General features: G+C 27.4%; 217 protein-coding genes, 7 tRNA genes, 3 rRNA genes and 1 other RNA gene (2 of these 228 running past the window's edge). 101 read left to right on the top strand and 127 right to left on the bottom strand.

Annotation, left to right across the window (positions count from 1 at the left end; genetic code table 11):
* The 3 genes in view from ATR_RS03295 to ATR_RS03285 are tightly spaced (at most 41 nt apart) and all read left to right on the top strand, a layout consistent with a single transcriptional unit that may run on beyond the window.
* A protein-coding gene (locus tag ATR_RS03295) for an MFS transporter (RefSeq protein WP_115428063.1) crosses the window boundary here: on the top strand, positions 1 to 541 show its end. 782 nt of this gene lie to the left of the window's left edge; the window shows 541 of its 1,323 coding nt (coding positions 783-1,323); the start codon falls outside the window, past its left edge; the stop codon is at positions 539 to 541.
* A gap of 7 nt (positions 542 to 548) precedes the next feature.
* On the top strand, positions 549 to 1,409 hold the full coding sequence (locus tag ATR_RS03290) for a hypothetical protein (protein ID WP_115428062.1): 861 nt from the start codon (positions 549 to 551) through the stop codon (positions 1,407 to 1,409).
* A 41-nt stretch (positions 1,410 to 1,450) separates the two neighbouring features.
* Positions 1,451 to 2,986 carry a methyl-accepting chemotaxis protein gene (locus tag ATR_RS03285; protein ID WP_115428061.1) on the top strand — a complete coding sequence of 512 codons (1,536 nt, stop codon included), beginning with the start codon at positions 1,451 to 1,453 and terminating at the stop codon, positions 2,984 to 2,986.
* 16 nt (positions 2,987 to 3,002) lie between these two features.
* Here the strand turns inward: ATR_RS03285 and ATR_RS03280 are convergent, their stop codons facing one another.
* A complete protein-coding gene (locus ATR_RS03280) occupies positions 3,003 to 4,088 on the bottom strand; it encodes a hypothetical protein (RefSeq protein ID WP_115428060.1) in 1,086 nt (361 codons plus the stop codon).
* A 268-nt stretch (positions 4,089 to 4,356) separates the two neighbouring features.
* Positions 4,357 to 6,972 (bottom strand): valine--tRNA ligase, encoded by a 2,616-nt coding sequence (locus tag ATR_RS03275; protein WP_115428059.1) that lies wholly within the window; start codon positions 6,970 to 6,972, stop codon positions 4,357 to 4,359.
* A gap of 133 nt (positions 6,973 to 7,105) precedes the next feature.
* Between ATR_RS03275 and ATR_RS03270 the strand changes: the two genes are divergently transcribed.
* Positions 7,106 to 7,771, top strand: coding sequence for a rhodanese-like domain-containing protein (locus tag ATR_RS03270; protein WP_115428058.1), 666 nt, complete (start codon positions 7,106 to 7,108; stop codon positions 7,769 to 7,771).
* 58 nt (positions 7,772 to 7,829) lie between these two features.
* Here ATR_RS03270 and ATR_RS03265 read toward each other — a convergent pair whose 3' ends face one another.
* From ATR_RS03265 to ATR_RS03240, 6 genes are all read right to left on the bottom strand, one after another.
* Positions 7,830 to 9,092 carry an NnrS family protein gene (locus tag ATR_RS03265; protein ID WP_115428057.1) on the bottom strand — a complete coding sequence of 421 codons (1,263 nt, stop codon included), beginning with the start codon at positions 9,090 to 9,092 and terminating at the stop codon, positions 7,830 to 7,832.
* A gap of 72 nt (positions 9,093 to 9,164) precedes the next feature.
* Positions 9,165 to 9,782 (bottom strand): tetratricopeptide repeat protein, encoded by a 618-nt coding sequence (locus ATR_RS03260; RefSeq protein ID WP_115428056.1) that lies wholly within the window; start codon positions 9,780 to 9,782, stop codon positions 9,165 to 9,167.
* Between the two features lie 108 nt (positions 9,783 to 9,890).
* Positions 9,891 to 10,430 (bottom strand): thiol peroxidase Prx-SUH, encoded by a 540-nt coding sequence (prx-suh, locus tag ATR_RS03255; RefSeq protein WP_115428055.1) that lies wholly within the window; start codon positions 10,428 to 10,430, stop codon positions 9,891 to 9,893.
* A gap of 65 nt (positions 10,431 to 10,495) precedes the next feature.
* Entirely contained in the window at positions 10,496 to 11,329 is an 834-nt protein-coding gene (locus ATR_RS03250) for a CvfB family protein (RefSeq protein ID WP_306457765.1), read from the bottom strand.
* Between the two features lie 27 nt (positions 11,330 to 11,356).
* On the bottom strand, positions 11,357 to 12,145 hold the full coding sequence (locus tag ATR_RS03245) for a metal ABC transporter permease (protein ID WP_115428054.1): 789 nt from the start codon (positions 12,143 to 12,145) through the stop codon (positions 11,357 to 11,359).
* Between the two features lie 17 nt (positions 12,146 to 12,162).
* The gene (locus ATR_RS03240; RefSeq protein WP_115428053.1) at positions 12,163 to 12,903 is read right to left on the bottom strand and encodes a metal ABC transporter ATP-binding protein; all 741 of its coding nucleotides are present in this window, start codon (positions 12,901 to 12,903) and stop codon (positions 12,163 to 12,165) included.
* A gap of 149 nt (positions 12,904 to 13,052) precedes the next feature.
* Between ATR_RS03240 and ATR_RS03235 the strand changes: the two genes are divergently transcribed.
* The gene (locus ATR_RS03235) at positions 13,053 to 14,345 is read left to right on the top strand and encodes a saccharopine dehydrogenase C-terminal domain-containing protein (RefSeq protein ID WP_115428052.1); all 1,293 of its coding nucleotides are present in this window, start codon (positions 13,053 to 13,055) and stop codon (positions 14,343 to 14,345) included.
* Positions 14,346 to 14,394: 49 nt separating this feature from the next.
* On the opposite strand, the gene ATR_RS03230 is transcribed toward ATR_RS03235, so the two are convergent.
* The 4 genes from ATR_RS03230 to amrA form a co-directional block, all read right to left on the bottom strand.
* Positions 14,395 to 15,563 (bottom strand): IS3 family transposase gene (locus ATR_RS03230; protein WP_115428051.1). Its coding sequence is split into 2 segments (ribosomal slippage): positions 14,395 to 15,311 and positions 15,311 to 15,563, totalling 1,170 coding nucleotides; the frame shifts between segments, so codons are not numbered across the junction.
* Between the two features lie 68 nt (positions 15,564 to 15,631).
* Positions 15,632 to 16,402 carry an ElyC/SanA/YdcF family protein gene (locus ATR_RS03225; RefSeq protein ID WP_115428050.1) on the bottom strand — a complete coding sequence of 257 codons (771 nt, stop codon included), beginning with the start codon at positions 16,400 to 16,402 and terminating at the stop codon, positions 15,632 to 15,634.
* Between the two features lies 1 nt (position 16,403).
* Positions 16,404 to 17,189, bottom strand: a complete 786-nt coding sequence (gene amrB / locus ATR_RS03220) for an AmmeMemoRadiSam system protein B (RefSeq protein WP_115428049.1) — start codon at positions 17,187 to 17,189, stop codon at positions 16,404 to 16,406.
* Positions 17,186 to 17,728 carry an AmmeMemoRadiSam system protein A gene (gene amrA / locus ATR_RS03215; RefSeq protein WP_115429403.1) on the bottom strand — a complete coding sequence of 181 codons (543 nt, stop codon included), beginning with the start codon at positions 17,726 to 17,728 and terminating at the stop codon, positions 17,186 to 17,188. The genes amrB and amrA overlap by 4 nt, the downstream gene beginning before the upstream one ends.
* A gap of 130 nt (positions 17,729 to 17,858) precedes the next feature.
* Here amrA and ATR_RS03210 point away from each other — a divergent pair, with 130 nt between their 5' ends.
* The 11 genes from ATR_RS03210 to cobA all read left to right on the top strand — a co-directional run bounded on the left by ATR_RS03210 (position 17,859) and on the right by cobA (position 27,901).
* Complete coding sequence (locus tag ATR_RS03210; protein WP_115428048.1) at positions 17,859 to 18,188, top strand: hypothetical protein; 330 nt, start codon at positions 17,859 to 17,861, stop codon at positions 18,186 to 18,188.
* A 23-nt stretch (positions 18,189 to 18,211) separates the two neighbouring features.
* On the top strand, positions 18,212 to 18,859 hold the full coding sequence (locus ATR_RS03205; RefSeq protein WP_115428047.1) for a c-type cytochrome: 648 nt from the start codon (positions 18,212 to 18,214) through the stop codon (positions 18,857 to 18,859).
* Positions 18,849 to 20,264 carry a cbb3-type cytochrome c oxidase subunit I gene (locus ATR_RS03200; protein ID WP_115428046.1) on the top strand — a complete coding sequence of 472 codons (1,416 nt, stop codon included), beginning with the start codon at positions 18,849 to 18,851 and terminating at the stop codon, positions 20,262 to 20,264. Before ATR_RS03205 ends, ATR_RS03200 begins: the two co-directional genes overlap by 11 nt.
* A 14-nt stretch (positions 20,265 to 20,278) precedes the next feature.
* A complete protein-coding gene (locus tag ATR_RS09835) occupies positions 20,279 to 20,431 on the top strand; it encodes a hypothetical protein (protein ID WP_164966713.1) in 153 nt (50 codons plus the stop codon).
* Positions 20,432 to 20,520: 89 nt separating this feature from the next.
* The gene (locus tag ATR_RS03195) at positions 20,521 to 22,173 is read left to right on the top strand and encodes a nitrite reductase (protein ID WP_115428045.1); all 1,653 of its coding nucleotides are present in this window, start codon (positions 20,521 to 20,523) and stop codon (positions 22,171 to 22,173) included.
* 67 nt (positions 22,174 to 22,240) lie between these two features.
* A complete protein-coding gene (locus ATR_RS03190; RefSeq protein ID WP_115428044.1) occupies positions 22,241 to 23,815 on the top strand; it encodes a cytochrome D1 domain-containing protein in 1,575 nt (524 codons plus the stop codon).
* 8 nt (positions 23,816 to 23,823) lie between these two features.
* Positions 23,824 to 24,621, top strand: coding sequence for a peptidylprolyl isomerase (locus ATR_RS03185; protein WP_115428043.1), 798 nt, complete (start codon positions 23,824 to 23,826; stop codon positions 24,619 to 24,621).
* A gap of 24 nt (positions 24,622 to 24,645) precedes the next feature.
* Positions 24,646 to 24,954, top strand: coding sequence for a c-type cytochrome (locus ATR_RS03180; RefSeq protein WP_115428042.1), 309 nt, complete (start codon positions 24,646 to 24,648; stop codon positions 24,952 to 24,954).
* Complete coding sequence (locus ATR_RS03175; protein WP_115428041.1) at positions 24,954 to 26,075, top strand: radical SAM/SPASM domain-containing protein; 1,122 nt, start codon at positions 24,954 to 24,956, stop codon at positions 26,073 to 26,075. Before ATR_RS03180 ends, ATR_RS03175 begins: the two co-directional genes overlap by 1 nt.
* Before the next feature lie 2 nt (positions 26,076 to 26,077).
* A complete protein-coding gene (locus tag ATR_RS03170) occupies positions 26,078 to 27,163 on the top strand; it encodes a cytochrome D1 domain-containing protein (protein ID WP_115429401.1) in 1,086 nt (361 codons plus the stop codon).
* A 3-nt stretch (positions 27,164 to 27,166) separates the two neighbouring features.
* Positions 27,167 to 27,901 (top strand): uroporphyrinogen-III C-methyltransferase, encoded by a 735-nt coding sequence (cobA, locus tag ATR_RS03165; RefSeq protein WP_115428040.1) that lies wholly within the window; start codon positions 27,167 to 27,169, stop codon positions 27,899 to 27,901.
* A 27-nt stretch (positions 27,902 to 27,928) separates the two neighbouring features.
* Here the strand turns inward: cobA and ATR_RS03160 are convergent, their stop codons facing one another.
* Together ATR_RS03160 and ATR_RS03155 are read right to left on the bottom strand one after the other, a co-directional pair.
* Positions 27,929 to 28,300 (bottom strand): hypothetical protein, encoded by a 372-nt coding sequence (locus ATR_RS03160; protein ID WP_115428039.1) that lies wholly within the window; start codon positions 28,298 to 28,300, stop codon positions 27,929 to 27,931.
* Positions 28,293 to 28,868, bottom strand: a complete 576-nt coding sequence (locus ATR_RS03155; RefSeq protein ID WP_115428038.1) for a precorrin-2 dehydrogenase/sirohydrochlorin ferrochelatase family protein — start codon at positions 28,866 to 28,868, stop codon at positions 28,293 to 28,295. Before ATR_RS03155 ends, ATR_RS03160 begins: the two co-directional genes overlap by 8 nt.
* Positions 28,869 to 28,992: 124 nt before the next feature.
* Between ATR_RS03155 and ahbA the strand changes: the two genes are divergently transcribed.
* Together ahbA and ATR_RS03145 are read left to right on the top strand one after the other, a co-directional pair.
* Entirely contained in the window at positions 28,993 to 30,015 is a 1,023-nt protein-coding gene (gene ahbA / locus ATR_RS03150) for a siroheme decarboxylase subunit alpha (protein WP_115428037.1), read from the top strand.
* A 10-nt stretch (positions 30,016 to 30,025) separates the two neighbouring features.
* Positions 30,026 to 30,412 (top strand): hypothetical protein, encoded by a 387-nt coding sequence (locus ATR_RS03145; RefSeq protein WP_115428036.1) that lies wholly within the window; start codon positions 30,026 to 30,028, stop codon positions 30,410 to 30,412.
* Between the two features lie 42 nt (positions 30,413 to 30,454).
* On the opposite strand, the gene ATR_RS03140 is transcribed toward ATR_RS03145, so the two are convergent.
* Entirely contained in the window at positions 30,455 to 30,946 is a 492-nt protein-coding gene (locus tag ATR_RS03140; protein ID WP_115428035.1) for a hypothetical protein, read from the bottom strand.
* Between the two features lie 243 nt (positions 30,947 to 31,189).
* Positions 31,190 to 31,516, bottom strand: coding sequence for a GNVR domain-containing protein (locus ATR_RS03135; protein WP_164966916.1), 327 nt, complete (start codon positions 31,514 to 31,516; stop codon positions 31,190 to 31,192).
* Between the two features lie 114 nt (positions 31,517 to 31,630).
* Here ATR_RS03135 and ATR_RS03130 point away from each other — a divergent pair, with 114 nt between their 5' ends.
* On the top strand, positions 31,631 to 32,989 hold the full coding sequence (locus tag ATR_RS03130; protein WP_115428033.1) for an IS4 family transposase: 1,359 nt from the start codon (positions 31,631 to 31,633) through the stop codon (positions 32,987 to 32,989).
* Here the strand turns inward: ATR_RS03130 and ATR_RS03125 are convergent.
* Positions 32,950 to 33,777 (bottom strand): Wzz/FepE/Etk N-terminal domain-containing protein, encoded by an 828-nt coding sequence (locus ATR_RS03125; protein WP_115428032.1) that lies wholly within the window; start codon positions 33,775 to 33,777, stop codon positions 32,950 to 32,952. The genes ATR_RS03130 and ATR_RS03125 overlap by 40 nt on opposite strands.
* A 250-nt stretch (positions 33,778 to 34,027) precedes the next feature.
* Between ATR_RS03125 and ATR_RS03120 the strand changes: the two genes are divergently transcribed.
* Positions 34,028 to 34,489: a hypothetical protein gene (locus ATR_RS03120; protein ID WP_115428031.1), complete on the top strand. Its 462-nt coding sequence runs from the start codon at positions 34,028 to 34,030 to the stop codon at positions 34,487 to 34,489.
* Positions 34,490 to 34,535: 46 nt separating this feature from the next.
* On the opposite strand, the gene hemH is transcribed toward ATR_RS03120, so the two are convergent.
* Together hemH and ATR_RS03110 are read right to left on the bottom strand one after the other, a co-directional pair.
* Positions 34,536 to 35,480, bottom strand: a complete 945-nt coding sequence (hemH, locus tag ATR_RS03115) for a ferrochelatase (RefSeq protein WP_115428030.1) — start codon at positions 35,478 to 35,480, stop codon at positions 34,536 to 34,538.
* A complete protein-coding gene (locus ATR_RS03110) occupies positions 35,470 to 36,054 on the bottom strand; it encodes an ATP-binding cassette domain-containing protein (protein WP_371273120.1) in 585 nt (194 codons plus the stop codon). Before ATR_RS03110 ends, hemH begins: the two co-directional genes overlap by 11 nt.
* Before the next feature lie 160 nt (positions 36,055 to 36,214).
* Between ATR_RS03110 and ATR_RS03105 the strand changes: the two genes are divergently transcribed.
* The 4 genes from ATR_RS03105 to ATR_RS03090 are packed head-to-tail and all read left to right on the top strand — an operon-like array spanning position 36,215 to position 39,945.
* A complete protein-coding gene (locus ATR_RS03105) occupies positions 36,215 to 36,997 on the top strand; it encodes an ABC transporter permease (RefSeq protein WP_115428028.1) in 783 nt (260 codons plus the stop codon).
* Entirely contained in the window at positions 36,985 to 37,725 is a 741-nt protein-coding gene (locus ATR_RS03100; RefSeq protein ID WP_115428027.1) for an ABC transporter ATP-binding protein, read from the top strand. The genes ATR_RS03105 and ATR_RS03100 overlap by 13 nt, the downstream gene beginning before the upstream one ends.
* Positions 37,722 to 38,954 carry an NnrS family protein gene (locus ATR_RS03095; RefSeq protein WP_115428026.1) on the top strand — a complete coding sequence of 411 codons (1,233 nt, stop codon included), beginning with the start codon at positions 37,722 to 37,724 and terminating at the stop codon, positions 38,952 to 38,954. Before ATR_RS03100 ends, ATR_RS03095 begins: the two co-directional genes overlap by 4 nt.
* Positions 38,955 to 38,973: 19 nt before the next feature.
* Positions 38,974 to 39,945, top strand: coding sequence for an ABC transporter substrate-binding protein (locus ATR_RS03090; protein ID WP_115428025.1), 972 nt, complete (start codon positions 38,974 to 38,976; stop codon positions 39,943 to 39,945).
* Between the two features lie 62 nt (positions 39,946 to 40,007).
* Here ATR_RS03090 and ATR_RS03085 read toward each other — a convergent pair whose 3' ends face one another.
* Positions 40,008 to 40,322 (bottom strand): F0F1 ATP synthase subunit C, encoded by a 315-nt coding sequence (locus ATR_RS03085; RefSeq protein ID WP_066156262.1) that lies wholly within the window; start codon positions 40,320 to 40,322, stop codon positions 40,008 to 40,010.
* A gap of 130 nt (positions 40,323 to 40,452) precedes the next feature.
* Here ATR_RS03085 and ATR_RS03080 point away from each other — a divergent pair, with 130 nt between their 5' ends.
* From ATR_RS03080 to ATR_RS03055, 6 genes are all read left to right on the top strand, one after another.
* On the top strand, positions 40,453 to 41,967 hold the full coding sequence (locus tag ATR_RS03080; protein ID WP_115428024.1) for a hypothetical protein: 1,515 nt from the start codon (positions 40,453 to 40,455) through the stop codon (positions 41,965 to 41,967).
* Between the two features lie 86 nt (positions 41,968 to 42,053).
* A complete protein-coding gene (locus ATR_RS03075; protein ID WP_115428023.1) occupies positions 42,054 to 43,403 on the top strand; it encodes an imelysin family protein in 1,350 nt (449 codons plus the stop codon).
* Positions 43,404 to 44,774 carry a di-heme oxidoredictase family protein gene (locus tag ATR_RS03070; RefSeq protein WP_228254247.1) on the top strand — a complete coding sequence of 457 codons (1,371 nt, stop codon included), beginning with the start codon at positions 43,404 to 43,406 and terminating at the stop codon, positions 44,772 to 44,774.
* Entirely contained in the window at positions 44,774 to 45,715 is a 942-nt protein-coding gene (locus ATR_RS03065; RefSeq protein ID WP_115428022.1) for an imelysin family protein, read from the top strand. The genes ATR_RS03070 and ATR_RS03065 overlap by 1 nt, the downstream gene beginning before the upstream one ends.
* 3 nt (positions 45,716 to 45,718) lie before the next feature.
* Positions 45,719 to 46,675, top strand: a complete 957-nt coding sequence (locus ATR_RS03060) for a sterol desaturase family protein (protein ID WP_115428021.1) — start codon at positions 45,719 to 45,721, stop codon at positions 46,673 to 46,675.
* On the top strand, positions 46,620 to 47,735 hold the full coding sequence (locus ATR_RS03055) for a cytochrome-c peroxidase (RefSeq protein WP_115428020.1): 1,116 nt from the start codon (positions 46,620 to 46,622) through the stop codon (positions 47,733 to 47,735). The genes ATR_RS03060 and ATR_RS03055 overlap by 56 nt, the downstream gene beginning before the upstream one ends.
* A 32-nt stretch (positions 47,736 to 47,767) precedes the next feature.
* Here the strand turns inward: ATR_RS03055 and ATR_RS03050 are convergent, their stop codons facing one another.
* Together ATR_RS03050 and ATR_RS03045 are read right to left on the bottom strand one after the other, a co-directional pair.
* On the bottom strand, positions 47,768 to 48,280 hold the full coding sequence (locus ATR_RS03050; RefSeq protein WP_115428019.1) for a peptidylprolyl isomerase: 513 nt from the start codon (positions 48,278 to 48,280) through the stop codon (positions 47,768 to 47,770).
* 14 nt (positions 48,281 to 48,294) lie between these two features.
* Entirely contained in the window at positions 48,295 to 50,148 is a 1,854-nt protein-coding gene (locus tag ATR_RS03045) for a peptidoglycan D,D-transpeptidase FtsI family protein (protein WP_115428018.1), read from the bottom strand.
* Between the two features lie 42 nt (positions 50,149 to 50,190).
* Between ATR_RS03045 and ATR_RS03040 the strand changes: the two genes are divergently transcribed.
* Positions 50,191 to 51,459, top strand: coding sequence for an FtsW/RodA/SpoVE family cell cycle protein (locus tag ATR_RS03040; RefSeq protein WP_115428017.1), 1,269 nt, complete (start codon positions 50,191 to 50,193; stop codon positions 51,457 to 51,459).
* Positions 51,456 to 52,481 carry a UDP-N-acetylglucosamine--N-acetylmuramyl-(pentapeptide) pyrophosphoryl-undecaprenol N-acetylglucosamine transferase gene (locus ATR_RS03035; RefSeq protein WP_115428016.1) on the top strand — a complete coding sequence of 342 codons (1,026 nt, stop codon included), beginning with the start codon at positions 51,456 to 51,458 and terminating at the stop codon, positions 52,479 to 52,481. The genes ATR_RS03040 and ATR_RS03035 overlap by 4 nt, the downstream gene beginning before the upstream one ends.
* 78 nt (positions 52,482 to 52,559) lie before the next feature.
* Here ATR_RS03035 and ATR_RS03030 read toward each other — a convergent pair whose 3' ends face one another.
* Positions 52,560 to 57,434, bottom strand: a complete 4,875-nt coding sequence (locus tag ATR_RS03030) for a vWA domain-containing protein (RefSeq protein WP_115428015.1) — start codon at positions 57,432 to 57,434, stop codon at positions 52,560 to 52,562.
* A 129-nt stretch (positions 57,435 to 57,563) separates the two neighbouring features.
* Complete coding sequence (locus ATR_RS03025) at positions 57,564 to 58,325, bottom strand: sulfite exporter TauE/SafE family protein (RefSeq protein WP_115428014.1); 762 nt, start codon at positions 58,323 to 58,325, stop codon at positions 57,564 to 57,566.
* A gap of 94 nt (positions 58,326 to 58,419) precedes the next feature.
* Between ATR_RS03025 and ATR_RS03020 the strand changes: the two genes are divergently transcribed.
* Together ATR_RS03020 and ATR_RS03015 are read left to right on the top strand one after the other, a co-directional pair.
* On the top strand, positions 58,420 to 58,665 hold the full coding sequence (locus tag ATR_RS03020) for a hypothetical protein (RefSeq protein WP_115428013.1): 246 nt from the start codon (positions 58,420 to 58,422) through the stop codon (positions 58,663 to 58,665).
* Complete coding sequence (locus tag ATR_RS03015) at positions 58,665 to 59,453, top strand: exodeoxyribonuclease III (protein WP_115428012.1); 789 nt, start codon at positions 58,665 to 58,667, stop codon at positions 59,451 to 59,453. The genes ATR_RS03020 and ATR_RS03015 overlap by 1 nt, the downstream gene beginning before the upstream one ends.
* Positions 59,454 to 59,466: 13 nt before the next feature.
* On the opposite strand, the gene thiI is transcribed toward ATR_RS03015, so the two are convergent.
* A complete protein-coding gene (gene thiI / locus ATR_RS03010; protein WP_115428011.1) occupies positions 59,467 to 60,924 on the bottom strand; it encodes a tRNA uracil 4-sulfurtransferase ThiI in 1,458 nt (485 codons plus the stop codon).
* Between the two features lie 86 nt (positions 60,925 to 61,010).
* Between thiI and ATR_RS03005 the strand changes: the two genes are divergently transcribed.
* Positions 61,011 to 61,268, top strand: a complete 258-nt coding sequence (locus ATR_RS03005) for a hypothetical protein (protein WP_115428010.1) — start codon at positions 61,011 to 61,013, stop codon at positions 61,266 to 61,268.
* Here ATR_RS03005 and ATR_RS03000 read toward each other — a convergent pair.
* The 3 genes from ATR_RS03000 to ATR_RS02990 all read right to left on the bottom strand — a co-directional run bounded on the left by ATR_RS03000 (position 61,265) and on the right by ATR_RS02990 (position 63,777).
* Positions 61,265 to 61,753, bottom strand: coding sequence for a hypothetical protein (locus tag ATR_RS03000; RefSeq protein ID WP_115428009.1), 489 nt, complete (start codon positions 61,751 to 61,753; stop codon positions 61,265 to 61,267). The two genes, ATR_RS03005 and ATR_RS03000, sit on opposite strands and share 4 nt — an antisense overlap.
* Positions 61,754 to 61,765: 12 nt before the next feature.
* Entirely contained in the window at positions 61,766 to 63,025 is a 1,260-nt protein-coding gene (locus ATR_RS02995) for a putative Na+/H+ antiporter (protein WP_115428008.1), read from the bottom strand.
* A 77-nt stretch (positions 63,026 to 63,102) separates the two neighbouring features.
* Complete coding sequence (locus tag ATR_RS02990; RefSeq protein ID WP_115428007.1) at positions 63,103 to 63,777, bottom strand: ATP-binding protein; 675 nt, start codon at positions 63,775 to 63,777, stop codon at positions 63,103 to 63,105.
* Between the two features lie 120 nt (positions 63,778 to 63,897).
* Between ATR_RS02990 and ATR_RS02985 the strand changes: the two genes are divergently transcribed.
* From ATR_RS02985 to ATR_RS02960, 6 genes are read left to right on the top strand one after another with little or no spacing between them, the layout of a single operon-like run.
* A complete protein-coding gene (locus ATR_RS02985; RefSeq protein WP_115428006.1) occupies positions 63,898 to 64,620 on the top strand; it encodes a TnsA endonuclease N-terminal domain-containing protein in 723 nt (240 codons plus the stop codon).
* A 1-nt stretch (position 64,621) separates the two neighbouring features.
* Positions 64,622 to 66,517: a Mu transposase C-terminal domain-containing protein gene (locus ATR_RS02980; protein WP_115428005.1), complete on the top strand. Its 1,896-nt coding sequence runs from the start codon at positions 64,622 to 64,624 to the stop codon at positions 66,515 to 66,517.
* Positions 66,518 to 66,526: 9 nt separating this feature from the next.
* Entirely contained in the window at positions 66,527 to 67,438 is a 912-nt protein-coding gene (locus tag ATR_RS02975) for a TniB family NTP-binding protein (protein ID WP_115428004.1), read from the top strand.
* Positions 67,435 to 68,511 (top strand): TniQ family protein, encoded by a 1,077-nt coding sequence (locus tag ATR_RS02970; RefSeq protein ID WP_115428003.1) that lies wholly within the window; start codon positions 67,435 to 67,437, stop codon positions 68,509 to 68,511. The genes ATR_RS02975 and ATR_RS02970 overlap by 4 nt, the downstream gene beginning before the upstream one ends.
* A complete protein-coding gene (locus tag ATR_RS02965) occupies positions 68,502 to 69,947 on the top strand; it encodes a hypothetical protein (protein WP_115428002.1) in 1,446 nt (481 codons plus the stop codon). Before ATR_RS02970 ends, ATR_RS02965 begins: the two co-directional genes overlap by 10 nt.
* Positions 69,948 to 69,958: 11 nt before the next feature.
* Positions 69,959 to 70,678: a sce7726 family protein gene (locus tag ATR_RS02960; RefSeq protein WP_115428001.1), complete on the top strand. Its 720-nt coding sequence runs from the start codon at positions 69,959 to 69,961 to the stop codon at positions 70,676 to 70,678.
* Here the strand turns inward: ATR_RS02960 and ATR_RS02955 are convergent.
* The 7 genes from ATR_RS02955 to ATR_RS02925 all read right to left on the bottom strand — a co-directional run bounded on the left by ATR_RS02955 (position 70,675) and on the right by ATR_RS02925 (position 82,163).
* Positions 70,675 to 72,108 (bottom strand): hypothetical protein, encoded by a 1,434-nt coding sequence (locus ATR_RS02955; RefSeq protein ID WP_115428000.1) that lies wholly within the window; start codon positions 72,106 to 72,108, stop codon positions 70,675 to 70,677. The two genes, ATR_RS02960 and ATR_RS02955, sit on opposite strands and share 4 nt — an antisense overlap.
* Positions 72,105 to 72,677, bottom strand: coding sequence for an ImmA/IrrE family metallo-endopeptidase (locus ATR_RS02950; protein WP_115427999.1), 573 nt, complete (start codon positions 72,675 to 72,677; stop codon positions 72,105 to 72,107). Before ATR_RS02950 ends, ATR_RS02955 begins: the two co-directional genes overlap by 4 nt.
* Complete coding sequence (locus ATR_RS02945) at positions 72,677 to 73,222, bottom strand: hypothetical protein (protein ID WP_115427998.1); 546 nt, start codon at positions 73,220 to 73,222, stop codon at positions 72,677 to 72,679. The genes ATR_RS02950 and ATR_RS02945 overlap by 1 nt, the downstream gene beginning before the upstream one ends.
* 730 nt (positions 73,223 to 73,952) lie before the next feature.
* Positions 73,953 to 75,794, bottom strand: a complete 1,842-nt coding sequence (locus ATR_RS02940) for an Eco57I restriction-modification methylase domain-containing protein (protein WP_115427997.1) — start codon at positions 75,792 to 75,794, stop codon at positions 73,953 to 73,955.
* The gene (locus ATR_RS02935; protein ID WP_115427996.1) at positions 75,791 to 78,901 is read right to left on the bottom strand and encodes an Eco57I restriction-modification methylase domain-containing protein; all 3,111 of its coding nucleotides are present in this window, start codon (positions 78,899 to 78,901) and stop codon (positions 75,791 to 75,793) included. The genes ATR_RS02940 and ATR_RS02935 overlap by 4 nt, the downstream gene beginning before the upstream one ends.
* Positions 78,902 to 79,054: 153 nt before the next feature.
* Entirely contained in the window at positions 79,055 to 80,851 is a 1,797-nt protein-coding gene (locus ATR_RS02930; protein ID WP_115427995.1) for a hypothetical protein, read from the bottom strand.
* A 118-nt stretch (positions 80,852 to 80,969) separates the two neighbouring features.
* Positions 80,970 to 82,163, bottom strand: coding sequence for a hypothetical protein (locus ATR_RS02925; protein WP_115427994.1), 1,194 nt, complete (start codon positions 82,161 to 82,163; stop codon positions 80,970 to 80,972).
* Positions 82,164 to 82,375: 212 nt separating this feature from the next.
* Here ATR_RS02925 and ATR_RS09830 point away from each other — a divergent pair, with 212 nt between their 5' ends.
* Entirely contained in the window at positions 82,376 to 82,540 is a 165-nt protein-coding gene (locus ATR_RS09830) for a hypothetical protein (protein ID WP_164966908.1), read from the top strand.
* Between the two features lie 22 nt (positions 82,541 to 82,562).
* Here ATR_RS09830 and ATR_RS02920 read toward each other — a convergent pair.
* Positions 82,563 to 83,731 (bottom strand): IS3 family transposase gene (locus tag ATR_RS02920; protein ID WP_115427962.1). Its coding sequence is split into 2 segments (ribosomal slippage): positions 82,563 to 83,479 and positions 83,479 to 83,731, totalling 1,170 coding nucleotides; the frame shifts between segments, so codons are not numbered across the junction.
* Positions 83,732 to 84,051: 320 nt separating this feature from the next.
* Here ATR_RS02920 and ATR_RS02915 point away from each other — a divergent pair.
* Together ATR_RS02915 and ATR_RS02910 are read left to right on the top strand one after the other, a co-directional pair.
* On the top strand, positions 84,052 to 84,798 hold the full coding sequence (locus ATR_RS02915) for a hypothetical protein (protein ID WP_115427993.1): 747 nt from the start codon (positions 84,052 to 84,054) through the stop codon (positions 84,796 to 84,798).
* Positions 84,799 to 84,914: 116 nt separating this feature from the next.
* Positions 84,915 to 85,688, top strand: coding sequence for a hypothetical protein (locus tag ATR_RS02910; protein WP_115427992.1), 774 nt, complete (start codon positions 84,915 to 84,917; stop codon positions 85,686 to 85,688).
* A 162-nt stretch (positions 85,689 to 85,850) separates the two neighbouring features.
* Here ATR_RS02910 and ATR_RS02905 read toward each other — a convergent pair whose 3' ends face one another.
* Positions 85,851 to 86,738: a magnesium chelatase domain-containing protein gene (locus ATR_RS02905; protein WP_115427991.1), complete on the bottom strand. Its 888-nt coding sequence runs from the start codon at positions 86,736 to 86,738 to the stop codon at positions 85,851 to 85,853.
* A 131-nt stretch (positions 86,739 to 86,869) separates the two neighbouring features.
* Here ATR_RS02905 and ATR_RS02900 point away from each other — a divergent pair, with 131 nt between their 5' ends.
* The 7 genes from ATR_RS02900 (at position 86,870) to def (ending at position 93,834) form a co-directional block, all read left to right on the top strand.
* Positions 86,870 to 88,072 carry a saccharopine dehydrogenase family protein gene (locus tag ATR_RS02900; protein ID WP_115427990.1) on the top strand — a complete coding sequence of 401 codons (1,203 nt, stop codon included), beginning with the start codon at positions 86,870 to 86,872 and terminating at the stop codon, positions 88,070 to 88,072.
* The gene (nspC, locus tag ATR_RS02895) at positions 88,072 to 89,220 is read left to right on the top strand and encodes a carboxynorspermidine decarboxylase (RefSeq protein WP_115427989.1); all 1,149 of its coding nucleotides are present in this window, start codon (positions 88,072 to 88,074) and stop codon (positions 89,218 to 89,220) included. The genes ATR_RS02900 and nspC overlap by 1 nt, the downstream gene beginning before the upstream one ends.
* Positions 89,221 to 89,243: 23 nt before the next feature.
* Positions 89,244 to 90,188, top strand: a complete 945-nt coding sequence (gene ppk2, locus ATR_RS02890) for a polyphosphate kinase 2 (protein WP_115427988.1) — start codon at positions 89,244 to 89,246, stop codon at positions 90,186 to 90,188.
* Positions 90,185 to 91,315 (top strand): polyphosphate kinase 2, encoded by a 1,131-nt coding sequence (ppk2, locus tag ATR_RS02885; RefSeq protein WP_115427987.1) that lies wholly within the window; start codon positions 90,185 to 90,187, stop codon positions 91,313 to 91,315. Before ppk2 (ATR_RS02890) ends, ppk2 (ATR_RS02885) begins: the two co-directional genes overlap by 4 nt.
* Positions 91,316 to 91,409: 94 nt before the next feature.
* A complete protein-coding gene (gene tig / locus ATR_RS02880; protein WP_115427986.1) occupies positions 91,410 to 92,711 on the top strand; it encodes a trigger factor in 1,302 nt (433 codons plus the stop codon).
* 14 nt (positions 92,712 to 92,725) lie between these two features.
* Positions 92,726 to 93,310, top strand: coding sequence for an ATP-dependent Clp endopeptidase proteolytic subunit ClpP (gene clpP / locus ATR_RS02875; RefSeq protein WP_115427985.1), 585 nt, complete (start codon positions 92,726 to 92,728; stop codon positions 93,308 to 93,310).
* Between the two features lie 8 nt (positions 93,311 to 93,318).
* A complete protein-coding gene (gene def, locus ATR_RS02870) occupies positions 93,319 to 93,834 on the top strand; it encodes a peptide deformylase (protein WP_115427984.1) in 516 nt (171 codons plus the stop codon).
* A gap of 8 nt (positions 93,835 to 93,842) precedes the next feature.
* Here def and ATR_RS02865 read toward each other — a convergent pair whose 3' ends face one another.
* Positions 93,843 to 94,217, bottom strand: coding sequence for a hypothetical protein (locus tag ATR_RS02865; protein ID WP_115427983.1), 375 nt, complete (start codon positions 94,215 to 94,217; stop codon positions 93,843 to 93,845).
* Between the two features lie 127 nt (positions 94,218 to 94,344).
* Here ATR_RS02865 and ssrA point away from each other — a divergent pair.
* Positions 94,345 to 94,743: a transfer-messenger RNA gene (gene ssrA / locus ATR_RS02860) on the top strand.
* Positions 94,744 to 95,066: 323 nt separating this feature from the next.
* Here the strand turns inward: ssrA and ATR_RS02855 are convergent.
* From ATR_RS02855 to ATR_RS02825, 7 genes are all read right to left on the bottom strand, one after another.
* The gene (locus ATR_RS02855) at positions 95,067 to 96,173 is read right to left on the bottom strand and encodes a DUF262 domain-containing protein (protein ID WP_115427982.1); all 1,107 of its coding nucleotides are present in this window, start codon (positions 96,171 to 96,173) and stop codon (positions 95,067 to 95,069) included.
* Positions 96,164 to 96,838 carry a hypothetical protein gene (locus ATR_RS02850; RefSeq protein WP_115427981.1) on the bottom strand — a complete coding sequence of 225 codons (675 nt, stop codon included), beginning with the start codon at positions 96,836 to 96,838 and terminating at the stop codon, positions 96,164 to 96,166. The genes ATR_RS02855 and ATR_RS02850 overlap by 10 nt, the downstream gene beginning before the upstream one ends.
* A gap of 129 nt (positions 96,839 to 96,967) precedes the next feature.
* Positions 96,968 to 98,209: an FtsK/SpoIIIE domain-containing protein gene (locus ATR_RS02845; protein ID WP_170126878.1), complete on the bottom strand. Its 1,242-nt coding sequence runs from the start codon at positions 98,207 to 98,209 to the stop codon at positions 96,968 to 96,970.
* Between the two features lie 10 nt (positions 98,210 to 98,219).
* Positions 98,220 to 98,483: a hypothetical protein gene (locus ATR_RS02840; protein ID WP_115427979.1), complete on the bottom strand. Its 264-nt coding sequence runs from the start codon at positions 98,481 to 98,483 to the stop codon at positions 98,220 to 98,222.
* 12 nt (positions 98,484 to 98,495) lie between these two features.
* On the bottom strand, positions 98,496 to 99,626 hold the full coding sequence (locus ATR_RS02835; RefSeq protein ID WP_115427978.1) for a replication endonuclease: 1,131 nt from the start codon (positions 99,624 to 99,626) through the stop codon (positions 98,496 to 98,498).
* A gap of 65 nt (positions 99,627 to 99,691) precedes the next feature.
* Complete coding sequence (locus tag ATR_RS02830) at positions 99,692 to 100,786, bottom strand: hypothetical protein (protein WP_115427977.1); 1,095 nt, start codon at positions 100,784 to 100,786, stop codon at positions 99,692 to 99,694.
* Positions 100,787 to 100,799: 13 nt separating this feature from the next.
* The gene (locus ATR_RS02825) at positions 100,800 to 101,318 is read right to left on the bottom strand and encodes a porin family protein (RefSeq protein WP_115427976.1); all 519 of its coding nucleotides are present in this window, start codon (positions 101,316 to 101,318) and stop codon (positions 100,800 to 100,802) included.
* A 160-nt stretch (positions 101,319 to 101,478) separates the two neighbouring features.
* Here ATR_RS02825 and ATR_RS02820 point away from each other — a divergent pair, with 160 nt between their 5' ends.
* Together ATR_RS02820 and ATR_RS02815 are read left to right on the top strand one after the other, a co-directional pair.
* Positions 101,479 to 101,739, top strand: a complete 261-nt coding sequence (locus tag ATR_RS02820; protein WP_115427975.1) for a helix-turn-helix domain-containing protein — start codon at positions 101,479 to 101,481, stop codon at positions 101,737 to 101,739.
* A gap of 3 nt (positions 101,740 to 101,742) precedes the next feature.
* Entirely contained in the window at positions 101,743 to 103,002 is a 1,260-nt protein-coding gene (locus ATR_RS02815) for a hypothetical protein (RefSeq protein ID WP_115427974.1), read from the top strand.
* On the opposite strand, the gene ATR_RS02810 is transcribed toward ATR_RS02815, so the two are convergent.
* The 7 genes from ATR_RS02810 to ATR_RS02780 form a co-directional block, all read right to left on the bottom strand.
* Entirely contained in the window at positions 103,003 to 104,823 is a 1,821-nt protein-coding gene (locus ATR_RS02810) for a DUF6538 domain-containing protein (protein ID WP_128997263.1), read from the bottom strand. It lies immediately after the preceding gene.
* Positions 104,824 to 104,960: 137 nt separating this feature from the next.
* Positions 104,961 to 105,638 carry a hypothetical protein gene (locus tag ATR_RS02805; protein ID WP_115427972.1) on the bottom strand — a complete coding sequence of 226 codons (678 nt, stop codon included), beginning with the start codon at positions 105,636 to 105,638 and terminating at the stop codon, positions 104,961 to 104,963.
* Between the two features lie 52 nt (positions 105,639 to 105,690).
* Positions 105,691 to 107,499, bottom strand: coding sequence for a tetratricopeptide repeat protein (locus ATR_RS02800; protein WP_115427971.1), 1,809 nt, complete (start codon positions 107,497 to 107,499; stop codon positions 105,691 to 105,693).
* 14 nt (positions 107,500 to 107,513) lie between these two features.
* Positions 107,514 to 108,335: a M48 family metallopeptidase gene (locus tag ATR_RS02795; protein WP_115427970.1), complete on the bottom strand. Its 822-nt coding sequence runs from the start codon at positions 108,333 to 108,335 to the stop codon at positions 107,514 to 107,516.
* Positions 108,332 to 108,892: an SH3 domain-containing protein gene (locus tag ATR_RS02790; RefSeq protein WP_115427969.1), complete on the bottom strand. Its 561-nt coding sequence runs from the start codon at positions 108,890 to 108,892 to the stop codon at positions 108,332 to 108,334. The genes ATR_RS02795 and ATR_RS02790 overlap by 4 nt, the downstream gene beginning before the upstream one ends.
* A gap of 366 nt (positions 108,893 to 109,258) precedes the next feature.
* Positions 109,259 to 110,617, bottom strand: coding sequence for an IS4 family transposase (locus ATR_RS02785; RefSeq protein WP_115427525.1), 1,359 nt, complete (start codon positions 110,615 to 110,617; stop codon positions 109,259 to 109,261).
* A gap of 146 nt (positions 110,618 to 110,763) precedes the next feature.
* Positions 110,764 to 111,387: a DJ-1/PfpI family protein gene (locus ATR_RS02780; RefSeq protein ID WP_115427968.1), complete on the bottom strand. Its 624-nt coding sequence runs from the start codon at positions 111,385 to 111,387 to the stop codon at positions 110,764 to 110,766.
* Between the two features lie 157 nt (positions 111,388 to 111,544).
* Between ATR_RS02780 and ATR_RS02775 the strand changes: the two genes are divergently transcribed.
* The 8 genes from ATR_RS02775 to ATR_RS02740 all read left to right on the top strand — a co-directional run bounded on the left by ATR_RS02775 (position 111,545) and on the right by ATR_RS02740 (position 117,769).
* Positions 111,545 to 112,363: a phosphate ABC transporter substrate-binding protein gene (locus ATR_RS02775; RefSeq protein ID WP_115427967.1), complete on the top strand. Its 819-nt coding sequence runs from the start codon at positions 111,545 to 111,547 to the stop codon at positions 112,361 to 112,363.
* Positions 112,364 to 112,366: 3 nt separating this feature from the next.
* Positions 112,367 to 113,203, top strand: coding sequence for a PstC family ABC transporter permease (locus tag ATR_RS02770; RefSeq protein ID WP_115427966.1), 837 nt, complete (start codon positions 112,367 to 112,369; stop codon positions 113,201 to 113,203).
* A complete protein-coding gene (locus ATR_RS02765; protein ID WP_115427965.1) occupies positions 113,200 to 114,072 on the top strand; it encodes a PstA family ABC transporter permease in 873 nt (290 codons plus the stop codon). Before ATR_RS02770 ends, ATR_RS02765 begins: the two co-directional genes overlap by 4 nt.
* Positions 114,065 to 114,745, top strand: a complete 681-nt coding sequence (locus ATR_RS02760; protein WP_164966917.1) for a phosphate ABC transporter ATP-binding protein — start codon at positions 114,065 to 114,067, stop codon at positions 114,743 to 114,745. The genes ATR_RS02765 and ATR_RS02760 overlap by 8 nt, the downstream gene beginning before the upstream one ends.
* A 138-nt stretch (positions 114,746 to 114,883) precedes the next feature.
* Positions 114,884 to 115,120, top strand: coding sequence for a hypothetical protein (locus ATR_RS02755; protein WP_115427963.1), 237 nt, complete (start codon positions 114,884 to 114,886; stop codon positions 115,118 to 115,120).
* 48 nt (positions 115,121 to 115,168) lie between these two features.
* A protein-coding gene (locus ATR_RS02750; protein WP_115427962.1) for an IS3 family transposase occupies positions 115,169 to 116,337 on the top strand; the annotation gives its coding sequence in 2 pieces (ribosomal slippage) (positions 115,169 to 115,421 and positions 115,421 to 116,337; 1,170 coding nt in all).
* Between the two features lie 16 nt (positions 116,338 to 116,353).
* Positions 116,354 to 117,142 (top strand): transposase, encoded by a 789-nt coding sequence (locus tag ATR_RS02745; RefSeq protein WP_115427961.1) that lies wholly within the window; start codon positions 116,354 to 116,356, stop codon positions 117,140 to 117,142.
* A gap of 336 nt (positions 117,143 to 117,478) precedes the next feature.
* Positions 117,479 to 117,769 carry a c-type cytochrome gene (locus ATR_RS02740; RefSeq protein ID WP_115427960.1) on the top strand — a complete coding sequence of 97 codons (291 nt, stop codon included), beginning with the start codon at positions 117,479 to 117,481 and terminating at the stop codon, positions 117,767 to 117,769.
* 41 nt (positions 117,770 to 117,810) lie between these two features.
* Here ATR_RS02740 and ccoS read toward each other — a convergent pair whose 3' ends face one another.
* Complete coding sequence (gene ccoS / locus ATR_RS02735; RefSeq protein WP_115427959.1) at positions 117,811 to 118,044, bottom strand: cbb3-type cytochrome oxidase assembly protein CcoS; 234 nt, start codon at positions 118,042 to 118,044, stop codon at positions 117,811 to 117,813.
* Between the two features lie 13 nt (positions 118,045 to 118,057).
* Positions 118,058 to 120,481, bottom strand: a complete 2,424-nt coding sequence (locus ATR_RS02730) for a heavy metal translocating P-type ATPase (protein ID WP_115427958.1) — start codon at positions 120,479 to 120,481, stop codon at positions 118,058 to 118,060.
* Positions 120,482 to 120,565: 84 nt separating this feature from the next.
* Between ATR_RS02730 and ATR_RS02725 the strand changes: the two genes are divergently transcribed.
* A complete protein-coding gene (locus tag ATR_RS02725) occupies positions 120,566 to 122,185 on the top strand; it encodes an EAL domain-containing response regulator (RefSeq protein ID WP_115427957.1) in 1,620 nt (539 codons plus the stop codon).
* Between the two features lie 54 nt (positions 122,186 to 122,239).
* Here the strand turns inward: ATR_RS02725 and ATR_RS02720 are convergent, their stop codons facing one another.
* From ATR_RS02720 to ATR_RS02640, 17 genes are all read right to left on the bottom strand, one after another.
* The gene (locus ATR_RS02720) at positions 122,240 to 122,563 is read right to left on the bottom strand and encodes a ComEA family DNA-binding protein (RefSeq protein ID WP_115427956.1); all 324 of its coding nucleotides are present in this window, start codon (positions 122,561 to 122,563) and stop codon (positions 122,240 to 122,242) included.
* A gap of 210 nt (positions 122,564 to 122,773) precedes the next feature.
* Positions 122,774 to 122,889, bottom strand: a 5S ribosomal RNA gene (gene rrf, locus ATR_RS02715).
* 158 nt (positions 122,890 to 123,047) lie between these two features.
* A 23S ribosomal RNA gene (locus tag ATR_RS02710) occupies positions 123,048 to 125,961 on the bottom strand.
* Between the two features lie 373 nt (positions 125,962 to 126,334).
* Positions 126,335 to 126,410, bottom strand: a tRNA-Ala gene (locus ATR_RS02705).
* A gap of 9 nt (positions 126,411 to 126,419) precedes the next feature.
* Positions 126,420 to 126,496 (bottom strand) — tRNA-Ile (locus ATR_RS02700).
* A gap of 125 nt (positions 126,497 to 126,621) precedes the next feature.
* Positions 126,622 to 128,139: ribosomal RNA gene (locus tag ATR_RS02695) — 16S ribosomal RNA — on the bottom strand.
* The 16S, 23S and 5S rRNA genes sit together here with 4 tRNA genes alongside, the layout of an rRNA operon.
* Before the next feature lie 244 nt (positions 128,140 to 128,383).
* Positions 128,384 to 128,458 (bottom strand) — tRNA-Asn (locus ATR_RS02690).
* A 24-nt stretch (positions 128,459 to 128,482) separates the two neighbouring features.
* A tRNA-Asn gene (locus ATR_RS02685) sits at positions 128,483 to 128,557 on the bottom strand.
* A gap of 111 nt (positions 128,558 to 128,668) precedes the next feature.
* Positions 128,669 to 129,706, bottom strand: coding sequence for a uroporphyrinogen decarboxylase (hemE, locus tag ATR_RS02680; protein WP_115427955.1), 1,038 nt, complete (start codon positions 129,704 to 129,706; stop codon positions 128,669 to 128,671).
* 15 nt (positions 129,707 to 129,721) lie between these two features.
* A complete protein-coding gene (locus ATR_RS02675) occupies positions 129,722 to 130,234 on the bottom strand; it encodes a YqhA family protein (protein WP_115427954.1) in 513 nt (170 codons plus the stop codon).
* Complete coding sequence (locus ATR_RS02670) at positions 130,235 to 131,272, bottom strand: aspartate-semialdehyde dehydrogenase (protein ID WP_115429397.1); 1,038 nt, start codon at positions 131,270 to 131,272, stop codon at positions 130,235 to 130,237.
* A 4-nt stretch (positions 131,273 to 131,276) separates the two neighbouring features.
* Positions 131,277 to 133,853, bottom strand: coding sequence for a DNA gyrase subunit A (gene gyrA / locus ATR_RS02665; protein ID WP_115427953.1), 2,577 nt, complete (start codon positions 133,851 to 133,853; stop codon positions 131,277 to 131,279).
* Between the two features lie 146 nt (positions 133,854 to 133,999).
* A complete protein-coding gene (locus tag ATR_RS02660) occupies positions 134,000 to 134,215 on the bottom strand; it encodes a YdcH family protein (RefSeq protein ID WP_115427952.1) in 216 nt (71 codons plus the stop codon).
* Positions 134,216 to 134,269: 54 nt separating this feature from the next.
* A complete protein-coding gene (gene argJ / locus ATR_RS02655) occupies positions 134,270 to 135,457 on the bottom strand; it encodes a bifunctional glutamate N-acetyltransferase/amino-acid acetyltransferase ArgJ (protein ID WP_115427951.1) in 1,188 nt (395 codons plus the stop codon).
* A gap of 1 nt (position 135,458) precedes the next feature.
* On the bottom strand, positions 135,459 to 136,586 hold the full coding sequence (locus tag ATR_RS02650; RefSeq protein WP_115427950.1) for a potassium channel family protein: 1,128 nt from the start codon (positions 136,584 to 136,586) through the stop codon (positions 135,459 to 135,461).
* A gap of 24 nt (positions 136,587 to 136,610) precedes the next feature.
* Entirely contained in the window at positions 136,611 to 136,799 is a 189-nt protein-coding gene (rpmB, locus tag ATR_RS02645; protein ID WP_066345955.1) for a 50S ribosomal protein L28, read from the bottom strand.
* A gap of 64 nt (positions 136,800 to 136,863) precedes the next feature.
* Entirely contained in the window at positions 136,864 to 137,736 is an 873-nt protein-coding gene (locus ATR_RS02640; RefSeq protein ID WP_115427949.1) for a glycosyltransferase, read from the bottom strand.
* Between the two features lie 84 nt (positions 137,737 to 137,820).
* Here ATR_RS02640 and gmhB point away from each other — a divergent pair, with 84 nt between their 5' ends.
* The 5 genes from gmhB to ATR_RS02615 all read left to right on the top strand — a co-directional run bounded on the left by gmhB (position 137,821) and on the right by ATR_RS02615 (position 143,337).
* Positions 137,821 to 138,336, top strand: coding sequence for a D-glycero-beta-D-manno-heptose 1,7-bisphosphate 7-phosphatase (gmhB, locus tag ATR_RS02635; RefSeq protein WP_115427948.1), 516 nt, complete (start codon positions 137,821 to 137,823; stop codon positions 138,334 to 138,336).
* Positions 138,337 to 138,339: 3 nt separating this feature from the next.
* A complete protein-coding gene (rfaD, locus tag ATR_RS02630; RefSeq protein ID WP_115427947.1) occupies positions 138,340 to 139,347 on the top strand; it encodes an ADP-glyceromanno-heptose 6-epimerase in 1,008 nt (335 codons plus the stop codon).
* Positions 139,344 to 140,777 (top strand): D-glycero-beta-D-manno-heptose-7-phosphate kinase, encoded by a 1,434-nt coding sequence (gene rfaE1, locus ATR_RS02625; RefSeq protein WP_115427946.1) that lies wholly within the window; start codon positions 139,344 to 139,346, stop codon positions 140,775 to 140,777. Before rfaD ends, rfaE1 begins: the two co-directional genes overlap by 4 nt.
* The gene (gene gmhA / locus ATR_RS02620) at positions 140,758 to 141,324 is read left to right on the top strand and encodes a D-sedoheptulose 7-phosphate isomerase (protein WP_115427945.1); all 567 of its coding nucleotides are present in this window, start codon (positions 140,758 to 140,760) and stop codon (positions 141,322 to 141,324) included. Before rfaE1 ends, gmhA begins: the two co-directional genes overlap by 20 nt.
* 114 nt (positions 141,325 to 141,438) lie before the next feature.
* Positions 141,439 to 143,337: an LTA synthase family protein gene (locus tag ATR_RS02615; protein ID WP_115427944.1), complete on the top strand. Its 1,899-nt coding sequence runs from the start codon at positions 141,439 to 141,441 to the stop codon at positions 143,335 to 143,337.
* A 15-nt stretch (positions 143,338 to 143,352) separates the two neighbouring features.
* Here the strand turns inward: ATR_RS02615 and ATR_RS02610 are convergent, their stop codons facing one another.
* The 9 genes from ATR_RS02610 to ATR_RS02570 all read right to left on the bottom strand — a co-directional run bounded on the left by ATR_RS02610 (position 143,353) and on the right by ATR_RS02570 (position 152,081).
* On the bottom strand, positions 143,353 to 144,045 hold the full coding sequence (locus ATR_RS02610; RefSeq protein ID WP_115427943.1) for a phosphatase PAP2 family protein: 693 nt from the start codon (positions 144,043 to 144,045) through the stop codon (positions 143,353 to 143,355).
* Positions 144,026 to 145,630, bottom strand: a complete 1,605-nt coding sequence (locus ATR_RS02605) for a phosphoethanolamine transferase (protein ID WP_115427942.1) — start codon at positions 145,628 to 145,630, stop codon at positions 144,026 to 144,028. Before ATR_RS02605 ends, ATR_RS02610 begins: the two co-directional genes overlap by 20 nt.
* 100 nt (positions 145,631 to 145,730) lie before the next feature.
* Positions 145,731 to 146,666 carry a glycosyltransferase family 9 protein gene (locus ATR_RS02600; RefSeq protein WP_115427941.1) on the bottom strand — a complete coding sequence of 312 codons (936 nt, stop codon included), beginning with the start codon at positions 146,664 to 146,666 and terminating at the stop codon, positions 145,731 to 145,733.
* Between the two features lie 40 nt (positions 146,667 to 146,706).
* On the bottom strand, positions 146,707 to 148,359 hold the full coding sequence (locus ATR_RS02595; RefSeq protein WP_164966893.1) for a YrbL family protein: 1,653 nt from the start codon (positions 148,357 to 148,359) through the stop codon (positions 146,707 to 146,709).
* 26 nt (positions 148,360 to 148,385) lie between these two features.
* Positions 148,386 to 148,967: a YrbL family protein gene (locus ATR_RS02590; protein WP_115427939.1), complete on the bottom strand. Its 582-nt coding sequence runs from the start codon at positions 148,965 to 148,967 to the stop codon at positions 148,386 to 148,388.
* Positions 148,960 to 149,883, bottom strand: coding sequence for a glycosyltransferase family 9 protein (locus ATR_RS02585; protein ID WP_115427938.1), 924 nt, complete (start codon positions 149,881 to 149,883; stop codon positions 148,960 to 148,962). Before ATR_RS02585 ends, ATR_RS02590 begins: the two co-directional genes overlap by 8 nt.
* Positions 149,880 to 150,629 carry a glycosyltransferase family 2 protein gene (locus ATR_RS02580; RefSeq protein ID WP_115427937.1) on the bottom strand — a complete coding sequence of 250 codons (750 nt, stop codon included), beginning with the start codon at positions 150,627 to 150,629 and terminating at the stop codon, positions 149,880 to 149,882. Before ATR_RS02580 ends, ATR_RS02585 begins: the two co-directional genes overlap by 4 nt.
* On the bottom strand, positions 150,626 to 151,351 hold the full coding sequence (locus tag ATR_RS02575; protein ID WP_228254246.1) for a polysaccharide deacetylase family protein: 726 nt from the start codon (positions 151,349 to 151,351) through the stop codon (positions 150,626 to 150,628). Before ATR_RS02575 ends, ATR_RS02580 begins: the two co-directional genes overlap by 4 nt.
* Complete coding sequence (locus tag ATR_RS02570) at positions 151,341 to 152,081, bottom strand: hypothetical protein (protein ID WP_228254245.1); 741 nt, start codon at positions 152,079 to 152,081, stop codon at positions 151,341 to 151,343. Before ATR_RS02570 ends, ATR_RS02575 begins: the two co-directional genes overlap by 11 nt.
* A 103-nt stretch (positions 152,082 to 152,184) precedes the next feature.
* Between ATR_RS02570 and ATR_RS02565 the strand changes: the two genes are divergently transcribed.
* From ATR_RS02565 to ATR_RS02555, 3 genes are read left to right on the top strand one after another with little or no spacing between them, the layout of a single operon-like run.
* A complete protein-coding gene (locus ATR_RS02565) occupies positions 152,185 to 153,825 on the top strand; it encodes a phosphoethanolamine transferase (RefSeq protein WP_115427936.1) in 1,641 nt (546 codons plus the stop codon).
* Positions 153,825 to 154,829 carry a glycosyltransferase family 2 protein gene (locus ATR_RS02560; RefSeq protein WP_115427935.1) on the top strand — a complete coding sequence of 335 codons (1,005 nt, stop codon included), beginning with the start codon at positions 153,825 to 153,827 and terminating at the stop codon, positions 154,827 to 154,829. The genes ATR_RS02565 and ATR_RS02560 overlap by 1 nt, the downstream gene beginning before the upstream one ends.
* A 1-nt stretch (position 154,830) precedes the next feature.
* Positions 154,831 to 155,883, top strand: a complete 1,053-nt coding sequence (locus ATR_RS02555) for a glycosyltransferase family 4 protein (protein ID WP_115427934.1) — start codon at positions 154,831 to 154,833, stop codon at positions 155,881 to 155,883.
* Positions 155,884 to 155,896: 13 nt separating this feature from the next.
* Here the strand turns inward: ATR_RS02555 and ATR_RS02550 are convergent, their stop codons facing one another.
* From ATR_RS02550 to rfbA, 6 genes are read right to left on the bottom strand one after another with little or no spacing between them, the layout of a single operon-like run.
* On the bottom strand, positions 155,897 to 157,240 hold the full coding sequence (locus tag ATR_RS02550; protein WP_115427933.1) for an O-antigen ligase family protein: 1,344 nt from the start codon (positions 157,238 to 157,240) through the stop codon (positions 155,897 to 155,899).
* Positions 157,227 to 157,625, bottom strand: coding sequence for a glycerol-3-phosphate cytidylyltransferase (gene tagD / locus ATR_RS02545; protein ID WP_115427932.1), 399 nt, complete (start codon positions 157,623 to 157,625; stop codon positions 157,227 to 157,229). The genes ATR_RS02550 and tagD overlap by 14 nt, the downstream gene beginning before the upstream one ends.
* The gene (locus ATR_RS02540; RefSeq protein ID WP_128997246.1) at positions 157,622 to 158,938 is read right to left on the bottom strand and encodes a CDP-glycerol glycerophosphotransferase family protein; all 1,317 of its coding nucleotides are present in this window, start codon (positions 158,936 to 158,938) and stop codon (positions 157,622 to 157,624) included. Before ATR_RS02540 ends, tagD begins: the two co-directional genes overlap by 4 nt.
* A gap of 15 nt (positions 158,939 to 158,953) precedes the next feature.
* Entirely contained in the window at positions 158,954 to 160,018 is a 1,065-nt protein-coding gene (locus ATR_RS02535) for a DegT/DnrJ/EryC1/StrS family aminotransferase (protein WP_115427930.1), read from the bottom strand.
* Complete coding sequence (gene rfbB, locus ATR_RS02530; RefSeq protein WP_115427929.1) at positions 160,019 to 161,056, bottom strand: dTDP-glucose 4,6-dehydratase; 1,038 nt, start codon at positions 161,054 to 161,056, stop codon at positions 160,019 to 160,021. It lies immediately after the preceding gene.
* Complete coding sequence (rfbA, locus tag ATR_RS02525; protein WP_115427928.1) at positions 161,049 to 161,924, bottom strand: glucose-1-phosphate thymidylyltransferase RfbA; 876 nt, start codon at positions 161,922 to 161,924, stop codon at positions 161,049 to 161,051. The genes rfbB and rfbA overlap by 8 nt, the downstream gene beginning before the upstream one ends.
* 616 nt (positions 161,925 to 162,540) lie before the next feature.
* Between rfbA and ATR_RS02520 the strand changes: the two genes are divergently transcribed.
* Complete coding sequence (locus ATR_RS02520; RefSeq protein WP_115427927.1) at positions 162,541 to 164,175, top strand: phosphoethanolamine transferase; 1,635 nt, start codon at positions 162,541 to 162,543, stop codon at positions 164,173 to 164,175.
* Positions 164,176 to 164,190: 15 nt separating this feature from the next.
* Here ATR_RS02520 and ATR_RS02515 read toward each other — a convergent pair whose 3' ends face one another.
* The 11 genes from ATR_RS02515 to ATR_RS02465 form a co-directional block, all read right to left on the bottom strand.
* The gene (locus ATR_RS02515) at positions 164,191 to 164,541 is read right to left on the bottom strand and encodes a diacylglycerol kinase (RefSeq protein WP_115427926.1); all 351 of its coding nucleotides are present in this window, start codon (positions 164,539 to 164,541) and stop codon (positions 164,191 to 164,193) included.
* Positions 164,531 to 165,316: a BUD32 family EKC/KEOPS complex subunit gene (locus ATR_RS02510; protein WP_115427925.1), complete on the bottom strand. Its 786-nt coding sequence runs from the start codon at positions 165,314 to 165,316 to the stop codon at positions 164,531 to 164,533. The genes ATR_RS02515 and ATR_RS02510 overlap by 11 nt, the downstream gene beginning before the upstream one ends.
* A complete protein-coding gene (locus ATR_RS02505) occupies positions 165,313 to 166,227 on the bottom strand; it encodes an LpxL/LpxP family acyltransferase (RefSeq protein WP_115427924.1) in 915 nt (304 codons plus the stop codon). The genes ATR_RS02510 and ATR_RS02505 overlap by 4 nt, the downstream gene beginning before the upstream one ends.
* On the bottom strand, positions 166,215 to 167,219 hold the full coding sequence (waaC, locus tag ATR_RS02500) for a lipopolysaccharide heptosyltransferase I (protein WP_371273082.1): 1,005 nt from the start codon (positions 167,217 to 167,219) through the stop codon (positions 166,215 to 166,217). Before waaC ends, ATR_RS02505 begins: the two co-directional genes overlap by 13 nt.
* Positions 167,219 to 168,688 (bottom strand): Ppx/GppA phosphatase family protein, encoded by a 1,470-nt coding sequence (locus ATR_RS02495; protein ID WP_115427922.1) that lies wholly within the window; start codon positions 168,686 to 168,688, stop codon positions 167,219 to 167,221. Before ATR_RS02495 ends, waaC begins: the two co-directional genes overlap by 1 nt.
* Before the next feature lies 1 nt (position 168,689).
* Positions 168,690 to 168,944, bottom strand: a complete 255-nt coding sequence (locus tag ATR_RS02490; RefSeq protein ID WP_115427921.1) for a YfhL family 4Fe-4S dicluster ferredoxin — start codon at positions 168,942 to 168,944, stop codon at positions 168,690 to 168,692.
* A 37-nt stretch (positions 168,945 to 168,981) separates the two neighbouring features.
* Positions 168,982 to 169,710 carry an inositol monophosphatase family protein gene (locus ATR_RS02485; RefSeq protein WP_170126877.1) on the bottom strand — a complete coding sequence of 243 codons (729 nt, stop codon included), beginning with the start codon at positions 169,708 to 169,710 and terminating at the stop codon, positions 168,982 to 168,984.
* A gap of 2 nt (positions 169,711 to 169,712) precedes the next feature.
* Positions 169,713 to 170,498 carry an EI24 domain-containing protein gene (locus ATR_RS02480; RefSeq protein ID WP_115427919.1) on the bottom strand — a complete coding sequence of 262 codons (786 nt, stop codon included), beginning with the start codon at positions 170,496 to 170,498 and terminating at the stop codon, positions 169,713 to 169,715.
* A 64-nt stretch (positions 170,499 to 170,562) separates the two neighbouring features.
* On the bottom strand, positions 170,563 to 171,402 hold the full coding sequence (locus ATR_RS02475) for a radical SAM/SPASM domain-containing protein (RefSeq protein ID WP_228254257.1): 840 nt from the start codon (positions 171,400 to 171,402) through the stop codon (positions 170,563 to 170,565).
* An 85-nt stretch (positions 171,403 to 171,487) separates the two neighbouring features.
* On the bottom strand, positions 171,488 to 172,909 hold the full coding sequence (locus tag ATR_RS02470) for a type II secretion system protein GspD (RefSeq protein WP_115427917.1): 1,422 nt from the start codon (positions 172,907 to 172,909) through the stop codon (positions 171,488 to 171,490).
* A gap of 33 nt (positions 172,910 to 172,942) precedes the next feature.
* Complete coding sequence (locus ATR_RS02465) at positions 172,943 to 173,515, bottom strand: YigZ family protein (protein WP_115427916.1); 573 nt, start codon at positions 173,513 to 173,515, stop codon at positions 172,943 to 172,945.
* Between the two features lie 115 nt (positions 173,516 to 173,630).
* Here ATR_RS02465 and ATR_RS02460 point away from each other — a divergent pair, with 115 nt between their 5' ends.
* The 8 genes from ATR_RS02460 to ATR_RS02425 are packed head-to-tail and all read left to right on the top strand — an operon-like array spanning position 173,631 to position 180,085.
* Positions 173,631 to 174,095 (top strand): hypothetical protein, encoded by a 465-nt coding sequence (locus ATR_RS02460; protein ID WP_115427915.1) that lies wholly within the window; start codon positions 173,631 to 173,633, stop codon positions 174,093 to 174,095.
* An 11-nt stretch (positions 174,096 to 174,106) separates the two neighbouring features.
* A complete protein-coding gene (gene tlyA, locus ATR_RS02455; protein ID WP_115427914.1) occupies positions 174,107 to 174,814 on the top strand; it encodes a 23S rRNA (cytidine-2'-O)-methyltransferase TlyA in 708 nt (235 codons plus the stop codon).
* Positions 174,783 to 175,622 carry a bifunctional riboflavin kinase/FAD synthetase gene (locus ATR_RS02450; protein ID WP_115427913.1) on the top strand — a complete coding sequence of 280 codons (840 nt, stop codon included), beginning with the start codon at positions 174,783 to 174,785 and terminating at the stop codon, positions 175,620 to 175,622. Before tlyA ends, ATR_RS02450 begins: the two co-directional genes overlap by 32 nt.
* A gap of 20 nt (positions 175,623 to 175,642) precedes the next feature.
* The gene (gene cmoA, locus ATR_RS02445) at positions 175,643 to 176,350 is read left to right on the top strand and encodes a carboxy-S-adenosyl-L-methionine synthase CmoA (protein WP_115427912.1); all 708 of its coding nucleotides are present in this window, start codon (positions 175,643 to 175,645) and stop codon (positions 176,348 to 176,350) included.
* A 21-nt stretch (positions 176,351 to 176,371) separates the two neighbouring features.
* A complete protein-coding gene (gene bcp, locus ATR_RS02440) occupies positions 176,372 to 176,881 on the top strand; it encodes a thioredoxin-dependent thiol peroxidase (RefSeq protein ID WP_115427911.1) in 510 nt (169 codons plus the stop codon).
* Positions 176,882 to 176,889: 8 nt separating this feature from the next.
* Positions 176,890 to 177,909 carry a plasminogen-binding N-terminal domain-containing protein gene (locus tag ATR_RS02435; protein ID WP_115427910.1) on the top strand — a complete coding sequence of 340 codons (1,020 nt, stop codon included), beginning with the start codon at positions 176,890 to 176,892 and terminating at the stop codon, positions 177,907 to 177,909.
* On the top strand, positions 177,909 to 179,297 hold the full coding sequence (locus ATR_RS02430; RefSeq protein ID WP_115427909.1) for an FAD-binding oxidoreductase: 1,389 nt from the start codon (positions 177,909 to 177,911) through the stop codon (positions 179,295 to 179,297). Before ATR_RS02435 ends, ATR_RS02430 begins: the two co-directional genes overlap by 1 nt.
* A gap of 2 nt (positions 179,298 to 179,299) precedes the next feature.
* The gene (locus tag ATR_RS02425; RefSeq protein ID WP_179948460.1) at positions 179,300 to 180,085 is read left to right on the top strand and encodes a YihY/virulence factor BrkB family protein; all 786 of its coding nucleotides are present in this window, start codon (positions 179,300 to 179,302) and stop codon (positions 180,083 to 180,085) included.
* On the opposite strand, the gene ATR_RS02420 is transcribed toward ATR_RS02425, so the two are convergent.
* Together ATR_RS02420 and murA are read right to left on the bottom strand one after the other, a co-directional pair.
* Entirely contained in the window at positions 180,068 to 180,634 is a 567-nt protein-coding gene (locus tag ATR_RS02420; protein WP_115427907.1) for an HNH endonuclease signature motif containing protein, read from the bottom strand. The genes ATR_RS02425 and ATR_RS02420 overlap by 18 nt on opposite strands.
* Before the next feature lie 9 nt (positions 180,635 to 180,643).
* Positions 180,644 to 181,909, bottom strand: a complete 1,266-nt coding sequence (murA, locus tag ATR_RS02415; RefSeq protein WP_115427906.1) for a UDP-N-acetylglucosamine 1-carboxyvinyltransferase — start codon at positions 181,907 to 181,909, stop codon at positions 180,644 to 180,646.
* A 100-nt stretch (positions 181,910 to 182,009) separates the two neighbouring features.
* Here murA and ATR_RS02410 point away from each other — a divergent pair, with 100 nt between their 5' ends.
* On the top strand, positions 182,010 to 182,888 hold the full coding sequence (locus ATR_RS02410; RefSeq protein WP_115427905.1) for a DMT family transporter: 879 nt from the start codon (positions 182,010 to 182,012) through the stop codon (positions 182,886 to 182,888).
* Between the two features lie 19 nt (positions 182,889 to 182,907).
* The gene (gene kdsA / locus ATR_RS02405) at positions 182,908 to 183,708 is read left to right on the top strand and encodes a 3-deoxy-8-phosphooctulonate synthase (RefSeq protein ID WP_115427904.1); all 801 of its coding nucleotides are present in this window, start codon (positions 182,908 to 182,910) and stop codon (positions 183,706 to 183,708) included.
* A gap of 39 nt (positions 183,709 to 183,747) precedes the next feature.
* Here the strand turns inward: kdsA and ATR_RS02400 are convergent, their stop codons facing one another.
* Both ATR_RS02400 and ATR_RS02395 read right to left on the bottom strand, forming a co-directional pair.
* Complete coding sequence (locus ATR_RS02400) at positions 183,748 to 184,053, bottom strand: monooxygenase (RefSeq protein ID WP_115427903.1); 306 nt, start codon at positions 184,051 to 184,053, stop codon at positions 183,748 to 183,750.
* 51 nt (positions 184,054 to 184,104) lie between these two features.
* A complete protein-coding gene (locus ATR_RS02395; protein WP_115427902.1) occupies positions 184,105 to 185,589 on the bottom strand; it encodes an inorganic phosphate transporter in 1,485 nt (494 codons plus the stop codon).
* Positions 185,590 to 185,784: 195 nt separating this feature from the next.
* On the opposite strand from ATR_RS02395, the gene ATR_RS02390 reads away from it, so the two are divergent.
* The 4 genes from ATR_RS02390 to ATR_RS02375 are packed head-to-tail and all read left to right on the top strand — an operon-like array spanning position 185,785 to position 188,415.
* Positions 185,785 to 186,321, top strand: coding sequence for a 50S ribosomal protein L25/general stress protein Ctc (locus ATR_RS02390; protein ID WP_115427901.1), 537 nt, complete (start codon positions 185,785 to 185,787; stop codon positions 186,319 to 186,321).
* Between the two features lie 9 nt (positions 186,322 to 186,330).
* Positions 186,331 to 186,891: an aminoacyl-tRNA hydrolase gene (gene pth, locus ATR_RS02385; RefSeq protein ID WP_115427900.1), complete on the top strand. Its 561-nt coding sequence runs from the start codon at positions 186,331 to 186,333 to the stop codon at positions 186,889 to 186,891.
* Position 186,892: 1 nt separating this feature from the next.
* The gene (locus tag ATR_RS02380; RefSeq protein ID WP_115427899.1) at positions 186,893 to 187,960 is read left to right on the top strand and encodes an LptF/LptG family permease; all 1,068 of its coding nucleotides are present in this window, start codon (positions 186,893 to 186,895) and stop codon (positions 187,958 to 187,960) included.
* A gap of 11 nt (positions 187,961 to 187,971) precedes the next feature.
* Positions 187,972 to 188,415 carry an NUDIX hydrolase gene (locus tag ATR_RS02375; RefSeq protein WP_115427898.1) on the top strand — a complete coding sequence of 148 codons (444 nt, stop codon included), beginning with the start codon at positions 187,972 to 187,974 and terminating at the stop codon, positions 188,413 to 188,415.
* Here ATR_RS02375 and ATR_RS02370 read toward each other — a convergent pair.
* From ATR_RS02370 to ATR_RS02300, 15 genes are all read right to left on the bottom strand, one after another.
* Positions 188,378 to 190,012 (bottom strand): N-acetylmuramoyl-L-alanine amidase family protein, encoded by a 1,635-nt coding sequence (locus ATR_RS02370; RefSeq protein WP_170126876.1) that lies wholly within the window; start codon positions 190,010 to 190,012, stop codon positions 188,378 to 188,380. The two genes, ATR_RS02375 and ATR_RS02370, sit on opposite strands and share 38 nt — an antisense overlap.
* 110 nt (positions 190,013 to 190,122) lie before the next feature.
* Positions 190,123 to 191,202 (bottom strand): nitronate monooxygenase, encoded by a 1,080-nt coding sequence (locus ATR_RS02365; protein WP_115427897.1) that lies wholly within the window; start codon positions 191,200 to 191,202, stop codon positions 190,123 to 190,125.
* A 10-nt stretch (positions 191,203 to 191,212) separates the two neighbouring features.
* Positions 191,213 to 192,421: a tyrosine--tRNA ligase gene (gene tyrS / locus ATR_RS02360; protein ID WP_115427896.1), complete on the bottom strand. Its 1,209-nt coding sequence runs from the start codon at positions 192,419 to 192,421 to the stop codon at positions 191,213 to 191,215.
* Positions 192,422 to 192,435: 14 nt separating this feature from the next.
* Positions 192,436 to 194,595, bottom strand: a complete 2,160-nt coding sequence (locus tag ATR_RS02355; protein ID WP_115427895.1) for a RelA/SpoT family protein — start codon at positions 194,593 to 194,595, stop codon at positions 192,436 to 192,438.
* Between the two features lie 24 nt (positions 194,596 to 194,619).
* Positions 194,620 to 194,838: a DNA-directed RNA polymerase subunit omega gene (locus ATR_RS02350; protein ID WP_115427894.1), complete on the bottom strand. Its 219-nt coding sequence runs from the start codon at positions 194,836 to 194,838 to the stop codon at positions 194,620 to 194,622.
* Between the two features lie 28 nt (positions 194,839 to 194,866).
* Positions 194,867 to 195,574 carry a UMP kinase gene (gene pyrH, locus ATR_RS02345; RefSeq protein ID WP_115427893.1) on the bottom strand — a complete coding sequence of 236 codons (708 nt, stop codon included), beginning with the start codon at positions 195,572 to 195,574 and terminating at the stop codon, positions 194,867 to 194,869.
* Between the two features lie 64 nt (positions 195,575 to 195,638).
* The gene (locus ATR_RS02340) at positions 195,639 to 195,890 is read right to left on the bottom strand and encodes a hypothetical protein (protein WP_228254244.1); all 252 of its coding nucleotides are present in this window, start codon (positions 195,888 to 195,890) and stop codon (positions 195,639 to 195,641) included.
* A 155-nt stretch (positions 195,891 to 196,045) separates the two neighbouring features.
* Positions 196,046 to 198,160 (bottom strand): heavy metal translocating P-type ATPase, encoded by a 2,115-nt coding sequence (locus tag ATR_RS02335; protein ID WP_115427892.1) that lies wholly within the window; start codon positions 198,158 to 198,160, stop codon positions 196,046 to 196,048.
* Positions 198,161 to 198,163: 3 nt separating this feature from the next.
* Positions 198,164 to 198,532, bottom strand: coding sequence for a YtxH domain-containing protein (locus ATR_RS02330; protein WP_115427891.1), 369 nt, complete (start codon positions 198,530 to 198,532; stop codon positions 198,164 to 198,166).
* A gap of 1 nt (position 198,533) precedes the next feature.
* The gene (locus ATR_RS02325) at positions 198,534 to 198,878 is read right to left on the bottom strand and encodes a hypothetical protein (RefSeq protein WP_115427890.1); all 345 of its coding nucleotides are present in this window, start codon (positions 198,876 to 198,878) and stop codon (positions 198,534 to 198,536) included.
* Entirely contained in the window at positions 198,875 to 199,135 is a 261-nt protein-coding gene (locus ATR_RS02320) for a hypothetical protein (protein WP_115427889.1), read from the bottom strand. Before ATR_RS02320 ends, ATR_RS02325 begins: the two co-directional genes overlap by 4 nt.
* A gap of 3 nt (positions 199,136 to 199,138) precedes the next feature.
* On the bottom strand, positions 199,139 to 199,822 hold the full coding sequence (locus ATR_RS02315; RefSeq protein ID WP_115427888.1) for a ferritin-like domain-containing protein: 684 nt from the start codon (positions 199,820 to 199,822) through the stop codon (positions 199,139 to 199,141).
* Positions 199,823 to 199,824: 2 nt separating this feature from the next.
* The gene (locus tag ATR_RS02310; RefSeq protein WP_115427887.1) at positions 199,825 to 200,136 is read right to left on the bottom strand and encodes a hypothetical protein; all 312 of its coding nucleotides are present in this window, start codon (positions 200,134 to 200,136) and stop codon (positions 199,825 to 199,827) included.
* A complete protein-coding gene (gene nhaA, locus ATR_RS02305) occupies positions 200,126 to 201,349 on the bottom strand; it encodes a Na+/H+ antiporter NhaA (protein ID WP_371273088.1) in 1,224 nt (407 codons plus the stop codon). The genes ATR_RS02310 and nhaA overlap by 11 nt, the downstream gene beginning before the upstream one ends.
* 37 nt (positions 201,350 to 201,386) lie before the next feature.
* Positions 201,387 to 201,761, bottom strand: coding sequence for a Fur family transcriptional regulator (locus ATR_RS02300; RefSeq protein WP_115427885.1), 375 nt, complete (start codon positions 201,759 to 201,761; stop codon positions 201,387 to 201,389).
* A gap of 119 nt (positions 201,762 to 201,880) precedes the next feature.
* On the opposite strand from ATR_RS02300, the gene ATR_RS02295 reads away from it, so the two are divergent.
* Entirely contained in the window at positions 201,881 to 202,753 is an 873-nt protein-coding gene (locus ATR_RS02295) for a metal ABC transporter solute-binding protein, Zn/Mn family (RefSeq protein ID WP_115427884.1), read from the top strand.
* 57 nt (positions 202,754 to 202,810) lie between these two features.
* On the opposite strand, the gene ATR_RS02290 is transcribed toward ATR_RS02295, so the two are convergent.
* Positions 202,811 to 203,368 (bottom strand): GNAT family N-acetyltransferase, encoded by a 558-nt coding sequence (locus ATR_RS02290; RefSeq protein WP_115427883.1) that lies wholly within the window; start codon positions 203,366 to 203,368, stop codon positions 202,811 to 202,813.
* Positions 203,369 to 203,599: 231 nt separating this feature from the next.
* Here ATR_RS02290 and ATR_RS02285 point away from each other — a divergent pair, with 231 nt between their 5' ends.
* The 8 genes from ATR_RS02285 to ATR_RS02250 all read left to right on the top strand — a co-directional run bounded on the left by ATR_RS02285 (position 203,600) and on the right by ATR_RS02250 (position 210,508).
* Entirely contained in the window at positions 203,600 to 204,829 is a 1,230-nt protein-coding gene (locus ATR_RS02285) for an HD domain-containing protein (protein ID WP_115427882.1), read from the top strand.
* Between the two features lie 29 nt (positions 204,830 to 204,858).
* On the top strand, positions 204,859 to 206,346 hold the full coding sequence (locus ATR_RS02280) for a UvrD-helicase domain-containing protein (RefSeq protein ID WP_115427881.1): 1,488 nt from the start codon (positions 204,859 to 204,861) through the stop codon (positions 206,344 to 206,346).
* A 2-nt stretch (positions 206,347 to 206,348) separates the two neighbouring features.
* Positions 206,349 to 207,293: a hypothetical protein gene (locus tag ATR_RS02275; RefSeq protein ID WP_115427880.1), complete on the top strand. Its 945-nt coding sequence runs from the start codon at positions 206,349 to 206,351 to the stop codon at positions 207,291 to 207,293.
* Positions 207,294 to 209,405 (top strand): hypothetical protein, encoded by a 2,112-nt coding sequence (locus tag ATR_RS02270; protein WP_115427879.1) that lies wholly within the window; start codon positions 207,294 to 207,296, stop codon positions 209,403 to 209,405. It begins immediately after the preceding gene.
* An 8-nt stretch (positions 209,406 to 209,413) separates the two neighbouring features.
* Positions 209,414 to 210,163, top strand: a complete 750-nt coding sequence (locus tag ATR_RS02265) for a hypothetical protein (protein WP_115427878.1) — start codon at positions 209,414 to 209,416, stop codon at positions 210,161 to 210,163.
* A 71-nt stretch (positions 210,164 to 210,234) separates the two neighbouring features.
* Positions 210,235 to 210,309: transfer RNA gene (locus ATR_RS02260), tRNA-Gln, on the top strand.
* Between the two features lie 21 nt (positions 210,310 to 210,330).
* A tRNA-Tyr gene (locus ATR_RS02255) sits at positions 210,331 to 210,415 on the top strand.
* A 17-nt stretch (positions 210,416 to 210,432) separates the two neighbouring features.
* A tRNA-Phe gene (locus tag ATR_RS02250) sits at positions 210,433 to 210,508 on the top strand.
* Between the two features lie 11 nt (positions 210,509 to 210,519).
* Here the strand turns inward: ATR_RS02250 and ATR_RS02245 are convergent.
* On the bottom strand, positions 210,520 to 212,394 hold the full coding sequence (locus ATR_RS02245; RefSeq protein ID WP_115427877.1) for a sensor histidine kinase: 1,875 nt from the start codon (positions 212,392 to 212,394) through the stop codon (positions 210,520 to 210,522).
* Positions 212,395 to 212,522: 128 nt separating this feature from the next.
* Here ATR_RS02245 and ATR_RS02240 point away from each other — a divergent pair, with 128 nt between their 5' ends.
* Positions 212,523 to 213,032, top strand: coding sequence for an NADPH-dependent FMN reductase (locus tag ATR_RS02240; RefSeq protein ID WP_115427876.1), 510 nt, complete (start codon positions 212,523 to 212,525; stop codon positions 213,030 to 213,032).
* Positions 213,033 to 213,065: 33 nt separating this feature from the next.
* On the opposite strand, the gene ATR_RS02235 is transcribed toward ATR_RS02240, so the two are convergent.
* On the bottom strand, positions 213,066 to 214,766 hold the full coding sequence (locus tag ATR_RS02235; RefSeq protein WP_115427875.1) for a bifunctional diguanylate cyclase/phosphodiesterase: 1,701 nt from the start codon (positions 214,764 to 214,766) through the stop codon (positions 213,066 to 213,068).
* A gap of 167 nt (positions 214,767 to 214,933) precedes the next feature.
* Between ATR_RS02235 and pdxH the strand changes: the two genes are divergently transcribed.
* From pdxH to ATR_RS02220, 3 genes are all read left to right on the top strand, one after another.
* A complete protein-coding gene (gene pdxH, locus ATR_RS02230) occupies positions 214,934 to 215,578 on the top strand; it encodes a pyridoxamine 5'-phosphate oxidase (protein WP_228254243.1) in 645 nt (214 codons plus the stop codon).
* A gap of 20 nt (positions 215,579 to 215,598) precedes the next feature.
* Complete coding sequence (locus ATR_RS02225) at positions 215,599 to 216,486, top strand: cation diffusion facilitator family transporter (protein ID WP_115427873.1); 888 nt, start codon at positions 215,599 to 215,601, stop codon at positions 216,484 to 216,486.
* An 87-nt stretch (positions 216,487 to 216,573) separates the two neighbouring features.
* Positions 216,574 to 216,918 (top strand): hypothetical protein, encoded by a 345-nt coding sequence (locus ATR_RS02220; RefSeq protein ID WP_115427872.1) that lies wholly within the window; start codon positions 216,574 to 216,576, stop codon positions 216,916 to 216,918.
* A gap of 2 nt (positions 216,919 to 216,920) precedes the next feature.
* Here the strand turns inward: ATR_RS02220 and ATR_RS02215 are convergent, their stop codons facing one another.
* Genes ATR_RS02215 through ATR_RS02205 form a run of 3 tightly spaced genes read right to left on the bottom strand, consistent with a single transcriptional unit; the run spans position 216,921 to position 221,024 of the window.
* Complete coding sequence (locus tag ATR_RS02215) at positions 216,921 to 219,056, bottom strand: diguanylate cyclase domain-containing protein (protein ID WP_115427871.1); 2,136 nt, start codon at positions 219,054 to 219,056, stop codon at positions 216,921 to 216,923.
* Between the two features lie 53 nt (positions 219,057 to 219,109).
* A complete protein-coding gene (gene dbpA / locus ATR_RS02210) occupies positions 219,110 to 220,477 on the bottom strand; it encodes an ATP-dependent RNA helicase DbpA (protein ID WP_115427870.1) in 1,368 nt (455 codons plus the stop codon).
* Positions 220,467 to 221,024, bottom strand: coding sequence for a DedA family protein (locus ATR_RS02205; protein ID WP_115427869.1), 558 nt, complete (start codon positions 221,022 to 221,024; stop codon positions 220,467 to 220,469). The genes dbpA and ATR_RS02205 overlap by 11 nt, the downstream gene beginning before the upstream one ends.
* A 139-nt stretch (positions 221,025 to 221,163) precedes the next feature.
* On the opposite strand from ATR_RS02205, the gene ATR_RS02200 reads away from it, so the two are divergent.
* A complete protein-coding gene (locus tag ATR_RS02200; RefSeq protein ID WP_115427868.1) occupies positions 221,164 to 221,949 on the top strand; it encodes a DUF4197 domain-containing protein in 786 nt (261 codons plus the stop codon).
* Between the two features lie 35 nt (positions 221,950 to 221,984).
* Here ATR_RS02200 and htpG read toward each other — a convergent pair whose 3' ends face one another.
* Positions 221,985 to 223,892: a molecular chaperone HtpG gene (htpG, locus tag ATR_RS02195; RefSeq protein WP_115427867.1), complete on the bottom strand. Its 1,908-nt coding sequence runs from the start codon at positions 223,890 to 223,892 to the stop codon at positions 221,985 to 221,987.
* A 237-nt stretch (positions 223,893 to 224,129) separates the two neighbouring features.
* Here htpG and ciaB point away from each other — a divergent pair, with 237 nt between their 5' ends.
* Positions 224,130 to 226,016 (top strand): invasion protein CiaB, encoded by a 1,887-nt coding sequence (gene ciaB / locus ATR_RS02190; protein WP_115427866.1) that lies wholly within the window; start codon positions 224,130 to 224,132, stop codon positions 226,014 to 226,016.
* Positions 226,017 to 226,028: 12 nt separating this feature from the next.
* Here the strand turns inward: ciaB and ATR_RS02185 are convergent, their stop codons facing one another.
* The 4 genes from ATR_RS02185 to ATR_RS02170 form a co-directional block, all read right to left on the bottom strand.
* Positions 226,029 to 226,508, bottom strand: a complete 480-nt coding sequence (locus tag ATR_RS02185) for an ankyrin repeat domain-containing protein (protein ID WP_115427865.1) — start codon at positions 226,506 to 226,508, stop codon at positions 226,029 to 226,031.
* Positions 226,509 to 226,510: 2 nt separating this feature from the next.
* Positions 226,511 to 227,944, bottom strand: coding sequence for a catalase (locus ATR_RS02180; protein WP_115427864.1), 1,434 nt, complete (start codon positions 227,942 to 227,944; stop codon positions 226,511 to 226,513).
* An 88-nt stretch (positions 227,945 to 228,032) separates the two neighbouring features.
* Positions 228,033 to 230,684 (bottom strand): PqiB family protein, encoded by a 2,652-nt coding sequence (locus tag ATR_RS02175; RefSeq protein WP_115427863.1) that lies wholly within the window; start codon positions 230,682 to 230,684, stop codon positions 228,033 to 228,035.
* Positions 230,668 to 230,686: the 3' portion of a paraquat-inducible protein A gene (locus tag ATR_RS02170; RefSeq protein ID WP_115427862.1), read on the bottom strand. The gene runs 572 nt beyond the window's last position; the window shows 19 of its 591 coding nt (coding positions 573-591); its start codon lies off the right edge, out of view; its stop codon occupies positions 230,668 to 230,670. Before ATR_RS02170 ends, ATR_RS02175 begins: the two co-directional genes overlap by 17 nt.

The following is a 230,686-nucleotide window of genomic DNA, read 5'->3' as shown; positions in this document are numbered from 1 at the left end:
AAAAAAAGGTAAATATAGAGAGGTTTTAGTTATAGGTATTTTATTCTTTATAATCTCATATTTACTTATGGGATTTAGCAGTAGCTCTACTTTGTTTTGTGTTGGTGTTGTAGTATTTTTTGTAGGTTTCAATATGCACGAACCAATTATGCAATCTCTTACATCTAAGTTTGCAAAAGTTCACCAAAGAGGGAGTGTTTTAGGAGTATTTAACTCTTTTGGATATTTAGGAACATTTGTAGGTGGAGTTTTTGGTGGAATTTTATTGGATAAGCTAAACTCATATGAGCTAGAGAGCTTTACAATGGTAGTTGCTATTATTTGTATATTATGGGCAATTTTAATAATTTTAATGAAAAATCCTGCAAAAACAAAAAATTTATATCTAAGCTTAGATGAGTATAAACTTGAAAATAGTGGAAAGTTAAATGATAACTCAAATATTGATGAGTGGTATATAAATAATACAGAAAATATTTTGGTAGTAAAATATAGCCAAGATAAGATAAATGAAGATGATATTAAATCTATTTTAAAGTGACTTTAAAGTGCTAAGAGTTGTAGTTTATATTTTTTTAATAGTTATTCTATCTGTTGGATTTGGATTTTCATATCTAATAAAATTTGAAGAACAAAAAGAGCAAATTCTAACAAAATATCAACTAGAGACAAAGAGCACATCTCTTTTTATACAAGAGAATTTAAGAAAATATTTACAAAATGGAGATATTGAACTATTAAAAAGAATAAACTCTATTTTTAATAACAACTTCTCCTCAATATTTATTCAAGAAGCTCTTTTTACTATAAAAGAAAAAGAGTTAATAGAGCTCACAAATAACCTTGATAAAAAACTATCATGGGAGCTATCAAACTTAAAAATTGATGATACTTTAGGAGAGATTATCCTATCTACTCAAAGTGATGATTTGCAAAAAGAGCTTTTAACTATTGAAGGCTCTATTCCAAATGAGATAAATAAAAACATTACTCCTAGCATTGATATTTATACATTTATTCCTAGCAAGAACTTTAAAAACTTATCTTCTTTAGTAATAAATTTCGATGCAACAAACCAATTTGATGAGACAAAAAATTCAACTGCAATTGTAAATTTTGAAAAAGATATTAGCTCATTTACAAATAATAAAAATGAAGATTTTGCTCCAAAATGGTTTAAAGAGTTAGTTCCTATCTCTTTTAGTGAAGAGGTAAATAAAGTAAACAATAGTTTACAAAATGATGCAATATATTATATAAATATAAATATAGAAAAAATCTATTTTGAACTATATAAAGAGATAAAAAGTGAGTTTTTCAACCACCTTTTTTGGTTTTTTATAACTTTTATTGCTATCATATTTATTGATGTTTTATATAGAGGTATAAAATCAAAATATAGACTCTAAGGTTTAAATTATAGGTAATCTTATTTTAAGGGGGATATCAAATGTTTTTTAGCAACAAAAATGATAAGCTTTTACAAGAAGCAATAGATAGAAACTATGCAGTTATCTACTTCAAGCCAGATGGTACAATAATTAAGGCAAACCAAAATTTCCTAAATGTTATGGGTTATACTTTGGAAGAGGTAATTGGAAAACATCACTCAATATTTTGTGAAACAGAATTTGTTATAACACAAGAGTATAAAGATAGTTGGGATAACTTAAGAGCTGGAGAAACTGTAACAGCAGAATTTAAAAGAGTAAAAAAAGATGGAAATCTAATATTTTTAAGAGCCTCTTATATGCCAGTTATTGAAAATGGTAAAGTTGTAGAAGTTGTAAAACTAGCACAAGATATTACAAAAAATAGATTAAGAAATCTATTTTATATAGGTCAAGTAAAGGCTATTAATAAATCAAATGCAGTTATTGAATTTGATATGAATGGAAATATTTTAAATGCAAATGATAATTTTCTAAATACATTAGGTTATACAAAAGATGAGATTTTAGGAAAACATCACTCCATTTTTTGTGAAGATAACTATAAAAACTCAAATGAATATAAAGAGTTTTGGAAAAAACTAAATCATGGTGAGTTCGATAGTGGTGTATATTTAAGATTGGGTAAAAATGGTAAGAAGGTTTGGATTCAAGCCACATATAATCCAATACTTGATATGAATGGTAAAGCATTTAAAGTTGTAAAATATGCTACAGATATTACAACTAAAACAAATACTATGATGGATATAGAAAAAGAGATAAAAGAGTTTTCTAACTCTTTAAATACACTTTTATCTACATCAAATAATATGTTAAAAGATGCAAAGTTTTCAAATGAAAACTCTCAGAATGCAACAAATGCTTCACAAAATATAAACTCTTTAATAGAAGATTTATCAAAAAAAATAGATGAAATGCAACATGCAACTATAAATATAGCATCAAAAACTTCAACAAATGAGAAAATAGCAGAAGATGCAAATGAGCAATCAAGAAAAACAGCAGCTGCAATGATAAAATTAAATGAAGAGAGTCAAAAAATAGGTGATACTGTAAATATAATCTCTCAAATAGCTTTTCAAACAAATATTTTAAGCTTAAATGCAGCAGTTGAAGCAGCAACAGCAGGAGAAGCAGGAAAAGGTTTTGCAGTTGTTGCACAAGAGGTACGGAATTTGGCAACTAGGTCAAACGATGCAGCAAAAAACATAACAGAAAGAATTGCACTTATTCAAAATTTAGTTAAGAATTCTCTTGATTCTATTCATGAAATTGATGATACTATCTCAAATATTAGCTCTATTTCAAAAGAGATTTCACTCTCTATGAGTGATCAAAAACAGAACTCTTCTATAATTTCACAAAGTGCAAAAGATGGCTCAGAAAGTTTAAATGAAGTTACAAAAAATATGAGAGATGTTGTTTTAAGTACACAAAATACTCTAATTGAAGCACAAAAAACACAAGATAGCTCAAACTCTTTAGTTGAGATTTCAAATAAACTTATAAAAACTCTGCAAGAGCTAAAGTAGTATAATCTTCAAAAGATTATACTACTATATTTATAGAGTTTACAACTCCTAAACCGCTTCCATCCTCTTTTATAAATACTCCGTTACCTTGTTGTTGAGCTAGAGTGCTATTAATTCCATCTTTGTAATTAAACCCACTTTGTACATCACTTAGATATATTGCTCCCACATTTGCATCAAGAAGTGAGATTAAAGAACTATTTCCAGCTTCATCAAAACTCCAAATTTTAAGTTTACTAAAAATCTCATCTGCTTCATCTATAAAACCATTTTTATCACTATCATATTTTGCCAACTCTTTGAAACCATCTCCAGTTTGCGGTCCAAAAAGTTCTTTTCCACTATCTATCTTTCCATTTTGGTTTTTATCAAGAGCTAAGTATCCAGCACCTGCTTTTAGATATGGTATTAGCTCCTCTTTTCCATCACTATCCAAATCAAATGCAAATTTTAGACTACTAATATTTTCAAATGGATTTATATCTTCACTAAAGTTTATAACTAATGGATCAATAAAACTCTGATCACCAATAACAAATCTAGTTGATGTTTTCTCATAAAACTCTTTTGAAAACGACAAATCTAAACTCATCTCATAACTTTTATTCGGAGTATTAAATTTAACTTTTGCAGCAAATTCAATACTCTCTTTTTGATAATACTCTTGTGTATTTGTAAAAACCATAGCCTTTAACTCTTGATTTTGGTTTTCCTCATTTTGATATGGATTTTTAAAAATTGCACTTAAAAATGAAGATGTTGAACTTTGAGTTTTATTTTGAGAAAATTCCATATTTAAACTTTTTTGTTGTGGATATAAATAGAGATTATCTTTTTTTGAAAATCTTTCTAAAAGCCTTTCAATAATTAACTTTTTTATCCTATCTTCAGGGCTTAGCATATCTTCACTACTAAATGCTAGCTTACTTGAACTTGTAATATTTCTAAACTGATGACTAATATCTAACTTAAAAGCTTGATCTTCATTTTGATTATTTTCATCTTTCGCTCCATAATGTAGCTGTAAACTAGTATATGATGAGTGTTTGTTTATACTTTGTGAACTTGAATATAGCTCAATTTTAGAATCTTTTATAATCATATTCAATCCTTTAACTAATTTTAAGAATTGTATAATATTAGTATCTAATTGTCAAGATTATTTTTCTAACTAAAAATGGAGATAATGAAAACAATTTTATATCTATTTAAATAGTCAAAGAAAGTTTTTAGTTTGGAACTTAGGCTAAAGCCTAAGTATTAAAAGTAGTGATTTTTTCTAATAATCATTATTTAAGATTTTAAAATCATCTTAATATCTACACTGAAAGATTTTCCAAATACTTTTTTGCTTTTTTTACTTATAAATTTTAACTCAAACTTTTAAGTTCAGCCTCTATCTTTTCTAACCTTGTTTTTACTTCTTCTAAAGACTTTTTATTCTCTTCAATTACATTTGCAGGTGCATTTGCAACAAATCTTTCATTTGAAAGCATTCCATTTAATTTATCAAACTCTTTTTGTGCTTTCTCTTTTTGTTTCTCTAACTTATCAATAATTGGTTTCATATCAATCTCTTGTGTTGGAAGATATACTTCAAGACTGTTTGAAACATCTGTAATAGAGTTCTCAACTTTAGAAGATACAAACTCTATCTCATCAACCTTTGCTAATTTCTCAATAAATGGTTTAGCAACAGCTGTATCTATTAATTTATCAAGTTTAATATATGCTTTTGAAATTTTTGAGTTACCCATATCAATAACAACTTTTGCTCTTCTTATAGATACTATTGCCTCTTCAATAATTGCAAACATATTTTCTATGTTTTCATCTTTTTTAATATTTTTTGGAAAGTTCATTATCATTAAAGAGTCACTATTTTCAAGTGTAGTTCCACTTAATTTATGATATAAATAATCACTAATAAATGGCATAAAAGGACTTACCATTTTTAATGTCTCTTTAAATAAGCTACCTAGTTCTAAAATACTATCTTTAGATGCTTTACTATACTCAATTCCCCAGTCACAAAACTCCATCCAAACAAATCTATATAAAGTGCTAGCAGCTTCATTGAATTTATAACTTTCCAAACTATCTCTTACTTCATCAACTGCACTAGAAAGACGACTTTGCATATAAAGTCCTAGTGGTGTCTTTATAGTTATATCTTTTAAATCAGGAAATGTATCTACATTTAGTGTTAAAAAGTTTGAAGCATTATAAAGTTTATTTGTAAAGTTTCTAAACTGCTCTAAGTTTTTCTCTCCAAGTTTTATATCTCTTCCTTGAACTGCTAAATAAGCTAAAGTAAATCTAATAATATCAGCACTATGAGTCTCAACCATATCTAATGGGTCTATTACATTTCCTTTACTTTTTGACATCTTTGCACCATGTTCATCTCTTACAAGAGCATGCATATAAATATCTTTAAATGGAAGTTGCCCCATAAAATGCTCACCCATCATCATCATTCTAGCAACCCAGAAAAACATAATATCAAACCCAGTTATTAGTAAAGAGTTTGGATAAAAATCTTTTAAATCACTCTTTGTAAAAGTATCTTTCATTTGTCCATCATTTCCCCAACCAAGTGGTGAAAATGCCCATAAAGCACTACTAAACCAAGTATCTAAAACATCTGGATCTTGATGAAGTTTTTCACTTTTACATTTTGGACACTCTTTTGGATTGTCATTTTTATCTGCCCATTGGTGATTACACTCATCACAATAAAACACTGGAATTCTATGTCCCCACCAAAGTTGTCTTGAGATGCACCAATCTCTTAACTCATCCATCCAAGCTCTATATGAGTTTAACCAGTGTGGTGGATGAAATTTAGCTTCACCTGCATAAGTTTTTTCTATAGATTTTTTTGCAACTTCTTTACTTACAAACCACTGTTTTGAGATATATGGTTCAACTATATTTTTACATCTATAACAGTGCCCTACTTGATGAATATGCTCTTCTATTTTAATTAAATGCCCAGTTTCTTGAAGTTTTTTTACTATTAAATCTCTTGCTTTTAATCTCTCAATTCCTTCAAACTCTCCACACTCTTGGTTTAAAATCCCTTTTTCATCAAAACATTTTATAAACTCTAAATTGTGTCTAAGCCCTACTTCATAGTCATTTGTATCATGAGCTGGAGTCACTTTTACAACTCCCGTTCCGAACTCCATATCTACATGAGAATCTGCAATAATTTTTATTTTTCTCTCTATTAGTGGTAAAAGAACTTCTTTTCCAATTAAATTTTTGTATCTCTCGTCATCTGGATGTACCATAATAGCACTATCTCCAAAATATGTTTCAGGTCTTGTTGTTGCAACTGTTACAAATCCACTATCATCTGCAAAGTAATAGTTCATATGATAAAACTTTCCATTTACCTCTTCATGTTCAACTTCAATATCACTCAAAGCTCCATCATGTGTACACCAATTTACCATATAGTTATTTTGAGTAATCATTCCCTCATCATAAAGTTTTATAAATGCCTCTTTTACAGCCTCTTTTAAACCCTCATCCATAGTAAATCGCTCTCTACTCCAAGCTGGACTTACTCCTAATTTTCTCATTTGATGAACTATTGTTCCACCACTAAACTCTTTCCACTTCCAAACTCGCTCTAAAAAAGCTTCTCTTCCTAGTTTCTCTTTTGTAGTACCTTCTGCGATTAGTTGTTTTTCTACAACATTTTGAGTTGCTATTCCAGCATGATCGGTACCTGGTTGCCAAAGAGTTTTAAAACCATCCATTCTTTTATATCTTGTAATAATATCTTGCAAAGTAAATGTAAGTGCATGACCAATATGTAAACTCCCTGTTACATTTGGAGGTGGCATCATAATTGCAAAATTTTTGTTTGGCTCTTGAATTGATTTGTTTCCATCAATTTCAAAATATCCTCTATTTTCCCAAATCTTATAAAAACTATCTTCCACCTTTGATGGTTCATATTTATCGCTCATTAAAAATCCTAATTGTGTTACTAAAATAGCTTAGATTTTATCTAAATTTCACTTAAGTCCCCGATATTTTTGCCATTTATAAAAGTTTGTGATAGAATCCAAATCTATATAATTTTAAATTAAGGAGAGTTAAATGTTTAAATTATTTTTAGGAAGTGTTATTGTTGCAAGTAGTATATTTGCAGCAGATTTACAAACAACTGGGGTTGAAGTTACTTTAGAAAATGGTAAAAAAGCTACTATAAAAAGAGTGCCTAAACCAAAAGAGTGTGAAACTGTTGCATTTGATCCAAAAGATGTTTTTGGTGGAGTTCACGAAGCAGCTCCTAGTGTAAATGAGAATTGTAAAAGAAACTTTGTAACATATTTTGGAAAAATTGCACCAATAAAAGCTAGTGACAAAATAGAAACTTATGGAGAGGTAGAGGTTTTGGAGTTTATTGAAAAATCAAAAACAGACAAAAACCTACTTTTAATTGATAGTAGAACTGAAAACTGGTATAACCATGAAACTATTGCAGGTGCTATTAATGTGCCTTATGTATATACAAAGAAATCTCAATATCCAGATGAGTTTCAAGAGGCTTTAGAAACTTTTGGGGTAGTTGAAAAAGATGGAAAATATGACTTTACAAATGCAAAAACACTTTTGATGTTTTGTAATGCCATTTGGTGTGGACAATCTCCTGAAGCTATGAGGGAGCTTATGGCTATTGGTTATCCTCAAGAGAAAATGAAGTGGTATAGAGGTGGAATGCAGTCTTGGCTTAGTGTTGGATTATCAACAATTAAACCTTAGATTATAAACTCTAAAAAGACCTAGTAAATTTTATTACTAGGTCTTTAATTTTTCTAAATTAAGCCTTCCATTTTGATTGAATCTCTTGTTTTTTATTTGTATCTGTATTTGAAGACACTACTTCTGGTTTTTTATCATTTTCCAATAAAATAGCAACATATTTACAAGACCAAATAATCAAAGCTACTATCAATAAAATAGCACTCAACTCTATAAAAAAGATATAACTTAAACCAAAATTTACACTAATTGATGCAAAGATTCTAACAAAAACTAAAATCTGAACAGCTATAAATATTGAAATAGCAAATACCCCTGTTGTTATTTTTCTTCCAGAGTGTCCTAACACAACTCTTGTACCAAATCCAATCAAAACTGTAACAAAATATCCAATAGCTAAAGTATGAACTACAATCTTTTCAAAATAAAAATTTGGATTTATAAAGGCAAAAACTCCCTCAACAATAGAGATAAAAAATGCAACAACAATCCAATAAAGAGCCAAATGAAGTATCCAAACTATAGGTGGAGTAGAAAGTGTAGGCATTTTCCAACGAAACAACTCTTTTGTAATAAATATAAAAAGTGGAATATCTGCTAATAAGTTTAACTTACTATTTTCAAAACTAAATAAAATAACTTTTAGAAGTAAAAGTACAAAAATAGTATCCAATAGTTTTGGACTTTTATTTATAATATATTCAGGAACCATAACTCTTGTAAAGAAAGGTATCATTCTTTGAGAAATAACAAATATAATCATAAATAAGAATAGATAAAATCCACTATTTATAGCAATTTTAGAGACTAAATATGAATAACTAAAATTAAATTCTGAAACTATATAGATAAGATGAGAGACAATTCCTGTACTAAATGCCATTAAAATCCATTTTGTATCATTTTTATCTTTCATTATACTTTTTCTATGTATAGTATAAAGTAATCTAAAACTCAAAATTTGTGCAAAAAGCATCATAATCTGAAATAAAATAGTAATCTTTGAATAGAAAATAAGAGATAAGAATATACCTAAGCTAGATATAAAATAGAGAAAGAATTGATTCATATAATCTTTTGGTTCAACTTCACTCTGCATTAAAAATTTTGGGAAAACAACAAATAAAAAACCTAAAAAGAATTGAATAAATACCACAAAAACAAGAGCATAAGCATGATATGTTAGAAGTGCAGTATCTAATTTTATACTATTTGAATAAGCAAAAGCAAATAGAGTTATAAAAAGTATAAAAAACAATATTCCATTTGTGAAAAATGGTTGATGTGGTTGTGAGGCAAACTTTTTGTACCACGAAGTCATAAGAATCTCCTAAATCATTTTAGGAGATTCTATCAATTTATTCTATAACATGGCTTGATTTTAAACAATATTTTAAAGTTTTCCCAACTCTTCACAAGCTATGTTATATCCTAACTCACAAGATTTTTCAAAATACTCTTTTGCTTTTATCTTATTTATAGCTAAAAATTCTCCATCAAGATAGATAACTCCCAAATTATAACAGGCTTTCTGATGATTCATATCACAGGCTTTTGTATAAAAATCAATAGCTCTAAACCCATCTTTTTCAACTGCTTCACCTTTTTTATACATAATTCCTAAATTATAACAAGAAGAGCTCAATCCATTTTTACAAGTTTTTATATATAAATCAACAGCTTTAAAGTTATCTTTTTGAACTCCTAAACCTTTTTCATACATAAATGCAAGATTATAACAAGAGTTTTGATGTCCTTCTGTACAAGCTTTTTCAAAGTTTTCAAATGCCTTTTCATAGCTCTTTTCTATATATTTTCCATCAAAATAGATTAATCCTAAATTATAACAACCAGAGTATCCACCAGCTTCACAAGCATTTTTAAATAAGGTCAAAGCCTCTAAAACATTTCCTTTTTTAAGCTCTTCATACCCTTGATTTACAATATTATTAGCAAACAATGATATAGTCAATAAGAAGAAAAAAATAACACTTTTGATTGTAGTTTTCAAATTTAATCCTTTCTGTTTATTTAAAAGATTTTACAATAATTTGATTAATAGTAGTTAGATTTGAGCAAGAGGTATCTTGCTCAAAATAATATTGGTCTAACCTAGACCCTAGTGACAACTTCCACAACAAGCAGTTGATGATGCTTCTGCAACTGCTGCTAAAACTGCATCATAGTTTGGTTCATCTGTAATTTCAGGAACAATCTCTTTATAAGTAATTTTTCCAGAAGGATTTACTATAAATACAGCTCTTGCTGATAACCCTGCTAATGGTCCATTTGCTTGTAATACACCATAAGATTTTGCAAAAGCTTTTGCTCTAAAATCTGAAGCTACTAAGATATTATCTGCACCTTCTGTTGTACAAAATCTTTTCATTGCAAATGGTAAATCCATAGATACCACAATTACTTCAACATGTTCTAACTTACTTGCCTCATCATTAAATCTTTTTGCCTCTTTTGCACAAACACCAGTATCAAGCGATGGAACTGCTAAAATAATTTGAGCTTTTCCTTTTTGTCCACCAATTTGGATATCACTTAAATCTTGTGCTACACCTGTTACAACTGGCGCTAAATCACCAACATTAACCTCTGCTCCACTTAAATTTACATCTATATTTCCATGAAATTTTACTGTTGCCATTTTATATCCTTTATTTAAAATAAATATCTGAAATTATATTCAATTAGGATAAAATTTGTCTTAATTTAAATTAAGCAAATTTTATCATTCTCCAATCTTATCTTTTTTTCTTCTATTAGTTTTGTCAAAGTTGCTTTAAAAGCTTTTTTACTCATAGCAAAAACATCTTTTATATCATTTGCATCGCTTTTATATGTAAAATTTATAACTCCACCATTTGCTTTTAATATCTCTAAAACCTTATTATCGTCTACTTTTTGTCCAATTCTCTGCAAACTAATATCTAGCTTTTTATCTTCTCTTAAATTTTTTATATAGGCTCTTTTTTTGTCCCCTATTCTTAAATTTTCAAAAATTTCAGAGTGAAAAATCATCCCTTCAAAAGAGTTGTTTACAATAACTTTAAATCCAAGTGGAGTTTTTGAGTATAAAATTATTTCAACCTCATCTCCTTGCTTTAAACCATTTGGCTCGTTTTCTAAAATATATTTTTCACTTGCAATTAATCTACTTGTTCTTTCATCAAACTGCATTTGTAAAACTTTATATGAACCAACTATAAAGCTTCCTTTTTGCCTATTTTTTGGAACTAACAAATCTTTTGGCAAACCAATATCTACAAAATATCCAAACTTTGCACTATCAACTATCTTTAAATTTGCAAACTCATTTAGGTATAAATATGGTTTTAAAGTTGTTGCTACAAGTCTATCTTCACTATCAGTATAGATAAAAACATCAAGTAAACTATCTATTGCCATCTCTTTTTTTACATAAGCATTTGGAAGTAAAACTTCTGTTTCATCTCCACTTATTAAGTAAATTCCTGGCTCACTAACTCTATTTATTCTAAGAGTATTTACAAGCCCTTGTTTTATTTTTACATCTATTTTTTTCATTGGTCTTTCCGTTTCATTTTCTATTTTTTATTTTATTAGCTTTACAACTCCCAAAGCAACAACTGCGACTATTATTATACTAGCTCCTGAGCTTATATCATATAAATATGAAACTACAAGACCTGATATTGTGAATATTGTAGCTAAAATTGAGCTAATTATCATCATACTAGATAGTTTTGTTGCAAAGGTTTCAGCTATATATGTAGGAATTGTAAGAAGTGCAATCACTAAAATAAGCCCAACGGCTTTTATAGCAGCGACCACACACAAAGCTGATAAAACTAAAATTAAGGTATAAAAGAACTTAACATTTATTCCTCTAAGACCTGCAAATTCACTATCATATGAAACTGCCAGAATCTCTTTATAAAAAAAGATTACAACTCCTATAATAAAAATATCTAAAAGTACCATATAGAATAAATCTTCACTTGAAATAGCAATAATACTCCCAAATAAGTAGCTCATTAAATCTACATTATAACCAGGAGTTAAATCTACAAAAATAATTCCAATAGCCATTCCACTAGCCCACATCATACCTATTATTGCATCTATTCTGCTTCTATTTTTCAAAGTTATAATTGCTATTATAATTGCAGTAATACAAGCAAAAACAGTTGCACCAAATAGAACTGGAATTCCTAAGAATATTGCTATTCCAATCCCTCCATAAGCACTATGAGCTATTCCACCTGTAAGAAAAGTAACTTTATTTACTACAACTAAAGTTCCTATAATTCCAGATGCTATAGAGATTAATACTCCAGCTATTAGGGCATTTTGTATGAAATCATATTGTAAAATTTCCATTTTTTATCCCTCTTTTCTTAATGCTCATGATTACAACAAATTTGTGTCTTTCCAAGAGCAGTTAAAAGCTCTACTTCACACAAATGGTCATCACTTAAAGTTACACTTCTTTGAACCTCTTTTAAACTATGATAAACTAAAGTTCTATTTACATGAGCTACATCTTTTGCATAGTTTAAAAGTATTGTTAAATCGTGGCTTACAACTACTATTGCAATAGATTTATTAAGCTCTTTTAATAGCTCATAAATCTCTTGTTGCCCTTTTACATCAATACTAGCAGTTGGTTCATCTAACATTAAAATTTTTGGGTTTGAGCATAAAGCACGAGCGATAAAGACTCTTTGTCTTTGTCCACCACTTAAATCACCTATTTTTTTATCTGCAAATTTTTCCATACCAACTTGTTTTAAAGAGTTCATTGCACAAAAAATATCCTCTTTTGCATATCCAAAAATTTTTCTTTTCCTTTTTATATGTCCCATTAAAACAACTTCCAAAGCAGTAATTGGGAAATCAATATTTAAATTTGTATTTTGTGGAACATAACCAACTTCACTATTTTTGATATTTTTTAATATTTTCCCATTTTGAATAGGAAGTAAACCTAAAATCAGTTTTAGAAGTGTAGATTTTCCACCACCATTTGGACCAATGATTGCTAAAAAATCATCTTCCTTTATATTTATACTTACCTCTTCCAAAGCTTTTGTATTTGAATAAGAGTGTGATAGGTTCTCTATTTGTATTAAATTCATACTACCCTTTTATTTGCAACTAGGTTGCAATAATAGCTAAATAAATATTAATTTTTATTTATTTATATCTATTTAAATAATAGTTCAAGTCTCAATAGACTAAAATATTAAGATATCATTATTGTAAAAATAAAAAATTAGGGATTTTTATGAGAGTAGTATTTTTTGGTGTTGGTGCAGTTTGTAGCGTTATTTCCACACTTTTATGTGAACAATCTAATAAGAATTTAAAAGATTGTATTGAATTTTTATTTGTAGTTAGAGATATAAAAAAGGCTAAAATGCATTTTTATAAAAATAGCGAACTTCTTGAATCTTCAAACTTCTTGGAAGTAGATAATTTTGAGAATATTTTTAAAAACCCAAAAAAATATACAAAAGAGCTACAAGATTTTGATATTTTTATAAACTCTTCAACTCCTAGTTATAACTTAGATATTATGAAATTAGCTTTAGAGTTTAATTCAAACTATGCTGATTTGGCAAGTGATATCTATAAAAATGATATTCTAACTAGTTTAAAATTTGAACAACAAAGCTTAGAAAATGAGTTCAAAAAAAGAGACCTTTTTGCTTTGATAAATCTAGGAGTCTCACCTGGAATTACAAATTTTTTAATAGGTGAAAGAATAAACTCTTTAAAAAACCTTCCATATGAAGTTAAAATTACAAAGATTGAGTTAAATTTATTAGAAGAGATACAATCAAAAAAATTAATATTCTCTTGGTCCCCAAAAGTAGCTATTGATGAACTAGCATTTTCTCCAATATTTTTCAAAAACAATCAACTAAAGACTATAGAACCTTTTTCAAAATCAAAGCTATATAAATTTCCATATTTTAGAAACATTATAGATGTTTATCCAGTTTTTCAAGAGGAGCTAATCTCACTAAAACAGAGCTTTCCAAATGTTGAAAACATTAGACTAAATATTGGAGGAAATGAGCTTGAACTTATGAAAAACCTATATCAGTTAAATCTTTTCTCAAATAGATATTGCATAGAAAATGAGAGTGAAAAAATATCTATAAATAGTATTATAAAAAATATAATTCCAAAAATGAAAAGCCCAGAAATAATAGAGGATTATATAAAAAAGAAGACTATAAAATATGCAGAATTTAGTGCCATTGCAGATATTTATATAGAGATTTCTTATCCAAAAAACAAAAAAAAGATAAAAAGTATTGAGTCTATTGGTTTATCATTTAGTAAATATACAGACCTTATAAAAACACCATATAGTGGAAGCACTTATGTATCTTATCCAACAGGAATTGGAGCTGGTATCTTAATATTTTATTCCCTTCTAAAAAAAGAGCTTTTAAGTGGAGTTATTTTAAGTGAAAATCTCCCAGCTATCTTTAGCAACTCTTTAAATGATACTATAAAAAGAGAACTAGGAAGCTATAAAATAAATATTTATAGTCAAATAAAATAAATATATCTAAATCTCATCTTGGAATGACCCCAAGTTAGTAGACACTTTTTTAATCAGTTAACACCTTGGGTTGAGTAACACTATCATTGTATCTTTTCTCAAATTCATTTGGACTTATAAAATCTAAAAAACTATGTCGTCTTTTTGCGTTATAAAACATTTCTATATATTCAAATATTTTATCTCTAGCTTCTGCTCTTGTATGAAATATAGTTTTTCTAACTAATTCTTTTTTTAATGTCTTAAAAAAACTCTCTGCTACTGCATTATCATAACAATTACCTCTACGGCTCATACTTGGGATAATATTATGATGCTTTAAAAATGTTTGGTATTCATAAGAACTATATTGGCTACCTTGACCTGAATGAAGAATTACTTTATGATTTTTAATTCTGTGAGTTGTTTTTTTCAAAGCTTTAATAATTAAAGATGTTGATTGTCTATGTCCTGTTGCCCAACCAATTATTTTTCTTGAATAAAGATCTATAACTGTAGCTAAATATAACCATCCTTCATAAGTTCTGATATATGTGATATCACTAACCCAAGATTCATTTGGTTTATATGTTAAAAAACATTGTTTTAAATGATTTGGATGTGCTTTATGAATTGAACCAGCCTTATGCTTTGGTTTTCTTTTATAATTTCCTATTCCACAAAGTTTTGCTTCTTTCATTAATCTTGCAACTCTTTTCTTATTTACATGTATATTTGAAGCCTTTAAATCTTTATGAATATTTCTATATCCATATATCCCATTTGACTCTCTATATGCTTTTTTTATCTCTTGTAAAATTTGTTGATTTTCAATCTCTAAATTTGAAATAGGTTGTTTTAACCATTTATAATACCCACTAGGATGAACTTTCAATACAGTACACATTCTTCTGATTGTGTACTGTATTTGATACTCCTTTATAAATGCGTACTTTAATTTGGGTTGTTTGCAAAGTACGCTGCGGCCTTTTTTAAAATATCCCTCTCTTCTGTAACTCTCTTTAATTCTTTTTGCAATCTTTTTATTTCAGCTGTTGTATCTTGAGTTTTTTTTATTTCTACTTCAGCTTCTGGTGATTTGTATTTTTTTATCCAGTTTCTCAAAGAATCATAATGGACACCTAACCTCTCAGCTGTTTCAACAACCCCATATCCATTTTCTATAACTTGTTTTACAGCATCTCTTCTAAACTCTTCACTATATTCTCTTCTTGCCATTTTTAATTCCTTCAATTGTTTACAATTTTCTCTAAATTGTTATTTTAATTAACTGAATAAATTTCTGTCTACTTTTTTGGGGTCATTCCATCTCTTAGATATGAATATAATATTCCTAAATACTCATGCCAAGCTAGTTCCACTTTTTGTATATTTGTAGCACTAAAGTATGAAGCTGGATAGGAGCTTGTAAAATATTTATGATTTGTAGGGCTTGCAACAATATTTAGACCCTCTTTTTCAAATATCATAGCAGCTCTTTTCATATGTGAAGCACTTGTTACTAAAATTAACTTTTGATTTTCTACTATTTTCTTTGCCTCAAATGCTTCCTCTTTTGTATCCTTTGGAGTATCAAGAGTTATAATATCTTCCTCTAAAACTCCCAAAATTATCGCCATTTTTTTTTGCATTTTGGCATGAGTATTTGGATCATCAAAGGCATAACCACTTACTATTAGTTTTGAATTGTTTCCAGAATTTTTTATATTTTTATAGTGTCTTATTCCCTCAACTAATCTATTTATAGCTGTTGTGTTAAGCATAGAAGTAATTGCAAAATCTTCATTTGTCTTATGTCCATTTCCTAAAACCAAAATATACTCTATCTCTTTTGGAGTTTCTATTAAAGCTTTATGTGAATTTTCCAAAGGAGATATAATCATATTTGAGATAGTTTGATTTGATAAAAGAGCAAACCATAAAAAGCCTAAAATCAGAAAAAGCTTTGCTTTTTTATATGAGCTCTTTAATAAAAATATTAAGGCAAAAAGAAGTAAAAAAAGACCCAAAGGAACTGGCATTAAAAAAGCAGCAATTAATTTTTTTATAAAGAACATCTTATTCTCCAATTAAAGCACTTGTATATCCAACAACTCTTGAAAAATCATTTGAAATATCAGCACTTGTACAGTAGTGTAGAAGCTTTGTTTTAAGACTATTTTTTATTGAGTAATCAATTATACTTTTTATACCAGTTTTACCACAAGCTTCACAAGCCTCAAGTGAAGCTAAATCTTTATTTGAAATAGCAGTTAAACAGTTTAAATCTAGTTTCATAGCATCTTTTTGTGAATAAAAATGGCTTAAATCAGAACTAATTATTAAAAGGTTTTCACTATTTTTTAAAATATATTCAAAAACTTTCTCTAAATTTAAATAATCTATATCACCATAAACAATCTCTACGAAGTCAATATTTCCAAAATAATATTTCACAAAAGGGGCTTGAACTTCTGTTGAGTGTTCAAAACTACACTCATCTTCAAAACCTAAGAAATCAAACTCTTTTATCAACTTATTTGAATACTCTAAATCAATTTTTAGATTTCCAAAAGGAGTTTCATACTCACTATATAAACAAACACTAGCTCCACTAAACCAAAGTTTATGTGAAGGTCCTACAACTATAACCCTTTTATATTTGTTTAAACTAGCCATTTTATAAGCTTTATTTGCTGTAAATCCACTATAAATATATCCAGCATGTGGAACAATAATTGAATATATTTTTTTAAAGCTATTTCTATCATCTTCTATTTTATTAAACTTTTCAAAATACTCCAATAACTCTTTTTTATTATCTGGATAAAAACTACCACTTACAACTGTTTTTCTTATACTCATTTTATCTTTTCTACCTCATATTTATATACTTTTGGATTAAAACTATCATCAACTTCAAATCCTCCTTTATAGCATAAATGTGCAAAAAACTCATCGAAGGTTGGAAGCATCTTCCAAACTTGAGGTAAGAAAGTACTTCTTTTACCCTCTTGTTCAATAATAACTCCATCTATGTTTGGTTTTATTTTTGACCTTAAATCTTCAAAATCTTTGTACTCTACTATTGTAGGTGGTGTTAAAATAGATATCTCAATCTCTACTTTCTTAAACTCCTCTAAACTCAACTCTAAAAATCTAGGATCTTGAAAGGCTGCCATATATGAGTTATTTACCAAATCATCAAATAGAGTTTTATCTGCTTCTAAACTTCCTATACAACCTCTTAGCTCATTATTTAATGTAAGAGTTATAAAAGTTGCTCTCTTCTCATTTAAAAAGTTATTATTTTTTATAAGCTCCGATTTATCAATATTTATATCACTATTAAACTCTTTTTCAATAGATTTTTTAACTATATCCATTAATATATCTCTTTTCATTTTATCTCCATTTTTTAATAGTACTATTATAATTTTAGTATAAATATTATTGATTATAATCAACATTGCAATATTTTTTCTCATATATAATGCTTTCAGATAAAAATATTTTAAGAAATAGGAGTCAGAAATGTTGGGCGAAGTTATAAGGAATAGACCTGAAATTGCCTTGGATGATTTTTTACCTATATTTTTATCATCGTCTTTAATACTTGTCTTTGGTGCTTTATTTGTAGGTATTTATACTTTGGTAAAAATGGGTTATTTAAAAAAGATTTATATGCCGTTGGCTTATCTTTTTTGGGGATTTCAAGCTTACTGCATGTATTTTATGGCTACAAGGCTTCATGTAGGAGATTTTGTTGGTAAGATTTTGTTTATCACTATGATAGCTTATCTTACTTTACCTCATCTTTATTACTACTTGAATAACAAAGCCGAAGAAGAGTATGAAAATTAAATAAATAAAGGGGGAAAGTAGCAATGTCTAAAAAAGTCTCTGTATGGGCAGATGGTCGTTTTTGGCAAAGATCAGCTGCTTGGGTAACAGGTGTAGCTGCTATGCTTCTTATTTGGCTTACTTTTGACACTATGGGTCAAATCCAAATGGGAACAAAAGCGGAGCTAGATCAAGGTATAACAAAAAGAGTTCCATCTCCAACTGTTATAAACCATAAAATTACTTATGAAATGAATGACAAAAGAGGTCATGAAACACCTGTAATTGGTGAAAAAGAGAAATTTTTTGGACGAGATGATTACAGTGAAGAAGAAGCAATGGCTTTATTAAACTTAGGTAAATTAGCTTCTCAAACTAAAAACTGTATGAATTGCCATACTTTACTTGGAAATGGTGCATACTATGCTCCTGATTTAACAAAAGCTTGGTTAGATCCTAATTGGGAATCATATATGCTTAGAATGGGTAAAGAGACAAAAGAGGAAGCTATTGCTGAATTTTTACAACACCCATCTGATAATCCATCAAACGAAAGAATGATGCCTAATCTTGGTGTTACAGCTGAAGAAGCTAAAGGTTTAGTAGCATTTTTAAAACATATGTCATCAATTGATACAAACGGTTTCCCTAGAAACTTTGGGAAAATAGAAGGAGGAATCCATGGTAGATAATATGCAATCTCAATCTAAGCAATTAGGAAAAATGTATTTTACAGTTGCAGCAATTTTATTTGGTGCTCAAATACTATTTGGACTTATAGCTGGTACTCAGTTTGTATTTAGTGGTTTCTTATTTGAAATTTTAGATTTTAATGTTGCTAGAATGGTACATATTAATGCACTTGTTGTTTGGCTTTTATATGCAATGATTGGTTCAGTTTACTACTTACTTCCTGATGAAACAAAAGTTGAAACAGTTGGTATTGGTTTAGGAAAACTAGGATTTTATGTATTAACTTTAGCAGTTACTATTGTTGTTTTAGTATATATATTAGTTCAAGTTGGACCTGCAAATGAGATGTCTATTTGGCTAATTCATGAAGGTAGAGAGTATATTGAAGCTCCTAGATGGGCTGATATTGGAATTGTTGTTGTTGTTTTAATCTTCTTAGCTAATGTTTATTTAACAGCTATGAAAGGTGAAAGAACAGGAATTATTACAGTTTTAATGGCAGATTTACTTGCTCTTGCTGGATTATACCTAGCTGGAATGTTCTACACAAATAATATCTCTATAGATCAATACTGGTGGTGGTGGGTAATTCACCTATGGGTTGAAGCTACTTGGGAAGTTTTTGTTGCAGCTGTAATTGGTTGGGCATTAATTAAAGTAATTGGTGCAAATAGACAAATTGTTGAAATGTGGCTATGGATTGAAGTAGCAATGCTATTTGGTTCAGGTATATTAGGTATTGGACACCACTATTTCTGGATTGGAACACCTGAATACTGGTGGGAAATTGGAGCACTATTCTCAGCTTTAGAACCAGTTCCATTAGTTGCAATGTTTGTACATGTTATGTATGACTGGGGAAAAGAGCAAGGATTACAAAAAGGTGCTGGTGGAAAAGCTCAAATGAACAATACTCCAGCGTTTTTATGGTTTGTTGCTAGTGCATTTGGTAACTTCATTGGTGCAGGTATTTGGGGATTCTTCCACACTCTACCACAAATGAATATCTATACACATGGTACACAATTTACATCAGCTCACGGTCACCTAGCATTCTTTGGTGCATTTGCAATGGCAATGATTGCAATGTTCTATATGGGAGTTCAAGGTAATAAAAAAGAGTTAAAAATGACAAAACTTACAAAATACGGTTTTACATTTATTACAGTTGGTGTTGTAGGAATGACTGTAGCTCTAACTATTGCTGGGTATGGTCAAGTTATGATTGAAAGAGCACAATTTGGTGCTACTTGGGAAGCATACTTTATCGGTCAAAGCAGTATTTGGTTTAAACAAGCTATGGGTTGGAGATTAGCTATGGGTCTTGTTACTTTTGTTGGTTTCTTATGTTTAGTAATAGATTTACTAACAATAAAAAATGCAAAAATTAATCAAGAATCATAAAAAGGAGGTTGATTATGTTTTCAGAATTTACGGACATTGTGCCTAGTTTCTTTGGATGGTTAAATCAAGGTCCTATGACTTTGACACTATTTTTACACGGTGCTATAGTTCTTCCAATGTTTTTTATATATAAACAAGAGAAGAAAAGGTTAGAGAGTGAGAAATAAGTAAGCAAAGTTTTATAGTGGTAAAGCACTATAAAACTTGCTAAACATTTGTTTGGTTGTATATCTATTTTATTAAAAGGGAGAAAAAGATGAAATTAACAAAAGTTTTAAGTATGGTAGCAATTGCTAGCTTAGGTATGTCAAGTGTTTCTATGGCTGAAGAGATTACTCTTTCTGAAGCTCAAATGAAAGATGCAAACCAAGTATATTTTGATAGATGTGCTGGTTGTCATGGAATGCTTAGAAAAGGTGCACTAGGACCAACTCTTGAAGCAAAAGAGATGAAAACTAGAGGTACAGAGTTTCTAAAAACAATAATTCATGAAGGAACTCCAGGTGGAATGCCTGACTGGGGAAAATCTGGTGAATTAACAGAGGCTCAAACAGAACTTATGGCAAAATATATTCAAGTAGAGGCTCAAACTCCACCTGAAAAATCTATTGCTGATATGAAAAAATCTCATAAAGTTTTAATTCCTGTAAAGGATAGACCAAAAAAACCAGAAGCTGGTGCTGAAAACTGGAAAGATTATTTCTCAGTAATCTTGAGAGATGTTGGACAAATTGCTATTATTGATGGTAAAACAAAAGAGATTAAATCTGTTGTTCCATCTGGATTTGCTACACATATCACAAGAACAGGTGCTAGTGGAAGATATATGTATGTTATTGGTAGAGATGGAAAAGCATCTATGATTGATATGTGGATGAAAGAGCCTAAAAACGTTGCTGAAATTCAAGTTTGTAACGATGCTAGAGCAATTGATACATCAAAACATAAAGATTATCTTGATAAATATGCGGTTGTTGGTTGTTACTGGCCACCTTCAATTGTAACACTAGAAGCTGATACTCTTGATCCATTAAAAATAGTTTCAACAGGAAGCTATACTTATGATACAAATGAGTATACAAGAGAAGCTAGAGTTGCTGCTATTATTGCATCACACGATAAACCTGAGTGGATTATTAATATTAAAGAGACTGGTCAAGTTTGGTTATATGACTACTCAAATGTTAAAAATCCAAAAGTTACAATGGTTGAAGCTGAAAGATTCTTACACGATGGTGGTTGGGATTTATCAAAAAGATATTTTATGACTGCTGCAAATGCTAGAGATATGATTTCTGTTATTGATACAAAAGAAGGAAAATTAGTTGCTAATATTCCATCTCAAGGTAACAAACCACATCCAGGAAGAGGAGCAAATGTTGATCACCCAACATATGGACCACTTTGGGCATCTGGACACATTGGTTCAAATGATATAATCTTCATTGGAACGGATCCTAAAAAACATCCAAAAAATGCTTGGAAAGTTGTTAAAAAAATTCAACTACCTGGAGAGGGTGGAGGAAATCTTTTTGTAAAAGGACATCCAAATTCACCATATATCTTAGCTGATAGACCAGTTAATCCAGATAGAAAATTACAAACATCATTCTATGCAATTGATAAAAACAAACTAGAAGTTGTAAAAACTATCGAGATACCTGAAAAATATCTACCAACTGTAAAAGTAGGAGATAAAACAATTGAATCAAGAGGACCTGTTCATTTTGAATTTAATGCTGATGGTACAGAAGTTTGGACAAGTATTTGGGGAAATAAAGAGGTTGCTACTGCAATTTTAGTTTATGATGCAAAAACATTAGAACTTAAATCTGTAATAGAAGATCCTAGACTTAAAACTCCAACTGGTAAATTTAACGTTACAAATACAATGAAAGACGTTTATTAAAAAACTATATCAAGCCTTAGGGCTTGATATTTCTATTTTCTTTATTCAATAATTCAGGGGCTTTTTTATGAAACTAATAAACAAAATATCAATAATCTGTGCAATCTTTTTTTTAAGTAATGCTAATGCTGCGATAGATGGAGCCGCAGGGCATATGGTTGAGGCATTGCCTAAAAAAGAGATAGGGAAAGAGCTGTATAATAAATATTGTGCATCTTGTCACCACGAAAAAAGAGTTGGAATAGATGGACCTCCACTACTTCCAGCTAATACTAAAAAATATATAGAAAAAGATTTGGCACAAAAGATAAAAGATGGATTTCCTCAAACTCTTATGCCAAAATATGATTTTTTATCTCTTTATGAACTGCATCAAATAGCAAGATATATACAATCTCCTGTGGAAGATAATTTTTCTTGGGATTTAAATGATATAAACAAATCAATAACATCTTTTAAGGATCCAGTAAATCCTCTTAAAATAAAAGATAAAGAGCAGATTTTACCTGTTGTAGAAAGAGAAGGTAATCAAACTTGGATTATGGAAGATACAAGAATATTAAGTAAATTTCCACTAAATAATATCCACGGTGGAATAAAATTTACAATGGATGCAAAAAATATTTATGTTCCAACAAGAGATGGTTGGGTTCAAAACTACTCACTTGAATCTGGGCAAAGAATGAACAAAACAAGAGCCTGTATAAATTTACGAAATATCTCTTTGAGTCGTGATGAGCAAAATCTCTTTGCAACTTGTCTTTTACCTGAACAAATGGTGGTTATGAATCCAAAAACAATGGAGGCAAAAGAGATAATAAATTTAGATGGGAAAGTTTCAGCTTTATATGAGTTTTATACAAAAGACGAGGCAATATTTACTTTTAGAGATAAAGCAAAAATAGGAAAAGTTGATACAAAAACATTTAAAATAACATATACAGATATAAAAGAGCCTATAGAAGATTTTTTTATAGACCCTTTTGATAAGTTTATAATTGCAACAGCAAGAGGTGGAGATGTTTTAAGAGTCTATGAAATTGATACTTTAAATGTTGTTTTTGAACATGAGATGAAAGGGATGCCACACCTTTTCTCTGCAACATATTGGTATAAAGATGGAAATTTCTACTTTGCAACTCCACATATTAAAAAACCATATATTACAGTTTGGAAGATGTATGATTGGGAATTTGTAAAAAAAGTTGAAATTGGAGGAGATGGTTTTTTTGTAAAAACCCATCCTTATACACCATATTTATGGGCTGATAATGGAACTGACAAACTCTTTTTAGTAGATAAAAAAGATTATAGTCAAAAGATAATAACTCCAAGAGTTGGTAAAAAATATATTCATACAGAGTATAGTGGTGATGGAAAATATGCATATTTAAGTATCTATGAAAATGATGGTGAGATTATTGTTATTGACACAGATAGCTTTAAAGAATTAGCATCTTATCCTGCAAATGTACCTGTTGGAAAATATAATTTTATAAACAAAAATAGAGAGTTTTATCCAAGACTTTTTGGTATGGATATTTTTAAAGAAAAGTGCAATAGCAAACTTCCTTGTGATACATCAAAATTTAACTCTTATGAGAAGAAAAGTTTTGAAGATTTTGAAAAAACTATAAAATAAGGAAAAATATGAAATTTTTAATAACGATATTTGTTTTAGCTCTTAGCTTAAATGCTCAAATTTTAGCAACAGTAAACAAACAAGAGATTAGTATGGAAGATGTTAACAACTTTTTAAAAGCAACAAATCAAGATAAAGACTATATGCAATTAGATAGTAAAGCGCAAAATTTAGCTCTTCATCAAACAGTAGAAAAGACTCTTCTAATTCAAGAGGCACAAAAAGAGAAGATTGATAGTTCAAAAGAGTTTAAAAATACTTTAGAAGAGCTAAAAAATTCACTAATGGTAGAATTTCTTATGAAAAGTGAGTTTTCTAAAATAAAAGTTCCAAAAAATGAAGTTGAAAACTACTATAATTCACATCTATATGAGTTTAAACAAGATAAAAAATTAAAAGCTAGACATATTTTGGTAGAAGATATAAAAACAGCTTCAAACATTATAAAAGAGCTTGAAAAATCTAAAAATAAAGAGCTTACATTTGTAGAACTTGCTAGTAAAAACTCTATTGATGGTTCAAGAGATAGTGGTGGAGATATTGGTTGGTTTAAAGAAGGCGATATGATAAATGAATTTTGGGAGGCATCAAATAATTTAAGCCCTCAAGAATTTACAAAAGAACCAGTAAAATCAATGTTTGGTTACCATATCATTTTTTTAGATGAAATTCAAGAGCCTTTAACAATTAAATTGGAACAAGTTTATAGTAATATTGAAAATCAAATTAGAATGGATAAGTTCCAAACTATAATTGATGAAAGAATAAAAAGTATAAAACAACAAGCAAATATTATTATTAAATAGTTTTGCTTTAAAAGGGGGTTTATTGTGAGATATCTATTTGTATTAATTATATTAATTGGTATAAATCTACAAGCTTCACAAAAAGATGGAGAGAAGCTTTTTAAGAAATATTGTTGGGGTTGTCATCATGAAACTTCATTAGCATTTGGTCCATCATTTAGTGAAATTGCTAACAAAAGAGATAGTGGGCAAATAATTGCTCACATAGTAAATCCAAAAAGTAATTATGAAGCTTTGGGTTACAAAAGAAGTATAATGCCTCCGTTTCCTCAACTAAATGCAAAAGAACTTCAAGAGTTAACAGATTTTATTTTAAGTTTTAAGGATAAATAGTGTTTAGATTATCAAACTTAATAAAATCAACTTTAGAGAATCAAAAAAGTAGAAGTTTAGATGGAAGTATTATTATTTGGAATATGACAAATAGATGTAATCTTCTTTGTCATCACTGCTATAGTAAAGCTAGTGCAAATGAAAAAGAGACTTTAGCATTGAAAGATATCTTAGATACTATTCCAAAACTTAAAACTGCAGGTGTGAATTTTGTAATATTTAGTGGAGGTGAGCCTCTTTTAAGAAAAGATATATTTGAAATAGCACAAGCTATGAAAGATAACAAAATCATGACTTATCTATCTACAAATGGTACATATATTACAGAAAAGAATGCACAAAAAATTATTGATACATTTAATTATATTGGAATTTCAATAGATGGAATAGGAGAAGTTCACGACTATTTTAGAGGACAAAAAGGCTCTTATGATAGAAGTATAAATGCAATAAAAATCATTCAGAATATGGGTGGAAATGCTGGTATTAGATTTACAATTACAAAAGAGACTGAAAGTAGTTTTTATGATATTTTCAAACTATCAGAAGAGTTAAATGTAAATAAAATTTATATTTCTCATCTTGTATATTCAGGACGAGGAGAAGAGAACCTTAAGATTGATATTAGCAAAGAAAAAAGAAAAGAGTATGTAGATTTTATGATAAAAAAAGCATTTTACTACTACGAAAACAAAAAAGATATAGATATAGTAACTGGAAATATGGAGATGGATGCAATAATGCTTCTAAAAGAGTTTGAAGAAAAATATCCAGATTTTGTAGAACCACTTAAACAAAGACTTAAATCATGGGGTGGGAATAGTGCTGGAAAAAGATTAGGAAATATGGATTGGAATGGTTTTGTAAAACCTGATCCATTCTTTCCTAAAATTATTGGAAACTATTTAGAAAAAGATTTTGATAAAGTTTGGTTAGATAAGAGTAATGAACTTCTAGTAAAACTTAGAGAGTTTCCAAGAAAGTTAAAAGGAAAGTGCGAAGATTGCAAATATCTTGATATTTGTAATGGTGGCTCAAGAAGTAGAGCTTATGCAATAAGTGGTGATTTATGGGAAGAGGATCCCTCTTGTTATTTGACTTTAGAAGAGATAAAGGGGTAAAAATGTTTAAAAAAATAGTTTTAAGTATTACACTTGCAAGTAGTCTATTTGCTAGTGAAAAGCTTTTTGTAGTTGAGAGAGAAAGTTCTAGTTTAGCTGTGATTGAAAATGATAAGTTTAAAAGTAGAATTCTTAACTTTAGAAATATGAACCATGGCGTTGTAAAATTTTATAAAGATGAAGGCTATGCAATTTCAAGAGATGGATATGTAATTAAATTCGATCCAAGAAGTGAAAAAATCTTGGCTGAATATAAAACAAGTAAAAGTGCAATAGGATTTGAGATAGCTGAACATTTTGTAGCTGTTGCAAACTATGATGATAAAAGTGTTGATGTTTTAACAAAAGATTTAAAACCTATTAAAAAGATTATTACAAACTCAAGAAATGTAGGAATTAAACTATACAAAAACCAGATGATTTTTTCTCAAATGGATAGTGATATAATTAGTGTTTATAAAGATTTAAATAGTGGCTTAAAAGAGCCTAACTTTGTATTAGAAAAAGAGTTTAAAGATGTAGGAGAAGTTCCTTTTGATGCAATGATTCAAGATGAAACTTATATTATGGGCTTTTTCAACTCTCCACACTTTGGAGTTGTTGATTTAAATAAAATGGAGTACAAAAAAATTGATGTTTTTTTGGGGGATAATAAAAAACAGGTTTTAAAAGTTCCTCACTTTGGTTTTTGGAGCTTAAGTAAAAATGAGACTTTTATTCCAGCTGTTGGAGATAATAAAGTTTTTGTATATGATAAAAGTTTTAAATTCTTAAAGACTATTGAGACAAAAGGAATGCCTGTTTTTACAAGCCTTAGTCCAAATAAAGATTTTATAGCAGTTACTTTTTCTGGAGAAGATTTTCCATATTTACAAATATTTGATACTAAAACTTACAAAAAACTAAAAGAGTATAAATTTGATGGAAAAGTTTTACATGTAAGATGGTCAAATGAAAAAGATGAGCTATATGTAAGTGTAAATGATTCAAATAAAGTTGAAGTCTTAGATACAAAATCGTGGGAAAATATTAAAACTATAAATGATATAAAAAAACCATCTGGCTTATTTATTTTTGAGGAGAGATAAATTATGAGTAAAGTATATTTAACAGGAGCAGGACCTGGTGATTTAGAGCTTATGACTTTAAAATCAGTAAGAGTTATAAAAGAGGCTGATATTATAATTTATGATAAATTAGCAAACCCAGAAATTCTTAAAATGGCAAAAGAGAGTTGTGTCTTTAAATTTGTAGGTAAAGAGTTTGGAAAACATTTAATTCCTCAAGATGAGATAAATGAGATTATCTATCAAGCTGCTTTAAAACATGAAAATGTTGTACGATTAAAAGGTGGTGATCCTTTTGTATTTGGAAGAGGAGGAGAAGAGGCTCTTTACTTAAAAGATAGAGGTATAAAATTTGAGATAATCCCAGGAATTACTTCAAGTATTAGTGTTCCAGCATATGCTGGAATTCCTGTAACAAATAGAGGATATACTTGCTCTTTTAGAGTAGTAACTGGTCATGAAGCTCCAAATAAAAAAGATAGCCAAATAAATTGGGAGAGCTTTATAGCAGATGAAACTATTGTTTTTTTAATGGGAATTCATAATATTAAATTAATCTCAAAAAAATTAATAAAAATTGGTAAACCTAGCTCTACACCATGTGCTGTTATATCAAGAGGAACTACAAAAGAGCAAAAAGTTGTTGTTGGGACTTTAGAAGATATAGTTGAAAAAGCAAAAGATATTCCAACTCCCGCAATAATTGTTGTTGGTGAAGTTGTAAAATTAAGAGAAGATTTAAAATGGTTTGAAGAGTAGGAACCCTACTCTTTAAGACTTTTAATTTTAAATCCCGAAAAACTCTTTAACCCAAGAGAGTTCTTTAGTATCTAACTCTACTCTTTTTAGCTCTTGTTTATCTTTATCTAAAATTATTAAAGTATTTCCATCTACTCTTAAACTCTCTTTCCCCCACTCTTTATCAAGCCTATCAGTTATATGAAAAATCTCAGAGTTTTTTGGCTTCTCTTTCTCTCTTCCATCTTTATAAACTATTGCTAAACCACCTGTTCTTTTCTCTATAGTATAAGGGAGAAACTCTTCTAAAATAGAATAAACTCTTTTATTTTTATCTTCTGGTAAGGAACTTTTAAATCCAAAAAAACCAACTACAAAAAAGATGGCAACCAATACCAACATTAATATATTTTTATTCACCTTTTTTCTCCCATAAATTTATATAATCTTTCACTTTCTTATCAAAAAATTGCATTCTTTGTTTTCCTTTTGGCATCGTATCTCTAAGCTCTCTTAACTCTTTTAAGAAATCTTCAACTCCTACTGGAATTAAATTTGATAAAAAGATTTTAAAGTTCTTTGCAAATGCAGGGGAGCTACCACTTGTAGAAATTGCAATAGTTAAATCCCCTCTTTTTATATATGAAGGGAAAATAAAATCACAATATTGTTGTAAATCGACACAGTTACAAAGAGTTTTATACTCTCTTGTTTCAAAATATATCTCCTCTTGCAAAGAGAAATCATCAACTGCTGCAATAACTACATCGTAACCTTTTGCATCACCTTTTTCATACTCTTTTTGAAAAACTTTAAGGTTTTTTTCATCTATTAGTAGTTTAATTTTATCATTAAAACTTTTTGCAATTAAAGTAATATTTGAAGAAAAATTCAAAAGATGTTCCAGTTTTTCTAAAGCGATATTTCCACCACCAACAATCAAAATAGTTTTATCATCAAATTTCAAAAAAGCTGGAAAGTAAGTCACAAAGAATCCTTTATTTATATAGTTTATTTTAGCAAATTTTAAACCATTCTATCTTAATTTAAGTCAATTTATAAAAAATATTATTAAGTTAAAATTTTTCCAATTTCAAACAGGAGAGAAATAGATGACACAAACTGTACAATTAGAGCTTAAGAATGAGGTTTTACTAAGAATTCAAAAAAACTTCCCTCTTACAAAAAAGCCTTTTTTGGATATTGCAAATGAGCTTCATACAACTGAAGAGAGAGTTTTAGATATTTTAAATGAAGCAAAAAGAGAGGGAGTTATAAGACAAACATCTGCTATTTTTGATACAAAAAAATTAGGATATAAATCCTCTTTAGTTGCTTTTGAAATAGCAAATGAAAATATAGAAGAAGCAGTTAAAATATTAAATGCTCATCCTGGTATCTCACACAACTATGAGAGAAACCACTCTTTTAATATTTGGTTTACAATTGCTGTTGCTCCAAACTCAATTTTAGGTTTAGAAAAAAGCATTGAGATTTTAGCAAAAAAGACAAAAGCAAAAGATTTTATAGTTCTTCCTACTTTAAAACTATTTAAAATTGCTGTAAAACTTGATACTACGTCTAAAGAGGAAAAACAAGAAGAGCTTGTGAAAAAAAGCTTTACATCTCTTGAGTTACAAGAGTATCACTATAGATTTATTAAGCTTTTACAGAAAGATATAGAGTTTACAAGTGAGCCATTTAAATTTATTATTGATGAGTTAAATATTAGCTATGAAGAGCTTTTTGGTGTAGTTCAAGAGTTTTTAAACTCAGGAGTTATGAGAAGATTTGCTTCAATACTAAACCATAGAAAAGCAGGTTTTAGTGCAAATGCTATGGTTGTTTGGGAGATAGAAGAAAAAGATGCTCAAAGTATAGGAGAAAAAGCGGCCTCTTTTAGTGCTGTTAGTCACTGTTATTTACGACCTCAATATCCAAACTGGAAATATAATCTATTTACAATGATTCACGGTAAAACAACAGAAGAGACAAATAGAACAATAGATGATATCTCAAAGGTTATAGAGTACAAAAATAAAATGGCTCTATACTCAAGTAGAGAGTTTAAAAAAGTAAGAATAGTATACTTTAGTGATGAATTTATTAAGTGGGAAGAAACAAATAAAAATTAAAGGATTTTAGATGAAGCTATTTTTTGAGTTAGAGATTGCATATATTTTAATTGGAGTGTTTTTTTTGATTGTTACAACTATTGCAACAACTAGAAAGTTCTCTCCACCAAATAGTTTTAAAAGGATTTTTCCTCTAGTTTTTATATTTTTAACTATTGCAATTTTTGCCCATTTTAAGGTTACAACTTCAAGAATGTTTGAGGTTGAAAAAGCTTTTTTAAATGGAGAGACTGTACTTTGTGAAAATAGAACAAAAAAAGAGTTCTCAAAATCAATTATGATAAATGATAATTTAGGATGGGATTTAAAAGATAATGTCTTTTCTAATCCAGAATATTTCAAAGGTTTTCATAGTGCTAGATGTGTAAAGATGCTTGAAAATATGAAAAAACAATAGCTACAATAAGCAATTAAATTGCTTTTGTAGCTAAACCAAATCTCAATTAAGCTCTTTTTGCCATTTTCTTTTTAGATTATGAATATATATTATTAGAATAAAAAATATAGATGATGTTATTCCCAAAGCTATAAGTAAACTAGTCTCACTAGGTATTGTATCAAGTAAAATAAGCTTTCTAATAATTACAACAAAAGCTATTTCCAAAAATGTCAAAGAGTAATCAAATCCACTTTTAATAAAAAGTGTTTTTACAATTGCAATTACAATCAATGTAAAAAGCCCATCAGTTAATATAGTTTTAATAGATGCAAAATCCAATGCTCCTTGCTCTATAGTAAAAGATATAAGTTTATATCCCAAACTCAATAAACAAACTGCTAAATATGTAATCATTATTACAATAAATATATATTTAAGCATATTTATAACTCTTAAAAGTATCGTATCTACTCTACTTTCTAAAACTTTATCTATACTATTTACTTTTAAAAAAACTTTCTCAATAAAACTCTTCTTCTCTTTTTCTTCCATCTTTGACCTTTTAAGTAGTTGCAAATTTTTTGCGAATAGTATCAAAAATAAACATAAAGAATTAAAATTTTAGAAGCATCTTAAAATATATTTTTAAATAATTTATTTGGAGTTTGATACTTTGTTATTTTAAAGAATTAACCCTAAAATTTAAATGTTTATTCATAGGGCTAATTATTATAGGAATATTAGGTATTAAATATTTTTGAACTTTAAGAAATAGTATTTATAAACAAAAATATACTAATTTATTTTACTTCTACTTTGTTTTATAAAATTAAATAAAAAAACTAAAAATATTGAGATAATAAATCCTGTCAAAAATGCAACTACAACTATAAGAGATTTTTTTGGTTTTACTGGAAAAATATTTGTCATAATTTCTCCTACAATATCACTATTTTTTATTCTATCCTCTGTAAGTTTTAATTTTTCAAGAACTAAACTATTTTCTAATTCTTCTAATCTTTTTTCAAAATTAATATTTAACTCAACTTCAGCATTTTTTAGCTTATCATTAGTTATGTTTTCTTTCTCTTTTTCCAAATCTTTTAGTTTTAAGTTACTCAACTTTCGCACATAAAAAATCATCAATTTCTCATGTATAAAAGCTTTCTAAAGCCCATAAATAGACACTTTTTGATATAATTTCATCACCACAAATCAATTATAAAAGGTATTTTTATGGGTATTGACAATTTTATCCAAACTGCTATGAACAATGTATTAAAAAATCCTATTCTTTCTATTTTAAGAGATATAAATTTTAGTTCTATTCTAAAACAAAGCAATTTCATAAAAAAAGATATTGGCAAATCTCCATATATGATAATTTTACATTTTTTATATATGTTTATTATCAATAAAAAAATATCTACATTTATGAAATATAGCAATGATAGTTATAAAAAAGATGTTTACTACAGATTACTAAAAAGTAGTAAGTACAATTGGAGAAAATTACTATTACTGACATCTATAAAACTTATTAGCAAATTGCATAAACTTCAAAAAACTACTGATACAAAAGTATTGATTATAGATGATACTGTTGAAATTAAAAGAGGTAAATTTATAGAAGGTAGTTGTAAAAACCTTTGGAGCAATAAAGAACATAGAACTGTAAAAGGTTTGAATATTGTATCACTTAATTATAGCGATTGTTATACGGATATGATGTTGGATTTTTCTATAAATTATAATAAAAATCAAATTGTAAATGTTGATGAAAATAGTTTTCATCATAAAAGCAATGCTTATAAAAGAAGAGTTGAAGGTAATGATGGTAAAAATATTTTAGCTCTTGATATGTTGAAACGTGTTTTAAAATCTGGAATATATTCAGATTATCTTCTTGTTGATAGCTGGTATGCTAAACCAAATTTTATAAATGAAGTAAAAGAAAATGGTCTTGATGTAATTACAAGAATTGCAAACAATCCTAAAATCTGGCAATTTACAGGTAAATTTAAAACACTTGAAACACTTTACAATTATGCAAAACAAAATAAAGCTTCAAGACTTGGAAACTATAACTCTATAAAATACAATTATGTTTCAACTACAACTACACATAAAACACTTGGTAGATTAAAAATTGTATTTATTAAAACCAAAGATAATCTAATTCCAATAATATCAACAAATACAAATTTATCTGATATTGAAATAATCAATACATATAAAAAACGATGGAATATTGAACAAGGATATAAAGATTTAAGAGAATACTTTCAATTTGGTAAAGAAGAAAATCGTATCTTTGAAGCTTTAATAGCTCGTATTACACTTTCATTTTTAGCTTATAATCTCACAAGTTATATAAATCGCATAAATAATGAACCCAAAACCTTAGGTAATCTTTTTAGAGATTTAGAATGTCAACTTGAAACTCTAGCAATTTCAATGGAACTATTTCTAAAAATCTTAGAACAAATAATAGAATCCCAAGAAATTGTCAAGAGAAATAAAGATTTAGAGCAAATCATCCATATGCTCAGAGTTTACACTAAAAAACAGTTAGGTTTTATGTGCGAAAGTTGAGTTAAGTTAATTAAATTCTCTTTTTCTTTTATTAAATTTTCAACAGTATTTTGAATATTTAATATTAAATTCTGAGTATTTAAAAGCTGAATAGCCATAAGCATATTTTGACTGTTATCACTTGATGTTTGATTTGAAATTTTATTTGCATCATTTTGATACTCTTTTAATTTTTGTTGATTAAACTCTATTTTTTTGTTAATTGATTTTAACTCAACATTTTTTAGCAAATCTATTTCTTTATCTATTCTTGGTATTTGCTGGTTTTTTATTTTTGATATATCTTTTTCTAAATTACTTTTTTCAACTTCTAAAGCATATTTAATTTTATCTTCAATATTTTTTATATTAATATTAGTTTTTAAAATAAATTCATCAATTTTGTATTTATATTCATTTTGTAAAAATTCAAGAACTTCTTTATTTTTTTTAAGTGCTTCTTCATTTGATATTGCTTCTGTTGTAAGTTCTAAAAAATTCTGAACATTTTTAATAGCTGAAATTTTAGTAACCAAGCCCTCATCAAAATCTTGAGGATTATCAACATTGAATATTACTTTTAACTTTCGCTCAATAATATTGCTATTCTCAAGAAGTTGTTCTCCAATATAACCAATTCTAACAATAGATTTTACTTCATAAATTGGTGTTTTGCTATATGCATAAATCGCTGCTATAACTGTAATAATAAAAGTAAATACAATAATAAAAACTTTTTTTTCCCAAATAATTTTAAATAACTCTCTTAAATCTATCTCATCTTCTTCTAAATATCTATTTCCTTGCATCTATTTAACAACCGTAAATAAGATATAAAAAGATGATATAAATATTATAAAAGTTACAAATGAAGCATAAAAATAAAGTTTCTGTTTTTTGTACATATAATTCCCTATTTTTTTGTTATCTAGAATTTCTTTATGTTTTCTAGTTTAAATTTCCAATAGTATAGAATATTCTATCTTATAAAGAACTAAATATAAAAAATTTCCTATTTTATGAATTATTAATCTATAAAATTTCCAAAAAGGTAGAAAAATGGAAATATATGAAAAAATAAATATACTATTAAAAGAAAAAAATCTAAATAAAAAAAATTTTGCTTTAAAACTAATAGAACTAGAACCAAAATTAAAAAGTACTGGAGAAATTCCAACAGTTAAAGCGATTTATGGCTATTTGAGTGGAGATATTGCATTGAAAATAGAACTAATCCCGTATATAGCAGAAGTTTTAGAGATACCTGAACAGTTCTTATTTGATGATAGCCAAAGAGCTAGAAAAATATTTTTAAAGCACCTATTAAAAGATATTTCAAATGAAGAGAAAGAGTTAATAAAATCAAAAATATGTCCAGAAGAAAATCAAAAAATAACTATTGAAAAAGATAGATTTAACAATATAAATGATTTATTAGTATATGCCCCCGAGATATTTTTGGAAAATTTGGAAAATACTTTAAAAAACTACAAAGATTTTACCTTAAAGTTTATAAAATAGTCTAGTTTTTACCACTAACCATTCCTATCCTATATAAATATTAAGATCAGTCTCTTTGTTCGATTATATTAGTAATTGCTTCAACAAACTCATCACTATCATTTACACAAGGACAAACTTTGTACTCTTTTATTCCCAAATTAAGAGCAATATGTCTATACTCAATATCAAGTTCAAAGACTGTTTCAGAGTTATCAACAATAAAAGAAAGTGGATAGATAATAACTTTTTGCTCTTTAAAATTTTTCAACATCTCTTCAAGTGATGGTTCAAGCCACTTCATCGGACCTACTTTTGATTGATATGCTAGATTTATTGATTTAAAATTTATATTTTTTTCTTCTAATTTTTTAGTTAAAATCTCAATATGTTCTTTCATCTGTTTTTCATACGGGTCACCATTTGTTACTATCTTTTGGGGTAATCCGTGAGCTGAAAATATTAGATTAAAATCATCTTCATTCATTATATTCTTCTCTATTTCACTTACAATACACTCATTAAACTTGTCATTTTTATAAAAGTTTTCAATATATCTAATATTACTTCCAAAACTATATGGTAAAAAATCTATAAAATCTTCCACAGAAGATTTTGTGGTAGTTGTAGAGTATTGTGGATACAAAGGAAGAAGTACAATCTCCTCTATTTTATCTTTTAAAATCAAATCTATAACATCTTTTGCAAAAGGTGGAGTGTATCTCATAACTTGATAGGTTTTATACTCATCTATTTTTTGGTTACACTTTTCTACTAATTTTTCACTCAAAGGGTTTATAGGAGAGCAGTTACCTATTAGTTCATAGTTTTTCCAAGCATCATCTAATCTTTTTTTTGTAATCATAAAAGCTATAATTTTTCTTAAAAATGAGCTTTTTATAGTCAAAATATTTTCATCATTAAACATATTAGTTAAAAACATTTTTAACTCGTTTTTGTCTCTAGCTCCACCCATATTTAGAAGTATCAAAGCTTTTTTCTTATTTTCCATTTTCCAACCTTATTATCTCATTACTACACCAAGAAGCCATATCTATATCGTGAGTTACTAGCAAAATTGCACAATTTTCAAGCAAACTAACTATCAGTTTCATAGTCTCATAAGCAATTATATTATCTAGTGCAGATGTTGGTTCATCAATTAGAAGTAAATCTGGTTTTAGTAAAATAGCCCTTAAAATAGAACATCTTTGAAGTTGTCCACCACTTAATTCATACGGTTTTTTATAAAGAAGTTCTATATCGAGGCTTAATTTTGGCAAAATAGTATCTAGTTTGGCTTTAAAATCTTGTTTTAATACATCTTTTATCTGTTCATATATAGTATATGTTGGGTGAAATGAAGAGAATGGATCTTGAAAAATCATGGCTGTTTTACTTTTTTTAATCTCTCCTTTTAGTGGTTTTAAGTTTCCCAAAATAAGCTCAAAAAGTGTAGTTTTTCCGCTTCCACTTTTTCCAAAAATTGTTTTTAATTCACCTTTTTTAAGCTCTAAATCAAAGTTTTCAAATATCAAACTATTTTTTCTATATCCAAATGTCAAACTTTTTATCTCTAATACCAAATTAAACCTCAAATTTTTAATATTTAGAAATTATTATACTAGTTGTAAGCTTTTTTTATGTAAAAAATATATTTAACAAGATAAATAATTTCTTGACTTACCTCAATGATAATTAGTATCAAATTTAATAAAATGAAAAATCTAAACAGTGGATATTTAAATGAACTTTTTTATAAAAATTTTAAAAGATTTTCCTAGCTATCTTTGGAGTGGTTGGGGATCTATTGCTTCAATATTTCTTTTCCTTGCTTTATGGGATTTTGGAAATCAAATATATGGAAACCTAATCTTACCTAGTCCAAATGAGACTTTTGTGGCACTATTTGAATTATTAAAAGATGAAACTATGCAAAGTGAGATTATGATAACACTAAATAGAGCTATGATTGGTTTTGGTTTAGCTATATTAGTTGGTTCAATTTTGGGACTATTTGCTGGACTATTTATAACAGCTTCAATTATGAGTCGTCCAATAGTTACAATTTTATTTGGAATGCCTCCAATTGCTTGGATAGTATTAGCTATGATTTGGTTTGGTATGGGAGATACTACTGTAATTTTTACAGTATTTATAGCCTCTTTCCCTATAGTTTTTGTGGGAGCTTTACAAGGAACTAGAACCTTAGAAGGAGATTTAAAAGAGATGGCAGATAGTTTTCATCTTCCATTTTCAATGAAACTTTTTGATTTATATCTTCCTCATATTTTTTCATATATTTTTCCTGCTTATATTTCAGCTCTTGGAATGTCATGGAAAATAGTTATTATGGCTGAACTCTTGGCAACTAGTGATGGTTTAGGAGCTGCTCTTGCGGTTGCTAGAAGTCAGCTTGAAACATCAACAGCTTTAGCAATAGTTACAATTATGATTGCTAGTTTACTAATAATTGAATATGTAGTTTTAGAACCAATTAAAAAGGAGCTTGAAGCATGGAGAGATTAGTAGTAAAAAATCTTAGTTTCTCTTTTGGTTTTAAAGAGATTTTAAAAGATATTAGCTTTACACTTGAAAAGGGAAAAGTAATATCTATAGTTGGACCTAGTGGTGGAGGGAAAACTACACTTCTTCATCTTTGCTCAAAACTTTTAAAATATGATGAGGGAGAGATAAAAAATAGTTTTAACTCTAGCTCTTTTGCTTTTCAAGAGCCAAGGCTTCTTCCATGGAAAAATGTTATAGATAATATTGCTTTAGGATTAAGAGCAAAAAAAGAGAAAAATGATATTGCTATAAAAAAAGCAAAAGAGATTGCACTTCTATTTGGTTTAGAAGAGTATGATTTAGAAAAGTTTCCCAAAGATTTAAGTGGAGGAATGAAGCAAAGAGTCTCTTTTGCTAGAGCTTTAGTTGTAAATCCTAGTTTACTATTTTTGGATGAGCCATTTTCTGCTTTAGATATTGGTCTTAAAAAAGAGTTACAAAAACACCTAATAGATGAGATTGAAGATAAAAACTTAAGTGTACTTTTTATAACTCACGATTTGATGGAAGCTATAAAACTAAGTGATGAGATAATAGTTTTAAAAGCTGAACCAGTAGGGCATATTAAAAAAATATTCAGTATAGATTTACCAAAAAAACAAAGAGATGATGAGTTTGTATATAGTAAAACAGCTGAAATATTACAAGATAGAGATATTATAGAGAGTTTTGAATTGGAGTTAAAATGATAGAGTTTGAGAAACAGTATGCAACAAATCACTATGCTTATTATCCAAAAGGTGATTTCCCAATATATTTAGCCTATGGTTTTAGACCAATATTTTTACTTTTAGCTCCATATATTGTTTTAAGTATTATTTTATGGGCTTTTGTATTTGCTGGATATATTAATCTTCCTATAGAAAACACTCTAAACTGGCATATTTATGAGATGGTTTTTGGAGTTGGAACTGCCATGATTGTGGCTTTTTTTCTTACAGGTTTGCCTGAGCTTTTTCCAGGAGTTGTTCCAATAATTGGAAGACATCTTGCAGTTATTGTTATTTGGTGGGTTTTAGGAAGAGTTAGTTTTTGGTTTATGGATTATTTAACTATCTATTTTACTGCTATTATCAACATTAGCCTTACAGCTTATATTGGATATTTAGCAGCCATTCCATCTTTTAAAGATAGAAATAAAAAACATGTATCTTTGGCATACTCTATGGTCTCTATTGTAATTATTCAAATACTATTTTTTCTTAGTGTTGCTAATATTATAGAAATAGACTCATTTAAAATCCTACTTCTTTCAATATCTTTAATCTTAGTTTTAATATTACTTGCTTTAAGAAGAGTTAGTATGGAGTCTATAAATGAACTTTTAGAGCAAGAAAAAATAGATGAAACTTTTTTAGCAAAATCATTTAGATACAATCTTGTAATATTTTGTCTGCTTTTATATGGTTTTGTAGAGTTCTTTTTCCCAGAAAATTCTACTTTAGCATATATCTGTTTTGCAGTAGGTTCTGCTATTTTAGGAGTTCTAAATGATTTTAAACTAAAAGATAATTTTATTTTAAATAGACCTTTTGTGTTATATATTGTAAGCATTATTGTGCTTACTTCTATTGGATTTTTCTTTTTAGGATTTAACTATTTACTTGAGTTACATCTTACAAATCACTTTAGACATTTTATTACAACTGGAAGTTTTGGACTTGTTTTTTATGTAATTCTTATAATTGTTTCAACAATTCATACAGGAAGAGAGATTTTTACAAATTTGGCTTTGACTTTGGGATTAATATTAATAATTCTTGCAACATTTATGAGAGCTTTTATTCCCTATTTCTTAGAGTATAGCATGGAATTATATATCTTATCTTCAATTATTTGGGCTATTCCATTTATTATATATATGAAGATATTTTTCCCATTTTTATTAGATAAAAGAGAAGATGGAATAAAGGGATAAATTTAAATAAGGATAAAAAATGAAAAATACAATACTACTTTTAGTGCTACTCTCTAGCTTTTTATTTGCAAAAGATGAAAAAATGATTGTAGTTGCTGGTCCAATAGCAACTATTTCTCACCCACTAATTTATATGCAACATAATGATGCTTTAAAAGATTTAGGCTTAAAAATAGAGTTTAAACTATGGAATAATCCAGATGAGCTAAGGGCATTAATTTTAAAAAAAAAGGTTGATTTTATAGCACTTCCTACAAATGTAGCTGCAAATTTATATAATAAAGATGTAGATTTACAACTAATAAATGTAGCGACATGGGGAATTTTAGGTCTTCTTAGCCGTGATAAAGATTTAAAAACTATAGAAGATTTTAAAAACAAAGAGATAATTGTACCATTTCGTGCAGATATGCCAGATATTGTACTTCAAGCTTTAATAAAAAAGGCAAATCTTGATATAAAAAAAGATTTTAAAATAAAATATGTAGCAACTCCAATAGATGCTATGCAGATGTTAATCTTAAGAAGAGCAGACAATGTACTTTTAGCTGAACCAGCTACATCTATAGCATTAAGAAAAACAGGCTCTTTCCCTGTAAAATTAATCGCTCCTGATATTTATAGAAGTGTAAATTTACAAGATGAGTGGGGAAGATTATTTAAAGTAAAAAGTGAAATACCTCAAGCTGGAATTGCAGTTGTAGGAAAAACTAAAGCAAATAAAGAGCTTATTGAGAAGTTTTTAACTGAATATGAAAAAGCTATAACTTGGTACAAAAACAATAAAGAAGAGGCTACTAAAATGGTAATAAAAACTATTCCTATGCTAGAAGAGAGTGGTTTAGTTGATTCTATAGAACATGTAATTTTAAAAAATATAACTGCACAAAATAGTAAAAATGATTTAGAGTTTTTCTTTGAAGTTCTTCTTGAAAATGATAAAAAAATAATTGGTGGGAAACTGCCAAATAGCGGTTTTTACTACAAATAAAAAAGGCTCAAGATAAACTTGAGCCTTTTTTTGTTTTATTAAATCTGGTTAGATTTAAAAGCTTACCCTAAAAATGGATTTGCATATAATGCAATCATAGCAATTACAAGTGCATAAATAACTTGAGCCTCAATCATAGCTAGAGCAATAAACATTGTAGTCATAAGTTTTCCACCTAGACCTGGGTTTCTTGCAGTTCCAGCAATTGTAGCAGCAGCAGTATTACCCATACCAATAGCTCCACCAAGAGCAGCAAGTCCAAGACCAATTCCAGCAGCAACTACAGAGTATGCTTTTAAAGTCTCATTTGCAACTGCAGCATCTGCAGCAAATGCAAAACCAGCGAAAGCTAGTACTAAAAGAACGATTTTTTTCATTTTAAAATCCTTAAAAATATTTCAAAGTCTGTTCGGCTTGCGTATCCCTACAAAGAACTTTGATGGCTGTGATTATATTTTAAGTAAACTAAAAGTAAGATAAAGGAATTTAATATTTTGGAAGTGATTTATGAAAAAATTTCTCTTTTTTCTACTCTTTTTAGTTCTATTTATTTTGGGACTATTTTATATGCTTTTATTTACAAATATTGGGAATAAAGCTATTGCAAACTATATTGAAAATAGTTTTAACAACAAACAAAATGATTTCAAACTAAAATTTGATACTTTTCTTATAAGTCCAAATGATGTAAATCTAGTTGCAAATATAAATGAGAGTTCTAAAATAAAGATTATTGGTAAGATAAACTCTATACTTGACTTAAAAGGAGAGTTTACTTATAAAATAGATATAAATGATTTATCAATTTTTAATAATCTTGCACAAAGAGAGTTAAAAGGTTCTTTAATTGCAAATGGTGATTTTCTTACAAAAGATGGGATAAGTACAATAATAGGAATAACAAACCTAGCAAATAGCTCTTCAAGATATGAGATAAATTTAAATAAGTCCAATTTAAATAGTTTAAATCTTGATGTAAAAGATGCAAACATAGATGAGATTTTTGCTCTTATAAATGAGCCTATATATAGTTCTGGAAAGCTAAATTTAAAGGCACAAATCTTAAAAAATAGTGATAACTCTTTTAATGGTGACATTTTGGCTAATATTAATAGTGGAAAAATAAACAATAAAGTAGTTGAAAAAGAGTTTAACTTTCCTATAAAACAGACTATATCATACAATATAAATAGCTCAAATAAACTAGAAGATACAAAGATTTCAAGTGATATAAAAGTAGCTTCTAGTTTAGCAAACTTGGAGATGAATAATTTAATTATTAATTTAACAACAAAAGAGATAAACTCAAACTATATTTTGGATATTTTAAATTTAAGACAGATTGAAGAGTTTATAAATATCGCACTAAATGGAAATCTAAAAGTAGTAGGAAATATAGATAAAAATCAAAAAACTCTAAAAGTGGATGGGAATTCAAATATTGCTGGTGGTACTGCAAACTTTGCACTTTTGGATAATAATTTGGATTTAAAGGTAAACAATGCAAACTCTTTGAAACTTTTACATCTTTTAAACAAAGATGAATTTTTCAACTCAAACTTATCTTTAGATTTAAATTATAATCTTATTTCAAAAATCGGTAAGCTAAATCTTGATATTAAAAATGGGAACTTTGTAAAAAATAGTTTTATACAAAAAGTTGAGGAGCTTACAAAAATAGATTTAAGCAAGGAGATATTTGAAACAGGAAATGTAGCAAGTAACATTGATAATAAAAAAATATACTCTAATTTAAATTTAAACTCTAAAAAAAGTGATATTAAATCAAAAGAGGCTTTCATAGATTTAGAAAAAAATATTATTGATACAAAGCTCGATATAAATCTAAATAAAAATAGGTTTTCTGTAAAACTTGAAGATGATTTAAATAAACCTATTATAGTAGTAAATGTGGAAGAATTATTAAAAAATATTTTAGAAAAAAAATTGGATAAATACCTAAATAAAGAAGAAAATAGTGATAAAAAGGAGCTTTTAAAAGGAATAAAATCTCTTTTTTAATATCTTGATAATTATTATCATTTTAAGTAAACTTGAAGTTTTTTTTTGATTTAATTTTAAAAATTTTATATAACAAGGATTTTAAAATGAGATTTACAAATAAACTTTTAGTTTCTTTATCATTTGCCGCTACCTTAGCTATTAGTTCAGGTGCAGTTACACAAAAAAATGAAACAAGCTCTACTATTTCAAAAAACTTACCCTTTCTTGAAAGCTATGCAAATATAGCACTTGATAACTATACAGATACATTAAATGATGCAAAAAAGTTAAAAATTGCTATTGATAAATTTGTTCTAAATCCAACAGAAGAAAATCTTACTAATGCAAAAAATGCTTGGTTACAATCAAGAGAGTCTTATGGAAGCACAGAGATTTTTAGACTTGCAAGTGGTCCAATTGATGCTGGTGATGGTTGGGTATTAGAAACTTATGGTGCTTTAGAGGGGCAAATTAATGCTTGGCCACTTGATGAAAATATGATAGATTATACTATTGATGCAGATGGGAAAAGAACATCTGGAAATATTATTGACACTATTGGAAAGTTTAATCCAGGTGGAGAAGAAGGGAAAGAAGTTGATGTTACAAAAATTACAGTTCAAGCATTAACTGATTTAAATGAAAATGGTGGAGAAGCAAATGTTTCAACTGGTTATCATGCTATTGAATTTTTACTTTGGGGACAAGATCAAGATTATAATAACTTCTTAGAAGATAAAATTACAAATGGTGCAATGGTTGCTGGTTTAAGACCACTTTCAGACTTCACTACAGATAAAGATGCAAAAAGAAGATTAGAGTATTTAAGTATTGTAACACAAAAATTAGTTGAAGATTTAGCTATTGTAACAAGTGCTTGGCAAAAAGAGATTAAAGGTGATACTGGACTTTATAGAGCTGCTCTTTTAGGAAAAATAAAAGGTAAAAATAAAAATAGAAATATTACAAAAAAAGAGGCTATGCAACAAATTATTGCTGGAATGGGAGTATTTATAAAATCTGAATTAGCAAATGAAAGAGTTGCTGTTGCTGTTTTAACTCCTAGTGAAGAGGACGAACACTCTTGCTTCTCGGATAATACTCATAGAGATTTAGTAAAAAACTATGAAGGTTTTAAAAATATTTTAACTTCTACATACAATGGTAAAAAATATGGAGAATCTTTACTTGATAGCTTAAAAAAAGAGGATAAAGATAGAATTTTAAAACTTATGATTGATATTGAAGAAAAAATAGAGAGTGTAGATAAAATTGCAAAAACTGAAGCTCACTTTGATTATCAAATAAGACCAGAACATCCTCAATCAAAAGTTTTAGTAAAACTAAAAAATGAACTGAGAAAATTAGGTGATGAGATGATAACTGTTGCAAAATCAAATAATATTAAACTAACAACTGATGATGTTACAGACCCAGAAGAGACAAAGCTATAAATGAAATTTATTAAAAAGATTATACTTTTTAAAAGCCTTGCTGCAATATTTTGCACAGGGCTTTTTGCATCTAATCTTGAAAGTACCTATATATCAAATGAGAAAAATAGCAAACTTCTTTTAAAACCTATTGATGGCTTAAGCAATAATCAAACTGATATTTTTATATTAGGAAGAAGTTTTTTCAATATTCCATGGGTAAAAGCTCCTAGTGTTACAACAGCACGAGATGGTTTAGGACCACTTTTTAATGCAAATAGTTGTATTTCATGTCATCCAAACAATGGGCGTGGAGAGCTTTTTACTAAAGAAAATTTAACTTCAAGAGCTTTAATTGCAAGATTATCTATAAACTCAGATAATAGCTTTGAAAACAAAGAGATTTTAAAGAAAAAGGGATTTATTCCAGAACCAGTTTATGGGGAACAGTTGGCTATAAATGGAAATTTTGGAGTTCCTTTTGAAGGAAATATTAAAATAGATTTTGAAGATATTGAAGTTAAATTCCCAGATGGTGAAACTATAATTTTACAAAAACCAAAATATAGTTTAGAAAATCTAAATTATGGAAAACTTCATAAAAATAGTGTAGTTTCATATAGAATAGCTCAATCTTTAAATGGTATGGCTTTGATAGATTTAATAGAGAATGAAGAGATTTTAAAAAATCAAGATATTAATGATACAAATAATGATGGCATAAAAGGGAAAGCAAACTTTGTATATTCCCCTATTTCAGAAAAATATGAGCTTGGAAAATATACTTGGAAAGCTAGTGTTGCAAAACTAAAAGAGCAAGTTGCTTTTGCTGCATCAAATGATATAGGACTTACAACAGCAATTGAACCAAACAAAAAATGCACAAGTTTCCAAAAAGAGTGTTTAGAAGCTCCAAAAGCAAAAGATAAAATAGATCTTCCAGATGATAGACTAGAAGCAATAACTTACTATTTAAAAAATTTAAAAACATATAGTGCAAATAAAAATACAAAAGAGTATAAAGATGGGTTTTCTATTTTTGAAGAACTTAGCTGTTCAAAGTGCCATATAAGTAGTTTTAAGACAAAATTAGGTTTTGAAATTTCTCCATTTTCTGATTTTTTACTTCATGATATGGGTGAAGATTTATCAGATGGAAGAGTTGAGTTTAGTGCAAATGAGAAAGAGTGGCGAACTGCTCCTCTTTGGGGTTTAACTCTACATGAAAAAATAACTAAGAACAGAGCTAGGCTTCTTCACGATGGAAGAGCTAAAAATTTTGAAGAGGCTATTTTATGGCATGGAGGAGAAGCTACACAAAGTCGTGAAGCTTATATGAGCTTGGAAAAAGCCAAAAGAGAAAAACTAATTAAATTTTTAGAGGAGTTATAATGAAAAAAATATTTTTAATGTTTTTATTTTTGTTTTCATCTGTTTTTGCAAATGAGACAATTTTTCAAAGTGTTATAAAGAATATAGCACTAAAAGATACAAAAAGTGCTATAGAGAGTGCAAAAAATCTTCAAAAAGAGATTAATAGTGAAAACTTTACAAAGTTTTTAAAAGATTGGAAAAGAGTTGAGACAAACTATCTTGCTGGTGAAATAAATAGTGATTATTTAGATACACCTCGATATATTGATGTTTTTAACAATCTAAAAGAGGATTTAAACTCTCAAATGAAAAGAGTTGTAGATGGAGATTCAGATATTAAAAAGGCTCTATTTAAAAACTCATTTAAAACTATAAATGCTTTAGAATATGTGATTTTCTCTAGTAATGATTTAAATGATAGAAAAAAGGAGATCTCAAAAGAGATTTTAAGTTCAATTATAAAAAATCTTGAAGAGGTTAAAGCTGTTTATGAAAACTATTTAAAAAACCCAGTAGTAAAAGAAGATGACAATGCAAAGCTATTAAATGCATTGGTTGCATCTTCATATAGATTAAAAGAGTGGAGAGTTGGAAACCCTTCTGGATTATCTGCAAAATATAAAAATGATTTTAAAAATAGTAGAGCAGAATACTTTTTAAGCCAAAACTCTTTTGCTTCAATAAATGCAATTTTAGATGCTCAAAAAGAGATGATTTCAAATGAGAACTATATAAACCTTCTTAATTTAGCAAAAGAGAAAAAGGCTACAAACGACTTAGAAGCAGTAGTTTCTAAAATAGATGAAGCAAAAAAAGAGTTAAACTCTCTTCCTAAAGATGATTTTACAAATGCAAAAAAACTTTTTGATTTAGTTTCAGAAATTCATGATTTATACTATATTACAATCATTGAAAAATTAGGCCTTAAACCTGAAATCTTAGATGCAGATGGAGATTAAAATTTGGACTATTTTGCACTAGATTTTCTAAGTAACCCTTCTAAAAGAGTATATTGGTTATATTTAATATCAAGTTTTATTTTAGCTATACTCTTTTTTTATTTTACAAAAAAAAGCCCAAAAGTAATTCTTTCTAGTAAACTTTGGCTTCATCCTAGTGCAAAATTAGATTATATCTACTTTTTTTTAGCAAATTTAGTAAATATATTTTTACTTATTCCTTTGGTATTAAGTGCAAAGAGTGTAGCACTTTTTACAAATAAGTTTTTATATGAGAATTTTGGTTTTTTTGAGAATTTATCTTTCTCTTATCTTCAAATTACTATTTTTTATACCTTAGCTATTTTTATTTTTAGTGATTTCACAAGATATTGGCTTCATAGATTTCTACACACTATTCCTATTTTATGGGAATTTCACAAAGTTCATCATAGTGCAAAAGTATTAACTCCTATTACCTTTTATAGAGTTCATTTTGTAGAAAACTTTTTATTTGCCTTAAGATACGCCTTAAGTGTTGGTTTTATAACAGGAGTTTTTATCTATTTGTTTGGAGCAAAAATAAATATCTATATGATTTTTGGAGTAAATGCTTTAGTATTTATCTCTTCAATTTTTGGCTCAAATTTAAGACACTCTCATGTTCCATTCTCATATTTCTCAGTTATAGAAAAATGGCTCTTATCTCCAAAACAGCATCAAATCCATCATGATAAAAAACATTTTAATAAAAACTATGGTGGATATATAGCTATTTGGGATAGAGTTTTTGGGACTTTAGCTTTATCAAAAGATGTAAAAATACTTAAATTTGGACTAAGAAAAAACCAAATGAGTGAGTATAAAAGTATAAAAGATTTATATCTAAGACCATTTATTAATTTATTAAAGAAAGGAAGAGTTTATGAAAAAATTAGTTTTAATAACAATATTTTTAGGAACAAACTTACTAGCAAATAGTATTTCAAAAGAAGATTTGGGGAAAATACTATTTTTTGATATCAATTTATCACAAAATAGAACTCAAAGCTGTGCAACTTGTCATAATCCACAAGTTGGTTTTATTGATGATAGAGATAATGGTATCTCAAAAATGGCGTCTTTAGGAGATGATTTAAAATCTTTAGGTGATAGACAAGCTCCAACTGCTTCTTATGCAAAATTTTCTCCAAAATTTCATTATGATGAGAAGAAAAAATTATATAAAGGTGGTCAGTTTTGGGATGGAAGAGCTAACACTTTAGAAGAACAAGCTGGTGGTCCACCATTAAATCCAATTGAGATGGGATTAAAAGATGAAAGCCAAGTTGTAGCAAGATTAAAAGAGAATAGTTTTTATATAGAGAGCTTTAAAGCTTTGTTTGGAAAAGATATTTTTGATAATGACAAAAAAGCATTTGAGGCTTTAAGTCAAGTAATTGCTAGTTTTGAGAAAACAGATGAATTTTCAACATTTGATTCAAAATATGATAGATATTTAAAAGGTGAGTATGATTTAACTCCACTTGAAGATTTAGGAATGTCAATATTCTTCTCAAACAATAATAACTCTTGTGCTACTTGTCATGTTTTAAAAGGTGAAGATAAAGAGGGTGAAACTTTTACAAACTATGAGTTTCATAATATTGGAGTTCCTATAAATAATCAATTAAGAGCAAAAAATGGTATAAAAGAGAAAGATTTAGGATTAGCAGCAAACCCAAATATTAAAAATAAAGATGAAAATTTAGGAAAATATAAAACCCCTACTCTAAGAAATGTCGCAGTTACATCTCCATATATGCACAATGGTGTATTTAAAGATTTAAAAACGGTAGTTTTATTTTATGATAAATATAACAATAAAGAAAATAATATTAATCCAGAGACAAACGAACCTTGGGATGAACCTGAGTTTAAAGATACTATTTCTCTAAAAGAGTTAAAAGCAAATGCTCAAAGTGATAGAAAAATTGACGCTTTAGTAGCTTTTATGAAACTTTTAACAGATAAAAGATATGAACATCTAATCAAAGATTAAAAAAAGTGAGTTTAAAAACTCACCTTTTTATATTATATAGTTTCTAAAATCTCAATTTTGATTATCTCATCACCTTGTTTTATAGCATCTAAAGCTTTAAAACTATCTTCTTGTGTTTCTTCAATCTCTCCAAAAACAGTATGGTTACCATCTAAATGAGGGCATGGAACAAAACAGATAAAAAATTGGCTTCCACCTGTATCTCGTCCTGCATGTGCCATTGATAAGCTTCCTCTTTTATGCTTTTGTTTAGAAGCATCTACTTCACACTTTATAGCCCAATCTGGACCACCCATACCTGATCTCTCTGGACATCCACCTTGAGCCATAAATCCAGCAATTACTCTATGAAAGTTTAATCCATCATAAAATCCATCATTTGCCAAAGTTACAAAGTTTGCAACTGTATTTGGTGTCTCTTGGTTGAAAAGTTTTATTAAAACCTCTCCATTTTTTGTGCTGATTTTTGCATAATTAAATTTTGCAAGTTCCTCTTTTGTATAGTTATACTCTTTTAACTCTTGTCCAAATCTATTTGTACTCATAAATATCCTTTTTTTTAATTTTCTAAAGTTATATCCTCTTTTGGGGATAAGTAGTTCAGTTTTATAAGATTTTGAATAATCTCTTTAAAAACTGGAACTGCTGATTGTGCAGCGTAATAGTGCGGTCTTATTGGATTTGGGTTTATTACTGTAACTCCAATAGTATATGAATTCCCTTTCTCATCATTTACAAAACCAACAAAAGATGAGATATATTTCTTTAAATATCCACTTCCACCTGCAATTTGTGCTGTTCCTGTTTTTCCACCAATTTCAAGTCCTTCTATTTTAGCACTTCTTCCTGTTCCTTCTTGAACAGTTTTTATAAGCATCCTTTTCATCTCAGCTGCTGTCTCTTTTGAAATAACCTGCTCTGGTTCGTGGAAAAATGGAGATTGATATTTTGTACTATTTCTACTTAAATAAGAGACTATTTGAGGAGTAACCATAGCTCCATCATTATTAAATACACTATATGCTTTTATTAGTTGAATAAAAGTTGAAGTCATACCTTGACCAAAAGATACTGTTGCTTTATAAATATTTGGTCTTTTTTGTTTATCTCCAACAGAAAACTGCCAAAGTTTTGGCATAACACCCCTTTTTTCATAAGGTAAATCTATTCCTGTTTTTCTTGTAAAACCAAACTTTTTCATACCCTCATAAAACTCAGGACCTGTCAATCTTTGAGCAATTTGAAGAGTTCCTATATTTGATGAAAATATTACAATATCATCTATAGAGAGGTTTCCTTTTGGAAAAGCGTGGTCATCTTTTATTGTAAATTTTCCAAAAGGATAAGCACCTTTTACATTTGATTGGTTATATGCTGAAAAATACTCATTTTTTCTTACAACACCTTTATCTAATGCTAAAGAGATAGATAAAGGTTTTACAACTGAACCTGGTTCAAACTGGTACTCTATAGCATTTACATTTAAATATGGAATATCACTTTGTTTTATATTTTCAGGATTAAATCTATTTGAACTAGCCATAGAGATTATTTTTCCAGTTCTACTCTCCATAATTGTAAGTAAGATCTCATCAGCTTTTGTTCTAATTTTATGATTATCTAGTGTCGTTTCATTGTTTTTTTGAAGCTTTAAAGGGATATTTAGATTTAAACTATATCCATCTATTCTATGCTCCATTATAGAATTCTTATCAAAATATATATAAGATATTACATCTCTATACCCTTTTAATATTCCATCTTTTACATCATTTAGTTTTTGATTATATGACCTCTCAAGACCTTTTACCCCTTCAACTCTTGTTTTTCCACTATCTGATTCTATCTTTTTTATATAACCTAAAACAGGAGTTAAAGTATCATCATAGGAAAATGTTCTTTTTTCACCACTTTCACTAACTTCTAATCTTCTAATTAAACTTAAACTCCCACCTTTTCGTGGAATAAAAACATTTAGTTGATTTAGTTTTATATCTAGCTCTCTTAAATTCTTTGCAGCCCTTGAATCTATATTATATGAAAGTACCAAAAGTCCAGGATTTTTATCTACTTCTTTAAATTTTTCACTCAAAGTTTTATAATCTATTCCACTATAAATAGAGAAAAGTATCATAAAAAGCTCTTTTTTATCAGGATTTAAATATCTTGTATCAATCGAAGCTTTATATATTTTTTTAGAACTAACTAAATTAAAGCCATCTTCACTAATTATATTTCCTCTAACTGCTAATTCACTCTTTTCACCTGTTAAAGTAGGAAGTGTTCTCTTCTCTTGAACAGTTCTATATATAGAAAAAAGTACAATAAAAATTCCAAAAAAAAGTAACAAAAGTAGAACTAGAATTTTTTTTGTTTTTTGTCTAATTTCTAAAAGTTTATAATCTATTTGCATTTTTTTGAAGACATCTTTATCCATAATATTATATAATAAGGCATGGATTATATCAAAAATAAGATTAAATTATTAACTACAGGTGAAAACCTAAGAGAACCAGACTATTTTTTATTTATATTAGTCTCTATGCTAATTATCATTAGTATCGTTTTTTCATATTCACTTACTATTTACACTGTTGAGTTTTTAGGATATGGACAATTTCACTATATTTTAAGACAAGGATTAGTTGGAATATTTTGCATATTCTTAATGTGGTGGATGGCAAGGTTAAACCCAAATAAAATAATGCACAAAACAGGTATGTTTCTATTTGGAGTTGGACTTTTTTTAATGATTATTATGCCTTTTTTACCAGCTTCTTTAGTTACTGCTTCTGGTGGTGCGAATAGATGGATTAGACTTCCTGGTATCTCTTTGTCTCCTGTTGAAATATTTAAAATAGGTTTTATCTATTTTCTATCTTGGTCTTTTTTCAGAAAGGTTATTCATCAACCTAAAAAAGGACTTTTTGGAGATCTATTACTACTTTCTCCATACTTTTTGGTCTTTATTTTTATTGTTTTTTTAATTGCTGTTTTACAAAAAGATTTAGGACAAGTTGCACTACTTACTTTGATTATGCTTACTTTGATTATCTTTGCAAATAGATCATTAAAAATAATCTTTGCTCTAATTTTTATGGCAATTCTTGGTATGATAATTTTAATAGCAGCAGCTCCACATAGAATAAATAGAATTCACTCTTGGTGGTCTATGGTTCAAGATGGTATTTTGTCAGTTCTTCCTGGAACTTTTGAACAATATTTAAGAATAAAAAACTTACCCGAACCATATCAAGTATCTCACTCTTTAAATGCTATACATAATGGTGGCTTTTTTGGGCAAGGTATCTCTTTTGGCGATTTAAAGGTTGGCTTTTTAAGTGAAGTTCATACCGACTTTGTTTTGGCTGGTATAACAGAAGAGATTGGTTGGTTTGGAACATTTCTTATAACTACAATTTTAATGCTAATTATTTTAAGAATATTTGCAATTAGTAGAAAAGTTGATAGTAAAATTTTTCACCTTTTTACAACTGGTATTGCTCTTATGATTATTGTTGCCTTTTTAATAAATGGTGCTGGAATTTCAGGAATTATCCCTATAAAGGGTATTGCTGTACCATTTTTATCTTATGGAGGTTCATCTTTGATTACAAGCTCCTTTGCCATAGGTTTAGTTCTTTCTATTAGTAGAACTATTAAAAAGTATGAGCCACAAAAAAGTGTTGTAAAACCAAACCCAAAAAGAATAGTTATTAGATGAGTAAAATAGTTGTAATAACTGGTGGTGGCACTGGTGGGCATTTAAAAATTGCTGATGTTTTTATAGATGAGTTAAAAAATAGAGGGTTTGAAGTAATATATATTGGCTCAACATATGGTCAAGATAGATTTTGGTTTGAAAATGATGATAGATTAAAAGAGAAGTATTTTTTAAATACAAGCGGTGTTGTAAATAAAAAAGGTTTTGCAAAGATTTTTTCTCTTTTAAATATCTTTTATAAAGCCCTTTTTTGTTTAAAAATTTTAAAAAAATATAATATAAAAAAAGTAATAAGTGTGGGTGGTTTTAGTGCTGCTAGTGCTTCTTTTGCCTCAATATTTAAAAAAGATTGTGAGCTATTTCTACATGAACAAAACTCCAAAATTGGTGCTTTAAATGCTAAAACTCTAAAATATACAAAAAAAGCATACTCATCTTTTCATGACTTTTCACCAATAAAAGATTATCCAGTTGATGTTAAGTTCTTTAATAAGCAAAGAGTAAGAAGTGAGTTAAAAACTATAGCATTTTTTGGTGGTTCTCAAGGAGCTTTAGCTATAAATAATTTTGCTTTAAAAGTTGCTCCAAAACTAAATGAAATGGGGATAAAAATAGTTCATCAAACTGGTAAAAATGACTTTTTAAGAGTTAAAAATGAGTATCTTAAACTAGGCATAAATGCAGATGTTTTTGATTTTTCAAAAGATATTTTGGAAAAAATGAAAGAGGCAGATTTTTGTGTAAGCCGTTCTGGTGCTTCAACACTTTTTGAACTTTGTGCAAATTGTTTGCCTACATTTTTTATACCTTTTAAATATGCAGCACAAAATCACCAATACTATAATGCAAAAGCCCTTTTTGATAAAGATTTATGTTATTTACAAAATGAAGATGATTTAGATATTGAACTATTTTTTGATATTTTAAAAGAGCCAAATTTGGAAGCTATTAGTATTGGACTTAAAGAGTTTATTAAACCAAATGGGGCTAAACAAATAGTAGATGATATTTTGAAAGATTAATCTAATTAAAAATTTAAAAGTATATTCTTGTTGTTTTATATAAGAACTGAGGCTTAAGCCTCAGTTTATCAGAATGGATTAGTTTGTAATCCCATCTGAAATTGGTTGTTCAACCTTAACTTGAACTGTTGGATCTCCACTATTTACATAAATATCAAACCCTTTATCTTCACCTTCTCCAGCTGTTTTAGACCAAGTTTGTTTTTCTCCATTTTCTCCAATAGTATCTTTAAATAATATACTATCTTTATCATCTCCTAAAATAATAAGTTCATTATTATTGTCAGTCATTTTTAGTACATCTTCTAATCTAATATTTGTAAGACTATGATCTCCATCTCTAAGATCTATAGCTTCTATATTTGTGATACTTAAATCTTCTAATTTTGAGAAATCTATATTGCTATTTCCTTCTAGTTTAACCGTATCAAAACCAGCTCCACCATCAATTAAAATATCACCATCTGCTTTGCCATTATTAGTATTAATATCTGTAATAATAGTGTCATCTCCACCTTGACCATATATGATGTCTCTTCCTTCACCACCACTTAAAATATCATCTCCACCTCTTGTATCACCATCAACATTTAACTCTTTATGATGTTCTTTAATATAGTCATATTTTGCCATATTTTTATCAGCTTCACTCATAGATGAATAACCATCTTTTGTAAGGCTTAGGAATTTATCAAGTGCATTTATTCCTTGTCCTTTTATCATATAATCTTTGTGACCTTCTGTAAATCTTCCATTCCATAAAAGATTATCTGTATTTATACTGTCACCAAAGATTATATCATCACCAGCACCACCATTTGTAATATCTGAACCAACATCTAATATATCTTCAGATACAGAACCACCTTGTAAAGCTGCTTTTAAATCCTCTGCAGTATTTACAATATCAGGTTTTCCAATATTACCAGACACTGTTTGTTGCCAGAACCAAGAACCAAAACTCACATCTCCTTTTCCTATAATATCTGTATTATCAAAAAATCTTAAATAATTCTCATTTATACCATTACCTATACCTATTGCATGAACAGTACTTTGACCACTTAATGTTTTAAATGCATCAACAGCATTTTTCATATCACCATATTCTGTTGTTGCTCCTTTTGAATTATCACTATTACTAACAGTTGGATCTCCATCTGTTAGGAAATATGTTAAATTCTCATAACCTTGTGCTTTTCCATAAGTTACATTTTGAGTATTAAACCAACTTGTAGTTTTTAAGAATGCATCTTCATAGTTTGTACCACCTTCTGCTTTTAGTGCATCTATTTTTGCTATTAAATCACTAATATTTTCTGACGTTAAATCATTAAATGTGATAGGTTCATCAGCCTTTGCACTAAAGCCTATAATCGAAACATTTACTTTTCCATCATGTCCTTTTAAACTATTAGCTAGATTTTTAAGAGAATCTTTTAGTAAATCTAATCTACTAATTGTTGTTCCCCAAGCTGTTTTAGAACCAGAAGATTCTACCATACTTCCTGAAGTATCTACAACTAAAGCAATATTATAATTTTTACCTGCAATTATATTTTTAGAAGCCCCTCCTGTATCACCTATTAAAATGTCATCTCCACTTCCACCATTTATACTGTTTGGAGTATTTGGATCTACTTTTATTGTTGGAGTATCAATATGAGACGTATCTTCTGCAGTTGCAAAATTCTTACCATCAGTATTATCATTTTTCTCTGTTGCAGTTGCTTCTATTTGAAGATTTATCTCACCTTTATAACTTTCTGGAACTTTCATAGTAAGAGAGCCTAAAATATCTTTTGCTCCATTTGGAACTGTTACATTATATTCTCCATTAATAGTGAAAACCTGTTCCCCATTTAAATCATATAGTTTAGCTCCATCTGGTACTCCTTTAATAACTACAGTTAATGTTTCACTTCCATCTTTATCATTTAAAGATGCACTAATATCTACATTGTAAACATCAAAAGATTTTCCACTATCTGCAAAATTTATTTTCTCAATATTTGCAACAGTAAAATCTTCCCCTGTTTTAGAATTTTTAAATTCATATGATATTCCATTATCTGGATTTTTATCATTGTACTCTTTCCATTGATCATATGATATAACTTCTTTACTACTTTGAATAGTAATAAGATAATCTGCTTTATTTCCACCCAAGATTAAAGTATCTTGCCCTAAACCACCATTTATAGAACCTGTCATATGACCAACTTTTATAGTATCACTACTATTACTTGTTGTCAAAGAACCACCAAACTTACCTGAACTTACATCAACACTTGTGTCAATACCATGCGTAATTGTAGTATTTTTCGAATCCAAAGTAACATCACCATAGTCTACTTTTATTCCATTTGATGAAGGCTCATTTTCTCCTTCAGTAACTATCCCAACTTTTGTTATATTAATACTTACTTCTGGTGCATCAGCAACAGCTGTAACATTTACTTTTGTTTCATAACTTTCACTAAAATTTCCATTTCCATTACTTACACTAAAATTAAAGCTTCCATCTTCATCTGTATCTTTATTTGGTACAAAAACTACATTACCATTTTCTATTTTTGAAATATCTACAATATCTCCTGCTTTTACTTCAATATACACTTTATTTTCACTACTTGTATATTCTGCTCTATCATTCATAGAACCTGTATATTCAGATTTTAGTACATAAACTTTTCCATTTTCTGGAACACTATCAAACTTGATTTTTGCAACATTTTTACTATTATCTCCAAAGTCTGTAGTTTTTAAAATATAGTTAGTATCTTCTAAAGTAGTAAAACTATCATTTGAAGCTGTTGCTTTTATTGAAGATTCTACTTCTATTTTAGCATTTTCATAATCTACTGCTTCAAAGTTACCTTGTACATTTGAAACTTCCGCTTTTAAATCTTTTGTTCCATCTGTTCTTACCGTTACTATTGCATTACCATTTTTATCTAAATTTACAGTACCTTCAAATACTACTTTTCCACTATCATCTACAATTTTTACATCTGCTGTTGGGAAAGTTGTTTTAAAATCATATTTAGAAGGATCTGGTATATTTGATGTAGATATTTTAAATGCTACTTCATCACTTCCTACAATAGTTGTATTATCTCCATCGCTTACCTCTTTATAGCTTATAGAGTGGATTAAATAATCGCTTCCTGCCCCTTCTGCACTAAATACTGCTTTTGTAAATGTTTTATCTCCTGCTGGCTTAAATGTATAAACTAAATCTACATTATCCGTACCACCTTGTGCTTTTACTGTTTCTTTAAGTTTTCCATTTTTATCGTAGTATTTAATTATTGCATCTACATCATTTCCTCCACCACTAACTATTGCATATCCCACTTTCTCATTTCCATTATAGAAATCTACTCTAGCAGTCTCTCCATTATGTCTCCAAGCAAATGCAACATCTAAAGTTTGAATAGGATTTTTAAACTCAACCTCTATACTTTCACTTTTATATGTGCTTCCATCTTTTACTACTCCAATTTCACTTGTATGTCCACTATATACCTTATCAGTTTGACCTAATTTACCTGAAGTTGTCTCAGCAAGACTTTCAACTCCAAATCCTGAAGGTCCAGTATGTGTAGAAATTTTTGCATCATTTCCATATGGATCTTTTGCTTTTACAGTAAATCCTTGATTATTTTCAAGATTATCTTTTGTAATTACTTTATCTGTTACTTTTACAGCCTCTATTGTTACTGTTGTTGTATCTTTATGATCTTCAAACAATTTTTCTTCCGCATTATTTACTGGATTTAAATCTTCAAATTTTGAATTATTTGTTGAACTTAAATCTGTTGGTGCTGGAACATTTGTTACATCTTGATAATAATCTTTTGCTGCATCTGCATAAGAAACTGTTTTTGAAGCTCCTGTACTATTTGCTGGTACATCAATTGTTATTGTCTCATTTCCAACTTTGAATGTTACTGTTTCTGCTTGTGTTGTTGGATTTGTAAATGTTACTGTATACGTAATAGATGCATTTTCTTCATCTCCACTTGCTGTCGATGTTAATGTATAGTCTGTTGTTGTATCTAATACTGCACTATCTTTACCTTCTGCTGAAGTATTTCCTGCTTTATCTGTAATTGTTGCACTTACAGTGATTGTTCCACCTTCTGCTGGTGCATCATATGATGTTTTATATCCATTTGTTTTTATATCAGCTGTAATTTCTACAGTTGTAATTGTTCCATCTGGGTTTGTAACATTTAATGTATCACCTACATTTGCTTCTGTTGGAACTGTAATTGTTACATCTACTTTTCCATCTAATTCAGCTTTTGAGATTAGTCCATCATTATTTACATCTTCAGTTATTACTACTGTTGGTGCTGGTGTTGCTGTTGTATCTACTGGTATAATTGGAGTTGTAGGAGCTACTGGTGTAGTGGCAGTTGGATTTAAAAGCTCAGTTGGAATTTGCTCTTGTGGTTCTTGTGTAGTAGTACCACCAAAAGAAGTATCTCTTAAATCACTCACAATATCAGCAGAGTCACCATCTCTTGAGTTAAACTTACTTCTTAAAGCTCCACCATCTGCAGCTTCTTCATTTCCAGCATTTGTTGCTTGTTCTGTTACATCACCTGCTGCTGTTTCCATATCATCTATATTACCATCTGTATTATTCCAAGCGTTTAGAGTTTCATCTAATCCATTTTTCTCAAATGCCAACTCTTCATTTCCAAAAGTACTTGCAAGTAATGTTTCATCTAGTAGAGTTTCACCTTGATTTAATACTACAAGTTCGTTTGTATCAAAAAGTATTTCAATTTTTGATAAATCTGTATTTGAATTTGCAGCTACTACTATATCATTTAATGATATAGTATCACCAATCTTTAACTCAACAAAATTTCCTAGAGAATCTTTTACAAAAAATTGCCCCTGTGCAATTGATTGTATTTTTGCCAAATTTGCCATAATTATCTCCATTAAATGTTATTTTTTTACATTCTAACAGAATAAAAAAAATAACACATCACCTATTGGGGTGATTTTATTACTTTATTTTAATAATTTTGAGAAATTTTTTAATTATTTATGATTTATTTAAAATAAGAGGTAAATATTTTTTAATAAAATATCTATAATCAACTTTATAGCTAGTATTGACAATAAAACTTTAAGTATTAGTGTAAACTTTTTCCCATCTATTAGATTTCTAGATTTTGTTCCTACAAAACTTCCAAAAACTGCTCCAAAAATCATAGCTACTATTATCAAAATATAATCAAAAAAAACAAATCCAAAATAGATAAATACAACAACTTTTAAAAAGTGAGTTAAACTCATTAAAATAGCTCCTGTTGCCACAACTTTATCTTTGTCCTGATAATCTTTAAGTAATAGTGTCATAGTAAGTGGTCCTGTTGCTCCTACAACCATAGATAATCCTGTTTGGAAAAATCCAGCTAAATAGTAATTTTCATATCTTTTAATCTTTTCATTAAACTTCTCACTCCAAAGAGAAAGTAAAATATACACACCAATAAAAAGTGGCACATATGATAGAGAGATAAAACTCAAAACTCCTGCAAAAAGAGCTATTCCTAAAATTGAACCTATTAGGAATTTTGGTATTACTTTATATTGTATATCTTTATAGCCAAAAAAAGCACGACTTAAATTGCTACTTACTTGAGTGAGACCATGCACTGGAATAAGTGCATTTAAAGGTAAAAATGATGGCAAAATAGTAATTAAAATCATTCCTCCACCAACTCCTACAATAGCTGCAACAACTGAAGTTAAAAAAGTAATAATCCCCAAAACAAGCTCTGTTGAAGTGAAAATAGCAATTAATTCTGACATATATTTCCTCAAATAAAAAGATTGTGTAAAATATCAAATTATCGCTTTATTATTGAAATATAGTTATACTTTAGCTTTAAATAAAGGAAAGAATATGAAATTTTTACTTATTACTACAATTTTTTTATCAAATTTTTTGTTTGCAAACTCTATATATAATCAAAACAATAGTGGCAAAATAGATATGCATGGTGGAAAAGAGCAAAAACTTTTAGATGAGAAAAATAGCCTATCAAATAAAGACTTAAACAAAATAGGAGTTATAAAACCTGCTTTACCAAATAAACCTAAAGAGCCAGACAATTTAATAAAAAAAGAGAGAAAGGAAGATAATAGATAATGACAAAAAGATATAAATTTATCTCATGGAATGTAAATGGAATAAGAGCAGTTGATAAAAAAGAGGCTCTAAAATGGATAGATAACATAGATATTGATTTACTAGGAATTCAAGAAACAAAATCACAAAAAGACCAAATACCTAAATCTATATTTGAAAAAGAGTTTAGCTTTAAAATGGCTAGTCAATCAGCTATAAAAGGGAGAAGTGGAACAGCACTATTTTCTGATATTGTAGTCGATTTTGAGTGCAACTGTCCTAGTGTAGATATTTTAGATGAAGGTCGAATAAATGAAATTCATTTTAGCTTAAAAGATAAAAATATAGCTTTTTTTAATGTCTATTTTCCAAATGGCCAAAGTAGCCAAGAGCGACTTGATTATAAAATGGAGTTTTACGATAGATTTTTAGAGCATTGTGAAAAGTTAAAAAAAGATGGAAAATCAATAATTGTTTGTGGCGATGTAAACACAGCTCACGAAGAAATTGATATAGCAAGACCAAAAGCAAATGAAAATACAAGTGGTTTTTTAAAAATAGAGAGAGATTGGATAACAAAATTTTTAAACCATGGATATATTGATACTTTTAGATTAGTAAATGGTGACTTAAAAGATAAATACTCTTGGTGGAGTTATAGGGCAAATGCTAGGCAAAATAATGTTGGCTGGAGAATTGACTACTTTTATGTGAGTTCTGATTTAAAAGATTTTGTAAAAGATGCCTATATTTTAGATGATATTATGGGAAGTGACCACTGCCCTATTGCTCTTGAGATTGAGATTTAAAATTTTATAAATATTAAGGTCTAAAAACCTTAATATTTGTATATTTCTCTTCATCTTTTAAATATTGTCCATGAAGTTGGCTTAAAACTCCTTTATCACAATATAAAAGATATGTTTTTGAATTATCAAGTTTTTTAAACTCTTTTTTTAGATTATAAAATGGTATTTTAAGTACATTTGTTTGATGATTAAAACTATCTTCACTCTGTCTTATATCAATTATTATCTCATTTTCACCAACACTAGATACAACTTCCAAACTTCCAACTTCACAAACATCATCTAAGACCTCATCGATATTTTTGATTTTTGCATTTTTTATAGCAATATCCAAAACCGTATAATCAAACTTCTTTGCCTCTTTTTCTACCCTATCAAAACTACCATGAGTTACTGGATTTTGAGATATTACTCCACAATACTCAGGCATTGCTTCTGCAAATTTCTTTGTACCAATTTTTGTTGCAATATCTATAATCTCTGGTTTACTCATAAATGCTAAAGGTCTTAAAATCAACATATCACTAGCACTATCTATTAAACTTAGGTTTCTTAAGGTTTGGCTTGAAACTTGAGCTACACTCTCACCTGTTATTATTGCATCTATACTCATATTTTTTGCTACTTCTTGTGCAGCTTTTATCATAAGTCTTTTTAGCATAACTCCCATATATGAAGGACTTATATCTTTAAAAATTTGCCCTACAACATCTTCAAAAGGAATAGTAATAAATGAGACTCTGTGAGAAGAAGCAAATTTATTCCAAAGATACCATGATACTTGCTTAACTCCTATTTCATGAGCAATTCCACCTAGATTAAAAAATACAAAGTGTGTTTTCAATCCTCTTTTAATAGATAAATATGAAGCAACAGTTGAGTCAAATCCACCTGACATCAAAGATAAAATTTCACCTTGAGCTCCTAAAGGAAACCCACCTAATCCTTTATATTTTTCCGTAATAATATTTAATTTATTGTGTTCTAATTCAAGTTTTATAGTAACTTCAGCATTCCTTAAATCAACACCTCTTGTATTGTTGTGTGCTAACATATAGCCACCAACAGTTTGCTCAATATCAATAGATTTAAAATCTTGAGTTCCCACTCTTTTTGCCCGTACAACAAATGTTTTGTCTATTATTGTATTAGCCATATATCTGTTTACTTCAACTTTTATCTTATCTAAACTATCCATTTCATTTATCTGTATAGCTTCTAAAACTTGATCTATTCCAGAAGTTTGTAAAAGCTTCTCTTTTAAACTTGCTGCATACTTTAAAGGTGTAACTAGCTCAATTTTATCAAAAAACTTTTTTAAAACTATCTCATCTGAAATCTCTTTTGAAATTTTTTGTAAATTCATTAGAAGTTGATTAAGCATCTGTTTTTTTGCTCTATCCCCTTTAATCATAATTTCTGTAAAATATTTAACTATAAATTTTTGTGTTTCTATCTCTTTTTCTATCATTAACTGCTTGCCTATGTTTTTTTAAGTTGGGATTATACCATTTTTTGAGATAATATAGCTTTTACTTTATTTAAAAAGGCGAATTTATGTCTATAGACACTTTGGAAGATCTAGCAAAAGAGCTAAAAAATGATGAGAATAAAAATGTATATAAAATCTTTGATGATTTTGTAGGAAATTCAAATTTTAGTGCTGAAGAGCTAGAACAAAAATTAGCAAAAGAGTATGACTGTTTTAAATGTGACAGTTGTGAAAAGTTTTATTGTTATGATGAATACTCATTTTTTGATGAAGAGTGTATCTACTGTTTTGATAGCGAAAGCGATGATGAAGATGAGTTTTAAGAGTTAAACTCAGCTTCAAGCTCATCTTTTATAATCAAAGCATCTATCTGCCTCGATTTTATTTTTAGTTTCTTTGACTCTCCAAAACATTTAACAAAAATCTCATTATCCCTTTTTTCTAGTGTAATCTCACCAGCTCCTTGAATAATATAATCTGTAAAAATTCTATTTGCAACTCTTCTAAAACTAAATTTTTTTGGAAAAATAATAAACTTGGAAGAGGTAATAATATACCTAGACTCTGTAACAAAAGAGTCCAAAAGTTTTTCTCTTAGTTCTTCTGTAGTTTTACCTTGTATTAAATCGCATTTCAAATCTTCATGCAAAAGACAAATTCTATCACCATTTATTTTTATAAAACCAAACTCATTTGGTTTTACCTGCTCTTTATAAAATTTTTTAAAAACCTCAATATGATCAAAAGAGTTTGAAAAAACTATCAAACTCTTATTTGTCCTTGCAAATTTTGCAAAATTACAAACCATCTCTCTTTATCCTTATAAATATATAAAACATAAACTAGCAATAAGTGTAGGAACTATTGCTCCTAATGCTAAAAACCTAGGGTCTATTGAATTATCTGGAAAATGACTTTTAAGAATAGCAGCACCAGCTGGATTTGGTGCATTTGCAATAATAGTCAATCCCCCGCCAGTAACTGCTCCGGCAACCAAATAATACTTAAACTCTTCACTCAAACCTAAAACCAAAGAACCTAAATATGTAATAGCAGCATTATCTGTAAATGCTCCTAATGTTACAGCTCCTAAAAATGCTTCTGTGTTACTCATATTTGAGATAATATCTTTTAGCCACCACTCTTGCTGACCACCTAATATTACCAAACCACCTAAGAAAAATGCAACTAAAAGACCCTCTCGAAGCATCAATCTATCTTGATATTGTTGATAAGCGTAAGTAACTCCTAAAAACAACAAAAATATACTCATAAAAAATGCTGGATAGTGCCCAAAATATACTACTAAGAAAAGGAATACAAAGTGAACCAATACTATAATATATGGTATTCTCTCTCTATCACTAACTGTTGTTCTTATATTTATACTTGAAAGCTCTTTATAAAATAGAACTATAATCAATATTGTATTAATAAATGTAATAATCATAGCCTTCCAACCAAAAGTTGTAAACATAAAAAGAGTATCCCACTCCCAAGTTTTTGCAACCATAAGTATAGGAGGTGCTGCAAAATTTGTCAAGGTTCCACCTACAGAGATATTTATAAATAAAGTTCCTAATGTTACATATTTTAACTTATTTGAAATACCTTGAGAAAAAAGTTTATCACTTAAAATAAGAGCTGCAAGTGTCATAGCAGCTGGTTCTGTGATTAAAGAACCCAAAAGAGGAACTAAAAACATTACAACAAAATAAAAGGCAGTAGCTCCTTTGAGTGGTAAAATATTTGATACTTTCTTTACCAAGGATAATACTGTATTTAAAATAGGTCTTGTTGCTGCAATAACCATAATTACAAATACAAACATTGTCTCTACATAATTTCTATTATTTACATACTCCATGGTCTCATCTTTTCCCAAAAATATAAACATAAATATAACTAAAACCATAGCCCAAATACCAAATACAACCTCAATCTCTCCTAGAAGATGTAAAAGCCCAGAGTGCTTCTCACTTCTATGTGCTAAATGTTCAAAATATTTAACTGAAAAAATGTGAATAATTGCTATTACAAAAATAGTAACTGCGATAATTTGCAGTGTTGATGCTGACATATTTTTATCCTTAAAAGCAAATTTCTCCGATTTTATATAAAGTTAATTAATAATTATTAAACAAACTTATAAAATTTCTATCTTTTTCTAAAATTTAAACTTTTTAGTAAATCACCTTTTTGAATAATTTCATGTTCATTTATATCTGCTATTGTTCTTGCTACTTTTAAAACTTTATTTATACTTCTAAATGATAATGCATAGTTTACTCTAGCTTTTTCAAGTATTTCATGGCTCTCATCATCTAAAATACAATATTTTTTTATATCCTTATCACTTAATTTCCCATTTAACTCCTTTTGACCTCTATTTTTTTGTCTTTGAAATGCTTTTATTACACTTTCATGAAGTTCTTGTGAGCCTACAACATTTTTATTATCACTAAAACTATCATTCATAACAACATATAAGTCAATCCTGTCTAAAAATGGCTCACTAAGTCGATTTTTATATCTTTGGATTTCAAAATCGCTACATCTACACTCTTTCATACTTGACAGTTTATTTCCACAAGGGCATGGATTCATAGCACTTACAAAAATAAATTTTGTCTCATACAAAATCTTACTATTTACTCTTGAAATTAATATTTTATTATCTTCAAGTGGCTCTCTTAAAGCTTCTAAAATATTGCTAGGAAAGTGTGGCAACTCATCAAAGAATAGAACTCCATGATTACTTAAAGCCACTTCACCCATTTTTGCATTTGAGCTTCCACTGACATTACTAGTAAATAATGCTACTATTCGCATGATATAATCGATATTTTGAGCAATATTTTATAATATTTAATAGTACTATTTACATTAATTTATGCTACAATACTACTAATTTATATTAAATGATAGTACAAACTTATTAAGGAGATAGAATTGAGAATTTCTATGAAAAATAGAAAAATTGGATACACATACAGTAGTGTATCTGGTCATTATGCTTTTAGAAAAGAAAAAAGCATTGCTTTTGAATCTACACTAGAGAGAGATTTATTAACTATTTTAGAATTCAACTCTAGTGTTTTTGATGTAACAGAACAACCTATCACTATAGAATATATAAATAAAAATTCAAGAGAAGTAACATATACACCTGATTTTTTAGTTCTATTTAATGACCCAAATGAACTTACAAATATAACAAGCGTTAGCAGAAAGCCTTTGCTGATTGAAGTAAAACCTAGAGATATATTAATAAAGAAATGGAATATTTTAAAACCTAAATTCCAAATTGCTACAAAATATGCAAAATCAAATGATATGAAATTCAAAATATTTGATGAAACTAGAATTAGAACTCCTTATTTAAAAAGAATTCAGCTATTAAATAGATATAAAAATATGGAAACTGAATGGTGGTGGAAAGAATGGGTTTTTATTGGTTTAGAAGCACTAGGAGGTCATTCAACAATAGATGAATTGGTAGTATTTAAATTTAGAGGTGGAGTTCTAGATAGAAAACTGGCAACAGGAGTAATCTACCATTTGATTGCAAATAAAATTTTAAATGCTGATATAAGTCAAAGATTAGATTTTCAGACAAAAATATGGATTAATTATGAGCATCCTAGCTATATTAATTTTTTAGAGGAGAAATAATATGTTAAATAAAGAAACTAGTATAAAACTAGACAGAAGCAGAATCGATATAAAACCAAATTCTTATGTTCAATATAAAAAGTCTGTTTATAAAATTACTCAAATTCTAAATTTTGACGAAGTTGTTGGTACAAATACAAAGACTAAAAAAGCTGAACTTTTACCAATTAAAGATTTATCCTCAATTGAATCAGATAAAAATATAAATGCTGAATCAATATCAAAAGACATAAATAATATTGAAGATGAAGAATATTTAGAAGCTCAAAGAAGATATAAAGCAATCTTACCTCTTTTGGAAAAAAAACTATCAAGGCAAGAAGCTGTTCAATACTCAAAAAACTTAGGCATACATTTTACAACATTATATAGGTGGCAAGAGAAATACAAATCAACAGGAACAATTCTAGGTCTTATTTCAAACAAAGTTGGAGTAAGAAAAGGTTCTAAAAGATTAGATTCTGAAATTGAAATAATAATAAGAAAAATCATAGAAAACTACTATCTTACAATCCAAAAACCATCAATTCAATCAGTTGTAAATAAAGTTTTATCAGAATGTAAAAGATTAAATATTGTAGCTCCTCATTCAAATACTATTAGAAATAGAATAAATGAAGTATCAGAATATGAAAAATTATTAAAACATGGAAGTAGAGGTTTAGCTAAAACTAAATATGAACCTGCTCCAAATAAATTTGAAGCAGATTACCCTTTACAACTTATTGAAATAGACCACACTCCTTGTGATATTATTTTAGTTGATGATGAACATAGACTACCTATAGGAAGACCTTGGATTACTCTTGCAATTGACATTTATAGTAGAATGATAGTTGGTTATTATTTATCAATGAATGCACCTAGTGTGACATCTGTTGGAATGTGTGTATCAAATGCTATTTTACCTAAAGATTTATTATTAAGTAAATTTGATATTAACTCAAATTGGAATGTTTGGGGTTATCCAGAGACAATTCATGTTGATAATGGTGCAGATTTTAGGGCAGATGCAGTCAAAAGAGCTGGTTTAGCACATGGAATTAATATAGAATTTAGACCTGTAGGAAGAGCAAATTTTGGTGGACACATTGAAAGAGTAATAGGAACTTTAATGCATGAAATTCATAATTTACCAGGTACTACTTTCTCAAATATAAAACAAAGAGGAGAATACAATTCTGATGCAAATGCTAGTATGACATTTTCTGAATTTGAGAAATGGATACTTACATTTATAACTAAAATATATCACAAAAGAATTCACAGTAGCCTTTCTCTATCACCAGAACAACAATGGGAAGAAGGTCTATTTGCAGATGAGTCTGGAATAGGATTTATTCAAAAACCAAGCAATAATAGTAGTATTATTTTAGATTTTTTACCAATTTATGAAAGAACTATACAAAAAAATGGTGTTAATATTGAAGGTTTAAATTATTATGACCATGTATTAAGAACAAAGATAAATCAAATGGAAAATGGTAAGAAAAAACAATTTATATTTAAAAGAGACCCTAGGGATATTAGTTATATTTGGTTTTACGAAGAAACTACACAAGAGTATTTTAAAATAAATGTTGCAAATCAGAATATGCCATCTATGACTGCTTGGGAATTTGATTTAATAAAAACAGAATTAAAGAATAAAGGGTTAAAAAGAGTAAATCAAGATGCAATTTTAGAAGCAAGAGAAGAGCTACATAAACAAATAGAACAATCTGTAAAAAGTAGCAAAAAGGCAAGAAGAGATAGTCAAAGATTAAAAAATAAAAATATTGAATTAAAAGAACAAGAGCAAAGAATAAATCAGAATACTAGTATTAATATCAAACAGACAGAGAATAATTTTTCTAAAAATGAAAGTTTTTGGGAAGATGATATTCCAGATTTCTAAGGAGAAGCAATGAAAGAATATAAACATCTAAATCAAGAGACTATTGATATATTATTTTCAAGCAAAGATGATAAATTATTTTATTTGGAAAGCCCAATTTTTATAGATTATCCTAGAACAAAAGAACTTATGCAAATTTTTGAACAAATGATGAAAACTCCAAAAAGACCTAGAATGCCAAATTTATTATTAATTGGAGAACCAAATATAGGTAAAACATCTATTTTAAATAAGTTTTATAATAAATATAGTTCTGAAGAACTTGAAGATGAAAATGGTTATAGTATTCCTTATAGACCAGTTATTTTAGCAACAGCTCATACAAAAGCTAGTGAAAAAGATTTATATATTGCTATATTAGAAGCATTCTATACCTACCATAATCCTAATAATACATTGGCACAATTAAGACACCAGATGTTTTCACTAATGAATGAGTGTAAAGTTAATTTACTTATAATTGATGAAATTCATCATTTCTTAAATGGTACTCCAGCTCAACAAAGAGATGTTATTCAAGCTCTAAAGAATATTGGAACAAAACTTCAAATACCAATTATAGGTGTAGGAATTAAAGATGCAGCTTTAATTTTAGGAACAGACCCTCAATTAAGTAGTAGATTTGATATTATAAGGCTAGACTCATGGGAGTTAGACACTTCTTTTAGGGGACTTGTAAAAGCTTTTGAAAAATATTTACCATTGGAAAAACCATCTAATTTGGCAGAACAAGATAAATGTACACTACTTTATAATATTTCACAAGGTAATTTAGGAGATTTACATAAATTAATTGTAGCTTGTTCAAAATATGCAATAGAACATAATTTTGAAGAAATTACTATTGATATAATAAAAAAATTCAAAGATTTTAAACCAACAAGTAGATTAGTTCCTAGAGAGATTAAATTAAAATCATGAAAATACTAATTGAACCTCAAATCTACAATAATGAAATTTTAAGCTCTTGGCTTATTAGAAGCTCTATTATAAATGGTAGTGAACCTAGCAGTTGGGCTACTATGATTTTTAATGATAATAAATTTTGGAGTAAAGACCCTGATAGATTTATTGAAGATGAAGAGGTTCATAAACTTGTAAAAGGTTGTAATAAATCTTTTCAAGAATTAAAAAATATGACACTAGAACCTCTTTATAAAAAAATAATTGGTAATGATAAGCTAAATTATAAAAAGGCTTGGACTTTTATAATTAGTACGGGGCAACGAGGTACTTATAGAAGAAATGGAACATATTTTTGCCCATTATGCTTAAAAAATGAAAAAGAATTCAGCTTAAGAAGAGAATTTAGATTAGCATGGAACACTTCTTGTTCAATTCATAAAATAAATCTACTTCAAAAATGCCAAAAATGTGAGACAAACTTTACTCCATATAAAATTACATTCGATGAAGCTAAACCATTTTTATGTACTAATTGTGAATATGACTTGCGAGAATCTAATATGAAAAGAGCAAATGAAGAGGTCTATATTTTCCAAGAAAAATTAAACAATGCCATTTTTAACGAAAATATAGATAAAAAATTTCCCTTGATTGAGTTAAACCTAGAAGAACTATTTAAAACTTTAAGAATTTTACTATCTTTTTTAAGAGCTTTGATGAAAACAAACAAAAGCACAACTTTTCTAAAAAAACTAAATTTAGAACATCTTAAAAAACAACTAGAAGAGATTAAAACCTCAGATAATTTTGAAGATATGGAATTAAAAGCTAGAGAATTTTACTTACTTTTAGTTTCAAGACTATTCAGCCTAAAAATAGAAGATATAAAAAAGATTTTTGAAGAATTAGATTTTACATATAAATTAGTAGCTAAACAAAGTACTCTATCTTCAAAAACAATAGACTATATTACTAAAAATCTTAAAGTAAATTCAAAAAATAAAGATGTAGTTAGTACCAAAGAAATTACTCCAAAAAGTAAAGAAGAGGTGAAAATTTTATTAGAGGAACTAAAATCTTGTCTGTAAAATTTAGAATTTTTGCAAGAACTTGTGACTTTTGTAACAAAAATTTAACAAATTGGGATTATAGATATAAAGAAAAACATTATTGCCGAAGCTGTTATGAAAAATATTTTATTAGTAAAAAATGTATAAAGTGTAATAAAACTAAAAAAATTCATAAATACTCAGAAAACCATATATGCAAGTTTTGTGAAGTAGCTAATCTTCCCTGTAGTAGATGTGACAAAAAAGATTTTTCTATTGGAAAAATACTTAAAAATGGCGTTGTTTGTAAATCATGTGCGAAATATTATAGTAAATTAAAATGTTGCAGTAATTGTAATAAAGAAAAAATCAATGTTTCAAATCGTAAATTAAAAGATGGACATATAAAAATGTTATGTACTTCTTGTTACAATAAAACTCTTCCTATTTGTAGTTCTTGTAGCTATAGAAGAGAAGCACATAGTTATGATGACAACAAAAATGCTATATGTAAAATTTGCTATGAACAAGGCTTTAAAGAATGCAAAACATGTAATAGTTTAATACCTGCAGGTTATGGGAATATTTGTCGTAATTGCAATAATTTAAAAACTTTAAACAATAAAGTTAATAAATTATCTAAAGCATTATCTAATTATTTCAAAGATAGTTTTATAAGTTTTAGTAAGTGGCTTCTTCAAAAAAGAGATAGTAATTTCGCATCTCTTAAAATACAGCATTATTTTAAATACTTTTTTATGTTAGATGAATTAGCATTAAACCTAAAAAGAGTTCCAACTTATGATGAAATTGTATCAAATTTTACTGTTGCAACTACTAGAGAATATCTATTAGTAACTTCTTTCTTAGATGAGCAAAATATTATAAATATAAATTTAGAAGTGAAAGAAAAACAGGCAAATCTTGATATGATTAATAAATATTTAGATAATTTCCCAAAGGGTAGCAAAAATAGAATTTTAATAGAAGACTATTATAAATATTTATTAGAGAAATTAGAGCAAAATAAAACTACAATACGAAGTATAAGGTTATCTCTTACTCCTGCTATTAAATTTTTAGAATATTGTGAAAATTTTAAAAACAATAGACCATCAACTTTTTTACTCGAAGGTTATTTATGGCTTTATTCTGGTCAAAAAGCTGCAATAACTGGATTTATAAATTTTTTAAGAAATGAAAAAAAGATAGATGTTTCACTTATAAATATCAAGCCATTCAAATTCAAAAAAACATCAACTTCAAAAACAATACTAAAACAGAGATTGCTAGATTTAATGAGGCTACCAAAAATTCCACAAAACAAAGAACAATTATATTATAGAACACTTATTGGCTATCTTCATGATATTAAAGTTCCAACAAATTTATTTATAAGTATTAATAATATTAAAAGTAATGAACATAATAATAAATATATTTTAATTAATAAATATAAAATTTATATTGAATAGGAGTGATTATAATGAATATAAACAAGAATGAATTTGATACAATGCCAACCATGAAATTAAATGAGTTAAAAGAAGCAGAAAGAATTAAAATATCTTTATTGAAATATATTTATAAATCTACAAAAGGTAGATATATAGCTGTACCTGAGGTATCACTACCAAATAGTATTATAGATATATTAGTAACAAATGGAGATATTCACATATATGAGATAAAATCAAAAGCTGATTCTTTAGTTAGGCTAGAAAAACAGATAAGCGATTATAAAAAATTTGCACATAAAGTTACAGTAGTTGCAGATGAAAAGTTTATTAGCAAACTTGATACTTTAGATTTTATGGATGGAGTTGGAGTCATATCTGTTAGCAGTAGATATGGACTTACTCATATTAGAGATAGTAGAAAATTTGAAGTGGGTAAAAATTTTTATTTAGCCTATTGGAGTCCTATTGAATTAAGAGAAAGTTTAAGAGATTTTGAGCAATGGTATAAATACTCAAGTCATGAAGCATATAACAAAATTTTAGAAGTTCTAACAGAAGATGAACTTAGAAAAGTAACTTTATTTAGATTAAAAGAAAAGTATATAAGAGAACATTTAAAAAGACAAGATTATATCGAAAAAAAAGATTATGAAAGAGCTTTACTCTCAAGATTTAAAGATTTGGAAGATATGGGAATTACCCCTCTAAAATATCTTCCAGCCTATATCTTTAAAGATTTTAATTAATTTTTCATAAAATTATGAATAATAGAAAAAATATTATGTCTAAAACATAAAGTTTTTATCATCCCTGGAGTTGTAATATCTGGATAATAACTTTTTAATGAAAAATCAGCATCACATAGATTTTCATCCATAAATTTTTGACCATAATGGTCATCCAATTCACCCTCAGCTATATCTTTTAATAATTTTCTCATAGAATGCCCATATCCAACTTTTGTTTTACCAGTTTTTGTATCTTGTGAAATATCATTTTCATCCCAACCTCTTCTTACCAAGAACTTCATAGAATTATCAATACTACTCAATACCACACGAGCTGTTCCTCTTCCTCCTGAGGGCAACTCAGTTATAGTTTTCTTGTCAAATCCACAATAATCACCAAATCCTATATCTATTTTTATTCCATCATCTTGTTTTATAGAATTAAAAACTAATAATGGTTGGTTTGTACTTATTAAGTTTTTATTAGTGTCATTTTTTGATATAGAAATATCATCTGCACTAAATTGAGCACCTAAGTATATTATGTTAATAAAAGAATATTTAATTGATTCTTTAACATAATTTATTATTTCTGTTCTATTAAAATTTGTATTTAAATCTAAAATTAAATTAATATCATGAATTTTTGAAATTTCTTCAATATTTTCAAAAAAACTAGTTACTTCAGAGACCCTAATCCCAATTTCACCATATTCATTCATTAAAACTCTAACAAATGATTTCAACTTATCTATATTAGCGTTATTTTCATCCCATTTAAATACTGGAATTACATTTTCTTTGTGTATTATTTCTTTTAAGTAATTAGTCTTATGTTCAGGTTGCATAAATTTTTCAATAGGACTAGGAATAAGTGTATTCATTTTACCAAATTCTTTTTTTTCTTGTTTTCTAATTAATTTTGCTTTATCTCTCTCTTCTTTATTAGTTATTTCTTTCATAGATGAAATATCTAATAAATGTTTATATCCTACAATAAGCTCGTCATTTAAATAAGATAAAAATTTATCCTCAGTTTCTATATCTATTAAGGGTATGACATTTTTATTAATTTGCCCATAAAGAACAGCAGATGTGGTATTAGTATATGAAAGTGCTGGAACATACAATGATATTTCTAATTCTTGCTTCATATTGATAAATTCTTGTTTAGTATCAATAAATATCTCAAAATTGTATATATCATCAGTATCATACTCTGTTTCTATAACAACATATGTTCCAAGATTTGATGAGTTTATTTCTATAGTATAAATAATATCATTATATTCAAAACTATTAGTTTCCCTCACTAAGCTTTCTTTAGCTTTTTCTGCAACATTTGGTGCAGGTATATCAAAAGAATCAATTCCCACACCATTTAACATAATAATTACTTTAGATTCCCCAAAAGCTATAGTAGGTGAATTAAACTCGATATAACTCATATATTAACTCCCATTTTTTTTAATCTATATTTCATAGCTAAATTAGACACAGCAAAGATTGATGCCAATTTTTCAACAATTTCATCTTTACTCAAATTAGGGTTTTCTTGTAATGTTTTTTTTGTTTCTTCTATAATCATAGATGACGGCATAAGTAATTGTGATGCAAAGTTATTTGCCTCCATTTCTATATGATTCCAGTTATCATCTCTATTGTAACTTACTTCATTATCTTCTATGCTTATATCTTTCCCTAAATTATTATCGGGGGCTATATGCAACATAAAATGTCCTAACTCATGAGCCAAAGTAAATCTTATTCTTTCTTCAAATTGTGTTTTCATTGGATTTATCCAAATTTCTGGTTCTTGATTTTTTACAGTTATCATTCCATCTAATTTTATTTTTTTAAAATTAGGATTTTTACTTAATTTAATATTAAGATATTTTATAATTCCTTCAATATCTATTGGAAGTTTTAAACTAAAATCTGATTGACTTCCTAAATATTTTAATAAATCATAGGCTGAAGTTGTTTTATTTAAAAAAGTAGTATATTTCTTTTCCATTATTTTTTACCTCCAATTAATTCATTTAACTCATTTGCTTTTGGTAAATCTTGTATCTTTTTATCAATAATTGATATAACACTTTTTTGAATATTTTCAATTTCATCATTCAATTTCTTAGTTGTATTTTCAATTTCATTAGTAAAATCATCTCTTTGTGCTTTTGTCAGCTCTTCTATATGCTTTCCTAGTGTCTTTTTTACGTTTGCTTGTTCTATTATTTCTTTAAATACTCCATCTTGCAAATTCTTATTAGTTAATAATGATTCAACAATTTCCTTAATGTTATCCCTTATTATATCTATCTTTTTTTCAGATACAGTTTTTGCAAACCAAATACTGGCAAGTGTTATTACAAGAGTAACACCAACTAGGATAAAAGTAACAAATACCATAAATGTATTTGCTAAAGAAACACTATCCATAGGATTAATAGTTGTTGCTATCCCAACATAATTTTCAATAAATATTATAGAAAAAAATACACATATGAATGTTATTACAAGTTGTACAAAGAACAGTAATAAATATTTTAAAACTCTCATATCTTAATTAACCTTTTAAATCTACATATTCTAAAAATAATTTTAAAATCAATAAATACCTTCTTGCACTACAATTATTAAATCACAAAGTATTGAAAGTGAACAATAGAATATATTATACCTAATTAAATAGCTCATATTCATAAACTGTAATCTATATCATTAATTGCTTTCAAAGTATCTTCTATACTCATAACATAACAAGGACCATCAAACTTTTTATATTTATACAAACTTAAACTATCACTTTCTACCCGTAGTGAATACGAACCTATACATTGAGTGCCTTCACCTTTAAGTAAAAGTTCTTTTAATTTTATAATATTTTGACGATTAAGTATAAGTACTTGGTTATACCCTTGTTATGTAGGTACTTCTATCTTATATTTGTGATTCATATTGTATTCCTAATTAATTAGTATGAAGAATTTTATCATAAAAACTTAAGCTATCCTATAGTAAAAATGACATTTCTGATAATATCTACATAAAACTAGTGTTAAATTTTACATAAATTAGTATCAAATACTATATATTATCTTTAATTATTGTATATCATATAAGCTGATAAATATTATTAACATAGATTAATAACTTTGTTTAAAATATATTTAACTAAATTGTTAAAGTAAAATTATTAATTTTTAAAATTCTTACATCGAGTTCAAAAAGAATTTTTGTAAGTTTTATATTAAAATTATAATAGTTTAAATTACTATAATTAATCTATCTATATTAAAATACCATATTTTGAAATTAAAAAATTATCAATTTTATCTTTAGAATTTTGTTTTAATAAAAAAACTTTTTCATCATCAGTAAGTTCACAAATTCCAAAGTCTTTGACATAATTTTTAGCTAATGCAAAATACTTAGATGAATATGGTTTACTTGTGTGTTCAATATAGTACCAGAAAACTTTAGATTTTAGAATCTTTTCAATAATCTTCAATTCTATTTCTGATTCTCCATATATTGCATAACCAGCATAGAACATTAAATTTTCGTCGTTTGTATATACAAAATAAGGTTTATTTGACATATATGGGAATAATAATTTTTTGCCGTAATCATTTATAGATTGACTTCTCCCGAATTCAAACCATTTGTATTTTTTATCTTTATTCTTATCTCTTTGTAAAAGCAAATCTTTATGCTTTAATAAATATTTATATGTATATGGATATGTACTTTCTAAGAAAGACTCATCTATAACAGAAGCAAACCTATTTTTAACATTATATGGAAAAATTATCTTTTCAGTTAATTTTTCTATCTCTTCAGAAGTTTTCAACTTATTTGGCTTGATAATATCTCTACAAATAGCTCTTTCAATCTTATATTCTTCGTTATTATATTCCATATAAAAATACTTTTTATCCTCTTTATAAGGTTTAAAAATATATAAGCTATTTTGTAATGTAGCTATACCATTTTTTATTAAGTTTTTTCTACCTAGAGGAATACCTGTATTTTCAATAATATTAATATTCTTAAAAATATTTTCATCGGCAAGTAACCAACCTTTATGGTCATCTAAAATATTATAATCGATTTCTGTAAAATTAAACTTCCTAGAAAACTTTATACTATCAGGTGATATTTTTGCATAAGTAATGTATTCTGATATATTCTTTTGAATTAAAACTATACAAGTGTATGTCATTTTATTATCAAATATTTGATAACTTCCAAAATCTAAAATACTTAATTTAAGTGATTCTTTATTTAAAAACTTTCTTAGCTCTCTTGCATTGACACTTTTTTTAAATGTATTAATCGTTATATATCCAAGATAACCATTTTCTTTTAAATATTTTATACCTATTTCAAAAAAAGGAATATATAAATCAGGATTACCTGAGTTTGCAACCTTCCAATTTTTAAGAAGACTTTTGCTCCCATTATCTAAGTTTTTTGTTCTAACATAAGGTGGATTTCCCACTATTGAATCAAATCCATTAAATCCTATATATTTTTCATTCCAATCGAAACTTAACGCATTTCCAGAAAACAAATTAAATTCAAATTGTTCTATATCTTCACCCAAAGTAATTGCATATAAAGTAAGTAATATTTTTGTTCTCTCAATAGCATATTCAGCTATATCTAAACCAAAAATATTTTTTTTATAAATATCAAACAAACTAGATTTTGTTTTTTCTTTTAAATACTTAGCTACTGTATATAAAAATGCTCCAGAGCCACATGCAATATCAGCAATTTTAATTCTTTCATTAATATCTAGCTTATTTACTGAATTATTAATTATATAATCCCTAATATATTTTGGAGTATAAATTGCACCATTTACTACAATATCACTTGAAGGAATTGTTATTTCAAATAAATTTATTACATCCTCAAAACTAAATATTTCAGAATGATTATAAATTAACTTTAAAAAATTATCAATTTCTTTTTTATCATTACCACTTAAAAGTTCGAGAATATGTTTATTCTTGATTGCTTTTAAGTTATTAAATTCTAGATATGCTGAAACAATCAATTTATTAACTATATTTAAATCATTAGAATAATTTTTTAAATATTCTTTAATTTGCTTATTCATAAAATATTGTCCAAAATATCATTACGATTTATATTTCTACCAAGTCTATTAAAATATTCTTCTTGTTCTTTTGTTAATTTATAGGCTTGTGCTGTTAAACTATCTAATTTATCCCATAGATTTGATAATTCTTGTTTTATCTTTTTTTGCTTAAGAGGTGGAGAATATATATATTCATTTTGTTTTTCTTCTATATTAATTCCAACACTAGCTAGTTCTTTAACAAATGGGTGATTGTTTTCAAAAATATATGCTGGAAATAAAACAGGTTCAATATATTGTTTATTTAATTTATAGTAACCATTTTGTTGTTTATTTGCTATTGCTCTTGCTAATACAGAAAAAATAGTTGAATTAAAAATTGATGCAACAGCATATAAATTTTCTTTAGATTTATTAGGAATATCTGTATAATTTACATTAGAATTATCACAATAATAAAAATCATTCAATGTAACACTTGCATAGACATCATTTGCTGTCATGGGAATTAATACTTTTGGATAGTTTCTTTCCAAATGGCTTTCTCTCGTGTATAAATGCCATTTTTGAGAATCATTTGGATTATATTTATTATCTTTTATATTATCTTGAATAGTTTTTTTATGCTTTGTTAGATATTCTCCAGCTAATGGAAATCTGTTACAAAAATCATCAAACAATATTGGATTTTTTTTACCATTATATATATCATAAGGAAATATAGCATAAGTATCATTTACCTCTTTTCTGAAAGAATAGAATTTTTCATTAGGAACTAAAGAACGACAAGCATCTATTTCTATTATTATATTATCATCTAAACCACTTTTAGCTCTTATTAACTTTTTTTCATTATCAATGCTTAACACCTTAAGATGATATGCTTTTACCCAAAGAACTTGAATACCAACTCTAATTTCTGCAAATTTTCCAAAAGGAACATTATGTACTGATAGAGTGTCTTTCATGGCTAATAATTCAGGATTTTCGAATATCCAAGGCTCTTTATTTATATTTGAAGAATTAACGGAACTATACATAGTTTCATCATCTTTTGATGATGGTAATTTTTGAAGAAACGAAGGTAAGCTATAAATGTTTTCTTTAATTGTACTATAAAATATTTTATCTGTACTTTTTTTATCAAGTATTAAATGCGATATATAGGTTATTCTATCCCTAAAAATATTGTTCACATCAAATGTAATTACTTCTGATAAAAGTCTTCTTGATGAAATAAGTTGCCTTATACCCTCCCCATATTCATTTTTAAAAAATCTATTTTGAATTATTAGACCCATCTTACCATTGGAATTTAATAAATCTATTCCTCTTTCAATAAATGGAATCAACAAATCTATTTTACCTTTATTAGCTGAAGAATATCTCTTTTTTAGATAATTGTGCATTATACTAGTGTAATTCGTCATGTGTTTTGCTTCAACATACGGTGGATTTCCTATAATATAGTCAAAACCTTTTTTTGAGCTAAAAATATCCTCAAATCCGTCTTTCCACCAATTAAATATATTTAAAGAAGAATATTGTTTTTCATTTGTTTGTTCCTTAATTTCAGGACAAAGTTCTATAATATCCTCTGAAACTAAAGTGTTCCCATATTCTATATTATGACCAATTTTATTTAAAATTTGATGACCATACACACCTAAATTAGAATAATCTTCATAATCTAGTAAATCATCAATAATTTTTAATGCTAAAGACATTCTTGCTACTTCAACCGCTTCTGCATCAATATCAATACCATGAATACAACCTGATATTAACCTTCTTTTTCCTTCTATAGTCATTACTGTATGTTCATTTTTAGTATGAAAATATTCTTTGTATTTTTCATTATCATCATCAATTAAGTATTTTTCTATTAAAATTGATTGCAAGTAATCAAATAATTCAACAATAAATGCACCACTCCCACATGCAAAATCTAATACTTTTAAATCCCAAATTTCGTTCAGATTATATTTTAGAATTTCTGACTTTATAATTGTTCTTTTAATTAAATCTTTAACCAAAAATTGTGGAGTACTAACAACTCCATTTGTTTTAGAATACTCTGGTTTAATCTCTTCGATTAAAATACCATCTTTAAACTCTAATCTTTTTGCTAAAAATATTTCGTATATATTACTAAATAATGTTGTTGGAATAACATCAAATTTATATGGAGATGGATAATAAAATAAATATAATAGTTCTTCAAAAACTTCATCTGGAATAATTAATTTTTGCAATCTAATATCCCTTGCAAAAAGTGGACCATCATAATGTTCAAAAAAATCATAATAAGATGAATGCTTAAAACTTTCCCAAAATCCTTTTTCCTTAAATTCAAGTAGTAAGCCATCTTTTTCTATATTTCTTGCTTCACAAATTCTAATAAAAACAATTCTGTTTATAGTCATCTGTACTATATAAGATAACAATTCAATATTATTATTTATAATTTTTGAATTATTACTTATAATTGCATTTCCTAAATTTAACCTAAATTTCGATAGATTATTAGCAAATGCTACATCTGTAGGAATTTTAGTGAGATTTACTAAATTGTCAGAGTATAACCTTTCTAGTATTCCTGATGAAATTTTTTCTTTATGTAAATGGTTATCTAATATTTCAAAATTATCTAAATACTCATCTATACTTAAATATATTCTTCCAAAAGTAACTTCTTGTTCTCTAGATGGTTGATAACTAGTATCATAAATTACAAATTCATCAAAATTTGTAATGAAAGAACAAGGAGCAGAAATCGACCATCCATATGATTTTATTTGAAATGCTGATTTTTTACATTCCTTTAAATTTACATCAACATTTTTAGTATCTAAAAATGTTTTTACATTACCATTTAATATAAATTTATAGTCTGGTCTATTTGAGGTAGAATTAATTCTTATTAATTTGTCTTTCTCGATTAAAGATAATTGTTTTTCTTGTATAATTGATGATGTATCTTTAGTATCCCATCCAAAAATTTTTAAGAAATCATCTATCCATGACCTAATAGTCTGTTCTGAAATGTTTTTAATATCTGTATCTGCTCGTATTTTCTTATAATCATCAATAAGAGTTTTAAGAGCATTTTTTCTAATTTGCATGATTGTTCAGATTCCATTTAAATTTTAATTTTTTTAATAATATGATATTATTGTTCATAATATACAACTAATACAAGTCTTTATTATATCTTCAATTTAATAAAAAAAGAGTCTTTAAATTATCTTTTATGTATATTTAAAAAATTATAATGTTTATACTATTCTTCTAAAATTTTTTAAATAACAGTCAATCAAACTACCGCTTTCTTTATCTACAACATGTTTAAAAATTACATTTTTAATTTTAAAAGTAGCATTTTTCAATATCCCCTTAGCTTTAATCACAGTCATTATATTTTCTTCTAAAATTGCTTTATCAAATTCATTTTCTGGTTTTAATAACAACCCAGAAAAACCTTCTGTATTATCTTTTCTCTCAATTTCTAAAAGATAAAACCACTTTCCATTACTTAAGCAAATTTTTAATAAAAAACATTTCCTATATCCTATAAAGGTATCTTTTCTTTTAGTTTTTCCTAATTTATCTTTTTCCTCTATTCTATTCCTCATCACAGCAAAACTATTTGTTTCATTTCTGGATTTCAATATATCATTAAATTCAATAAAATATTTATCTGTCGTAATATTTGCTTCTTCATTCACACAAGAAGCATCTGTTATATATATTTTATTACCTTCTGATATATCTACTTTTTTATCTCTCATTTGTAATATATCATCTAAAAATAAATCTAATGCTTTTGATTGATGAAGTTTTTTATTTTCTTGTTTTGTACATAATTTACCAGTTTTTTCTGAATCTTTTGTACTGTCAGCTTCTCCCGATGAAACATTCTCAATATTTTCAGTATTTTGAATTTCTGTATTACTTTCTTGTGCTTTTATAGTTTTTACATTAATCTTTCTACTAATTTTATGTTTAGAATCCTCTAATAAATCTACTTCTGATATAAGTGCTAAATACCCATTTCTTCTATGAGGATTGTGTTCATTTGTTGCAGGTAATTGATAATCATCTAAATTTCTAGGAATTTGCCCATAAGATTTGTTTTTATCATTTTCTTTTTTACTTTCTTCAATATCCAGTTCATCTTTTAGTTCTACTATTTCATAATCACTAGGTAGTGAATATTTATTTATTCTAATCATAAAAAAAGTATTTTCATCAATCCAAAATCCATCTCCTTGGATTGATAGTGAAGTTGGGTGATATGGTAGAATTACTGGATATTTATCAACCATTCCATTTTCAAGGCTTGTCCTTGTTTTTGATAATCGTTGTCTTGTTATTTGATTTAAAGAGGCATAGGCTAAAAAAACTATATTTGAATCAACTTTATCTTCCACTAACTCTATTATATATTTTCCACTATCTTCTATCGAACTTTTTACATAATCATCTAAAGTATCACTTAATGATTTTTGTATTAATTTATATCTTATTTGCTGTTCGTGAGGGGCATATGTAGAAGTAAAAAGTTCCATAGATGGTATTATTACATCAATATTATCATGTGAAATTTTAGTGAATGTAGAATTTGTAAATTTAACAAAATATTGTTTATCTATATTTTCAATTTTATATTTATTGAATGGAAATAAATAGCGATAGGTTTTATTTTGATTTTGTGTAGAATATTTAATAGTTTCACTATTAGTAGTATCTAAATTAAATCTTACATTACTTTTATATTCAGAGAAATTTTCCCAACAACTATTAATTCTTTTTTGTCCTTTCCATATAGTCATATATCTAACTGTATCTAACTGGGCTATTGATATTTTTACAACTTTAGTTTGTTTAGATAATTCATATTCATTTGTAGAATTATTAAAAGTCAATTCAACCAGTAAAACATGAATTTCTGGAATACCAGTAGTTGTTGAACCTTTTTGTACAGAACCATACGCCCATACTACTCGAAAAACGTCGTCTTTTGGAAATCTATCAATGGGCGGAGTTTTTTCTCTAAATTTTAAATTTTTCATAAGAGAGATTGTAGCATGATATTTTGTAAATATTCAAAAATAATATTTTTTTTAGCATATTGTATTATTTTTAGTGTGAACATCTAAATTTTATTAATAACCTATTAAAAAGTAAAAGTTATTCTTTTTTCCTTTGAAATACATCTAATAGACTTGAATCACTTTTAATTTTATCAATTGAATTTGCTGGATTTACTTTAAATGCTTCAATATTTAGCTCCATCAAACTTATCATTAAACTGTTAGATTTATCACTATCTATATTATCTAGCTTTTCAATCTCCGTCTTATATCTTTCAAATGATTTTGCAAGTGACTCTTTATGAGAATATTCTTGTTCTAATTTTGTATATTTATTTAAGTTTATATTAGCAACTGTTGCTATCCATAAAAAAGGAAGATTTATCATAAATCTTGTTATTATTGATACCACATCTATTTCTTTTAAATTATCAAAATCTATAGTATTAAAATTAAAGACTCCCATAATTATTAACACTATAACAAAAACACCCAAACTAACATATTTGTTAATTTTAACTTCTTTTACTTTTTGATGAAAACCTCCTGCCAAACCTGCATCACTTGATAATGATATAATTTTTTTTGCTTCTTCCTCTATCTCTTGCAGTCTTTTCATTCTTTGTTCAAGTTCATTATTTAAGGATTTTGTATCTTCTTTTTCATTCCCAAATATTTTATTGTAAAAACTATCTAATTTAATTTTTTTATTATTAAAATCATCATTTTTCTTAATAAACTCATTATAAATAGAATTATCATCATCATTTTTTATTAATATACTATATGTTTCAAAAAAATTATCTATTTTTTCTTCTAGCTCTTCACTTACACTTTGTTTATCATTATTATTTTCGTATAATTTTTTATATAAATTATTGATTTTCTCATATTTTGTTATAAAATCTTCTGCTAAATCACCATTTTCACCATTAAATACTTCATTATACGATTTATAAAAAGATTCACTTTTTTCTTTGATATCTTCTAAAACTTTATCAGATAGCAAATCATAAATATATTGTATTCTATTTTTACCATTATTTTGCAAAGATGTTAAAAACTCAAAAGATTCTTGAAGTTGATTTAGCATTTTACTAACATCATTTGATTGAGATTTAATAATAGCTAATTCATCATTAACCAATTTTTTTAGAGAATCATCACTATTTTCATCTATGAAAGCCTTGTTTATAGAGTAACTGTTCTCTAATTTTTCATATAGATTATTAATATCTAGTAATTTTTCATTTATTCTAGTTAATACATCTTCTATTTCTTTTTTTGACACAACTATCCTCTTATATTTTATTAGTTTTTCCACATTTATTAGACGGTTAAATTTAAATAATTAAGTGTTATTCTATCTAAAATATTATATTTTTTTAATAAGTCTACTATCTACTACAAATTAATCAAAAAGTCGATAAAATTTGTACTAGGATAGGTTATAAACTAAATATAAAATTTTAGAGCCTTTTAAAAATAAATTTAGGAGTAATAATGTTAGATTCAGCTATTGATAAAAGATATATAATGAATTATAATAAATTATTACCAGGAGATATTATATTAGAATCAGGTAAGAAATTACATAGTAAAGCGATACAAGTATATACTAAAAGTCGCTATTCACATGCAATGATTTGTTTAACTAATATGGAATGACCCCAAGTTAGTAGACACTTTTTTAATCAGTTAACACCTTGGGTTGAGTAACACTATCATTGTATCTTTTCTCAAATTCATTTGGACTTATAAAATCTAAAAAACTATGTCGTCTTTTTGCGTTATAAAACATTTCTATATATTCAAATATTTTATCTCTAGCTTCTGCTCTTGTATGAAATATAGTTTTTCTAACTAATTCTTTTTTTAATGTCTTAAAAAAACTCTCTGCTACTGCATTATCATAACAATTACCTCTACGGCTCATACTTGGGATAATATTATGATGCTTTAAAAATGTTTGGTATTCATAAGAACTATATTGGCTACCTTGATCTGAATGAAGAATTACTTTATGATTTTTAATTCTGTGAGTTGTTTTTTTCAAAGCTTTAATAATTAAAGATGTTGATTGTCTATGTCCTGTTGCCCAACCAATTATTTTTCTTGAATAAAGATCTATAACTGTAGCTAAATATAACCATCCTTCATAAGTTCTGATATATGTGATATCACTAACCCAAGATTCATTTGGTTTATATGTTAAAAAACATTGTTTTAAATGATTTGGATGTGCTTTATGAATTGAACCAGCCTTATGCTTTGGTTTTCTTTTATAATTTCCTATTCCACAAAGTTTTGCTTCTTTCATTAATCTTGCAACTCTTTTCTTATTTACATGTATATTTGAAGCCTTTAAATCTTTATGAATATTTCTATATCCATATATCCCATTTGACTCTCTATATGCTTTTTTTATCTCTTGTAAAATTTGTTGATTTTCAATCTCTAAATTTGAAATAGGTTGTTTTAACCATTTATAATACCCACTAGGATGAACTTTCAATACAGTACACATTCTTCTGATTGTGTACTGTATTTGATACTCCTTTATAAATGCGTACTTTAATTTGGGTTGTTTGCAAAGTACGCTGCGGCCTTTTTTAAAATATCCCTCTCTTCTGTAACTCTCTTTAATTCTTTTTGCAATCTTTTTATTTCAGCTGTTGTATCTTGAGTTTTTTTTATTTCTACTTCAGCTTCTGGTGATTTGTATTTTTTTATCCAGTTTCTCAAAGAATCATAATGGACACCTAACCTCTCAGCTGTTTCAACAACCCCATATCCATTTTCTATAACTTGTTTTACAGCATCTCTTCTAAACTCTTCACTATATTCTCTTCTTGCCATTTTTAATTCCTTCAATTGTTTACAATTTTCTCTAAATTGTTATTTTAATTAACTGAATAAATTTCTGTCTACTTTTTTGGGGTCATTCCAATACATCTTTATTTCATGCTGAAAAACAAGGAGTATTTACACTCAATCCTCAAAGAATTTTAGTCGAAGAAGAAAACGATTTAAAAGTTTTAAGACCTATAAAAAAATTAACAGTTGTTGAATCTAAAGAAATTGTAAAATTCTTAAGAAGTAAAGTTGGAACACTTTATTCAGTAAAAGAGGCAATTATATCAGGTAAAAAAAGAAGACCAGAAAATTCACAAAGCCAAATGCAGTTTTGTTCTAGGTTAGTTGCACAAGCTTATTCTTATATTGGTTATAAAGTTGTTGAAAATCCAGATTTTTGCAAACCTGTAGAACTCGAAAATTCTAATTTTTTTGAAGAAGTACCTAGTATGCTCAGAAGAGCAACACAAGAAGAAATAAATTTTGTTTCAACAAAAAATTTAGTATATGAAAATCAAATATCTACATATAAATGGCTTAATAATACGAGAGATTATGCTAGGTTGAAATTTGGGTATGAAAAAATTAATTCTCAAAATGATGTAATGAATTTTTTAATTGAACATCCTGAAGCAGATGATATAGTATCTAGATATATTGAAAAAAGTGGTTATCTAGAAAACTATACATTAGAAAAAAACAATAATCCATGGTTATTTAATACCAATCTATTCATAGAAAGATTCAAATATATTGATGCCATACTTTATGCAATAAATAAAGAATTTGAAAATATTCAATCCTATACTAATAGAATAATTCATAACTATTTAACAGCAACACAAAATTTTGAAATTTTTAAATTTAACTATTTTAAGCTAGATAAAGACCTACATAAAAATCGATTAGAATTTGTTATTAGTAAATATACTACTTTGATTAAAGCCATGAAATATGTTTTAAAAAAAAGTACTAAAAATAAATATTTATCTTCTAATGTATCAAATAACATGAATATCTTAAATGAAGAGAAAAAAAAATTAGAAGAATTATGTAGAACTAGTAAATAAAAATTATTATTTTAACATTTAATTGTAAGTAATAATTAGATATTCTAAGAAAATATTTACATTATGAAGACAAAAAAATTTTTATTTATATTTTAGATTTAAAATAGGAGTTAAAGTTGCAAGATATTTTATTTAATAATTTTGTTCCAATTGTCTCATTTAATGACCCTAAAGGCTATCCTATAACTGGAATATCTTCAGGTTTTTTTCTTTTTAGAGGTAAAGATATTTTTTTATTAGGAGCTTTACATAGTATAGTTGAAAATGTAAAAGCAGCCAGTAATAGTATTCAAAAAGCAAAATATATTGCAATAGAGCTTTATTTTGAAGAAAATAAAGGTGCTGCACTTTTACCATTTGAAATAGAACAATTAAATTTTTTATCTACACATAATTTAAAAAAGCTAGGAAATGGTTATTTCCCAGATTTTTTCTTTGTCAAAATAAAAAGAGAATATTTATATAAACTAAATTCCTCAAAAATTATATCTAATGATGGAACGATTAAAATTAATAAAAATCATATATTTAATAAAATTGTATATATTGATAAAAATGAAAAATATGCATTTGCAGGAAATATAAAACCTAAATTAGAAGAAATGAGTACACCTCTTTATAATCAAAAAATCGTTGAGCTTGTGAGTTATACTGACATGATATTTGTTCGAGAAGAACCTAAGAATAATACTTACATTTTTAAATTAAACACAAAAAATAAAACGATTGATGATTTTAAAGGATGTAGTGGAGCCCCAATTGTTAATACTAATAATGAACTTGTTTCAATAGTTACAGATATTACTTTCGCAACAAATGGTGATATTCTTGCTATAGGAGTTAATTTAAAACATTATGAGTATATCATTGATTTAATAAATCAGAATTAGACTTGTTAGAATTTAATTAGTTTAAACCTAATTTTCAAACCTTATTTAAACAGTCCAATAACTTTTTAGTTTAAATTATCAAATGAATTGTAAAATTAGGCAACAAATTGTATAGAAAAACTATATTTTGTAGTATTATTATTTATAAAGTAGCATTAATTATTAGAAATGACATCCACCACCAAAAATTGATGATTTTGTACTTGAATGATGTGGGTTTCTAAAAGCTCTTGTTGGAGTAAAATCAACATCTTTCAAATCTAGTGCTTGAAGTTTTGCTTTTTCAAGTATCTCTTCAAGATTCATAGGAGCCAAGATATATTGCAATCTTTTTGCTATCATTGATTTTCCACATCCAGGGCTTCCTTCCATCAAAAGATTATGATTTCCAGCAGCACAAATAAGTGCAGCATATTTCGCCATATCTTGTCCTAATACATCTTTAAAATCCTCATCATATTTTCTACTATAAAAATATTGTTCTTCTTTTATATTTAAAACTTCATATTTAATCTGCTCTTTTTCAAATAGATATTTATCCTTTTCTCTACTTTGTACAAACTCTATTGCACTATTTAAGGAATTTACCACATAAATATCAATATTTGGAATATTTCCTAATTTCTTTGCGCTCTCTAAAGATGTTACAACTCTTTTTAATTCACCTTTTTTTGCCAAAGATAAAACTATTGCAAAAATATGGCTTGTATCTTTTATTGTCCCATCAAGAGCCAACTCTCCAAAAAAGAAAAAATCATCAAACCCTATCTTACTCTCATTAAATAGAGCAACTTGTAAAGCAATAGCTAAATCAAAATGTGAACCTTTTTTATTTAACTCACTAGGCGATAGATTAATTGTAATTTTTAGAGGTGGAAATTTGAAATCATTTAAAAGCAGTGAAGATTTTACCCTGTCTTTTGACTCATTTATACTAGTGCTTACCATTCCAACTATTGTAAAACTGGGCATTCCTTTTGTAAATGTAGCTTCAACATCAATAATTGTAGCTTCAATACTATCAAGTGTAGCAGATTTTATAATTTTCATAATCGCTCTTTAATTTTTTAAAATAGTACAATATTTAAAAAAATAATGCAAAAATAAAATTCTACTTCAATAAAAATTATAGATAAAAAAGATATAATATAAACATTATTATATATTTTTGGAGAATAAAAATGACTAAAAAAGGGATTTTAATCATTGGGGCTGGTGGAGTTAGTCAAGTAGCAACTGTAAAATGTGCTATGAATATTGATACATTTGAGAAGATTACATTAGCATCAAGAACTATTAGTAAGTGTGATGCAATAGCAGAATATATTTTGAAAAATCAAGGTGTAAGAATAGATACAGCACAAGTAGATGCAGATAGTGTTGATGAACTTATAAAACTTATAGAAAAAGTAAATCCAAAGTTAGTTTTAAATGTTGCTTTACCCTATCAAGATTTGACAATTATGGATGCTTGTACAAGATGTAAAGTTGATTATGTTGATACTGCAAATTATGAACACCCAGATGAAGCAAAATTTGAGTATAAAGAGCAGTGGGCAAGAGACAAACAGTTTAAAGATAGTGGAATTATGGCACTTTTAGGTTCTGGATTTGACCCAGGAGTTACAGGAGTATTTTGTGCTTATGCTCAACAAAACTTATTTGATGAAATTCATTATATAGATATTATGGATTGTAATGCAGGAGATCACGGTTATAAATTTGCGACAAACTTTAATCCAGAAATTAATTTAAGAGAAGTAAGTGCGAATGGAAGATATTGGGAAGATGGGAAATGGATAGAGACAAAGCCACTTGAAATAAGAGTAGATCATGACTATCCAGAAATAGGAGTAAAAGCTTCATATCTTCTATATCACGAAGAGTTAGAAAGTTTATCAAAAAATATAAAAGACTTAAAAAGAATTAGATTTTTTATGACATTTGGTGACTCATATATTCAACATATGAACTGTCTACAAAATGTTGGGATGCTTGGAATTGAGCCTATAGAGCATAAAGGTCAACAAATTATTCCAATTGAGTTTCTAAAAACTCTACTTCCAGACCCAGCAAGTTTAGGACCAAGAACTGTTGGGAAAACAAATATAGGGTGTATTATTGAAGGTTTAAAAGATGGAAAACCAAGAAAAGTTTATATTTATAATGTTTGTGACCATCAAGAGTGCTATAAAGAAACAGGAGCACAAGCTGTTAGTTATACAACAGGAGTTCCAGCTATGATTGGTTCAAAAATGTTATATAAAGGTATTTGGCAAGATAAGGGAGTATTTAATATTGAAGAGTTTGATGCAAAACCATTTATGGATGAGCTAATGACTCAAGGACTTCCTTGGAAAATTTTAGAATTAGATGCTAAATAATGATAAAAGAGCATAAAATTGTAAACTCTTTTGAAGAGTTACCAAGTCCATCTTATGTTTGTGAAGTAGAGCTTTTAGAAAAAAATTTAAAACTTTTAAAATATGTGCAAGATGAAGCAAATATAAAAATTCTTTTAGCTCTAAAAGGTTTTGCAATGTTCTCTACTTTTGATATTTGTAGAGAGTATTTAGAAGGTTGTTGTGCCTCTGGACTTCATGAAGCAATTTTAGCAAAAGAGGAGTTTAAAAAAGAGGTTCATACTTATAGCCCAGCTTTTAAAGATGAAGAGATTGATGAGATTATATCTATTTCAAATCATTTAGTTTTTAACTCATTTTCTCAACTAAGAAGATTTAAGGACAAAGCTTATGGTAAAGCCTCTTTAGGAATTAGGTTAAATCCTGAGTACTCAAGTGTTGAAGTAGATTTATATAATCCTTGTGCCCCATTTTCAAGAATGGGAACAACAAAAGCAAACTTTGATGAGTCAATGCTAGAGTACTTAGAAGGTTTTCATTTTCATGCTCTTTGTGAACAAAATGTTGATGCCTTACAAGGTGCATTAAAAAGCTTTGAAGAGAAATTTTCACAATATTTCTCAAAATTAAAATGGGTAAATTTCGGAGGTGGTCATCATATTACAAGAGCTGACTATGATGTTGAAGGTTTAATAAAGCTTTTAAAAGATTTCAAAGCTAGATATCCTCATCTTGAAGTTTATATGGAACCAGGAGAGGCTATAGGCTGGCAAACTGGTTACTTAGTTGCAACTGTTTTAGATATTATTGATAATGGAATGAATTTAGTAATTCTTGATACTAGTGCCGAAGCTCATATGCCTGATACTTTGGCTATGCCATATCGTGCAATGATAAGAGATAGTGGAGTTGCAAATGAGAAGAAATATACATATAGATTAGGTGGGAACACTTGCTTATCTGGGGACATAATAGGAGATTACTCTTTTGATAAACCTTTACAAGTTGGAGATAAAATTATTTTAGAAGATATGATTCACTATACGATGGTAAAAACAACAACATTTAATGGTATAAAATTACCATCAATTGTTATTAAAAACAAGGACAACTCTTATAAAGTTGTAAAAGATTTTGGTTATAATGACTATAAATCAAAATTATCTTGATAAAAAATACTTAAGGAGAGGTGATGGGACATGATAGAAGTCTAATAAGACATGCTTTTGAAGATGACAATTCAGTCATTGACACAAAAGATGATATTTCTCATGGAAAAAATAAGAATAGAACTAAAAAAGTACTAGAAGAGAAAGAAGAAGATGGAGAGCAAAAAGTCCAAGTTTGGATTAAAAAAGAGACTTTAGAATACCAAAAAAGACTTACATTACTTCAAATTGAACTTTTAAAACTTCAAAATCATGTAAAAGAGAAGGGATTAAAAGTTTTAATTATTTTTGAAGGAAGAGATGCTGCTGGTAAAGGTGGGACAATAAAGAGAATTACTGAGCATATGAATCCAAGGGGTGCCAGAATTGTTGCCTTAGAAAAACCAAATGAACAAGAAATAACACAATGGTATTTTCAAAGATATGTAAGTCATCTTCCTAGTGCGGGAGAGATAGTTATATTTGATAGAAGTTGGTACAATAGAGCTGGAGTTGAGCCTGTTATGGGATTTTGTACAAAAGAACAACATGAACAGTTTTTAAGAGATGTACCAGAATTTGAAAAAATGCTTGTAGAGACAGGTATTATCTTATTTAAATACTATTTTTCTGTATCTAAAAAAGAGCAGGAGAGAAGATTTAAAAAAAGAGAGGATGATCCACTAAAGCAATACAAACTCTCTCCAATTGATAAAGAGGCTCAAAAAGTTTGGGATAAATATACAACAGCTAAATTCTCAATGCTTATGGCATCTCATACTCCAATAGCTCCTTGGACTGTTGTAAAAAGTGACAATAAAAAGAAAGCTAGAATAAACTGTATTAGACACCTTTTAAATGGTATTGATTATGGAAGAAAATCAAAAGATGAGGCTATCTTCAAAATTGATAGAAAGATTTTAATTAATGGTGCAGTTGAGATAGAAAATATGCAAGAAGGAAGTGAAAAAATTAGGAGTGCTAAATGAATTTAAATGACTTTGATATAACCTCTCATAGTGGATTATATGTTTCAAAAGAGAGTCATCCTACTTTTGGAAAAAAATATATAGCAAGATTTCAATATGATAAAAAAAGATATGTCAAAGTTTTGGGATATGAAAAAAGAGATAAAATAACACTAAATGGTGCTATAAATCTAATAGAAAAATTTAAAGCTTCAATTATTAAAGATTCTCAAGAACAAGATAAAAAGCCAACTATTAAAACAACATCTAAAAGCAGTAACATAAATAGTGAAGAGTTAAAAAGGCTAAAAGATGAAAATAACTATTTAAAATCTCTTTTAGGTGATTATAAAAAACTAAAAGCTGAAGATTTAACTGATGGAATTCAAAAAATCTACGATTTTCAATCTTTAAAAGCATACCAAATAGAGTTAATCAAACTCCAAGATTGGCTTGAAAAAGAGAATAAAAGAATGATTATTATTTTTGAAGGAAGAGATGCTTCTGGAAAAGGTGGGGCGATTAGAAGAATTACTCGTTATATGAACAATAAGCATTATAGAGTTGTAGCTCTTGGGAAACCAACAGAAACACAAAGAAATCAGTGGTTTTTGCAAAGATATATAGAACACTTTCCAACAGGAGGAGAGATAGTTTTATTTGATAGAAGTTGGTACAATCGTGCTATGGTTGAACCAGTTTTTGGCTTTTGTACTCCAGAAGAGCATGAAATTTTTATGGAAGATATTGTAAATTTTGAGCAAGATTTAGTAAGACAAGGTATGATTTTGATTAAATTATACTTTTCTGTTTCAAAAGAAGAGCAAAAAAGAAGATTTGATAGAAGAATTAATGACCCATTAAGACAGTGGAAATTTTCAGAAGTTGATATGCAAGCTCAAGATTTATGGGATGAATTCTCTGAAAAAAAATATGAGATGTTAAGACGAACAACTTCAAGATCTGCACCTTGGCATATCATAAGAAGTGATGATAAACAATTAGCTAGGTTTGAAGCTTTAAAAATAATTCTAAACTCAGTTGATTATGATGGTAGAAACTACTCATTAAATTTTGAAGCAAATGAAGATATAAATATCTCTGTTCAAAGAGAGTTACTTCAAATGAGAAAAACAAAAGATTATTAATCTTTTGTTTAATAACAAAATACTTACTTAAAGAAAACCCTTATAAAAAATTAGATAAAATATTTGCTAAAATTAAAATTCAAAAGGAAATTTGATGGAGTTCAAAGCAAATAGAGTTGATGAAGCAAATGTTGAGATTAAAGCAACAATTTCAAAAGAGTTAATAGAAAAAAACTTAGATAAAGTAGCTGCTCAAGCTGCAAAAACTATGAATGTTCAAGGTTTTAGAAAAGGGAAAGTTCCTGTTGCTGTTGTAAAACAAAGATATGCAGATAAACTACTTGAAGATGCTCAGGGTGAAGCTATTAGAAAAGTTTTAGATGAAGGTTTAAAACAACTTGATATTAAAAATGAAGATTTAATAGGAGAACCTAGTATCTCTAAATTTGATAAAAAAGATAATGGAAGTGTTGAGTTAGAGATTTCTGTAGCTTGTAAACCACAAATTAATTTAGGTGATTATAAAACTTTAGTTCCAAAAGTAAAAGCTATTGAAGTTGGGATTGAGAAAATAGATGCAAGACTTACTGAAATTGCTAGCCAATCAGCACCTTTAGAAAAAATTGCTAGAAAAAGAGCTGCAAAAGATGGTGATTTTGCTGTAATTGATTTTGAAGGTTTTGTTGATGGTGTTGCATTTGAGGGTGGAAAAGCTGAGAAATATCCATTACAAATTGGTTCAGGTTCATTTATTCCAGGATTTGAAGAACAAGTTATTGGTATGAAATATGAAGAACAAAAAGATATTACTGTTCAATTTCCAAAAGAGTATCAAGCAAAAGATTTAGCTGGAAAAGATGCTGTATTTAAAGTAACTTTACATGAAATTCAAGAAAGAAAAGTTGGTGATTTAAATGATGAATTTGCAAAAACTATGCTTCCAAATGATAAAGATGCAACTCTTGAGACATTAAGAGAAAAGATAAAAGAGCAAATGGTAGCAACTGAAAAAGCAACTTATTATAGAGAAGAGCTAAAACCAGTATTTTTAGACACTTTAGTTGAAAAAATCAATTTTGCTTTACCAAAAACTGTAGTTGAACAAGAGATTAATTTTGCATTAAATGGTAAAATAAGAGCTATGAGTGAAGCTGAAATCAATGAATTAAAAGAGAATGCTTCTAAAATTGAAGAGATAAGAGAAGAGTTGAAAAAAGATGCAACTAATTCTGTAAAAGCTACTTTTATTATTGATGCTTTAGCAAAAGCTGAGAGTATCGAAGTAAGCGACCAAGAAGTTACACAAGTTTTATACTTTGAAGCACTTCAAATGGGACAAAATCCACAAGATGTTATTAAACAATACCAAGAAGCTGGATATTTACCTGCAATTAAAATGTCAATTATTGAAGAGAAAGTTATCTCTAAACTATTTGATGAGAAATTAGCAAAATAATTTTAGGATAGAAAATGAGTTATATACCTTATGTAGTTGAAAAAACTGGTCGAGGAGAGAGAAGCTATGATATTTATTCACGACTTTTAAAAGATAGAATTATCATGTTAAGCGGAGAGATAAATGATGCAGTTGCTTCAACTGTAGTAGCTCAACTTCTATTTTTAGAAGCTGAAGACCCTGAAAAAGATATCTATTTATATATAAACTCTCCAGGTGGTGTAGTAACTAGTGGAATGTCTATTTTTGACACTATGAACTATATAAAACCAGATGTTTGTACTATATGTATTGGTCAAGCTGCATCTATGGGTGCATTTTTATTAAGCAGTGGAACTAAAGGGAAAAGATACTCTTTACCAAATTCAAGAATTATGATTCATCAACCACTTGGTGGTGCTAGAGGTCAGGCAACTGATATTCAAATTCAAGCACGTGAGATTCAAAGACTAAAAGATACACTAAACTCTATTTTAGCTAGTCAAACTGGTCAAGATATTTCAACTATTGAAAAAGATACAGATAGAGATAATTTTATGAGTGCAGCAGAAGCTTGTAGTTATGGATTAATCGATGAAGTTATCGAAAAACATAAATAAGAAAAGCAATGATTAGAGAGATTATTACATATCCAAATAAACTACTTAGAACAAAATCAAAAGATGTAGAGAGGTTTGATAGCGAACTTCATACACTTTTGGATGATATGTATGAAACCATGATAGCTTCAAATGGAGTTGGTCTTGCAGCCATTCAGATTGCTATTCCACTTAATATTTTAATCATAAATCCTATAAATGAAGATGACATTCAAAATAAAGACGACTTAATAGAAGCAATAAATCCAAAAATCACTCATAAAGATGGAGAGCAAGTATATCAAGAGGGTTGTCTTAGTGTTCCTGGATTTTATGAAGATATCACAAGAGCGAAACATATTATTGTGGAGTATTATAATAGATTTGGAGAAAAACAAACTATAGAGTGTGAAGATTTCTTAGCTGTTGCTTGGCAACATGAAATGGAACATTTGGAAGGACATGTTTTTATAGAAAATCTATCTTTTACAAAACGACAAAAGTTTGAAAAAGAGTGGAAAAATAAGATAAAATCTAAAAAATAGATTTTATCTTATATACTTTTTGAAATAATATTAAAAACAATTACACTTAAAAAAATATTTGAAAAAATCCAAATATTCCAAAAAAACAACCTTTCAAAATTTGTAGCAAAAACAGTCTTGAAGTTTATAGGACAAGATTTAATTGCTAAAAAAACTGCTAAAATAATAGCTATAATAAAACTATAAAAATTTATTTGAGCAAAAATAATTGTAAAAAATGAGAAAAATGGTGCAAAAACTGTAAGAGCAAAAAGTTTGCCATAATCTTTTCTTCTTCTATCACCATTAAAGTAACCAACAGTAAAACCACAATTTGGACAAATTGTACCCATTCTTGATAAAATCTTATTATCACAATTTGGGCACTTTATAAGTTCAGTCATCTATCATTCCTAAAATTTTATATTATTATATCCACAATCTTTTTAATCAATAGAAGATAAAAATTATGTAAACCTATTTTTTACTTTACTTTGTTATCTTTTTTAGATAAAATTCATCTTTAAATATGGGGATGACTTGGTATCGATTAGAGTAGTGAATTTTAGTTGCATGTCGGCCTGAACATGCCGTTACGCGGTTCATTTTTTTTAGACGCAAATAATACAAATTACGCTCCAGCTTACGCTAAAGCTGCGTAAGTTTTAACAAACTTTGACTCGCCCTAAAGGCTTGAGTCTACGGAGACTTGCACTACAGATTCTATCTATGTAGATAAATGCAGGTTCACAACAGATAGATTATCTTTTAAAAATTGATTTGCTTTAAAAGAGAAATTTTAAATCTTAACTCTATATTTGCTTTTGGAAGTTGAGTTTATATTGAGTGACATTTTTCAACTTTGCTAAACATGTAGACGCTACTATGAACTATTTTAAGACTGCGGTTCGATCCCGCACATCTCCACCAATTACTCAAAAACAAACCCCCTAAAAAAGGGCTTTAATTTTACTCATTTTGCTTGGTGGCTCACCATTGTAGCACAATTTAATTTCCAAAATTATATTTAATTATACTTAAAAATAAATTCTTAATCTTTAAATAAAATAAGTTATCTAGCTAGTATTTAATAAAACATGTCAAATTAAGTATGAGGAAAATATTTATAAGATTATCAGAAACATCTTTGAAAGTTCAACAATTAAATCTCCAAGATATATAGATTAATAAAAGGTATTTAGAGGCACTAAATTATAACTAATTATATATTTAATAATTAAATGAAAATATTTTTAATTATAACAATCTAGTAAAATTTTCTCAAAAATCTCACCTCTAATTATTCTAGATTTCTTATCATTTACTGCTTCTTTAGCATACATAAAGTATTGTTCTAATCCATAAGAAAATTCATCTATAATTGTATGTGTTGAATTGAATTTTTTATTCTCTTCATCAATATATTCTAATCTTTCTTTCAATAAACTAATATTAATATTTGAATAATCCATTTTACTCAACTCTATTATCATTGTAAAAATATTAGCCTTGTTAAACCAATATGATTTATCATTTAAAGATAATCTTTCAATAAAATCAATTATAGGTAATAATAAATTCTTTATTTGTGTCGCAGAAGGATAATCTTCATTATACTTATCAAGATAATTATCAATTTCACCTCTACGATTAAAATACCCTAATTCTAAAGATATAACTAATGTCATAATAAATTGTAAATCATTCATTCTCCTAATATCGTTATCATTAAATACTTTTTTAAAAATATTTGATACTTTTTTCCTATCTACTAATGAAACCAATGTTATATTATTATCTTGAACAAAAGGTTGAGATAAATCTATTTCTTCATCAACTAATTGTTTACAAAAAATCATAAATGAATTATTATGATAAGAAGCATTCATCTTTTCATTTGTATTTAAAGAATATTCTGTATTATTTATTCTTTTAAAAATTTCTTGAATTGTATCTATATTAATTTTACCTAAATCTCTTACTACAACTTTATATGATAAAAAGATTTCTTGTTCAGCACTTGATAGTTCATTAAAAGGCTTAACTACATTTTGTGATTTAAAATCACCTTCTGATGAAATATAATCATAAATAGTTGAAAGCCTTTGTTGTCCATCAACAACCCAATCAATAGAGGTTAATTTACTTGTATCCATACTACCAGTTGATATATAAATTTCTGGGAAAGGATAATTTTTTAATATAGTTTCAATAAAATGATATTTATGTATTTTTTTCCATACTAATTTTCTTTGAAAGAATGGCCTTAAAACAAGTTCTCCTACTTTAATTTGATTATATAATTTTAATATTCTCGTATCAGTTGAAGATAAACTTGCTTGTATAATTTCTATTGACATCTCGAATTTTCCTCTTCTTCTAAATAATTTTGTATTTTTTCTATATTTTTTAAATGATAATTAATTAAATAAAAATATGATTTATAAATTCCAATATTAATTTTTCTATTATATTTCTTTCTTAATGCTTTAAGCTCTAAATCTATTTCTTCACTTAAAAATTTATAATCTAAAGGCATTTTATCAGAACGAAGCCATCCTTTTAATAAATATGTTGAAAAATCTTGGTAATATACCTTATTTAATTTTCTATCAGTACCTCTTTCTATTCCACAAAATTTCTCATTAATAAATTTAATATGATAGCCACCTAAATAATTATAAAGTTTTTCTAATTCTTCTTCAAAAAATACAGATGAAATTATTGCTACATCTATATCTGATTCTTCATTATCTCCATCAGGAAATTCTCTAAAAGAATTAAATTTATACTTATTTTTTGACGGAGATATACTAAAACCTAATTGAGATGAACCAACTATAAATATATCAGGTATATTTATAGAAAAGATTTTGCTAATCTCATTTTTTAAATTAAATTCTTTTCTATCAATTTTTAAAAAATACCAATTTGGTCTACTTATTAAATAATCTTCAACTATATCATTTAATTTTGATTTACAAGTGGTAAGGATATCCATTTTAAATTCATCTAATAATTCCATGTAATAATCATAACTTTTATATCATAAATAAATATTTAAAATTTCTGATACTTTTTATAAAATAAGATAAAAGGACAAAGGAGAATGGCAGAGCCATTCCCCTTATGTCCAAATTTGAGAAAGAATTGATTATTTATTAATCCAATTTTGAAAATATTTAATCATTGAGTTTTGAACATCTTGAGATAAAAAAGGAGTTTGTAATAACACTTTTTCACTACTTAATCCATCTTTAAATATAACTCTACCTTTTGGAAAATCTTGAACTCTTGTTCTTGTTATTTCTTCTACTTCTTCATTTAATCCAATGGAATTATTTATATTAAATTGGCTACTTGTTCTAAGTAAAAAAGAGCCTTGTAAATTAGTAAGCACATTTGTAGGAATATTTGTTGAATCTATCTTTTGAGAAAATATTAATAAGAGAACTTTTGAAGCTCTACCCTTTTGCCCTATTTCTATAAGGTTATTAAAGATATTCTCTTTTAGCTTTTTATCAAAATGAGTGGATATTGTGCCTATTTCATCAATAAGGCAAATCCTGAAATTTCCATTATAAGTTAAATCTTTTTTCTCTTTCATTTCTTTAAATCTGTTATTCATCTCATTTTTTAGATTTTCAAATAAGTTATTTGCTTCTTCTATATTATCTGTAAAAGTTGTATTATTTAGCTCATATCTACTTAATTCAACTCCTTTCAAATCTATAAAATCTAAATGTTCTATATATTGGCTATTCTGTAATAATGAAAATATAATCATATTCAAGAAATTTGATTTTCCACTTCCACTTTCTCCACAACAAATGGAAGATGTTAAGTTTTCTAAAGGTAAATAATAAGAGCCATCTTTATTATGTCCTAGATATATATTTTTATCTTTTAGTAATCCAATATGCCAATCAAATTTTTTAGGAAGTTTAAAAAGTTTAATAGCTACTTCTTTTTTATTATGTGCTTTTATTTCAAACTCTACTTCATTTTTATCTTCATATCCCAATAGATGGATAATCCTATCTTTTAAATCTATATAGGCTTTTTTATCAATAGATAATCTATTTTTAAAAAAATATGTATTACTTTTTTTATCATATATTTTAAATTTATCTAGGTATATTTTAGATTCTTTTTGTTCATTATTTACCCTATTAAATAGCTTTAAAGAATAAGGCAATATATGAAATTTATAATATTTTATATAATAAATTAATCTTTCAATAAATACTACTAAGCCAGAAACTAAAAATAAGTATTTATACTTTTCTACTTCATCAAGGGCTGCTCCATTTTTAGTGAAAAATATCACTAAAAATAGACCCAAAAATAAAACAGCCAAATGAATACCTAAATTAACTATAAATAATCTAAGCATATATAACATACTATTTTATCTCTTTATGAAATTTAATATTATCACTTTGAGAGTAGTATAAATTTCCATTTATAGCAGCCATTGTTACTGGAACAGATACAACTAAATCTTTTTCAAGTTTTGAAATATCAGCTTCATTTGTAATTTTTACTTTTATAATCTCAATTCCTTTACTTTCACTCTCCATTAAAAACTGCGCATAAACTGTTTTTTTATCTTCAAATTTTTTCTCTAAAACTGTTATTATTTTTCCATTTATTGTTATATTTGTCATTTTTATATTCTCCTATAAATTAATTTTTATAAAATCTTGTTTAGTATAAATTTCCCTTTTTTTATAGCTAACCTTTAAATCTTTTATTTTGTAATACTTAGCATTTTTCTCACTTGTAAGTTTTACTCTAAATAAAGAATTTTTTGCCCCTAAACTTATAATTTCTCTATTACTATTTTTTAAAATAGTTTTTTCAATAAAAAAATTATCTTGAATAAAAAGATAGATTGGAAGACCTACGCGTCGGCATTCTATATCTATTTTCTCTTTCATTGAAACTATCTTATCATCAATTTTAAAATTAATCCTATTTTTTTCAACAAATGAAACAGATTTATATATTTTTTTATAAACCATAACATTTAAAGGTAATAATGAAGTTGTAAGAACCCTTATTTTGTGGTATCTTTTCCAACCATCAAGTATTCTAGCTTTTAAAATATCGCTTGAATTGTTTAAATCTTTAATAATATATTTTAGTAAATATTTTGAAGCAAAATTTATATTTTCTTTAAAACTTACTTCTTCAAAATCAATTCTATCTAATTTAAAATATTCAACTACTCTTTTAAATGTTGTTCTTACCATATCAAAGCATTCAAGCGGAAAATATAAAACTAGGTGAAGATGAGGGATTGTTGTTTGGTGGTTTTCTATTGCTTTAACATAATATAAATCATCTTTTACATAGTTTTTTACTCTTTTATAAAATATTTGATAAATACTGTTTAATTCTTGGTATCCATTACTTACAGCTTCTTTTATACTAATAAAAGCGAACTCTTTATTTTCTTCTACATAAAGCCTACCTTTAGAAGTTGTTATGCTTCTAAAAGGGTGATATTTTGATGGTAAAGTAAGAGTTATAAATACACTACAAAATTCTTTTCTTTTAGCTAACTCTTGAATTGTTAAGGCTCTTTGTTCAGCAATCTTGGAATATTCCTTATATTTTTTTTCAAAATCATATTCTACATTTAAAAATTCACCTGATTTTTTATTTAAAAAGCCCGTATTTCGTAGGTATGATTTTTGTTTATTCTCTTTTAAAATTGAGTGATTAATATAAAATTTTATATTCTCTTGTAGTTCAGCATATAGCTTTGAATTGTTTTGTAATTTTTTTGAATAGTATCCTTTCATTTTTTTGTCCTCTTGTATTTTTATATATATACAAGTTAGGACAAAAAATCGGACGTTTTTATCTTTTAAAATAAAGGTTTCATATTTCTAGTACTATAATAAAGGTCAGTTGTTCTAAAAGTTATATCAGTTTTTGGTGTAAATGTACCTGCCATATTTGTAAAACCTGTATATACAGGTATTACTTCAAAATCACTTGATAAGCTTTTTACCTCTTTTAAAGTATTTAGTGAAATTATTCTAGCTGGTTCATTGTTATAAGCAGTTTTAACATCTTTTCTATCTATATGAGAATGTAGTTCTAGCTCAAATTTCAAATTTTTATTATTAAATACCTTTAAAACTACTTCATTACCAGATTGTAAGAATTGTATTTTATCATCATTAGTAGATAATACATATGATTTTTTATTTACAATATCATAAGCTTCTAATATATTTTGTCCACCAAAAACACCTGTTGAATATATAACATAAACTATATCATTTCTAATACCTAATATTCTTGCCGTTCTTATATAATCTTTTTTAATCTTATCTAATTCAAATGTTTCCTCTTTAAGCATATTTGAAAATCGTTGAGCAATTATTTTTCTATCTGCACCATATAATGTTTCAATACCATATATTCCAGATTTACTAACATCTATATTATAATTACCCATAGGATTAGAGAAAGTTTTATTATAACCTTGGCTACCACTTAAATCTAGATTTTTATTTATAAGTTTGAATGTTTTTCCATCAAAATTATAAACATTATCATAAATAGTACTTTGATTTCTTTCTAGTTTAGTTAGTAATAAAAATTTATTATCATCTACAAACCAAGATATAGCATTTGCTTTAAATTCCTCTATTACAACTTTAGAACTATTTTTAATTTTAAAATGAGATTCATTTTTAACTAAAACTTTTAATATATAAAATGTTTCATTATTTATCACAAAACTTGTAAGAATATCTCCTTCTGAATCAAAAATTTTTGAGCCATCTTTTAAAATCAATACTCCTTTTGAAATTTTTCCAGTATTACTATTTAAAACTATCTCTTCTTTAACAAGAGGTGTTAAACTAAGTGGTGGAGTGCTTGTGGCACAACCTGTAAATCCGATTCCTAAAGCACCTATTAGTGCGATATGTAATAAACTTTTTTTCATTCTTACACCTTTATTATTTACCAAATCTAAAATTAAAAGCTAGATTTACTCTATCTGTGTCAAATTTTATATCATTTGTCCACTCTAACTTTGAATGTTTATATTTTGCTTCTATCTCAAAACCATTTGAAAATTTATAAGCTATTCCAAATCCTGCTGTTGTTCCATCAAAGCCATTATCTGTTCTACTTCCTCCTATATATCCTGCTGTATAAGCATAACTTCCATTTATTGATAAATTTTTAGTTATATCATAAGTTATGATTGGATAAATATCAGCTAATATTCCTAAATCTTCATCAGAAACATTTGAAGCATCAAAAATCTCTAAATTTGTTCCTAAACCAAAATATAAATCTCCAAATACATTTTTTTCAAATTTAGTAATAAATCCAACAGATGCTCCAGCATCAACATTTTCAAATTTTATACTTCCTAAAGATATTCCAAATACTCCTCTATCTACAATATCAGCATTTGCCGATGTTAAAAGTAAGCTTCCTACAATTCCACTTAATAATACTTTTTTCATTTTTCTCCTTTTATTTATTTTAATAAAGGCTATAGTAATTTTAACCTGTTATTACAGGGTATTTTAAAATATTATTCCTTAAATAATAACCTGTAATTACAGATTGATAATTTTTACTTATTCAAATAGTATCACTCTGTAATAATAGAGGGTAAATTTAATGGAAAATTTTAAAAATATAGAAGATTTTACCGAAGAAAAAAAAGAAGAATTCTATAAGAATATTGGGAAGAATGTAGCAAGAATAAGAAAAAAACATAGGCTATCACAACTTAAACTAAGCCAACTAATAGGGCATAAATCAACTTCACTTTTAAGTGGTGCTGAAATTTACTATAACAAACAACATTTTTCACTTGAACATTTAGCGATTATATCTTATGTATTAAATGAAGATATAGAAGAATTTTTTAAAGAATAATTAATGACCGAAGCTGAATTAAATAATAAATTAATTAATCTTGGTAAATATAGAATTACCAATAATAAAAATGTTGATTCATCAAAAAAATATGATTTATTTTATTTTATTATTCAAGATAAAAATATTTATAAATCAGGTCATATTAAATTAAGTAATACCGAGAGGCTTACAAATTTTATTGAATCAAATTCTTTATATGAATATATAGATAAAAAAATTTTAAATAATAATCATCATTTAGATAAAAAATATTTTAAAAGTTATATTTATTGTATTCCAAGAGAACAAATAACAAAAGAAAAATACTCAATATTAATCGATATAACGTTAAAAACTGAAATGGAATCAGTTTCTTTTAATTTAAATTTTTTAAAAAATGTAAATATTGATTATACTAAAATAGGCACTATATTTTTACTGATATATATGTCAATGTCATATATGATATTATCAAATAGTGGATTTAATATAAAAAACTTAGATAGTTTAAATATCATTATATCTATAATATTTTTTCAAGTAGCTTCTATCATATCAATTTTACCTTCTTCTTTTATAATAGGTCTCTCAAAAACTTCTTATGTTTTTTTAATTATTTTTGGATTATTTATTATTTTTAAAATACTCAAAAATTATAATATCTACTATGTTATTTCTTTTTCTATTTATTTTTTGAAACATATCATAATATTTATAATTAAATTTATCTTTACACTATTAATTAGTATAGGAATTATATATATTTTATACTCTCCTTTTGCTTTTAGTTTTGATAACTTTAAATTACATACTAGATTTAAAGATTTTTCAAATGATAATGAAATATTTAAATTATATTTGGATAAAACAGGTTATCCTAAAATAATTTATAAAAATGAAATTAATAATATAACTGAGAAATATATTTTAATGGGAATAGAATCAAATAATTATTTAGTTTACAATGTAGATAAAGTTATAGAATATATAAAAGATATTGATTCTTTAATAAATCAAAGTGAAAAATTAAAAATATATATCCCTATAGAGCAATTTTGTAGAAATATAAATGATATAGATGATGAAATAGCCATTTTATATCAAGTTTTAAAAAATTCTGTTGTATCAAAACCAAGAAATATTGAATGGCTGAATACAAATGATTCTAATATAACTATAAAACCTTTTAAATTTGAAGAATTTAACTTGAATTATAATGAAATAGATAAAAAATGTATCAAACTTATAGAAAAAATCAATCAGGAACGTAATAATAATTAATTAAAATAGTTTTTCTACCTCTTTTTTAATATTTGAAAAATCAAAATCATCATATTTAACTTCCACTAAAATTTCATATAAAAAATCAGGCTCAAAATATCTATTTCCATATCTATTAAATAATTCAGAATCAGTTGCTCCCGTATGTCCCATCAGGCTTTCTCCCCTTTTATCTTGTAAAGCTTTTGGAATATGTTTTATTTTATTAGCAAAAGAGTGTCGTAATGAATAAAAAGATTTTCTGTCTAAATTTTCAAGTTCCAGTTTTTTTAATTTACTATTAAATGTATCTTCGCATCTTCTAACTGTATTATTTATCTCTTTTTTAATATCTTTATCTTTTAACATATCTACAAAAATAAATTTTTGTTTCTCTTTTTTTCGTTTATTTACAAACTCTAAAAATTTTAAATCTTTTATAAATATTTCTGTTAAAGGTAATTTCCTTTTTGTGTTATCTGTTTTTTCTTTTTTTACTCCGTCTAATTCTTCATCACCACTTGAATTTTCTTTTGAAACTTTTAGATAATAAATAGTATTTCCTTTAGAATCTTTTGTTTCTTTTAAATCATTTACCATTAGTTGCCCAGCTTCAATTGGTCGCATTCCCAAAAACATAGTTAAAAAAATCCCATATACTTTTAAAGGGTCATTTTTTAGTGTAAAAAGAAGTTTTTTATTCAAATAATCGAACTCATTAAATACTGTTCTTAATTCATCATCATTTAATAATAGCCTTTCAGTGCTTGAATCACTTTTTATTCTATATCTTTGTAAAACAATACCATTTAAAGGTGTTTTAAAACCATATTTTTTAGAACAAAAATCAATGAAACCTGTTATTTGCTCAAAATGTTTATTTTGTGTTCTTTCAGATATAACATTTATTTTTTCATACTCTTTCATAAAAATTTTATTTTTTCTATCTTCAAGAATATTTTTCATAAATTCTACTTGTTGATGAATATTCAAATCTCTTGTTATTTTGATTTTATTTCTATTTGTTGGCATATTTGAAATAATATCTTCTAAATATTCTAAATCTTTTGTAGTAAGTTTACTTAGTTTTTTATTTTGGAATACTTCATTTACTAGATAATAACTAGGGCTATAATCATCAAGAGTAGCTGTTGATAATTTCCTTTTTGTTTTTGTATGTGAAAGATATTTATTAACCATAACTTCAAATACATCTTCTTCAATATCTTCATCTTCATTTTCACTATTTAGATATATATGTTTTACTTTCTCTTTTTTATGTTTTTTAATTGAATCTTCAACACTATATCCCTCAAATCTTTCTAAATCAGTTTTTAATATTTCTCCATAATATTTAAAGATTTTCCAATAAAACTCTTTCATTTCTCTCAATTCTTCAAGTTCATTTTTTTCAATCATTGAAATTGGGATTATTTCATTTTCAACATATTTTTTAACTTCTGTTAGTTCTCTTTTTTTATCTAACTTATTATGTTGTTTTAGTTGATAAAGTAAAGCTTTTTTTGTGCTGCCTTCATAAACTTCTCCATCTTTTTCTATTGTGTTTTTTTCGTGTCTTAAATCTTCATAGATACTATTTTCTTCCATAGCATTTTGAAAATAGTTATATAATATTTCATCCATCTTTTCACTTGTCATAATAACCCCTGATTCAAAATATACATTTACCCAATAATTGAGTAAACTTGCCAACTTCTTCGCTGTATTGTAGCACTTCGTAGATAATGATTTTCTAATAAAATGATTTCTAGTTTTTGACAGTTTAGAATCTACCCTTTTTTTAAAATAGTAAACTCCATTTCTTCTTTGTAAATAGTTCAACTTTTCACCTTTAGTGGCTCACTGTTGTAGCCCACCAAAGAAAAAAGAGATAAAGATTCGATATTTAGAGCATAGTAGAGAATAATTCCATTTTTAGGAAATCACATCTCCACCATTTATTATAAAAACATCCTACTTTATTTCTCAAATATAGCTTTTAATGCTGGGTAAATACTTTTTTCATAAACTTCATTCATATTCCCATTTTCACTTAAGTAATGTGTATATTTTGAAAATCTATCATCTCCAATATTCCACCAAGCTGGATAAGTAGCATAATTTAAATAAATATGAGTCTTATCTTGTGGTGGATTTTTTACTACTATGTAAAAAAGCAAAGGATTTTTTATGTATTTTACTTTGTCTTTAAATTTATTTATTTTTTCTAAAAGTATAATATTAGGTTTTTTCTTTTTCCAAGATAATTTTTCATTCTCATCAAAGTTTAAAACATACAAAATTTCTTTATCCCAAATTACATCTCTATATTGCCAAAGAAGTTCATTTTCTAATTCTTTAAAATCTTTAACTTCATTTTTATATTTTACTTCTACCATATAACTTTCAAGTTTTTTTATTCCTTTAGAATCATAAATCCTTGAAATCAATAAATCAGGATAAGAACGAATAGAATCATATAATTCTGAGGAAGAATCACTTTTTTTAGAACTTTGATTTAAGTGTTTAGAAAATCTTTGAGCAAATTTCTCAATACCAGTATATTCAACATCATATCCCAATGCACTAAAATGTGAATGACATATTGATTCTGCTAAATCTCCTAATATTTTATTTGTGATAAAGTTTTTATTCATTTTATTCCTATATGATTTTTATAAATTATATTTAATAGAATAAAGATATTTATCAAATAAAATTCGGATCATATTTTTTAATTTCTTGTAAAATCTTATTTTGCATTTCACCATTATTTAAATTTCTATATAATTTATACTCAAATTTAAGAATTTTTTCAAATAAACCTTTTTTCTCAATCTTACTATTTTTAAGTATTTTAATTTCTTCTAAAGCCTCATTATTTTTATTATTTTCAAATAGATACATTGCTTTATCTAATATTAAAGAATCTTTTTGTTTATTTGCGACTAATACTGCTTTATTTATTGAATCTAAAGCCATATTATAATTATTAGTAGCTTTATAGTATTTAAAATAAATTTTATAATAATTTGAATCTAGAGATTCATTACTATTATATGCATCTTCTAAAAAAGATTTCGCATTTTCAAAATCTTTTAATTCTATACTTATATCCGCTCTATTCAAAAATGATCTAAATTTATAATAAGAATTATCTGTTTCACTTGATATTAAAGATACTTCTACTTCTAAATAATTTTTTATTGCTTCTTGATAATTTTTTGATTTTTGATGAATTTCGCCTATCATAAAATAAGCTTCTGAATTTGGCTTTAAGGCTAATGCTTTATTCAAATAATTTAATGCCTCTTGATAATTTTCCATTTCAAAATAAGCTTTTCCTAACCATAAATTTGCAGAAAAGTAATTTTCATCTTGCTCTAATGCCTTTTTAAAATATAATTCTGCTTTTTCATAATTATCTATTGAACCATATAATTTACCTAAATAATAGTATGTTTCTTTTTGATTAGGTCTTATTGATAAAATCTTTTTATATTGCTCTTCAGCTTTTTTAAAATCGTCAACATTATTGGAATTGTCTCCATCATTAGAATAGGCATAAATATTTCCTAAATTCATCATTGCAATATGAAATTTTTCATCATTCTGAATTGATTTCTCAAAATAATTTTTAGCTTCTTGATTAAATTTAATTTTATCTTCTATATTTTTAGCTCTTAAAGCTTTTTCATTACTATTAATACCTAACCATAAATATATATTTTTAATATTTTTATTATCATTTGGTGTTTTTTCTAATTGATTTAATAATTCTTCTGCATCATCGTATTTTTCTGATTCAATTAAAATAGTTGCTTTTCTAATTTTATAAAAGATTTCATCTTCTTTAGAAAAATTATTTTCTTCTTCAATTTTAATAGCTTTTTCTATCTCTTCTAGAGCTTTATTATTTTCATTTAATGCAAAATAAGTTTGAGCCTTGATTAAATAAGCTTTTCCAAAATATTCATCTTCTTTTGATTTTAAAATAAAATCAGCATTGGAAAATGCAGTTTGAGCATCTATCAACTCTTTTTCATTATATGGTCTATCTAAATTCTTTATTTGTTCAACACTTAACATACTTTCTATAAATGTTTTTAAATAAATAGTATCTATATTTTCATTATCAAGATATAAAGATTTCTCAATAGTATTTAAAGCAACAATTGGAGCATTTTCATAAAAATACATATTTTCAGCAACTTTATTTAAATTAATTACAGCTTCTTTAACTTTTTTATTTTTCAAATAATCTACTATAAAATCTTTGCCTGGACCTATAGCCCCCAAAATTGAACATATTGCAAGAACTAAATATAAAAATAGTTTAATCGCTTTAAAATATTTTTTTAATTCTAAAGAGTGATTATCACAAGTAAGACTTTCCTGAGAATAACCATCTTTTTCTTTAATTCTATTTATAATATTTTCTATATCAGCTTTTGTCATCTCTGTAACAGGAGTATATAGTTCATGATTATTCCAAAAATTCTTAATTGCATTCCACATATGTTAAACCTTTGCTATTTAAGATTTTTTAATTTTTGAAATCTTTTTTTTCTAGTATCTTTTAGTTTATAAGATTCATTTTGATCATAGGCTAATTCTTTAATTATTGGTTCTAATCTTGTTAATCTATCTACAGGATAATTTGCCCCACCATAAGAATTAGTAGTTTCTTTTAATTTATTTAATGTTGATAGAAATTCTTTAGGATCATAACCTGCATTTACTAAAAGTTTAATAGCTAATGTATCAGCTTCTACTTCTTGAGAAACACCATAGCCATTAACAATTGAATTTGATAGATAATTTAATAAAGTAACTGAAGCAAACCTTGCATATTGATTATCAACATTTTTTGCAATTCCTAAATTTGATGCAATTCCTACTGCATCATCAATTTTAAAACTTTTATCAGCATGAAGATTATGTTTTTCTTGTATATGACCTATTTCATGAGCCAATATAGACGCTAATTGATCCTCATTTTCCAAATAAGTGAATATTCCATCATTTACAACAATAATTCCTCCTGGGAGAGCCATTGCATTTAAAGATTTATCTTCAACTAAAATTACTTTATATCCATCATAAACATAAGGCTTATCGCTTGAAAGAACAAGTGAATTAACAATATTATTTAAATATATAACTTTTTGAGATTTTGCATCATGAATATTACTAGTAACTAATTCTGATAATTGCATTTTGCCAATTAAAAACTCTTCTTCAGGAGTTAAATTATCAAAAATTTTCAAAGTATTTCCAATGTAATCTTTATTTGCACTTGCTACTTTACATATAATTAAGCTACAGATTAAAATAAGAACCAACTTTTTCATTTAAGACCTCCTTCTTTTCTAAAATTAGATAATTGAATATTTGAATTATTATTTGAACTAGTCAACAAAGATTCAATTTCCTCAATTGTATATTTAGAATTAAAATCTAATTGAGATTTTGAATTTCCAAAGTTTTTAACACTTTTTTCTGCTCTTTCTTCATTTGACCAGTTTTTACCATTTGAATCAAAAGTTGTTTTTTGATTTGAATTTTTATCTTTTACTACTTCCCATAAAGTACTTGCAGAATCACTAAATAAATCTAAAAAAGATTCTTCTACTAAAGAGCTTTTTGGAATATACCCTTGTTTATTAGGAGTTAAAACCTTATACCATTGTGAATCATCTTTTGATTTAATTATTTTTAATTCTTCATTAATTTTTACCTCTGCAACTATTTGACTTTTTGCATCAGGTTTTTCTGTTATGAGAGCTTTTTTAACACCAACTTTAAGCGTAGGTTCATTTGACAAAATATTTGAAACAATGTTGCTATTTTTTGCACAACCTGTAAATATTAAAGAAGTAAAGAAGAGATATAGAATTATTTTTTTCATATTTTTCCTTATGTATAAATTATTTAAAGAATTATTAATCCAACTTTTAATAAGAGTTTCATAAAATAATAAAAATTTATTTTATAAAATTTACTATAAAGTTGGATTCCCCTAATATAACGTTTAATTTACAATTAACATCATGTATCCAATTGTAAATTAAACAAACTATTCTTTATTTAACTATAAAATGTTTGTATTTAATTGAAATCATACAAAAAAAGAATAGCAATAGAATTGCAAAAAGAAATTATTAATTATGTGTTATAACTACAAATAAATAGTTATTTTATAAATTTAAATTAATAATCTTACAAAAAGGATAGAAAATGATTTTATCTTGCTTAATTTATATTATTAAATAACTCAACTTTCGCACATAAAACCTAACTGTTTTTTAGTGTAAACTCTGAGTACATGAATGATTTGCTCTAAATCTTTATTTCTCTTGACTATTTGTGCAGATTGTATCAATTGTTCTAGGATTTTTACAAATAATTCCATAGATATTGCTAGAGTTTCAAGCTGGCATTCTAAATCTCTAAAAAGATTACCTAAGGTTTGTGGTTCATTTTGAACTCTATTAATATAGCTTGTAAGATTATAAGCTAAAAATGAAAGTGTAATACGAGCTATTAAAGCTTCAAAGATACGATTTTCTTCTTTACCAAATTGAAAGTATTCTCTTAAATCTTTATATCCTTGTTCAATATTCCATCGTTTTTTATATGTATTGATTATTTCAATATCAGATAAATTTGTATTTGTTGATATTATTGGAATTAGATTATCTTTGGTTTTAATAAATACAATTTTTAATCTACCAAGTGTTTTATGTGTAGTTGTAGTTGAAACATAATTGTATTTTATAGAGTTATAGTTTCCAAGTCTTGAAGCTTTATTTTGTTTTGCATAATTGTAAAGTGTTTCAAGTGTTTTAAATTTACCTGTAAATTGCCAGATTTTAGGATTGTTTGCAATTCTTGTAATTACATCAAGACCATTTTCTTTTACTTCATTTATAAAATTTGGTTTAGCATACCAGCTATCAACAAGAAGATAATCTGAATATATTCCAGATTTTAAAACACGTTTCAACATATCAAGAGCTAAAATATTTTTACCATCATTACCTTCAACTCTTCTTTTATAAGCATTGCTTTTATGATGAAAACTATTTTCATCAACATTTACAATTTGATTTTTATTATAATTTATAGAAAAATCCAACATCATATCCGTATAACAATCGCTATAATTAAGTGATACAATATTCAAACCTTTTACAGTTCTATGTTCTTTATTGCTCCAAAGATTTTTACAACTACCTTCTATAAATTTACCTCTTTTAATTTCAACAGTATCATCTATAATCAATACTTTTGTATCAGTAGTTTTTTGAAGTTTATGCAATTTGCTAATAAGTTTTATAGATGTCAGTAATAGTAATTTTCTCCAATTGTACTTACTACTTTTTAGTAATCTGTAGTAAACATCTTTTTTATAACTATCATTGCTATATTTCATAAATGTAGATATTTTTTTATTGATAATAAACATATATAAAAAATGTAAAATTATCATATATGGAGATTTGCCAATATCTTTTTTTATGAAATTGCTTTGTTTTAGAATAGAACTAAAATTTATATCTCTTAAAATAGAAAGAATAGGATTTTTTAATACATTGTTCATAGCAGTTTGGATAAAATTGTCAATACCCATAAAAATACCTTTTATAATTGATTTGTGGTGATGAAATTATATCAAAAAGTGTCTATTTATGGGCTTTTAAAAGCTTTTACATATAAGAAATTAATGATTTTTTATGTGCGAAAGTTGAGTTAATAAATATTACAAATTGAAAGATTTTAAATATCTACTCTTCGTATATTTTTTTCTAAATATGGATATTCCATATGTTTTGCAGTTGCTCTTGAAACATTTTCTCCAAAATATCTTTTTACAATATAAAGTGCCATATCAATTCCTGCTGAAATACCTGCACTTGAGATGATATTTCCATCTTCTACATAGTGTTTATCTTTGCACACTTTTATATTTTTAAATTCATCTTCCATTCTTTGAAGACTTTTCCAGTGTGTTGTAGCATTTACACCATCAAGTAATTTTGCACTTGCTAAAATAAGAGAACCTGTACAAACAGAAGTCAAAAGTTCAACTTCTTTTGCTTTTTTGTTTACAAATTTTAAAACTCTTTCATCATACATAAGTTTTCTTGTACCCATTCCACCTGGAACTATTAAAATATCAAGTTCTGGACAAGTTTCAAAATCAAAATCAGGAACTACTTTCATACCACCAGTTGTTAAAACAATATCTTTTGTAATAGATACAAGTTTTACATCAAAAGGAGACAAAGTTTCTAATCTTTTTGATTCATCAACTCTTGTTACACTTAAAACCTCAAATGGTCCACAAAAATCTAAAACTTCTATATCATCAAAAACAAAAATTCCAACTACTTTTTGCATAAATTTACCTTTTAAAAAATATTAAACTATTTTATCATAGTTTGGATATACTCCTTTTCTATTTTGGATATTCAGGCTTAAGGTTTAAGCAACAAAGATATTTTCCAAATCTCTTCTTTGTACAATTATCCAATTTCTATTAAAAAAAGGAAATTGAATGAAAAAAATAATTCTATCAATCTGTACACTTTTTGTTTGTTCGCTAAGTGCAAACAGTGATTTAGACCTATTTAAAGGTTTAAAGGGTACTTTAAATATTGCTGGTGGGACTGCTCATATAGCTTCTGAAAAAGAAGCTATGAAAAATATTATGGAAGCATATCCTGAAATTACAATGACAATTGCTGGTGGTGGAACTGGTGTTGGAATAAAGCAAGTAACTGAAGGTTTAGTTGATATTGCAAATGCTGGTCGAGCTCCAAAAAAAGATGAGATTGAAAGAGGCGATTTAAAAAGCTTCGTTTTTGCAATGGACGGAATTGCTGTTATTGTAAACAACAATTCAGATATTAAAAATCTATCAACAGAGCAGTTAATTGATATTTTTACTGGAAAAGTAAAATCTTTTAAAGATTTAGGTTTAAAAGGTGGAAAAATCAATCTTTATGTAAGAGATGCTTCAAGTGGAACAATGGAAGTATTTACAAATGAAGGTATTAAAAATGCTCAAATTTCTCAAGATGCAAAAGTTGTTGCTTCAAATGCTGCAATGAAAACAGCTGTATTATCTGATAAAAATGGTATTGGATTTATCTCATTTGGTACAGTTGATGATAGTGTAAAAGCTATTTGTATAGATAATAGATGCCCTAGCAATGAGACAATCTTAAATAGTGAATATCATATTTCAAGAGGTTTATATATGGTTACAAAAGGTGAGCCAAAACCTCTAGCAAAAGCATTTATAGATTATATGAAAAGCAATAGTGGTGCAGAAATTACTAGCAAACTTGGATTAATTCCTTATCAAAAGTAGTTTATGTATTATCTATTTAATTTTGGGCTTGTTATATCAATTTTTATAACAAGCTCACTTGTACTATTTATACTATTTTTTTTAATCTATTTTTCATTTCCACTTCTTACTTCTGGAAATTTTTTACAGTTTTTTGCTTTTGAGTGGATTGAGCAAAAAAGTCTTTATGGTTTAATGCCAATGATTTTAGGAACAATTTATATAAGTATTCTTGCAACACTAATTGCAACTATTATGAGTTTTTCGTTTGCATCACTTATGGCATTTTTTATTCCAAAAAATATTTCAAATATATTAAATAAATTTATGCTTTTTATATCAGGAGTTCCAACAGTTTTATATGCTTTTATAGCTATATTTTTGTTAGTTCCTTGGCTAAATGATATTTTAGATGGACAAGGTTTTAGTATTCTTACAGCATCTTTTGTATTAAGTTTTGTAGTTCTTCCTACAATGACAATAATTTTATTTAATACATTTAACTCAACTTCAAAAAAAACAATTTTGGCTGCAAAATCTTTGGGCGCAACAAATGAGGATATATTTTTTGATTTAATATTAAAAACTTCAAAAAAAGGGATAATTAGTGCTATTATCTTAGGATTTGCAAGAGCTGTTGGAGATACTATGATAGCTTTGATGATTGCTGGAAATAGTCTTCAAATTCCAAACTCTATTTTAGATAGTGCAAGAACTTTAACTTCTCATATTGCGCTAATAAATGCAAGTGATTATGAATCAACTGCTTTTAAAGCAATATTTTTGTGTGGATTACTACTTTTAGTATTCTCTTTTCTAACTGTTGTTAGTTTAAAACTTATAAATAAAGAGGCAAGATGAGTAGAAAAATTGTTATATCTCTGTTTTTTTTAGTAGTTATTTTTTCTATTTTAATACTTGCTATATTTTTTACATTTGTATTTTACAAAGGTTTTAGTAGTTTTTCTTTAGAGATTATTTTTGATAATGTTCCAATTTTAGATGCAATTTTAGGAAAACAAAGAGTTTTTGATGGAATATTTAATGCAATTGTTGGCTCACTTTTTGTATCTTTATTGGCTATAGTTTTTGCTCTGCCTTTAGGATTTTTAAGTGGAGTTTTTATAGCAATTTTTGCATCAAAAAAGGTTAAAGAGATTTTTAGCTTCTCTTATGAACTTTTGGCTTTTGTACCATCTATTGTTATTGGACTTTTTGGCTTATCTGTTACTATATATTTACACAAAATGTTTTTTGATGATTTATATACTTGTCTTCTAATATCATCAATATGTTTAGCAATTTTAGTTATTCCATATATTGTTAAAATGACAGAACAAGCACTTTACTCAATTCCATATCAGATAAAAAACTCTGTATTAAATCTAGGTGCTACAAAGTATCAAAACCTTTTTTTGGTACAACTTCCATATATAAGTAAACAGCTATTTAGTAGTGTTGTTTTGGCAATTGGAAGAGCTGTTGAAGATACTGCTGTTATCATGATGACAGGAGCTGTTGCTATGGGAGGAATTCCAAACTCACTTTTGGAAAAATATGAAGCTATTCCATTTTTTATATTTTATGTATCTTCACAATATCAAGATATTTATGAACTAAATAAAGGTTATGTAGCTGCTATGATACTTCTTTTTGTATCACTTAGCCTTTTTATTTTTGCATTTATTTTACAAAAAATTGCTATTAGAAGGAGCCAAAAACTTGAGTAAAAATATTTTAAAAATAGAGAATTTAAATCTTTACTATGATGACAAACAGGTCTTAAAAGATTTAAACTTGAATATAGAAAAAAACTCAATCACAGCAATAAGTGGTCCAAGTGGAATTGGAAAAAGCTCTTTGCTTCTTGTGTTAAATCAGATGATAAAAGAGTATGAAAATGCAAGTTTTACTGGAAAAGTATATTTTAATGATGATAATAAAGATATTGATATTACAACTTTATCAAATAAAGAACTACCAAATCTTAGAAAAAAAATTGTATATGTAAGCCAACATCCAGATATTTTACCATTCTCTATTTTTGAAAATTTATATTTTCCTCTAAAGCTTCAAAAAATAAAAAAAGATGATGCAAAAAAGTTAATAACAGAGGTATTAAAAAAAGTTCATTTGTATGATGAAGTAAAAAATAGATTAGATGATAGTGCATATTTACTATCAGGTGGTCAGCAGCAAAGATTGATTTTAGCAAGAGCTTTGATACTAAAACCAAAAGTTTTACTTCTTGATGAACCAACTGCTTCATTAAATGAAGAGTTAGCATTAAAAATCGAAAATTTGATTTTAGAGTTAAAAAAAAGTTGTACAATAGTTATAATATCGCACTTTAAATCTCAAATATTAAATGTAGCAGACTCTATATTTTCTCTAGAATATTAGATTTGATACAAATAATTAACTTAACTTTCGCACATAAAAAATCATCAATTTCTTATATGTAAAAGCTTTTAAAAGCCCATAAATAGACACTTTTTGATATAATTTCATCACCACAAATCAATTATAAAAGGTATTTTTATGGGTATTGACAATTTTATCCAAACTGCTATGAACAATGTATTAAAAAATCCTATTCTTTCTATTTTAAGAGATATAAATTTTAGTTCTATTCTAAAACAAAGCAATTTCATAAAAAAAGATATTGGCAAATCTCCATATATGATAATTTTACATTTTTTATATATGTTTATTATCAATAAAAAAATATCTACATGGAATGACCCCAAAAAAGTAGACAGAAATTTATTCAGTTAATTAAAATAACAATTTAGAGAAAATTGTAAACAATTGAAGGAATTAAAAATGGCAAGAAGAGAATATAGTGAAGAGTTTAGAAGAGATGCTGTAAAACAAGTTATAGAAAATGGATATGGGGTTGTTGAAACAGCTGAGAGGTTAGGTGTCCATTATGATTCTTTGAGAAACTGGATAAAAAAATACAAATCACCAGAAGCTGAAGTAGAAATAAAAAAAACTCAAGATACAACAGCTGAAATAAAAAGATTGCAAAAAGAATTAAAGAGAGTTACAGAAGAGAGGGATATTTTAAAAAAGGCCGCAGCGTACTTTGCAAACAACCCAAATTAAAGTACGCATTTATAAAGGAGTATCAAATACAGTACACAATCAGAAGAATGTGTACTGTATTGAAAGTTCATCCTAGTGGGTATTATAAATGGTTAAAACAACCTATTTCAAATTTAGAGATTGAAAATCAACAAATTTTACAAGAGATAAAAAAAGCATATAGAGAGTCAAATGGGATATATGGATATAGAAATATTCATAAAGATTTAAAGGCTTCAAATATACATGTAAATAAGAAAAGAGTTGCAAGATTAATGAAAGAAGCAAAACTTTGTGGAATAGGAAATTATAAAAGAAAACCAAAGCATAAGGCTGGTTCAATTCATAAAGCACATCCAAATCATTTAAAACAATGTTTTTTAACATATAAACCAAATGAATCTTGGGTTAGTGATATCACATATATCAGAACTTATGAAGGATGGTTATATTTAGCTACAGTTATAGATCTTTATTCAAGAAAAATAATTGGTTGGGCAACAGGACATAGACAATCAACATCTTTAATTATTAAAGCTTTGAAAAAAACAACTCACAGAATTAAAAATCATAAAGTAATTCTTCATTCAGATCAAGGTAGCCAATATAGTTCTTATGAATACCAAACATTTTTAAAGCATCATAATATTATCCCAAGTATGAGCCGTAGAGGTAATTGTTATGATAATGCAGTAGCAGAGAGTTTTTTTAAGACATTAAAAAAAGAATTAGTTAGAAAAACTATATTTCATACAAGAGCAGAAGCTAGAGATAAAATATTTGAATATATAGAAATGTTTTATAACGCAAAAAGACGACATAGTTTTTTAGATTTTATAAGTCCAAATGAATTTGAGAAAAGATACAATGATAGTGTTACTCAACCCAAGGTGTTAACTGATTAAAAAAGTGTCTACTAACTTGGGGTCATTCCAAGTTGAAGGTAATGATGGTAAAAATATTTTAGCTCTTGATATGTTGAAACGTGTTTTAAAATCTGGAATATATTCAGATTATCTTCTTGTTGATAGCTGGTATGCTAAACCAAATTTTATAAATGAAGTAAAAGAAAATGGTCTTGATGTAATTACAAGAATTGCAAACAATCCTAAAATCTGGCAATTTACAGGTAAATTTAAAACACTTGAAACACTTTACAATTATGCAAAACAAAATAAAGCTTCAAGACTTGGAAACTATAACTCTATAAAATACAATTATGTTTCAACTACAACTACACATAAAACACTTGGTAGATTAAAAATTGTATTTATTAAAACCAAAGATAATCTAATTCCAATAATATCAACAAATACAAATTTATCTGATATTGAAATAATCAATACATATAAAAAACGATGGAATATTGAACAAGGATATAAAGATTTAAGAGAATACTTTCAATTTGGTAAAGAAGAAAATCGTATCTTTGAAGCTTTAATAGCTCGTATTACACTTTCATTTTTAGCTTATAATCTTACAAGCTATATTAATAGAGTTCAAAATGAACCACAAACCTTAGGTAATCTTTTTAGAGATTTAGAATGCCAGCTTGAAACTCTAGCAATTTCAATGGAACTATTTCTAAAAATCTTAGAACAAATAATAGAATCCCAAGAAATTGTCAAGAGAAATAAAGATTTAGAGCAAATCATCCATATGCTCAGAGTTTACACTAAAAAACAGTTAGGTTTTATGTGCGAAAGTTGAGTAAATAATCTTAATTAACAAAAATCAACAATATCAATTTTTTAAGGTACTGATTAAGGTATTAATTTTAAAACTAAATTAAGTCCTTAAAACAAATTTATTAGAATAACTTTAACTTGTGTATATTTCCATCATATTGTTTAAATATTTATTCCTAATTTATTTTTAATAAAATATATTAAATATACTTATTCTTTTTTAATATTAAAATTCCACAAATAATTTACAATAATAAGTAAAACTTCTAATTGCGATAACTTTAATTGAAATGTTATTAAGCATAAAAAAAAGAAAAAATAGCTAATATTTCTTTCTTAAATTTTAAAAGGAGAAAAAATGAAAAAAGTAGTTCTTGCAACAGTAGCATTAGTTGGTTTTGCATTTGCAGATGCACCAGCATCTTATGCAACATGTAAAGCATGTCATGGGGTAAAAGGTGAAATCAATATAACAACTCAAAGCAAATCTCATGTTCCAGCAAATCTAACAAAAGCTGATATTGAAAAAGCTTTACATGGTTATAAAGATGGTTCTTATGGTGGAGCAATGAAAGGTCTTATGAAAGGTCAAGTTGCTAAATTAAGTGATGATGATATTAAAGCATTAGCTGATTATATGGGTAAATAATCTAAAGATTATTTCATTATATTATATAAAAAGAGGAAGATTTAATCTTCCTCTTTTTTTTGGTCTTTTTTCCCTTGAATTTTTGCCTCTTTTATAGATTTATCTTTTTTTATAGCATCATTTAAATCTTCTACACTATCAAAAAGCATTCCATTTGTCATTTTTGAAGCATCATCAAACTGACCTGACTTTGCAGCCCAAATAAATAAAAATAACATTCCAGCTGAGATTATAAGTCCAACAACTAGCATAAAAAATAGTGTATCATCAATCATAGTATTAATTCCTTTATTTCATTTTTATTCTAAGTGAATTTAAAACAACTACTAAAGAGCTTAAACTCATAGATAGTGCTGCAAAAAGTGGAATTATATATCCAGCTGCTGCAATTGGAATTGTAATTGTATTATAAATTAAAGAAAAAGCTAAATTTTGCTTTATATGCTTATATGTTTTTTTGGAGATTATAAAAGCATCTTTTAATGATTTTAGTTTTGAACTAAGCAAAACTACATCTGAAACCATCATAGAAACATCAGCAGAATTTCCCATAGCAATTGCAACATCACTTGAAGCTAATGCAACGCTATCATTTACTCCATCTCCAACCATAATGACTATTTTACCACTATTTTTAAGCTCTTTTATGAAATTTGCTTTATCTTTTGGAGTTAAATTTGCTTTAAAATTTGTGATTTCCAATTTTTCTGCAATAGAAGAAGCTACAAAACTATTATCTCCTGTTAGCATAATAGTTTCAATTTTTTGCCCTTTTAAATACTCAATAAGCTCTTTTGCATCATCTTTTAACTCATCTTTTAGCTCAAAATTCGCAATAATATTTTTATCTATACTAAAAATATATTGAGTAGATTTTGAACTATATTCAAAATCTACTCCAAACTCTTTTAAAAGTTCACTACTTCCACCCAAAAGCTCAAAGTTTTTATATCTTGCACTCAAACCTTTTGCTTCAATATTTTTTATATCTTCTAAACTTAAGTGTAAAACTTTAAAATTATTCTCTATATACTTCTTAATAGCAATACTTACAGGGTGATTTGAACTATCAAGTAATGAATAAAGAAGATTTATATTTTCTTCATCTTTATTAAAAAATTCTACAAAACTAACTTCTAACTCTCCTTTTGTCAAAGTTCCTGTTTTGTCAAAAACAACAGTTGAAGCATTTGCAATAGTTTCTATATATTTTGCCTCTTTAAACAGGAGAGATTTTTTTGCTAATTCACTAATTCCTACCAAACTAGCCATCGGTGTAGCAAGGGCTAAAGCACAAGGACATGCTATAACTACTACAGAAACAGCCGTTATAAAAGACCTTTCAAATTGATTTGTATTTTCAAAATAAAAACCTAAATCTAGCCCAAAATAGTACCAAACTAAAAATGTTAAAAAGGCAATACTTAAAATTATTAAACTAAAACCTCTTGAAAGCTTATTTGCCAAAGTTTGGATTTTTGGTTTTGAGTTTAAAGAGTCTTCAAGCAAAGTTACAATAGAGGAGAAAGTTGAATTTTTAAAATCTCTTGTAACTTCAAAAAGTATAGTCGAATCTAAAATAACTGTTCCACTATATATCTCTTCTCCTGATTTTTTGTAGACAGGAATAGACTCTCCTGTTATACTTGATAAATCAAAAGATGCATTTCCACTTATAATTCTCCCATCAACTGGAACTTTTTCTCCAATTTTAAGCTCAATAATATCCCCTATTTCAATTAAATTTAAAGCTTTTATAAATTTTTTTCCATCTTTTAGAACAACTGCTTCTAATGGAAGAGTTGATTTTATTTTATCTAGTGTATCAACTGCTGATTTTTTACCTATTACTTCAAGATATTTTCCAACTAATACAAAGGTTATAATCATAGCAACAGAGTCAAAATAGCTCTCTCCTTTTGCACCAAATAAAACAGTAAGAGAGTAAATATAGGTCAAAGATGCTCCTGTACTTACAAGTAAGTCCATATTTACCATACGATTTTTTAAACCAAAATAAGCACCTTTATAAAAAACAAACCCACTATAAAATAAAACTGGAGTTGTAAGAATAAACTCTGCTAAGTGTATCATCTCTTTTACTTGACTACTCATTCCTGTAAAGAAACCTGTATATTTTGCAACACTTAACATCATAATATTCATTGTACAAACAACAGCAACCATCATTCTTACAAAATAATCCTGCTTGGTTTTACTAGCTTGTTTATCAGCTACACTTGAATCATAAGCATAAGCGTTATATCCAATACTTCTAATCTTTTTTATAATCTCTGAAAGCTTTATAATCTCACTATTAAAAACTACTCTTGCTTTATTTGTTGTAAAATTTATATTTGCTTCAACAACACCTTTAGTGTCATACAAAATCTTTTCATTTAGCCAAATACATGCTGCACAATGGATTCCTTCAAGTATTAAATCAACTTGTATAAAACCTTCCTTTGTCATTGTTGCATAGCTATTTAAAAAATTAAGAGAATCAAATTTTTCTAAATCATTATTTGAGACTTGTAAAGGGGCTTTTATAGTTTTATTTCCCAATTTAGTATAAAAAGATTCCAAATTCTCACTTTTTAAAATATAATAAACACTCTGACAACCTGTACAACAAAAATTCAACTCATTATCTTTTATCATCATCTTTTCCTCAAATGATAAATGACAATGATTACACTCTATTTTTACCAAAAACTATCCTCTTTTGTCACAAAATTAAACTTTATATTAAGATTTTTGTGTATTATATCTTATTAAATTTCAAAGAGTGTTTTAATGAATAACGATATATCAAATCTTAAAAATATTACAGTTCTATATGTTGAAGATGAAAAAGATTTAAGAGAAGTTACCTCTTCTATTTTACAATCATTTACAAAAAATCAATATGTTGCAACAAATGGTCAAGAAGGATATGAACTCTTCTTAAAATATGATAGTGATATTGATTTAATTATCTCTGATATAAATATGCCTATTTTAAATGGTTTAGAGATGATAAAAAAAATTAAAGAGATAAATAAAAATGTACCTATTATAGTAACAACAGCTTTTTCAAATAAAGAGTACCTTCTAGAAGCTATTGATATTGGAGTTGATAAATATGTTTTAAAGCCTGTTGATGTTTCAAAATTACTTCAAGCCATGTCACAATCATTAAATTATCATGAGTTAAAAGATTTATATTTGGATAGTTTAACAAACCTTTCAAATAGGAATAAACTAAAAAAAGATTTAAGAATTTCAGATAGTGAACTTATGGCTTTACTTGATATTGATGAATTTATTGCTACAAATGACCTTTTTGGTGAGATTATTGGAGATAAAATACTAAAAGAGTTCGCATTAAAAATGAGGAACTATTTTAATGTAGATAAATATTCACTATATAGAATAGAATCAGATAAATTTGCTATCATTCCCAAAGATAAGATAGAGACAAAAGTGTTTTTAAATATTTGTAAAGATTTTTTAGAAAAAGTTGAGAATGAACCTTTTTTGATAGATGATAATGAAATAGATATTAATCTTACAATAGGAATAGCTGAAGGAGATGGTTCACAAGCTTATAAATATACAAAACGAATAATCTCCTATGCTAGAAAAACTTTTCAAAAGATTATGATTTATGATGATTCCTATAATATTCACATCTCTTTTGAAGAAAATATAAAATGGATAAAACAACTAAAACAAGGATTTAAAGACAATTTACTAAGGGCATACTTCCAACCAATAGTCGATACACAATTAAAAGAGATAGTAAAATATGAAGCTTTAATTAGATATGTAGATATAGATGGGACAGAATATAGTCCATATAGCTTTTTACATATTGCAAAAAAGACGAAATTATATGCTAATATTATTAAAGTAATATTGAAAGATAGCCTAACACTTATAAAAAATAAAAATAAAAGAGTATCTATAAATATCTCTTATGACGATATTTTAAATGAAAAGACTACAAAATATATTTATAATTTTTTAGAAGAAAATATAGATTTTGCTTCAAACATTGAATTTGAAATACTAGAAAGTGAAGAAATATCAGATTTTGATTTAGTTGATAACTTTATAGATAGTGTATCTAGATATGGTTGTAAAGTAGGAATTGACGATTTTGGTTCTGGGTATTCAAACTTCCACCTTTTATCAAGATTAAATATTGACTTCATCAAGATAGATGGTTCTTTAATTAAAAATATTCACCAATCAAAAGATTTAGAAATAATAGTAAAAACAATATCAAATATTGCAAAAGAGTTTAATATAAAAACTGTTGCCGAATTTGTTGCAAACGAAGAAATTTATATTAAAGTAAAAGAGTTAAATATAGACTATTCTCAAGGGTATTTTTTTAATAAACCTTTAAAATATGAAGATATCCTTTAAAAATCTTTATTAAAACTATAGAAGAAAGAGATATTTACTCTCTTTCTTCATATTCTACTTATTATTAGATTCTTGTTTAGATTTTTTCTCTTTTTTTGACTCTTTTAAATCTTCTTTTTTCTCTTTCTTAGTTGTATTAGTTTTCACTTTTACATCATTTTTCACATTTTCTATAATAGAATCACCAAATCCTTTAATATTTTTTAAATCTTCAGCAGATTTAATAGCATTTGATTTTCTATACTCAATAATAGCATCAGCTTTTTTCTCACCTACTCCCTTGATTTCCATTAACTCAGATTTTGTAGCAGTCTGAAGATCAATAGCTCCTAAAAATAAAGCACTAAATATAGCTAAAATAGCAACAATCTTTTTCATATTTTCTCCTTTTTTTTAAATAGAAAAAATTATAACATAAAAAAAAATAAAAATACATACTAAATAATAATTAAAAAGTCATTAAATTAAAATAGATAATTTTTAATATATTCTAAAAGGAGAGGATTGTAGGGAATAAAAAAGCTTACCTTGAATTACTAAGAAAGAGTAAAAGAAGGTAAGCTTATTGTAAAAGTTAAAAACTCAATAAGCTGGCGGCGACCTACGTTTCCACAGGGGGACCCTGCAGTATTATCGGCGATGAAGTGCTTGACTACCAGGTTCGGAATGGGGCTGGGTATTTCCACTTCTCTTTAACCACCAGCAAATTTGAGTGCTAAAAGCTTGAGATAAACTCTTAACACTCAAATTGCGAGATTGAGAAATTTAATGCTAAAGTCTTTTTTGTATATCTATATATATTCAACACATATTAAACATAATAAATATGCTTAATAAGATAGTAAACCAAAGAAAAATTGTTAAAAATAAGCCAAACGTTCTATTAGTACTGGTCAGCTAAAGGGCTTACACCCATTACACATCCAGCCTATCAACCAGCTAGTCTTGCTGGGAACTTCAGGGAAAGTTCATCTTAGAGTTGGCTTCGAGCTTAGATGCTTTCAGCTCTTATCACATCCCAACGTGGCTACCCAACGATGCTCTTGGCAGAACAATTGGTACACCAGTGGTTGGTTCATCCCGGTCCTCTCGTACTAGGGACAAATCTCTTCAACTTTCCTACGCCCACGGAAGATAGGGACCGAACTGTCTCACGACGTTCTGAACCCAGCTCGCGTACCGCTTTAAATGGCGAACAGCCATACCCTTGGGACCGACTACAGCCCCAGGATGCGATGAGCCGACATCGAGGTGCCAAACCTCCCCGTCGATGTGAGCTCTTGGGGGAGATCAGCCTGTTATCCCCGGCGTACCTTTTATCCTTTGAGCGATGGCCCTTCCACGCAGAACCACCGGATCACTATGACCGACTTTCGTCTCTGTTCGACTTGTTGGTCTCACAGTCAAGCTAGTTTATGCCATTATACTCAACAAGCGATTTCCAACCGCTTTGAACTAACCTTTGTAAGCCTCCGTTACTATTTAGGAGGCGACCGCCCCAGTCAAACTACCCACCAGACATTGTCCTGAATGAGGATAACTCATCGCAGTTAGTAACTCAAATATTCAAGGGTGGTATCTCAAGGATGGCTCCGACTCTACTTGCGTCTAGTCATCATAGCCTCCCACCTATCCTGCACATGAATATCCAAGCTACAGTGTCAAGCTGTAGTAAAGGTGCACGGGGTCTTTCCGTCTTTCCGCGGGTAGGAGGAATTTTCACCTCCACTACAATTTCACTGGATCCCTCTTTGAGACAGCTCCCATCTCGTTACGCCATTCATGCAGGTCAGTATTTAACTGACAAGGAATTTCGCTACCTTAGGACCGTTATAGTTACGGCCGCCGTTTACTCGGGCTTCAATCAAATGCTTCGCTTGCGCTGACATCATCAGTTAACCTTCGAGCACCGGGCAGGCGTCACACCTTATACATCCACTTACGTGTTAGCAAAGTGCTGTGTTTTTGGTAAACAGTCGGGAGGGACTCTTTGTTGCAACCTCCTTGGCTTTTGAAAGCAAGTTTCTATACCATGGTAGGCACACCTTATACCGAAGATACGGTGCTATTTTGCAGAGTTCCTTAAAGAGGGTTCTTCCACGCGCCTTAGAATACTCATCCCACCCACCTGTGTCGGTTTACGGTACGGGCAACATATAATATACTTAGTGGCTTTTCTTGGCACGACAGTATCATCGATTCTCCATCTCCTCCGAAGAGTGTCAAGAGCCTGTAAGATCTCGGTCTATTGTTAAGCGGATTTGCCTACTTAACAACCTACATCCTTCGACCCACTATTCCATCAGTGAGCTCGATTAACTCTATGCGTCCCCACATCGCGCTTATATGTTGGTATTGGAATATTAACCAATTTGCCATCGTCTACACTTTTCAGTCTCGACTTAGGACCCGACTAACCCTACGATGACGAGCATCGCGTAGGAAACCTTGGGTTTTCGGCGTTAAGGATTCTCACCTTAATTATCGCTACTCATGCCTGCATGCTCACTTCTATCCGCTCCAGCACTCCTTACCGGTATACCTTCAACGCTGAATAGAACGCTCTCCTACCACTCAATTAAAAATTGAATCTAAAGCTTCGGTGTACATCTTAGCCCCGTTATATTTTCCGCGCAGAATCACTAGACCAGTGAGCTGTTACGCTTTCTTTAAAGGATGGCTGCTTCTAAGCCAACCTCCTGGTTGTCACAGTAACTCCACATCGTTTTCCACTTAGATGTAACTTAGGGACCTTAGCTGTTAGTCTGGGTTGTTCCCCTCTCGACGACGGATTTTATCACCCACCGCCTGACTCCTGTGATTCCACATATAGTATTCATAGTTTGATAGGGTTTGGTACCGCGGTAAGCAGCCCTAGCCCATTCAGTGCTCTACCCCTATATGCTACAACACAAGGCTATACCTAAATATATTTCGGAGAGAACCAGCTATCACGAAGTTTGATTGGCCTTTCACCCCTATCCACAAGTCATCCCGAGACTTTTCAACGTCAATGGGTTCGGTCCTCCACTGGCTCTTACACCAGCTTCAACCTGCTCATGGATAGATCACTTCGTTTCGGGTCTGCAGCATCTGACTATGTCGCCCTATTAAGACTCGCTTTCGCTACGGCTTCGCACTTGGCTTAACCTTGCCAGACACCACAACTCGCAGGCTCATTATGCAAAAGGCAGTCCATCACCCTGATAAATCATAGGGCTCTGAATGATTGTAAGCTAATGGTTTCAGGTTCTATTTCACTCTGCTCGCTGCAGTACTTTTCACCTTTCCCTCACGGTACTTGTTCACTATCGATCTGTAAGTAGTATTTAGGATTGGAGGGTGGTCCCCCCAGCTTCAGTCAAAATATCACGTGTTCCGACCTACTCAGGATACCATTAAAGTTATTGAGAATTTTAATTACAGGAGTTTCACCTTCTACGCTCTAGCTTTCCAACTAGTTCATCTATCCTCTTTAATCTTATATTATGGTCCTACAACCCCCTATACAAGTATAGGGTTTGTCCTAATCCCAGTTCGCTCGCCGCTACTATGGGAATCTCATTTGATTTCTCTTCCTTTGGGTACTGAGATGTTTCACTTCCCCAAGTTCGCTCTCCGTAGAGTAATATATATCTCTATATATTGGGTTGCCCCATTCGGAAACCCACGGATCAAAGCTCTTTGGCAGCTCCCCGTGGCTTATCGCAGCCTAATACGTCCTTCTTCGCCTCTTACAGTCAAGGCATCCACCATTAGCCCTTAATAGCTTATTAAAATCTAATAAAATCTTACAACTTTATTTAGATTAGTTTTTCTTGCCTATAAATATAATTCCTTATATTTATAAATTTGATAATATTCTTTGGCTACTATCTTATTAAACATAAAGTCTAATAATTTAGTTGTGTTATCTATAGTTAAATTTAATTATTACATTAAATCTTAGATATGAAATTTTTTTATTTAAAATTAAATACTTCTATTTAACTTTACGAAAAAATTTTAAAGACTTTAACATTATATTTTTAAATATCTTGCTACTTCAAATAACTAAAGTTATCTCAAGGTAACGCTTTCTGATTAAAACCAGATATAAACTCTTATTTATAAAAGCTTATATCTAACTTCTCTTTCTTTATCTCTATATGGTGGAGAATAGCGGGATCGAACCGCTGACCTCCTGCGTGCAAAGCAGGCGCTCTCCCAGCTGAGCTAATTCCCCATAATAATCTGGTGGGCCTATCAGGACTTGAACCTGAGACCTCACGATTATCAGTCGAGCGCTCTAGCCAGCTGAGCTATAGGCCCCATATTTACCTATAAATTATCTGTTGTTCTTCAAATAATCTTTACAAACTAAATATATGTTGTTAAAAGTAAGTTTCTTTATTCATTTTTTATATTAAGAACCAAATCTTAATATTTTTTCTTTGAAAGGAGGTGATCCAACCGCAGGTTCTCCTACGGTTACCTTGTTACGACTTCACCCCAGTCGCCAAATCCACTGTGGAAGGTAGCTACTTTAGCATCCCCGCTTCGAATGAGTTCGACTCCCATGGTGTGACGGGCGGTGAGTACAAGACCCGGGAACGTATTCACCGTAGCATAGCTGATCTACGATTACTAGCGATTCCAACTTCATGTAGTCGAGTTGCAGACTACAATCCGAACTGGGAGATATTTTATAAGATTTGCTCCACGTCACCGTATTGCAGCTCTTTGTATACCCCATTGTAGCACGTGTGTAGCCCTGGACGTAAGGGCCATGATGACTTGACGTCGTCCTCACCTTCCTCCTACTTGCGTAGGCAGTCTGTTTAGAGTTCTCAGCCGAACTGTTAGCAACTAAACACGAGGGTTGCGCTCGTTGCGGGACTTAACCCAACATCTCACGACACGAGCTGACGACAGCCGTGCAGCACCTGTATATAAGCTTCTGCAAGCAGACACCAATCAATCTCTTGAAAGTTCTTACTATGTCAAGTCCAGGTAAGGTTCTTCGTGTATCGTCGAATTAAACCACATGCTCCACCGCTTGTGCGGGTCCCCGTCTATTCCTTTGAGTTTTAATCTTGCGACCGTACTCCCCAGGCGGTACACTTAATGTGTTAACTGCATTACTGCAAGATCAAGTCTCACAACAACTAGTGTACATCGTTTAGGGCGTGGACTACCAGGGTATCTAATCCTGTTTGCTCCCCACGCTTTCGCATCTCAGCGTCAATAGTGTTCCAGTAGATCGCCTTCGCAATCGGTATTCCTTCTGATCTCTACGGATTTTACCCCTACACCAGAAATTCCATCTACCTCTCCCACATTCTAGATTAACAGTTTTCAAAGCAGTTCTATAGTTAAGCTATAGGATTTCACTTCAAACTTATCAATCCGCCTACATGCTCTTTACGCCCAGTGATTCCGAGTAACGCTTGCACCCCCCGTATTACCGCGGCTGCTGGCACGGAGTTAGCCGGTGCTTATTCATATAATACCGTCATTATCTTCTCATATAAAAGGAGTTTACGCACCGAAATGTGTCATCCTCCACGCGGCGTTGCTGCATCAGACTTCCGTCCATTGTGCAATATTCCCCACTGCTGCCTCCCGTAGGAGTCTGGACCGTGTCTCAGTTCCAGTGTGACTGATCATCCTCTCAAACCAGTTATGTGTCATTGTCTTGGTAAGCCATTACCCCACCAACTAACTGATACAATACAGGCTAATCTCTTACCAATAAATCTTTCCCTTTTATACTTCTGTATAAAAGGAATATAAGGTATTAGCAAACGTTTCCATTTGTTATCCCTTAGTAAGAGGCATATTACCTATACATTACTCACCCGTGCGCCACTTAGCTGACAATTATAGCAAGCTATAACCCGTTCTCGTTCGACTTGCATGTGTTAAGCACGCCGCCAGCGTTCACTCTGAGCCAGGATCAAACTCTCCATAAATTTTTTGATTAAATCTAAATTTAATCTTTATGTAGTAGTTGAATCTGACTTTTTTGTTTTTAATTACTTAATTACAAAATTATCACTCAAATTTATAGACAAGTTAATAAATACTCTTCAATATTTATCTCTTGTTCATTTTCTTTTTACTTTTAACAATCATGATATTTAGTTTACAAAGATTACTTCATTAAACTCTCAATATCTCTTTTAAAGAACTCTAATTTTTAACAAAATTATAAAATGGCTCCGGCACCTGGGATCGAACCAGGGACCAAATGATTAACAGTCATCTACTCTACCGCTGAGCTATGCCGGAAATTAAAATCATTAAACAAAAAAATGGCTCCGGCACCTGGGATCGAACCAGGGACCAAATGATTAACAGTCATCTACTCTACCGCTGAGCTATGCCGGAATTTTTCTTCATCGTTAATGGGGTGGAATTATAGTAAAAATAAAATTTATTGTCAAGAGTTTTTAGCCAAAATTTAAAAATTTGACTAAAAACAGTAATTTTGGCTCTTTGCTACTTCTTACTAACTCTTTGACACTCTTTTACAAAGTGAATTGCATTTTCAACTGGAACATCTGGTAATATACCATGGCCTAAATTAAATATATGACCTTCTCCACACATTACATTCTGAATTGCTTCAACACATTTTGTTGTCTCTTCTTTTGAATATAATCTACATGGTTCCATATTTCCTTGAAGTACATATTTACTTCCTAGTTTCTCTTTAGCTAATGCCATTGGAGTTCCCCAATCTACACCAAATACATCAAAGTTTCCATAAACAAGTCCTCTTTCTATAAAAGCAGCAACTCCTTTTGGAAACATAATAACTGGGATATGTGGATATTTTTCTTTTATATACTCTGCAATTTCTACCATATATTTCCATGAGAATTCATCATATCTTCCAGGTTCAATTGCAGCAGCCCATGAATCAAAGATTTGAACAACATCAGCACCTGCAAGTATTTGCTTTTCTAAATATAGTTTTATAACATCTGTTAATTTTCTTAAAATCTTATGTAGAAATTCTGGGTTTGAATACATTATTTTTTTACAGATATTGTATGTTTTTGTTCCTTGACCTTCAATCATATATGTAGCTAAAGTCCAAGGTGCACCTGTAAATCCAATAAGTGCTTTATCTTTTGGTAACTGTTCTTTTAAAAGCTTAATTGTTTCATAAACATAAGTAAGTTTTGAAGCAGCCTCATCTCCTCCAATTAACTTTTCTAAATCAGATTCATTTTTTATAGGTTCTTTAAATACTGGACCTTCTCCTTGAAGAAAATCTAATTTCATTCCCATCTCATTTGGAATAACTAGAATATCACTAAATAAAATTGCAGCATCCACTCCCACAATATCAAGAGGTTGAATAGTAACCTCAGCTGCTAGTTTTGGGTTATGGCAAAGGTTTAAGAAATTTCCAGCCTTTGTTCTTACTTCCATATACTCTTTCAAATATCTTCCTGCTTGTCTCATCATCCAAACTGGTGTATATGGTGTGGGTCTTCTAAAACAAGCCTCTACAAAAATTTTTGACATAAAATTACTCCTTTTCTATTTTTTTCCAACTTTACCTGTAAAGTAAAGTCCAATTGCCAATGCTACAATTGCCAATGCAAAATATAGTAGCTCAAGTGGTGTTTCATACTTTGTATGTAATACTCTTTGAAAATAGTTTACAACTAAAACCATAATAATAACTTTTGCTATTTTATCTTTTAACTGATCAAGTGAGCTTATATTTAGAATAGAACTACAATCTTCAGGAGTACAAGCAGCATCAATTTTTGAAATAAATAGTTCATATATACCAAAAGAGAAGATTAGTAGAACAACAGCTATCAAATATAAATCAACCGCACCAATAATTCCAGCAACTACATCTTCATGAAAATGCTCTGGATGAGCACCTTCTAAAAATATTACAAGTACCATTTTTGCTACATTAATAACATCAATACTTGCAACAATAAATAAAATCACAGCACCCATAAAGCCGAAAATAACAGCAAGTAGTACTATAAATCTACTTTTCCAAAGAGCATGTTCTATGATTTTTTCAAACATTTACATATCGCTTTCTAATTCAATCCATTTCAAACCTATTCTAACTGCATTTGTAGCAGCTCCTACTCTTACTTGATCTGCAACATTAAAATAGTGAACTATATTTGAAGAATAAACATCTTTTCTAATTCTTCCCACATAAGTATAGTCTGTATCTGTAGAGATTATTGGCATTGGATATTTTTTATTTTCCAAATCATCAATTACTTTTACATTTTCAAAATTAGCCAAAGCATTTCTAACCTCATCAACATCAACATTAACTCCATCATTAAATGTAACTGTTAAGCTTTCACTATGAGATCTTAAAACTGGTACCCTTACACATGTTGCTGCAACTTCAAAGTTTTTATGCATAATTTTTTGAGTCTCATTTACCATTTTCATCTCTTCTTTTGTAAATCCATTTTCCATAGCAACATCAATTTGTGGTATTACATTTAGAGCTATTTGATGAGCAAATGCTTCTATCACACTCTCATCAAGTTTAAAAGCAAAGAAATCTTGCATTTGTTGAACTAGTTCTTCCATTCCAGCTTTTCCTGCTCCTGAAACAGCTTGATAAGTTGATACATCAACTCTTTTTATTCCATATAGCTCATCAAGAGGTTTTAAACTTTGAACCATTTGAATCGTTGAACAATTTGGATTTGCAATAATTCCACTCTCTCTCCAAAGTCTAATATCCTCTGGATTTACTTCAGGAACCACAAGTGGAACTTTTGGATCCATTCTAAAGTGGCTTGTATTATCAATTACAACAGTTCCTGCTTCAACTGCATATTTTGCAAACTCATCTGAAATATTTCCACCAGCACAAAAAAATGCAATTTCTATCTCTTGCTCTTCAAAAACTGTTGAAGTTAGCTCTAATACTTTAACCTCTCTATTTTTAAACTCTATCATACTTCCAGCACTTCTAGCACTAGCTAGTGGTACTAATTTATTTACAGGAAAATCCAAATCTTCCATAACCCTAAAAAGCTCTTCTCCAACAGCACCAGTTGCTCCAACAACTGCAACATTAAATTTTCTCATACTCTTACTCATCCTCTTCTTTTCCTAAATTACTATCAAAATTCATATCTAAAAGATTATTCTCTTCACTACTACTTTGTTCAACTACTTCACCATCTTCATTGTACCTAATAACATTCCCAAACTCATCTAATTCTATCTCTTCATCCTCTTTTGGACATTTAGCAATAGAGACTACTTTATCATTTTTATCAACATTTACAATTATTACTCCACTTGTATTTCTTCCAGCTTTTCTAATTGTCTGCATATCAACTCTAATCATCTTTCCAATAGAAGTTAAAAGCATTAAATCTTGTGTATCATCTACTAAAACTTCACCTATTACATTTCCTGTTTTTCCTGATAACTTCATAGCAATAACACCTGAACCAGCTCTATTTGTAAGTCTATACTCTTCAACAGTTGTTCGTTTTCCAATTCCATTTTCAGAAACTGTTAAAATCTCTTGATCTTCACTATCAATTATCTCTGCATCTACAACTATATCACTATCAATTTTAAACTTAATAGCTCTTACCCCTCTTGTACTTCTTCCTTGTTCTCTTGCCTTTTCAACTTCAAATCTAATACATTGACCAAAACTTGTAAATACCATTAGATATTTTGTATCAGCGTTTGCTATTTTTGCAGTTACTATTTCATCATCATCATCTAATACGATAGCTCTTACACCATTGCTTCTAATATTACTAAATTCTGATAAACTAGTTCTTTTTACAATACCATTTTTAGTGAAGAATGCCAAAGATTTTGCTTCATCAAAGTCACTTGTTGGAATTATTGCCATAATTTTTTCATCAGCTCTTAAATTAATCAAGTTTACAACAGCTTTTCCTTTTGCAATTCTACTTCCTTCAGGAATTCTATAAACTTTTAACCAGTAAAGTTGTCCCATATTTGTAACAAACATAAGAGTATCATGAGTATTACTTACAAAAAATCTCTCAATAAAATCATCATCGTGAGTTGTAACTGCAACCTTCCCTTTACCACCTCTTTTTTGTTTTTCATAAGCTTTTATTGGAACTCTTTTTACATAGCCATTATGAGTAATTGTTACAACCATTGGCTCATTTGGAATTAAATCCTCAATATCAATCTCATCATAACTATCTTCAATCTCAGTTCTTCTATCATTTGAGAACTTTTCTTTGATTTCAACTAGTTCCTCTTTTATAATCTCATTTAACTTCTCTTCGCTTCTTAAAATAGATTCGAGTTCAGCTATTAAAAGCATAAGTTCTTGATATTCAGCTTCAAGCTTATCTCTTTGAAGCCCTGTTAATCTTCCTAATCTCATATCTAAAATAGCTTGAGATTGGATATGGCTTAAATCAAATCTAACTTCTAATTTCTCTTTTGCATCTGCATCATTTGAGCTTGATCTTATTATTTTTACAACTTCATCAATATTATCAACTGCAATTTTTAGACCCTCTAAAATATGAGCTCTAGCTTTTGCTTTTTCTAAATCAAATATAGTTCTTCTAATAATTACAGTTTTTCTATGAGATAGAAATATATTTAAAATCTCTGGAAGAGTAAATACTTTCGGCTCTTTATTGTGAACTGCTAAAAGGATAATTCCAAAAGTTGTCTCCATTGGAGTAGATTTATAAAGATTATTTAAAACTATCTCAGCCATCGCATCTTTTTTAAGCTCAATAACTACTCTAATTCCCTCTCTATCACTTTCATCTCTTACTTCAGAAATTCCTTCAATCTGTTTCTCTTTTGCCAAATCAGCAATTTGCTCAATAAGTCTAGCTTTATTTACTTGATATGGTAGCTCATCAATTACAATAATCTCTTTTTTTGCCCTAGTTTCAATATGGTGTTTTGCTCTTATTTTTACACGTCCACGACCTGTATTATAAGCATCAATAATTCCTCTTCTACCAAATATTGTTCCACCAGTTGGAAAATCTGGTCCTTTTACAAACTCCATTAAATCGTTTGCATCTGCACTTGGATTTTCTATTAGGTGTAAAGTGGCATCTAATAGTTCTGCTAAGTTATGAGGAGGTATCTTTGTAGCCATTCCAACTGCAATTCCTTCGCTTCCATTTAATAAAAGAGTTGGAACTCGTGTTGGAAGAACTGCTGGTTCTTTCATAGTATCATCATAGTTTGGTACAAAATTTACAGTATCTTTATCTAAATCTCTTAAAACCTCTTCTGCAATTCTAGTCATTCTAGCTTCTGTATATCTCATAGCTGCTGCATTATCACCATCAACTGATCCAAAGTTTCCTTGACCATCAACAAGCGGTGCTCTCATAGAGAAGCTTTGTGCCATACGAACTAGCGCATCATATACAGAACTATCTCCATGCGGATGGTACTTTCCTATAACATCTCCCACAATTCTTGCAGACTTTTTGTATGCAACTTTTGAAGTTAGATTTAAATCATGCATAGCATACAAAATTCTTCTATGTACTGGTTTTAATCCATCTTTAGCATCTGGCAATGCACGCCCAATAATAACACTCATAGAATAGTCTAAATATGAGGTTTTTACACTATCTTCTATATTTATATCTACAATATCTTGATTTTCAAAAAGGTTTTCCATAAAATAAGGCCTTTGTTATAAAATTTTCTTAAAAAAATTGTTTTGATTTTATCTAATTTATGCTTAGGAACAGTTTTTTATTTAAAAAAAAGGAGATAGAGAAAACTCTACCTCCTTTTTTTTAAATTTTAATTAAGTCTTTAAAACTACTTTTCAGCTTTATATTTTACTATCATAGAGTATATTTCATCTTTTAGTTTTAACTTCTCTTTCTTTTTTGTATCAATTAAAAACTGATCTGCATGAGAGTTTTCTAAATTTACAATCTCATGATCTAATTCATTATGTTTTTCAAATACTCTTAAAAAGTGAGTATCTTTTTGTCTTAATTCAGCAATTGCATCTCTATGTTCGTGAAGCATTCTCTATCCTTGGTTTAAATTTTATCAGTGATTATATAAAAAAAGTTCTTAAAATTAACTTCTATAATCTGCATTTATCTCTACATATTTATAACCTAAATCGCAACCATAAGCTACAAAACTACAATTTCCTAAACCAATATCACAAATTATTTTATAGCTATTTTGTTTTAAAACTTTACTAGCTTTTTCTTCTGTCTCTTTATCAAAACAGATTTCCCCTTTATCAAATACTACAATATCATTATATGAAATTACTAACTTCTCATCATCACAAGCAATCTGTGAAGCTCCTATAGTTGAAGCAATTCTTCCAAAATTCGGATCTTCACCAAAAAGTGCTGTTTTTACTAAAAGTGAATTTGATAGAGCTTTTGCTGCTTTTATAGCATCTTCTTTTGTTGCTGCATTTCTAACTTCAAAAGCAGCAACTTTTTTTGCACCCTCACCATCTGCAACCATTAACATAGCCATCTCATGCATTACAACTCTTAAAGCCTCTATAAATGCATCTTTATCATAAGCTTTTGATTTTCCATTTGCCAAAACCATAACAGTATCATTTGTAGAGGTATCACCATCTACACTTATTGCATTAAAAGTTGTCTCTTTATTTATATTTAGTGCCTCTTTCATATCACTATATGGTACAGCAGCATCTGTACAAATAAAACAGAGCATTGTTGCTAAATTTGGATTTATCATCCCTGCACCTTTTGCAACTGCTCCTATTTTAAAACTTTTTCCATCTTCTAGCTTTACTTCATAAAGAGAAGTTTTAGGGTATGCATCTGTTGTCATAATAGCTTTTGACAAATTTTCTCCACTTTTTGCACTTAAGTCAAAACTATTTGCCCCAGCAATTAGTTTTTCAAGTGGTAATCTATTTCCAATAACTCCTGTACTACTCATTAGAGGATTTACTAGTTTTTCCTTAAAATCTAAGCTAGAAAAAAGAGTATTTATATCTTCAACTCCTTTTTTACCTGTTAGTGCATTTGCATTTTTTGAGTTTATTAACACAAAATTTGTTTTAAACTCTTCCTTATGACTTAAAAAATGTTTTAGTGGAGCGGCTTGAAATCTATTTTCTGTAAAAATTGCAGCAACATTACAAGGTTCATTTGTATAAATAAATCCCAAATCATTGTTTCCATTTGGTTTAAGTCCAGCATGGATTCCATCACAAAAAAACCCATCTATTTGGTCAATATAACCTTGTATTGGTAAAATAGTAAACATTTTATAGCTCCTTTGGCTGTTCATTTAAATTTAGTAATCTTTTTGCTCTAATTATTCCCTTTTGAGAACCAACTAGTAACAGTTTTGAGTTTTTAGTTATTTCTCTATTTCCTTTTGGTAACTGTACAAAGGCTCCATTTTCTTGAGTTATTCCAACAACAGAAATATTTAATTTTTCTCTTAGTTCAAGCTCTTTTAACTCTTTTCCTATACTCCAAGCATCATCTTTTATCAAAATCTCTTCCATTGTTATTGGACTATCTTTTTTATACAAAAACTCATCTAAAATATTTTCCATATCTGGGCTTATTGCCATTGCACTAACTCTTTTTGCCATTAAAGATGGAGCAGCAACTACCTTATCTGCTCCTAGCTTTTTAAGTCTTATTTTTTCATTATGAGTTTCAGCATTTGAAATAATTAAATATGGAGTTCTTTCTAATTCCTTTTCATAAAGCCTTACAGATGCTATTAAAGTAATATTATCAGAGATATTTTTTGATAAAGAGATGACACCTTTTGCTGAACTTAAATGAGATTTTAAAAAGGCATTCTCTTTATATGGCTCCTCTTTTACAAAATATGGATAGCCATGCTCTTTTGCAATGGCTTCAATATCATCACTACTATCAACAACCACAAAAGGAATTTGATTTTCTCTAAACTGTTTTGCAACTTGTGCTGTGTACTCATTGTGATAGCACAAAACAAAGTGTCTTCTTAATCTTGCTATTTTATAAAGCATTCGCCTCTCCCTTAAAAGTTCTCTTAAATTACCATTTGTAAAAACATCAATAACTACCCCAACTGCAAATATTAAACTCATAAATCCAGCTAACATTAAAAATACAGTAAATAAAATTGTCTCATTCTTAAAATTAGACTCATTTAATGCGCCAAACCCTGTATTTGTAATAGTATATGCTGTTTGAAAAATTGCTTGCATAATAGTATAGTTTTCAAAATAAACATAACCTAAAGTTCCGACCATCATTAGAATTTGAATTAGTATTAATGGTAGTCTAAGTGGTTTTAATTTTGAATATATAATAGGATTAAGGTCATACTGTGGGCGGTTAGAGTTAAACTCCCACTTGAAGTATCGTTTAAATTTGGTAAAAATGCTCATTTAAGCACTTATTCTAGTGCTTAATTATGAGTGTTTTTTAAGAGTTCTTAACTCTTTTGCAGAAATTTTTAACTTAGTTGTTGTACCATCTTCTAATGTTACTCTAACAGTTCTAATATTTGGTAAAAATCTTCTTTTTGTTCTGTTTTTAGCGTGACTTACGTTGTTTCCAACCATAGGTCCTTTTCCAGAAATTGCACATTTTCTTGCCATTTTGCTTTCCTTTTTTATAGTGAAAAATAATTGGGAATTCTATCTTAAAATTCTTAAGTTAGAGTTAAATTCTACTTAGAATGTCATTAAATTTTTCAATATTCTTCTCTATGCTCATTTCAAGTGCAATATCTCTATTTTGATTTTTAATCTTTTTTAGCTCTTTTTCATCAAATAAAATAGCATCTATTTTAAAAGAGGTACTAGGATCACTTGGGGTTTCCATTGTTGCAAATACATCTATTATCTCTTTTGAATCATTATTCATTGTTGTAAAAACTACACATTTACAATACATAGCTTTTATAACACTGCTTGCAATATTTTTGTTATAACTAGGAAGTAGGAAAATATCACTTATTAGGTATAGTTCATCTAAGTTTTCTAACTTTTCATCTAAAAGTATAAGTTTTGTTTCCAACTTTGAATACTTAGGTAGTGTAAACTCCAAAGCAGCCAACTGCTGTTTACTTCCAGCAATAATTACTTTAAAATCAACATAAGTTATATTTGAAACTATTTGTAATAACTCTTTTACACCACTTGTCTTAAAGTTTTTTGCTGTAAAAAATATAATTTTTGTATTTGGAGTAAGAGAGAATCTATCTTTATATCTCTCTTTTAGCTCTTTTGGTTTTTGATAATTCATATCAACACTAGGGTAGATTACCTTTATTTTTTCATGGCTTATTTTTGTTTTTGCTAAAATTAAATTTAGATTTGCAAATGAGTTTGTAACTATAAATTTAGAATTTTTTATAAAATCTATCGAATTTTCATCTAAATCTCCACTATGAAAATATATATCTGGATATCTTTTTTTAGAAAAAATATTTGCGAAAAAAGATGATTTTTTTAAAACTTTTATATCTTCTTTAGTTTTTAACCTATTTATCAAAATATTACTTGTTTTGTAATCTATTGTTATTTGCTTCATAATTTAATTTTCCTATTTTAAAATTGTAATTATAGTTAAAAGAGCTTTATGATATTATTTAAGCTAGATTTTCAAAGGATTAAAATGCAAAAAAAGATAATCTACCTTGATAGAGATGGAGTTATAAATGAAGATTTTGGATATGTCTATCAAATAGAGAATTTTAAGTTTATAAATAGTGTTTTTGAAGCTTGTAGAGAGTTTTTAAAATTAGGATTTGAGATAATTATTGTTACAAATCAATCTGGAATTGGAAGAGGATACTATACAGTTGAAGAGTTTAAAACTTTGAGTAAATATATGCTAGATGAGTTTAAAAAGGAGGGTATAGATATTTTAAAAATATATTTTTGCCCACATAATCCTGAGGAAAACTGCACATGCAGAAAACCTAAAAATGGAATGATTTTACAATCTTTAAACGATTTTTCTATAGATTTAGCAAACTCTTGGCTTATTGGGGATAAAGAGAGTGATATAGAGTGTGCAAAAAATGGTAAAATTAGGAATAAAGTTTTGATAAACAAAGATAAAGAGACAAATAGTGAGTTTTTTGTAGCAAAAAACTTGAAAGATAGTTTAAAATATATAAAAGGATAAGACTTGAAATATAACAATATAAATTTTAATAAAAAAACAATTTTAATAACTGGTGGAGCTGGATTTATAGGCTCAAACTTGGCTTTTTATTTTCAAAAAGAGTATCCAGAAGCAAGAGTTGTAGTAATAGATATGTTTAGAAATGGTGAAACTTTTTCAAATGGAAATTTAAAAAGTTTTGGTCATTTTAAAAATCTACTTGGATTTAATGGAATAGTTATAAGTGGAGATATAAATGATAAGAAACTATTAAAATCTTTGGAAGAAAATTATAGATTTGATTATATTTTTCATCAAGCTGCAATTTCTGATACAACTGCACTTGAACAAGATATTATGATAAAAACAAATGTAAATGCTTATGAAGATTTGCTCAAAATTGCAATAAAACATAAAGCAAATATGATTTATGCAAGTTCTGCTGCAACTTATGGTGATAGCGATAGATTTGAAGTTGGATTTGAAAAACCAAACAATGTTTATGGATTTTCAAAAGTGATGATGGATAATATCACTTATTCTTATTTAAAAAAAGATTTACCAATAAGTATTGTAGGTCTCAAATACTTTAATGTTTATGGACCAAAAGAGTTTTTCAAAAATAAAACAGCTTCTATGGTTGTTCAATTTGGACATCAGATTTTAAAAGGACTTACTCCAAAATTATTTGAAGGAAGTGACAAAATTTTAAGAGATTTTATCTATATTGAAGACATTATTCAGGCAAATATAAAAGCTTGTAAACCTAAAAAATCTGGGGTTTATAATGTAGGAACTGGATGTGCAAGAAGCTTTGAAGATATAGTAGATATTTTACAAAAAGAGTTAGAAATTAATAATGGAAAAGAGTATATTCCCAATCCTTTTATTGGTTCTTATCAATTTTTCACAGAAGCAAATATTGAAACAACAAAAAAATTCTTAGATTATAAACCAAAATATACATTAGAAGATGGAATAAAAGCCTATATTCCAGAGATTAAAAGATTATTTAAAGAAGAAGTTAAATGATAAAGATTGATAAAAAACCTAATATTTTAGTAATTGGTGATTTAATGATAGATCACTATTTATGGGGCTCTTGTGATAGAATTTCTCCAGAAGCACCAGTTCAAGTTGTAAATGTAAAAAAAGAGAGTTCAACTTTAGGTGGAGCTGGAAATGTAATAAACAATCTTGTAAGCCTTGGAAGTATGGTTGAAGTAATAAGTGTAATTGGAGATGATAGTGTTGCAGATGAGTTAAAAAATTTGTTAGAAAAAATTGATGTAAAAATAGATAATCTTGTAGTTGAGAACTCTAGAAAAACATCAAAAAAGAGCCGCCTTATGGCTTCAAATCAACAAGTTTTAAGATATGATGTAGAAAGTATTGAAGATATTAATGAAAAAAGTTCCCAAAAAATAATAGCTAATTTAGAAAAAAATATAAAAAACTATAGTGCTATCATTTTATCTGACTATAAAAAAGGTGTTTTAACTCCTAGTTTAACTCAAGATATAATAAAAATTGCAAATAAAAACTCTGTAAAAGTTTTAGCAGATCCTAAAGGCAAAGATTTTTCTAAATATAAAGGGGCTTATACTTTAACTCCAAATAAAAAAGAGGCTATTGAAGCTACAAATATTGATATAAAAGATGAAAAATCTTTAGTTTTAGCTTTAAAAAAACTAAAAGAGGAGTGCAGTTTAGGAGTTTCACTTATAACTTTAAGCGAACAAGGAATTGCAATATTTGATGAAAATCTATTTACAAGCCCAACTGTTGCAAGAGAGGTTTTTGATGTAACAGGTGCTGGCGATACTGTTATTGCCTCTATTACATTTGCATTATCTTGTGGACTTGATATCAAAAAAGCTCTATATTTTGCAAATTTAGCAGCTGGAGTTGTGGTTGGGAAAATTGGAAGTGCAACAGCTTCTTTAGATGAGATTTATGAATATGAGTCAAGTTTACATAAATCAAGCTCTTCTTCACATATAAAAACTTTTGATGAGATAGAAAAACTATCTTCAAAATTCCGTAATCAAGGGAAAACAGTAGTCTTCACAAATGGTTGCTTTGATATTTTACATGTTGGTCACGTAAAATATCTTCAAGAAGCAAAAAGTTATGGTGATGTTTTAATTTTGGGATTAAATGCAGATAGTAGTGTAAAAAAATTAAAGGGTGAGACAAGACCTATAAACACTCAAGATGATAGAGCTTATATTTTAGCATCACTTGAAAGTGTTGATTATGTAGTAATTTTTGAAGAAGAGACTCCGTATGAGTTGATAAAACTTATAAAACCTGATGTACTTGTAAAAGGTGGAGATTATGAAGGGAAAGAGGTAGTTGGACAAGATATTGCAAAAGAGTTAAAACTTGTTCAATTTGTAGATGGAAAAAGTACAACAAACACTATAAAAAGGATAGAAAATGCAAAATGCAATAATTAAAGAATTTTTGGCTCACCAAGAAACTATAGAAAAGACTATACAAACTATGCAAGAGCCACTTTTAAAAGCTTCAAAACTTGCAGTAGAAACTTTAAGAGCTGGAAATAAGATTTTAATTTGTGGAAATGGTGGAAGTGCAGCTGATGCACAACATATTGCTGCTGAATTAACAGGAAGATATAAAACTGAAAGAAGAGGATTACCAGGGATTGCTCTTACAACAGATACAAGTGCATTGACAGCTATTGGAAATGACTATGGTTATGATAGAGTTTTTGATAGACAAGTTGAAGCTTTAGCAAATAAAGGTGATTTATTAATTGGTATTTCAACCTCTGGAAACTCAAAAAATGTTATAAATGCTTTAAAAGTTGCTAAAGAGTTAGGATGTAATACTTTAGGTTTAACTGGTCGTGATGGCGGAGAGATGAATCAACTTTGCAATGTAAATTTAGTTGTACCTTCAAATGATACTCCAAGAATTCAAGAGATGCATATCCTATTTGCACATACGATTTGTCAAATAATTGATAATGAACTTAGCTAAAACTACTTTGTAATCAACTTGTAACCAAAAAATATTAATATAGAGTTCCTATCTTAATAAAAAGACCAAATATAAAAAATATTTGGTCTTTATATACTATTTTAAAGGACATAAATGCGTCTAATTCTGGAACTTTCAAAAGTTTACATACTATTTCTTATTATTTTTCTTATATCAAGAGTAGCTTTTTATTTTTTATATAATGATAGATTTAATGAGCTATCTCTTAATGAATCACTTCTAACTTTTATTTATGGCTTAAGAATGGATACTATTGTAATATCTATTATCTTAGTTATTCCAACTCTGTTTTTAGCTTTAGCTCCTAAATATTTTTCTAACTTTACTTCAAAACTACTAAAAAACTATATTTTAGGATTTTTGATTTTAACTATTTTTATAGAGTGTGCAAGTTTTCCTTTTTTTGCACAGTATGATTTAAAACCAAACTACCTATTTATTGAATATTTAGAGTATCCAAAGGAGGTAGCTTCTTTACTTTATAAAGAGTATAAACTGCAGTTTATTATAGTTTTTGTAATAATATTTTTAGTAGCAAGAATATTTATAAAATCATATTTTATAAATTTTAAAAATGTTTTTGAACAAAGTTATTTATCAAGAGTTTTATTGCTTTTACCAATTTTATTGATTCTATTTTTAGGAATTCGTTCATCTTTTGGTCATAGACCTGTAAATATTTCAGATGCCTTGTATAGCTCAAATAGAGTTATAAATGAGATTACAAAGAACTCTTTACACTCCTTGGGCTATGCATACTATTCAAACAAAGGAAGTGAAAGTGATATTTTAAAATATGGTAAAATGAATATTGATGAAGCATACAGTTATGCTTCAAAAGCACTTGGAATTGAGTTTCAAAATAGATCTAGGCCTTTTTATAGAGAAGTAAAAACTAAGCTAGAAACTAAAAAACAAAAAAATCTTGTAATATTTATACAAGAGAGTATGGGTGCTCAATTTACAGGATTTGCTGGAGATCAAAATCTCACTCCAAATCTGGATAAATTGGCATATGAAAATATCTCATTTACAAAGCTTTTTTCAAATGGAACAAGAAGTGTAAGAGGTCTAGCAGCACTTTCTAGTGGAACTTTGCCAATTGCGGGGAACGAAGTTTTAAAAAGAAATAAATCTCAAAAAGATTATTTTACAGTTGCAACTCTTTTAAAACCATATGGTTATAAATCAAGCTTCATTTATGGTGGAGAGGCTAGGTTTGACAATATGAAAGCTTGGTATTTAGGAAACGGTTTTGATGAAGTTATTGAAGAAGAAGACTATAAAAACCCAATTTTTAGGAGTACTTGGGGAGTTAGTGATGAAGATTTAGTAATAAAAGCAAATGAAAAATTTAAAGAGTATTCAACAAATGGTGAAAATTTTGTAAGTGTTATGTTTAGCTCTTCAAATCACATTCCATTTGAACTTCCAGATGGAAAAATAGAATTTGAGAAAAATATACCAAAAGAGAGTGTACAAAATGCAATAAAATATGCAGATTTTGCAATTGGAAAATTTTTTGAACTTGCAAAACAAGAAGAGTATTATAAAAACACAGTTTTTGTAGTAGTTTCTGATCATAATGTTAGAGTTTATGGAGATCAAATAGTTCCAATTGATATGTTCCAAATTCCAGCTGTGATAATTAGTTCTGATATAACTCCTCTTATATACAATAATCTAACATCACAAGCTGATATTTTAGCAACTGCTTTAGATTTAATAGGTATTGATTTATCATATCCTATTTTGGGAAACTCTATATTTAAGGACAATAAAAAAGAGATAAATCTTATGTTATTTGATGAAATTTATGCCTATAGAAAAGGTGATAAAGTAGCTATCTTAGTACCAAATCTTCCGACTAAGACTTTTCTATATAAAGATAAAAAACTTGTAAATACTGAAAAAGATGAACTACTAGAAAAAGAGGCTTTAGCTCTTATTTATGTACTAGACGATATGTATAAAAACAAAGCTTATAAATAGTTTTTTGCTAGAAGATTACTCTTCTAGCATTTTTATTTTATAAACAAATTTAACTACCAATAAAATTACTAACCAAGCCAAAATCATTGTAGCTAGTGTGTGACTTAAAAAGTGATGTCCTACTAACATCTTATAACCACCAGTTAATACTCCAGCTATTACTCCAAATAATAAAGCAATATTTTTAGCCCTTCTTGTTTTAAATAAAAAATAAAGAGCCATCAAAGAAAATCCCATAGTTGCATGGCCAGCAGGATAACATCTTGATTTTGTCTCTTGTACAAAATCTTTTGGATATGTTTCAAAAAGCTTAATTTCTGGATATTTTCCACCAAAAGTTACTACATTATATGGACAAGGCATATTTGTATAGTTTTTAAATATAGCTAATGCTGGAACAAATAGCATAGTTAAAGCAACTATAATTAAACCTTTTTTATATCTATTTAATAAATTAAATCTTTTAGAAAAAGATAAAAGAGATAAAACTATAAAGATAATAGAGATAATAATAAATAGTTTTTTAAACCCATCATAAAAGATATATTTTAGAGTTTGGTCTTTTTGTATTAACCAATGTTTATCTTCAAAATTATAAAAATAGCTTTGAATATAAATATCAAGTTTTGTTAATTCAAAAATTAAAATAGTAACAATAAATACAATAGCTGTAACAATTATTTGTTTATTAATCGTTTCTGTAGTCATTTAAAATATCCAGATTTTTATCATAAACCTCTGTTTCTACTTCAAAAAGACCTAAAATAGTATGGAAAAGATTGTCTTGTGAAAACTCTTTATCTTTTATCTCTTTGGCTCTTTGTTTATCATACTCATGCTCCATAGCACCACCTCCTAACCACAAAAAAGATGCCACATTTGTCTGCTCTTTTGGGGCTATCGCATATGGCATTCCATGAAGGTATATACCATTTTCTCCAAGGCTTTCTCCATGATCAGACATATATAAAAGAGCTGTTTCATGACTCTCTTCATACTTTTTTAATAAATTTATAGATTTACTCAAAAAATAGTCTGTATATAAAATAGCGTTATCATAAGCGTTACTTATCTCCTCTTTTGTACAATTTTCTAATTGATTTGTTTTGCAAACAGGAGTAAATTTTTCAAACTCTTTTGGATATCTTTTGTAGTATGCTGGTCCATGATTTCCCATTTGGTGAAGAACTATTAAAATATCTCTATTTTTATTTTTTTCTATATAATCATCAAGTCCAACCAACATCCCTTCATCTCTACACTCTTCATCACAAATTGTATTTGTTTTTGATGTTTGATAATCTTCATAATCAATTCTAAGAGCTACTCCTTTTGAATCAGAGTTATTATCTCTCCATAAAATTGCAATATCTTGAGTATTTTTCAAAACATCCAAAACATTTTTTGTAGAGACTCCTTTTTTATAACTATATTGCTCTTTTGGATAGATTGAAAACATACATGGAACTGAGTGAGCAGTAGAAGTTCCACATGAACTCATATTTGAAAAACTCAAAATATCCTCTTGTTTTAAAAGTGGATTTGTCTCTTTAGCATATCCATTTAATGAAAATCTATCTGCTCGTGCCGTTTCACCTACAACTAAAATAATTAACTCTTTTGGTTCTTGTAGTGGTTCTACTACTTTTGAATCAAGCCCTATCTCTTTTAACTCAATAGGTGCTGTATCAAAAGTTTTATTTATATAGTTTCCTATACTATATATCCAATAAATTGGATTTACATTGTATCTTAAAGGTTTATGTTCTCTTAAAAAAGAGGTATAAAATTTACTAAAACTAAAAGCTATGACTAAAACTAAAACAGAAGCTAAAAGAGCTATTTTTAATCTAGAAAGTAGCTCAACTTTAAAACTTTTATACTCTATTTTTGTTTTATATATAAAATATGTTGGTAAAATTGCTAAAAAGATTACATATAAAATAAGTTTAAAACTAAACAAATCGGCTGACTCTTTAAGATTTGTTTGCAAAGAGTTTCTTATCATCTCACTATCAATAACAACACTATAACTATCCATAAAATAAGCCGTAAAACTTGAAATTACAAAAAGAGTTATAAGAAATGGTTTAATTATATATTTTGAACTAAATATTAAAAATATCAAAGTCATCAAAGATATAAGTAAAATTGCGGTTGACAGAAAATATAGTGAGTTTAAACCACCAAAACCATAGGCTACAAACATATCTTTAAAAAACTTAAAGTTATAAAAAAGTGTAAAAAATATAGATGAAAAAACAATTAACTTATTTGTAGATAAAACTTTCAAATAATATCTCCTTGAAATAATCTTTCGAATAGTATATTTACTTAGTTAATAAAAAATAAATAAACCTATAATCAAATTATAATTAAAATAAGCTACAACTTTATAATCTTTCTAAAGTTTTTAAAACATCATCAGAAGTTATTAACTTCATACAATTATGATGTTTTAAAGGACAAACTCTTTTCATACAAGGGGAACAATCTAAATTTTTTGTAACAATCAAACCATTTTCATCATTATGCCACTGATTTGTCTCTGTAAATTTTGTTGGCCCAAAAATGGCAACTGTTTTTACTCTATATGCTGCTGCAATATGCATAGGACCACTATCATTTGTAATAAATAAATCTAATCCAGCTATTTTTTCTATAAGTTCAGGAATAGTTGTCTTTCCTGCTAAATTTTGATAATTTCTTACTCCTTGTTTTAGAAGCTCATTTTCAATATCTTTTGCAATATCAATCTCTGTTGGTCCTCCAAAAATCACAATATCATATCTGTTTGATAAAGATACAGAAACTTTTGCAAACTCTTCTGGATACCATCTTTTAGCACTTCCATAAGTTGCTCCTGGATTTATTCCCAAAGTTGGTTTTGTATATTTAAAAGGAGTAAAATAGAGTTTCAAATCCCCTACTTCATTATTTAAGCCTAAAACTTTATTTACAAAATCATTATATCTTATAGCTAAATGTATCTCTTTTTTTGTGAATCTTTTATAATTAAACTTTCTCTTTGCTTTTATAAAAAACATCATAAACTTTGATGAAAAACTTCTTCTAAAAGATAGTGCAATATCGAATTTTCCCAAAGATTTTGCAAGATTTATCAAATTTTTATATCTATTTCCACTCTTTTTTGTCTCATCAACTACTATTTTCTCAATATTTGGGTAATTCTCAAAAGCCTTTGTTGATACAAAAGAGCCAAGAAGTATAATTTTAGCTTGTGGGTAAGTTTTTATTATATTTTGTATAGCTGGAGTTGCCATAATTGCATCTCCTAGCCATGATGGTATCTCTATAAATATTTTCATATTTTTTCCTAAAATTCAAATCTATATCTATTTTTATATTTTACTTATTTTCCAACATCTCTTTAAAGGCATAATATTGTGGATATTTTACTATTTTTCCATCTCTATTATCAACTAAACCATAACCAGTAGCTATTAATTGGTGCCAATAAACTCTTCTTATCTTCTTACTCTTTTTTGCTATTTCAAAATACTCTAACATATATTTTGTATAATTTTCAAGAGATACACACTCTTTTTCACTTGTTGGTGCATATGGAGCTGTATTGCTTATAGGATAGTTTGTTTCAGTTATATAGATCTTATCACTTAAAGTTTTTGGGCTTAACCTTACCAAAGAGTATAATAAATCTATCTTATTTCTTAAATCAAAGAAACCATATTGTCTATTTTTTGGACTTCCTCTTCTATCAACATAAAGCAGTGCTGAAGTTATGTCATACTTTATTTTTTTTAGATTAAACATCGCTCTAGCATTGTAATAGTATTCAAAATCTATAACTGATGGCCCTAAAAGTTTAATGTTTGAATATTTTTGCTCTTTTAAAGATTGAGCTATTTCAAACATAGGAATATAATCCTCTTTTATGCTAAATATCTCCCATTTTAATCTATTTATAGTAGTTCCAACTTGATACTCATCTGAAATATCTTTAAAGTTCTCAAAAATATTTTCTAGATTTTTTCTTAATAAAGCATGATTTTGTAAATTCTCTCTATTTTGTATAATATTTATCAAAATATTTTTCTTACTTTTTTGATTAAAACTTTTTGCAAAATCTACATACATTTCAATATTTTCTATATCCCCAAGTGGTACTCTTATTATTAGGTTTTTAACCCCTAATTCTTCTATTAAATCTTGCTGAGTACTTTTGCCGTCATCTTTGTCTAAATTCACTCCAAGGCCTATAAAATCTTTATTTGAAACTTCTATTTTACCTTTAAAAAACTTCATAAAAAGTATAGAAAAAGGTAAAACATAAATTGTAGTAAATATCATTTTAATAAAATCATTTAGATGTAGCTTTCTAACTCTTTTTTTAAATTCTCTATTTTTTATAATATTTGGCTGATCTGAATATTTATCCCATAAAAAAATATTATCATATACTATATCAGCTTCATTTTTAAATACTTTTTCAAACTTATCCCATTGCTCTTTTATTTTTCTAATAGACAAAAATTTATATTTTAATCTTAAATGAAAATTTAGATTTTCTTTGTATCTTCCACCAAGCCCATCAATTATCACAAGCTTATATCTATTTTTTTCATACTCTTGAGACAATATATTTGATAAACCAACATCATAAAAAAGTATATTATTTGATAAAATATTATCTCTTAACTCAGTTATCAACTCGTCAAGATAAGATCTTGAAACTATTTTTTGTTTTATAAATTGTTCTAAATCTAAGCATTTTGTATTATCATAGTTTGTTGTTTTTTCAAACACTACTCCATGACCTAAATTTGTCTCAATCTCTCCAAAATATTTTGAAATATGTTTATAAGATATTTTTTGTGTTCTTAAATGGTTATAATAGCTAGCTTCTAGTTCATTTTGCCCATTATCATCAAAACTACTTACTTTTATTATCTTTGAACTATCTTCTGGATGTACAAAAACTTTTCTAAGTCCACCTTTATCAAATATATCATCATTACTTAAAATCACTTTTTCATTCATTTTCAATTCCATATAAATTTTTAGTACTATCGTTTCTTATTATAGCCTACCAAAAATCTCTTCCAACTTTTTCTTATTTTATACTTTGTAAATATTTTTGAATTTAGATATAAAAAGAATTTAATTCCAACTCTTCTTCCTCCTAAACCATCAATTATTACTAATTTATATCTATCTTTTTCATATTCACAACATAATACATTATATAATGCTATGTCAACAAATAAAATATTATATTTGAAAAGATACTCTTTCAACTCTTCTACCATTTTATCGCGTACATCTTTTGTAAGTCTATTTTTTATAATAATATCTAAAAATGTCATAGAAGTTTTTCCATCATAATCATATACTCTATCAAAAATCAAACCCTCTCCCAAATCTGTATCTATATATCCATAGCATTTTGTAATATGAGATAATGGTACATTTTGTTTTTCTAAAAACTTAAAATATTTATATTCTAAAGTATTCTGATTTCTATTTGTTTTATTATTTATATATAAAACCTTTATAACTTTTGTAGAATCTAAAGGGTGAATATAACAATCTCTTTCCCCTCCCCTTGCAACAAGAAACTCTTCAGTCAAAACAATTTTTTCATTCATAATCTACTATTTCCTTTAACCTTTTTTCAATTTTCAAATATTCATCTTTTGAATAGTTCTTATTTATCATAAAATTATTTTGTAAACTTTCATCACTAACAGTTGCCCATCTTTTACTACTTGCAAATAAACTATCTCCAAAAAAAGATAGAGTCATAGTATTTGTTGCACCAGCAAGATGCATAGGTCCTGTTGAAGTACTTACAAACAAAGAGCTACTTGCTATATATCTTGCAAAATCCATCAAAGTAACTTTTGAATCATAAATATATGCTTCAAAATCTAAATTTGTCTCAATATACTCTTTAGCTTTTTCATCATCTGGACCAAAAGAGAAAGCTATCTCATAAGAGCTATTTTTTATACTTCTAGCAAGATTTATGTAATCATCAATTTTTAAATTTCCATCACTACTTCCACCAAATCCCGTATGAAAAACAACTCTTTTCTCTTTTTTCTCTTTAATATTTAAAAGTGGTTTTGTAAAAGATAGCTTAATTTCTGGGAAAATTGCTCTTGCTAAATCAAGATTATATTGCCACTCTGTTTTTAAAGCTTTACTTCTTCTTTGTCTTATTCGCTTGTTGAAAAAAAATTGTGCCAGTTTTGTTGATGGTGCAACTCTTTTTTTAATTCCACTTTTATAAAGTATTTTTCCTAATTCTGTATCAATATATGCACTAATACTTGCATCAAAATTTCTAGATTTTATATCTTGCAATGTTCTATCTAAATCATTTTTATTATATAAAATAACATCATCTATAAACTCAATATCTTTTGCAAACTTATAGTTGATTTTTGAAACTAAGGCTGTAATTCTTGTAGTTGGGTACTGCTCTTTTATAGCCTTAAAAAGTGGCAAAGTAACCACAAAATCACCTATTTTATCATGTCTTGTTATAAGTAAATTCATTTTTTCAACTCTTTGTTTAATTCATATAATTTTATATATTTATAAAAATTTGTAACTGCATGAGAATATGCGATAACAAGTCCTACATAACCATCCCTAAAACCTTGTTTTATAATGTATGTTCTAAAAAAAGAGTAGATACTATTAAGAAAAGCTTTTGTTGGGCTTGAAGCTTTTTTCCCTGTATTATTTGTAGCAAAAAGTGTTGAATATCTATCAGCCTTTATGATAAATTCTGAAATTGTATGATAACTATAATGTTCAACATTTCCTTTTATTTCTTCTATATTCAAACCATCAGTTATAATATCTTCATGAACATCATTTGAGTTATATTTTGTAATGGTTTTGTTATATAGTCTTTTTATCTTTTGGTTATTCCATCCACAATGTTTTACTTGAATATCTTTATAAAATGCTTTGAAATTTAACCTATAAACTATATTTTTATCTAATTTTTTTGTTTTCAATTCATTTAAAAGCTCTCTATCAACTACTTCATCGCTATCAATTATTAAAACCCAATCATTTAAGGCAAAAGAGCTAGCACAGTTTTTTGTCCACCCAAAACCTTTAAACTCACCTTGTATTAAATTTACATTTGAAAATTTTTTTGCAATATTTATAGTTTCATCTGTTGAGCCATTATCGTAAACAATAACATCATCAAAATCTACTAAACTTTTTAAAGTTTTTTCTATCGTTTTTTCACTATTTTTTGCTAATACAACTGTACTTATATTCATTTTCTACCCAATCTTTTTACTAAACCTTTAAATTTATATTTTAATAGTTTTGTAGTTTTAAATATCTCATCAGGAGTTTTCAACTCATCTCCATCAACTCTATAAATTGCTCCATTAATTCCATTAAAATCTTTATGCATTGCATTACCAATTCTAAAATTGTATTTATAATGTCTCTTTGCTTCTTTTAAAATATTTTGATTGTATTTTCCAAAAGGAAATACAAAACTCTCTATTTTTGTATCTAATTTATCTTCTAAAATCTCTTTTGAAACTCTTAATTCCAAATCTAAATTAACATTTTCTTCAAGTAAGTTTATATGAGAATGAGAGTGTGAGCCAAAAACAACTAAGCCACTATCTCTCATCTGCTTTAACTCTTCATAGGTACAAAATGTGGCTTTTTCATAGTTAAGAAACAGATCATTGTGTTCAAAATTCATTCTATTTTCTGCTAACTCATCTGTGTCGTCTAAAATATATTTTGATGGAATTGCCAAAAGAGCCTTTAAATTATATTTTTTTAAAAGTGGAAAAATCAAAAAATAAAAATCTGCATAGGCATCATCAAAAGTCAAACAAACGCTTTTTTTACTAATTGTTTCACCTGGGAAAATAGTTTTAAAATTAGCCTTTATATATTTTAGATGCTCTTCAAAAATTGCTAAATCATTTGAACATCTATCACTATTTACATGATGGTACATAATACTAATCAACAACTTTTTTTCCTTTTAATCTTTTTTTGAAATTTATTTTTGCTTTATGTTTATTGGAAAGAGTTAAAGCTTTAGAAACTAACTCTTTTTCATCTTTTTTTAAAAGTTTTGCATACTCTTTTATAACAACTTCCAAATCTTCATCTTTTGCCCAAAGTTTTGAAAAGTTCTTAAGTCTATCTTCAAGTTTCAAATCAAAAAATTTCATTCTATTTATATCAACTATTTTAAAAATAAAATCATTATTATCTTTTTTTATTAAGATATTTCCAGGACTATAATCAAAATGAAAAATTCCCTCTTCATGTAATTCAAATGTAAATTTTGCAAAAGCTCTTAAAATCTCATTTTTATTTGGAAAATTTATATCTAAAAGTGGTTCTCTAATAGTAAAATCATAATCGAAATGTTCACTTACAAAATAGCTATCATTTAGTAAACCAAATTTATAAAACTCAATGTACCCTATAGGCTTTGGTGTAAAACTTTTAATTTTTAATGCATATTCATAAGCTTTTTGCGCTTTTGATTTTTTAAAAAATGTATATACAATTTTATTTATAAAATGTGGTATTTTAAAAGATTTAACAACTAGCTTTTGATTTTCATACTCTATTACTTTTATCTCATTTCTAGCTTTGTGTATAGTATTTAAATTTTCTTTGAAAAATTGTTTTATATTTTCTAAAAACTCTTTAAATTTTTCATCTGTTATCAATTTTACTTTTATCAAAAAATATTTCCTTTAAAAAATAATATATTTTATCTAAAAAACTATTTAATTTATATTTAACTACTAAAAAAGTAGAATATTAACTTTATTTTAAAGGGAATATATGAAAACTTTTTTTAGCAAATTTAAAAATAATATATTTTTAGCACTTATTCTTACTATAATTTTTATATCTATTGAACAATTTTATAGAGTCTATAATGATATATTAATATTTAATCTTACTTTCAAAAGTTTTATTGAACAGTTTATTATACATCTTTTAGTAATTTCAATTATAAATAAAAGAGCAATATTTGTAATATATTTTATATTTTCACTATTTATATGGTTTCAATTGGTCCACTTTTCATACTATGGGACTTGGATATTTCCATTAGAATATATACTGTTTTTTATAGAGTTTCAAGAAGTTTTCCTTACTTTTAAATCTGTTTTAGGTATCACTATATTTCCTACAATTTTATTTTTTATTATTCTATTATTATCAATCTTTTTTATTAAAAAATTTAATAATAATAGATATAAAGTAAAATATCTATCTATTTTTTTAATTATAGCTGTACTATTTTTACCACTTAGAATCTATTTAAAAGATGATTATAAAAAAAATAGTAACCCAAATTTTGAATACTATATTTTAAAAAATACAATACTTACATTATCAAATCTTTTTGGAAATGTGTTACCAAAAAAAATAAGTGGAAGAAGTGGATTAGAACAAGAAATTACAAAAACACCAAATAAAATATTTGAAAACCCTGATATAAATATAGTTATAATTATGGGTGAATCTCTTCAAAGAGACTATATGTCATTATATGATTATCCTTTAAATACAACTCCATTTCTAAAAAGCTTAAGAGATGATAAAAATTTTATTTATAAAAATGGTATAGGAAGTGGAGTTTTAACTACTATTGCAATACCTAGTTTTTTTAATATGATAAAAAAGCCAGATGGCTTACCTCAAATATTATCAACAAATAGTTGTCTTTTTAAAATGGCAAAACAGAATGGTTTTAATACATATTTCTATAGTTCACAAGCTACAAGTGAATTGAAAAGTATAAAAAACTATCTATGTACAAAATATCTTGATAGATTAGAAGATGGCTCTTTTATATCGGATAAAATTGATGATTCTATTTTGGATGAGACTTTAGTAGATAGACTAAATGATATTGATCTATCACATCCTAGCTTTATTACTCTTCATCAAAGAGCTTCACATACTCCATTTCTGGACTATATTCCAAAAGATTATAGACCCTTTAATAAAGAAAATACTAATAATTTAGAACAAAATACAATAGATTACATAAATAGTGTAAGTTATACAGATAGTGTACTTGAAAAAATCATAAGTACATTAAAGCAAAAAACATCAAAACCAACATATGTAATTTTTACATCAGATCATGCAACAAATATTGGAGATAATGCTAGACAAGGGCATGGTATGTTAGATAGTAACTCTATTTATAAAGTTCCTTTTTTTATATATAGTATAAATAGTACAAATGATCTAAAAAATAGTTTTGGTGACTTTTCTTATATTTCTCACTATCAAATTTCAAATATCTTAGCTAAGCTTTTAGGTTATAGTTCTGCTTATGAAATATTTAACTTAAAAGAAGATATGTTTGTATGTGGAAATGATTTAAGTGGGCTTGGTGGATTTAGAACAATATCATTTAATGAAGATAATAAAATTGTTGAAAATAGTAACAAAGGAAAATAATGGATAAAAAGATAAATTTAAGCATAGTAATTCCTTCATTAAATGGAGAAAATCATTTAAGAGATTTTTTGATAAAAAACTTAGAAATTATAAAAACAACTCTAGAGAATGAGAAAATATACAATAATATAGAGATGATAGTTATAAATGATAACTCTAGTGACAACACTTTAGAGTATCTAAAAGAGTGTCAAAAAAAATATGCTTTTTTAATCTTTGATACAAATCCAAAACAAGGGGCAGGAAGCGCCAGAAATTACGGTGTTTCTATAAGTTCTTTATCCACGAATCATGATACTTTAAACTATATACTTTTTATTGACAATGATGTTTTATTAGATGAAACATTTTTTATAAATGCTATAAAATACATTCAAACAAAACCTTTTTGTTTAACTTGTAATGGTATTAGCTATTTTACAAAACAGAAGCAAGATGGAGTTAAACTTCTTACTTTTAAAAGAGGTTTTTTTAGATTCACAAAAAATATATATAAAGATGAACTTACTAATATAGAAGATGAGTTAAATATTGTTAGTTTTGGAGCTCAAGGAGCATATTTTTTTATAAGATATGAAGATTTTAGTGAGCTAAATGGTTATGATGAGTTTATGGATCCATATTTGCTTGAAGAGAGTGACTTAGTTTATAGAGGAATTAAAAGAGGGAAATCTTGTATTTATGCACCTAATGTTACAGGTTATCATAAAGTGGGTGGAACAATCGCATCAAAAGTAAGTACAAAAACAAAGATTTTGAGCAAAAGAAATAGAAACTACTTTGTATGGAAAAACCTTCATAATAGTTCACTACTTTTAAATCACTACCTGTTTTTGTTTTTAAGTATCTTTAGTATAATTGGTTTTAGAGGTTTTATAGCTTCGCTTAAAATGTATAAAAAAGCAAAAGAGTTAAATATAAAAGAGAGAGCTTTTATAAAATTTGATGATTTAGAAATATTAGAAGCTTCAAGAAAATTTGAACAAAAACATAAAAAGAGTTAATATGAAAAAGAATATTTTAGAAGTTTGCTTTTCTCCTAGTTTTGGTGGCTTAGAACTGCATATGAAGGATTTAACTAAAGCTCTAGGATTAAAAGCTGTTATCAATAAGAAGTCAAAACTAAAAGAGATGTTTATTGAAGAGAATATTCCATTTTTTGAGATGAAAAGATACAGTTTTTTTAAACTAGCAAAAGTTATAGACGAACATAACATAGATGTAGTACATATAAACTGGACAAAAGATATTCCAGTGGTTATTTTAGCAAAACTATTTTCAAAGAAGAAACCAAAAGTAGTACAAACTAGAAATATGCATATGACTAGATTTAAAGATGATTTTTATCATAAGTTTTTATATAAGAATATCTCTACAATTGTTGGAATATCTGCAAAAGTTAGTGAGCAACTTCATAAGTTTATACCAGCTGATATACGACCAAATATCGTCACTTGGTATAGTGGTGTTGATAAACCATACATTATTGATGAAAAAACTAAAATAGAACTAAAAAATAAACACTCTTTAGGAGATGAGTTTTTAGTATGCAATGTTGCTAGAGTAGAGTTTACAAAAGGTACTCATATAGTTCTGGAAGCTGTTCAAAAATTAAGAGAAAATGGAATAAATGCCAAAGCAATAATAGTAGGACCTGCAAATAATAAAGAGTACTATGATAATTTAGTAAAAAAATATACAAAAGATATTTTTACAGGATTTTCTAAAATAGCAAATAGCTATATACAAATAAGCAACTGTTTTGTACTTGCAACAGATAATGAGACTTTTGGTATGGCTATAATGGATGCTATGAGATGTGGCACTTGTGTACTAGGAAGCGATAGTGGTGGACCACTTGAGAGTATTACACATATGCAAACTGGACTTCATTTTAAAACTATGGATAGTGATGATTTATATAAAAAACTAAAACTCATATATGAAGATGAAAACTTAAGAAGTAAACTTGCACTTGCTGCACAAGAAAAAGCAGATAAAGAGTATGATCTCTCTACACAGTTTGAGAAAATGAGAGAGATTTTACAGAGTGTTTAAAGAATTAAATACTCTATCTTTGAGCTATATCTATTAAAATAGCTATTATTGAAGCTATTATATAAAAAAACAATATTTTTTTATCTAACTTTAGATATTTTTCTTCTAAAAACTCAGTTTTAACACTGGCAACCGATAATAATAAAATAAATACTAATAAAATTGGTTTTAATAGTTGATTTGTAGTTATCATAAACATCAAAGCTATACCAAAGATATACAGATATATCTCCATATCTTTATTATCATTTTTTGTTCTAAATATTTGATAAAAAATATTGAGAAAAACTATAAAGCCAATAATCCCAAACTGTACAAAATGTTTTATGTATTCATTATGTGGTTGTTGATATTTTGATAAAAATTTATGTTCTTCAGGTGTTTTTTCTAGCATTTCAACTTTAAAATCGCCTGTTCCAACACCAAATAAGAAATTATCTTTTATCACATCTATACTATAAATCCACATTCCAATTCTAGCACCAATGGAAGTATCATAATTTGGTTTTTCTTGCATAAGTTTTACTTTATCATTAAAAGCTTGATCTATTCTATCCTTAAATAATCCACCATTTTGGTAAGAAAAATAGAAAAAACTTGAAATCAAAACTATAGCCATTGGTAAAGCCATATAAAAAAATTTCTTTTTATATATAAAAAATAGAGTGCTTAAAATTAAAATAGCATAGATTACGTAACCAATCCTTCCACCAATTAAGATAATATTTATAGATGCTGTAGTTATAAAAAATATTGAGATAAACTTCATGTATATACTATTTTTATTTACTAATAAATTGTACAAAAGTATAGAGACAACAATAGATAATAGAGTATTATAAAAATAATGATCTAAAAATGGTGTTGGATTGCCTATTTCTTGAATTTCATAGATTATTTTACTAAATAGTTCTAATTTATGTGGAAAAATGTCAAAATATATCATATATGAAATAAATTCGCTTACAAGCATCCCTATAATAAAAGCGTATATAATTCTAAAAGCAAATTTTTTATCAACAAATGATAAAATTAATATGGGGTATAAATAATATTTCATATTTGATAAAATAATATCTGCCATCTCTTCATCATCACTGCCTATTAACCAAATATAATTAACTAAGACAAAAAATACTAAAGCTTGAATTATTTTATTTGAGAAAGCTTCTAAAAGATATTTTTTATAGTCTCCTCTAATTATAAATAATAATAAAAGCAAAAATATAACTGCACTAACGGATCTATTATACATAGGGGAAACAAAAGCATAAACAACTAAAAGATGATTTCCATATAAAGTTGCATTATTTTTTATGTAATTATATTTATCATTAAATATACTATATTTTATCATTTTTTAGCTCTTCTTTTATCTTTGTAGTAGAAATTTCTGGTGTTCTCTCAAGATATTTTACTTCACAATATTCACCTAAATAATCAAATTTTCCTTTCCAATCATCTCCCATAATAAAGGTATCAATTTTATATAACTTAATATCTTCAGCTTTTTGTTTCCAGTTTTCTTCCGGAATAACTAAGTCAACATATCTGATAGCTTCTAAAAGAGCTTTTCTCTTTTCATATTCAAAGTAACAAATTTTATTTTTATCTTTTTTATTAAACTCATCTGTAGATAAAGCAACTATCAAATAATCACCATTTGCTTTTGCTCTTTTTAATAGATTAATATGCCCATAGTGCAATAAATCAAATGTTCCGTATGTTATTACTCTTTTCATTTTAAACCTTTTATACTATTTTTTATATTTTCAATTATTCTATCTGAAGGGTATTTATCTTTAAAATATATTCCTATTTTAGTATTAAAAAAAGAGTTTTGATTAGGATTTATTAAATTATCTTTATTTTCTATTAGCTTATAAACAAAATTTCTAATATCATCAAAATTTTTTGCTACATTAATTACTTTTAGAATATCTTGTCCAAATTGATTAAAATGATTATTTTTGTCCCTTTTAATATACATTACAGGTTTTTGTAGATATAAATATTCAGCTAAAAATGAACCACTATCGTGAATCATTGCATCAGAAGATAAGAAAAGATCTACATAATCACCTTCATCTAACTGGCTAAACTCAGATTCTTGCCAAAAAGAGAAATACTCATCAGTTTTTTCTTTACCCCAATATTGGTGATTATTTAATTTTAATCTTAAAAGAGGATGCGGTTTAAAACTCCAAATGACCTTATCTTTTAACTCTATAGCTAATTCTCTAAACTTTTCATGATAATCTAGAAAGTTTGAATAAGGCAACTCTTCAGAATCAATAGTATGATGTGGAGCAAAAATTATTTTAATCCTATAATCTTTATGTTTCCAAATATTTGTGTAGTTTTTATCCTCTTTTTTAATTAATAGTTCTTCCATCATTGGATAACCTGTGTCCAAAACATTTTTACCTTTACAAACTGAATACTTTTCAAAGGTATTTTTAGAACAAGTATGAGAAACAAATATCTTCCACATAGCATTGTGAAAATTCTGATTATATTGCGAAATATTATCTCCATAATCACCTACTTCATGGTGATATGGGACATAACATGTTAAATAATTTAAATACGCTTTTTCATAATACTCTTCTTTTGTAAGATTATGTGGTCTTGTAAAGAATATAATATCAGGGTTTAGCTCTTCTAATAAAAGCCATCTGTTTTCTTCTTTCTTGTATGAATAGAATGTGTTGTATTTTAAATCTTTGAAGTATTGAAATGTTTCATCCATATCTTTAAACATTTGTTCTTCTCCATAAGATTTATCTGGACAAACAAGAATAATTGGTTCAAAGAGGGGATCATCTTGCATTTTTTTAAATATTGTATCTACTTTCCACATAGTTTTATATAGAACTAAAAAAACAACTCTTATTTTTTCTTTATTTTTGAGTCTTTCTAATAATTTTTTATGGTTTAAAGTCATTTTTTTAAAGATTAATTGTTTCCCCCACTTTTTGGTAGTTTTATTTTTCACTTTTGTTAATATTTTATTAATATATTTTTTTTGTAATTGATATATATTACTCTTCATTTTTACTTTACCCAATTATTTAATTATTTCTAAAATCTTTTTTATATTATCTTCTTCTAAACCAACAAAAAGTGGCAAACAAAGTATTCTTTTGCTTATATCTCTTGATATTTTACACTCTTGCTTTGGCTCTATATAATCCAAAGTATCTAATGATGGATAAAAATATCTTCTAGGATATATCTCTTTTTCATTTAAGGCTTTTTGTACCTTTAAGAGTTCATCTTCACTTTTAAAAACAACCGGCATATAGCTATAATTTTCTGTAGCATTCTTATTTTGTTCTTGAAACTCTACTAAGTTCTTTAACCCTTTTCTATAAGTTTCTATTACAATTTTTCTTGTTTCTTTTATCTCTTCTATATCATCTAAAACACAAAGCCCCATTGCAGCTTCAAACTCATTCATTTTAGCATTTGTACCAACATATGGTATTTCTTGAGCATTTTTTATACCAAAATTTATAAAATATCTTATCTTAGATGCCAGTTCATCATCATTCGTGATTATTGCTCCACCTTCGATAGTATGAAAAAGTTTTGTAGCATGAAAACTAATAGTTGAAATATCTCCATAGTTTAAAACAGATTTTTCTTTATATTTTACATCAAAAGCATGTGCTGCATCATAGATTACCTTTAATTTGTATTTTTTCGCTATTTGCTCTATTTTTTCAACTTCACATGAATTACCAAAAACATGCACAGGCAAAATAGCGCTTGTATCTTTTGTAATTAAACTTTCTACATTATTTGGATTTAGATTAAAACTTTTTTCATCTATATCTGCAAATATTGGTTTTAATCCACCTATCATAAGAGAACTTGTAGTTGCTACAAATGAAAATGGCGTAGTTATCACCTCTCCTTTTAATTCAAGTACTTTATAGGCAATATCAAGAGCTATTGTACCATTCGATACTAAAATAATATTTTTAACTCCTAGATACTCTTTTAGTCTAGTTTCAAGTTCTTGTACTAGTGGTCCTTGATTTGTTAGCCATCCATTTTTGTATATATCATCAATATAGCTTTTATATCTTTCTATACTTGGAAGATATGATTTTGTTACATTTATCATCTATTTAATCCCATATTTATTTAAATACCACTCAATAGTTTTTACTATACCAGTATCAAAATTCTCATCAGCTTTCCATCCTAGTTCATTTTCTAGTTTTGTTGCGTCTATTGCATATCTTCTATCATGTCCAGCTCTATCTTCTATAAATGTTATTAGACTTTTATATGAAAAATTTCGTATTGGAGCTTCTTTATCTAAAATTGTTGTAATTCTATCAACTATTTGAAGGTTTGTTCTTTCATTTCTTCCACCAATATTATATACATTTGCCTCTTTACCTTCATGGTAAACCAAATCTATACCTTTACAGTGATCAAGTACATATAACCAATCTCTTATATTTCTTCCATCACCATATATTGGAATTGGATTTTGTTTTAGAGCATTTCTTATTATTGTAGGAATTAGTTTTTCATCATGTTGTTTTGGTCCATAATTATTTGAGCAATTTGTAATAACTGTATTTAATCCATAAGTCTCTTGGTAGCTTCTTACTATCATATCACTTGATGCTTTTGAAGCTGAATATGGAGAATTTGGAGCATATGGAGTTGTTTCAGTAAATAGATCTTTTGGGTCATCTGAAAGTGTTCCATATACTTCATCTGTACTTATATGATGAAATCTACAATCTTTATATTTATCTTTATAAGTAAATGGTTTACTCATCCAATATTTATAAGCTACATCAATTAAAGTAAATGTTCCATTTACATTTGTTTGAACAAATACACCTGGGTTTTTAATAGAGTTATCTACATGAGATTCAGCTGCAAAGTGAATTACTCCTTGTATATCATATTCATTAAAAATAAACTCTACAAGTTCTCTATTACAAATATCACCCTTTATAAATTTATAATTTGTATTATTCTCACACTCTTTAAGATTTTCTAAATCTCCTGCATATGTAAGTAAATCAATATTTACGATATTATAGTTTTTATATTTATCTAAAAAATATGGTACAAAGTTACTACCTATAAATCCAGCACATCCTGTTACAAGGATTGTTTTATTCTTATTATTAAACATCTGTTTCCTTCACAAGCTCAAAAAGATATTGTCCATATCCATTTTTGGCTAATGGTTTTGCGATTTCAAGAATTTTTTCTTTATTTATCCAACCGTTTCTATATGCAATTTCTTCTAAACAAGCTATTTTGTATCCTTGTCTATGCTCTATTGTCTGTACAAATTGTCCAGCTTCAATTAAGCTATCATGAGTACCAGTATCTAGCCATGCAAATCCACGACCAAGAAGTTCTACTTTTAGTTTATCTCTTTTTAGGTATTCTTGATTTACACTTGTAATTTCAAGTTCTCCTCTCTGGCTTGGTTTTATATTTTTTGCTATTTCTACTACATCATTATCATAAAAGTATAATCCAGTAACTGCAAAGTTTGATTTTGGTTTATTTGGTTTCTCTTCTATACTTAAAACTTTGAACTCTTTATCAAACTCAACTACACCAAATCTCTCTGGATCTTTTACACTATATCCAAAAACTAAAGCACCATCTTTTAGCTTTGAAGCCACTTTTAAACTATCAGAAAATCCATGTCCAAAAAAAATATTGTCTCCTAAAATCAAACAAACACTGTCATTTCCTATAAACTCTTCTCCTAAGATAAATGCTTGAGCCAATCCATCTGGACTCGGTTGAACTTTATAAGATAGCTTAATTCCCCAATCACTCCCATCTTTCAAAAGCTCTTCAAACCTTGGTAAATCTTCTGGTGTTGAAATAATAAGTATCTCTTTTATACCTGCTAACATTAACACAGATAATGGATAGTAAATCATTGGTTTATCATATATTGGAAGTAGTTGTTTACTTATACTTCTTGTTACTGGATAAAGTCTTGTTCCACTTCCTCCTGCTAATATTATTCCTTTCATTTAACTACTTCCTTTATCTCATATTCTTTTATATGTTTTCTATAAAACTTGTTCCATATTATAACTGTCTTTTTTTATAAATAATCTTTGAAAATAGTTGGAAATATAAACCAGCTATTCTTTCCTAATCCATCTATCAAAACAAATTCAACTTGATTCTCCTTTTTCTGCTATTAAGTATTTTAATGTCTGAGATATATTTCCAACATAATCTCTTATTAATTCAAGAACTTAACCTTTACCCAAAAATAGCTATAACATCATAATATTTTAGTAAATAAGAAACTTGTAAAGCCTATTTCTCAAAAGCTTATACAATTTTATACTCTCTTTTGTTTAATTGAATTTTTTACTTTTTTTATAATCTATTTTTATTAAATTATTATTATCTTCATGATAAAAATATGTTGTTATTTAATTGCCTTTTACAATTAATCTACTATCACCTAGTTCAATAGTATATCTATCCTTTTTTTTACTTTTTAACTTAACAAAAAATTACTAAAAATTTTAGCTAAATTAATTATATATTTAGTTTAAACTTTAATAAATAATAGTTATAAAAGCACAATATTTATATAATACTAGTTTTAATCAATATCTAGGAAATATAGCTATGAGTAATTTTTTTAAGCAATTTAAATACAATATTGTTTTAGCTCTTATTATCAATCTAATATTCATATCAATTGAACAATTTTATAGAATATTTAATGATATTTTAATTTTCAATCTTACATTCAAAAGTTTTTTTGATCAACTTATCATACATCTAATAGTAGTTTCTATAGTTAGTAAAAGAGCAATTTTTATAATTTACTCTATTCTAATAATTTTTGTATGGTTTCAGCTTGTTCATTTCTCTTTTTATGGTACATGGATTTTTCCACTAGAGTTTATGCTCTTTTTTACAGAATTCAATGAAGTAATAGGTACTTTTAAAAGTGTATTACATATTGTTATTTTTCCAACAATATTGGTTATTTTTGCAATCATTTCTATTTTTATATTAATTTCAAAATTTAAAAATAGGAAAACTATCCCATATTTTCTTCCTCTATTTATTTTAATGTTAATCTATACTCCAATTGAACTATATATAAAAAACCAACCGTATAGACACAGTAAGCCAAATTTTGAGCACAATCCTATAAAAAATACAATCTTTGCATTAGGAAATTTAACAGGTATCATACTTCCTAAAAAACTATTTGCAAATAGTGGCTTAGAGCAAGATATCATTAAGACCCCTTCTATAGTAGAAGATAAAGATATAAATATAGTTGTAATTATGGGTGAATCTTTACACAAAGACTTTATGAGTCTGTATGATTATTCATACGAAACAACACCTTTTCTAAATAATTTAAGAAATGATACAAACTTCTATTATCAAAGTGCTATCTCATCTTCAGTTTTTACGATGGTATCTTTAGGGAGCTTTTTTAATATGCTACAAAAACCAGATGGAACACCTCAAATATTGTCAAGAAATACTTGCTTATTTAAGATGGCAAAAGAGAATAATTTTAAAACATATTTTTATAGTACACAATCTTCTAGTTCACTAAAAGGGATAAAAAGTTATATATGCCCAAGTTCAATAGATTTTTTGGAGGATGGAAGTTCTATTACTAACGATGCAAATAAAAATCCATATGATAGTTTTTTAGTTGATAAACTAGATCAGATAGATTTTTCAAAAAAAAGCTTTGTAATCTTGCATCAACGTTCATCTCACTCTCCTTTTTATGAAAATTATCCAAAAGAGTTTGAATATTTCTCAAAAGATTTATTAAAAAATGATATCTCTCTTAATCAAACTTCAATAGATTATATGAATGCTATTAGATACACTGATTTTATTATAGAAAGCATTATAAATAAAATTAAAAGCAAAACATCTAAGCCAACATATATAATATTTACTTCAGATCATGCTACAAATATTGAAAACAAAAGCTTTATACATGGAAATCTAAACTTTAAAGAGATTTATCAAGTTCCATTTTTTATATATACTCTAAATAATGCAAAAAATTTAAGGAACTCTTTTGGAGATTTTCCATATATTTCCCACTATCAAATATCAAATCTTATATCAAAACTTTTAGGATATGAGACAAAATATAGTACATTTAATAAAAAAGAGGACTTTTGGGTACTAGGGAATGACATATCAGGACTAGCAGGGTATCTTAAAATAATATTTGATGAAAAAAATAATCAAATAAGAGTAGAAAACAAATAGTATTTAATTTTTACACTAAAACAAAATAAAAACCCAACAAATAACATGTAAACTAATAGTAAACATCACAGCAGTTGAACCAATATCCTTCGCATTTTTTGCTAAAGGATGTATCTCTTTTGTACATAAATCAACTACATTTTCAATAGCAGAGTTTATAAGTTCAACTATCAAAACCAATATACCAGTTATAAGTAAGATTAGTTTATTTGTCAAACTTGTATCTACAAAAATTATTCCAGCTATTATAAAAATAGCACAAAAAAGTTCGAGCCTAAAAGAACTTTCAGTTTTCACTGCAGTTATTAACCCATCAATTGCATACTTCCAATTCTTAAAAAGATTATATTTTGGTTTATTCTGCATTTTTCCCCATTTTATTTAAAATCTCTATTAGTTCAAAGAAATATCTAACATCACTTCCAACTCTTTTTTTTATAAACTCTTTTTTATAAAGCCATAAAAAAAATCGAAGCTTTTTACTAAAATTTATTAGCTTCTTTTTAAACTCAACACTATTGGTAAATTTTATATATTTATCTATAATTCTTTCATAATCAATCTTAAATTTAAGCTCTTTCATCTTTAAAAAAGAGAGTAAAAAAAGTAAAAAATCCCTATATTGTAAAGTTTTTATATCTATATTTTTAAGAAAACTCTCTTCAAAATCTATAGCAAAAACTTTCTCTTCTTTATAAGTAAAATTTCTAAGCTGACTTCCACCATGAAAAAAACCAAGATTATGTATTTTTGTTAATTCAACTAAGACTAAATCAACATAGAAATAGAAACTCTCTTCTTTTATATTTTCATCTCTTAAAATTGAATATATAGTTTTTCCACTATCTTCAAGTACAAAAAACTCTTCATTTTTATATACAATTTTAGGAACATTTATTCCAAATTTAAAAAACTCTTCAAGTTTTGAGATTTCAAACTCTAAAGCCTCTTTTTTATCTTTTTTTATTGGAGGTATAAGAAGTTCAAATGGTAAAATTTTATAAAAAAAATCTTGAAGCTTATCTGGTTTTGTAGCTCTTGCTTTTTTTAACCAATACTGTTTATCTTCAAAAATAAAAGAAGAAATCTCTTTTTTTGAGTTTAAAAACTCTTTTTTTGAAATATTTTCAAGGCTACTCAATTTTTCTTCTTTTTATAAATATTTTTGTTAAATTCTTTAAATCTTTTGTGTTGCCAAAGCCAAAAATCTGGTTTTTCAAAAATTTGTTTGCTTACTATATCATTTTGAATTTGTGTTAACTCTTTAATTTTATCTTCGCTTTTAAACTCTATATTTCTTACATCTATTGGCTCTTTTACCTCTATTGTCCAATTTCTAAAGCCATTGTTTACTGTAAAAATTGGAATAATAATTGCATCAAATTTTAGTGCCATTCTTGAAGTTGAATCAGTCGCTAAATCTTTTATTCCCAAAAAATCTATCTCTATTCCACTTCCTATATGCTGATCTATTACCACAGCTATTGATTTGTCATCTTTAAAAGCTTTTATCATCCCTTTTGCAGCACTCTCTTTTTCTAGCATTGTAATTTTATTTTTGCTTCTTGCTTTTGCATATTTATCTTGAATATGTGGATTATTCATTCTTCTATTTACAACAGCAATCTCTCCAAACATTAGTGCAATATATGGTAAAGTTATCTCCCAACCTCCATAATGTGCAGTTATATATATAATTTTACGATTATCTTTAAAGGCTTTTTCTATAATCTCTTTATTTAAAATATTTGCTTTTTTAAACATACTCTCTTTTGTAATATTTTGATTTTCAATAAACTCATACATATTAAAAACCAAAGATTTATAAGAGTTATAAATTATCTCCTCTTGTCTCTCTTTAGAAATAGTATCACCATATACTATTTCAAGATTTGCTCTTGCTATTTTTAAATGTTTTTTATTGAATTTATATGCAATAAATGCAAAAAATATCAATATTTTTTCCATAATAAACTTTGGAGTAATTAAAAATATAAAAATAAAAGTGTTGTATAAAAAAAGTCTAAAATAATCTTTTATCACTCTATACATAAAAGCTCCTTTGCCATTTTTACTATATTTTTTTCATCTATTTCATTTATAGAGAAGTTGTTTTTATCTAATTTTAGTGGATTTGGAGAAAAACTAGATTTTATAATTTTATTTATATCTGTAAGATAAGTATTTCTATATGCAGGGGTATTTCCAAAAATTGTAATAGAAGGAATATTTAAAGCCCAAGCCATATGAGTAGGACCTGTATCATTTCCTATTACTAAATCAACTTTTGAAACTAATGCTTTTAAACTATTTAAATCCAACTTTGGTAAAACACTAACCTTACTATTTTCTCTTATAAAATCTGCTATTTGTTTCTCTTCTTCATTCCCCCAAACAATTAAAAAATTCTCATCTAAACTATTTACTATTCTAGCAAACTTCTCTTTAGAGTAGATTTTACTCTTCCAACTAGCCCCAACTATAAGTAAAATATTCTTTTTACCTTTACTTAAATATTCATAAATTGTTTTATCTTCATCTTTATAAAATAGAAATGGTTTTTTATTTAAAATATCATCCTTTGATATATCAAAATTTAAAGCTTTTGAAATTAAAAAACAGTTTCTATCTATTACATTTTCTTTATAATCTATTGATATTTTTTTTGAGTAAAAAAAACTAGCAAGACTTTCTCTAGTCGAATTTTTACAAAATCCAGCTATATTTTTTCCCAAAATTCTAGCTACCATTGATGATTTTATAAGTCCTTGTGCATCTATTATTAAATCATAGTTCTCTTTTTTGAAACTTCTTACAAGATTTAATTGAGTAAAAAACTCTTTTTTAGATTTTTTTATAGATTTTAGATTTAGTTTTACTATTTTATTTATATTTGGATTGTTTTCTAAAATAACATAAAAAGTACTTTCAACAAACCAATCAATCTCTATATTTGGATATTTCTTTTTGATAAACTCTAAAGCTACCATTGAGTGAATAATATCTCCCATAGCTGATAGCTTTATAATAGCTATTTTTTGCACTATAAAATCTCTATAGATAAATCTTTTGGAAGTTCTAGCTTTTCAATATGTGAGTTTATTAAAAATGAGCTATTTGGAAGTTCCAGTCGTAAAATAAAATCATCTAAAATATACTCAACTTTTGGGCAAGAGAAATCAGTATTTATAGCGATATTAAGAGCAATCATAAATGATAACCACTGCATAGTTTCAAGATTTGGTAAAAGCTCTTTATACTCATCTAAATCACTCTGTTTTGGTAGAGATTTTTTTGAAAACTTTATAGTATGTGCAACAATTACTCTTGAAGTATGTAAAAAGTCATAGTTTAGACCATTTAAAATAAACTCAAAGGCATTATCATTTTTTTTGTAAAAATTTAGACTTGAACCTATAGAGTGAAGTTTTGAAGCCACAACTAAAAGCTCTTTAAATTTATCATCAAGATTATGAAGAGATTTTAAACTATCAAAAATTTTCTTTGCATTATTTCCAAAATAAGCACTTTGTTTCTCATTTAACTCAAATCTATCTAGCAAGCTTTTTACACTTATGTTAAAGTTATTTGGGAATCTATGGTTTTGGTTTCTTAATAGATCTGTAAGATATACCCCTTCTCTTACTCCAACACCAGAAGTTACTACACTTTTTATATTAAGTTCATCTAATATTGTCTTAAATATAAAGGTACCCTCTTTTATAGTGTCAAATCTATCTTTTTTTACTCCTAATGCTTGAAGTTCATCATTTGTATCAGCATTTAAAATATTTTCAAAAAGTTTTTTCTCTTTTTTAAAATCATAAGTAAATCCATGAATAGCATCCAAAGGATAGATATTTTTATCCATAATCATCTTTGATAGAGTTCTAATACTTCCACCAATTCCTACAACTTTTGTTGGTATCTCTATATTTTGTTCAAAAACCTTTTTTAGATTATCCAAAATATATTTTTTTGCACCTTCAAGATTATTTTTATTAAAATATAATTCTTTAAGTCTTACTGTTCCAATATCAAGTGAGATTGATTTTATTATTTTTTTATCTTTTACAAAACAAAATTCTGTACTTCCCCCACCTATGTCAAGAGTTACAAAATTACTATCATGAAGTAAATTTGAAGTAGCAACACCACCAAAATATGACTCTTTTTCTCCATTAATCACTTTTATATTCAAACCTAAATCATTTTTAACTCTATTTAAAAAAACTTTTGAATTGGGAGCATCTCTTAGAGCAGAAGTAGCAACACATAAAACTTTTCTTGATTTTAGAGCATTTGAAATATTTAAAAAAGATTTTAAAGATTGATAAGCTCTTTGCATAGGAATTTCCTGAAGATTACCACCATTTTCATAGCAACCTTCAGAAATTTTTACCCTAGATTTTGTCTCATTTATTAAGGAGAAAGCAAATCTACTAGATTTTTCTAAAACAACCATTCGCATTGAATTTGAGCCAATATCGATGACTGTTGTTATTTTTGACATCCTAGTTTTCTTCTTCCATTAGCTGGTCAAATTTGAATTTTAGCTCTTCAAGAGTCTCTTCATTATCAGGGTCCAAAATTATACAATCAACAGGACAAACCTCTACACACTGAGGCTCTTCATAGTGACCTACACACTCTGTACAACGATCTGGATCAATCACATAAATTGGATCTCCTTCTTCTATTGCAGTATTAGGACACTCCTCTCTACAAGCATCACAAGCTATACACTCATCCATAATTATTAAAGCCATATAATTTTCCTAAATTTTTATTAATTTGGAGTTATATCTAAAATTGTTTAATAATTTCATTAAAAGAGGAAAAAACCTCTTTATATTTCGTAACAAATACCATATCTTCATCTTTTTTTATATACAAATCATTGCTTATAAAGAGCCCAGCATCAATATCAAACTCTCTTAAATTACCTTTAAAAAGTACAAATGTAAAATCTCTTGCATTTGCTAAAGATAATGCTGTTGCTCCTAAAACTCTAAATTTCATCTCTTTATCATTTAAAATTTTACAAATATTTGGATATTTATATCCTCTTTCAAATACTGCAACCTTTGAAGAGCCATTTTCTACTTTTATTATCTTTTTACCTCTTAATAAAGAGATATATTTGATCTTTTTATTCAAGATTTTATAAACCAAAGTTTTATTTGCTAAATTTGCTACAAATCCAGCAATAATCTTTCCATCTTTTTTTAAAGCAACAGATGTTCCAAAATATGGAATATTTGAGAAAAAATTATTACTTCCATCAAGTGGGTCTATAATAAAAGTTAACTCTTTCTTAAAATCTAAAAAACCACACTCTTCACTAAATATATTTCCATAATCTTTTAGGTTTTTTATAAAAATATCTTCAAATATTTTATCAATTTTTAAAGTTTCATCTCCACCAAAACCAATCTGTTTGGTATATTTAAAATCCTCTTTTTTTAAAGATTTTTCTATATAATCAAGAATCTCAATATTTGCTTTTATAACTCTTTTTTTTATATTTTTCAAAATTATAAAACCTCATCTATTCTTTGAATTTTCTCAAGCTCTATAAAATATGCATGACAAAGATAAACCACATAAAAAACTGCAATAAATAGTGTAATAAATGGGACTGTTGATATAAAATATAAAGCTAAAGTTCTAAATCTAAAAGGTATTGGATTTTTTTTATAGATCTCTTTATATTGCTCTTTACTTAATATTGTACTTGCTACATCAAAATTTAAAAGCTTATGAAAAAAGTAGTATAAAGGAAGATAAAATGCCAAAATGTTTATAAAAGGAATAAAATACAAAGGTATAAAAAGTATATACAAAAAAAGCATTACAAAAATGGCTTTTAAGGCATTTGTAATAGCATTTGTAATAGTTCCAAAAGGAGTTAATTCAAGCTTAGAATAGTGCTTTTTATGCAATATTTTCACCACAGAAGGAGTTAAAAATCCAATAATCAATAGAGCAAAAATTATTCCTAAATGAAATACAAAAATAGCACCTATAACGTATATTAACGTTATCGCAAAAGTTGAAACAAAAGAGTATTTAAAGAAAAAAATCAATAAATATGTAAACCAAACTATATAAAAGGGTGCTGTTTCATCAATTAGCACTTCTCCACCACTTTGTGCACTATTCGCCAAAAGCTGTAAGCTTTCATAACCAAAACCAACAACTCCAAAAAACATAATATATAATATAATCAAAGCTACAACTAGGGGAATAAAGGCTAATTTCAATATTGAACCTGTAAAAAAATCCTCAAAGCTTCTTTTTAAAATCTCAATTTCATTCATATTTTATCCATTTTTAAAATAGCTTTCATTTTAGCTAAAGAACAATGAATAGAAGTTTATATTTTTAAAGTTTATCAAACCTAGTTCTGTATCCACACTTTTGACAAAGCTCTTCGACTAAAATATTTTTCCTAAATCCTTCTATCATAGCCTTTGCTCTTGGAGTATCTAAAATCTCTTTTAAAGTATTTTTTTCTACATTTCCTAGATTAATCTTTGCATCTAAATCTAAACAACAAGGAACTACACTTCCGTTTGCCAAAATCCCAAAATGGGAGTTTAAACCATAACAAAAACCACAAGAACTTATATGCTCATTATTTATGTTTGGCCATGCAAAATAGTCATCAAAATTTATAAAGATTTTTCTATCAACTCTTAAGTTTTTTGGCTTTGTTTTATAAATATCATCAATATCTAAACTACTATTAAAAAAGCTATTTAATTTATCAAAAACTTTTGAGTTAAAATCATAGGCACTTTTTGTATCATCTAAATTCCAAATACGAAAATTGATAAAATAGTTATGATTATTCTCTTTTGAAAATTTTATAAACTCTAAAATTGGCTCTATATATTCATCAAAACTCTTTTTATGTGAATTTGCATTATATGAATTTATAGAGAAGTTTATCTGCTTTATTATAGGATTCATCAAAGCTTTATAGTGTCTTTTTGAGATATTATTTGCAGTTGTTGTAATATTTACTTTTAAGTTGTGCTTTTGACTAATATTTAAATACTCATTTAAATTTCCCAAAACTAAAGGGTCACCAACAACATGATAAGCTAACTCATTTGTAAGCTCTTTTACTTCACTATTTAATCTATCAAAAAGCTCTAAGCTCATAACTTTATTTGCAAATAGTTTTGGTGGACAAAATGAACATTCTAAATTACAAATATTTGTTAGTTCTATGTGAACTTTTTTAAACTTTTTTATAGCTTTTCCTTAATTTTTTGCCAATTTTACCTAAATTTGCTAAAAATCACTGTTGTTGAAAAAACTCTTTAAATCTTTTTTCCTGTAAAGTTTGAGCATCTTCTAGCTCTTTCTTATCTTTAGTTTTTAATTCAACATTTAAATCACTCAAACTCTCTTCTAAATATCGTTCTTCTAATTCTTTTAACTTTGTTAATTTATCTCTTATATATGTGATATCTTGATTTTTCTGAATAATATATGGTGTTACGATTATTACTAAATTATTCTTTTTATTAAGATTTGACTCATTTCTAAAGAGTCTGCCAAAAATAGGAACATCTCCTAATACTGGAACTTTTTCTTCTACTATCTCATTTTTATTCTCTATTAATCCACCAATTATAACACTCTCTCCATTACTTAAAATTGCAGTTGTATTTATCTCTTTTTTAAGAGTATCAGGATTACTAACTCCAACTGACCTCACTTTTAAATTTTCCAAAAGCGTATTTATCTCTAAAGTAAGTTTTGTATTACTTGAGACTCTAGGTTTAACTTTTAAAGTTAATCCAATATCTTCTCTTTCATAGTTCGTTCTTTGAGTTCCACCATCTGTGACACTACTTGAAGTTTGCATAGATATTTTTTCTCCAACATAAATAAAGCTCTCTTTATTGTTTATAGCCAAAATAGATGGCTCAGAGACAATATCTAAAGCCCCTTGCTGTTTTAAAAGATTTAAACTAGCTCCTAAGGCAAGTCCTGATTTAAGATTTAGTTTTTTTACATCTATTCCTAAAAGTGTTGCAGCATCTTCAAGACTTTTTGAACCACCATTTAAACTAGTAGATATTGCCATAATTCCATCACTTGAGCTATCTGCTTTTAATATTCCATAAGATAAACCTATTTTATTTACAAGCTCATTCTTTACCTCTATAATTTTTGCTTGTATATAAACCTGCTCTTTTTGTTTATCAATCTCTTTTAAAAGTTCAAAAAATGGTTCTAAAATATCTTTTTGCCCAGTTAAAACAATACTATTTGTCTCTTGAATAAAGCTAATATTTGGTTTTAATCCCTCTTCATAACTATTTCTTTCAATAATACTTTCCAAAATTTTTACTATATTCTCTACTTCAATATTTTTTAACTCATACACTTTTGATATAGAATTTTCTTTTTTTGGTGGTAATTTTTTACCAATTTTTAAAAAATCACCTTTTTGTTCTAAAATATAGTTGTGTTCTTCTAAAATAGTTTTTAAGATAGTAAGAAGTTCATCTTTTTTTACTTTTTTATTTGATACAAAGTTTAAATTTATATCCAAAGGCTCACTTACAAGAATATTTTTATTACTTACTTTTGACACAATATTTACAAATTCATCTAGTTTTAGATTTGTAAAATTTACATCTATATAATCATTTGAGAAGCCCTGTATAGTAAGAATAAAAAGGAAAAAGATATTTAAAAACCATTTCATTAGAAGCCCTTAGAAATAATTTGATAAGTTTTTTTATATTATCTTAATTTCTCGTGGAAGTAAAGATTTTAAAATTTCAAATTCATCTTTTGTAAGAGCAATTGTTATTTCTACACTATTTTGAAACTCTTTATCTATTATTTTTATACCATTTTGATTCAAAATATACTCAAGTTGACCTAAGAAACTATATTCACACTCCAAAATATGATTTTCTAAGTTTTTATACTCAAAAAATTCTGCAATTTTTATAGCTTCATTTAAAGAGCTACTATATGCTCTTACTAATCCACCAGTTCCAAGTTTTATTCCTCCAAAATATCGTACTATTATTGCCGCACTATTTATAATATTTGCTCCACTTAAAACTGTTAAAGTTGGTTTTCCACTTGTTCCTCTTGGCTCTCCATCATCACTACTATTTTCAACAATTTGGGAAAACTCATTTAAATATCTATAAGCATAAACAAAATGCACTGCTTTTGGATGTTCTTGCCTTAATTTTTGCATTGTTTTTTCAAAATCACTGTAAGGAAGTAAAAAAGCTATAAATTTAGATTTTTTTTCATCTAGTATTGCACTAAACTCTTTTTGTACAAATTTCATTTGTGGATTTTATAATATTTGATATAAATCTTAACTTTCGAAATATCTAAAGTTTTAAAATATAAGATTTAAGCTAATGTTGTTATAATTTTTCAAAATTTTATAAAGGTATTTTATGCAAATTTCAAATAATTCAAATAGTATATTAAGTTCAGACCTTTACGATATTTCTACAGATGTTAAGCAAAATAAAGATCGATTTGATATATTTATGGAAAATAGAGATAAAGAGAAAACTGAAAATAAAAAAAGAGAGTCTATTTTAGAAGATATTGAATCTATTTCTAAAACAGGTTTTACAAAAGATGAAATAGAATTAATCAAAAAGAAATTAGAAGAGATTCAAAATAAAAGAGCGGAAAGTGGTTATACTGCACAAAGTATAGAAGAGGATTTAGCAAATAAAAAAGCTGATTTACAACAAGCTATATATGAAGCAACAGGGAAAACTGTAAATTTAGAGAATAATGATTTAAATAATTTAATGACTTCCCAAGAAAATCAAAACAGTAGTTTGAATAAAGCATCAACAGATGAAGAGTTAAGATTAGTAGATAAATTTAAAAAAGAGACTGTTTAAGATATTATTAGATGAGATTAGATTTATACCTGACAAAAAACTTTGATATTCAAAGTAGAAATAAAGCACTTGAACTTATAAAAGCAAATAAAGTAAATATTAATGGCAAAGTTGTATCAAAAGCCTCATTTTTAGTCGATGAAAATATGATTATTGAGTTACTTGAAGAAGATTTTTATGTTTCAAGAGCTGCATATAAACTAAAATATTTTTTGCAAGAGCAAAAAATTGATTTAAAAGATAAAACAGCTCTTGACATTGGAAGTAGTACAGGAGGATTTACACAAATCTTGCTAGAAAATGGTATTAAAAAAGTAATTTGTGTTGATGTTGGAAGTAATCAACTACACGAAAGAGTAAAACATGATAAACGAATTAATTTTTTTGAGAACTGCGATATTAGAGATTTCAAAAGTGATATCTCTTTTGATATTGTAACTTGTGATGTCTCTTTTATCTCTATTTTAAATATTATTGAAGAGATAAACTCTTTAGATTTTAAAGAGATAATAATACTTTTTAAACCACAATTTGAAGTTGGAACTCTTATAAAAAGAGATAAAAAAGGTGTTGTAAAAGATAAAATAGCAATAGAAAAAGCAAAAGACAATTTTAAATCAAAAGCTTTTTCTTTGGGCTGGAAACTAAAATTTAATAGTGTTAGTAAACTTATAGGAAAAGATGGAAATGAAGAAGAGTTCTTCTACTTTTGTAGATAAAAATAGTATAAACTCAATAGCAATTGGTGGATTTGATGGTATGCATATAGCTCATCAAGAGTTATTTAAAAATTTGTGTAAAAATGGTGCAATTATAAGTATAGAAACTGGCTATGCTTCACTCACTCCAAAGAGTTATAGACAAGAGTATACAAAATATCCAATATTTTATTATGATTTAAATGATATAAAAAGTTTAGAAGGATTTGAGTTTATAACTATGCTCAAAAATGATTTTAAAAACTTAAATAAAATTGTTGTTGGTTTTGATTTTTGTTTTGGAAAAAATAGAGCTTACAAAACAGATGATTTAAAAAAAATATTTGAAGGAGAGGTAGTTGTAATACCTGAAATAAAACTAAATGATTTTCCAGTTCACTCACGATATATAAGAGATTTTTTACTAAATGGCGATATAGAAAAAGCAAATAGTTTTTTAGGTAAAGAGTATAAAATTTCTGGAAAACATATAGTTGGTCAAGGCTTAGGAAAAAAAGAGTTTGTAGCAACTATAAATCTAAATGTAAATGAGTTTTTATTGCCACAAAGTGGAGTTTATATCACAACAACTATTGTAGATAATATTGAATACAACTCTGTAAGCTTCTTAGGACATAGAAGCTCGACAGATGGGAATTTTGCAGTTGAAACTCATATTTTAAATCAAAATAACTTAAGTGTAAAAGATAAGAATATAGAGATAAAGTTTTTAAAACAAATAAGAGAAAATAGAAAATTTGATAGCTTTATTGAACTGAAAAATGAGATTTTAAAAGATATAGATATTGCACAAAAATATTTTTATTAATTTTTAGATAGAATATTAGAATGATTGATAAAGTATTTAATAAAACAATTTCAAAACAGTTTGAGTTTGATGAAGAGGTTGCTAGTGTATTTGACGATATGCTAGAGAGGTCTGTTCCTTTTTATAAACAGATGCAAAAGCTCTCAATATCTTTTGCAAATAATTTTTTGAAAGATAATTCATATGTTTATGATTTAGGTTGTTCTACAGCTTCAACATTAATTGAGCTTAGTAAAAATAGTAGTTTTAAGCTAAATTTAGTAGGAATAGATAACTCAAATGCAATGCTAGATCACGCAAGTAAAAAAGCAAATGCTTTTGGTGTTAATATAAAGCTTTTAAATGATGATATTTTTAATGTTGAATTAAAAAATGCAAGTGTTGTTTTTTCAAACTACACTCTACAGTTTATTAGACCTATAAATAGGGAAAAACTAGTAAAAAAGATTTATGATAGTTTAGAAGTTGGTGGAGTTTTTATCTTTAGTGAAAAGCTAGTTTCTCAAGATAGCTTTTTGAATAAGCAGTTTATAGATGAGTATTATAGTTTTAAAAAAGCTCAAGGTTATAGCGAATTTGAGATAGCTCAAAAAAGAGAGGCTTTGGAAAATGTACTTATTCCTTATACTGAAGAGGAAAACAAAAAAATGATAAAAGATGCTGGATTTAAACATTGTGAAACTCTTTTTAGATGGGTAAATTTTGCAACTTTTATAGCAATCAAATAGTAAAAGATTTAAAGGAGAAATATGTTAAAAATTGGCGATATGGCACCTAGTTTTTGTGCTTTTAATCAAGATGAAACAGAGATTTGTCTAAGAGATATTGTTGGAAATTGGATAGTTTTATATTTTTATCCAAAAGATATGACACCAGGGTGTACAACACAAGCATGTGATTTTACAGCAAACTTATATAAATTTGATAATTTAAAAGCAACAATTATTGGTGTAAGCCCAGATAATAGTGAAAAACATAGAAAATTTATAGAAAAATATGATTTAGGAATTACTCTTTTATCAGATGAAAATAAACAAATGTGCCAAGATTATGGAGTTTGGCAACTTAAAAAATTTATGGGAAGAGAGTTTATGGGAGTTATAAGAACAACTTTTATAATAAATCCAAAAGGAGAAATTGCAGCAATTTGGGATAAAGTTAGTGTAAGAAAAACAAAAAGTGTAAAAGGTGAAAAAATAGAGATTTTACATGTTGAAGATGTTAGAGAAAAATTAGAAGAGTTACAATCAAAATATTAGGAAGAAAGATGAAAAAAATGTTTACAAAGTTGGCTTTTGTTGGTGCTATTTTATTTGCTACAAATAGTTTAGCAGTTGAGACAGTTTGTTATAAAAATGGTTTAGATACACCATCACAAATTGAAAGTGCAAAGCTTGATGGTGGTATGTGTGCTGGTAAAGTTACTGTTGGTGAAATGCTAAAAAATGGTTGGCAAATTTTAGATATAAATGTAACAACTGAAAATGGAAAATTAAGCTACTCATACTACTTTTATCAAAATACAAAACAGGGCTTAAGTAGTGGAACTTATGCTTCAAAGTTGGATTATGGGAAAAAAGAGTTCTCTATCTCTCCTATGGCATTTAAAATTGAAAATTTGACAAATAATAAAACAACTATTCAAAAAGGGAATTTACTTGTAGGTCAAAGTGGAATTGTTGTACATATTTATGACAACGATAGAAGACTAATAGTTTCAAATGCAAAAGTAATAAGTTCAAATGAAAACAGCTCTGTTATTGAATATTTTGCATTTGATGACCTAAAACAAAAGGCAATTCCAACAACAAATAGAGTAGTTGAAAAAGGTGATATTTTACTTTTAAACTATATGTATGACCAATCTTTGCTTATAGCTCCTGATTTCAATAACTATAAAGCAGTAAAAGAGGACTTTGCACAAAATAACTTTATACATCCTGATTTATTTGGTGCTGCTTTGAAATTTCAAAATCAACCACTTCCTAGAGTTGAAGATTTTCAAAATTTTGCTATTGAACAAAACTTAGGAACTATCTTTATTGTTCTAAATAGAAAAATTTTTATCTATGATGCAAAAACATTTACTCTTTTAGATAGTTATAGTTTACAAATTGGTTCTTCAAAAAAACAGTTGCCATTTTTTACAAGAGTTGAAGAGATAAAAGGACCACTAATTGACCTTAAAAATATCCCTATCGTATCTGATGTTTTAGGTCTAAATGAAGATGGAATTGATGATTCAAGTTATGATAACTACTACAAACAACTTTTAGGAGTAAAATAGTGATTGATAAAAAACATTTAGATTATTTAACTTCAATAGTTGAGCAAGATAATATTAAAACAGACAAAGCTCATCTAATAGCTTTTTGCTATGATGCAACAAAAAGTCGTTTTGAACCAGATGCTGTTGTTTTTCCACGAAATGAAGAAGAGATAAGCAAAATTTTGAAATATTGTAATGAGCATAAAATTATTATTGTTCCAAGAGGTGCTGGAAGTGGTTTTACTGGTGGTGCATTACCTTCTAATGGTGGAATAATTTTAAGTTTAGAACGACATATGAATAAACTACTTGAGATTGATATGCAAAATATGGTAGCAGTTGTACAACCAGGACTTATAAATATGCAACTTCAAAAAGCAGTGGAAGAAGTTGGTCTATTTTATCCACCAGATCCTGCTAGTGAGGAATACTCAACTTTGGGAGGAAATGTAAGCGAAAATGCTGGTGGTATGAGAGCTGCTAAATATGGTATTACAAAAGATTATGTAGTAGCTTTAAGAGCTGTTTTACCAAATGGAGATATCATAGTTGCAGGGAAAAAAACTATCAAGGATGTTGCTGGTTATAACACTGCTGGTATCTTAATAGCGAGTGAAGGAACTTTAGCAGTTATTACTGAAATCACTTTAAAACTTATTCCAAAACCAAAATTCAAAAAAACATATATGGGAGTATTTCCTAGTGTAAACAGTGCTATGACAGCTGTTTTTAAATCACTTGCAAGTGGAGCAAATCCTGTTGCTATGGAGTTTTTAGATGCACTTGTAATAAAAGCTTTAAAACAAAAATTTCCTCAGATTTCTCTTCCAGAACATGCTGGTGGGATTTTAATAGGTGATGTTGATGGCTCTAGTTTAGCTGATGTTGATGAACAGTTAAATATATTAAAAAACTCTTTTGGTGAAAATGGTTCAATAGATTTTATAGTAGCTCTTGATGAAGAAGAGGGTAAAAAACTCTGGTTCGCAAGAAGAAATGCAAGTCCAGCTACAATGGTTTTTGGAACAAAAAAATTAAATGAAGATATTAGTGTTCCAAGAAGTAAACTTCCTGAAGCTTTAGATGAAATCTATAAAATTGGTGAAAAATATGGTTTCCAAGTACCTTGTTTTGGACATGCAGGAGATGGAAATATTCATGTAAATGTTATGGTAAAAGATAAAAATAACGAAAAAGAGATGTCAGATGGACACAAAGCTATTGAAGAGATTTTCCAGCTTGTTGTTGATATGGGTGGAACTTTAAGTGGTGAACATGGAATTGGTATCTCAAAAGCTCCATTTATGAATATTGCATTTACTGAAGCTGAGATGAATCTATTTAGAAACATAAAAAAAGCTTTTGACCCAAACAATATTTTGAACCCTTTTAAAATGGGATTATAGCTTTGATAAATAGTGAAAAAACTTTACTAAAAAAAAGTATAGAGCTTGTAAATTCATTTTTTAATGATGATACAAGCTACTTTGCTGCTAGTCTTAGTTTTTTTACTATATTCTCAATTTTACCTATTATTGCTCTAGGAATTGCAATAATTTCAAATATTCCAGAATTTGATACTTATCTTGATACTTTTACTAGCTTTTTACTAAACTTTTTAAATCCTACACACTCAAATGATATAGTAAATACTTTGAAGAACTATATATCAAACTCAGATAAACTAGGATTTATTGGAATATTTTATATGCTCTTTGTATATATTATGTTTTTCAAAGATTATGACTATATTGTAAATAAAATCCACCAAACAAATAGAAGAGCTATTTATAAATCATTTTTTATCTATACAATATTTTTTATAGTTTTTCCAGCTATTTTTATAGTTTTGAATCTAATTCTAAACTTTTATGATGGAAATATCTTTAAAGAACTACTTTTTTTTATCTTTACTTGGCTTATATTTTTTGCTCTTTTTAAAGTAAGTGTAAACAAAAAAATATCTACAAAAGCTGCCATTATCTCATCTTTTTTAACTCTTTTAATTTTGAGTATTACAAAAAATCTATTTGTGTATTATGTAGTTTACAATAAAACTTACTCTACAATCTATGGTTCACTTTCTACTTTACTTTTTAGTTTTTTATGGATTTATATATCATGGATTATCTACTTATATGGCTTTAAACTTTGCCATAAATTAAATCTTAGATATTCAAATCATATCGTATAAATCTTCTCTTAGTTTTAGATAAACTTCCGAAAAATTACTACTATTATATGTAGTAACACTATAACAATTTTGACAAAGTAAAATAAGATTTTCTAAATTATAACCACCATTTTGTTCAAAGCTTTTAACCAATACTATATAAGCTCTCTCTATTTTTTGAATTATATGGCCACATCTATTACAACTACCCTCTTCTCTAAAAAAAACAAGCTCTTTTCTTCTACTAAAATCTATTGGTATTCTTTTATTTGGTTGAGAATTTAAACCATATCCATCCCAAAGAAGCTCTTTTTTTACACTTTTCTGAGTTGTTTTTTCCCAAATAAAATCTGAAAATTGTTTTTCAATTTCCCTTATAATAAGTGTTTTTTTTACTTGTTCATTTTGATTATTTGGCTCTTCTTTTATATTTTTATAAACAGATAAATCAAAAACTATATTTGGATGTTCTCTTTTTAGATAACTCTCTACAAGATTGATAAAAATGGTAATTTTGTCAAGTTTCTCTTCCTCTTTTTTTACAAAAATACCTTTTATTTTATCTATCATAACACTTTTTTACTCTTTGCACCTTTTTATATTTGCACCAATTTTTATAAGCTTTCCTTCTAAATCTTCATAACCTCTATCAAGATGATATATTCTATGTATATTTGTCTCACCACTTGCAACTAAAGCTGCAAGAACTAAAGCAGAAGAAGCCCTTAAATCTGTTGCCATTACATCTGTACCACTTAAGGCACCTTTTTCACCAATAATTGTTGCAATATTACCATTTAACTGAATATCTGCCCCTAATCTTGATAGTTCACTCACATGCATAAATCTATTTTCAAAAAGTCTTTCATCTATTGTACTTGTACCTTCAGCTTGTGTTGCTAAAGCCATAAACTGAGCTTGCATATCTGTTGGAAATCCAGGATACTCTGTTGTTATAATATTTACAGGTAAAATTTTTGATGTTGGAAAAATTGTAAGACTATTTTCTCTTACATCTATCTCAAAATTCATCTCTTCAAGTTTTGAAGTAACTGCTTCTAAATGTGTAGGATTTATATCTTTTATAGTTAATTTTTGATTTGAAATAGCTGCTACGCACATGTAAGTTCCAGCTTCAATTCTATCTGGAATTACAGCAAAATCTTTCATTTCTAGTAATTTTCCGCCTGTTCCTTCTATGATTATTTTTGATGTTCCAATCCCCTCTATTTTTACTCCAGCTTCTGCAATAACTTCACATAATTGTACAATTTCTGGCTCTTTTGCTGCATTGATTATAGTTGTAACTCCACTTGCCATAGCAGCTGCCATAACTGTATTTTCTGTTCCACCAACTGTCACTTTATCAAATACTATTTTTGCACCTTTTAGACCATTTGGAGCAGTTGCTTTTATATAACCTTGTAAAATCTCAATATTTGCACCCATAGCTTCCATCGCTTTTAAGTGTAAATCAACAGGTCTTTGACCAATTGCACAACCTCCAGGAAGTGAAACTTCACAGTGTCCAAATCTAGCTAAAAGTGGTCCTAAAACTAAAATAGAGGCTCTCATAGTCTTTACTATATCATATGTTGCTGTTGTATTATCTATAGAACTTGTATCTATTTTTGCACTATTTTGCCCTTTTTCAAAACTACCACCTAACATTTTAATAAGCTTTAAAAAAGTATTTATATCTGCTACATCTGGAAGATTTGATATAGTTACCATGTTTTTTGCCAAGATTGTACTTGCTATCAAAGGAAGAGCTGCATTTTTTGCACCAGAAATTGATATTTCACCACTTAGTTTTTGATTTCCAATAATTTTTAAATAGTCCATAAATTTCCTAAATAATTTTATAAAATAGCTAAGATTTTATCTAATAATTGCTTTAAATCTCTATTTTGCTATACTTTTGCTTTTTTAAAAGGATGATTATTTGGAAGAAAATGTAAATAAAGCTATAAAGTATATGCTTTTAGCCTCTTTTTTATTTGCTCTAATGGGAGTTTCTGCAAAAGAGTTAAGCGATAATTTAAGTACTATTGAAGTTGTATTTTTTAGAAATGTTTTTGGAGTATTTTTTATACTTTTTTCTATCTATAAATCTCCTCTAAAACAGATTGGTGGAAAGTTTTGGCTACTAATTTTTAGAGGAGTTGCTGGTTTTTCTGCCTTGCTATTTTTCTTTTATAATATTGCAAATATTCCTTTGGGAGAAGCTATGACTTTTTCAAAAACCTCTACAATATTTACAGCTCTTTTAGCATATTTCTTCCTAAAAGAGCATATTGGATTTAAAGGTTGGATTGGAGTATTTATAGGGTTTATTGGAATACTTTTTATTGCCCAATTTGATGGAAGCACTCTTAAAAAAACAGACTATTTAGGTATTTTATCAGGTGTTGGAGCAGCTTTGGCATATACAAGCATAAGAGAGCTTAGAAAATTTTATGATAGCCGTGCAATAGTTCTATCTTTTATGGGAGTTGGAACAGTTTTACCCCTACTATTTATGATATTTAGTGAGTTTTATACAAATCCTAATTTAGATTTCATGCTAGGAATATTTATGATGCCAAAGCCTGAAGATTGGATATTTATTATCTTACTTGGAATTTTTTCTACATATGCACAAATTTATATGACAAAGGCCTACTCTTTCGCAAAAGCTGGAATAGTAGGAACTGTTTCATATAGTAATATAGTTTTTTCTATAATTTTGGGGCTTTTTATGGGAGATAGTTTTCCATCTTTTATAGTGCTTTTTGGTATAATCTTAATTGTACTTAGTGGAATAATGGTTAGTAAAAAATGATAAAAGGAATATATTTAATATGATTACAATTATGACAGGACCATGTGTTTTAGAAGATATGGATACAGTTTTAAAAATTGCAGAGAGATTAAAACCTCTTAGTGAAGATAAAAGAGTAGATTTTTACTTTAAAGCTAGTTTTGATAAAGCAAATAGAACAAGCTTAAGCTCTTTTAGAGGTCCAGGACTTGATGAAGGTTTAAAAATATTTGAAAAAATCAAAAAAGAGTTTGGCTACAAAGTAGTTACAGATATTCACGAATCTTATCAAGCTGCACCTGCTGGTGAAATTATGGATATTCTACAAATTCCAGCATTTTTGTGTAGACAGACTGATTTACTAGTAGCTGCTGCTAAAACTCCTGCAAAAATAAATATCAAAAAAGGGCAATTTCTAGCTGCTGATGCTATGAAACACCCTGTTGAAAAAGTTTTAAATACAAGAGGAATAAGTGAAGTAAATTATGAAAATAGTGAAAAAGCTGGAGTTTGGCTTTGTGAAAGAGGAAATACTTTTGGATATGGTGCTTTAGTTGTAGATATGAGAAATCTACTTCTTTTAAGACAATATGCTCCTGTAATTTTTGATGCAACTCATAGTGTGCAAATTCCAAGCACTGGTGGAACAACTGGTGGAAATAGCTCATTTGTTCCATATATGGCAAGAGCTGCTGCTAGTGTTGGGGTTGATGGATTTTTCTTTGAGACACATATCGACCCTAAAGTAGCAAAAAGTGATGGTCCAAATATGCTTCATATTGATACTTTATATAAAACTATAAATGAGATTTTTGCTATTAAAGATGCTTTAGGAAACTAAAGTATAGCTCTATGCCAAATTTCTTGGCATAGAAAAATCTTATAAAAAACTAGCCTTACAAATTTTACTTAAAGGTAAATTTGCTTCAAATATTTTGGCTCTTATATCTTTGTATCCAAAACTTTCTAGCCTTTTTGTATGTTTTTCTAAATATCTATTTGCATTTGTTAAATCTTTGAAATAGTAAATCCCACCAGCAATTTTTTCATCTTTATTTTCAGTCCATATTTTCCATAAAAGACCATCTTCATTTGCTATATCTTTTGCCAAATCTGTAAATGCTTCACTAAACTCTTTTCCAAAAATTCCACTATGTGGGAAATCTACTTGTAAAATATATGCCATTTCTTAATCCTTTTTTGGTTTTTATTATAGTTTAACTAATAAACCTATATTTTAACTCATAAAATAGTTTAAAACTATGTAAATACCTGCTCCCATCAAAGATGTGACAGGTAAAGTAATAGCCCATGCTATTAAAATTGTATTTATAGTTTTTTTCTGAACTCCTCCTTCTGGTTCAGCCACCATTGTTCCAGCAACAGAGCTTGAAACTATATGAGTAGTACTAACAGGAGCATGTGCAAAGTTTGCCAATAAAATTGTAATCATAGCCATAGCTTGTGCAACAGCACCTTGCATATGATTTATTGGTTTTGAACCTATTTTCTCACCAATAGTATGAACAACTCTTTTATATCCTATCATAGTTCCAATACCAAGCATCAAAGCAACTGCAAAAATAACCCAAAATGGTACATATTCAGTAGATGTTATTAACTGTTTTCTTTGATCAGATATATAGTTTGATTTATCATTATCTATTGATTTATATGCTCTTTCAACTTGTCCAAAGAAGTTATCAGAACACAAAACTGCAGTATGGATTTTCCATCTATCACTTTTTGATAGCTCAGAATAAGATTTTAAACCATCTAGTTTATTAGAAATTTCTAGTGTTGTATTGTGTACTTTATTAATATTACACTCTGCAATTTTATTCTCAATCTTCAATGCACTAGTAAGTTGTTTTTTCTCAATAAAGTTTGTAATAGTATCTTTATTATCCGCATAAAATTTTGATAAATTTGCTGCACTATCTCTAGTTTGCATAATTTTATATTGATGAGCTTCCATATTTAAAGCATAATAAGTTGGTAAAATTCCAATCAGAATAATCATAATAAGACCTATTCCTTTTTGCCCATCATTTGAACCATGCGCAAAACTAACTCCTGCTCCTGTTAATATTATTCCTGTTCTCATCCAAAAATTTGGCTTCTTTTTTTTGTCTCCAATAACAGGAGTTTTATAAAATTTTGGATGTTTTATAGTTTTTCTTGAAACTTTCATAAGCAAAAATGCAAAACCAAAACCCAAAAGAGGAGAAAGAGCCAATACTGTCAAAATTCCATAAACAACTTTCCAATTTACACTTTGTGAAAAGGTAAAACCATTTAGCATACCAAATGCAATACTAACTCCAATAATTGAGCCAATCAAAGAGTGAGAGCTTGAAACTGGAAGACCAAAATACCATGTTCCTAAATTCCAAATAACAGCAGAGATTAATAGTGAAAAAATCATCACCAAAGTTGCACTTTGATTTGAAGAGACCATAATATCAAGCGGTAGCAAATGTACAATAACATAAGCAACACCAATTCCACCTAGAAGAACACCTAAAAAGTTCATAATTCCAGCCATGATTACAGAGTATCCAGCTTTCATAGAGTTTGTGTATATTATCATAGCAACTGCATTTGCTGTGTCATGAAATCCATTTATCATTTCATAAAAAAGTGCAATACTTAATGACAAAATCAACAAAGCAATAGTAATTTTATCTATGTTGTTTAAGGCATCCCACAAGACTGACATCGATTTATCCTTATATAAAAAATTTTACTATTATATTCTAGTTTTACTTGGTTATCTTCTTTTTTTAAAAATTATCAAAAACTTATTTTATTAAGAAAAGATTGCAGAACTAGTAAAAGTTTTATAGTTTAACCAAATTTTTATAAATTTTTTTATATAATCCCGTCCTTATTAAAATAAAACAAAGGATTAAAAATGTTAGAGGGTATCTTAAGAGATAGTATAACAAAACCAGCAGTAAAGGCACTAAGAAAAGATGGATATTTAATTGCAAATATCTACGGAAAAGGTCTTGAAAACATTTCTGCAGCATTTAAAAGAAATGAGTATATTAAATATTTAAAAAATAAAACTACTTTAGCTTTTGATGTAAAAGTAGATGGAAAAGTTTTAAGCGTAGTAGTAAAAGAGTATCAAAAAGATGCTATTACTTCTGAGTTACTACATGTTGATTTAATGGTTGCTCAAAAAGGTGTTAGAGCTTCATATTTTATCCCAGTTGCAGTAACTGGAAGTGCAAAAGGTCTTAAAAACAAAGGTCTTTTAATGCTACATACTAGAAGAATTCCAGTTAAATGTACAATTGAGAATTTACCAAATAACATCACTTTAGATGTTACAAATTTAGATACTGGAGATAATATCCTTTTAAGAGATATTACACTTCCAGCAGATGTTGATTGTTATTTAGACCCACGAGTTCCAATCGTTGGCGTAATTAAAGCTAAATAATTAAAAGATATGTATTTAATTGTTGGTCTTGGAAATATTGGTGAAAAATACCAAAATACAAGACACAACATTGGATTTTTAGTCGTAGATTTTATGACTAAAAATCTAAATATAACTTCTATTACTAACTCAAATTTTCAATCAACTCTTTTAAAAGCAGGATATAATCTATTTTCTAAACCAACTACATATATGAATAATTCAGGAGTTGCCGTTCGTGCAATTATGGACTATTACAAAGTTGATTTAGAAAATATTATTATTATTCACGATGATATAGATTTACCTTTTGGAACTGTTAAGTTTAAAATAGGTGGTGGACATGGTGGACACAATGGCTTAAGATCTTTGGATAGTCACATAAGCAAAGATTATATACGAGTTAGAATTGGAATTGGAAAACCGCAAGATAAGGATGATGTTGCAAATTATGTTTTAAGTGATTTTAGTAAAATAGAGTTTGAAGAGTTAAATAAAACAATAATTCCTCATGTAGCTAAAGCAATTAATGCTTTAAAAGAGTCTGATATTGATGAAGTTAAAGCTAAATTTACATTAAAATTGAGATAAAATGAGAATATTAACAAAATATATAATTGAAAAATATCTTAAAAACTTTATTATAATTTTACTATCTTTAGAGATATTTTTTGTAGGAATTGATTTTTTACAAAACTTCAAATCTCTTCCACAATCAGCAAATTTACAACTATTATATATATTTTATAATGGATTTTTTACACTTACTTTAACTCTTCCTTTATCTATAGTTTTTGCTTGGATTACAACTTTAATAATACTTATTAAAAATAATGAATATGTTGCTTTTTACTCTTTAGGAGCAAAGAAAGGAGATATATTTCTTCCTGTATTATCTTTGGGTTTAATCTTCTTATTTATCTTAATCGTACTACAAATGACCCCTTTAGCATACTCTTATGAACAAAAAAAGAAGATTTTGGAAAATGAGTATTTTTCAAGTACAAAGAGTGATATATTTTTGAAATATAATGATAATTTTGTCTATTTCCAAAAACTTTTCCCATTAGAAAAAAAGGCTGAAAATATACATATTTTTAAAATAGATGGGAAAGATGTTATTGAGACTATTGTTGCACAAAAAGCATATTTCCAAAATAACAAATGGTATGTTGTAGATGCAAAAGTTACTACAAAACCAAAAGATATTGATATGAATTCTAAACTCACAATCAGATATGAGAAATTTTTAAATACACTAGATGGTTTTCAACCAAAGATATTAGACAATGTATATGAAGCAAGAAATGAATCATCTTTATTAGATGCTATAAATGCAATGTTTTTACTTGAAAAACAAGGGGTAAATACTTCAAAAATAAGAGGAAATATTTATAATCAGCTATTTGTTCCATTTTTTGTAATTCCTATTCTTTTTTTAGTCTTTGCATATAGCTCTTTAAATAGTAGATTTTTTAGGCTAGGAGCATTTGTATCTTTTGGTATTTTTGGTACTTTGATTATTTGGGGAATTTTCTTCTTTTTATATAAGATTACAAGTTCAGGAGTTTTAAATCCTGAGTTATCTTTATTATTACCAATTGCTATTTGGTTTACTTTGGCATTTTATATTTACAAAATTAAAATAAAAACCATATAGGATTTAATAAAATGAGTCAATCAAAAACATATGGTATAGTTCCATATTTAGTAACAAAAAAAAGTATCAAAATCCTTTTGTGTTTGGATGTTGCTAGTGATGATAAATGGGGTTGTCTAAAAGGAACAAAAAGAAGAAACGAAAGTGCCTTTATGTGTGCAAAAAGAGAGTTCTTTGAAGAGAGTTCAATATCAATAGATATTGAACTCTTTGAAGAGTATTTTGAACAGCTAAATAAAGATAAAGATATTGGAATTTGGCTTGTTAATGCTTCAAATATAGAGAATTTAGATAGATATTTTGTTGGGAATAGTTTAAAAAGTGAATATCTATCTTGGGAGAATTCAAAAGTAAAATTCTTTTCACTAAAAAAACTACCAAAGATAAAATCAATGCAAAAAGTATTAGTATCTCAGATTAAGGATTTTTTAGAAAGTAAGAATCTATTCCATTAGCAATACCATTTGCTAAAAGTTGTTGATAATCTCTTTCATATAATCTTTTACTCTCAACAGGATGAGATATAAAACCTAGCTCAATAAGAATAGATGGCATTTGAGCACCAACTAAGACCCAAAATGGACCCTCTTTTACACCTGTATCCTTTGTATCTTTATATTTTGTTCTAGCAGCTTGTAAAAGTCCAGATTGTACATCTATTGCAAACTTATGTGAAGCTGTAATTCTTGGTCTATTTAAACTCTCAAGAAAAACATTTTTTGAACTCTCACTCATCTCTCTAATATCATCTTTATTCTCAAGAGCAGCTACCCTTTTTGCTCTTTCACTTCTTGCTGGACTTAAGAAAAATGTCTCAATACCACTTGTACTACTAGCTTTCTCTTTGGGCATAGAGTTTGTGTGTATTGAAATAAATAAATCAGCATTTTTCTCATTTGCTAAAATTGTTCTATCCATAACTTTTATAAATTTATCAGTTGAACGAGTTAAATAGACTTTGTAACCTCTTTGTTTTAAAATATTATCAAGGTATTTTGCTACTTCTAAATTTATTACCTTTTCATACTCTTTATTTGGTCCAACTGCACCAACATCATCTCCACCATGACCAGCATCTATAACAATAGTTTTATTTGTACTTTTTGTATTTTGAACTTGTTTTGTAACAGGTTTAGTATTAGTATTTGCTATTGGAGAAGTTTGTTCTTTAGATGTTTTTGTATTTTCTAAAACTTCTATAGTTATCTCATTTTGTGTCAAAACATATTTAATCTTAGGTTTATTTTTATCTATTAATCTTACTCTTACACTATTCTTATTATCAGTTGTAATAACTTTATCTATACTATTTAATATTAACTTCGTAGGTTCTGTATATTTATATTTTCCAGTAATATCAAAAATATACTCAAAATTACCATTTTGTTTAAGTGTAGTATATTTTAAATCATTTTTTGAAATTTTTTTATTAAATTTTATAGTAATTTTATCTTCATTTGAAGAGATAGAACGAATAGCATTTACTAAATCTATCTTATCATCACTATTTTGTGTAGCTACAACTGTTGGTTTTGAAGTCTCTTTTATTGGTTCTATTTTTTTAGCTGTTTGTTTACTATTTATATCTATTATTAGTTGTCTTTTCCCTACTCTATAAGATGTATCAGGATTACTATTACCTGATACAACTATTCTTAAAACATCTGGTTTAAACTGACCAATTGTAATTTGTTCTTCCCCTTGAATTGTTAGTTTTGTAGCAAGAGCATCTTTAAAATAACCATTTATATCAAAAACATCTCTATATAAAGGTGAAGGTTTTAACTCAAAAAACTTGATATCATCTTTTTTTATATCAACATTAAAATCAACTATTATAGAGTTATTTGAAGTTGTTACATTTTTAATAGAGTATAAAATATTTTGTTGTTTATTTTGAGTATTTTGAATAGTTTTAGAATTTGAAAGTTTACTATTTTTACTTAAAACTGATAGTTTTTTCTCATCAGGTCTTACATCTTTATTTAATTTTTTACCTAACTCTATAATCTTTTTTAAATCATTTATCTTTTGAGTTTCATCTTTTCTCAAAGATGATTTTAAAAACTCTATCCTTGCCTCTTTATACTGCTCTTCAAGGCTAGAGGCGAAGGATATATTTATAATAAGGGCTAGGCAGATAAAGAATTTTGCTAAAATAACTACTCTCCTTTAGTTAATTTTTCCATTAGCTCTTTAACAGATATTATTTTATCAATCTTATAACCATTTGAACCAGAGAAAAATAACCCTGTCTCTAAATCTCCTTTATATGCTGCTCCTAGTCTATCAGCAATACAATATCCAACTATCTTTGCTTCAGTTCCACGATTACAAGGAGCTACACAGTTTGATATACATTGAACTTTTGGAGCAGTTTTATTCTCTATTGAGAATTGAAGATTTGTCTTAACTCCTCGTGCTGGAAGACCAACAGGAGAGCCCATTAAAACTATATCTTCCTCTTTTGCATTTAAAAGTACATTTTTAAAATTAACATCAGCATCACATTCAAAAGTTCCAATAAATCTTGTAGCCATTTGAACACCAGCACATCCTAAAGCTAAAAACTTATCAATATCTTTTTTATTCCAAACTCCTCCAGCAGCAATTACTGGAATATTCCCCCAGTTTTTTACCTCTTCAAGTACAGGAGGAACTATATTTTCTAGCTGAAACTCTTCTTTAAAACAATCTTCATATTTAAAACCTTGGTGTCCACCGCTTAAAGGACCTTCAACAATAACTGCATCTGGAATTTTATTGTATCTTTGCCATTTCTTACAAATAAGTTTTAAAGCTCTTGCACTTGAAACTATAGGAACTAATGCTACATCTGGAAAGTTTTTTGTAAACTCTGGCATATTTGTAGGAATTCCAGCACCAGTAATTATAATATTAGCTCCAGCTTCACAAGCATCTCGTACAACTCTTCCATAATCATTTATAGCATATAAAATATTCACTGCAAGTGGTAAATTACCACATATTTTTCTAGCATTATCAACAATCTCTTTCAAAGCTTCTTTACTATAAAAGTTTAAAACCTCTTTTGGCTTATCTTTTTTCATAACAATATTTACATTTGGGCTAAGTTTTCTATAATAACCTGTTCCAACAGCTGAAATTACTCCTAACCCACCTTCAAGACTAACATGCCCAGCAAGTTGATCCCAGCTAATTCCTACACCCATACCACCTTGAATAATTGGATGTTTTATCTCATATTTTCCTATTTTCAATACTTGCCCTTTATTTTATAATTACTTTTACGAAGCTTTTTTTACCCTTTTGAATAATATACTCTCCAAGGCTTAAGTTTATCTTATCGTCACTTATTTTCTCTTGATTAATTGATACAGCATTTGATTTTATATCTCGTCTTGCTTGAGAAGTTGAATCTACTAATTTACTATCAACCATAGCTTGACAAATCCAAACTTCACTATTAAATACAAACTCTTCTATATCTGTTGGAATATCTTTTTTAGCAAAAACTCTCTCAAACTCTTTTTTTGCTTCAACTCCAACACCAACTCCATGGAATCTATCAACTATCTCAGTTGCTAACTCCTCTTTTATCTTTTTAGGGTGAAAAGAGCCATCTTCTACTCCAGCTTTTAGCTCTTCAATCTCTTTTAAACTTCTACTTGAAAGGAGTTCAAAATATCTCCACATAAGTTCATCGCTTATAGATAAAACTTTTCCAAACATATCAAAAGGTTCATCTGTAACACCTATATAGTTTCCTAAAGATTTTGACATCTTTTGTACTCCATCAAGACCCTCTAAAATTGGCATCATTAAAACTGCTTGTTGTTTATTTAAACCATAGGCTTTTTGAAGAGTTCTTCCCATTAGTAGATTAAACTTTTGATCAGTTCCACCTAACTCTACATCACTTTTTAAAGCTATTGAGTCATATCCTTGAAGTAAAGGGTATAAAAACTCACTTACTGCTATTGGAGTGTTACTTGTATATCTTTTTGAAAAATCATCACGTTCAAGCATCCTAGCAACTGTTAGGTTTGAAGCAAGAGAGATAATTCCACCAGTTCCTAACTCATTTAACCATGTACTATTAAATACTACTTCTGTTTTAGCTGGGTCTAATATTTTAAAAACTTGCTCTTTATATGTTTGTGCATTGTTTAAAACATCCTCTTTGCTTAAAACCTTTCTAGTCTCACTTTTTCCTGTTGGGTCTCCAATTGTTGCAGTAAAATCTCCAATCAAAAACTGTACTACTGCTCCATATTTTTGGAAAGTTGCCATTTTTTGTATTAAAACTGTATGTCCAAGATGAATATCAGGAGCAGTTGGATCAAATCCAACTTTTACAAAAAATGTCTTACCCGTTTCGAAATATCTTTTAATATTTTTCTCAATTCCCTCTATATCAATAATCTCAGCAGTTCCTCTTTTTATCTCATTTAATGCTTCTTCTAATCTTTTTTCCATAATTTATTAAACCTCTATTTATTATATGCGTCTTTTTTTGACATAAAATCTATTACTTTTATATTTTTCTCGACTATCTGTTTTACTTCATCTATATTTGAGTTATTTATCTCAAACTCTATATCACAATACTGTATATATGAGTGTTTCTGTCTTCCAAAGTTACATGATAAAATATAAAAATCACTCTTTGAAAGATATCCTAAAACCTTTGCTAGTTCACCTTTTGTATTTGGAATACTAATTAACATTTTATATTGAAAAACAGAGTTTTTTGCCCATTGACAGTATAACATCTGCTCATTTTCTTTGATTTTTATATAAGCTTTATCACACATTTTGTGGTGAATTATTGCATTGTGAGAGTTTCTAAAAGCAATAATATCATCTCCAAATTTTGGATGACAACAGTGGTCAAATGATACAGAATTTATACTAAAGTTTGAATAAATAAGCATATTATCAAATTTAAACTCTTTTATTTTACTAGTGAAGATTTTAAATCTTCCCATAATACCTTTCTCTTTTAAAACTTTTTTCTCTACAAGTTGTTTTGCATTTTTTAAAAAAGCTAAATTTGTTGGTACTTTATACAGGGCTTTAACTGGATAATGTTCTAAAATATCATTATAGTATCTTGAGAATATAGTGTTTATAATATTTTTTCCAGCAAGATCATCAATCTCTCTTTGTCTTTGCATACATAAAAATTTTAACTGTTTTTTTGCACGAGAAGTTTTTACTATATCTATCCATGAACATCTAATAATTGGTTCATTTCCTAGCTCTATTTGTATAATATCTGTACTTTTTAAAACCGTCAAAAGAGGCTTTTTTATTTTATTAATATAACAAGAGATTGCCTTTTTACCTATATTTGTATGGACTGCAAAGGCATAATCATAAGCAGTTGAACCAATAGGAAGAATAAAAACTTCACCTTTTGGAGAATAAACAATTATCTCATCATTAAATAAATTCTCTTTTGTTTCATTGTAAAACTCTTCTATATTATCATTTGAAAACTCTAAAGATTTCAACCAATTTAGATTTGTACTTACATCTTCTTCTTTATTTTTTTCTCCATTCTTATATGACCAATGTGCTGCTATCCCGTACTCAGCAACACTATTCATCTCAAAAGAACGAATTTGTATCTCATATATTTTTGAGTTATAAAAAACTGTTGTATGAATGGTTTTGTATCCATTTTCCTTTGGAGTTGCTACATAATCTTTAAATCTTGAAACCAAAGGTTTGAACTCCAAATGAATATGCCCTAGAGCTTTATAGCAGTCAATATCTCTTGGCACTAAAATTCTAATTGCAAAAAGGTCAAGCACCTCTTCAATTGTAATCCCTTTTCTTTGCATTTTAAGATAGATAGAGTAGTGATGTTTTATTCTTGAGTAAATTTTAATATCTTTCTCTTCAAAGCCATTTTTCTCTAATAGATTCTTTGTAATTGCAATAAAAGTATTGAAGCTAAGCTGCATAGCTTGTTCATTCTTTTTTAAAAAGTTATCAATTTTTTTGTACTCATCAGGATAAATGTAAAAAAATGCCAAATCCTCTAACTCATTTTTTAGTGTTGAAATTCCCAATCTATTTGCTATAGGAACATAAACAACTAAAGTCTCTTCAGCAATTCTTTTTTGTTTATGTGGTGGTAAAACGGCAAGAGTAAGCATATTATGAAGTCTATCACACAATTTTACTATTAAAACTCGTGGATCATCTATTGATGCTATTAACATTTTTCTAAATGTAAGTGCAGCTTGAACTATTTTTGTATCACTTGAGTCTTTTGAAGTAATAAAATTCTCTTCTCTAATGTCTGCTACTTTTGTAAGACCTTTTACCATATTAGAGACGTTTTTTCCCCATCTCTCTTCTACATACTCCAATGTAAATGGAGTATCTTCCACAACATCATGTAAAAGTGCAGTTGCAATAACATCTTCATCTTTTGAAAAAGTACTTGTGATTGTTGCTACCAAAATTGGATGAACCGAATATGGCTCACCACTTTTTCTAAATTGTCCCTCATGAGCTTCGATTATAAAATCAATAATCTCATTTAGTTTTGAGCTAATATTAATTTGCTTTCTAAGCTCCTCTTTAGCCCTATCAATTGTATTTACTAGCTGTAACTCTTTGAAGAATAAATTCATAAATCCTACAACTTAAGTAGAAATCTATTTTTTATCAGTAAGACCGTTGATTTTTAGCAATCCACTTGCTATCTCATCAATTGCTATATCTGTATATTTCATTTTTTGAGTATTATGACTTAAAAGTGGTTTTGCACCTTTACTTAACTCGTCTGCTCTTTGTCCAACTGCAATTGCTAAAATGTATCTATCATTATCAACTTGCTTTAAAGCTTTTGAAATTCTCTCTTCTAATCTTTCCACTATTTTTCCTTTTAAAATTTATTTCTAACTATTTTACTATCGAACACTTACTATAGTCACCTTGAACTATTCGTAAAAGATTCCCTTTTTCATTCATATTTGTAACTGCTATTGGAAGTTTGTTATCTTTTGCTAAAGCAATTGCTGTATCATCCATAACTTTTATATGATCCTCTAATGCTCTATCATATGTTAAGTTATCAAGTTTTATTGCATCCGCAAACTTCATTGGATCTTTATCATAAACTCCATTTACTTTTGTTGCTTTTATAAGTAAATCGGCACCAATTTCAGTAGCTCTTAGAGTAGCACCTGTATCTGTTGTAAAATATGGATTTCCCGTTCCTGCTCCAAAAATCACAACTCTTCCTTTTTCAAAGTGTCTCATAGCTTTTCTTACAATAAAAGGTTCTGCAATCTCTTCCATTTTAATAGCAGTTTGCAATCTTGCACTAAGACCTTTATACTCTAAAGCTTCTTGCATAGCAACACCATTTATTACAGTTCCAAGCATTCCCATATAATCAGCACTTGTTCTTTTAATAACACCATCAGCAGCAGCCGTAACTCCTCGAATAATATTACCACCACCAATAACAATAGCAACTTCAATACCATATTCAACTAAAGATTTAATCTCTTCAGCAATGTAATCCAATATCTTTGTATCAATTCCATAACCCTCAGTTCCAGCCAATGCTTCACCTGAAAACTTTACAAGAACTCTTTTATTCATATACTATATCCTTCAATAATTTTTGGATTTTATCTAAAATTTAATTAACTACTACTTAGATTAATTATTGAGCTTTTTTAATATTTTTTTCATTTTTTTGTGATTTTTTTGGTTGATAAAGCATATGGTGCCATAGTGCAAATCCACAAAATGCGACACCTGCTATAATATGAGTATTTTTTGCAATTTTATTTTTCATAAACATTGAAGTTACAACAGTAGCCCCTAAAGTTGCAGTCATCCCTATTTTTGCAACTTCTTTTTGAAGTTCTAAGTCAAATTTTAACTCTTTCATCTCTTTTTTTTCTTCTTTCATAAGTTTTCATAGTTTTATTTACAGTTTTTACTGTTAAAATACCCGTGATTAAAGTCGCTAATGGTAATAAAATTGGCATAATATATATCCTTTAATAAATTATCAGTATTGTATTATTTAATTTCTTAAACAAAACTGATAACTATTATTAAAATCTATTTTACTAATTTTACTCCTCTTATCGAATTTAAAAGTAATCCTATTGTTGTCCCATTATGCAATATAGCAGTTACAATTGGAGAAAATAAACCAAAAGTTGCACCTAAAAGTATTGCACTATTTATTCCTACTGTTGCATTAAAGTTTGTATTTATCAAATTCATAGTTTTATTTGCAAACTCTTTTGCTTCAACAACAGCTTCAATATCATCTTTTAATAGACTAATATCAGCAGTTGCTTTTGCAATATCAGCTCCACGGCTCATAGATATCCCAACATGTGAAGAGATTAAAGCTGGTGCATCATTTATCCCATCTCCAATAAAAGCAACTTTTTTACCTTTACTCATAAGCTCTTTTACAATATTTGCTTTATCTTGTGGTAAAAGTTCCGCTTTTACCTCATCAATTCCTAACTCATCAGCAATTTTTAAAGCTTTCTCTTTTATATCACCTGTTAACATAACTATATTCTTAACTCCAAGAGTTTTTAATTTCTTTATAGCATTTTTAGAGTTTTCTCTTAAGTTGTCAGCTAAACCAATTGTTCCTAAAAGTTTACCGTCATATCCAACATAAAGTAGTGTATCACTCTTTTTTAAAGAGTTTTCAATATCTTTTTTGAAAGGTTTAAAATCTATCTTTTCATCATCTTCTAAGAAATGACGACTTCCAATAATAACAGACTTACCTTTTACCTCTGTTTTTACTCCATGAGCTACAATAAATTCAACCTCTTCATGGTGCATATGTACAAAACCTCTCTCTTTTGCAGCCTTTACAACAGCTTCTGCAACTGGATGAAAATAGTGTTCTTCTGTTGAAGCAGTAAGATTTAAAAGCTTCTCTTCACTCCAACTTCTATCGTATGAATCCACACCTACAACTTCTAGCTCTCCTCCTGTTAGAGTTCCTGTCTTATCAAATACAAAGGTATCAGCACTACTTAAAGCTTCAATAGATTTTGCACCTTTAATCATAATTCCATTATGTCCAGCTTTTGAAATTGTAGATTTAAAAGCAACAGGAGTTGCAAGTTTTAAAGCACAAGAGTAATCAGCTTGAAGAACAGAAGCAACTCTTTGAAAATCTCTTGTAAAAATATAAGCAGCAGTAGCGAGTCCTAAAGTAACAGGAACTAACTTATTTGCTAATTTATTTGCTTTTAACTGAGCTGATGATTTTTCATTTAAAGAGTTTTCTATATAGTGTTTTATTCTTTGAGTTGCTGTATTTGATCCAACTTGCTCAGCCCAAATTCTAAATCTTCCCTCTTCCACTATAGTTCCAGATATTACCCTGTCTCCTCTATACTTTGCTATTGGTGTCGCTTCTCCAGTCATTGAGACTTGATTTATTGTTCCAGCACCATCAATAATATGCCCATCTATTGCAATAGTACTACCTGCTCCAACAATAATAATATCTCCAATTTTTAACTCTTCTGTTTTTACTAAAACCTCTACAACTTTTCCAGCTATCTTTTTCTCAACCCAAGCCTCTTCAATATTTGGTTTTGCCAACTCTTTTAGTAAATCATCACTTTTATGAACAGTTGTCTCTTCTATATATTCACCAAGTTCAAGCATAGCATTTGTAGAGTTAGCGGCTAAATAATCTTTTCTAAAAATAGATATAGCAACAGCAGCGGCTTCAAGTACATGAGAAGTAAGCCCTTCTTTAAAAAGCTCTTTTATTCCATCTATTAAAAGTGGAGTACATGCTACTGTTGTTGTAACTGCTTTTAAACTACTATTTGTAACTAATCTTTCAGATATTAAAGCACTACTTGCAAAAATAGTTGCTTTCATAGATGGTTTTTCACTACTTACACAAGTTACACAAACACTAGCTTCACTATTTTGTACAGATTTTAAAAGAGTCTCTAAAGATAAATCTTTTAAAATCTCCTCTATCTTTTTAAAAATATCTTCTCTTAGCTCAAAAATTATTGAGTATGCTTTTTTATTTATTCTAATAGTTTTAATCTCTTTAAAACTACTAAAATAACCTTTTAAAATATCTTCATCTATAAAATTATCTTTTAGTATTTCAAGCTTATATCTAGCTCTAAGTCCTATTTGATGAACTTTTATAAATTTTTTATCCATTTTTTAGAACTCTTGTGTATTTGATTGTGAAGCTGCCTTTGCATCTTCTATTCTCTCTTTTAACTCTTCAATTCCAGCAGTTACCAAAGTTTTTGCTTTATTAATTGCTTGAAATATACTCTCTTGAGCATTTTTGTTTGTTAAAACATAAGTTGCAACCGCTCCAATTAAAGCACCTTTTACAAAATCACCATTTAATAAAGAGTTAGATTGGTTTTGGATTTGATTATTTGGATTTTGTCCTAGAAAATTTTGGTTGATACTACTATTTATATATGGGTTTTGGTTGATATTTAATCCACTTTGTTGATTATTTCTTGTACTATTTATATCTGTATTATATTGATTAAAATTTTGATTATTTTTAGCCATTTTAAATCTCCTCTAGTTGTAGGTTTTGGTTTGTTAAATACTTTTGTTCCAATTTCTCTTCTATTATTTCAAGTGCATAAACTCCAGCTACTCCAATAGTTGCAGATGTTATTGCTCTTAAATAGTTTCCCTCACCAATATAATTTGTTGTTGCAATTGCACTTCCTGTTACAATAGCTCCTTGTGTTGCCTTTTTTGTTGTATCTTTTATAGCTTCACAACTTTTTAATTCACCATTCTTATATTTTTTATAATTTATTGCTCCACTAATAACAGCACTAGCAATAGCACCACTAACTACATGACCTAAAACACTTCTAGGCATTCCTGTATTTAAAGTTTTCATTTACTTACCCCATCTTCAGCTTTTGCTTTTTTTGTATATGTTCTTTTTGTAGTTTTTGGCTTTTCTACAACCTCTTTCTTTTCAAATCTCTCTTTTGTTTTTGAAATTTTTGTTTCAATATCTTTTTTTAAAATCTCACCTTTTTGTTTTGCCTCTTTAAAAATATTTTCACTTTTTTGTTTTAGAGTATCTCTATTTTTATAAGCAATAACTCCTAAGGCTCCTAGTGCTAAACCAGCTATAAATGGTAATGCCATTTTTTACTCCTTGTTTAAATTTTGATTTTCTAAAAATTGATTTAAAAGTGCAACAATTGCTGCTCCACCAACAGCTCCTGCTAAAAATTGAAAACTTATATTTGAAAATAATTTTGAACTAAGATTTGAAATTGTATTTTCATCAATATTTCCACTCATAAGATTATTTATAAGTTCTTCATACTCTTTCATTTTTCCAATAATATCTTCACTATTTTGTAAATTACCAAATCCATTATAGTGATTTATAACAGATGCTCTAAAAGCTGGTAAGTGGTTATTAAAAGAGGCTGATTGAAGCCTAAAAAGAGTATCTGTAATATCACTTTTTGTTGAGTGTGTCAAAAGATTATTATACATAGCAATATTTTCAATCTCAGAAGCTACCCCTAATTCGCAACACTCTATAATAGTACTTGGAATCTCTATTTTATCTCTCCAATCATTTATTGGAACTTCTATTTCATATTTTTCTGCTAGTTGAATAAGTACACTATAATGAACTGCTTCCGCCTCTTTTATGTTTGAAAATGGGCTTATATTTCCAAAAGTTTCAATAATTTTGCTATAAGTCTCATAAGCTTTAAATTCATCATAAATGGCAATTTGTAAAATCTGTTCATCAATACCTATATTTGAATTTAAATCAACTCTTTTTTCTAGTAGGATATTGTAAGAAATAGCCATGTTTAAAGCTCCTTTACTAGATTATTTATAATTTGTGTTATCTCATTTATATTTTCATTTTTTATCAAATCTTCCCAAAGTTTTGGCTTAAAAATTTTAGGATCATATATTATTGTAACAGAAGCTATAAGCTTGTTAATCTTAATCTCCTCTATTCCTAATATTTTTTTTGGAAGATTTTCAATATCACTAAGAGTAATCTTTTCACCCTCTTTTACAATTTTTGGGTTTACTCTTACTCTTAATCTTCCAGGACTATGAGCTATTATAGAGAAATAAGCAACAATTTTTATAATATCTTCACTACTTATCACTTTTCAAGCCTTCCAAAAACTCTTTTTGTGTCTCCTTTTTACCTATAATTAAAATAAAAATCACACCAATAATTGCAGCACTAATAGAACTTGCAAAAATACCTATTTTTACAGCACTTACAATATGTGGGTCATCAAAAGCAAGAGTTGAGATAAAAATCGACATGGTAAAGCCAATTCCACCCAAAAATCCAACAGCTAAAATCTCAGCCCAACTAACATTAGATGGTTTCTCACTAATTTTAAATTTTGTTGCGAGATATGTTGATGCTAAAATTCCAATAGGCTTTCCAATAAGCAGACCTAAAAATACTCCTAGAACAATTGTTTTATTCTCTATAACACTTGCAAAATCTAGCTCAACTCCTGCATTTGCAAAGGCAAAAACTGGCATTATAATAAATGCACTAAAGTTATGAAGAGCTTGTTCAACTCTTAAAAGTGGACTTTTTGAGTTATGCTCTTCTATCTCTTCAACTGTTGTATTTTTTGCTTTTAGAGGAATAACAAAAGCTAGAAGAATTCCAGCAATTGTAGAGTGTATCCCAGAACTATGAATAAAAATCCATAGAAAAATACCAACAAATAAGTAAGGAAGAACACGTACTAGATTAAAATAGTTAAAAATCATAAGAACAAAATATGTAAGAAGAGAATAGATTAAAAAATCATAATGAAGTTCACTTGTATAAAATATTGCAACTACAACTATTGCTCCTAAATCATCAACAACAGCTAAAGTTACTAAAAATACTTTTAAAGAGAGGCTTACTCTTTTTCCTAAAAGCATTAAAATTCCTAAAGCAAAAGCAATATCTGTTGCCATAGGAACTCCAAATCCAGTTGGATGAGTTTGATTTATGCTTAAATATACTATTGCTGGGACAATCATTCCACCCAAAGCAGCAATAATAGGAAAAGAGGCTTTTTTTGGACTCGAAAGCTCTCCTATTAGCATATCTCTTTTTATCTCCAAACCAACAACTAGAAAGAAAAGTGCCATTAAAACATCATTTATCCATTGTTGAAGACTCATAGAAAAAGTGTGTGTTCCAAAAGAGAAGCTAAAATGAGTTGTTAAAAGTTCAAAATATTGTGGAGCAAGTGTAGAGTTTGCTATATAAACGGCTAAAACTGTTACTAAAAATAGCTTAAACCCACTAAGAGTCGCTGTTGAGATAAAGCTAGTTATAAACTTATATTGATTTCTTATATTTACTATTTTTTTTAAATATTTTCTAGGAAGTAAATTACCCATTTTTATTGCACTCCTTACATTTCCCTTTTAGGATAATGTTTTCAATTTTATAATCTTTTAAAAGAAAATCTGGTTTTTCAAAAATACACTCAATATTTGAACAGTTATCACAAATAAAGTGAAGATGTTTTTTATCTTTTATCTCAAAATATCTTTTTTTATCATTTGATTCAAAAGAGTTTATAAGATTTTCTTCTTCAAAAATTGTAATGTTTCGGTAAAAAGTAGCTTTATCCATAGATATTTTATCTTTGATATCTTCATAGCAAAAAGGCTTGTTTGAAGATTGTAAAAGGTCTAAAATGGCTCTTCTAGCAGTTGTTAATTTGATTTTTGAGAGATTTTCTTGATTTAAACTATTATTCATAAAAAAAATTTTACCAAAATTTAAATTAAGTGCTACTAAGTTGCATTAAAGAAAAAAAGTTTTAAAATGTCAAAAATATTTGCAACTAAGTTGCAAATATCCAAATCAAAGGAAAAAAAATGAGAAATTATTTAGTGATTTTTATACTATTTACAACAGTTTTATTTGCTTCAAAACAAGAACTAACAGTAACAATTCTACCACAAAAATATTTTGTACAAAAAATTGTAAAAGATAAATTCAATATAAATGTTATGATAAAACCTGGAAGCTCTCCACATAATTTTGAACCAAAAGCTTCTCAAATGAAAGCTCTAAGCAGCTCAAAAATATATTTTATGATAGGAGAACCTAGTGAGAAAGCTTGGATTAGTAGATTTAAACAGAATGCAAAAAATACACTTTTTGTAGATACAACTATTGGAGTAGAAAAAATAGCAATGCAAGAACACACTCATCATGAAGATGAACATGATAAACACGATAACCATATAGATGAAAATGGACTTGATCCACATATTTGGTTAGACCCAATAAGTGTAAAAAATCAAGCAAAAAACATCTATGAAGCAGTAATTAAAATAGATGAGAAAAATAGTGAATTTTATAAAACAAACTATAATGAGTTTATAAATGAACTTGAAAATTTAGATAAAGATATAAAAAAGATTTTAACACCATACAAAGACAAAGCTTTTATGGTTTTTCACCCTTCATGGGGATATTTTGCTGTACGATATGATTTAGAACAGATATCTATAGAGATTGAAGGAAAAGAACCTAAACCAAATGAGTTATTAAAACTAATAGAGGATTCAAAAGAACATAATATAAAAATAGTATTTGTATCTCCTCAATTTTCACAAAAAAGTGCAAAAACAATTTCACAAAATATTGGTGCTAGTGTAGTTTCTATTGATCCACTAAACGAAGATTGGCAAAATAATTTACTTTTTGTAGCAGATGAAATAGCAAAAAGCTATAGAGAATAATAGAGTAATCTCCTCTTTATTCTCTATATTATATCTATAAACATTAAAATCTTATTTTTAATTTATCTCTTTTATCATATGATAGAAATTACTTCCTGAAACTATAAGTGTTTCATTCTTTTTAAATCCCAATTTCTCATATAAATATTTCGCTTTTATATTTTCAAAATCAACTAAAAGTGAAAGCTTTTTAAAACCTAACTCTAAAGCCTTTTTTTCTGCAAAACTAAACAGCTCTTTTGCTATTCCTCTTCCTTGAAAATCTGGGCTTACACTAACTGTATCTATATAAAACTCATCATCAAAACACTCTTTATCAAAAGAGTTAAGAGTAATTCCTTTTGTTTTTAAATGGTCTAACATAGGTAAATCTAACTTTTTTACATCATTTGAGTTATAAACCAACAATATAGCTACTATTTGATTTTCTATCTTATATGTATAGATATTATTATAGCTAAGTCGGCAAATATCCATTTTTACATAATAATCTAAAGTTTCTAAAATCTTTTTATCTTCATCTTCTCCTGTTAAGGTATTTGCTACATTTAATATCGCATTATAAATAAGAGTTGAAATATTTTCTATACTATTTTTATCTGCTTTTTTTATCATAAATTCTCCTTATAAATAAATTAAATTATACTTCTTTATTACTTTTTAGGTGATTAAATATCTTTTTTATAGATATTATGAGATAATAGAAGTAAATTTAAAAGGGGCATTTATGGCAGATTGGCAAGTTTATTTGATGATGACTCTGATTATTGGAGCTATGCTTTTAGGGAAAAAACTTATGTTTTTTGATAGTGGAGATAAAAATAGTAAAAAAGAGGATAAAAAATAGTGTTAAACCCAAAAATTATTGATTATATTTTTTCAAGTGCCTCTATTCAAAGGTGGAATGACTACCCTAGAATGGTTGATTTAGTAGAGCTCGATAAACAAGCCCACAAATTCGTAATAGCATATTTTATTGCAAAATTAGAAAAAGATATTAACTTTACTCATCTAATAGAAGCTGGTATATTTGAATTTTTAAGAAGAGTTGTTGTTACTGATATAAGACCAGATGTTTTTAGAAAAGCTCTTCAAAAAAAATCAAAAGAGATAAATTCATGGGTAGTTGAAAAGTTAAAACCATCATTACAAGATATAGATGGTGGAAACTTCTTACAAAAGTTTGAAGCTTTTTTAAATGATAGCTCTATGTACAAAAAAGAGAGATTTATACTAAAAGCTGCTTCTTATTTATCAACTAAATGGGAGTTCTCAATTGTTTATCAAACTAGTCAATTTTTAAGTGATATAGAAGAGGTAAAAAAACTAGTTGATGTTGAGATTGAAGACTATTATGAGCTTTTAGGAGTTCAAAAAATAGCTTTAAATAAAAAATTAGCAAAAATTATTGATTTAAGTGGAAGATTAAGATTTCAAAAAAGATGGGCTCAAACTCCACGAATTCCAGAAACTTCTGTATTAGGTCATATGTTAACAGTTGCTCTTTTTTCATATTTTTACTCTATAAAAGTAAATGCTTGTGATAAAAGACTACAAAATAACTTTTTTACAGCACTATTTCATGACTTACCAGAAGCTCTTACAAGAGATATTATAAGCCCAGTAAAATATAGTGTAGATAAGCTTTCTGATATTATTGCAGAGTATGAAGTTGCAAAAATAGAGGATGATATTTTACCAAATGTTCCAATAGAGATTCAAGAGGAGTTCTCATATATTTTAGGTCTTTATGATGGAAAAAAAGAGGAGTTTGCAAACAAAGTAAAAATAGATGGAAAGATTAAAGAAGTTGAAGATATAAACAAATATAATCTTGATAAATTTGAAGCAATCGATGGCTTAGCTTTAAAACAGTGCGATAAACTTTCAGCTTTTGTAGAAGCCTCTTTATCTATCTCTCATGGAATTAAATCAAGAGAGCTTATAAGTGGGAAAAAAGAGATTTTAAAAGGTCTAAAAGAGATAAATGGAGTTGATTTTAAACAAATTGCTATTGAAATTGATAGCGAATTTGGAAGTAGTGGTCAAACTCAAACTGTTTTGGATTTTGAATAAACTTTTAAACAATTAGAGTATTAAACTAAGTGATATTAACCTATGAACAAGAAAAGATTGTAAATAGCTCTTTACAATCTTTTAAAATAAATGCAGTTGCAGGAAGTGGAAAAACCACAACTTTGCTTCTATATGCAGAAAAAAATCCGCAACTAAAAATACTATATTTAGCATATAACAAATCTTTGCAAGTTGCTTTAAATGAGAAATTAAAAGAGTTTCATCTACCAAATTTACATATAAGTACAATTCACTCTTTAGCATATAATAAAACAAAGGCCTACAACTACAAACTTGTAGCTGATTTAAAAACAACTATTTTGGAAAAACTAATTGTAGAGTTTGAGTTTAGTAAAAATAGCAAAAATATCTATCCTAGTTTAGAGTACATATCTTTATTAAAATCTCTTGTGAATTTTTATTGTAACTCAAATTTAATAGAGCTAGATTTAAAGCTTCTTGAAGAGTTTACAAAACAGAGCGATTTTAGTGCAAAAATTTTAGATATTTTAAAAAGTAAGCAAAAAAATCTTTTAGAACATCTAAAACTTATATTAAGCTCAATGAAGCTTGGGAAAATAGAGGCTATTCATGACTTTTATCTAAAAATGTTTTTTTTAAATAAAAAAGCCTCTTTTGATTTAAATTACGATTTAATTTTTGTTGATGAAGCACAAGATATAAGCGATGTTATGATTGCAATTGTTGAAAAACAACCTTGCAATAAGATATATGTAGGAGATAGTTTTCAGCAAATTTATAGTTTTAGATATGCTTCAAATGCTTTAGCAAAAATCGATTTACCATCATATAATTTAACTCATAGCTTTAGATTCTCAAATAGCTATGCAAAATTCTTAGAAAAATACCTAAATAGTTTTTATGAATTAAATAACTCAAAAAATCTAGTTCTAAATGGTTTAGAAAATAGTGTTGAAACAAAAATTGGGACTGAAAATATCGATTTCAGGGAACAGTTTACAATTATTTCAAGGACGACTTTTGGGCTTATTAAAGAGATAGTAAAATATCTTCACTCAAATAAAAAGCTTTTTTTTGAAGGTGGATATAACTCATACTCTTTTATGAACCAAACTGTTTACTCTATTTTTTATCTTAAAAACCGAAAAAATGAGAAGATAACTATTGATGAAATAAAAAACTTTGATACAATATTTGAATTAGAAACATTTGCAAAAGAGACAAAAAATCAAGACTACTTAAATATCATAAGATTTATAAATAGCTATGGAGATAATATTTTTGAGATAAATAAAAAGATCAAAGAACAGCTTGTAACAAATAAAGATGAAGCAGATATTATCTTTACAACTAGTCATAAAGCAAAAGGTATGGAGTATAATCAAGTTGTTATGGTAGATGATTTTATTACAAAAAAAGATATTTTAAATACAAAACGAGCTTTAAGTTTTAATCAAATAAATGAAGAGCTAAATATATTTTATGTAGCAAGTACAAGAGTAAAAAAAGCTATTATTCTTACTAATTTGGAGTAGATTTGAAAAAATATTTTATTTTAGCTCTTTTTATTTTTATTGTAATATCTTATATCTTTTATAAAAAAGAGGACAAAAATAAAGAGCTTTTTGCTTCATATTATTTTTGGGAAAATAGTTATAAAACAGAGATAAAAAATGAGAAATTATATATAAAAGTTTTAGATATTTACTACTCAAATCAACTTGAAATTATTAAAACAAATTTTGCTACAAAACCACCAAAAGAGTTTATACCAGTAATATATATCACAAATAAAACCATGCAAAATATTAACTATAAAACTCTAAGCCAAAATATTTTAAGAGATTTAAAAAGCTTTGATTTTAATTTTAATGAGCTTCAAATAGATTGTGATTGGAGTGATAGTTCAAGAGATAACTATTTTCTTTTTTTAAATGAGTTAAAAAATAGCTTAAATATCACTTTTAGCTCAACTATTAGGCTTCATCAAATAAAATATTTCAAAAAGACAGGAGTTCCACCTGTTGATTATGGAGTTTTAATGTATTACAATATGTCAAATTTAGGTGATTTTGATACAAAAAACTATATTTTAGATAACAGTGAAGCAAAAAAGTATCACTATAATTTTGACAAATATCCTCTAAGATTAAAATTGGCCCTTCCTTTATACTCACAAGCTGTACAGTTTAGAGATAAAAAAGCCATAAACTTATTTGAAAATATAAGTAGTAAAGATTTTAAAAATGAAAATTTTATAAAAATAGAGGAAAATAGATATAAAACCTTAAGTAGCCACTATTTTAAGGGAAAGTATATTTATAAAGATGATATTTTTAGGTTGGAAGAACCAAAAGAGGATGAGCTAAAAACTGCTCTAAAAGATTTTAAAGAATTAAGCAAAAATAGTTTTAATGAGGTAATTTTTTACACAATTAAATATAAACTTAAGTATAATCTTGAAAAAATATTAGGAGAGTAGATGTTATTTAGAGCCTTTTTATCTATATTTTTTTTAAACTCTTATCTCTTTTCTTGTGCATCTTATGATGACCCAAATGAAATAGAGTATATGTTTTTAGAAAAAAGAGATTGGTTTTTTTTAGAATATAAAGATTTGAACAACCCTTCAGTTTACAACTCCTTGATTTATGATTATGAGAAAAAAAATAAAGAAGAGAATATAAAAGAGTGGAGTATTGCACTTGAAAAAAGCTATAGTAAAAAAGATATAGAAGAGTTTTTGTATAAAAGAAAAAACCTAGATAAACTTAAAAACAAAGAGTTCTTGAACTATATAAAATTTGCCCAAAAACAGGAGGCTTGTGTAACTTTTAACTATTATGAACCAGCTCCAAAAAATTGTGGTAACTTAATAGATGAAGCTATTTTAGAACTTGAAAAATCAGAAGATGAATACTTTAAGCTCAGATATTTCTATCTTGCTTTTAGACTAGCTCACTATAACTACAAAGAGCCTCTTAAAATATATGAAAAGTATAGCTATCTTTTAGAAAAATCTAAGCCTAGTATTGTAAAAGATTGGATTTCTGGAATAAATGCTGGTGCATTGATAAAAAATAAAAAAGAGGTTTTAGGAGTTTATGAGTTCTCTAAACTTTTAGATAAAAGTAAAATAAACTCCCATTTAAGTTTTTATAATTTCAATCACATAAGAAGTGATTTAGATTTTAATACTCTTTTAAATATGACACAAAATAGTGATGAAAAAGAGAAAATCTTTTTTTTGAGAGCTCTTCAAAGCTCTAGTAATACCCTTGAAGAACTAAAAAACATATATGCTTTAAATAAAAATTCAAATTGGTTTGATCTACTTTTACTAAGAACTTTAATAAATTCACAACTCTTTTTCAATCAAAATAGTGAAACAAATTTTGTACTACAAAAAGAGCTATTAGATTTTTTAAATAGTGTAAAAAAAGATGATATGTATATTATAAATTTGAGCAAGGCTTACTTTAACTTTTTTGAAAATAAACTATTAATTGCTCATGACATAGTAAAAAAACTACAGCTAGAGTACCCAAACAATCATGAAGTTGAAACTTTAAACTATATTTTATATCTTAACTCTCTTCAAAAAATTGATATAGAAACTGAAAATGAGATTTTTGAAAAAATGCAAAAGCTTACAAATGATAATCACCCATCAAATGCAATACACAACTATACATTTGAAGTAATTTTAAGCAAACTTTATAAAAATCAAAATGAACCATTTTTATCTTATGGCTCTCAAAATATTAATTATTTGGATTTTAGTCAATTTGATTTAAGTATGATTATAGAGTTTGAAGAATTTATAACTACTAAGCCAAATTCAAAACTAAAAGAGTATCTACAAGAAAAATTTAAAAAAGAGAAAAATAGCTCAAAGGGTGATATAGATTACTCTTTTGAGACAACAAAGGTAAAAAATCTAATTAATATTTTGAAATTCAAAGAAGCATTAGATACAAATGCACCTATTTTAGAAGAAAAACTTGAGTTTAATCCATTTAATGGTTTTATTAGAGGAAACAATAGAAGTGGAAAAAATAGCAATTTTACATATAGAAACTTTTTAAAAAAAGCTTTAGAGATAGAAAATTTGCTAAAACAAAATCCTAATAGCTCTATGGACAATTATCTTTTGGCAAATCTATATTTTAATCTTAGTTACTTTGGAAATAGTTCAAAAGCTACAACAACACATAGAAGCGTAGTAGAAATACATACCCCAATACTTCAAGAAGATAAGTTACATAAAGCGCTTAGACATTACCAAATAGCCCTAGCAAACAGTAAAGACAAAGAACAAAAGGCTAAAATTATATATCAAATTTCAAAAACAAATCTTGCAATATATGATTTAAAATATAGCAAATATCCACAATCTAGTAGCTCTTATTTTAGTGATAATAAGCAAAAATACTATTATGGTTTAAATAGTGAGTTTTATGAGAGTTTTTTATCTAATAGTGGAGCTAAATATTTTGATGAACTAAAAAACAACTACAAAGATACAAAATACTATAAAGAGTTACTAAAAGAGTGTGGTGATTTTAGAACATATATAAATTCAGAAAATTAAGGAGAAATATGCAATATTTTGGACAAATAGAGACAAAATACGAAGAGGTTTTTTTAACACAAAGTTATATCTACTTCAAAAAAGATGAAGAAGAAAATCTAAATCCAAAGGATATAAAGAGTTTATTAAAAACAAAAAATGATAGAAAAAAAAATATAATTGGTACAATTTTTATCTATAATCCTGTTGTTACTCCTATGGGATTTGATTCAAATAAGTTTTTATTAGAACAGGATTTTAACGCTTTTGATGAGTTAATAGAGCTAAAGAGTGAAGGATATATAACTATCTTCAAACAAGCTATGAAAGAGAGCTGTAAAGGAAAAATAGTAGAGATAAAAAACCTATTTAATCTAATAGAACCACATATAGATTCAAGTACACTTCTATCGAAATTCAATGAAGATTTAGAAAAATACAATTCAAACCAAAATACAGAGTTTGATAGAGAAATTATGTATTTAGATGCAAAGAACTATCTTCCTTTTGGAAAATTTGTCTATTTTTGTTGGGGAGATAAACTTAATGCAAAAGAGTTTCCAAATATAGTAGATTATGCAAAAACAATCTATGAAAACTCTCTAAGAAGTGGTAAAAAAATTGCATTTGCCTACAAAAAAGAGAAAACTATTGATTGGTCAATACAATATCTACAATTTTCAAACCCTATGCAAAATCATAAAAATAAAAACTCAATCTCTTTTGCTATTAAAAGGTCTTTTGATACCTTTCCGCCAATTCCTGCTTTTTATGAATAATCTCCATAAAAAGCATATTTTTTAGCTTATTTTAATATTTAAAATAATACAATACCGTCCACTTAAAATGATGGGGTATCGCCAAGCGGTAAGGCAACGGTTTTTGGTACCGTCACTCGAAGGTTCGAATCCTTCTACCCCATCCAATTTTTAAGTACTTTTATTATGGTGAGGTTGGAGAGTGGTCAAATCCTGCGGACTGTAAATCCGCCGCCTACGGCTTCGAAGGTTCAAATCCTTCTCTCACCACCACTTTTAAAACTTAATATGGCTCGATAGCTCAGTCGGTAGAGCAAAGGATTGAAAATCCTTGTGTCGACAGTTCGATTCTGTCTCGAGCCACCACTTGAAAAAATCTATTTATCTTTAAATTTAATTATAAATTTTGCGCCTCTATAGTTTTTATTTTCATAACTATACTCTACATTTTGGGCTTCAATAGTTCCAAATAGGCTCTTTTCAATAATATCTTTTGTCATATAAAGCCCTATTCCGCTCCCTTGTTTATCCTCTTTTGTAGTAAAATGAGAATTAAATATTTTTGATAAGTTCTCCTCTTTTATCCCACCTGCATTATCTTTAAACTCAAAAACAATATATCCATCTTGTCTAAATATATCTATAAAAATATATCTATCATAATCTCTCTTCTCTAGCTCATCTTTTGCATTATTTAAGATATTCAAAAATGCTTGTATTAACTCATTTTCATTTGATATAAACTCTATATTCTCTATATTTTTTATAATATTAATTTTACTTGTATTAAACGAAATAGAGCTTAAGCTCAAAGTTTTTGATATACATTCTTCAAGTAAAAAACTACAAATCTTTTTATTTGGATTAAAAAAGTTTCTAAAATCATCAATGGTTTGAGCCAAATATTTTGCTCTACTTTCAATTTTATTTAAGCCTTCAATTAATTCATCATTATTTAATATATTTGCATCTTTTTTTAATCTCATAGAGCTTGTACTAATAGTTATAAAAGATAGTGGTTGTTTCCATTGATGAGCAATATTTTCTATCATCTCACCCATTGTAGCCATCTTTGTTTTTTGATTTAAAAATTTCTGGTTCTTTTTTAATTCATTTTTAAAATCTTGTAGTTTTTTCTGCAGATAATCTGAGAATTTCTTTGATATAAAAAATAGAAAGAATAGTAGTATTAGAAATAAAATAGAGACTTTCTTCATATAAGCACTATATTTTTCATCTATTTTCTCTCTCAAAGAGATTAAATCTTTTTCGAGATCATTTTCATAAAACCCAGCCCCAATAATCCAACCCCATCTTTTTTCACTCTTTATATAGCTTGTTTTTATATCCTTTGTAGCCTCATCTAAATCTTTTTGATAGTAACTATAAAATCCATCCCCATCTTTTGCTAACTCTAAAAAAGTTTTATTATCATTTTTTGAAATAACATCAAAACTTACATCTTTTCCTATCAGCTCTTTTTTTATATGAGCCAAAAGTTCTCCACTATTTTTTACAATAAAAATATACCTACTACCACTAAATCTTATTAAATTTATATATTCTATGGCCTTTTTTTGAACCATTTCTTCAAACTCTTCAAGGTATTCACCTGTTCCTATAGCTACATTAAAAGGCTCAAAGTATTTATAAAATGCTATCTTTTTTGAATCTTTTAAAGTATTTGGATTTTTCCAGACATACTCATCATATCTTTCAGTTTTATTTTTTATACTATCAACTATTGTTTGTACAAAAGCATAGCCATTTGCATCTTTATAATTTAAAAAATTTCGCCCCTCATTTATCTTATCAAGTGGGAGTAAAAGCTTGTTCCCATAAATATCATCTATATAAAAATAACCTCTACCATCGTTATACCTTATCTTATCAAGAGCTATTTTAATAAGTTCAAATATTTCAGCTTTACTCTTTTTGTCTTTATAAGTTTCATATATATTTGTTGCTAGTGCATGGGCCTCATAAACCCTATTTTTTATAGTTGTTTTTAACTCATTTTCTGTATTTTCTTGAAGATATTTTATGTAATTATAAGTTCTATAAACCTCATCTTGAACATTCTGCTTATTGTGAGATATAAAGTCTTGCTCCATATCAATCTTCTCTTCTTCATATGTATTTTTTGCTTCAAAAGATATGAAAAAAAGTATAAGAACTAAAATAACAGCTACAAAAATAACTGGAATGAACTTAATTCTTTGAACAATTTTTTTTTCTTTAGTTATTTTCACTCTATATTCTCTGATTTTAAGATAATTTGACAAATTATATAATGTTAATCTTAAATTTTATTAATTTTTAATATTATAAAAAAGTATAGATTTGCTATAATAATAACCATTTAATAAAAGGATTTTTTATGTCAAAAATAGGAATAATAGTTGCTAGTTCAAATAACAACCAAAAACTAGCTATTGAACTTCAAAAAATTGCAATTGAATTAAACTATGATAGTGAAATTATAAATTTAGTTGATTATAACCTACCTCTATATAATACAGTAGAAGAGGAGAAAAATGGAATACCTGAGAGTGTTTTAGATTTAGCTACAAAAATTATAGATTTAAAAGCTTTTATAATTATAGCTCCTGAATATAACGGAGTTATGCCTCCTGTTCTAAATAATGCTATGGCATGGACATCAAGAGCTACAAAAAATTGGAGAGATGCTTTTAATGATAAAATTGTTGCTCTTGCAACTCATAGTGGAGGTGGAGGTCAAAAAGGTCTTCAAGCTATGAGAATTATGTTCCAACACTTAGGAGCAAATATTTTAGCTAGAGAGATTTTAACAACTTTTGATAAACCACTTAATAAAAATAGTGCTATAGCAATTTTACATAATCTTACAAAACTATCAAGAGCTTAAGAATATTTTTTCTTAAGCTCTTTTATTAAAATCTTATATTTCTGCACTTGGCTCATGAATATAATACCCTTGTACATAATCAACACCTAAATCTCTTACCTTTTCGAAGATATCTTTACTAGATACAAACTCAGCAATAGTTTTAAAGCCTTGATCTCTTGCAAAGCTTATAATCATACTAATAATATTCTCATTTCCCTTACTTATTAAAACATCTTTAATTAAAGAACCATCAATCTTAATATAATCAGCATCTAATTTAATCAAATATTCAAAATTTGAGTAACCGCTTCCAAAATCATCTATCGCAATTTTACAACCTAAATCTCTAATAGTATGAAAAAAGCTATCTATTAGCTCAAAGTCATCTATCTCTTCGCTCTCAACAATTTCAAAAACAATTTTTTTACCAATATTAAACTCTTTTATCTTATCTACAACATAGTCTGAAACTTCTTTATTTGCAATATCTTCAAAAGTAAAATTTATAGAGAATTCAAACTCTTTATCTTTAAAATATTCAAAACTATTATCTATCATTTTTTTTGTTAGTTTTAAATATTGTCCTGATTTTTTTGCAATATCCAAAAAGAAAAATGGAGATACAGTTTTTCCACCATCATTTAATCTCATTAAAGCTTCATACTTCTCAATTTTATTTGTATGTAAATTGTATATTCCTTGATAATAAGGGATAATATCATTATTTTCAAGAGCCTTTTTTATTTTTAAAGTCCAGAATATATTTTTCTCATAATCTTTTTCTATCTCTAAGCTTCTATCATAAATAATCTGATTTGGATGAGATTTTGTATATTTTCTAATTACATTTGCTGTTTCAAGAAGTGTCTCTTTTGGCTCAAAAGAGAAACTAATATTTAAAGAAACAAATATCTCTCTCCCTTTTGCACGAACTGCTTTTGAAGATATTATTTTTGAAATCTCTTCAATATTTCTCATAAAACTACTTTTTTCTTCATCTGAAGCTAATATTGCAAAAACATCTGAAGTTAGTCTATAAACACTATACTTTGTTTTCTTAATCACTAACTCTTCAATTCTTTTTGCAACCAATTTTAAAATATAATCCCCTATTTTATAGCCAAAAAAATCATTTACTTCACTAAAGTTTTTTATATCTAGTATTGATATACTCAAGTTGTCTTTCTTACCTATATCTTCTATTAACTTATATCGGCTTCCTATTTCTGTAAGATAATCTTCTCTTAAAATCCTATTTAATTTTTCTGTTTTTAAAACTAAATCTGTTATTTCATGCCTAATTGCAACATATTCAAAAATATTTCCATCTTCATCAAAGATTGGTGATATTGTGGTATTTATATAGTAAAAAGTTCCATCTTTTTTCCTATTTTTTATATTTCCTCTCCAAATATTTCCATTTTTTATAGTCTTCCACATATCTTTAAATATTTCGCTATCTTCTTCACCTTTTAAAATATTATGAGGTTTTCCTAAAATCTCTTCTCTTTTATATTGTGAAACTTCACAAAAAGTATCATTTACATAGGTTATATTTCCCTTTAAATCACTATTTGAGATTATATTTGATGTTTTTGTAGCTTTATTATATTGTCTTAATATATTTGATTTTCTCTCTAGCTCTCTAAATTTTGCTTTTAATTTATTGCTTATAAAAGAATTTATTATTATATATATAATTAAAATAAATATTAGAAGAAAAAATATATATTCTAAAAGTGTGAATTCCAATGTGCTCCCCATTTATAAATGAATTAAGAACTAAAGCTGAATTATACTATAATATTATAAAAAAATAATTATTTTTTATAAATTTTCAACAAATATATTGATAAAGAGATTTTAAATAAAGAAGATATAAAATTATACTCTACTTTAAGTATCTATCTAGAAAAGGAGTGATTTTGGATTTAGCAAACATAAGAGGAAAATATACTACAAAAGATTTTGATATAAAAGATTTGGACAAAAGCCCTTTTAAACAGTTTGAAACTTGGTTTAATGATGCTATAAATGAAAATCTTTTAGAACCAAATGCTTTTTCATTAGCAACCGTTGGATATGATATGTTACCTAGTTGCAGAACTGTTTTATTAAAATATTTTGACAATGAAGGTTTTGTCTTTTTTACAAACTATGAGAGTAAAAAAGCAAAACAAATAGAAGAAAATCCAAAAGCTGCTGCTCTTTTTACTTGGTTGGCATTAGAAAGACAGATAAAAATAGAGGCAAGAATTGAAAAAATATCAAAAGCAGAGTCATTAAAATATTTTCTAAGCCGTCCAAAGGGGAGTCAACTTGGAGCTTGGGTTTCAAGACAGAGTGAAACTATTAGTTCAAGAGCTTTATTGGAACAAAAATTTGATGAAATGAAAAGAAAATTTTTAAATAAAGAGATACCATTTCCATCTTTTTGGGGTGGATATATTTTAAAACCTATAAAAATTGAGTTTTGGCAAGGTGGAGAAGATAGACTTCATGATAGATTTTTATATGAATTAGAAGAGGATAATTCATGGAGTATTAAAAGATTAGCTCCATAATTTATATATAAGGAATTTTAGTGACACCACAAAAAAAAGCAACAATAATATCATCAAGTGTTGCAGCAATACTAACTTTAATAAAGCTTGTTTTAGGAGTTTTAAGCGGTTCTGTAGCTGTTTTAGCATCTGCTATTGATTCAATCTTAGATATGTTTGTATCAATCTTTAACTACTTTGCAATTTTAAATTCAGAAAAACCAGCTGATAAAAATTTCAACTATGGTAGAGGTAAAATTGAGGCTCTAGCACTTGTAATAGAAGGGACAATTATTACTATTTCCGGTCTTTTTTTACTATATCAAGCTATAAAAAAAGCTATTTTAAATGAAACTTCACAATATTTAGATATATCAATTTATGTAATGATAGTCTCTTTGATTATTACAATTATTTTAGTTTTATATCTAAATTATGTTGCAAAAAAAACAAACTCTATGGTTATAAAAGCTGATGCTCTACACTATAAAACTGATGTTTTAAGTAATATAGCTGTTTTGGTATCTTTAGTTTTAGTTCAATTTACAAATATTGAAATATTTGATGTGATTATAGGAGTTTGTATCGCCTTTTACATAATCTATTGTTCTTTTGAATTAATAAAAAAAGGTATTTTAGTTCTACTTGATGCATCTTTAGATAGTAATTTAGTGTTAAAAATTGAGGATATTATAAAAAATAGTGATAGAGTAAATGCTTATCATCTTTTAAAAACTAGAGAGGTGTCAAATCAGACTTTTGTAGAGGTTCATCTAGTTTTTGATTGTCTAATTACTCTCATGGAAGCACATAAAATCTCTGATAAAATAGAAAGAGAGATAAAAGTACTTGATAAAGATAGAGATTGGATTATTAACATTCATATGGACCCTTACGACGATTTTTTAATAAATGACTGCAAAATTTAGATTATAAAATAAAAAATATTGCAATTTGACATATTTTTACTATCTTTTAATTTTTTTTAGTAAAATTTAAAAAATTAAAGGATAGATATGTTTTTAGGAAAATGTCCAAATTGTAACTCAAAAGTTATAGCTATAAATAAAAAAGAGAAAAAAGATGATGTAGTTTTATACACTTGTGAAAGTTCTATTTATTCCAAACAAGGTATTCAAAATAGTAGCTTTATTCAATCTTATAAATATTGTAATTTCAAGATTTTCTCAAATGTTATTTTAAAAACAACACAAAAAGATGGATTAAATTATCATGATATTAGTACTATAGAAAATAGTACTATTGCAATTAATTTATACTCAAAAAAGATAAAAGGTGAAGATCTTAACTATGTATTTTTAGATAGAGATTATGGTGTCTCTATATTGTGGGATGAGTAAATTTAGAAAAATTCTATTGTATTTTTTCCCTGTTTTTTTGCACTATACATAGCTGTATCTGCTTGTTTTATAATATCTTGAACGCTAACACTTGAATCATGAAATAGTGTTATTCCAATACTAGGAGTTGAGACATTTTTGTAACCTTGAAGATGTGTTATACTGTTTAAAGCATCTTTTATTTTTTCTGCTAAAAAATTAATATTTCTTCTTGCGTCATCACTATTATTCCCCAAATTATCAAGCAACACTATAAATTCATCTCCACCAATTCTTGAAACTGTATCTTCCTCTCTTACACACTCTTTTAGTTTTTTTGCAACTGTGATTAAAAGAACATCTCCAATATCATGTCCCAAAGTATCGTTTACCTCTTTAAAATTATCCAAGTCTATAAATATTAAACCACCAAAAATATTATGCCTTACTGTTTTTGTAATTGCTCTTTCTATTCTATCTGTTAAAAGAAGCCTATTTGGAAGTCCTGTTAAGTTGTCATGTGTTGCTTGATACTCCAAAATCTTCTCTTTATCTTTTTGCTCACTAATATCCATATATTGAGCCAAATAGTTAGTAATATTGTCATTTTCATCTCTAATAACAGATATTGTTGCTCTTAAAGCTATAATAGTACCATCTGCTTTTCTATTATATAAATCACCAGTCCAAGCACCATTTATCTTTAAATCACTCCATAATCTATCTACTAAAGCCTTATCTTGATGAGCTGTTTTAAATATTCGTGGATTTTCTCCTAGCAACTCATCTTTTGAATAAGTCATAATTTTACAAAAGGCTTGATTTACTTTGATTATCATGTTTTTATCATTAGTAATTAACATAGGAGCTGATGTATCAAAGGCATAAGATGATAGTTTTAGCTCACTATCTTGCTTCATTCTTCTCTCTTCATAATCAATTTTTTCTAAACAATTTGTAATATCAAGAACTAATTTATCAAAAAGTATCTCAGCTTCACTATCAAAAAAATTTAATTCATTTGAGTATAAAATTAATACTGCAACAACTTTATTAAATTTTTTTATTGGAAAAGTTGCCATTGAATTTATATTAAACTCAGAGGCTCTTGAGTAAAAAACTGAAACATTTTTCTCTTTAAAATCATTTATTATAACATTTGACTCTCTTTTTATTGTTTTTGAAATCATATTTTCTTGAGAAAAGTCACTAAATTTATTTACATGATTTACAACAATATTTTTATATACCCCATCCTTTGCAACAATTGTTCTATTTTCAAAATCATATATAAAACTAAAACTAAGATTTTTTCCATCACTTAAAAGATCACTAATATCCAGATACAAATCATCTTTTTTAAATGTTTTTGCTAAAAATTTATTTGCTTGATTTAGTAACTCATATATGTTTTTATGTTTTTGTATCTTTAAAAAAGAGTTCTGTTCTTCAGAAATTATTTTTTTTAAAATAAAGAAAAGAGGAAGTAAAGTAAAAATACAGAAGAAAAAGAAAAGATAGCTCAAGTTTTTATCAAAGTTTACTTTATCCTCTAGCTCTTTTAACTCTTTTGTTAAAGAGTAGAGTGTGAAATTAAAACTATTTAATAGTTTTTCAACACTATTGTTTCCAACAACTATATCTTCAAGTTTCAAAAGTTCTTGTTGGAAATTTATTGTGTTAGTATTAAATTTTAATAAAAAAAGAGGTTCTATAATATCTTTGATAAGCTCATTATAGTGCTTTTTTATACTATTTTCATCTAACTCATCTTTTAATATTTTTTGTCTAAATTCATCTAAACTTGTAAAAGATATTTTTAAATTTGTTAATTGCTCTTTCCAGTTATCTTTCCATGGTAAATTATCTATTAATTTATTTATCTTTTCTATCTTTTGAGTTGTGCTACTTTGTTGTTCCAATAAAGAATCTAATTTTTGAGGATCTTTAAAAAAATTAAGTGATAAAATCTTCTCTTTTTCTAAAGATGAGATAATATTTTGACTCTCTTTTAAGTACTCAACTTTAAGCTCATTTTTTTTAAAATCGTTTAAAAGCTCTGTTTTATCCAAGACAGTAATAGAGCTAAAATATAAAATTCCTAAAACAGGAAGAGTAAATATAAAAACTATCTTTGAAAATAAACTATTTTTAAACACTAAATTCTCCCTTTTAAATAAATTATATTTTTAGATAATATCATATTTTTTTATTATTTTTCATAAACTCTATAGAATTTACCTTTTATTTTTGTATTTCGTAACTTTTCTAAAACAAACTGCAATTTTTCCTTTTTTACTGCTACAAAAGAGCAAAAATCAAAGAGATCAATTTTTCCAATATCATCTTTATCTAAACCAATTCCAGCAGTTAAGCTACCTAAAATATCACCTTTTCTAAGCTTTTGTTTTTTACCGCCATTTATAAAAATTGACCTAAATATAGAGTCTATTTCAAAACTACTATCAAAAATTATCTCTTGTTCATCTTCAAATAAAATTTCAGGAAAATGCTCTTTTATCTCTAAAGCACTTTTGAACTCATTTGGTAGAACAAAAGTAGTAGCAACTCCACCTTTTCCAGCTCGGGCTGTTCTTCCAATACGGTGAGTATGTATTTTATAGTTTAAAGCTAAATCATAGTTGATTACTAAATCAATATCATTTATATCAATCCCTCTACTTGCAACATCACTTGCTATTAAAACAGGGTAGCTTTTATTTGAAAAAATTGTAAGAGTTTCATCTCTTTGTTTTTGGTCTAAATCACTATGTAATGTAACTGTATCAATATCTCTTTCAAAAAGTGTATCAGCTAACTCTTCACATGTTATTTTTTGATTACAAAAAATTATTGTGCTACTTGCTTGATATTTTTTTATCAATTTTTCTATTAAATCATCTTTTAAATCTCTAGAAGAGACTTCATAAAAAACCTGCTTTATACTACTTTTTTCAACATCTTCTATCTCAATTGTTATAGGATTGTTTAAAAACTCTAGTGCTAAATTTTTAATCTCATTTGAAAATGTTGCTGAGAAAAGAAGAGTTTGTCTTTGCTTTGGCAAAAGAGAACATATTTTTGAGATATCATCAAAAAACCCCATATCTAGCATTTTATCTGCTTCATCTAAAACAAAACTATTTATATTTTCTAGTTTTAAATTACCTTCATTTATATGCTTTAAAACTCTTCCAGCTGTTCCTACAACAATATGAGCCTCATGTTCTAGTGAAACAACTTGTGGTCTATATGGAACTCCTCCACAAAGTGTTAATACTTTTATATTTGGGGTTGTTCTTAGTATTTCTCTTATAGCTATTGCTATTTGAGTTGCTAACTCTCTTGTTGGAGCTAAAATTAGTGACTGAACTCTATATTTATTCTTATTTAAGCTATTTATAACTGGTAAACAAAAGGCCAATGTTTTTCCACTTCCTGTTTGAGCTCTTGCTAATAAATCCCTTTTTTCTAGACTATATTTTAAACTACTTTCTTGAATGGGAGTTAATGTTTTGTATCCTAAACCATCAAGATTTTCTACTAAATTCTCATCTAAATTTAAATCTCTAAATATCATTTTTTCTACTTCTTCTCTTTTTTGGTCTAAAACTAATAATTAAAATAGTTAATACAACAACAACTGTAACAAGCCCTATATATTTAAAGTTATCTGCATACTCAAGTAAAAATGACCCAGCAATATAACTTCCATATCCTATGATAGAAGCCCATAAAATAGATGCTATTGAGTTTATAACTGTAAATTTAAAAGAGTTGTAATCTGATAATCCCATAACAAGAGGAACTAAAGTTTTAACTCCATAGATATATTTTTGAATAATTATTACAAAAGAGCCATATTTTCTAAATAAAACTTGAACTAAAGCAACTTTTCTCTTATGATTATTCATTATATTTTGAGCATAATTTTTATTGTTTTTTGCCATAAAAAATAAAAATTGACTTCCAACAATATTTGCAACAGCTGCAACAATAATTGTAATAAAGATATTTAAATCGCCAGAAGAAGAGAAAGCACTAGCAATAACAAGAGCTAAAAATCCACCACCAAAAGAGTATAAAAAAAGAGCTATATAACCCCAATCTTGAATAAATTGTTCCATGTTTTTCCTATATTTTTATAAAGTTATTATTTTATCTAAATCTTGTTTGATTATAGATATTATCAAAATTTAATCTAAACTTAATATAATTTTAAAATTTTTGATCTGTTTAAATAAGAATCATTAAAAAAGGAAATTTATGAAAAAAACGATTTTATTATCATCTATACTTTGTTCAACTATTTTTGCTTTTGATTTAAAAAATATTGCGAATGAAGTTGCAAAAAACATTCCTGCAAATGTACAAAATCAGCAGCAAACTAAATCAAGTTTAGACAATAATACAATTTCTAGTGGACTAAAAGAGGCTTTAAAAAGTGGTGTAAACTTTGCTACGACACAACTTGGGAAAAAAGATGGATATTTAAATAGTAGTGTAAAAATCCCTCTCCCTGATAATTTGGCACGTGCGGAAACTATTATAAGAAAAGCTGGTGGAGATAAAATGGCTGATGATTTAATTAAATCTATGAACAATGCAGCTTCACAAGCAGCTCCAAAAACTGCTGATATTTTTATGAATGCTATTTCTAAAATGAGTATAAGTGATGCACAAAATATTTTAAATGGTGGAGATAGCGCTGCTACAGAGTATTTCAAAAAAAACACAACAAACTCTCTTAAAGAGCTTATTAAACCAATTATTCAAACTAGTATGAAAGATAATAGTGTGGCACAATATTATGATGGTGTAAATAGCCTATATGAGAGTGCAACAAAAGGTTTAACAAACAATAGTATGGTGTCAGGTTTAGCAAAAAATCTAGGAGTAGATACAAATAATTCTAATAAAACTTTAGATGATTTTGTAACACAAAAGGCTATTGATGGGCTTTTCTCAATGATAGCAGAAAAAGAAGCTGGTATTAGAGAAAATCCTATTGAACAGACTAGCTCTATTTTAAAACAAGTTTTTGGAAAATAGTTTTTAAATCCAAAGAGAGAACTCTTTGGATTTTATTATATAGCTTTTGAAGTTATTTTTGTAAGTCTTTGAGTAAATGCAACTCTATCACTTATCTCATCTCCATCACTAATTTTTGCAAGATCTAGTAAAACCCATGAAATATCTTCTATTAGTTCTTCATCTTTTGTAAGATTTAGTTTTTGTACTATCTCATGGTTTGGATTAATCTCTAAAATTGGCTTAACTTCTGGAACATCTTGTCCCATTTGTCTAAACATATGAGCCATAGCAGCCATCTGTGCATCTTGGCTATCTTTTGTGATACAAGAAGCAAAGCTATCAAGTCTATTTGTAAGTTTTACCTCTTTTACTTCATTTTGTAATTTCTCTTTAATTTTTACCAATAAATCTTGATATTTTTCATCTTGTTCTTTTTTCTCCTCTTCATTTATCTCAACTTTTGGAGCTTCACTAGTTGTTATATCTTTAAATTCCCACTCTTTAAATGCTCCAATAGCAGGAGTTATAATCTCATCTATCTCTTTATCATCAAGAATTAAAACCTCAATATTATTCTTTTTATAACTTTCAAGAAGTGGAGAGTTTCTTAATACTTTCTCATTCTCTCCAATAATATAATAGATAGCTTTTTGCTCTGAAGAAGCTCTATTTTTATAATCTTCTAATGAAGTCATTTTTACTTCATCATTTGTAGATTTATATCTTAAAAGCTCCAATATAGACTCTTTATTTGTGTAATCTTGATAAACACCCTCTTTTAAAGCTCTTATATATTGAGATATAAATTTCTCATATTTCTCTTCATCTTTGCTTAGTTTTTTTATCTCACTTAAGATTTTTTTCACACTACTTTGTTTGATATTTGCTAAAATTCTATTCTCTTGTAAAATCTCTCGGCTAACATTTAGTGGTAAATCTTCACTATCAATAATTCCTCTTACAAATCTTAAATAAGTTGGAAGTAACTCTTTATCATCATCTGTTATAAATACTCTTTTTACATATAGCTTAATTCCACTTTGATAATCTGCTCTATACATATCAAAAGGTGCATTTTGTGGAATATAAAATAGTGTTGTATATTCATTTACACCTTCTGTTTTTGTGTGAATTGTAAGCATTGGGTCATTTGAATCTTGAGAAATTGTTTTATAAAAGTTATTATAATCTTCATCTTTTAGTTTTGATTTACTTTGAGTCCAAAGTGCAGTTGCTGCATTTATTTGCTCATGTCTTTTTTCTACTGTTTTAGTTGCTTCTTTTCCAGCTTTTTTATCCTCTTCACTAAGTTCAAGAGTAACTTCTTCTTCATAGTTTAAGAAAATTGGATAAGCAATATGGTTTGAATATTTTTCAACTATAGATTTAATTCTATATTTAATTGCAAACTCTGATACCTCTTCATCTTTTAGTTTGATATAAATTACTGTTCCTGCACTCTCTTTTGTACAAGGAGCTAAATCAAACTCTCCTGATCCATCAGAACTCCATTTATAAGCCTTTTCCTCTCCAGCTTTTTTTGAAATTACATCTACTTTAGAAGCAACCATAAATACAGAGTAAAAACCAACTCCAAATTGTCCTATAAGATTTGAATCTTTTTTTGCATCACCTGTAAGTGCTTCAACAAATGATTTAGTTCCACTTTTTGCAATAGTTCCAATAGAGTTTATCATATCCTCTTCATTCATTCCTATACCATTATCCATAATAGTAAGTGATTTATCTTTTTCATCAAAAGAGATATTAATTTCTCCTTTCCAAGAAGCAAAATTATCCTTTAATTTTTCATCTGTAAGTCTTAAATAGTTTAATTTATCGATTGCATCACTTCCATTTGATACAAGTTCTCTTATAAATATCTCTTTATTTGAGTATAAAGAGTGTGTCATTAAATGAAGAAGTTGCCCTACTTCTGTTTGAAATTGATGTTTTGCCATTTTATTATCCTTTTATTTTTAATTATTTTATAGATTTTTTTAATTTCAAAAAAGAATTTTATCAAACCTTTATTAAACTTGGCTAAAGTTTTTATATTTTTTAGCAGTTAATGGTATTGAGTGCTAAAAATAACTCTATTTTACTCTTTTTGTATATCTAAATAAATTTTGATTGATAAAATTATCCTAAATAATCTTTATGATAAAATAGTATTTGTAAAACTAAAGGATAATAAAATGAACAAACAACAATTTTTAAATGATTTACAAAAAATTTATAACTATTTAGATAATCAAAAAGCAAATACAAATGAGTTAATAAAATATTTAGAAAAAGGTGAATTTGAAAAATTATCAATAATAGATGATTTTGCACAAATACTTGGCTTAAATATTTCAAGTGATTTAAGATTTGCTCTTGTAACAAGAGTTGTAAACCTAAGAGATGATAGTTTAGTACAAGTTCTAAAAAAGCTTGGAAAAAGTGAAGAGGAGATTATAGAGCTTCAAGAAAGAGCGTTTTTATTTGTAAAAGATTTTTGGCACAAAAAACATAAAGAGCTTATCGATTTTATTTCTCAAAATAATCTTTTAACACCTTTTTACAAAGAGGTTTTTAGAGGAGTTTATAATGTAGGTCTTGCTATGTCTTCTTGGCAAAGCTCTTGGACAAAACATATTATAAATGGAGTAAATAAAGAGCTGATTTCTAAGTTTGATGGAAATGAAGAGAAAATTATGAAATATCTTGAAGATGAAAAGCTTTTAGATTTAGGACATGGTGGAATAACTGCTGATAGAGTTTATTCAGCCTTAGTAAAAACTGAAAATGGCTATCAATCAGAAGCTTATATTAAGGCCTTTAAAAAAGAGTGTACCGCGGTAATTGATGCTTTAGAGAGTTTCAATGACAATTTAATAGAACTTGAAGATGATATTTATAATCAAAAGTGGGAGCATATAGAGTATATTCAAGCACTAATTGTAGCATTTAGTGAAGATAAGCCTAATAGTCTAGTAGAAAAATGGGCAAATGTTGATAGAGCTTGGATGAAGATAAAAACTCCAATACAAATTGGTCATCCTTTGGAATATTACGAAGATCACTTTAGAAAAGCAGTTGCTTTAGAGTGGGATATAAGAGTTACAAATCCAAAATTTGCACAAAATGACCATAGAGTAAATAAGATAAAAAAAGCTTTTACAAAGATTTTTAATAGTTTTATTGAAGATAAAAGCTATAAAAAAATATTTGATTTCTCTTTTTCATCACTTGATAAAGTGCAACTTTATGTAGGACGACCTGCACTATTTTTTGGAGCTGAGTTAAATGGACTTTTTTCAGCTCAAGTTGTACCAAATGATGAAGTTGTTTCAAAAGAATTAGGTAAAAAAATCTTTGCATTTAGTGATGAGATTTTACAAAGTAGTCGTGCAAAACCATTTTTGAAATTAAGCCAAGAGATTCTTGGACAAGAGTTTTTAACAAAAGATAGAAACTTCCTATTTAATGAAACTTCTTCTTGGCATAGTGTTTATGATATTAGCACTATTGGTCATGAGTATGGACATATTTTATGGTGCGATGAAGAGAGTGAAAGCATTATGAATAAAAGTGGGAACTATAAAAATATTGAAGAGTTCAAAGCTACAACAGGTGGTCTAATTTCATATTTATTAGATGATGAAAAAGATGAAACTCATCTTCAAGAACAAGTTTTAATAGACCTTGTAAAAAGAAGTGTAGGGTTAATATCTTGGATGGAGGTTGGAGAAGTCGAACCATATTATTGTGAAGGTTTAATTCATCTTAGTGGGCTTTTTGAAAGTAAAGTTTTAGTTTGGAAAAATGATACAGAAGAGTTAAAAATAGATTTAAGTGATGAAAAATTTGAGAGTTTAAAAGCTTGGTATATTAAAACTTATACTACTTTAGCAAAACACTATTTAGAAAAAAAAGATGCTACACAATTTTTAAATATTTATGCTACAAAAAAAGATAGTAAATATTTTATGCCAAATGATGAGAATATCAACTCTTTTGTAAAGTACTATTTTAAAAAATATCAAGAGATTGGTCAAGAGTTAGATATACTTGATAAAAAAGAGAACTATATAAAATAGGAAAATACTTTCCTATTTTTTCCTAAAAATCCCAATAAACTTTGAAAAGATAAGATATAAAGATGATTTAAAGCTTTTACTCTTATCTTGTTGATTTAAATATTTTACAATATCACTATTTCCAAACATACTAGCAAACATAAGAGGAGTTGTACCTAAACCATTGTTTTCATGGATATTTGCACCATTTTCTACCAAAACCTTTGCAATCTCTAAATAACCTTTAAAACAAACACCAGCTAGTGGTGTTTGTCCTTTATCATTTTTTCTATCTACCTCAGCCTTAAAATCTATAAGCATTTTGGTAGTTTCTAAATTTCCATTATAAGAAGCTAACATTAAAAGAGTATTCCCTTTATGATCAGTCAAATTTGTACTCATTCCAGCTTCAATCATAAGTTTTAAATCTTCTGTTTTACCTTGTCTTGCAAACTCTAAAGCAATAATTTGTAACTCTTCATACCGTTTTTGCTCTTTTGCTGAAACTTCCATATTTACTCATTTATTCCTAAAGCTTTTCTAACACCACTTGCATAATCAGGATGAACTTTTTCAAATAGCGCTATTTGTCTATCAACAATATCTCTTGGAACACCAGCCATTGCATCTTTAATATTATTAAATAGTTGCTCTTTTTGATTTTCACTCATAAGTAAAAATAGAGCTCTAGGTTGTGAGAAATCATCATTTACATCTCTATGATTATATCTTTTAGCTATATCTCCAACTTCTAAATCAGGCTCTAAGAAGTTACTATCTTCAACTGCTCCATCAAAACTATTTGGCTCATAAAATGCCTTTGTTGGCTCTTTTATTTGGAAATTCATACTTCCATCAAGATTATATGTATTTACTTCAACTATTGGTCTATTTACTGGTAACATCTCATAGTGTGTTCCAACTCTATATCGTTGAGCATCTGGATAAGAGAAAATTCTTGCTTGTAGCATTTTATCAGGTGAAAAACTAATACCTGGAACAATATTTGATGGGCTAAATGAAGCTTGTTCTACCTGTTGGAAGTAGTTTTGTGGGTTTTCATTTAAAGTCATAGTTCCAACTTTTATCATAGGATAATCACCATGTGGCCAAACTTTTGTTAAATCAAATGGGTTAAAACTACATTTTTTTGCCTCTTCATCTGTCATTATTTGAATCTCAAAACTCCATTTTGGGAAGTTCTTTTTCTCTATATTTTCAAACAAATCTCTTTGGTTTGACTCTCTATCTTTTCCTACAAGAGCTTCAGCTTCTTTATTTGTGATAGTCTCTATTCCTTGAAGAGTTTTAAAGTGGAATTTAACCCAAAATCTTTCATTTTTAGAGTTTATTAAACTATATGTATGAGAACCATATCCATTCACATTTCTATATGATTTTGGTAATCCTCTATCTGACATCAAAATAGTAACTTGATGTAAACTCTCTGGACTTAAACTCCAAAAATCCCACATTGCTGTATTGCTTCTCATATTCGTTTGAGGGTCTCTTTTTTGAGTATGGATAAAATCAGGGAATTTATAAGCATCTCTTACAAAAAATACTGGTGTATTATTCCCTACTAAATCCCAGTTACCCTCTTTAGTATAAAATTTAAGAGCAAATCCTCTTACATCTCTTTCAGCATCAGCAGCTCCTTTTTCTCCAGCAACTGTTGAAAATCTTAAAAGAAGTTTTGTTTTTTCACCTTTTTGTAAAACTTTTGCTTTTGTATATTTTGAAATATCATTTTCAATCTCTAAAACACCAAATGCACCACTTCCTTTTGCATGAACCACTCTTTCAGGAATTCTCTCTCTATTTTGATGTGCTAGTTTTTGAATAAGTTGATAATCTTGTAATAAAACAGGACCTCTCTCACCTGCAGTAATTGAGTTTTGATTGTCAGAAATTGGGTTTCCACCTGTTGTTGTCATTGTTTTCTTCATAATAGCTCCTACATTAAAATATAAAGGAAAAAAATTATCCTTTGATTAAGTATTCTATTTTCTTTTAACTTAAACAATCTTTAATTTTCTATTTTATACTAGGACTTATACTCTTCCAATCTTCTCTTAAAGTTTTATGCAATGTAAAAATATCATTTACTGTTGCAATTTCCTTATAATCATAAGGAGTAACTACAACCAATCCTCCTTTTATGATACTTGTAAAAGTATTTGACTCTATTTTTGAACCACTAAAGATAGAAAACTCCATCTCAAAACCACTAATATCATAAAATTCTGAGTTTTTTCGTACAAATTTTTTATACTTATCAAAAATTAGACAATCAACTACAACTCTTGAACCATCACTACTTAAATCAACCTTTAAAACTTTCCCTATTTGTACATTTTTATAATAAATAGGTGAATCAATATTTACACTTGAAGCTGTTTTATCTTCAACTTTTATAATAGTTCCAAAATGAGAATTTACAGCTGGTTCTTGTTCAAAACCATTAAAATAAGTCTGTACAAGCCCTTTCTCACTCTTAATAACTCCTATATTTACAGCCATTACTGTTGCTCCAGCATTTGCAACTTCTTGAAGTGAAATTCTAGGTTTTTTAAGATAAAAGATTGTTCCATCTTTTGCAAACTCTTTAAAACCATTTTCAATTATAGCTTTCACCTCTATTTTTTGATTCTTATTTATAGATATTTTTTTAACTTTTCCAATATTAGCTCCCTTATAAACTATCTTTGAAAAATCCTCTTGAAGACCTTCAACATCATCAAAAATAATTGTTACCATATTTGTAGCTAACTGCATATCATCAAAACTAGCATATAGTTCATGATTTCCCAAAGGAACTTTTGAGCTATTATCAAGCTCTATTGAACCTTCTAAAAAGCTTGTAAAATTATCTACTTCAAAGATTATTCCACTTAAACTAGCTTTTATATCTAGTTTTGGTTTTTTGTAAAATCTACTTGTATTTGTTATAAATTTTCTAAAATCTTCATAAACAAAAAGTTCAACTTTTGAAACCTTATCATCAAACTTTATATTTTTTATAAAACCTATCTCTTGATTTTTATAAACTATTGCCATATCCTCTTGTACCACAAAACTATTATCAAACTCTGTATATACAATAAATCCTCTGTTTTTATCTCTGTTTAATCTATTTATCTCTTTATAAGATGAGTACAATGTAAACTCTTTTTTATCAAGTTTTCCATCATTTTTATTTGAAACCAAACCAATTGCTCCATTAAAAATAGACTCTAATCCGCTATAATTTATATCTAAATTTAGATTTTTAAGCTCTATTAGCTTTGAACTCATATCATAAAATTTACTATTATTATTTATTAAATCATTATACTTCTCATCTATTAAAATTGCAATTTTTACACTTTTATAATCATCACTTAATTTATAGCTATCAACTCTACCTATCTCTATATTTTTATAATATATTTTTGTTCTTTCATTTATTGAGTTTAGACTAGTTGCTACTAAATCAATCTCTATAGTGTTTAAACTCTTTTTTAAATCTCTTTTAAAAACTCCTGAAAACTTATCACTAAACTCTCCCTCTTTATACTCTAAAGAGATAAAGTTACCTTTTAAAATATTTCCTAAATTTTTAATTCCACCAAATGAGATAGTTGGCTCTTCTACAAAAAATCTTGAATTTTTTGTAAGAAGATATTTATACTCCTCATAAACATAAGCTTTTGTATTTAAAATATCTCCATTTAATTTAATACTTTCAACTTTTCCTATTTCAATACCTTTAAATAAAATAGGAGTATTCTCTTCTATTTTTGCATCACTAAAATCTAATAAAAAACTTACCTTTCTCTTTAATTCATCTTTTGATGAATATAAGACCAAAATATCACTATTTTTTATCTTTTCATCATCTTTATTTGGAGTTATTACGGTAATTCCACCAATAATAGCTGAATACAAAGAACCTAATTCAATATTTAAACCACTAGCACCATAGCTTACTTTTAAAGCTTCATTCATAACAAAGTTTGAACTTTTATTTACTAAATAGTTATATTTATCATAGATATAAATAGTTGCATAAACCTCTTCATTATTGAACTCTTTTGAAACAACTTCACCTATTTGATACTTTTTATAAAAAACTGGTGTTCCTATATCTATATTATCTTTATCATTTGTAAGTAAAGTAATATAATAACCTTTTTCATCAAATTCCACACTAGGGCTTGAGTCAAGTCCATCAAAATACCATTTTGGTTTTAGGTTTTCTAACTCATCTAAATTTTTGAAAGTTGGAGCTAGTTCTATTTTATATCCACTAATAAGTGTTCCTAGCCCTGAAATTTTTGTTAAAGAGATTGTTGGTTTTTGTATCCAAAAATTAGAGTTTTCACTTGCTACATAAGAAGCAACATCACTATTTACTAAAATATTTACAGCAACACTTTTTAAGTCTTCATGTATAGATATTTTGGTTACTTTTCCTAAAGTTAAACCTTTATACTCCAAAGTTGTAACATTCTCTTTTAGTCCTTCTGCACTTTTGAAATATACAACAATATTTGTTCCTTTTTTTGAGTAGCTATCATAAGCAATCCAGCCTAAAATTCCAAGAATTATCAATGGAAGAAACCAAACAAATGAGATTTTTCTTTTACTCTCTTTTTTTGCCTCATAGACTACTGTCTCATTTATATTTTTAATCTCTGTTTTCATCC

The sequence above is a fragment of the Aliarcobacter trophiarum LMG 25534 genome (assembly GCF_003355515.1).
GTDB classification, from domain to species: Bacteria; Campylobacterota; Campylobacteria; order Campylobacterales; family Arcobacteraceae; genus Aliarcobacter; species Aliarcobacter trophiarum.
Note: the sequence above shows the minus strand (reverse complement) of the source record. Positions and strands in the feature narration are given on the sequence as shown.

Bases quoted from the DNA above. Each gene is read 5' to 3' on its own strand.
- ATR_RS02595 (WP_164966893.1), bottom strand. From the start codon at position 148,359: ATGAATGAAAAAGTGATTTTAAGTAATGATGATATATTTGATAAAGGT.
- ATR_RS03225 (WP_115428050.1), bottom strand. From the start codon at position 16,402: ATGTTCTTTATAAAAAAATTAATTGCTGCTTTTTTAATGCCAGTTCCT.
- ATR_RS02830 (WP_115427977.1), bottom strand. From the start codon at position 100,786: ATGAAAAAAAGTTTATTACATATCGCACTAATAGGTGCTTTAGGAATC.
- ccoS (WP_115427959.1), bottom strand. From the start codon at position 118,044: ATGATTGATGATACACTATTTTTTATGCTAGTTGTTGGACTTATAATC.
- def (WP_115427984.1), top strand. From the start codon at position 93,319: ATGATTAGAGAGATTATTACATATCCAAATAAACTACTTAGAACAAAA.
- ATR_RS02450 (WP_115427913.1), top strand. From the start codon at position 174,783: ATGAAGAAGAGTTCTTCTACTTTTGTAGATAAAAATAGTATAAACTCA.
- ATR_RS02825 (WP_115427976.1), bottom strand. From the start codon at position 101,318: ATGAAAAAAGTATTATTAAGTGGAATTGTAGGAAGCTTACTTTTAACA.
- ATR_RS09830 (WP_164966908.1), top strand. From the start codon at position 82,376: ATGTTAGATTCAGCTATTGATAAAAGATATATAATGAATTATAATAAA.
- ATR_RS02340 (WP_228254244.1), bottom strand. From the start codon at position 195,890: ATGAAAGAAGAAAAAAAAGAGATGAAAGAGTTAAAATTTGACTTAGAA.
- rfaE1 (WP_115427946.1), top strand. From the start codon at position 139,344: ATGATAAAGATTGATAAAAAACCTAATATTTTAGTAATTGGTGATTTA.
- ATR_RS02470 (WP_115427917.1), bottom strand. From the start codon at position 172,909: ATGAAATGGTTTTTAAATATCTTTTTCCTTTTTATTCTTACTATACAG.
- murA (WP_115427906.1), bottom strand. From the start codon at position 181,909: ATGGACTATTTAAAAATTATTGGAAATCAAAAACTAAGTGGTGAAATA.
- ATR_RS02970 (WP_115428003.1), top strand. From the start codon at position 67,435: ATGAAAATACTAATTGAACCTCAAATCTACAATAATGAAATTTTAAGC.
- ATR_RS02395 (WP_115427902.1), bottom strand. From the start codon at position 185,589: ATGTCAGTCTTGTGGGATGCCTTAAACAACATAGATAAAATTACTATT.
- ATR_RS03130 (WP_115428033.1), top strand. From the start codon at position 31,631: ATGGGTATTGACAATTTTATCCAAACTGCTATGAACAATGTATTAAAA.
- ATR_RS02945 (WP_115427998.1), bottom strand. From the start codon at position 73,222: ATGAGAGTTTTAAAATATTTATTACTGTTCTTTGTACAACTTGTAATA.
- dbpA (WP_115427870.1), bottom strand. From the start codon at position 220,477: ATGATATTTAGAGATTTAAATTTAGATGAGAATTTAGTAGAAAATCTT.
- ATR_RS03030 (WP_115428015.1), bottom strand. From the start codon at position 57,434: ATGGCAAATTTGGCAAAAATACAATCAATTGCACAGGGGCAATTTTTT.
- ATR_RS02330 (WP_115427891.1), bottom strand. From the start codon at position 198,532: ATGGCTAAAAATAATCAAAATTTTAATCAATATAATACAGATATAAAT.
- ATR_RS02175 (WP_115427863.1), bottom strand. From the start codon at position 230,684: ATGAAAACAGAGATTAAAAATATAAATGAGACAGTAGTCTATGAGGCA.
- ATR_RS02675 (WP_115427954.1), bottom strand. From the start codon at position 130,234: ATGTTTGAAAAAATCATAGAACATGCTCTTTGGAAAAGTAGATTTATA.
- ATR_RS02800 (WP_115427971.1), bottom strand. From the start codon at position 107,499: ATGTGGAATGCAATTAAGAATTTTTGGAATAATCATGAACTATATACT.
- ATR_RS02955 (WP_115428000.1), bottom strand. From the start codon at position 72,108: ATGAGTTATATCGAGTTTAATTCACCTACTATAGCTTTTGGGGAATCT.
- bcp (WP_115427911.1), top strand. From the start codon at position 176,372: ATGTTAAAAATTGGCGATATGGCACCTAGTTTTTGTGCTTTTAATCAA.
- ATR_RS02380 (WP_115427899.1), top strand. From the start codon at position 186,893: ATGAGAATATTAACAAAATATATAATTGAAAAATATCTTAAAAACTTT.
- ATR_RS02505 (WP_115427924.1), bottom strand. From the start codon at position 166,227: ATGTATAGAGTGATAAAAGATTATTTTAGACTTTTTTTATACAACACT.
- ATR_RS02180 (WP_115427864.1), bottom strand. From the start codon at position 227,944: ATGAAGAAAACAATGACAACAACAGGTGGAAACCCAATTTCTGACAAT.
- ATR_RS02930 (WP_115427995.1), bottom strand. From the start codon at position 80,851: ATGAAAAATTTAAAATTTAGAGAAAAAACTCCGCCCATTGATAGATTT.
- ATR_RS03235 (WP_115428052.1), top strand. From the start codon at position 13,053: ATGAGAGTAGTATTTTTTGGTGTTGGTGCAGTTTGTAGCGTTATTTCC.
- ATR_RS02840 (WP_115427979.1), bottom strand. From the start codon at position 98,483: ATGACAAATATAACAATAAATGGAAAAATAATAACAGTTTTAGAGAAA.
- clpP (WP_115427985.1), top strand. From the start codon at position 92,726: ATGAGTTATATACCTTATGTAGTTGAAAAAACTGGTCGAGGAGAGAGA.
- ATR_RS02520 (WP_115427927.1), top strand. From the start codon at position 162,541: ATGAGTAATTTTTTTAAGCAATTTAAATACAATATTGTTTTAGCTCTT.
- ATR_RS02610 (WP_115427943.1), bottom strand. From the start codon at position 144,045: ATGACTACAGAAACGATTAATAAACAAATAATTGTTACAGCTATTGTA.
- nspC (WP_115427989.1), top strand. From the start codon at position 88,072: ATGATAAAAGAGCATAAAATTGTAAACTCTTTTGAAGAGTTACCAAGT.
- ATR_RS02565 (WP_115427936.1), top strand. From the start codon at position 152,185: ATGAAAACTTTTTTTAGCAAATTTAAAAATAATATATTTTTAGCACTT.
- ATR_RS03285 (WP_115428061.1), top strand. From the start codon at position 1,451: ATGTTTTTTAGCAACAAAAATGATAAGCTTTTACAAGAAGCAATAGAT.
- prx-suh (WP_115428055.1), bottom strand. From the start codon at position 10,430: ATGGCAACAGTAAAATTTCATGGAAATATAGATGTAAATTTAAGTGGA.
- ATR_RS02950 (WP_115427999.1), bottom strand. From the start codon at position 72,677: ATGGAAAAGAAATATACTACTTTTTTAAATAAAACAACTTCAGCCTAT.
- ATR_RS02460 (WP_115427915.1), top strand. From the start codon at position 173,631: ATGCAAATTTCAAATAATTCAAATAGTATATTAAGTTCAGACCTTTAC.
- ATR_RS02935 (WP_115427996.1), bottom strand. From the start codon at position 78,901: ATGCAAATTAGAAAAAATGCTCTTAAAACTCTTATTGATGATTATAAG.
- ahbA (WP_115428037.1), top strand. From the start codon at position 28,993: ATGACACAAACTGTACAATTAGAGCTTAAGAATGAGGTTTTACTAAGA.
- ATR_RS02540 (WP_128997246.1), bottom strand. From the start codon at position 158,938: ATGAAGAGTAATATATATCAATTACAAAAAAAATATATTAATAAAATA.
- gyrA (WP_115427953.1), bottom strand. From the start codon at position 133,853: ATGGAAAACCTTTTTGAAAATCAAGATATTGTAGATATAAATATAGAA.
- ATR_RS02740 (WP_115427960.1), top strand. From the start codon at position 117,479: ATGAAAAAAGTAGTTCTTGCAACAGTAGCATTAGTTGGTTTTGCATTT.
- ATR_RS02355 (WP_115427895.1), bottom strand. From the start codon at position 194,595: ATGAATTTATTCTTCAAAGAGTTACAGCTAGTAAATACAATTGATAGG.
- ATR_RS02660 (WP_115427952.1), bottom strand. From the start codon at position 134,215: ATGCTTCACGAACATAGAGATGCAATTGCTGAATTAAGACAAAAAGAT.
- ATR_RS03170 (WP_115429401.1), top strand. From the start codon at position 26,078: ATGTTTAAAAAAATAGTTTTAAGTATTACACTTGCAAGTAGTCTATTT.
- ATR_RS03095 (WP_115428026.1), top strand. From the start codon at position 37,722: ATGATAGAGTTTGAGAAACAGTATGCAACAAATCACTATGCTTATTAT.
- ATR_RS03240 (WP_115428053.1), bottom strand. From the start codon at position 12,903: ATGAATTTAATACAAATAGAGAACCTATCACACTCTTATTCAAATACA.
- ATR_RS02865 (WP_115427983.1), bottom strand. From the start codon at position 94,217: ATGACTGAACTTATAAAGTGCCCAAATTGTGATAATAAGATTTTATCA.
- ATR_RS02990 (WP_115428007.1), bottom strand. From the start codon at position 63,777: ATGCGAATAGTAGCATTATTTACTAGTAATGTCAGTGGAAGCTCAAAT.
- ATR_RS02560 (WP_115427935.1), top strand. From the start codon at position 153,825: ATGGATAAAAAGATAAATTTAAGCATAGTAATTCCTTCATTAAATGGA.
- thiI (WP_115428011.1), bottom strand. From the start codon at position 60,924: ATGATAGAAAAAGAGATAGAAACACAAAAATTTATAGTTAAATATTTT.
- ATR_RS03035 (WP_115428016.1), top strand. From the start codon at position 51,456: ATGAGTAAAATAGTTGTAATAACTGGTGGTGGCACTGGTGGGCATTTA.
- ATR_RS02820 (WP_115427975.1), top strand. From the start codon at position 101,479: ATGGAAAATTTTAAAAATATAGAAGATTTTACCGAAGAAAAAAAAGAA.
- ATR_RS02765 (WP_115427965.1), top strand. From the start codon at position 113,200: ATGAGTAGAAAAATTGTTATATCTCTGTTTTTTTTAGTAGTTATTTTT.
- ATR_RS03195 (WP_115428045.1), top strand. From the start codon at position 20,521: ATGAAATTAACAAAAGTTTTAAGTATGGTAGCAATTGCTAGCTTAGGT.
- ATR_RS02795 (WP_115427970.1), bottom strand. From the start codon at position 108,335: ATGAAAAAGTTGGTTCTTATTTTAATCTGTAGCTTAATTATATGTAAA.
- ATR_RS02980 (WP_115428005.1), top strand. From the start codon at position 64,622: ATGTTAAATAAAGAAACTAGTATAAAACTAGACAGAAGCAGAATCGAT.
- ATR_RS02240 (WP_115427876.1), top strand. From the start codon at position 212,523: ATGTCAAAAATAGGAATAATAGTTGCTAGTTCAAATAACAACCAAAAA.
- ATR_RS02515 (WP_115427926.1), bottom strand. From the start codon at position 164,541: ATGCAGAATAAACCAAAATATAATCTTTTTAAGAATTGGAAGTATGCA.
- ATR_RS02900 (WP_115427990.1), top strand. From the start codon at position 86,870: ATGACTAAAAAAGGGATTTTAATCATTGGGGCTGGTGGAGTTAGTCAA.
- ATR_RS03090 (WP_115428025.1), top strand. From the start codon at position 38,974: ATGAAAAATACAATACTACTTTTAGTGCTACTCTCTAGCTTTTTATTT.
- pth (WP_115427900.1), top strand. From the start codon at position 186,331: ATGTATTTAATTGTTGGTCTTGGAAATATTGGTGAAAAATACCAAAAT.
- ATR_RS02855 (WP_115427982.1), bottom strand. From the start codon at position 96,173: ATGTCAATAGAAATTATACAAGCAAGTTTATCTTCAACTGATACGAGA.
- ATR_RS03275 (WP_115428059.1), bottom strand. From the start codon at position 6,972: ATGAGCGATAAATATGAACCATCAAAGGTGGAAGATAGTTTTTATAAG.
- ATR_RS03000 (WP_115428009.1), bottom strand. From the start codon at position 61,753: ATGGTTTGTAATTTTGCAAAATTTGCAAGGACAAATAAGAGTTTGATA.
- pyrH (WP_115427893.1), bottom strand. From the start codon at position 195,574: ATGAATAAAAGAGTTCTTGTAAAGTTTTCAGGTGAAGCATTGGCTGGA.
- ppk2 (WP_115427988.1), top strand. From the start codon at position 89,244: ATGGGACATGATAGAAGTCTAATAAGACATGCTTTTGAAGATGACAAT.
- ATR_RS03105 (WP_115428028.1), top strand. From the start codon at position 36,215: ATGAACTTTTTTATAAAAATTTTAAAAGATTTTCCTAGCTATCTTTGG.
- ATR_RS02640 (WP_115427949.1), bottom strand. From the start codon at position 137,736: ATGAAGCAAATAACAATAGATTACAAAACAAGTAATATTTTGATAAAT.
- ATR_RS02265 (WP_115427878.1), top strand. From the start codon at position 209,414: ATGCAATATTTTGGACAAATAGAGACAAAATACGAAGAGGTTTTTTTA.
- ATR_RS02300 (WP_115427885.1), bottom strand. From the start codon at position 201,761: ATGAATAATAGTTTAAATCAAGAAAATCTCTCAAAAATCAAATTAACA.
- ciaB (WP_115427866.1), top strand. From the start codon at position 224,130: ATGAACAAACAACAATTTTTAAATGATTTACAAAAAATTTATAACTAT.
- ATR_RS02290 (WP_115427883.1), bottom strand. From the start codon at position 203,368: ATGATAAAAAAAGCAGATAAAAATAGTATAGAAAATATTTCAACTCTT.
- ATR_RS03050 (WP_115428019.1), bottom strand. From the start codon at position 48,280: ATGAGTACAAATAGATTTGGACAAGAGTTAAAAGAGTATAACTATACA.
- ATR_RS02600 (WP_115427941.1), bottom strand. From the start codon at position 146,666: ATGAAAATATTTATAGAGATACCATCATGGCTAGGAGATGCAATTATG.
- ATR_RS02725 (WP_115427957.1), top strand. From the start codon at position 120,566: ATGAATAACGATATATCAAATCTTAAAAATATTACAGTTCTATATGTT.
- ATR_RS02270 (WP_115427879.1), top strand. From the start codon at position 207,294: ATGTTATTTAGAGCCTTTTTATCTATATTTTTTTTAAACTCTTATCTC.
- ATR_RS03100 (WP_115428027.1), top strand. From the start codon at position 36,985: ATGGAGAGATTAGTAGTAAAAAATCTTAGTTTCTCTTTTGGTTTTAAA.
- ATR_RS02335 (WP_115427892.1), bottom strand. From the start codon at position 198,160: ATGGATAAAAAATTTATAAAAGTTCATCAAATAGGACTTAGAGCTAGA.
- gmhA (WP_115427945.1), top strand. From the start codon at position 140,758: ATGCAAAATGCAATAATTAAAGAATTTTTGGCTCACCAAGAAACTATA.
- ATR_RS02420 (WP_115427907.1), bottom strand. From the start codon at position 180,634: ATGATAGATAAAATAAAAGGTATTTTTGTAAAAAAAGAGGAAGAGAAA.
- ATR_RS03005 (WP_115428010.1), top strand. From the start codon at position 61,011: ATGTCTATAGACACTTTGGAAGATCTAGCAAAAGAGCTAAAAAATGAT.
- ATR_RS02755 (WP_115427963.1), top strand. From the start codon at position 114,884: ATGGGTATTGACAATTTTATCCAAACTGCTATGAACAATGTATTAAAA.
- ATR_RS02670 (WP_115429397.1), bottom strand. From the start codon at position 131,272: ATGAGAAAATTTAATGTTGCAGTTGTTGGAGCAACTGGTGCTGTTGGA.
- ATR_RS03280 (WP_115428060.1), bottom strand. From the start codon at position 4,088: ATGATTATAAAAGATTCTAAAATTGAGCTATATTCAAGTTCACAAAGT.
- rfbA (WP_115427928.1), bottom strand. From the start codon at position 161,924: ATGAAAGGAATAATATTAGCAGGAGGAAGTGGAACAAGACTTTATCCA.
- ATR_RS02790 (WP_115427969.1), bottom strand. From the start codon at position 108,892: ATGAAAAAAATAATTCTATATCTCTTCTTTACTTCTTTAATATTTACA.
- ATR_RS02400 (WP_115427903.1), bottom strand. From the start codon at position 184,053: ATGGCATATATTTTACAAGTAGATTTCCCACATAGTGGAATTTTTGGA.
- ATR_RS02615 (WP_115427944.1), top strand. From the start codon at position 141,439: ATGCGTCTAATTCTGGAACTTTCAAAAGTTTACATACTATTTCTTATT.
- ATR_RS02375 (WP_115427898.1), top strand. From the start codon at position 187,972: ATGAGTCAATCAAAAACATATGGTATAGTTCCATATTTAGTAACAAAA.
- ATR_RS03200 (WP_115428046.1), top strand. From the start codon at position 18,849: ATGGTAGATAATATGCAATCTCAATCTAAGCAATTAGGAAAAATGTAT.
- ATR_RS03140 (WP_115428035.1), bottom strand. From the start codon at position 30,946: ATGGAAGAAAAAGAGAAGAAGAGTTTTATTGAGAAAGTTTTTTTAAAA.
- ATR_RS02325 (WP_115427890.1), bottom strand. From the start codon at position 198,878: ATGAAAACTTTAAATACAGGAATGCCTAGAAGTGTTTTAGGTCATGTA.
- rpmB (WP_066345955.1), bottom strand. From the start codon at position 136,799: ATGGCAAGAAAATGTGCAATTTCTGGAAAAGGACCTATGGTTGGAAAC.
- ATR_RS02720 (WP_115427956.1), bottom strand. From the start codon at position 122,563: ATGAAAAAGATTGTTGCTATTTTAGCTATATTTAGTGCTTTATTTTTA.
- ATR_RS02775 (WP_115427967.1), top strand. From the start codon at position 111,545: ATGAAAAAAATAATTCTATCAATCTGTACACTTTTTGTTTGTTCGCTA.
- ATR_RS02390 (WP_115427901.1), top strand. From the start codon at position 185,785: ATGTTAGAGGGTATCTTAAGAGATAGTATAACAAAACCAGCAGTAAAG.
- ATR_RS02490 (WP_115427921.1), bottom strand. From the start codon at position 168,944: ATGGCTTTAATAATTATGGATGAGTGTATAGCTTGTGATGCTTGTAGA.
- ATR_RS02555 (WP_115427934.1), top strand. From the start codon at position 154,831: ATGAAAAAGAATATTTTAGAAGTTTGCTTTTCTCCTAGTTTTGGTGGC.
- ATR_RS02480 (WP_115427919.1), bottom strand. From the start codon at position 170,498: ATGAATGAAATTGAGATTTTAAAAAGAAGCTTTGAGGATTTTTTTACA.
- amrB (WP_115428049.1), bottom strand. From the start codon at position 17,189: ATGAGTATAAGAAAAACAGTTGTAAGTGGTAGTTTTTATCCAGATAAT.
- ATR_RS03070 (WP_228254247.1), top strand. From the start codon at position 43,404: ATGAAATTTATTAAAAAGATTATACTTTTTAAAAGCCTTGCTGCAATA.
- tlyA (WP_115427914.1), top strand. From the start codon at position 174,107: ATGAGATTAGATTTATACCTGACAAAAAACTTTGATATTCAAAGTAGA.
- ATR_RS03065 (WP_115428022.1), top strand. From the start codon at position 44,774: ATGAAAAAAATATTTTTAATGTTTTTATTTTTGTTTTCATCTGTTTTT.
- ATR_RS02805 (WP_115427972.1), bottom strand. From the start codon at position 105,638: ATGAATAAAAACTTTATCACAAATAAAATATTAGGAGATTTAGCAGAA.
- ATR_RS02845 (WP_170126878.1), bottom strand. From the start codon at position 98,209: ATGCTTAGATTATTTATAGTTAATTTAGGTATTCATTTGGCTGTTTTA.
- ATR_RS03185 (WP_115428043.1), top strand. From the start codon at position 23,824: ATGAAATTTTTAATAACGATATTTGTTTTAGCTCTTAGCTTAAATGCT.
- ATR_RS03045 (WP_115428018.1), bottom strand. From the start codon at position 50,148: ATGCAAATAGATTATAAACTTTTAGAAATTAGACAAAAAACAAAAAAA.
- ATR_RS02940 (WP_115427997.1), bottom strand. From the start codon at position 75,794: ATGAATAAGCAAATTAAAGAATATTTAAAAAATTATTCTAATGATTTA.
- ATR_RS03245 (WP_115428054.1), bottom strand. From the start codon at position 12,145: ATGGAAATTTTACAATATGATTTCATACAAAATGCCCTAATAGCTGGA.
- ATR_RS02815 (WP_115427974.1), top strand. From the start codon at position 101,743: ATGACCGAAGCTGAATTAAATAATAAATTAATTAATCTTGGTAAATAT.
- kdsA (WP_115427904.1), top strand. From the start codon at position 182,908: ATGATTACAATTATGACAGGACCATGTGTTTTAGAAGATATGGATACA.
- tig (WP_115427986.1), top strand. From the start codon at position 91,410: ATGGAGTTCAAAGCAAATAGAGTTGATGAAGCAAATGTTGAGATTAAA.
- ATR_RS02435 (WP_115427910.1), top strand. From the start codon at position 176,890: ATGAAAAAAATGTTTACAAAGTTGGCTTTTGTTGGTGCTATTTTATTT.
- ATR_RS03145 (WP_115428036.1), top strand. From the start codon at position 30,026: ATGAAGCTATTTTTTGAGTTAGAGATTGCATATATTTTAATTGGAGTG.
- hemH (WP_115428030.1), bottom strand. From the start codon at position 35,480: ATGGAAAATAAGAAAAAAGCTTTGATACTTCTAAATATGGGTGGAGCT.
- gmhB (WP_115427948.1), top strand. From the start codon at position 137,821: ATGCAAAAAAAGATAATCTACCTTGATAGAGATGGAGTTATAAATGAA.
- ATR_RS02785 (WP_115427525.1), bottom strand. From the start codon at position 110,617: ATGGGTATTGACAATTTTATCCAAACTGCTATGAACAATGTATTAAAA.
- ATR_RS02295 (WP_115427884.1), top strand. From the start codon at position 201,881: ATGAGAAATTATTTAGTGATTTTTATACTATTTACAACAGTTTTATTT.
- ATR_RS03265 (WP_115428057.1), bottom strand. From the start codon at position 9,092: ATGACTTCGTGGTACAAAAAGTTTGCCTCACAACCACATCAACCATTT.
- cmoA (WP_115427912.1), top strand. From the start codon at position 175,643: ATGATTGATAAAGTATTTAATAAAACAATTTCAAAACAGTTTGAGTTT.
- ATR_RS02915 (WP_115427993.1), top strand. From the start codon at position 84,052: ATGCAGTTTTGTTCTAGGTTAGTTGCACAAGCTTATTCTTATATTGGT.
- ATR_RS02850 (WP_115427981.1), bottom strand. From the start codon at position 96,838: ATGGAATTATTAGATGAATTTAAAATGGATATCCTTACCACTTGTAAA.
- htpG (WP_115427867.1), bottom strand. From the start codon at position 223,892: ATGGCAAAACATCAATTTCAAACAGAAGTAGGGCAACTTCTTCATTTA.
- ATR_RS02585 (WP_115427938.1), bottom strand. From the start codon at position 149,883: ATGAATTTACTTATAACAAGACATGATAAAATAGGTGATTTTGTGGTT.
- hemE (WP_115427955.1), bottom strand. From the start codon at position 129,706: ATGTCAAAAATTTTTGTAGAGGCTTGTTTTAGAAGACCCACACCATAT.
- ATR_RS03040 (WP_115428017.1), top strand. From the start codon at position 50,191: ATGGATTATATCAAAAATAAGATTAAATTATTAACTACAGGTGAAAAC.
- rfbB (WP_115427929.1), bottom strand. From the start codon at position 161,056: ATGTTTAATAATAAGAATAAAACAATCCTTGTAACAGGATGTGCTGGA.
- ATR_RS02185 (WP_115427865.1), bottom strand. From the start codon at position 226,508: ATGGAAGTTTCAGCAAAAGAGCAAAAACGGTATGAAGAGTTACAAATT.
- ATR_RS03055 (WP_115428020.1), top strand. From the start codon at position 46,620: ATGAAAAAATTAGTTTTAATAACAATATTTTTAGGAACAAACTTACTA.
- ppk2 (WP_115427987.1), top strand. From the start codon at position 90,185: ATGAATTTAAATGACTTTGATATAACCTCTCATAGTGGATTATATGTT.
- ATR_RS03025 (WP_115428014.1), bottom strand. From the start codon at position 58,325: ATGTCAGAATTAATTGCTATTTTCACTTCAACAGAGCTTGTTTTGGGG.
- ATR_RS02465 (WP_115427916.1), bottom strand. From the start codon at position 173,515: ATGAAATTTGTACAAAAAGAGTTTAGTGCAATACTAGATGAAAAAAAA.
- ATR_RS02205 (WP_115427869.1), bottom strand. From the start codon at position 221,024: ATGGAACAATTTATTCAAGATTGGGGTTATATAGCTCTTTTTTTATAC.
- ATR_RS02315 (WP_115427888.1), bottom strand. From the start codon at position 199,822: ATGGCTATTTCTTACAATATCCTACTAGAAAAAAGAGTTGATTTAAAT.
- amrA (WP_115429403.1), bottom strand. From the start codon at position 17,728: ATGAAAAGAGATATATTAATGGATATAGTTAAAAAATCTATTGAAAAA.
- ATR_RS03085 (WP_066156262.1), bottom strand. From the start codon at position 40,322: ATGAAAAAAATCGTTCTTTTAGTACTAGCTTTCGCTGGTTTTGCATTT.
- ATR_RS02580 (WP_115427937.1), bottom strand. From the start codon at position 150,629: ATGAATATAAGTACAGTTGTATTAGCAAAAAATAGTGAAAAAACGATA.
- ATR_RS02535 (WP_115427930.1), bottom strand. From the start codon at position 160,018: ATGATAAATGTAACAAAATCATATCTTCCAAGTATAGAAAGATATAAA.
- ATR_RS03270 (WP_115428058.1), top strand. From the start codon at position 7,106: ATGTTTAAATTATTTTTAGGAAGTGTTATTGTTGCAAGTAGTATATTT.
- ATR_RS03210 (WP_115428048.1), top strand. From the start codon at position 17,859: ATGTTGGGCGAAGTTATAAGGAATAGACCTGAAATTGCCTTGGATGAT.
- ATR_RS02495 (WP_115427922.1), bottom strand. From the start codon at position 168,688: ATGTCAAAAATAACAACAGTCATCGATATTGGCTCAAATTCAATGCGA.
- ATR_RS03015 (WP_115428012.1), top strand. From the start codon at position 58,665: ATGACAAAAAGATATAAATTTATCTCATGGAATGTAAATGGAATAAGA.
- ATR_RS02835 (WP_115427978.1), bottom strand. From the start codon at position 99,626: ATGAAAGGATACTATTCAAAAAAATTACAAAACAATTCAAAGCTATAT.
- tyrS (WP_115427896.1), bottom strand. From the start codon at position 192,421: ATGGAAAAAAGATTAGAAGAAGCATTAAATGAGATAAAAAGAGGAACT.
- ATR_RS03125 (WP_115428032.1), bottom strand. From the start codon at position 33,777: ATGCAAGGAAATAGATATTTAGAAGAAGATGAGATAGATTTAAGAGAG.
- ATR_RS02995 (WP_115428008.1), bottom strand. From the start codon at position 63,025: ATGTCAGCATCAACACTGCAAATTATCGCAGTTACTATTTTTGTAATA.
- ATR_RS03020 (WP_115428013.1), top strand. From the start codon at position 58,420: ATGAAATTTTTACTTATTACTACAATTTTTTTATCAAATTTTTTGTTT.
- ATR_RS02975 (WP_115428004.1), top strand. From the start codon at position 66,527: ATGAAAGAATATAAACATCTAAATCAAGAGACTATTGATATATTATTT.
- ATR_RS03080 (WP_115428024.1), top strand. From the start codon at position 40,453: ATGAAAAAATTTCTCTTTTTTCTACTCTTTTTAGTTCTATTTATTTTG.
- ATR_RS02960 (WP_115428001.1), top strand. From the start codon at position 69,959: ATGAATATAAACAAGAATGAATTTGATACAATGCCAACCATGAAATTA.
- ATR_RS02770 (WP_115427966.1), top strand. From the start codon at position 112,367: ATGTATTATCTATTTAATTTTGGGCTTGTTATATCAATTTTTATAACA.
- ATR_RS02650 (WP_115427950.1), bottom strand. From the start codon at position 136,586: ATGAGCATTTTTACCAAATTTAAACGATACTTCAAGTGGGAGTTTAAC.
- argJ (WP_115427951.1), bottom strand. From the start codon at position 135,457: ATGTTTACTATTTTACCAATACAAGGTTATATTGACCAAATAGATGGG.
- ATR_RS02200 (WP_115427868.1), top strand. From the start codon at position 221,164: ATGAAAAAAACGATTTTATTATCATCTATACTTTGTTCAACTATTTTT.
- ATR_RS03205 (WP_115428047.1), top strand. From the start codon at position 18,212: ATGTCTAAAAAAGTCTCTGTATGGGCAGATGGTCGTTTTTGGCAAAGA.
- ATR_RS09835 (WP_164966713.1), top strand. From the start codon at position 20,279: ATGTTTTCAGAATTTACGGACATTGTGCCTAGTTTCTTTGGATGGTTA.
- ATR_RS02905 (WP_115427991.1), bottom strand. From the start codon at position 86,738: ATGAAAATTATAAAATCTGCTACACTTGATAGTATTGAAGCTACAATT.
- ATR_RS03075 (WP_115428023.1), top strand. From the start codon at position 42,054: ATGAGATTTACAAATAAACTTTTAGTTTCTTTATCATTTGCCGCTACC.
- tagD (WP_115427932.1), bottom strand. From the start codon at position 157,625: ATGAAAAGAGTAATAACATACGGAACATTTGATTTATTGCACTATGGG.
- ATR_RS02220 (WP_115427872.1), top strand. From the start codon at position 216,574: ATGTTTTTAGGAAAATGTCCAAATTGTAACTCAAAAGTTATAGCTATA.
- ATR_RS03190 (WP_115428044.1), top strand. From the start codon at position 22,241: ATGAAACTAATAAACAAAATATCAATAATCTGTGCAATCTTTTTTTTA.
- ATR_RS03250 (WP_306457765.1), bottom strand. From the start codon at position 11,329: ATGAAAAAAATAGATGTAAAAATAAAACAAGGGCTTGTAAATACTCTT.
- cobA (WP_115428040.1), top strand. From the start codon at position 27,167: ATGAGTAAAGTATATTTAACAGGAGCAGGACCTGGTGATTTAGAGCTT.
- ATR_RS02550 (WP_115427933.1), bottom strand. From the start codon at position 157,240: ATGATAAAATATAGTATATTTAATGATAAATATAATTACATAAAAAAT.
- ATR_RS02590 (WP_115427939.1), bottom strand. From the start codon at position 148,967: ATGAATGAAAAAATTGTTTTGACTGAAGAGTTTCTTGTTGCAAGGGGA.
- ATR_RS03120 (WP_115428031.1), top strand. From the start codon at position 34,028: ATGGAAATATATGAAAAAATAAATATACTATTAAAAGAAAAAAATCTA.
- ATR_RS02780 (WP_115427968.1), bottom strand. From the start codon at position 111,387: ATGCAAAAAGTAGTTGGAATTTTTGTTTTTGATGATATAGAAGTTTTA.
- ATR_RS02320 (WP_115427889.1), bottom strand. From the start codon at position 199,135: ATGGCATTACCATTTATAGCTGGTTTAGCACTAGGAGCCTTAGGAGTT.